This window comes from Neisseria sicca (assembly GCF_014054945.1).
GTDB lineage: Bacteria > Pseudomonadota > Gammaproteobacteria > Burkholderiales > Neisseriaceae > Neisseria > Neisseria sicca.
This window is the reverse complement of record NZ_CP059566.1, coordinates 1,203,816-1,434,501: the sequence shown is the minus strand read 5'-3', so window position 1 is coordinate 1,434,501 and position 230,686 is coordinate 1,203,816. Positions and strand designations below refer to the sequence as shown.

General features: G+C 49.5%; 199 protein-coding genes, 8 tRNA genes and 2 pseudogenes (1 of these 209 running past the window's edge). 92 read left to right on the top strand and 117 right to left on the bottom strand.

From position 1 onward, the window contains the following. Positions 1-39 precede the first annotated feature (39 nt). Positions 40-906 carry a dTDP-4-dehydrorhamnose reductase gene (rfbD, locus tag H3L95_RS06920; protein ID WP_003761441.1) on the bottom strand — a complete coding sequence of 289 codons (867 nt, stop codon included), beginning with the start codon at positions 904-906 and terminating at the stop codon, positions 40-42. On the opposite strand from rfbD, the gene H3L95_RS06915 reads away from it, so the two are divergent. From H3L95_RS06915 to H3L95_RS06900, 4 genes are all read left to right on the top strand, one after another. Continuing rightward, on the top strand, positions 907-1,242 hold the full coding sequence (locus H3L95_RS06915) for a hypothetical protein (RefSeq protein ID WP_003761443.1): 336 nt from the start codon (positions 907-909) through the stop codon (positions 1,240-1,242). A gap of 250 nt (positions 1,243-1,492) precedes the next feature. Next, on the top strand, positions 1,493-2,080 hold the full coding sequence (locus H3L95_RS06910) for a LemA family protein (protein ID WP_003766272.1): 588 nt from the start codon (positions 1,493-1,495) through the stop codon (positions 2,078-2,080). Between the two features lie 587 nt (positions 2,081-2,667). After that, on the top strand, positions 2,668-4,104 hold the full coding sequence (locus H3L95_RS13840; RefSeq protein ID WP_241429754.1) for a calcium-binding protein: 1,437 nt from the start codon (positions 2,668-2,670) through the stop codon (positions 4,102-4,104). Positions 4,105-4,271: 167 nt separating this feature from the next. After that, the gene (locus tag H3L95_RS06900; RefSeq protein ID WP_003761452.1) at positions 4,272-5,132 is read left to right on the top strand and encodes a phosphoribosylaminoimidazolesuccinocarboxamide synthase; all 861 of its coding nucleotides are present in this window, start codon (positions 4,272-4,274) and stop codon (positions 5,130-5,132) included. Positions 5,133-5,938: 806 nt separating this feature from the next. On the opposite strand, the gene H3L95_RS06895 is transcribed toward H3L95_RS06900, so the two are convergent. The 8 genes from H3L95_RS06895 to rffG all read right to left on the bottom strand — a co-directional run bounded on the left by H3L95_RS06895 (position 5,939) and on the right by rffG (position 14,812). After that, entirely contained in the window at positions 5,939-8,164 is a 2,226-nt protein-coding gene (locus tag H3L95_RS06895) for an NADP-dependent isocitrate dehydrogenase (RefSeq protein WP_182096242.1), read from the bottom strand. A 178-nt stretch (positions 8,165-8,342) separates the two neighbouring features. Next, a complete protein-coding gene (locus H3L95_RS06890) occupies positions 8,343-9,002 on the bottom strand; it encodes a hypothetical protein (protein WP_003761459.1) in 660 nt (219 codons plus the stop codon). 242 nt (positions 9,003-9,244) lie between these two features. After that, positions 9,245-10,462 (bottom strand): aspartate kinase, encoded by a 1,218-nt coding sequence (locus H3L95_RS06885; RefSeq protein WP_003761460.1) that lies wholly within the window; start codon positions 10,460-10,462, stop codon positions 9,245-9,247. 279 nt (positions 10,463-10,741) lie between these two features. After that, positions 10,742-11,620 carry a metal ABC transporter permease gene (locus tag H3L95_RS06880; protein WP_003761463.1) on the bottom strand — a complete coding sequence of 293 codons (879 nt, stop codon included), beginning with the start codon at positions 11,618-11,620 and terminating at the stop codon, positions 10,742-10,744. Positions 11,621-11,725: 105 nt separating this feature from the next. Then, positions 11,726-12,265 (bottom strand): dTDP-4-dehydrorhamnose 3,5-epimerase, encoded by a 540-nt coding sequence (gene rfbC / locus H3L95_RS06875; protein ID WP_003761465.1) that lies wholly within the window; start codon positions 12,263-12,265, stop codon positions 11,726-11,728. Between the two features lie 68 nt (positions 12,266-12,333). After that, a complete protein-coding gene (gene rfbA, locus H3L95_RS06870; protein WP_003761467.1) occupies positions 12,334-13,209 on the bottom strand; it encodes a glucose-1-phosphate thymidylyltransferase RfbA in 876 nt (291 codons plus the stop codon). Positions 13,210-13,322: 113 nt separating this feature from the next. After that, the gene (locus tag H3L95_RS06865) at positions 13,323-13,577 is read right to left on the bottom strand and encodes an adenosylhomocysteinase (RefSeq protein ID WP_241429755.1); all 255 of its coding nucleotides are present in this window, start codon (positions 13,575-13,577) and stop codon (positions 13,323-13,325) included. Between the two features lie 170 nt (positions 13,578-13,747). Then, entirely contained in the window at positions 13,748-14,812 is a 1,065-nt protein-coding gene (gene rffG, locus H3L95_RS06860; protein WP_003761472.1) for a dTDP-glucose 4,6-dehydratase, read from the bottom strand. A 197-nt stretch (positions 14,813-15,009) separates the two neighbouring features. On the opposite strand from rffG, the gene H3L95_RS06855 reads away from it, so the two are divergent. The 5 genes from H3L95_RS06855 to H3L95_RS06835 all read left to right on the top strand — a co-directional run bounded on the left by H3L95_RS06855 (position 15,010) and on the right by H3L95_RS06835 (position 23,710). Continuing rightward, on the top strand, positions 15,010-17,634 hold the full coding sequence (locus tag H3L95_RS06855; RefSeq protein ID WP_182096241.1) for a type VI secretion system Vgr family protein: 2,625 nt from the start codon (positions 15,010-15,012) through the stop codon (positions 17,632-17,634). 40 nt (positions 17,635-17,674) lie between these two features. Then, positions 17,675-20,485, top strand: a complete 2,811-nt coding sequence (locus H3L95_RS06850; protein WP_259345835.1) for a phospholipase D-like domain-containing protein — start codon at positions 17,675-17,677, stop codon at positions 20,483-20,485. A gap of 8 nt (positions 20,486-20,493) precedes the next feature. Beyond that, complete coding sequence (locus tag H3L95_RS06845; protein WP_003761405.1) at positions 20,494-21,603, top strand: DUF6396 domain-containing protein; 1,110 nt, start codon at positions 20,494-20,496, stop codon at positions 21,601-21,603. A gap of 172 nt (positions 21,604-21,775) precedes the next feature. Then, positions 21,776-22,897 (top strand): DUF6396 domain-containing protein, encoded by a 1,122-nt coding sequence (locus tag H3L95_RS06840; RefSeq protein WP_003761407.1) that lies wholly within the window; start codon positions 21,776-21,778, stop codon positions 22,895-22,897. A gap of 207 nt (positions 22,898-23,104) precedes the next feature. Then, positions 23,105-23,710: a DUF4112 domain-containing protein gene (locus H3L95_RS06835; protein ID WP_003761411.1), complete on the top strand. Its 606-nt coding sequence runs from the start codon at positions 23,105-23,107 to the stop codon at positions 23,708-23,710. 194 nt (positions 23,711-23,904) lie between these two features. On the opposite strand, the gene H3L95_RS06830 is transcribed toward H3L95_RS06835, so the two are convergent. The 4 genes from H3L95_RS06830 to H3L95_RS06815 all read right to left on the bottom strand — a co-directional run bounded on the left by H3L95_RS06830 (position 23,905) and on the right by H3L95_RS06815 (position 26,641). Continuing rightward, a complete protein-coding gene (locus H3L95_RS06830; protein ID WP_009311625.1) occupies positions 23,905-24,066 on the bottom strand; it encodes a hypothetical protein in 162 nt (53 codons plus the stop codon). 74 nt (positions 24,067-24,140) lie between these two features. Then, complete coding sequence (gene recX, locus H3L95_RS06825; protein WP_040669063.1) at positions 24,141-24,611, bottom strand: recombination regulator RecX; 471 nt, start codon at positions 24,609-24,611, stop codon at positions 24,141-24,143. A gap of 200 nt (positions 24,612-24,811) precedes the next feature. After that, the gene (locus tag H3L95_RS06820; protein WP_003761418.1) at positions 24,812-25,522 is read right to left on the bottom strand and encodes a phosphoglycolate phosphatase; all 711 of its coding nucleotides are present in this window, start codon (positions 25,520-25,522) and stop codon (positions 24,812-24,814) included. Positions 25,523-26,176: 654 nt separating this feature from the next. After that, positions 26,177-26,641 (bottom strand): Lrp/AsnC ligand binding domain-containing protein, encoded by a 465-nt coding sequence (locus H3L95_RS06815; RefSeq protein ID WP_003764370.1) that lies wholly within the window; start codon positions 26,639-26,641, stop codon positions 26,177-26,179. Positions 26,642-27,067: 426 nt separating this feature from the next. Here H3L95_RS06815 and H3L95_RS06810 point away from each other — a divergent pair, with 426 nt between their 5' ends. The 4 genes from H3L95_RS06810 (at position 27,068) to H3L95_RS06795 (ending at position 30,956) form a co-directional block, all read left to right on the top strand. Then, positions 27,068-27,838 carry a sulfite exporter TauE/SafE family protein gene (locus H3L95_RS06810; protein WP_003761428.1) on the top strand — a complete coding sequence of 257 codons (771 nt, stop codon included), beginning with the start codon at positions 27,068-27,070 and terminating at the stop codon, positions 27,836-27,838. Between the two features lie 80 nt (positions 27,839-27,918). Further along, the gene (locus H3L95_RS06805) at positions 27,919-28,926 is read left to right on the top strand and encodes an IS5 family transposase (protein ID WP_182096240.1); all 1,008 of its coding nucleotides are present in this window, start codon (positions 27,919-27,921) and stop codon (positions 28,924-28,926) included. Between the two features lie 237 nt (positions 28,927-29,163). Then, positions 29,164-30,255 (top strand): chorismate synthase, encoded by a 1,092-nt coding sequence (gene aroC / locus H3L95_RS06800; protein WP_003758960.1) that lies wholly within the window; start codon positions 29,164-29,166, stop codon positions 30,253-30,255. Between the two features lie 236 nt (positions 30,256-30,491). Further along, the gene (locus H3L95_RS06795) at positions 30,492-30,956 is read left to right on the top strand and encodes a ProQ/FINO family protein (RefSeq protein ID WP_003758968.1); all 465 of its coding nucleotides are present in this window, start codon (positions 30,492-30,494) and stop codon (positions 30,954-30,956) included. A 593-nt stretch (positions 30,957-31,549) separates the two neighbouring features. Here H3L95_RS06795 and H3L95_RS06790 read toward each other — a convergent pair. The 3 genes from H3L95_RS06790 to mutY form a co-directional block, all read right to left on the bottom strand. Continuing rightward, entirely contained in the window at positions 31,550-32,173 is a 624-nt protein-coding gene (locus H3L95_RS06790) for a phosphoribosylanthranilate isomerase (protein WP_040668632.1), read from the bottom strand. A gap of 150 nt (positions 32,174-32,323) precedes the next feature. After that, positions 32,324-33,793 (bottom strand): protein adenylyltransferase SelO, encoded by a 1,470-nt coding sequence (locus H3L95_RS06785; RefSeq protein WP_003758976.1) that lies wholly within the window; start codon positions 33,791-33,793, stop codon positions 32,324-32,326. A 95-nt stretch (positions 33,794-33,888) separates the two neighbouring features. Further along, the gene (mutY, locus tag H3L95_RS06780) at positions 33,889-34,962 is read right to left on the bottom strand and encodes an A/G-specific adenine glycosylase (RefSeq protein ID WP_040668613.1); all 1,074 of its coding nucleotides are present in this window, start codon (positions 34,960-34,962) and stop codon (positions 33,889-33,891) included. Positions 34,963-35,124: 162 nt separating this feature from the next. On the opposite strand from mutY, the gene H3L95_RS06775 reads away from it, so the two are divergent. Next, positions 35,125-36,165, top strand: a complete 1,041-nt coding sequence (locus H3L95_RS06775) for a zinc-dependent alcohol dehydrogenase family protein (RefSeq protein ID WP_003758984.1) — start codon at positions 35,125-35,127, stop codon at positions 36,163-36,165. 274 nt (positions 36,166-36,439) lie between these two features. On the opposite strand, the gene H3L95_RS06770 is transcribed toward H3L95_RS06775, so the two are convergent. The 7 genes from H3L95_RS06770 to H3L95_RS06740 form a co-directional block, all read right to left on the bottom strand. After that, positions 36,440-37,501 (bottom strand): DNA polymerase beta superfamily protein, encoded by a 1,062-nt coding sequence (locus H3L95_RS06770; protein WP_003758986.1) that lies wholly within the window; start codon positions 37,499-37,501, stop codon positions 36,440-36,442. A 34-nt stretch (positions 37,502-37,535) separates the two neighbouring features. After that, positions 37,536-38,222: a cysteine synthase gene (locus H3L95_RS06765; RefSeq protein ID WP_182096239.1), complete on the bottom strand. Its 687-nt coding sequence runs from the start codon at positions 38,220-38,222 to the stop codon at positions 37,536-37,538. 161 nt (positions 38,223-38,383) lie between these two features. Further along, positions 38,384-39,142 (bottom strand): nucleotidyltransferase domain-containing protein, encoded by a 759-nt coding sequence (locus H3L95_RS06760; RefSeq protein ID WP_003758993.1) that lies wholly within the window; start codon positions 39,140-39,142, stop codon positions 38,384-38,386. Positions 39,143-39,232: 90 nt separating this feature from the next. After that, positions 39,233-40,525, bottom strand: coding sequence for a histidinol dehydrogenase (gene hisD, locus H3L95_RS06755; RefSeq protein ID WP_003758996.1), 1,293 nt, complete (start codon positions 40,523-40,525; stop codon positions 39,233-39,235). Further along, positions 40,522-41,406: an endonuclease gene (locus H3L95_RS06750; RefSeq protein ID WP_182096238.1), complete on the bottom strand. Its 885-nt coding sequence runs from the start codon at positions 41,404-41,406 to the stop codon at positions 40,522-40,524. The genes hisD and H3L95_RS06750 overlap by 4 nt, the downstream gene beginning before the upstream one ends. A 91-nt stretch (positions 41,407-41,497) precedes the next feature. Then, the gene (gene hisG / locus H3L95_RS06745; RefSeq protein ID WP_182096237.1) at positions 41,498-42,163 is read right to left on the bottom strand and encodes an ATP phosphoribosyltransferase; all 666 of its coding nucleotides are present in this window, start codon (positions 42,161-42,163) and stop codon (positions 41,498-41,500) included. A 225-nt stretch (positions 42,164-42,388) separates the two neighbouring features. After that, positions 42,389-43,102, bottom strand: coding sequence for an SCO family protein (locus H3L95_RS06740; protein ID WP_003759006.1), 714 nt, complete (start codon positions 43,100-43,102; stop codon positions 42,389-42,391). A 289-nt stretch (positions 43,103-43,391) separates the two neighbouring features. On the opposite strand from H3L95_RS06740, the gene H3L95_RS06735 reads away from it, so the two are divergent. Continuing rightward, positions 43,392-43,476, top strand: a tRNA-Leu gene (locus tag H3L95_RS06735). Between the two features lie 371 nt (positions 43,477-43,847). After that, entirely contained in the window at positions 43,848-44,882 is a 1,035-nt protein-coding gene (locus H3L95_RS06725; RefSeq protein WP_040668615.1) for a T6SS immunity protein Tli4 family protein, read from the top strand. Positions 44,883-44,939: 57 nt separating this feature from the next. Here H3L95_RS06725 and H3L95_RS06720 read toward each other — a convergent pair whose 3' ends face one another. Beyond that, positions 44,940-46,454, bottom strand: coding sequence for a polyamine aminopropyltransferase (locus H3L95_RS06720; protein WP_040668618.1), 1,515 nt, complete (start codon positions 46,452-46,454; stop codon positions 44,940-44,942). Positions 46,455-46,711: 257 nt separating this feature from the next. On the opposite strand from H3L95_RS06720, the gene H3L95_RS06715 reads away from it, so the two are divergent. Beyond that, positions 46,712-47,110, top strand: a complete 399-nt coding sequence (locus H3L95_RS06715; RefSeq protein WP_003765161.1) for a DUF350 domain-containing protein — start codon at positions 46,712-46,714, stop codon at positions 47,108-47,110. A 372-nt stretch (positions 47,111-47,482) separates the two neighbouring features. On the opposite strand, the gene H3L95_RS06710 is transcribed toward H3L95_RS06715, so the two are convergent. After that, the gene (locus tag H3L95_RS06710) at positions 47,483-48,304 is read right to left on the bottom strand and encodes a DUF6850 family outer membrane beta-barrel protein (protein WP_003759018.1); all 822 of its coding nucleotides are present in this window, start codon (positions 48,302-48,304) and stop codon (positions 47,483-47,485) included. Between the two features lie 361 nt (positions 48,305-48,665). Between H3L95_RS06710 and H3L95_RS06705 the strand changes: the two genes are divergently transcribed. Next, positions 48,666-49,676: an SPFH domain-containing protein gene (locus H3L95_RS06705; RefSeq protein ID WP_003759022.1), complete on the top strand. Its 1,011-nt coding sequence runs from the start codon at positions 48,666-48,668 to the stop codon at positions 49,674-49,676. A 203-nt stretch (positions 49,677-49,879) separates the two neighbouring features. On the opposite strand, the gene H3L95_RS06700 is transcribed toward H3L95_RS06705, so the two are convergent. The 5 genes from H3L95_RS06700 to H3L95_RS06680 form a co-directional block, all read right to left on the bottom strand. After that, positions 49,880-51,343 (bottom strand): surface lipoprotein assembly modifier, encoded by a 1,464-nt coding sequence (locus H3L95_RS06700; RefSeq protein WP_003759024.1) that lies wholly within the window; start codon positions 51,341-51,343, stop codon positions 49,880-49,882. A gap of 139 nt (positions 51,344-51,482) precedes the next feature. Then, a complete protein-coding gene (locus H3L95_RS06695) occupies positions 51,483-53,432 on the bottom strand; it encodes a hypothetical protein (RefSeq protein WP_003759025.1) in 1,950 nt (649 codons plus the stop codon). A gap of 398 nt (positions 53,433-53,830) precedes the next feature. Continuing rightward, positions 53,831-54,850 (bottom strand): signal peptidase I, encoded by a 1,020-nt coding sequence (gene lepB, locus H3L95_RS06690; protein WP_003759029.1) that lies wholly within the window; start codon positions 54,848-54,850, stop codon positions 53,831-53,833. Continuing rightward, positions 54,850-56,643, bottom strand: a complete 1,794-nt coding sequence (gene lepA, locus H3L95_RS06685; protein ID WP_036490455.1) for a translation elongation factor 4 — start codon at positions 56,641-56,643, stop codon at positions 54,850-54,852. Before lepA ends, lepB begins: the two co-directional genes overlap by 1 nt. Before the next feature lie 141 nt (positions 56,644-56,784). Further along, complete coding sequence (locus H3L95_RS06680) at positions 56,785-57,486, bottom strand: 5'-methylthioadenosine/adenosylhomocysteine nucleosidase (RefSeq protein ID WP_003759032.1); 702 nt, start codon at positions 57,484-57,486, stop codon at positions 56,785-56,787. A 187-nt stretch (positions 57,487-57,673) separates the two neighbouring features. Here H3L95_RS06680 and H3L95_RS06675 point away from each other — a divergent pair, with 187 nt between their 5' ends. From H3L95_RS06675 to alr, 3 genes are all read left to right on the top strand, one after another. After that, positions 57,674-58,801 (top strand): PilT/PilU family type 4a pilus ATPase, encoded by a 1,128-nt coding sequence (locus H3L95_RS06675; protein ID WP_003759034.1) that lies wholly within the window; start codon positions 57,674-57,676, stop codon positions 58,799-58,801. A 277-nt stretch (positions 58,802-59,078) separates the two neighbouring features. After that, complete coding sequence (gloB, locus tag H3L95_RS06665; RefSeq protein WP_003759036.1) at positions 59,079-59,828, top strand: hydroxyacylglutathione hydrolase; 750 nt, start codon at positions 59,079-59,081, stop codon at positions 59,826-59,828. A gap of 274 nt (positions 59,829-60,102) precedes the next feature. Next, the gene (gene alr / locus H3L95_RS06660; protein WP_003759041.1) at positions 60,103-61,161 is read left to right on the top strand and encodes an alanine racemase; all 1,059 of its coding nucleotides are present in this window, start codon (positions 60,103-60,105) and stop codon (positions 61,159-61,161) included. A 163-nt stretch (positions 61,162-61,324) separates the two neighbouring features. Here alr and H3L95_RS14210 read toward each other — a convergent pair. The 3 genes and pseudogenes from H3L95_RS14210 to grpE form a co-directional block, all read right to left on the bottom strand. Continuing rightward, positions 61,325-61,387, bottom strand: a pseudogene (locus H3L95_RS14210) (transposase); the annotation flags it as partial. Between the two features lie 134 nt (positions 61,388-61,521). Next, the gene (gene dnaK, locus H3L95_RS06650; RefSeq protein WP_003759044.1) at positions 61,522-63,453 is read right to left on the bottom strand and encodes a molecular chaperone DnaK; all 1,932 of its coding nucleotides are present in this window, start codon (positions 63,451-63,453) and stop codon (positions 61,522-61,524) included. Between the two features lie 303 nt (positions 63,454-63,756). Further along, a complete protein-coding gene (gene grpE, locus H3L95_RS06645) occupies positions 63,757-64,320 on the bottom strand; it encodes a nucleotide exchange factor GrpE (protein ID WP_009311594.1) in 564 nt (187 codons plus the stop codon). A 171-nt stretch (positions 64,321-64,491) separates the two neighbouring features. Here grpE and cysE point away from each other — a divergent pair, with 171 nt between their 5' ends. Continuing rightward, positions 64,492-65,310, top strand: coding sequence for a serine O-acetyltransferase (gene cysE / locus H3L95_RS06640; protein ID WP_003759048.1), 819 nt, complete (start codon positions 64,492-64,494; stop codon positions 65,308-65,310). Between the two features lie 244 nt (positions 65,311-65,554). Here cysE and H3L95_RS06635 read toward each other — a convergent pair whose 3' ends face one another. Genes H3L95_RS06635 through H3L95_RS06625 form a run of 3 tightly spaced genes read right to left on the bottom strand, consistent with a single transcriptional unit; the run spans position 65,555 to position 67,769 of the window. After that, on the bottom strand, positions 65,555-66,049 hold the full coding sequence (locus tag H3L95_RS06635; RefSeq protein WP_003759050.1) for a nitrous oxide reductase accessory protein NosL: 495 nt from the start codon (positions 66,047-66,049) through the stop codon (positions 65,555-65,557). Beyond that, the gene (locus H3L95_RS06630) at positions 66,046-66,876 is read right to left on the bottom strand and encodes an ABC transporter permease (protein ID WP_003759052.1); all 831 of its coding nucleotides are present in this window, start codon (positions 66,874-66,876) and stop codon (positions 66,046-66,048) included. Before H3L95_RS06630 ends, H3L95_RS06635 begins: the two co-directional genes overlap by 4 nt. Beyond that, positions 66,873-67,769, bottom strand: coding sequence for an ABC transporter ATP-binding protein (locus H3L95_RS06625; protein ID WP_040668623.1), 897 nt, complete (start codon positions 67,767-67,769; stop codon positions 66,873-66,875). The genes H3L95_RS06630 and H3L95_RS06625 overlap by 4 nt, the downstream gene beginning before the upstream one ends. A gap of 66 nt (positions 67,770-67,835) precedes the next feature. On the opposite strand from H3L95_RS06625, the gene H3L95_RS06620 reads away from it, so the two are divergent. Further along, positions 67,836-68,048 (top strand): hypothetical protein, encoded by a 213-nt coding sequence (locus tag H3L95_RS06620; RefSeq protein WP_003759059.1) that lies wholly within the window; start codon positions 67,836-67,838, stop codon positions 68,046-68,048. Here the strand turns inward: H3L95_RS06620 and H3L95_RS06615 are convergent. The 4 genes from H3L95_RS06615 to H3L95_RS06600 form a co-directional block, all read right to left on the bottom strand. Continuing rightward, positions 68,045-69,400 (bottom strand): nitrous oxide reductase family maturation protein NosD, encoded by a 1,356-nt coding sequence (locus H3L95_RS06615; RefSeq protein WP_040668625.1) that lies wholly within the window; start codon positions 69,398-69,400, stop codon positions 68,045-68,047. The two genes, H3L95_RS06620 and H3L95_RS06615, sit on opposite strands and share 4 nt — an antisense overlap. A gap of 209 nt (positions 69,401-69,609) precedes the next feature. Beyond that, positions 69,610-71,580 (bottom strand): TAT-dependent nitrous-oxide reductase, encoded by a 1,971-nt coding sequence (nosZ, locus tag H3L95_RS06610; RefSeq protein ID WP_003759063.1) that lies wholly within the window; start codon positions 71,578-71,580, stop codon positions 69,610-69,612. Between the two features lie 120 nt (positions 71,581-71,700). After that, on the bottom strand, positions 71,701-74,052 hold the full coding sequence (locus tag H3L95_RS06605) for a NosR/NirI family protein (RefSeq protein ID WP_241429731.1): 2,352 nt from the start codon (positions 74,050-74,052) through the stop codon (positions 71,701-71,703). Between the two features lie 547 nt (positions 74,053-74,599). Next, positions 74,600-75,736: a polyamine ABC transporter substrate-binding protein gene (locus H3L95_RS06600; RefSeq protein WP_003759070.1), complete on the bottom strand. Its 1,137-nt coding sequence runs from the start codon at positions 75,734-75,736 to the stop codon at positions 74,600-74,602. A 499-nt stretch (positions 75,737-76,235) separates the two neighbouring features. Here H3L95_RS06600 and H3L95_RS06595 point away from each other — a divergent pair, with 499 nt between their 5' ends. The 5 genes and pseudogenes from H3L95_RS06595 to H3L95_RS06575 all read left to right on the top strand — a co-directional run bounded on the left by H3L95_RS06595 (position 76,236) and on the right by H3L95_RS06575 (position 81,440). Further along, positions 76,236-77,357 carry a porin gene (locus H3L95_RS06595; RefSeq protein ID WP_003759072.1) on the top strand — a complete coding sequence of 374 codons (1,122 nt, stop codon included), beginning with the start codon at positions 76,236-76,238 and terminating at the stop codon, positions 77,355-77,357. Positions 77,358-77,506: 149 nt separating this feature from the next. Further along, on the top strand, positions 77,507-78,355 hold the full coding sequence (locus H3L95_RS06590) for an RnfABCDGE type electron transport complex subunit B (protein WP_003759073.1): 849 nt from the start codon (positions 77,507-77,509) through the stop codon (positions 78,353-78,355). A gap of 63 nt (positions 78,356-78,418) precedes the next feature. Next, a pseudogene (locus H3L95_RS06585) lies at positions 78,419-78,538 on the top strand (IS5/IS1182 family transposase); the annotation flags it as partial. Positions 78,539-78,884: 346 nt separating this feature from the next. Next, complete coding sequence (locus tag H3L95_RS06580) at positions 78,885-80,036, top strand: ATP phosphoribosyltransferase regulatory subunit (RefSeq protein WP_003759075.1); 1,152 nt, start codon at positions 78,885-78,887, stop codon at positions 80,034-80,036. Between the two features lie 105 nt (positions 80,037-80,141). Next, complete coding sequence (locus tag H3L95_RS06575; protein ID WP_182096236.1) at positions 80,142-81,440, top strand: adenylosuccinate synthase; 1,299 nt, start codon at positions 80,142-80,144, stop codon at positions 81,438-81,440. 129 nt (positions 81,441-81,569) lie between these two features. On the opposite strand, the gene H3L95_RS06570 is transcribed toward H3L95_RS06575, so the two are convergent. Continuing rightward, positions 81,570-82,859, bottom strand: coding sequence for a DUF2931 family protein (locus H3L95_RS06570; RefSeq protein WP_003759080.1), 1,290 nt, complete (start codon positions 82,857-82,859; stop codon positions 81,570-81,572). Positions 82,860-83,405: 546 nt separating this feature from the next. On the opposite strand from H3L95_RS06570, the gene H3L95_RS06565 reads away from it, so the two are divergent. Next, on the top strand, positions 83,406-84,278 hold the full coding sequence (locus H3L95_RS06565; protein ID WP_003759082.1) for an NAD(P)-dependent oxidoreductase: 873 nt from the start codon (positions 83,406-83,408) through the stop codon (positions 84,276-84,278). A gap of 157 nt (positions 84,279-84,435) precedes the next feature. Next, the gene (yciA, locus tag H3L95_RS06560; protein WP_003759083.1) at positions 84,436-84,873 is read left to right on the top strand and encodes an acyl-CoA thioester hydrolase YciA; all 438 of its coding nucleotides are present in this window, start codon (positions 84,436-84,438) and stop codon (positions 84,871-84,873) included. A gap of 338 nt (positions 84,874-85,211) precedes the next feature. On the opposite strand, the gene H3L95_RS06555 is transcribed toward yciA, so the two are convergent. Continuing rightward, entirely contained in the window at positions 85,212-87,344 is a 2,133-nt protein-coding gene (locus H3L95_RS06555; RefSeq protein WP_003759086.1) for a LysM peptidoglycan-binding domain-containing protein, read from the bottom strand. Between the two features lie 209 nt (positions 87,345-87,553). Here H3L95_RS06555 and H3L95_RS06550 point away from each other — a divergent pair, with 209 nt between their 5' ends. The 7 genes from H3L95_RS06550 to fumC all read left to right on the top strand — a co-directional run bounded on the left by H3L95_RS06550 (position 87,554) and on the right by fumC (position 96,672). Then, complete coding sequence (locus H3L95_RS06550) at positions 87,554-88,213, top strand: class I SAM-dependent methyltransferase (protein ID WP_003759088.1); 660 nt, start codon at positions 87,554-87,556, stop codon at positions 88,211-88,213. Between the two features lie 247 nt (positions 88,214-88,460). Continuing rightward, positions 88,461-89,288, top strand: coding sequence for a bifunctional DNA-formamidopyrimidine glycosylase/DNA-(apurinic or apyrimidinic site) lyase (gene mutM / locus H3L95_RS06545; protein WP_003759089.1), 828 nt, complete (start codon positions 88,461-88,463; stop codon positions 89,286-89,288). Positions 89,289-89,388: 100 nt separating this feature from the next. Beyond that, positions 89,389-90,159: a 1-acylglycerol-3-phosphate O-acyltransferase gene (locus H3L95_RS06540; protein ID WP_003759090.1), complete on the top strand. Its 771-nt coding sequence runs from the start codon at positions 89,389-89,391 to the stop codon at positions 90,157-90,159. A gap of 188 nt (positions 90,160-90,347) precedes the next feature. After that, entirely contained in the window at positions 90,348-91,085 is a 738-nt protein-coding gene (locus H3L95_RS06535) for a redoxin family protein (RefSeq protein WP_003759091.1), read from the top strand. 417 nt (positions 91,086-91,502) lie between these two features. After that, entirely contained in the window at positions 91,503-92,909 is a 1,407-nt protein-coding gene (locus tag H3L95_RS06530; RefSeq protein WP_003759093.1) for a dihydrolipoyl dehydrogenase, read from the top strand. Between the two features lie 608 nt (positions 92,910-93,517). After that, positions 93,518-95,020 carry a phosphate acetyltransferase gene (gene pta / locus H3L95_RS06525; RefSeq protein ID WP_003759097.1) on the top strand — a complete coding sequence of 501 codons (1,503 nt, stop codon included), beginning with the start codon at positions 93,518-93,520 and terminating at the stop codon, positions 95,018-95,020. Between the two features lie 263 nt (positions 95,021-95,283). After that, positions 95,284-96,672 carry a class II fumarate hydratase gene (gene fumC / locus H3L95_RS06520; RefSeq protein WP_003759099.1) on the top strand — a complete coding sequence of 463 codons (1,389 nt, stop codon included), beginning with the start codon at positions 95,284-95,286 and terminating at the stop codon, positions 96,670-96,672. 81 nt (positions 96,673-96,753) lie between these two features. Here fumC and H3L95_RS06515 read toward each other — a convergent pair whose 3' ends face one another. Further along, on the bottom strand, positions 96,754-97,365 hold the full coding sequence (locus H3L95_RS06515; protein WP_040668642.1) for a CNP1-like family protein: 612 nt from the start codon (positions 97,363-97,365) through the stop codon (positions 96,754-96,756). Positions 97,366-97,473: 108 nt separating this feature from the next. Between H3L95_RS06515 and H3L95_RS06510 the strand changes: the two genes are divergently transcribed. From H3L95_RS06510 to pyrC, 4 genes are all read left to right on the top strand, one after another. Next, on the top strand, positions 97,474-97,698 hold the full coding sequence (locus H3L95_RS06510) for a sulfurtransferase TusA family protein (RefSeq protein WP_009311572.1): 225 nt from the start codon (positions 97,474-97,476) through the stop codon (positions 97,696-97,698). 123 nt (positions 97,699-97,821) lie between these two features. Further along, positions 97,822-98,262: a DUF4189 domain-containing protein gene (locus H3L95_RS06505; RefSeq protein WP_003759102.1), complete on the top strand. Its 441-nt coding sequence runs from the start codon at positions 97,822-97,824 to the stop codon at positions 98,260-98,262. A gap of 146 nt (positions 98,263-98,408) precedes the next feature. After that, entirely contained in the window at positions 98,409-99,011 is a 603-nt protein-coding gene (locus H3L95_RS06500) for an NMCC_0638 family (lipo)protein (RefSeq protein ID WP_040668628.1), read from the top strand. Positions 99,012-99,185: 174 nt separating this feature from the next. After that, on the top strand, positions 99,186-100,220 hold the full coding sequence (pyrC, locus tag H3L95_RS06495; protein ID WP_003759106.1) for a dihydroorotase: 1,035 nt from the start codon (positions 99,186-99,188) through the stop codon (positions 100,218-100,220). Between the two features lie 235 nt (positions 100,221-100,455). On the opposite strand, the gene H3L95_RS06490 is transcribed toward pyrC, so the two are convergent. The 15 genes from H3L95_RS06490 to tkt all read right to left on the bottom strand — a co-directional run bounded on the left by H3L95_RS06490 (position 100,456) and on the right by tkt (position 117,441). Then, complete coding sequence (locus H3L95_RS06490) at positions 100,456-102,801, bottom strand: MMPL family transporter (RefSeq protein WP_003759110.1); 2,346 nt, start codon at positions 102,799-102,801, stop codon at positions 100,456-100,458. Between the two features lie 199 nt (positions 102,802-103,000). Next, the gene (locus tag H3L95_RS06485; protein WP_003759115.1) at positions 103,001-103,735 is read right to left on the bottom strand and encodes a hypothetical protein; all 735 of its coding nucleotides are present in this window, start codon (positions 103,733-103,735) and stop codon (positions 103,001-103,003) included. Next, positions 103,717-104,751: a beta-ketoacyl synthase N-terminal-like domain-containing protein gene (locus tag H3L95_RS06480; protein ID WP_003759117.1), complete on the bottom strand. Its 1,035-nt coding sequence runs from the start codon at positions 104,749-104,751 to the stop codon at positions 103,717-103,719. Before H3L95_RS06480 ends, H3L95_RS06485 begins: the two co-directional genes overlap by 19 nt. Beyond that, the gene (locus tag H3L95_RS06475) at positions 104,748-105,038 is read right to left on the bottom strand and encodes a phosphopantetheine-binding protein (RefSeq protein WP_003759119.1); all 291 of its coding nucleotides are present in this window, start codon (positions 105,036-105,038) and stop codon (positions 104,748-104,750) included. The genes H3L95_RS06480 and H3L95_RS06475 overlap by 4 nt, the downstream gene beginning before the upstream one ends. Before the next feature lie 79 nt (positions 105,039-105,117). After that, entirely contained in the window at positions 105,118-106,371 is a 1,254-nt protein-coding gene (locus tag H3L95_RS06470; protein ID WP_003759120.1) for an ABC transporter permease, read from the bottom strand. Further along, positions 106,368-107,282, bottom strand: coding sequence for an ABC transporter ATP-binding protein (locus H3L95_RS06465; protein ID WP_003759122.1), 915 nt, complete (start codon positions 107,280-107,282; stop codon positions 106,368-106,370). Before H3L95_RS06465 ends, H3L95_RS06470 begins: the two co-directional genes overlap by 4 nt. Before the next feature lie 108 nt (positions 107,283-107,390). After that, positions 107,391-108,383, bottom strand: coding sequence for a BtrH-related acyltransferase DarH (gene darH, locus H3L95_RS06460; protein WP_003759123.1), 993 nt, complete (start codon positions 108,381-108,383; stop codon positions 107,391-107,393). A gap of 127 nt (positions 108,384-108,510) precedes the next feature. After that, the gene (locus H3L95_RS06455; RefSeq protein ID WP_003759125.1) at positions 108,511-108,909 is read right to left on the bottom strand and encodes a DarG family dialkylresorcinol biosynthesis protein; all 399 of its coding nucleotides are present in this window, start codon (positions 108,907-108,909) and stop codon (positions 108,511-108,513) included. A 27-nt stretch (positions 108,910-108,936) separates the two neighbouring features. Then, positions 108,937-110,094, bottom strand: a complete 1,158-nt coding sequence (locus tag H3L95_RS06450; protein WP_003759126.1) for a beta-ketoacyl-ACP synthase III — start codon at positions 110,092-110,094, stop codon at positions 108,937-108,939. A gap of 79 nt (positions 110,095-110,173) precedes the next feature. Then, positions 110,174-110,419, bottom strand: a complete 246-nt coding sequence (locus H3L95_RS06445; RefSeq protein WP_003759129.1) for a GNAT family N-acetyltransferase — start codon at positions 110,417-110,419, stop codon at positions 110,174-110,176. A 66-nt stretch (positions 110,420-110,485) separates the two neighbouring features. Then, the gene (locus H3L95_RS06440) at positions 110,486-111,394 is read right to left on the bottom strand and encodes a flavodoxin family protein (RefSeq protein WP_040668644.1); all 909 of its coding nucleotides are present in this window, start codon (positions 111,392-111,394) and stop codon (positions 110,486-110,488) included. A gap of 317 nt (positions 111,395-111,711) precedes the next feature. After that, complete coding sequence (locus tag H3L95_RS06435) at positions 111,712-112,302, bottom strand: LolA family protein (RefSeq protein ID WP_003759132.1); 591 nt, start codon at positions 112,300-112,302, stop codon at positions 111,712-111,714. Between the two features lie 67 nt (positions 112,303-112,369). Beyond that, positions 112,370-112,807: an acyl-CoA thioesterase gene (locus tag H3L95_RS06430; protein WP_040668630.1), complete on the bottom strand. Its 438-nt coding sequence runs from the start codon at positions 112,805-112,807 to the stop codon at positions 112,370-112,372. A 244-nt stretch (positions 112,808-113,051) separates the two neighbouring features. Then, positions 113,052-115,064, bottom strand: coding sequence for an LTA synthase family protein (locus H3L95_RS06425; RefSeq protein ID WP_003759134.1), 2,013 nt, complete (start codon positions 115,062-115,064; stop codon positions 113,052-113,054). Positions 115,065-115,461: 397 nt separating this feature from the next. Then, positions 115,462-117,441, bottom strand: coding sequence for a transketolase (tkt, locus tag H3L95_RS06420; protein WP_003759140.1), 1,980 nt, complete (start codon positions 117,439-117,441; stop codon positions 115,462-115,464). Between the two features lie 516 nt (positions 117,442-117,957). On the opposite strand from tkt, the gene ccoG reads away from it, so the two are divergent. From ccoG to H3L95_RS06365, 11 genes are all read left to right on the top strand, one after another. Next, positions 117,958-119,469: a cytochrome c oxidase accessory protein CcoG gene (gene ccoG, locus H3L95_RS06415; protein WP_070682751.1), complete on the top strand. Its 1,512-nt coding sequence runs from the start codon at positions 117,958-117,960 to the stop codon at positions 119,467-119,469. Between the two features lie 60 nt (positions 119,470-119,529). Beyond that, positions 119,530-120,042, top strand: coding sequence for a FixH family protein (locus tag H3L95_RS06410; protein WP_003759542.1), 513 nt, complete (start codon positions 119,530-119,532; stop codon positions 120,040-120,042). A 347-nt stretch (positions 120,043-120,389) separates the two neighbouring features. Then, the gene (locus H3L95_RS06405) at positions 120,390-120,935 is read left to right on the top strand and encodes a hypothetical protein (RefSeq protein ID WP_003759544.1); all 546 of its coding nucleotides are present in this window, start codon (positions 120,390-120,392) and stop codon (positions 120,933-120,935) included. 101 nt (positions 120,936-121,036) lie between these two features. After that, entirely contained in the window at positions 121,037-121,597 is a 561-nt protein-coding gene (gene pgsA / locus H3L95_RS06400; protein ID WP_003744331.1) for a CDP-diacylglycerol--glycerol-3-phosphate 3-phosphatidyltransferase, read from the top strand. 86 nt (positions 121,598-121,683) lie between these two features. Next, positions 121,684-121,759: transfer RNA gene (locus H3L95_RS06395), tRNA-Gly, on the top strand. Between the two features lie 39 nt (positions 121,760-121,798). Beyond that, positions 121,799-121,874 (top strand) — tRNA-Gly (locus H3L95_RS06390). 26 nt (positions 121,875-121,900) lie between these two features. Beyond that, a tRNA-Gly gene (locus tag H3L95_RS06385) sits at positions 121,901-121,976 on the top strand. 22 nt (positions 121,977-121,998) lie between these two features. Next, positions 121,999-122,074: transfer RNA gene (locus H3L95_RS06380), tRNA-Gly, on the top strand. 27 nt (positions 122,075-122,101) lie between these two features. Continuing rightward, positions 122,102-122,175: transfer RNA gene (locus tag H3L95_RS06375), tRNA-Cys, on the top strand. Positions 122,176-122,185: 10 nt separating this feature from the next. Next, positions 122,186-122,263, top strand: a tRNA-Cys gene (locus H3L95_RS06370). Positions 122,264-122,286: 23 nt separating this feature from the next. Next, positions 122,287-122,376, top strand: a tRNA-Leu gene (locus tag H3L95_RS06365). A 26-nt stretch (positions 122,377-122,402) separates the two neighbouring features. On the opposite strand, the gene H3L95_RS06360 is transcribed toward H3L95_RS06365, so the two are convergent. From H3L95_RS06360 to H3L95_RS06320, 9 genes are all read right to left on the bottom strand, one after another. Beyond that, entirely contained in the window at positions 122,403-123,455 is a 1,053-nt protein-coding gene (locus H3L95_RS06360; RefSeq protein WP_128887938.1) for a tyrosine-type recombinase/integrase, read from the bottom strand. Next, a complete protein-coding gene (locus H3L95_RS06355; protein WP_094105974.1) occupies positions 123,338-123,667 on the bottom strand; it encodes an excisionase family DNA-binding protein in 330 nt (109 codons plus the stop codon). The genes H3L95_RS06360 and H3L95_RS06355 overlap by 118 nt, the downstream gene beginning before the upstream one ends. Continuing rightward, a complete protein-coding gene (locus H3L95_RS06350; RefSeq protein WP_003759550.1) occupies positions 123,664-123,927 on the bottom strand; it encodes a hypothetical protein in 264 nt (87 codons plus the stop codon). Before H3L95_RS06350 ends, H3L95_RS06355 begins: the two co-directional genes overlap by 4 nt. Beyond that, positions 123,921-124,151 (bottom strand): hypothetical protein, encoded by a 231-nt coding sequence (locus H3L95_RS06345; RefSeq protein ID WP_003759552.1) that lies wholly within the window; start codon positions 124,149-124,151, stop codon positions 123,921-123,923. Before H3L95_RS06345 ends, H3L95_RS06350 begins: the two co-directional genes overlap by 7 nt. Position 124,152: 1 nt before the next feature. Next, the gene (gene traM / locus H3L95_RS06340; protein WP_003759553.1) at positions 124,153-124,599 is read right to left on the bottom strand and encodes a conjugal transfer transcriptional regulator TraM; all 447 of its coding nucleotides are present in this window, start codon (positions 124,597-124,599) and stop codon (positions 124,153-124,155) included. After that, positions 124,589-125,353, bottom strand: a complete 765-nt coding sequence (locus H3L95_RS06335) for a P-loop NTPase family protein (RefSeq protein WP_040668742.1) — start codon at positions 125,351-125,353, stop codon at positions 124,589-124,591. The genes traM and H3L95_RS06335 overlap by 11 nt, the downstream gene beginning before the upstream one ends. Before the next feature lie 210 nt (positions 125,354-125,563). Continuing rightward, positions 125,564-126,115: a TrbM/KikA/MpfK family conjugal transfer protein gene (locus H3L95_RS06330; RefSeq protein WP_003759558.1), complete on the bottom strand. Its 552-nt coding sequence runs from the start codon at positions 126,113-126,115 to the stop codon at positions 125,564-125,566. A 128-nt stretch (positions 126,116-126,243) separates the two neighbouring features. Continuing rightward, entirely contained in the window at positions 126,244-126,411 is a 168-nt protein-coding gene (locus H3L95_RS06325; RefSeq protein WP_003759560.1) for a hypothetical protein, read from the bottom strand. 72 nt (positions 126,412-126,483) lie between these two features. After that, positions 126,484-126,933 (bottom strand): hypothetical protein, encoded by a 450-nt coding sequence (locus H3L95_RS06320; RefSeq protein WP_003759562.1) that lies wholly within the window; start codon positions 126,931-126,933, stop codon positions 126,484-126,486. 604 nt (positions 126,934-127,537) lie between these two features. Between H3L95_RS06320 and H3L95_RS06315 the strand changes: the two genes are divergently transcribed. Next, on the top strand, positions 127,538-128,161 hold the full coding sequence (locus H3L95_RS06315; RefSeq protein WP_128887936.1) for a hypothetical protein: 624 nt from the start codon (positions 127,538-127,540) through the stop codon (positions 128,159-128,161). 1,001 nt (positions 128,162-129,162) lie between these two features. Here H3L95_RS06315 and H3L95_RS06310 read toward each other — a convergent pair. Further along, positions 129,163-129,819 carry a LexA family protein gene (locus H3L95_RS06310; RefSeq protein WP_003759573.1) on the bottom strand — a complete coding sequence of 219 codons (657 nt, stop codon included), beginning with the start codon at positions 129,817-129,819 and terminating at the stop codon, positions 129,163-129,165. 104 nt (positions 129,820-129,923) lie between these two features. Between H3L95_RS06310 and H3L95_RS06305 the strand changes: the two genes are divergently transcribed. The 4 genes from H3L95_RS06305 (at position 129,924) to H3L95_RS06290 (ending at position 132,078) form a co-directional block, all read left to right on the top strand. Next, entirely contained in the window at positions 129,924-130,109 is a 186-nt protein-coding gene (locus H3L95_RS06305; protein WP_003759576.1) for a Cro/CI family transcriptional regulator, read from the top strand. 6 nt (positions 130,110-130,115) lie between these two features. Beyond that, positions 130,116-130,883, top strand: coding sequence for a phage replication initiator YdaU family protein (locus tag H3L95_RS06300; protein ID WP_003759577.1), 768 nt, complete (start codon positions 130,116-130,118; stop codon positions 130,881-130,883). A gap of 506 nt (positions 130,884-131,389) precedes the next feature. Next, a complete protein-coding gene (locus H3L95_RS06295) occupies positions 131,390-131,677 on the top strand; it encodes an AbrB/MazE/SpoVT family DNA-binding domain-containing protein (RefSeq protein ID WP_003759581.1) in 288 nt (95 codons plus the stop codon). Continuing rightward, entirely contained in the window at positions 131,674-132,078 is a 405-nt protein-coding gene (locus H3L95_RS06290; protein ID WP_003759582.1) for a type II toxin-antitoxin system VapC family toxin, read from the top strand. The genes H3L95_RS06295 and H3L95_RS06290 overlap by 4 nt, the downstream gene beginning before the upstream one ends. Before the next feature lie 45 nt (positions 132,079-132,123). On the opposite strand, the gene H3L95_RS06285 is transcribed toward H3L95_RS06290, so the two are convergent. Next, the gene (locus H3L95_RS06285; RefSeq protein WP_003759584.1) at positions 132,124-132,510 is read right to left on the bottom strand and encodes a hypothetical protein; all 387 of its coding nucleotides are present in this window, start codon (positions 132,508-132,510) and stop codon (positions 132,124-132,126) included. Between the two features lie 606 nt (positions 132,511-133,116). Here H3L95_RS06285 and H3L95_RS06280 point away from each other — a divergent pair. From H3L95_RS06280 to H3L95_RS06270, 3 genes are read left to right on the top strand one after another with little or no spacing between them, the layout of a single operon-like run. Next, on the top strand, positions 133,117-133,515 hold the full coding sequence (locus H3L95_RS06280; RefSeq protein WP_003759589.1) for a hypothetical protein: 399 nt from the start codon (positions 133,117-133,119) through the stop codon (positions 133,513-133,515). 56 nt (positions 133,516-133,571) lie between these two features. Then, on the top strand, positions 133,572-134,360 hold the full coding sequence (locus tag H3L95_RS06275) for an N-6 DNA methylase (RefSeq protein WP_003759591.1): 789 nt from the start codon (positions 133,572-133,574) through the stop codon (positions 134,358-134,360). 17 nt (positions 134,361-134,377) lie between these two features. Then, positions 134,378-134,932, top strand: coding sequence for a hypothetical protein (locus tag H3L95_RS06270; protein WP_003759592.1), 555 nt, complete (start codon positions 134,378-134,380; stop codon positions 134,930-134,932). A 393-nt stretch (positions 134,933-135,325) separates the two neighbouring features. On the opposite strand, the gene H3L95_RS06265 is transcribed toward H3L95_RS06270, so the two are convergent. Together H3L95_RS06265 and H3L95_RS06260 are read right to left on the bottom strand one after the other, a co-directional pair. Beyond that, complete coding sequence (locus H3L95_RS06265) at positions 135,326-136,576, bottom strand: Y-family DNA polymerase (RefSeq protein ID WP_040668747.1); 1,251 nt, start codon at positions 136,574-136,576, stop codon at positions 135,326-135,328. Position 136,577: 1 nt separating this feature from the next. Continuing rightward, a complete protein-coding gene (locus tag H3L95_RS06260) occupies positions 136,578-137,159 on the bottom strand; it encodes a LexA family protein (RefSeq protein WP_094105975.1) in 582 nt (193 codons plus the stop codon). A gap of 429 nt (positions 137,160-137,588) precedes the next feature. Here H3L95_RS06260 and H3L95_RS06255 point away from each other — a divergent pair, with 429 nt between their 5' ends. Continuing rightward, positions 137,589-141,755: an NACHT domain-containing protein gene (locus tag H3L95_RS06255; protein WP_003759601.1), complete on the top strand. Its 4,167-nt coding sequence runs from the start codon at positions 137,589-137,591 to the stop codon at positions 141,753-141,755. 262 nt (positions 141,756-142,017) lie between these two features. Here the strand turns inward: H3L95_RS06255 and H3L95_RS06250 are convergent, their stop codons facing one another. Beyond that, entirely contained in the window at positions 142,018-142,644 is a 627-nt protein-coding gene (locus H3L95_RS06250) for a recombinase family protein (protein WP_003759603.1), read from the bottom strand. 13 nt (positions 142,645-142,657) lie between these two features. Further along, positions 142,658-143,332, bottom strand: a complete 675-nt coding sequence (locus H3L95_RS06245; RefSeq protein WP_003759605.1) for a Fic family protein — start codon at positions 143,330-143,332, stop codon at positions 142,658-142,660. 468 nt (positions 143,333-143,800) lie between these two features. Between H3L95_RS06245 and H3L95_RS06240 the strand changes: the two genes are divergently transcribed. Next, positions 143,801-146,563: a TonB-dependent receptor domain-containing protein gene (locus H3L95_RS06240; protein WP_003759606.1), complete on the top strand. Its 2,763-nt coding sequence runs from the start codon at positions 143,801-143,803 to the stop codon at positions 146,561-146,563. A gap of 248 nt (positions 146,564-146,811) precedes the next feature. On the opposite strand, the gene H3L95_RS06235 is transcribed toward H3L95_RS06240, so the two are convergent. From H3L95_RS06235 to H3L95_RS06195, 9 genes are all read right to left on the bottom strand, one after another. After that, complete coding sequence (locus tag H3L95_RS06235) at positions 146,812-147,237, bottom strand: type II toxin-antitoxin system VapC family toxin (RefSeq protein WP_003759608.1); 426 nt, start codon at positions 147,235-147,237, stop codon at positions 146,812-146,814. Continuing rightward, entirely contained in the window at positions 147,237-147,467 is a 231-nt protein-coding gene (locus H3L95_RS14205) for a FitA-like ribbon-helix-helix domain-containing protein (RefSeq protein ID WP_040668749.1), read from the bottom strand. Before H3L95_RS14205 ends, H3L95_RS06235 begins: the two co-directional genes overlap by 1 nt. 187 nt (positions 147,468-147,654) lie before the next feature. Continuing rightward, positions 147,655-148,890 carry a relaxase family protein gene (locus H3L95_RS06225; protein ID WP_003759612.1) on the bottom strand — a complete coding sequence of 412 codons (1,236 nt, stop codon included), beginning with the start codon at positions 148,888-148,890 and terminating at the stop codon, positions 147,655-147,657. A gap of 11 nt (positions 148,891-148,901) precedes the next feature. Further along, the gene (locus H3L95_RS06220) at positions 148,902-149,414 is read right to left on the bottom strand and encodes a ribbon-helix-helix domain-containing protein (RefSeq protein WP_003759614.1); all 513 of its coding nucleotides are present in this window, start codon (positions 149,412-149,414) and stop codon (positions 148,902-148,904) included. Positions 149,415-149,475: 61 nt separating this feature from the next. Beyond that, positions 149,476-150,840 (bottom strand): hypothetical protein, encoded by a 1,365-nt coding sequence (locus tag H3L95_RS06215; protein WP_003759617.1) that lies wholly within the window; start codon positions 150,838-150,840, stop codon positions 149,476-149,478. A 71-nt stretch (positions 150,841-150,911) separates the two neighbouring features. Continuing rightward, positions 150,912-153,923 (bottom strand): LPD7 domain-containing protein, encoded by a 3,012-nt coding sequence (locus tag H3L95_RS06210; protein WP_040668751.1) that lies wholly within the window; start codon positions 153,921-153,923, stop codon positions 150,912-150,914. Positions 153,924-154,279: 356 nt separating this feature from the next. Further along, positions 154,280-154,921 (bottom strand): hypothetical protein, encoded by a 642-nt coding sequence (locus tag H3L95_RS06205; RefSeq protein WP_003759620.1) that lies wholly within the window; start codon positions 154,919-154,921, stop codon positions 154,280-154,282. A gap of 71 nt (positions 154,922-154,992) precedes the next feature. After that, positions 154,993-157,044, bottom strand: a complete 2,052-nt coding sequence (locus tag H3L95_RS06200) for a type IV secretory system conjugative DNA transfer family protein (protein ID WP_003759622.1) — start codon at positions 157,042-157,044, stop codon at positions 154,993-154,995. Between the two features lie 77 nt (positions 157,045-157,121). Further along, entirely contained in the window at positions 157,122-157,526 is a 405-nt protein-coding gene (locus H3L95_RS06195) for a single-stranded DNA-binding protein (RefSeq protein WP_003759624.1), read from the bottom strand. 57 nt (positions 157,527-157,583) lie between these two features. Here H3L95_RS06195 and H3L95_RS06190 point away from each other — a divergent pair, with 57 nt between their 5' ends. Beyond that, positions 157,584-158,261: a hypothetical protein gene (locus H3L95_RS06190; RefSeq protein WP_003759625.1), complete on the top strand. Its 678-nt coding sequence runs from the start codon at positions 157,584-157,586 to the stop codon at positions 158,259-158,261. On the opposite strand, the gene H3L95_RS06185 is transcribed toward H3L95_RS06190, so the two are convergent. From H3L95_RS06185 to H3L95_RS06120, 14 genes are all read right to left on the bottom strand, one after another. Then, positions 158,227-158,691 (bottom strand): hypothetical protein, encoded by a 465-nt coding sequence (locus tag H3L95_RS06185; protein WP_003759627.1) that lies wholly within the window; start codon positions 158,689-158,691, stop codon positions 158,227-158,229. The genes H3L95_RS06190 and H3L95_RS06185 overlap by 35 nt on opposite strands. A gap of 59 nt (positions 158,692-158,750) precedes the next feature. Continuing rightward, positions 158,751-159,848, bottom strand: coding sequence for an ATPase, T2SS/T4P/T4SS family (locus H3L95_RS06180; RefSeq protein ID WP_003759629.1), 1,098 nt, complete (start codon positions 159,846-159,848; stop codon positions 158,751-158,753). Positions 159,849-159,941: 93 nt separating this feature from the next. Next, positions 159,942-161,171 carry a type IV secretion system protein VirB10 gene (gene virB10 / locus H3L95_RS06175; protein ID WP_003759631.1) on the bottom strand — a complete coding sequence of 410 codons (1,230 nt, stop codon included), beginning with the start codon at positions 161,169-161,171 and terminating at the stop codon, positions 159,942-159,944. Continuing rightward, positions 161,168-162,007: a TrbG/VirB9 family P-type conjugative transfer protein gene (locus H3L95_RS06170; protein ID WP_003759632.1), complete on the bottom strand. Its 840-nt coding sequence runs from the start codon at positions 162,005-162,007 to the stop codon at positions 161,168-161,170. The genes virB10 and H3L95_RS06170 overlap by 4 nt, the downstream gene beginning before the upstream one ends. Further along, a complete protein-coding gene (locus H3L95_RS06165; RefSeq protein ID WP_003759635.1) occupies positions 162,004-162,744 on the bottom strand; it encodes a VirB8 family type IV secretion system protein in 741 nt (246 codons plus the stop codon). The genes H3L95_RS06170 and H3L95_RS06165 overlap by 4 nt, the downstream gene beginning before the upstream one ends. Positions 162,745-162,939: 195 nt before the next feature. Further along, positions 162,940-163,101, bottom strand: a complete 162-nt coding sequence (locus H3L95_RS06160) for a hypothetical protein (RefSeq protein WP_003759638.1) — start codon at positions 163,099-163,101, stop codon at positions 162,940-162,942. An 18-nt stretch (positions 163,102-163,119) separates the two neighbouring features. Further along, on the bottom strand, positions 163,120-163,581 hold the full coding sequence (locus H3L95_RS06155) for a hypothetical protein (protein WP_003759641.1): 462 nt from the start codon (positions 163,579-163,581) through the stop codon (positions 163,120-163,122). Positions 163,582-163,602: 21 nt separating this feature from the next. Beyond that, entirely contained in the window at positions 163,603-164,583 is a 981-nt protein-coding gene (locus tag H3L95_RS06150; RefSeq protein ID WP_003759643.1) for a TrbL/VirB6 family protein, read from the bottom strand. A gap of 59 nt (positions 164,584-164,642) precedes the next feature. Next, entirely contained in the window at positions 164,643-164,849 is a 207-nt protein-coding gene (locus tag H3L95_RS06145) for a hypothetical protein (protein WP_003759644.1), read from the bottom strand. A gap of 17 nt (positions 164,850-164,866) precedes the next feature. Further along, positions 164,867-165,529 carry a TrbJ/VirB5 family protein gene (locus tag H3L95_RS06140; protein WP_003759647.1) on the bottom strand — a complete coding sequence of 221 codons (663 nt, stop codon included), beginning with the start codon at positions 165,527-165,529 and terminating at the stop codon, positions 164,867-164,869. 159 nt (positions 165,530-165,688) lie between these two features. Next, positions 165,689-167,971 carry a VirB4 family type IV secretion/conjugal transfer ATPase gene (locus H3L95_RS06135; RefSeq protein WP_003759648.1) on the bottom strand — a complete coding sequence of 761 codons (2,283 nt, stop codon included), beginning with the start codon at positions 167,969-167,971 and terminating at the stop codon, positions 165,689-165,691. A 7-nt stretch (positions 167,972-167,978) separates the two neighbouring features. Then, on the bottom strand, positions 167,979-168,410 hold the full coding sequence (locus H3L95_RS06130; RefSeq protein WP_003759650.1) for a VirB3 family type IV secretion system protein: 432 nt from the start codon (positions 168,408-168,410) through the stop codon (positions 167,979-167,981). Between the two features lie 20 nt (positions 168,411-168,430). Continuing rightward, positions 168,431-168,748: a hypothetical protein gene (locus H3L95_RS06125; protein ID WP_003759653.1), complete on the bottom strand. Its 318-nt coding sequence runs from the start codon at positions 168,746-168,748 to the stop codon at positions 168,431-168,433. A 66-nt stretch (positions 168,749-168,814) separates the two neighbouring features. After that, positions 168,815-169,495 (bottom strand): lytic transglycosylase domain-containing protein, encoded by a 681-nt coding sequence (locus tag H3L95_RS06120; RefSeq protein WP_003759655.1) that lies wholly within the window; start codon positions 169,493-169,495, stop codon positions 168,815-168,817. 780 nt (positions 169,496-170,275) lie between these two features. On the opposite strand from H3L95_RS06120, the gene pflB reads away from it, so the two are divergent. The 3 genes from pflB (at position 170,276) to H3L95_RS06105 (ending at position 174,392) form a co-directional block, all read left to right on the top strand. Next, positions 170,276-172,561, top strand: a complete 2,286-nt coding sequence (gene pflB, locus H3L95_RS06115; RefSeq protein WP_003759658.1) for a formate C-acetyltransferase — start codon at positions 170,276-170,278, stop codon at positions 172,559-172,561. A 292-nt stretch (positions 172,562-172,853) separates the two neighbouring features. Further along, positions 172,854-173,666, top strand: a complete 813-nt coding sequence (pflA, locus tag H3L95_RS06110; RefSeq protein ID WP_003759661.1) for a pyruvate formate lyase 1-activating protein — start codon at positions 172,854-172,856, stop codon at positions 173,664-173,666. A gap of 336 nt (positions 173,667-174,002) precedes the next feature. After that, on the top strand, positions 174,003-174,392 hold the full coding sequence (locus tag H3L95_RS06105; protein ID WP_003759665.1) for a hypothetical protein: 390 nt from the start codon (positions 174,003-174,005) through the stop codon (positions 174,390-174,392). Between the two features lie 190 nt (positions 174,393-174,582). Here H3L95_RS06105 and dsbD read toward each other — a convergent pair whose 3' ends face one another. Together dsbD and folE2 are read right to left on the bottom strand one after the other, a co-directional pair. Beyond that, on the bottom strand, positions 174,583-176,388 hold the full coding sequence (gene dsbD, locus H3L95_RS06100) for a protein-disulfide reductase DsbD (protein ID WP_003759666.1): 1,806 nt from the start codon (positions 176,386-176,388) through the stop codon (positions 174,583-174,585). 391 nt (positions 176,389-176,779) lie between these two features. Continuing rightward, on the bottom strand, positions 176,780-177,553 hold the full coding sequence (gene folE2, locus H3L95_RS06095; RefSeq protein WP_040668752.1) for a GTP cyclohydrolase FolE2: 774 nt from the start codon (positions 177,551-177,553) through the stop codon (positions 176,780-176,782). A gap of 181 nt (positions 177,554-177,734) precedes the next feature. On the opposite strand from folE2, the gene H3L95_RS06090 reads away from it, so the two are divergent. The 3 genes from H3L95_RS06090 (at position 177,735) to H3L95_RS06080 (ending at position 180,351) form a co-directional block, all read left to right on the top strand. Beyond that, positions 177,735-178,892, top strand: a complete 1,158-nt coding sequence (locus H3L95_RS06090) for a trans-sulfuration enzyme family protein (protein ID WP_003759672.1) — start codon at positions 177,735-177,737, stop codon at positions 178,890-178,892. Between the two features lie 92 nt (positions 178,893-178,984). Next, a complete protein-coding gene (locus H3L95_RS06085) occupies positions 178,985-179,443 on the top strand; it encodes an META domain-containing protein (protein WP_003759674.1) in 459 nt (152 codons plus the stop codon). Between the two features lie 128 nt (positions 179,444-179,571). Next, positions 179,572-180,351 carry a ferredoxin--NADP reductase gene (locus H3L95_RS06080; protein ID WP_003759677.1) on the top strand — a complete coding sequence of 260 codons (780 nt, stop codon included), beginning with the start codon at positions 179,572-179,574 and terminating at the stop codon, positions 180,349-180,351. A gap of 278 nt (positions 180,352-180,629) precedes the next feature. Here H3L95_RS06080 and H3L95_RS06075 read toward each other — a convergent pair whose 3' ends face one another. The 4 genes from H3L95_RS06075 to H3L95_RS06060 all read right to left on the bottom strand — a co-directional run bounded on the left by H3L95_RS06075 (position 180,630) and on the right by H3L95_RS06060 (position 183,582). After that, positions 180,630-180,869, bottom strand: coding sequence for an NF038104 family lipoprotein (locus H3L95_RS06075; RefSeq protein WP_003759678.1), 240 nt, complete (start codon positions 180,867-180,869; stop codon positions 180,630-180,632). Then, the gene (locus H3L95_RS06070; RefSeq protein ID WP_003759680.1) at positions 180,869-181,207 is read right to left on the bottom strand and encodes a hypothetical protein; all 339 of its coding nucleotides are present in this window, start codon (positions 181,205-181,207) and stop codon (positions 180,869-180,871) included. The genes H3L95_RS06075 and H3L95_RS06070 overlap by 1 nt, the downstream gene beginning before the upstream one ends. A 340-nt stretch (positions 181,208-181,547) precedes the next feature. Further along, on the bottom strand, positions 181,548-182,057 hold the full coding sequence (locus H3L95_RS06065; protein ID WP_003743061.1) for a peptidylprolyl isomerase: 510 nt from the start codon (positions 182,055-182,057) through the stop codon (positions 181,548-181,550). Positions 182,058-182,166: 109 nt separating this feature from the next. Next, entirely contained in the window at positions 182,167-183,582 is a 1,416-nt protein-coding gene (locus H3L95_RS06060) for an SLC13 family permease (protein WP_003759684.1), read from the bottom strand. A gap of 380 nt (positions 183,583-183,962) precedes the next feature. On the opposite strand from H3L95_RS06060, the gene H3L95_RS06055 reads away from it, so the two are divergent. The 6 genes from H3L95_RS06055 (at position 183,963) to clpP (ending at position 191,475) form a co-directional block, all read left to right on the top strand. Beyond that, the gene (locus H3L95_RS06055) at positions 183,963-184,658 is read left to right on the top strand and encodes a TIGR02117 family protein (RefSeq protein ID WP_003759686.1); all 696 of its coding nucleotides are present in this window, start codon (positions 183,963-183,965) and stop codon (positions 184,656-184,658) included. After that, positions 184,655-185,422 (top strand): type I 3-dehydroquinate dehydratase, encoded by a 768-nt coding sequence (gene aroD, locus H3L95_RS06050; RefSeq protein WP_003759688.1) that lies wholly within the window; start codon positions 184,655-184,657, stop codon positions 185,420-185,422. Before H3L95_RS06055 ends, aroD begins: the two co-directional genes overlap by 4 nt. A gap of 263 nt (positions 185,423-185,685) precedes the next feature. Further along, positions 185,686-186,486 carry a phosphatidylserine decarboxylase gene (locus tag H3L95_RS06045; protein ID WP_003760170.1) on the top strand — a complete coding sequence of 267 codons (801 nt, stop codon included), beginning with the start codon at positions 185,686-185,688 and terminating at the stop codon, positions 186,484-186,486. Positions 186,487-186,658: 172 nt separating this feature from the next. Then, positions 186,659-189,106, top strand: coding sequence for a DNA translocase FtsK (locus tag H3L95_RS06040; RefSeq protein ID WP_003760168.1), 2,448 nt, complete (start codon positions 186,659-186,661; stop codon positions 189,104-189,106). Between the two features lie 350 nt (positions 189,107-189,456). Continuing rightward, on the top strand, positions 189,457-190,767 hold the full coding sequence (gene tig, locus H3L95_RS06035; protein ID WP_003760166.1) for a trigger factor: 1,311 nt from the start codon (positions 189,457-189,459) through the stop codon (positions 190,765-190,767). 87 nt (positions 190,768-190,854) lie between these two features. Next, positions 190,855-191,475: an ATP-dependent Clp endopeptidase proteolytic subunit ClpP gene (gene clpP, locus H3L95_RS06030; protein ID WP_003760163.1), complete on the top strand. Its 621-nt coding sequence runs from the start codon at positions 190,855-190,857 to the stop codon at positions 191,473-191,475. Positions 191,476-191,775: 300 nt separating this feature from the next. On the opposite strand, the gene H3L95_RS06025 is transcribed toward clpP, so the two are convergent. The 8 genes from H3L95_RS06025 to H3L95_RS05990 all read right to left on the bottom strand — a co-directional run bounded on the left by H3L95_RS06025 (position 191,776) and on the right by H3L95_RS05990 (position 201,888). Beyond that, positions 191,776-192,312, bottom strand: coding sequence for a C40 family peptidase (locus H3L95_RS06025; RefSeq protein WP_003760161.1), 537 nt, complete (start codon positions 192,310-192,312; stop codon positions 191,776-191,778). A gap of 308 nt (positions 192,313-192,620) precedes the next feature. After that, positions 192,621-194,144, bottom strand: a complete 1,524-nt coding sequence (locus tag H3L95_RS06020) for a phospholipase D family protein (protein WP_040668835.1) — start codon at positions 194,142-194,144, stop codon at positions 192,621-192,623. A 101-nt stretch (positions 194,145-194,245) separates the two neighbouring features. Then, a complete protein-coding gene (locus tag H3L95_RS06015; protein WP_003760154.1) occupies positions 194,246-195,664 on the bottom strand; it encodes an MFS transporter in 1,419 nt (472 codons plus the stop codon). A gap of 268 nt (positions 195,665-195,932) precedes the next feature. Then, on the bottom strand, positions 195,933-197,843 hold the full coding sequence (locus H3L95_RS06010) for an alpha-amylase family protein (protein ID WP_040668843.1): 1,911 nt from the start codon (positions 197,841-197,843) through the stop codon (positions 195,933-195,935). Between the two features lie 272 nt (positions 197,844-198,115). Next, positions 198,116-198,394 (bottom strand): hypothetical protein, encoded by a 279-nt coding sequence (locus tag H3L95_RS13830; RefSeq protein ID WP_003760145.1) that lies wholly within the window; start codon positions 198,392-198,394, stop codon positions 198,116-198,118. 37 nt (positions 198,395-198,431) lie between these two features. After that, positions 198,432-199,814, bottom strand: a complete 1,383-nt coding sequence (locus tag H3L95_RS06000) for a phosphomannomutase/phosphoglucomutase (protein WP_003760143.1) — start codon at positions 199,812-199,814, stop codon at positions 198,432-198,434. Between the two features lie 120 nt (positions 199,815-199,934). Further along, complete coding sequence (gene ypfJ, locus H3L95_RS05995) at positions 199,935-200,774, bottom strand: KPN_02809 family neutral zinc metallopeptidase (RefSeq protein ID WP_003760141.1); 840 nt, start codon at positions 200,772-200,774, stop codon at positions 199,935-199,937. Positions 200,775-200,940: 166 nt separating this feature from the next. Further along, positions 200,941-201,888: a class I SAM-dependent methyltransferase gene (locus H3L95_RS05990; RefSeq protein ID WP_003760139.1), complete on the bottom strand. Its 948-nt coding sequence runs from the start codon at positions 201,886-201,888 to the stop codon at positions 200,941-200,943. Between the two features lie 337 nt (positions 201,889-202,225). Between H3L95_RS05990 and H3L95_RS05985 the strand changes: the two genes are divergently transcribed. Continuing rightward, entirely contained in the window at positions 202,226-203,599 is a 1,374-nt protein-coding gene (locus H3L95_RS05985; RefSeq protein ID WP_003760132.1) for a DEAD/DEAH box helicase, read from the top strand. A gap of 178 nt (positions 203,600-203,777) precedes the next feature. Here the strand turns inward: H3L95_RS05985 and H3L95_RS05980 are convergent, their stop codons facing one another. Beyond that, positions 203,778-204,359, bottom strand: a complete 582-nt coding sequence (locus H3L95_RS05980; RefSeq protein WP_003760130.1) for a superoxide dismutase — start codon at positions 204,357-204,359, stop codon at positions 203,778-203,780. 264 nt (positions 204,360-204,623) lie between these two features. Between H3L95_RS05980 and miaA the strand changes: the two genes are divergently transcribed. The 4 genes from miaA (at position 204,624) to H3L95_RS05960 (ending at position 207,534) form a co-directional block, all read left to right on the top strand. Continuing rightward, positions 204,624-205,565: a tRNA (adenosine(37)-N6)-dimethylallyltransferase MiaA gene (gene miaA / locus H3L95_RS05975; protein WP_003760126.1), complete on the top strand. Its 942-nt coding sequence runs from the start codon at positions 204,624-204,626 to the stop codon at positions 205,563-205,565. 15 nt (positions 205,566-205,580) lie between these two features. Further along, positions 205,581-206,303: a tRNA adenosine(34) deaminase TadA gene (gene tadA / locus H3L95_RS05970; protein ID WP_040668839.1), complete on the top strand. Its 723-nt coding sequence runs from the start codon at positions 205,581-205,583 to the stop codon at positions 206,301-206,303. Positions 206,304-206,464: 161 nt separating this feature from the next. Further along, entirely contained in the window at positions 206,465-207,370 is a 906-nt protein-coding gene (hemF, locus tag H3L95_RS05965) for an oxygen-dependent coproporphyrinogen oxidase (RefSeq protein WP_003760123.1), read from the top strand. After that, positions 207,370-207,534, top strand: coding sequence for a hypothetical protein (locus H3L95_RS05960; protein WP_003760121.1), 165 nt, complete (start codon positions 207,370-207,372; stop codon positions 207,532-207,534). The genes hemF and H3L95_RS05960 overlap by 1 nt, the downstream gene beginning before the upstream one ends. Before the next feature lie 68 nt (positions 207,535-207,602). Here H3L95_RS05960 and tpx read toward each other — a convergent pair whose 3' ends face one another. Both tpx and H3L95_RS05950 read right to left on the bottom strand, forming a co-directional pair. Then, positions 207,603-208,097, bottom strand: coding sequence for a thiol peroxidase (tpx, locus tag H3L95_RS05955; protein ID WP_003760119.1), 495 nt, complete (start codon positions 208,095-208,097; stop codon positions 207,603-207,605). 294 nt (positions 208,098-208,391) lie between these two features. After that, positions 208,392-209,264 carry a pirin family protein gene (locus H3L95_RS05950; protein WP_003760115.1) on the bottom strand — a complete coding sequence of 291 codons (873 nt, stop codon included), beginning with the start codon at positions 209,262-209,264 and terminating at the stop codon, positions 208,392-208,394. Positions 209,265-209,427: 163 nt separating this feature from the next. On the opposite strand from H3L95_RS05950, the gene H3L95_RS05945 reads away from it, so the two are divergent. The 6 genes from H3L95_RS05945 to guaA all read left to right on the top strand — a co-directional run bounded on the left by H3L95_RS05945 (position 209,428) and on the right by guaA (position 214,175). Then, positions 209,428-209,784 carry a winged helix-turn-helix transcriptional regulator gene (locus H3L95_RS05945; protein WP_039862887.1) on the top strand — a complete coding sequence of 119 codons (357 nt, stop codon included), beginning with the start codon at positions 209,428-209,430 and terminating at the stop codon, positions 209,782-209,784. A 125-nt stretch (positions 209,785-209,909) separates the two neighbouring features. Further along, a complete protein-coding gene (locus tag H3L95_RS05940) occupies positions 209,910-210,395 on the top strand; it encodes a DUF4189 domain-containing protein (RefSeq protein ID WP_003760112.1) in 486 nt (161 codons plus the stop codon). A gap of 158 nt (positions 210,396-210,553) precedes the next feature. Continuing rightward, positions 210,554-211,198 carry an LURP-one-related family protein gene (locus H3L95_RS05935; RefSeq protein ID WP_003760110.1) on the top strand — a complete coding sequence of 215 codons (645 nt, stop codon included), beginning with the start codon at positions 210,554-210,556 and terminating at the stop codon, positions 211,196-211,198. A 162-nt stretch (positions 211,199-211,360) separates the two neighbouring features. Further along, the gene (gene smpB, locus H3L95_RS05930; RefSeq protein WP_003760109.1) at positions 211,361-211,807 is read left to right on the top strand and encodes an SsrA-binding protein SmpB; all 447 of its coding nucleotides are present in this window, start codon (positions 211,361-211,363) and stop codon (positions 211,805-211,807) included. Positions 211,808-212,144: 337 nt separating this feature from the next. Beyond that, entirely contained in the window at positions 212,145-212,483 is a 339-nt protein-coding gene (locus H3L95_RS05925) for a hypothetical protein (protein ID WP_003760104.1), read from the top strand. 126 nt (positions 212,484-212,609) lie between these two features. Continuing rightward, a complete protein-coding gene (guaA, locus tag H3L95_RS05920; RefSeq protein WP_003740869.1) occupies positions 212,610-214,175 on the top strand; it encodes a glutamine-hydrolyzing GMP synthase in 1,566 nt (521 codons plus the stop codon). A 336-nt stretch (positions 214,176-214,511) separates the two neighbouring features. Here the strand turns inward: guaA and tssC are convergent, their stop codons facing one another. After that, positions 214,512-216,041: a type VI secretion system contractile sheath large subunit gene (gene tssC, locus H3L95_RS05915; RefSeq protein ID WP_003760102.1), complete on the bottom strand. Its 1,530-nt coding sequence runs from the start codon at positions 216,039-216,041 to the stop codon at positions 214,512-214,514. 40 nt (positions 216,042-216,081) lie between these two features. Next, positions 216,082-216,579, bottom strand: coding sequence for a type VI secretion system contractile sheath small subunit (gene tssB / locus H3L95_RS05910; RefSeq protein ID WP_003760099.1), 498 nt, complete (start codon positions 216,577-216,579; stop codon positions 216,082-216,084). A gap of 168 nt (positions 216,580-216,747) precedes the next feature. Here tssB and tssK point away from each other — a divergent pair, with 168 nt between their 5' ends. From tssK to H3L95_RS05880, 6 genes are all read left to right on the top strand, one after another. Then, entirely contained in the window at positions 216,748-218,094 is a 1,347-nt protein-coding gene (tssK, locus tag H3L95_RS05905; protein WP_003760098.1) for a type VI secretion system baseplate subunit TssK, read from the top strand. Between the two features lies 1 nt (position 218,095). After that, complete coding sequence (locus H3L95_RS05900; RefSeq protein WP_003760095.1) at positions 218,096-218,755, top strand: DotU family type IV/VI secretion system protein; 660 nt, start codon at positions 218,096-218,098, stop codon at positions 218,753-218,755. A gap of 18 nt (positions 218,756-218,773) precedes the next feature. After that, a complete protein-coding gene (locus tag H3L95_RS05895) occupies positions 218,774-220,414 on the top strand; it encodes an OmpA family protein (protein ID WP_003760093.1) in 1,641 nt (546 codons plus the stop codon). A 71-nt stretch (positions 220,415-220,485) separates the two neighbouring features. Then, on the top strand, positions 220,486-220,974 hold the full coding sequence (locus tag H3L95_RS05890; RefSeq protein ID WP_003760091.1) for an Hcp family type VI secretion system effector: 489 nt from the start codon (positions 220,486-220,488) through the stop codon (positions 220,972-220,974). A 71-nt stretch (positions 220,975-221,045) separates the two neighbouring features. Further along, entirely contained in the window at positions 221,046-223,865 is a 2,820-nt protein-coding gene (gene tssH, locus H3L95_RS05885; RefSeq protein WP_040668831.1) for a type VI secretion system ATPase TssH, read from the top strand. A gap of 587 nt (positions 223,866-224,452) precedes the next feature. Next, positions 224,453-224,671, top strand: coding sequence for an HP1242/YdcH family protein (locus H3L95_RS05880; protein ID WP_003760086.1), 219 nt, complete (start codon positions 224,453-224,455; stop codon positions 224,669-224,671). Between the two features lie 194 nt (positions 224,672-224,865). Here H3L95_RS05880 and recB read toward each other — a convergent pair whose 3' ends face one another. Together recB and ftsH are read right to left on the bottom strand one after the other, a co-directional pair. Continuing rightward, complete coding sequence (gene recB, locus H3L95_RS05875) at positions 224,866-228,507, bottom strand: exodeoxyribonuclease V subunit beta (protein ID WP_003760084.1); 3,642 nt, start codon at positions 228,505-228,507, stop codon at positions 224,866-224,868. 222 nt (positions 228,508-228,729) lie between these two features. Further along, positions 228,730-230,686: the 3' portion of an ATP-dependent zinc metalloprotease FtsH gene (gene ftsH / locus H3L95_RS05870; protein WP_182096235.1), read on the bottom strand. 56 nt of this gene lie beyond the right edge of the window; 1,957 of the gene's 2,013 nt are visible here — the last part of the coding sequence; its start codon lies off the right edge, out of view; it ends in the stop codon at positions 228,730-228,732.

Sequence of the window (230,686 nt, the reverse complement as noted above, 5' to 3'; positions counted from 1 at the left end):
TTTTTGCGGTCTTTTGTTTTATATGGCAGAGGGTGCTGATCAGTTATCCAGCTTGCCGATGATTTCATTTAACGCTTTTTGCCAATCAGATGCCTTGATGCCGCATTCTTTTTCAATTTTTTGGCAGTCCATAATGCTGTAAGCAGGACGCGGAGCGGGTAGGGGGTATTGGTCGGTCGTGATGGCGTTCAGTTGTGGAATTTTAAAATCAGGGTCTTGCTGTTGCGCTGCTTGGAAAATGGCTTGGGCAAATTCATACCATGTTACCGATTTATTGCCGCCGTAGTGATAAATACCCCGTGGGGCAACGGGTTGCTGCAGCAAAGTAATGATGGCTTGGGCAAGGTCACCGGCATAAGTAGGGCTGCCTGTTTGGTCATGAACGATGGAGAGGTTGTCCCGTTCTCCTGCCAGTCTGATCATGGTTTTGACAAAGTTGTTGCCGTATTCGCTGAATAACCATGAGGTACGGATGATGACGCTGTCCGGATTGGCTGCCAAAGCGAGCAGTTCGCCTGAGACTTTAGTGCGCCCATACACGCTTTGCGGGTTGGTATAGTCTTGCTCTTTGTATGGGGTCTTGTTTGTGCCGTCGAACACATAGTCCGTAGAGATATGGATAAAGCGGGCTTGGCAGGCGCGGGCGGCAGAGGCGAGGTTGTGGACGGCGGTGGCATTGACGGCAAATGCGGTGCCGACATGGGCCTCTGCTTTATCGACTGCGGTAAAGGCCGCTGCATTGACTATGGCGTCGGGTTGGAAGTTTTGAACCATATTGCGAACGGCTTCGGTATCTGTAATATCCAAGGATGTCGAATCTGTGGCAATCAATTCCCAATTTTCAGGCAGGCGGTCGCGAAAGCAACGCGCCAATTGTCCTTTTGAACCGGTTAACAGGGTTCGCATATGGTTTCTCCTCGTTTGAAAGTTTTAAAAAAGTATTGCCGGATTAAAAGGACGGCAATTGGAACGATTTGGGCAAGCGTCCGAATTCATTATTCGGGAACGCTGAAACAGAACATTCAAGACAAAACAGATTGGAAGACGGTTGGGCAGATGTTTGACCCGCCAATAAGACCATTTTGTGAAATAACCCTTTTGCAAATTCAGGCTGGGATGCCTTTACTGCATCATCCTTGCGTAGAAATGAAGGCAGAAGATGCTTCCCATTTTCTATTTTCAGACGACCCCGCCTGTTTTCGAAAAAGATGGAAAGCGGATTTAACCCTGAAATCATGCTGATTTTTGCAAGAGGAATAATAAAAATCCGATGCGGTAGGGAATCTGTCAATGCCTGATATATTATAGTGCAAACTTCGCAGCGATACCGATTATCTGAAAATAATTTTGTTTGTTTGATTTTTATCCGGGTAGGGGCAGCTTAGAGATATACTGCTCGATGGTTTTCAGACGACCTCTTATACAGATTGGGGTCGTCTGAAAAAATGAATACGGTATGGAATGTTGCGTATATTCACGGAGTATGTGGTTGATGTGGAAAAAATGGTGGCCGATAGTATTGGCAGTATTGGTAATAGGTATTGTCGGGCGCAGCTATTATGTGATGCATGCTCAAGCACAGGATATCAAACATGCTTGGGTGGAAGTGATGAAGCAATACGGTCAGCGTTCGGCATTGGTGTCCGATTTATCGAATGTCGTTAAGACGTATGCCGGCCCTGAAGAGGATATTTTGTTCAAGTTGTCTGACGTTCAAAGTCGGGCGGTCCGTATGAATCTGAATTTGGAAGAGGCTGCCAATCCGGCGAAATTGAAGCGTTTTCAGGAGGTTCAGGGAGAATTGAGCGGAATTTTGACGCAAATGACGCTGATTTCAGACCATTATCCGCTTTTGGCGGAAAGCTTGGATTATCAGCGTCTGACTACGCGTCTTGAAGAGGCGGAAAACCGGATTAATCAAGCAAGGAATAACTATATTCAGGCTGTCCGCACCTATAACGCTACGTTGAGGCGTTTCCCGCAAAGTATGACCGCGAAACTTTTCGGGCAGTATGTAAGGGCAAATTTCAGTATTGAGAATGAACGTGAAATTTCCAATGCGCAACGGGTGCAATTTTGATACGGTTTTGCAGCCAATGGATTTGAGTGGTACCCAAAAGGGTCGTCTGAAAAACGTATTTTCAGACGACCCTTTTGTCATTTTGCAACGGATTGTTATATGGTAATCAAGATTGATATAGTTCGGCGATTTATCTGTTTGTTTTGTAAGATGAAAATTAAAGTGTAAGAAATTTTAAATTATGTTCGTATGTCAAAATAAATGATAATGCAATAAAACCTTGATAGGTAAGGATGGGAGGGAGATTTTCAATTGAATGAGAAATGAGCGGGATTGAGTAAAAACTAGCAATTCTTAAAAAACTATTGAAATATATGAATAATATTTTTATGGCGTATTGTATTTTCATTTGGTTAAAATAATCATGATATTGCATCATGATGAAAATAACAGGGTTGGTTTCCAATGTAATATTGTTCATTATCATGGAAAAATAAATTTCCATTTATCCAAAATTTTTACCGTTAGCGACGAGAATGTAAGTTTTCTGCGAAATATCACTAAAATAACAATGTAGGCAGTTTGGCTGGTCTGTATTTTTGTCAAAAGGCCTATGCTTCTTAATTATATTCTGGGAGTGATTTATTATGACTTATCATTATGGCGGCTACTCATCCAAAGGCCACTTCAACGCATATTGCCCTCCGGTCAAACCGTACAATCCTTACTGCCCACCGAGCCATGGCGGTTTCGGTTACAAAGGCGGTTTCCATAACTACGGTTCTTCACACGGTTTCAAAATGCCTCACGGCAAATTCGGTCATGGCGCCTACTGCCCTCCGCCGAAACCTGCGTACAAATGCATCATCATCGATTTCAACTGCAACCCGGGTAAACCTTATTACCCTAAACCGGCTCCAAAACCGGTTCCTCCGAAGCATGTTGATCCTTACTGCCCACCGGTTGAGCCAAAACCACAACCTCAACCCCACCCCCACCCACAACCCCAACCTAAGCCGCAGCCACAACCTCAGCCGCAGCCTAAACCCCAACCCCAACCCCAACCGCAACCTAAACCACAACCAAAACCGCAGCCTAAACCTAACGACAAAGACTGCAAAGATTGCGTTGATGACCAAAACCAACAAAATACTTACGGCCATGACGACAAAAATCCGGGTAACATCATCCATGTCGATGGTTCAACCAAAGATAAAGACGGTCTGACCAAAACCGTAGGTACTGATAAGAAAGATACCATTTACGGTACAGGCGGTGATGACGTTATCTACGGTGGCGACGGTGCTGACGTGATTTACGGTGGTGACGGTAACGACACACTGCAAGGTGACAACAACGGTGACTCCCTGTACGGTCAAGGTGGTAAAGACTACCTGCAAGGCGGTGACGGCAATGACTACCTGAACGGTGGTGCTGACGCTGACATCATGCGCGGTGGCGACGGTAACGACGTTTACTTTGTTGACCACAAAGGTGACCAAGTTATCGAATACGGTAATGCTAATGGCGGTATCGATACCGTTCGCAGCGTAATCGACTACACCCTGACCGACAACGTTGAACACCTGTTCTTGCAAGGTTCCGGCAACATCAACGGTACCGGTAACGCTCTGAACAACGACATCAACGGCAACTCCGGCAACAACCACCTGTACGGCTTGGCAGGCGATGACTGCCTGGTTGGTAAAGACGGTAACGACTACCTTGACGGCGGCATTGGCAACGATGTCCTGATCGGCGGTACCGGCGACGATACCTACTTCTTCGATAAAGGTTACGGTCGCGACACCATCCAAGACGAAAGCGGTAACGATACCCTGCAATTCGGCAAAGGTATTTCTGCTTCCGACGTGTTGCTGAGCAAAACAGGCAACAGCCTGACCGTATCTGTCGGCGGCGGTGACACTGTTACCATTGACGACTGGTTCTCCGGTAACAACCATAAGATCGAAAACTTCAAGTTTGCCGATGGCAGCACTTACGAAGTAACCGGTCATGGCGATTACTACTCTCTGTCAGCTGTAAACAGCATCCAACAACAAACCCAAGTTCCTAGCATCTAATCTCTGATTAGCTATACTTAGGATTAATAAGGTCGTCTGAAAGCGTCTGCATCCGTGCAAAACGTTTTCAGACGACCTATTTTGTAAACAATCTGACCCAAAAATCCAAATTCGGATAAAATAACGGAATCCTGTTTAAACCGAGTCAGCGAAGGGAGAAACCTGAAATGTCCGAAATCAGCTTGAAAAAGATTTACTCCGGAAAAGTACGCGATTTATACGAAATCGACAGCAAACGCATGTTGATGGTCGCATCCGACCGACTGTCTGCATTTGACGTGATTTTAGACAATCCGATTCCGGGTAAAGGAGAAATTCTGACGCAGATTTCCAATTTCTGGTTTCAAAAACTGGCGCATATCATGCCCAATCATTTTACCGGCGATACGGTTTATGACGTGTTGCCTGAACATGAAGCCAAAGCCATCGAGAAACGCGCGGTTGTTGCCAAGAAACTGACTCCTGTCAAAGTAGAGGCGATTGTGCGCGGTTATTTGGCAGGTAGCGGGTGGAAAGATTACCAAAAAAACGGTTCTGTCTGCGGCATCAAACTTCCCGAAGGGATGAAAGAAGCGCAGCAGCTTCCGGAAGTGATTTTTACCCCGTCCACCAAGGCTGCCGTCGGTGATCATGATGAAAACATCAGTTTTGAAGAATGCGAACGCATTATCGGTAAAGAGTTGGCGGCTGAAGTGCGCGCTAAAGCCATTCAGCTTTATACGGAAGCCGCAGAATATGCAAAATCACGCGGTATCATCATATGCGATACCAAATTTGAATTCGGGCTGGATGAAAACGGTACATTAACCCTGATGGATGAAGTACTGACGCCCGATTCCAGCCGCTTTTGGCCGGCTGACCAATATCAAGTCGGCACTAATCCGCCGTCTTTTGACAAGCAATTTGTTCGGGATTGGTTGGAGCAAAGCGGTTGGAACAAAAAAGCTCCGGCACCGGACGTCCCTAGTGATGTTATTCAGAAAACAGTTGATAAATATCGGGAAGCATTAAATTTATTGACGGAATAATATAGTGGATTAACTTTAAATCAGGACAAGGCGATGAAGCCGCAGACAGTACAGATAGTACGGAACCGATTCACTTGGTGCTTCAGCACCTTAGAGAATCGTTCTCTTTGAGCTAAGGAGAGGCAACGCCGTACTGGTTTAAAGTTAATCTACTATATAAAGGCGGACTGGCTGTGGCAAATCAGGTCAGTCCGTCTTTATTTTCCGATTAAAGAATAAAATCATAAATTTACAAAAATCCTCTGTTCATCAACGGATAAAGCATTTATGATGTCCTCCATAGCATCTCACAATAACTGTACTATATTTTATTTGAAAAAATAAATGGTATAGATAGGGCATCCGGTTTATAGAACCGGGAATAATCCAAATAATAGAAAAAGAAAGGAAATAATGATGCAACATCGTAGACGATTGGCTATCTTTCAAGCCGCAAAACGTGCTTCGTTCACTGGAAAACCAGTTGCACCGACTACACCGAAAGCACGTTAAGGAATAATGCTGAAATTCCTCACAATATCTAAGACCGCCCGTTTCTCGGACGGTCTTTAGTTTTTTGTACTGTTTCAAATGTGCCGCAATATAGTGGATTAAATTTAAATCAGGACAAGGCGACGAAGCTGCAGACAGTACAGATAGTACGGAACCGATTCATTTGGTGCTTCAGCACCTTAGAGAATCGTTCTCTTTGAGCTAAGGCGAGGCAACGCCGTACTGGTTTAAAGTTAATTAAAAAGGTCGTCTGAAAACCTTTAAATACAGGTTTTCAGACGACCTTTCATGTTTACAGCCTTACCGTAATACTTTTACAGCTTTGCCAATGCCTGATTGAGCGTTTCGCTCGGGCGCATGGCTTGGGCGGCTTTTGCTGCGTCGGGGGTGTAGTAGCCGCCGATGTCGGCTGCTTTGCCTTGTGCGGCGGAAAGCTCGGCAACGATTTTGGCTTCGTTTTCCGCCAACGATTTGGCCAGCGGCGCAAACGCTGCTTTCAACTCTGCGTCTTTATCCTGCGCTGCCAACTCTTGCGCCCAGTAGAGGGTGAGGTAGAAATGGCTGCCGCGGTTGTCTAGTTCGCCCGCTTTGCGTTTGGGCGATTTGTCGTTCAGAAGCAGTTTTTCGGTGGCGGCATCCAGTGTATCGGCGAGGACTTGGGCTTTGGTGTTGCCGGTTTTTTGCGCCAGATGTTCAAACGATACGGCGAGCGCGAGGAATTCGCCCAAAGAGTCCCAGCGCAGGTGGTTTTCTTCGAGGAACTGTTGGACGTGTTTCGGTGCGGAGCCGCCCGCGCCGGTTTCAAACATACCGCCGCCGTTCATCAATGGAACGATGGACAGCATTTTCGCGCTGGTGCCGAGTTCCAAAATCGGGAACAGGTCGGTCAGATAATCGCGCAAGACGTTGCCGGTTACGGAAATGGTGTCTTCGCCGTTTTTCAGACGACCCAGGCTGAACTTGGCGGCTTCTTCGGGGGCGAGGACGCGGATGTCGAGGCCGTTGGTATCCAATTCGGCAAGGTAGGCTTTGACTTTGGCAAGCAGGCTTTTATCGTGCGGACGGTTTTCGTCGAGCCAGAACACGGCGGGCGTGTTGCTCAGGCGGGCGCGGTTGACGGCGAGTTGTACCCAGTCTTTGACGGGCGCGTCTTTGGTTTGGCACATGCGCCAGATGTCGCCAGCTTCAACGTCGTGCTGCATCAGGACTTTGCCCGCCGCATCGATGACTTGAACTTGACCGTCGGCTTCGATTTCGAAGGTTTTATTGTGCGAGCCGTATTCTTCGGCTGCTTGCGCCATCAGACCGACGTTGGGCACGGTACCCATGGTTGTCGGATCGAACGCGCCGTGTTCGCGGCAGAAGTCGATGGTTGCTTGATAAACGCCTGCGTAGCTGCTGTCGGGAATCACGGCTTTGGTGTCTTGCGCTTTGCCGTCTTTGTCCCACATGCGGCCGGAGTTGCGGATCATCGCAGGCATAGAGGCATCGACGATGACGTCGCTGGGAACGTGCAGGTTGGTAATGCCTTTGTCGGAATTGACCATCGCCAAATCGGGGCTGGCGGCGTAAACGGCGGCGATTTCGGCTTCGACGGCAGCGCGGGTGTCAGCATCCAGTTTGTCCAGATTGGCAAGCAGGTTGCCGAAGCCGTTGTTGACGTTGACGCCGGCGGCAGCCAGTTTGTCGCCGAATTTTTCAAAAACAGGCGCGAAGAATACTTTGACGGCGTGTCCGAAGATAATCGGGTCGGACACTTTCATCATGGTGGCTTTCATGTGCAGCGAGAACAAGACGCCTTTTGCCTTCGCGTCTTTTACTTGCTCGGCAAGGAAGGCGAGCAGGGCTTTTTTGCTCATCACGGTCGCATCGATGATTTCGCCGGCTTTCAGGGCGACGGGCTCGCGCAACTCTTTTTTGTTGCCTTGTTTGTCGGTAAACACGATGGATACGGAAGTTGCATCGGGTACGGTAACAGATTGTTCGTTATGGAAAAAGTCGCCGCTTTGCATGGTGGCAACGTGGGTTTTGGAATCTTTGGTCCATTCGCCCATGCTGTGCGGATTTTTTTTCGCAAAGTTTTTCACCGCTTTAGGCGCGCGGCGGTCGGAGTTGCCTTCGCGCAAAACGGGGTTGACCGCGCTGCCTTTGATACGGTCGTAACGTTCGCGCACGGCTTTTTCTTCATCGGTTTGCGGGTCGGCGGGATAGTCGGGGACGGCAAAGCCTTTTGCCTGCAATTCTTTAATCGCGGCGGTCAGTTGCGGTACGGACGCGCTGATGTTCGGCAGTTTGATCACGTTGGCGTCGGGCTGTTTCACCAGTTCACCCAACTCGGCAAGCGCGTCGGGTACGCGCTGCGCTTCGGTCAGATATTCGGGGAACGCCGCCAGAATGCGGCCGGACAGGGAAATATCGCTGGTTTTGACTTCGATACCGGCATGGCGGGTAAACGCCTGCACAATCGGCAGCAGGGATTGGGTCGCCAGCGCGGGGGCTTCGTCGGTATGGGTGTAGATAATGGTGGCTTTGCTAGTCATGGGATATTCTCTTGTAGGTTAGGTTTTTCTTTTCGAATGCGGCGCAAAAGCGCGCTGCGTGGCTATTATGGCATATTTCGGCAGGCTTGGGATATGGTTTTAATATGTTATCAATCAGTTTGCAAAAAGGTCGTCTGAAACGGCTTCGGTAGCGTTTTCAGACGACCTTTTGGGGGGATTATAGGGAATATTTTTTCTTTAATGCACGGACGGCTTTCAATATTTCTGCATTGCTTTTCTTAACTCCTTCTTGAGCTTTATTTCGTTTTTCTAGAAAAGCCATGACATCCAATTGGTTTATTTCAGGTTTTTTTTCTCCTTTACCCATCAAGGTTTTTTGATGTTTTATCAAATATTCCAAAACATGACTTGCCAATATATTGATTTCGACCCTCCGGTTGACCACTGCTTTAATTTCAGGATCGCGGAAATCAGCATCCAAAAATCTTCCGGTAACTTTTTTCCACTCATCAGCCAGCTTTTTTGCAGCTTCAAAAAATTCTGGAGAATGTGTCGAATTTTCTCCGGCCCAGTTAAATTCATCTTGTGCCGTCATCAATTCCGAATGAGACTGTAAAACGATTTCGAAAAATTTAACCAAATCCGCCCGTCCGTATGGCGATTTCACATTTGAAATGGGGATCGGCTCCAGCAGTTTCGGGTTAGGATCGGGGAAGTCGTTAATCATTTTGGCATAATCAGCAGGTGGCATGACCTTGCCTTTGGAAGACTGCACCGCGACGCGTTTTCCTGCAACGGGTTTGGCAGCGGCGCTTACGCAGGCGGTCAATGCGGATGCGGTCAGCAACACTGAAACGAAGCGGATGAAAGCAGTCATAAAGCTCCTTAAATATTGTGTTGATAATCTGTTAGTCTGACGGTGGTAAAAAAGGTTTCTTATTTTCAGACGACTTTGGAGCAAACCTGACTGCCGGACATAGATATAGAAAATTTAAAGGAGAAATGCTTTAGAAACAGCTAAGGAGATATTATCGGATATAGATTCCAACCTACGGTTTTCTCATAAAAAAGGTCGTCTGAAAATAAAATTTCAGACGACCTTTCAAGCATATAACCTAATTAACCCAAATCAAACGCTTTATGCAGGACGCGGGTGGCGAGTTCCATGTATTTCTCGTCAATCAAGACGGAAACTTTGATTTCTGAGGTGGAAATCATTTGGATGTTGATGCCTTCTTCAGCGAGGGTGCGGAAGATTTTGGCGGCAACGCCGACGTGCGAACGCATGCCCAAGCCGACTGCGGAGACTTTGCACACGGTATCGTCGCCGTCGATGGCGGCTGCGCCGATGCTGTCTTGCAGCTTGGTCAGGATTTCGATGGTTTGTTTGTACTCGCCGCGCGGTACGGTGAAGGAGAAATCGGTAGTGCCTTCGCTGCCGACATTTTGGATGATCATGTCCACTTCGATGTTGGCATCGGCAACCGCGCCTAAAATCTGATAGGCGACGCCGGGTTTGTCGGGTACGCCGCGCACGTTGATGCGGGCTTGGTTTTTATCGAATGCGATACCGGTTACGGCAGCTCTTTCCATGTTGTCGTCCTCTTCAAAGGTAATTAAGGTGCCGTTGCCGCCGTCTTGCAGGCTGCTCAGTACGCGCAGGCGCACTTTGTATTTTCCGGCGAATTCTACTGAACGGATTTGCAAAACTTTCGAACCGAGGCTTGCCAGTTCGATCATTTCTTCAAATGTAACCGTATCCATGCGGCGCGCTTCAGGCACGACGCGGGGGTCGGTGGTGTAAACGCCGTCTACGTCGGTATAGATTTGGCATTCGTCCGCTTTGAGGGCTGCGGCGAGAGCAACGGCGGAGGTGTCGGAACCGCCGCGTCCGAGCGTGGAAATATCGCCTTCGCTGCTGATACCTTGAAAACCGGCGACGATGACGACTTTGCCCTCGGCGAGGTCGGCGCGCATTTTTTCGTCATCGATGCTTTCGATGCGGGCTTTGGTGTGGGAAGTATCGGTTTTGAGGGCGACCTGCCAGCCGGTGTAGCTCTTGGCATCCACGCCGATGTCTTTCAATGCCATTGCCAAAAGGCCGATGGTCACTTGTTCGCCGGTGGACAAGACTACGTCCAGTTCGCGCGGATCGGGATGCTCCTGCATTTCGTGCGCCAGCGCAACCAGGCGGTTGGTTTCGCCGCTCATGGCGGATACGACGACAACGATGTCGTGTCCTTCAGCGCGGGCTTTAGCGACACGTTTGGCTACGTTTTTAATGCGTTCGGGCGAGCCTACTGATGTGCCGCCGTATTTATGTACGATTAACGCCATATTTCGTGCTTTCTTGAGGGGAGTTGGTCGGGCAGTATGGTCTGCTGGAAAAGGGCTTATTATTACTATTTTTTACATGAAATTCAAGGCTGGGACGGGAATAATCGAATTTTCTACCGGAATCGGAGAATAAAGGCGTTGGAGTGTGATTCATGGCAAAAGGTCGTCTGAAAACCGAGGGGATGGTTTTCAGACGACCTTTTGTTTCAGTTGGGCAATGAAACCGAGTCAGGAACAATGGATTGACGGGTTGATTGGTTTGGAGAGTATGGCTTGCCGTCAAGCAGTGCGGTGTTTTTTGCCGCGTATCCATTTGGTCAATATGCCGCCTTCGCTGCCGAAGATGACGGACAGGGTGTATAAGACGCCGCAACACAAAATAATGGCGGGTCCGGACGGTATTTCGACGTGATACGAAAACAGCAGGCCCGCAAAGCCGCAGGAGAGTGCCAGCAAGACTGACAATAAAATCAACATCCCCATATTTTTTGCCCACAAGCGGGCGGTAATGGCGGGCAACATCATCAGCCCGACCGACATCAGCGTGCCGAGTGCTTGAAAGCCGGCAACCAAGTTCATAACCACCAACACCAGAAACACGACATGCCAAAAGCCGCCTTTCCCGCCAACGGCTTTTAGGAACAGAGGGTCTATGCTTTCCAAGACTAAGGGGCGGTAGATGATTGCCAAAGCGGTAATCGTTATGCTGGCGGCGATGGCAATCAGTTGTAATGCGGGGATGTCCACTGCCAAGACGGAACCGAACAGCAAATGCAGTAAGTCTACGCTGCCGTCCTTTTGTTTGCTGACCAGGATGACGCCGATTGCCAGACTGCTCAAATAAAATGCGGCAAAGTTGGCATCCTCTTTCAAAGTGGTAAAACGGCTGACCAATCCTGCCAAAAGAGCCATCAGCATGCCGGCAACAAAGCCGCCTATGCTCATTGCCGGCAGGCTCAAACCGGCGAAAATATAGCCTATCGCGGCGCCGGGCAATACGGCATGACTTAATGCGTCTCCAACCAGGCTCATGCGGCGCATCACGAGGAAAACGCCGACAGGTGCGGCACTGAGTGCCAAACAGAATATCGATGCCAGCGCATAACGCATGAAATCGAACTCTGCGAACGGAGAAATCAGTAAATCGTAAAAATTCATGGTGTTTGCCGTTTGGGTTTGAGAATAATCGATGCAGGCGCATTATCCTGATTCTGCCGCATAAGGGCAAATGGGATAACCGCCTGCAATCGTTTTCAGACGACCTTAAAAGGTTGCGGCTTCTGCCAAGATTTTACCTGCCAAGTCTTTGGGCGACAGGTTGGGTTCGCCTTGCAGCGGCCATTCGATGCCGACGGTCGGGTCGTTCCAAATCAGCGAATGTTCGGCTTTCGGGTTGTAATAGTCCGTGCATTTGTAAACGAATTCGGCTTCATCGCTCAAAACGTAAAAGCCGTGTGCGAAACCTTCGGGTACCCACAGTTGGCGTTTGTTTTCAGCCGACAGGATTTCACCTGCCCATTTGCCGAAAGTCGGCGAGTCTTTACGCATATCGACGGCAACGTCAAACACTTCGCCGACAACGACGCGGACGAGTTTGCCTTGCGTGTTTTCGGTTTGGTAATGCAGGCCGCGCAATACGCCTTTGCCTGATTTGGAATGGTTTTCCTGCACGAAGGTGCGGTCGCAGACGTTGGCCTTAAACCATTCATCACGGAAGGTTTCCATGAAGAAGCCGCGCGCGTCGCCGAAGACTTGCGGTTCTAAAAGTTTGACTTCGGGAATGGTGGTATCAATGATTTTCATATTTTCAATTCCACTTGAACGAATCAAGAAAAACTACGCTTGATGTTATGAATACAATAGATTTGAGCTTAGCGGTTTATGCCTGCCAACAAGCGTAAGAGATATTGACCGTATTGGTTTTTTGCCATCGGGCGGGCGAGTTCTTCCAAACGCTCGTCTGAAAGCCAGCCGTTGCGCCAGGCGATTTCTTCGAGGCAGGCGACTTGCAGGTCTTGGATGTTTTGCACGGTTTGGACGAATGAGGCGGCTTCGTGCAGGCTTTCGTGCGTGCCGGTGTCCAACCATGCAAAGCCGCGTCCTAAAAGCTGGACGGACAATGAACCGTCGTCAAGATACATTTGGTTGAGCGTGCTGATTTCGAGTTCGCCGCGTGCGGAGGGTTTGACTTGCTTGGCAAATTCTACGACGCGGTTGTCGTAGAAATATAAGCCTGTTACCGCCCAGTCGGATTTTGGCTGTTTCGGTTTTTCTTCGATGGATAAGGCATTGAAGTTTTCGTCAAATTCGACGACGCCGAAACGTTCGGGGTCTTTGACTTGGTAGCCGAACACGGTGGCGCCGTGTTTTTTGGAGGCAGCTTGTTTCAGGGTTTGGGTAAACGACTGGCCGTAGAAAATATTGTCGCCCAAGACCAGGCAGACGTTGTCGTTGCCGATAAACTCTTCGCCGATGATGAATGCTTGCGCCAAGCCGTCGGGGCTGGGTTGTTCGGCGTAGCTGATGGAGATGCCGAAATCGCTGCCGTCGCCGAGTAGTCGTCTGAAAGAGGGATTGTCTTCGGGGGTGGTAATGACCAAGATTTCGCGTATTCCTGCCAGCATTAATACGGACAGGGGATAGTAGATCATGGGTTTGTCGTACACGGGCAGGAGCTGTTTGGATACGCCGCGCGTGATGGGGTAGAGGCGCGTGCCGCTGCCGCCGGCAAGGATGATGCCTTTCATGGGGGTCCTTTGTTGGTCTGATTGTTGAAATCAGCAAAATGTGTGAAATGGATTTTAAGGTCGTCTGAAAACATAGTTTGTGCATGGCTAATGTTTTCAGACGACCTTCGGTTTTAAAGGGGCTTGCCATTTACCATGCCGAAGAAGCTTTTGATATCGAAGTAAACGGAACGGATGTCGCCTGCTTCATTTTGCACATCAATACGGTCATAGACGCCGCCGTTTTGCTGCAACAGGGCTTGTCCGACTTTGCGGTATCCCAGCATATTTTCTGCAATCCAGCGGTTTTCGGCGCCAATGCCGCGCATAGTGTCGTCTTCAATGATGACAACTGCCCGCTCAATAGTGCTGCCATCGGCTTTTGTCATCTTTTTAACAGTCGTTTGTGTGGCATGATGTCGCGTTTCTTTTGCCAGAACCGGCATAGAGACGAACAAGGCTGAGGTCAAAGTTGCTGATAAGACTATGCGGGACAGAGAATGCATGGAAATACCTTTTTCGATGATGCCTGTTGTTTGCAATGTAGGGCAGGTATGGTTTAAAGCTTGCCCAGACGTTCCAGACGGTAGCTGCCGTTCAATACATTTTGCCACCAGGTTTTGTTGTTCAAATACCATTGCACCGTTTTGCGGATACCGGATTCGAATGTTTCCTGCGGTTTCCAGCCCAGTTCCCTGCCGATTTTGGCGGCGTCGATGGCGTAGCGCACGTCATGGCCGGGGCGGTCTTGCACGAAGGTAATCAAATCTTCGTAGCGCGCCACACCGGCTGGTTTTTCGGGAACGAGTTCTTCCAGCAGTGCACAGATGGTTTTGACCACTTCGATATTGGCTTTTTCATTGTGCCCGCCGATATTATAGGTTTCTCCGACAACGCCTTCGGTAACAACCTGATACAGCGCGCGGGCGTGGTCTTCGACAAACAGCCAGTCGCGGATTTGCATCCCGTCGCCGTACACGGGCAGGGGCTTGCCGTCGAGCGCGTTCAGAATCATCAATGGAATGAGTTTTTCAGGGAAGTGGTACGGACCGTAGTTGTTCGAACAGTTGGTTACGATGGTCGGCAGGCCGTAAGTGCGCAGCCATGCACGCACGAGATGGTCGCTGGAAGCCTTGGAAGCGGAATAGGGGCTGGACGGGGCGTAGGGCGTAGTTTCGGTAAACAAATCGTCCGTACCGTGCAAATCACCATAGACTTCGTCGGTGGAAATATGGTGAAAACGGAAAGCTTCGCGTTTTTCAGACGACATTTGCTGCCAATAGGCACGCGCAGCTTCCAGCAGGTTGAATGTGCCGACGATGTTGGTTTGGATAAACTCGCCTGCTGAATCGATAGAGCGGTCAACATGGCTTTCTGCTGCCAAGTGCATCACGGCATCGGGCTGGTGTTGTGCAAACACGCGGTCAAGTTCGGCACGATCGCAAATGTCCACTTGCTCAAAAGCGTAACGGGGACTGTCGGCTACGTCGGTCAGTGATTCTAGATTGCCCGCGTAAGTTAATTTGTCGAGATTGATGACGGAATCTTGGGTATTTTGGATGATGTGGCGGACAACTGCCGAGCCGATAAAGCCAGCGCCGCCGGTAACGAGGATTTTTTTCATGGAATGGGTCTGAGATACAGTACAGCTTTGAATTATAACTGTATACATGTATACGTGTATACATGGAGGGAATTTAACGGCATGGTATTTTTCTTGCCGTTTAGGTGAAATTTATGCCATTCATCTTAACAAATATATTTGTCATTATGGTTATGGTATATTCTCGGCGTTCATCATAAATTCATCCTAGTGTTATCATGACTGCCCGCCAATCCTACCACCTCACCTTCGCCCGATTCTCCCCCTCCCTCTCCGTCAAATCCTTCACCGCCTCCGAAGCCGCCAACACCGCCTACCGCGTCGAAATCACCGCCACCTCCGCCGATTCCTCCCTGCCGCTGTCTTCCTACCTCAACCAGCGCGCAGCATTTGAAATCCGTCCGCAGGAGGCCGTATTGTCCGAAGTAGTCAGTGCATTCGGGTCTGCTTCAGACGACCCTCCGGCGAAGCAATGGCAGGGCATTATCACTTCATGCGAGAAGCTGTCGGTATCCAAGGATGAAACCGTTTACCGCTTTGTTTTAGAGCCGCGTTTCGCGGCTTTAAAACATTTCCAATCCTCCCGACTGTTTCAAAACCAAACCGTCCCCGACATCGTTGCCGCCGTCTTCAAACACCACGGCTTCTCCGGTGTCGACTACCGTTTCCAAAAAAGCCGCAGCTACACCGTCCGCGAGTATGTGACCCAGTATCTCGAAAGCGACTTCGCTTTTATCAACCGTCTGTGTGAAGAAGAAGGCATTTGGTATGCCTTCGAACAGCATGAACAACATGGCGACGTGGTCGTCTTCGGCGACAGTCCCGAACATTACTTCCGCGACCAAAGCCTGCCCGTTTCCTACCGTCCCCATGCCGGGCTGGAAAGCACCGGTACCGAAGCACTGTTCAACCTCAGCATCCGCCACAACCCCATCGTCGAAGGCATACGCTGTGCCGACTACAACTACCGCACTGCCGATACCGACCTCTTCGCCGAAACCGACAACAAACAATCCGAAGAATCTGCCGACAATACCGTCTTATTGGGCAAACAGCAAAACTGGGGCCTCCATCCCAAAACCCCCGACGAAGCCAAAGTTCAGACGACCCTGTTGAACGAAGCCGTCCTCTGCCGCCAAACCGTCGCCAACGGCAGCGGCAACGTCGTTTCCATGGCGCCGATGAAAGTGTTCCAAACCGATACCGCCTTCCCCGAAGCACCCGACGGCTGGCTGGTACTCAGCATGGAACACAGCGGCAGCCGCGATACCGCTTACAGCCACACCTTTACCGCCGTTCCCGCCCAACTCGCCTTCCGTCCCGAACGCACCACACCGCGCCCCCATATCGCCGGCACACTGCCCGCACGGGTGACCGCGGCGGAGAACTGCACCTACGCCTACATCGACGACATGGGCCGCTACCGCGTCAAACTCCCGTTTGATTTGGACGAATGGAGTCCCGGCGGCGAAAGCCGTCCCGTCCGACTGGCCAAACCCTATGCCGGTCCCGAATACGGCATCCACTTCCCCTTACACGAAGGCACCGAAGTCATGCTGTCCTTCGTCCAAGGCAATCCCGACCGCCCGTATATCTCCGGCGTCATGCACGACAGCGCCCATCCCGACCACATCCCTGCCGACTGGAACACAAGGAACGTCATCCGTACCTGGGCGAACAACAAACTCAGGATGGAAGACCAAAAAGGTCAGGAACACATCAAACTCGCCACCGACTATCAGAAATCCCAACTCAACCTCGGCCACATCGTCGACTCAAGTCGGGAAAAACGCGGAGAGAACGGTGAAGGCTTCGAACTCAGAACCGACGGCTGGGGTGCGGTACGGGCAGGTAAAGGCATACTCGTCAGCGCACAAAACCAAGACGCCAACGGCAAAGTGCTGGATATGGACGATGCCATTTCCCAACTCGAACAGGCACTCTCCCTCGCCAAAAGCCTGAACAAAGCCGCCCAAACCGCCAACAACCACCACACCGATGAAGAAACCCAAAGGGGTCGTCTGAAAGACGCCCTCAAAGACCTGAAAGAGGCCGGTTTGATCCAAACCGCCCCTGCCGGCATCGCTACCGCAACCCAACAAAGCCAACTGCACACCGCCAATGAAAACATTCACCTAGTCAGCGGCAACCATACCGACATCAGCGCCGGCCAAAGCCTGACCGCCCATGCGGTAGAAAGCCTCAACCTGTTTGCGCAAAGCAGCGGTATTAAGGTGCAGGCCAATCAGGGCAAAGTGGAAGTGCAGGCACAGAATGACGAGTTGCAGCTGAATGCGTTGAAGGATGCGGTGCTGACCAGCAGTGCGGGCAGAGTAAATATTGCAGCGCAAGAGGAAGTTTTAATTACCTGTAAAGGCGCATACATCAAATTCTCGAATGGAGAAATTGAGATCGGGAGTCCGAAGCTGGTTAGGGTGAAGGCGCCGTTGGAGGTGACAGGTCCTGCCAGTATGAATTACAACCATCCATCATGGCCGAAAACAATACCTAAAATTCCTTTGAAATTGAAGGTGGGACAATCGGCTCATGGGGGCGGAGGTTTTGCCGGTATGCCTTATGTTTTATTTGCGGACGGTGTAGAAAAAATGAAAGGGATACTCAATGCGAAGGGTGAGTTGGAAATAGAACATGAATTGACTACAGGTAAGTATAAGGTAGAGCTTGCCAATGGCCGGGTATTCCATTTGCCAGTTGTCAAGAAATGTGAAGGAAAAGATAAATACACCAGCAAAGGTTTCTTCCCGGGAAGTGCAAATCCGGAAGTTGAAGAATACGCCAAATTAGTTCAAGGAATTTTTACGGATAATAACGATGCCAAATGATCCAAAAACACAAAGTAAGTCTAAGCCCAAGAATGGCCAAATGCCGATTACTCAAAAAAAATCTACAGTAGCCGAAAGCTGGTTTGTCGGTAAAGGAGGGAATAAAAATGTACCTTCTGCCGAGCAAGCTACTTTTCTTTCGCTGGTAAACGGAGAAGTCGCATTCGGCGAGCTGTATGACTCGATCGAAAAAGCAAAAAAAAGTGTAGAGATAGTCTGCTGGGGTTTCCAACCTTCCATGTATTTTAAAAGAGGGGTGAATTTGGCAGGTGCGCCTATTGGCGAGTTGCTGATGGAAAAGTTCATACAGAACAATGTAGATGTCAAAATACTATGTTGGCAGACAAACCCTTTTGCAACAGAAAAATTTCTTGAAGACAATACACCGGGCAGAAGTACTTTATTGTTCATGCATGAATACTTGGCGTATGAACATTTCTTAGACTTTATACTGGAACCTGACAACATTTATAGCCATTTTGAGAAATTGGAAAAAGAAAAATTTCTAGAGCCTAAAGTTGCTATGCATAAAATGGGTTCTAGAGAGAGGCATAAATTTTATCGTGGAAAACGCAGTCATTCCGTAGAACAAAGGCGTTTTGACTGGGCATGGTACGATGCCGTGGAAGGTTACAATACCATTACAAGCGATGAAGAATTTCACAAAACCATGGAGGAATTTCAAAGTCTGCATGATGAATTCCACGGTCTGGGGATGGGGGCTGTCGGATTTGTCTTGAGGGTTAAAAAGAGCGTTGGCACCGGAATAGACGAATTTAAGGAATTCTTTGATACCCATTTATTACCAGATTGGATTAAGGAATTGAGAGATGGATGGCGGAATATGCGTTTTGGCATTAGAGAGGAAATCCATTTCCGTTTGATGAATTATGTGCATACTGCCGCCCAAGGATTATATGAGGAATATAGGGATGGAAAATTAGTTAAAACCGCTATTGGTGTTGTGTCCAAGGTTACAGGCCTTAACAGTAACGGTCCGGTAAACGATGTTGATGACTTGCGTATTGCCTTATTTGATAAGTTGTTTGCAAAAGTAAAAGAAGAAGTTAAGGGAACAGAACCGGTCCACCTAATCGATCAAGTTAAGGGGAGTGTCACAAGTCGTCTAGAGAAATTGGGCGGATTAAAAGACGACCTAGAAAGTATTTGGGATTTATTTTTTAATTTCAATTTATTCCGTAATTACGTCAATTGTATGAATTACTATTTCTTATTGCGAAACGAAAAGAAATATCCTAATACAATGGCTTTTATGCGTCTGCGCAACCAAGAGGATTATAAAAATCGGAAGCAAAAAGTCTCTTTTCTTCCTCGAGAAATCAATCCCGCAATTTTCCCGAAAGATTTCCCCTTTGAAGATAAAGGACTGTCCGCTTTAACCAAAGACGTATTGAGATTTACACCAACCCATCATCAAAAAAGCGTCATGATTGACTATACCGATCCAAAATCGGCAGTTGGTTTTGTGATGGGGCACAATATGCTTGACCGTTATTGGGATACTAGTGACCACTATGCTTTGCCTGATGAGTATAAAACCTATACAACGAGCAGAAAAGGTCCAGGAGAAGTCGTAGAGCTGGAAAAGTTAGAAAATATAGAAGAAAGTCAAATGCGCGGACGTGATCCAAGCGCAGGTGCATTTTTTGGTACGCCGCGTCAGGATATCTCCTGTAAGTTGACAGGGAAAGTGTTGTACGACATTGATGCCAATTTTGTTCAAGGTTGGAATAAAGCAATTGAAGACAACGGTTATTACCAAAACCGGATGGATAAAATAGAGCCGGTTGAACGTGTGAAGCGTGAACAGTTCAAGCCCCAAAACGTTGAAAAAGACGATTCGCAAACAGAATTGCTATATGCTCAAGTTTTGCGTACACAGCCCGAATATCAGGAAGAAAACATACTGGCTTTATATAATCAAAATTTCAAAATGGCAACTTCCTATATCTATTTTGAAAACCAGTATTTCCGTTTCCCTCCATTTGCTGAGGCATTACGCGATAGCTGTAAAGAGCGTAAAAACTTTGCCGAACGTTTTGGGATTGATGCTTCTGAGATGCAGCCTCTTTGTGTCTTTGTGGTTACCAATTCTTCTAAAGAAGGGTTAGGACCGGGAATGATCAATACTGAACGTATGCTTGCAAGTTTGGGGCGTCGTGATGTTATGCCTACTGTCGCACGTGAACGTATTTTGGAGCAGGCAGGGTATGGCAATGCAATACAACGCATGTTCCCCAATCTTTCCGCAGACAGTATTTGGCGCAAAATCCTACCTGATTTTATTTTGCCGCCTCCGCCGTTGAAACCTATTGAAGGTCTGAACGATAGGGAAGTCAAAGAGAGGGAGTTGGCGGAGAAAGTCAAAAAGACAAAAAATACTGAAGAGCTTCGCAAAATTTTGAAGGAAGATTTGGAAAAAGAAGGTATCAAGGTGCATATTTGTACATTGGTTGCCGAAGACTGGGAAGAAATTTATATCCATTCCAAACTTTGCTTAATCAACGATACCTTCGCTACGCTCGGTTCTGCCAATATCAATACACGCAGTATGCAGATAGACAGTGAATTAAATGTAGCTGTCGAAAGTCAGCCGGCTTCACACAAGATAAGGCATGAAACTTGGGGATGGCATACGAATGGTAATGAAGAGATGAATCCAGGGGTGCAGCTGGTAGATCCAAATATCTCTGGAAAAACATTTTTATCTTGGGCTGAAGTGTTGGATCAAAATAAGTCAGCAAAAGAAACTAAACAAAAACGATTAATGCCATTATTAGAATTTGATTTAACTAATAAAAACCGAGTGTACACCCAAGATTTGGACTAGGAAATGATATGAAAATCAAAATTTTATCCACTATATTAATCAGCATCCCATTACTGACTGCATGTGATATAGGTAGAGAACTAGCCAAGGTTGCAATTGATGTCGTTAAAAATCCCCAAACAGAAACAGGAAAACAAGTTATGGGCTCATATTCCTCTAAACTTAAGAACTTAGAATTTACCTGCGTCAAAGAACAGTTTCCTTCTTTGCCGCAGGAAGCAGATCAACTATACCGCTACGCCCTCTACCACGATTTTAAAAACCGCTGGCTGCCCAAACCGGGCGTACTCGACCGCTATTTGCCGTATTACCGTATTGCCGCCGCCAACGGACATTGGCAGGCAAACCTGACTTTGCAGGAAATATTGCTGAAAAGCAAAGACATCAATATCGAAACCCGCGAACGTCGTGGCGAGGGTATTTATTGGAACGAGAAGCTAATGAAAATCCTACCTGCCAGTGCACATTATTGGTGGTCGCTTTATATTGATGTCGGTTATGGTCCTAAACATGGTGCAGACGATTCACTTATTTATCTGCGTAAAGCCGCAGATTTGGGGAATGCTAAAGCGCAATCTGAAGTAGCTGAGCTGTTAATGAAGATACAGGATGATTCAAGTCATACCTTTAGATTGGGGCTAACAAATAAAATGCGGACTTGTGCTGCAAATCAAGACCGTCCTGATGGAATGGCTGGAAGAATGATGGCTGCTTTTTGGAATAATGCAAAAGACTATGGAACTGCGGTGAATTTTTATCATCAATCGATAAAGGCGGGAGAAAGTTCCAGTGCATTGGTATTATCCCGAGCTTTTGCTACTAATGATGCTAAAGGTAAATATAAATCTTGGGGAATGGTAGAGGATGAGGAACGATCTAGGCGTTATGATGCAATAAGAGATTTCCTATGGAAAAACGCTCACCTAAAACCCGAACTCAACGTTCATGACCTAGATGATATCGTTCCGCTGCCCCCGGCAAAACTGCCGAGCTGGGACGGTAAAATTGCCATCCAACGTTTTAAAGAAGGACCTGCTCCGGCAAAACCATCCGATGAACTGGTGCGCAGATTGGCACAGCAGGCAGGATTGGATCCGAATACTGGGCTGCCGAAGTAAATAAAAGAGGCTGACAGGGGATAAAGCCTGAAGGTCGTCTGAAACATGATTTTCAATAGTTGAGTTTCAAACTTGTTGAAACCGTACTTTCAGACGACCTTCATTTAAACACCAACTTTGGGATTGTTTCCCATTCGACTTGAACCAAATACATACGATTTCAATAAAAACAATGAAAAACAAAAATATACCGTCACTTTTATCTACTATATTGGTGAGTATGCCGTTGCTTACTGCATGTGATGTCGGTAGGGAACTGGCAAGGTCTGCGATGGATATTGTCAGAAATCCCCAAACAGACGTGGGCAAGCAAGTTATGGGCTCATATTCCTCTAAACTTAAAAACTTAGAATTTACCTGCGTCAAAGAACAGTTCCCGTCCTTGCCACAGGAAGCAGATCAACTATACCGATACGCCCTTTACCACGATTTTAAAAACCGTTGGCTGCCCAAACCTGGAGTGCTCGACCGTTATTTGCCGTATTACCGTATTGCCGCAGCCAACGGACATTGGCAGGCAAACCTGACCTTGCAGGAAATCTTGCTGAAAAGCAAAGACATCAATATTGAAACCCGCGAACGTCGGGGTGAAGGTATTTACTGGAACGAAAAGCTGATGAAAATCCTGCCTGCCAGCGCGCATTATTGGTGGTCGCTTTATATTGATGTCGGTTACGGCCCCAAACATGGTGCAGACGATTCGATTATTTATCTGCGTAAAGCTGCGGATTTGGGGAATGCCAAAGCGCAGTATGAAGTACGTGAATTAATTATGAAAATAAAAGATGATGCCAGTCATTCTTTTAGATTAAAAATTCGAGATAAATTGCAAGAATGTGCAGCTACACAAGAATTTCCTGATGCGGGAGCAGCACAGATGGCTGCTGCAACATACGATAACAGAAAGGATTATCAAAAAGCATTATTTTATTCGCATCAAGGTGTGAAAGCAGGAATGACGGCATCTGCGCAATCTGTGAGTAGAGCTTTTTATACTGATAACCCTCAAAGTCAATATAAACAATGGGGTATTCCTGAAGATAAAGAACGTTCACGCCGATATAAAATTATTCGTGAATTTCTTGTAACTCATGCACATCTCAAACCTGAACTCAACGTTCACGATCTAGACGAAATTGTCCCACTGCCCCCGGCAAAACTGCCGAGCTGGGACGGTAAAATCGCCATCCAACGTTTTGAAGAAGGTCCTGCTCCGGCAAAACCATCCGATGAACTGGTGCGCAGATTGGCACAGCAGGCGGGATTGGATCCGAATACCGGGCTGCCGAAGTAAAGAAACCAAGGCGTGTTAAAAGTAGTTTGACCGCGTTCAAAGGTCGTCTGAAAGCGCTACTTTGATGAAATGAAAAATACTCAAATGCTTTTCAGACGACCTTGCGTCACACACGGCCATACTGCAATTGGCTTTTATGGAGAATGACCGTAAACGGTCATGACGTTGTACCGCTCTAAATTTTGTTAAACCCACTACAATAAAAACATGATGAAGCACACACCTATACCTTATGAGCGTCAGGAAATCATCCGACGTGAGCGCGAGTTGGCTAAATATGCTAATACCATGGATAGTTTGTTTTGCATTCCTTTTACCAAACAAGGAATCGGCGTTGATGCCATATTGTCGCTGATTCCTTTTGTCGGGGATATTGCCGGGCTTTTTTTGACGATGAAGGCTTTTCGTATGGGGCGGGAGTTGGGCGTGCCGGATCATAAAATGCGTCCTGCCGTATATCTTGCTTTTGCGGATATGTTGCTCGGCATGATTCCTGTCGTCGGTACGCTTATCGATATTTTCTTGCAGCCGAGCCGCCGTACTTTGAAAGTCATCAATGAGTATGTGCGCAGCGAGTATGGTGTGAATTGTGATCTGCATTTGGAGCGACCGTTTATGCACGCGGCTTTGGAGAAGAAACAGCAGCAATCAGATTTTTGGCGCAAACCTGTTGCGGCTTGGTTTTATCTGCATATACCTGATTTTTTCGGTTTGATTGTGCTGGTGTTGATGGGCTGGATAACGGTTGCAGTAAGCAAATGGGCGTGGAGCGGTATGACTTATCTGTTTCATGCTGTTGCCGGTTGGTTTTGAATGCCTGTGATTTGAGCGGATAGATAATTTATCGTGAACGGCTTTCAACCGGTATGGTGTTGCCTGATCTGAACTCAAATGTGTTTTGATAAATTGGAAAAGGTCGTCTGAAAAATCGATATTTGATTTTTCAGACGACCTTTTTGCAAAGTGCAAACGGTTGTAGAAAATGGGATGGAGGGCGTGCGAGAAATTTAGTTTAACCAAAAACGGAATACTAAATAAAACACCAAAATCAATACGCCCGCCCATACGATAACCATAAATCCGGCGACAGCCCGACCGAGCCGGTAAACGGGGTTTTTGCGTTCGTCTTCCAAAAGCGGATTAGGGGCGTTGCGTTGTTCTTCGGACATGGTCATCTCTGTTGTGAATGGGTGGCAAAAGCGTAAGGGTACGCCGATGGACGGGAAGATTCAAGCAGGGCGGTTTAATTTTCTCCGTATTCAAAAACATCATCTTCATCCCAACTGTTTTTGAGCGCGGCGTGGATGGTGTCCATATCGAAGCCGCGATATGCGAGGAAGCGCGCTTGTTTTTGCTTGTCTTTCAAATCGGCGGCGGGCTGTTTGAATTTTTTGCGCAACACGGCGACGGCGGTTTGCAGTTCGCTCGATTTGTCGGGCATAAATTCGCGGCTGACGGTTTCGCCTATGCCTTGCTGCGTCAATGCCTGTTTCAGACGCAGGGAACCGTGTTGGCGGCTTTTGCTGTGGATGTAGGCTTCGGCGTAGCGTTGGTCGGATTGCCAGTTGCGTTCGGCAAATTCGTCCAACACGTTTTCCAATTCTTCTTCGCTTTCGGCATACGGGGCGAGCTTGCGTTTGAGTCCGACACGGCTGATTTCCTTTCGGGAAAGAATGTCCATCGCGCGGGCGCGCAGGGATTTTTGGGGTTTCATGCAGAGGTCGTCTGAAAAGGTCGATTTGTAGGTCAGATTCTTGAATCTGACTTGCGGGTTGTAGGATAGTGAGGAGAGATAAGCAACTTTCATTCCGTCATTCTCTTTGTTCGGGAATGACGAATCTTTTATTTCCACTGCTCTATTTTCAGGCGACCTTTGAAGTGGGGATAAAGGTCGTCTGAAAACAAGGATACTGATTACTCGTCGTCTTCTGCTTTTTTCGGTCGCAGGTTTTCATAAATTTCGGGTAGCGAGCCGATAATCCAATCGGGTTTGGTCGCTTTGTCTTGCGAGAGCAGAGTCATGTCGCCGTAGCCGAAGGTGACGCCGACGCTGAGGCAGCCGGCGGCTTTGGCGGCGATGATGTCGTTGCGGGAATCGCCGACCATGATCATATTGGCGGGGTCGATGCCCAAAACTTCGGCGGCGTGTTGTAGCGGCAGTGGGCTGGGTTTCTTTTCGGGCAGGCTGTCGCCGCCGAGAATCAGGCTGAAGTAGTCGGCGAGTCCGAGCTGTTTCAAGAGTTCGGCGGCGAGGATTTCGTTTTTGTTGGTGATGACCACCAGCGGGATGCCCAGCGATTTGAGCAATGCCAGCCCGGCTTCGGTTTCGGGGTAGGGACGGGTGAAGTCGCTCAAGTGGTCGCGGTAGTATTTCATGTAGAACACGAAACCTTTTTCCCATAAATCGGGCGCGGCTTCTAGGTCGCGGTCGTTGGTTATGACGCGGTGGACGAGTTTACCGATGCCGTCGCCGACGTAACTTTCTACTGTTTTGGCGGGCAGCGGCTCCATGCCGAGATATTCGCGCATGGCTTCGGCTGCGGCGGCAAGGTCGGGGACGGAATCGCATAATGTGCCGTCCAAATCAAAGGCGGCGGCTTGGACGTGTTCGATGGCGGCGGTCATAATGTGTTTTGCTCGTGAATGACAGGGACGCGTATTTTAACATTGATTCGGTGGGCAGGCTTGGAAGCTGATACTGGTTTGGTATTCGGTTTGCGGCAGGTGGTTTTTATTTTATTGGGATACGGCAGGCTAAGAGTGATGAAATAGAGTTACAGTTTAAATATTACAATGAATTAATTTAGAAATTTTACAAGAAAAATACTTGCCTAAAATTTTATTTTCATGGATAATTCGATTCGTTAGCTGGTTCGAGTAGTCAGTTAATAGTTTCTCCTCTATTTCTCCTTTGTAGACTTGGCACACATTCAATTGAATGTGTGCATTTTTTTTGTTTGTGGGTTTGGTAGGGAGATACTTGGATTTGATGGGGAAGGGATGGGTTTGAAGCTGTCAAAGCATCTTGGTTGATGGCGTGCCTATCGTAGGTAGGAAAGGTATAGTGGATTAACTTTAAACCAGTACGGCGTTGCCTTGCCTTAGCTCAAAGAGAACGATTCTCTAAGGTGCTGAAGCACCAAGTGAATCGGTTCCGTACTATCTGTACTGTCTGCGGCTTCGTCGCCTTGTCCTGATTTAAATTTAATCCACTATATTTTGAAAAAAGGTCGTCTGAACGTTATAAACTTTCAGACGACCTTTTTTAATGTAGTTAAATCACTCTAAATCTAGCACTGCCGTTTCTTTGACCTCTTCCATAACGACATAGCTGCGGCTTTCCGCTGCCGCAGGCAGGTGCAGCAGGATATTACCCAACATATCCCGATAAGCCGCCATATTGGGCAGGCGGACTTTAATCAGGTAATCGTATTCGCCGGATACGAGGTGGCATTCCAAAATTTGCGGAATCCGCATGATTTCACGACGGAAATCTTCAAAAATATTGCCCGATTTGGAACGCAGCTTCAGCTCGACAAAGACCAGCAGGCTTTGCCCGAGTTGGTGCGGGTTGAGGCGGGCATGATAGCCGGTAATGAAATTGTCGCGCTCAAGGCGGCGGACGCGTTCGGTAACCGGAGTAGTGGATAATCCGACTTTTTCTGCCAACTCCGTCATGGGTGTGCGGGCATTTTGCTGAAGGATTTTCAGGATTTTCAGGTCGGTTTTGTCTAATTCTTTCATCGCGGAGTTTCTTTCAACTGAGCTGAAACGCATCATTTTAGGCAGATGGATAAAACGCAGGACAAGGTAACGCAAAGCCGCCCTTGTTTTAAGTTGACCCACTATATCTTTAAAGCGACCGAAAAGAAAGTCAGTCAGCGGTCAATGGCATTGCGCTTTTGCGGCATCGGGTCAAACAGGTCGTCTGAAAACGGTTTTGTCCGTAGTTGTGCATTATGGGCAGGGGAAAACAAGGAAGGGCGGATTCTAATGGAGGAATGCCTCTTCCGCAATGTGAGTCACTGAATCTAAAAGAAAAGGTCGTCTGAAACGGGATAGGCGGTAATACAGTGCAGATGGGTTTCAGTTAAAATACCGCCTGTTTCAGATAGCATTCCGCCACAATCGCTCGACACCGATAAGGCAGCTTTTTTCAAGGGAGGGACTATGCCCGTAGATTCCTTTTTCTACCTCTTACTGCTCACCGGATTTTGCGCCGGACTGATGGACGCGGCGGTTGGCGGCGGCGGGTTGTTGCAAATACCCGGACTGTTCAACTTGCTGCCCACTTCCACACCTGTTGCTTCAGTGATGGGCGTGAATAAGTTTGCCTCCTGCTGCGGGACGGTTACTGCCACGGGGCAATATCTGCGCAGAATCCCCGTACCGTGGAAAATGCTGCTGCCTGCCGCCGTTCTGGCTTTTGCCGCTTCCTATCTGGGCGCGAAAGCCGTGGTCTTTTTCCCCGTGCAATATATGAAACCGGCGATGCTGGTCATCATGATTGCCATGTGTGTTTATACCTTTATCAAAAAAGATTTGGGACAAACGGTGCGCACTGAAAAGCTGACGCGCCGCGAAACCTTGTGGGGCTTGTTTTTCGGCGCATTAATCGGCTTTTACGACGGGATTTTCGGGCCGGGGACGGGCAGCCTTTTGGCTTTCGTGTTCGTCCGTTTTTACGGCTACGATTTTTTGACGGCAAACGCATCGGGCAAAGTCATCAACTCGACCACCAATCTTGCCGCGCTGACATTTTTCATCCCGCAAGGACACGTCGTTTGGACGTGGGCAATCCCGCTTGCGCTGGCGAATTTGTGCGGCGGCGTGGTCGGCGCGAAATTGGCGATACGCGGCGGAACCCAGTTTCTGCGTTATGGATTTATGGTGTTGCTGTGTCTGACCATAGGCAAATTCGCTTGGGATTTGATTCGATAACAGAAGGCGTGTCAAAGGAGACCTTTGCAAAATTCCCCAAAATCCCCTAAATTCCCACCAAGACATTTAGGGGATTTTCCATGAGCACCTTCTTCCAGCAAACCGCACAAGCCATGATTGCCAAACACATCGACCGCTTCCCGCTATTGAAGTTGGATCAGGTGATTGATTGGCAGCCGATCGAACAATACCTGAATCGTCAAAGAACCCGTTACCTTAGAGACCACCGCGGCCGTCCCGCCTATCCCCTGCTGTCCATGTTCAAAGCCGTCCTGCTCGGACAATGGCACAGCCTCTCCGATCCCGAACTCGAACACAGCCTCATCACCCGCATCGATTTCAACCTGTTTTGCCGTTTTGACGAACTGAGCATCCCCGATTACAGCACCTTATGCCGCTACCGCAACTGGCTGGCGCAAGACGACACCTTGTCCGAATTGCTGGAACTGATTAACCGACAACTGGCCGAAAAAAACCTAAAAGTAGAGAAGGCATCCGCCGCCGTCATTGATGCCACCATTATTCAGACCGCCGGCAGCAAACAGCGTCAGGCCATAGAAGTCGATGAAGAAGGGCAAGTCAGCGGCCAAACCACACCGAGCAAAGATAAAGATGCCCGTTGGACAAAGAAAAACGGTTTATACAGACTCGGTTACAAACAACATACCCGTACCGATGAGGAAGGCTATATCGGGAAACTGCAGATTACCCCCGCCAATGTCCATGAGTGCAACCATCTGTCGTCTTTGTTGGAAGGCATTGCCGAAGGTACGACCGTCTATGCCGACAAAGGCTACGACAGCAAGGAAAACCGGCAACATCTGAAAGAGCATCAGTTGTTAGACGGCATTATGCGCAAAGCCCACCGCAACCGTCCGCTGACGGAGGCGCAAACCAAACGCAACCGATATTTGTCGAAGACCCGTTATGTGGTGGAACAAAGCTTCGGTACGCTGCACCGTAAATTCCGCTATGCCCGGGCAGCCTATTTTGGTCTGCTCAAAGTGAGTGCGCAAAGCCATCTGAAGGCGATGTGTTTGAACCTGTTGAAAGCGGCTAACAGGCTAAGTGTGCCTGTTGCTGCCTAAAAGGCGGCCCGGATGCCTGATTATGGGGCGTCCGGGGAGGATTAAGGGGGTGTTTGGGTAGAATCAGTGGATATTTGAAACGAAAACAGCCGAAAACCTGTGTTGGGGTTTCGGTTGTCGGAGGAAGGGCTTTTTTGCAAAGGTCTCAAAGGCAGGATTCGCCCGCCGAAAGCGTTTCAGACGACCTTTGTATGCTAAAATCCGTCATCTTTCAGCAAATGACCGATAGAGGGAAACATGGCAGGCAACACTTTCGGACAACTCTTCACCGTTACCACCTTCGGCGAAAGCCACGGCGCAGGTTTGGGCTGCATCATCGACGGCTGCCCGCCCGGACTGGCATTGGCCGAATCAGACATCCAAGCCGATCTCGACCGGCGCAAACCCGGCACCAGCCGCCACGTTACCCAACGCCGCGAAGCCGACCAAGTCGAAATCCTCTCCGGCGTCTTCGAAGGCAAAACCACCGGCACCCCCATCGCCCTCTTAATCCGCAATACCGACCAACGCAGTAAAGACTACGGCAATATCGCCACCAGCTTCCGTCCCGGCCACGCCGACTATACCTATTGGCACAAATACGGCACGCGCGACTACCGCGGCGGCGGCAGGAGCTCTGCCCGCGAAACAGCCGCCCGCGTTGCCGCCGGAGCCGTTGCCAAAAAATGGCTGAAAGAAAAATTCGGCACGGAAATCACCGCCTACGTTACCCAAGTCGGCGAAAAAGAAATTCAGTTTGAAGGTTACGAACACATTTCCCAAAATCCCTTCTTCGCCGCCAACCAAAGCCAAATTGCCGAGCTGGAAAACTATATGGACAGCGTGCGCAAATCGTTAGATTCCGTCGGCGCGAAACTGCATATCGAAGCGGCCAACGTCCCTGTCGGCTTAGGCGAGCCCGTCTTCGACCGCCTCGATGCCGAAATCGCCTACGCCATGATGGGCATCAATGCCGTCAAAGGCGTGGAAATCGGCGCAGGTTTCGGCAGCGTCGTCCAACGCGGCAGCGAACACGGCGACGAACTCACCCCGCAAGGCTTCCTGTCCAACCACTCCGGCGGCATCCTCGGCGGCATCAGCACCGGACAAGACATCCACGTCAACATCGCCATCAAGCCCACCAGCTCCATCGCTACCCCGCGCCGCAGCATCGACATCAACGGCAACCCCGTCGAACTCGCCACTCACGGCAGACACGACCCCTGCGTCGGCCTGCGCGCCGCCCCCATCGCCGAAGCCATGCTCGCGTTAGTCCTCATCGACCACGCCCTGCGCCATCGCGCGCAAAATGCCGACGTAGTTGTCGATACGCCAGACATTACCAAGTAGTGAAGATAAAATCTAAAGAGGTCGTCTGAAAACAAACATGACGGATTGTGCCGAACATTTTCAGACGACCTTTCTCAACGCCTATTGAGATAAGTGTGCCGGCTTGTCCGCAAATAAACATTTACAATCGAACATTCGCAAAAAAACTTAGCCAAAACACAGGCTTTATACTAAAATACCGCCATTACCGTGCCATAGCGAAACGCACGGCTTTATTTTAGAGGAATACAAACGACATGACACAAGAAACCGCTTTGGGCGCAGCTTTGAAATCCGCCGTCCAAACCATGAGCAAGAAAAAACAGACCGACATGATTGCCGACCACATCTACGGCAAATACGACGTCTTCAAACGATTCAAACCGCTGGCCGTCGGCATCGACCAAGACCTTGTTGCCGCGCTGCCCCAATACGACCCTGCCCTGATCGCCCGCGTCCTCGCCAACCATTGCCGCCGCCCCCGCTACCTCAAAGCCCTGGCGCGCGGCGGAAAACGTTTTGATTTGAACAACCGCTTCAAAGGCGAAGTCAGCGCGGAAGAACAAGCCATCGCCCAACAGCATCCGTTTGTCCAGCAGGCTTTGGCAGAACAAGCCGAGCGCCAAGCGGCCAAACAGGCAGCGAAAACTGAGGTATTAGAAGCCGAACAAGTCGGTGCAGCCGCTGAAACTGAAGAAGTGGCACAAAACAACGCCGAATAATACCGAATGATTTTAAAAGGTCGTCTGAAAACGGATTTTTTGTTTTCAGACGACCTTTTTTATCGGTATTTCAAATTAACGGAGGAGGGAAAAGAGGAAACACGCTTTGCAACCATTATTTTTGCTTTGACAGGGGAGGGTAAACGGTGGGTGTTTGTTGATTTTTTATTGGGGATGATACGTTTTCTAAAGATGGATTTTTGTGTGCGTGAGAATTGAAGTAGATGGGAATATCTTGTTTTATTTGATTTTATTTTAAACTTAGAAAATCAAGATAAAAAAATGCGCATATCGTTTGGGATATGCGCCAAGTCTACAAAGGAGAAATAGAGGAGAAAAATCAAGCTGCATCAAGCAACTCAACGGGCGTTATTATCTACGAAAGGCATCGTTTTGTCAAATTTTTATATGCAAAAATTTTCTATTTTTTGAGAAAACGGCAGATTGTCTGCTTGCCAAATGTCAGGTAATCGCCCTGTTCTTTTTAAAATCTATATAAATCAATGGGTAAATTGTGTGTTGTATAAGATACAGGATGCCTGTTCCATATAAAACGGCATAAAATGCACCAACGCTTTTTGTGACCAAAAGGTTTACCGAATGGCGCGGACGGCTTGGATGAAGGCAGCCATTTTGGCTTCGTCTTTGATGCCGCCGGCACTTTCCACGCCGCCTGAAACATCGACTGCCGCGGCATTGCTGGTTTGGATGGCTGCCACGATATTTTGCGGGGTCAAGCCGCCTGCCAGAATCCAAGGTTTGGTCAGATTGTCCGGCAGCAGTGTCCAGTCGAAGCTCAGACCTGTGCCGCCGTATTCGTTGGGATGGTAGGCATCAAACAATAGGGCGCGGGAGTTGGGGAATCGGGTTTGTGCGGCTTCGATGTCTGAAGCGGATTGGACGCGTATGGCTTTGAGATAGGGGCGGTCAAACTGACGGCAAAATTCATCGTCTTCGTCGCCGTGAAATTGGATGATGTCGATGGGCACTTGCCGGAGGGTTTCGCGGATGGTTTCTGCTGTTTCATTGACGAATAAGGCAACGACGGAGACGAAAGGGGGAAGGGCTGCTACGATTTTTTTTGCCTGTTCGGGCGTGACGGCGCGTTTGCTGGCGGCGTAAAAAACCAAACCGATGGCATCGACGCACAGCTCGGCGGCTTTTCGGGCGTCTTCGGGGCGGGTGATGCCGCAGATTTTGATGCGGATGGTTTTCATCTGTTTTCCTTTTTTGGGTCGGTCTGTTTGGTTGGTTGCAAAAGATGTGCCGCCGTTTAAATGGGGCATGGGTGTATTTTTGTTGATATCGTTCTTTACGGTCAAGGTCGTCTGAATATTTTCAGACGACCTTTTTGTCTTCTTCAACGTCTAACTTGAACAACTGACGCAAACCGGCATGCTGCCTTCGGGAGGTGGTTCGGCAAGGTCGGCGAACTCTGCCTGTTCGTCAAAGGGACGGGCGAGGCAGCGGCGCAGGCGTTCGATTTCGCGGTAGACGCCGTTTCTGGCTTGGGCGATGGCTTGTTCGGCAAGGTAGTTGCGCAGGATGTAGAGCGGGTTGGTCAGGTTCATGCGTATTGCGCGTTCGGCGGGAACGCTGCTTTCGGCGCGCAGGCGTTGGCGGTAGCGTCCGAGCCAGCGGATGAAGGCGGGCGGGACGCCGTTTTTGAAGGTCTGTTCGAGTTTGGGCGGGAGGGGTTCGCCGTGTGTATTGCTGACTTCGGACAGATTTCTGAAAAACAGGGTGAAGTCGGTTTTTTGGTCTTGCAGGGCGGCGAAGAGGTCGGCGATAAGGCTTTCGTCGTCTCTTTTGTCTGCTTGCTGCAAACCGAGTTTACGACGCATTTTTTCTAAATAGGTCGTCTGAAAAACTTCTGTCCAGCCGTCGATGAGCTGTTCGAGGGTGTCGTGTGGGACGAGGGCGTCGAAGCAGGAGGCGAGGGCGGCGAAATTCCAATGGGCGACGTAGGGCTGGGCATTGTAGGCGTAGCGGCCTTGGGTATCGGAGTGGTTGCAGACGTGGCGGCGGTCGTAGTCGTCGAGGAAACCGAATGGGCCGTAATCTATGGTCAGCCCCAGTGCAGACATGTTGTCGGTATTCATTACGCCGTGGCAGAAGCCGACGCTTTGCCATGCGGCGACGGTATCGGCGGTGCGGTTGCGGATTTGTTCCAACAGGGCGGCGTAGGGATTGTCGGCATCTCGGCAGTCGGGGTAGTAATGCCGGATGAGGTAGTCGGCAAGTTGTTGGATTTCGGCTTCGCGGCCGGTGTAATAGAAGTATTCGAAATGGCCGAAACGCAGAAAGCTCGGGGCGATGCGGGTCAGGACGGCGGCGGTTTCGACGGTTTCACGATAAACGGGGTCGTCGCTGCCGCACAGGGCGAGGGCGCGGGTCGTGGGGATGCCGAGACCGTGCATGGCTTCGGAACAGAGGTATTCGCGGATGGAGGAGCGCAAGACGGCGCGCCCGTCGGCAAAGCGGGAGTAGGGCGTTTTGCCTGCGCCCTTGAGCTGCCACTCTTGGCGTTGTCCCGCGGCATCGACGGAATCGCCAATCAAGATCGCGCGCCCGTCGCCAAGACGCGGGGTATAGACGCCGAACTGATGGCCGCTGTAAACACTGGCAATGGGTGCAGGCGCGTATTGCGGCGCGTTACCGCTGAGGTAGGCAAGGTTGGCGGTCGTCTGAAAATCTGTATCCAGATTCAACTCTGCCGCCAAATCGGTGTTGAACGCGACCCAGTAGGGTGCGGTCAGCGGCTCAGGGGAAACGCGGGAATAGAAAAACGGCGAGAGTTCGGCGAACTGTTGGGTAAGCAGGGGGAGTGTGTGCATGGGATTCCTGACGGGCGCGGGAGGGTTTGTATAACGCGCGGGTATGTTTATTGTGTTTTAGAGTTGGATGCTGTGTGTTTGGTTTTCAAGCATTTTTAAAACAATGCCTGCTGCCGTTGTTTCAAATAATCTGCCAGCGGTTTGGGCAAACCGTAATCCGCCAAATTTTCGGGTTTCACCCAGAAGCGGTTATCTTTTGATGCGTTTTCAGAACGGGTCAGCGTGTCAGACGAACTGATTTGCGCTTCAAACGACGTAATCATCAATAAACGATGCGTCAGGCGGTGGGTAAGGGCGGGTTGCTCGGAAAGGTCGTCTGAAAAAATGCCGAGCTTCTCGGCACAAGCGTATGTTTCGTCTAATTTTTCAAAACACGGCACGCAATACAGCCCGCCCCAAATGCCTTTGGCGGGGCGTTTTTCCAGCAGGATTGCGCCGTCTGGATTGCGGACAATCAGCCAGTAAAGCGGCAGGGTTTGCACTTCGGGGGCGGTTTTTTTGCGCGGCAGCTCGGCGATGCGGTTTTGCTTTTTCGCTTCGCAGATATCCGCCATCGGACATTGATGACACAAGGGTTTTGTCCGTTTGCACACGGTTGCGCCCAAGTCCATCAAACCTTGCGTATAGGCAGGCATATCGGCGTTTTCAGACGGCAGCAGGCTTTCGGCAAGCGTCCAGAGCGAGTTTTCAAATTTTTTGTCCTGCGGATTGCCGTCGCGGGCGAACACGCGGCAGAGTACGCGTTTGACGTTGCCGTCCAAAATGGTTTCGCGGCGGTTGAAGGCAAAGGCGCAAATGGCGGCGGCGGTGCTTCTGCCTACGCCGCAGAGGGTTTCCAAGTCTTTGCGCTCCGACGGAAACGTACCGCCGAATTGTTCGACGACTTGTTGCGCGGCTTTGTGCAGATTGCGCGCGCGGCTGTAATAGCCCAAACCCGCCCACAACGACAACACTTCGTCTTGCGGCGCGGCGGCAAGCGTTTGTACGGTCGGGAATTTTTCCAAGAAACGCGGATAGTAGTCCAACACGGTGGCAACCTGCGTCTGCTGGAGCATGATTTCGGAAAGCCAGACGCAATAAGGGTTTTTGACCTGCCAAGGGAGGTGGTGCCTGCCGTATTGTTTTTGCCAGCGGAGGAGCCGTTCGGAGAAGGGGATGGGTGTGTTCATTAATATCAATCAGTGGTTTTATTTATATTGAAAACAAAATGTTATGGTATAACATTGTGAAAATAATTCTTATTGACTTACGTTTTATAGGGGTATATAACTCATATAAAGAGACTTTATTGCAGTATTGAAATCATTTATCAACAAGCAAGGAGTATCAGCATGAAAGCAATGGTTTATCACGGCGCAAACGACATCCGTTTTGAAGAAAAAACCCGTCCGCAGATTATCGATCCGACCGATGCGGTGGTGAAAATCGTCAAAACCACGATTTGCGGTACCGACTTGGGTATTTGGAAAGGCAAAAACCCCGAAGTCGCCGACGGCCGTATTCTCGGCCATGAAGGCATCGGTATTGTAGAAGAAGTCGGCGAGGCTGTAAAAAACATCAAAGTCGGCGATAAAGTCATTATTTCATGCGTCAGCAAATGCTGTACTTGCGACAACTGCAAAATCCAACTCTATTCACACTGCCGCAACGGCGGCTGGATTTTGGGCTACATGATCGACGGCACGCAAGCCGAATACGTCCGCACGCCTTATGCCGACAACAGCCTTGTTCCGCTGCCCGACAATGTCAATGAAGAAGTCGCCCTGCTGTTGAGCGACGCCTTGCCGACCGCCCACGAAATCGGCGTGCAATACGGCGATGTCAAACCCGGCGACACCGTCTTCATCGCAGGCGCAGGCCCTGTCGGTATGTCCGCCTTGCTGACCGCCCAACTGTACAGCCCCGCCGCCATCATCGTCTGCGATATGGACGAAAACCGTTTGAAACTGGCGAAAGAATTGGGCGCAACCCATACCGTCAGCCCGGCTTCAGGCGACGTATTCAAACAAGTCTTTGCCATCGTCGGCGACGACGGCGTGGACTGCGCCATCGAAGCCGTCGGCATCCCCGCTACATGGAATATGTGCCAAGACATCGTCAAACCGGGCGGTCATATCGCCGTTGTTGGCGTACACGGTCAATCCGTTGATTTCAAACTTGAAAAACTCTGGATTAAAAACCTCGCCATCACAACCGGTTTGGTAAACGCCAATACCACCGAAATGCTGATGAAGGCAATTTCCAGCATTGCCGTCGATTACACCAAAATGCTGACCCACCGTTTCAAATTCAGCGAATTGGAAAAAGCCTACGACGTGTTCAAACACGCCGCCGAAAACCAAGCCATGAAAGTGGTTTTGGAAGCGGATTGATTTGAAACAGATTATTGAGTTTTAAAAAGATAGAGGTCGTCTGAAAACAGGTTTTCAGACGACCTGACCTTTTTGTTTATGGGGCTGATGTTTGGTTCACATGGAGCGATTTTTATAGTGGATTAAAATAATAATGAGACAAGGCGGCAACGCCCGCCGTGTACGGGTAGTACATAAGGGCGTTGGCAACGCCGTATCATTGCAATTTTAATCCACTATAAAGTCCATTCGCGATAAACCCCGTCGCTTCCATTTTCAGACGACCTTTCGCCATCTATCCGTAAATTTTTTCCCTCACATCAACCAACGCCGCCAACGCCGAAGCGGCATTTACCGTTTCGGGCAGGTCGGAAGCGTCGAACGCTGTTTCCACTTCTGCCATCAGCCGTTCTGCTTTTTCCAGCAGGTCTTCGTAGGAAGATTCGCCGCGTTTGATGGCGAGCAGTTCGTCGCGGTTGGGGCGGCGCGGGCGGATTTCGCCGTGGCGGGCGATGTCGCGGGCGGTTTCGAGCAGGCGGAAGGTGTGCATCATGTTTTTGGCGTCGTAGCCCTGTCCGTGTGCCTGCGTGCCTTGGTAGCGCGTTTCGTTGCGTTCCGCCAGCCATTGCTGATAGGAGGCGTATTCGCGGCAGTAGCTGCTGTATCCATCTTGGTTGAAGGAGAGGTAGGCAAGCAGGGTTTCGCCTTCGGGAACGGAGCTGAGGGAGAGGTTGGTGGCTTCGGGTTTGAGCGCGATGCCGTGGTAGCCGCGCGTGCCGTCGGGGTCGTAAAACAGGGCGTAGAGTTCGCGGGCGTGGGCGATTTTGACCAAACCGACGCGCCGCTGCTCCATTTCGCGTTGCGAAAGCCAGTGTTGCAGCGGCACGGTTTGCGCGCCTTCTACGATGTGGCAGAAATCGAGTACGCTTTTCTTTTCAGACGACATCGGGTTGCTGATTTTCTTGTTCAGCCCGCGTGCTTTTTTGATTTGCCCGTAGGCGTATCCGGCGAAACTCTGACGGCAGGCTTTGGACACAAACCATTCGGTTTTGAACGCGTCCATCAGCGGCGAACGGTAGCGCACGCAGTCGGGCGGCGAGGCGAGCAGTTCCAGCGTGTTCGGGTTGCTTTGCAGCAAAAGCTCGATAAACCGCCCCAGTTCGTAATAAACGATGTCGTTGGTTTCGTTGCTGATTTGCGGGATGTATTCCATGCCGTAAAACATCGATTTGGGCAGGTAAAACACGCCTTTGATGTCGGTATCGGATTCGTGCGTCGCCAAACCGTAGGCGCGGCTGCCAGAAACGGCTTCGAGCAGAAGCAGGTTTTGTGTGTGCAAGTCTTCGATGGTGAGCATTTTCAGACGACCTTTTGTAATTGATGGCTGAAACCTATTCCAACCAAGCCAAATATTGCGCCTGTGTCAAAATTTTCAGCGCAGCGTTTTTTTCTTCCAATAGCGGTGCGGTATAGAGCAAATCCGTGCCGCGCCACGCATGGAAATCTATTTCTCCATCGTAATCATCCCAAAAATTTGGGATATATTCATAGAGCGCATCGGTCATGCGTGGCGGGGCAGACATTGGGTTGCTGAAATCTGCCAGCAGCAGGGCATAAGGTGCAGCCCAATAACAGCCACCTACTGCCAGCATATCGTTGGCGGGATTGTAATGCGCTTCCGTCCAGATAAATGTTTCCGTACCGTCCAGCGCGGCGCGCGGCAGGTACTGCATGATTTCCCCCGTGGCAAAGTCCAGCACGCTGTATCCGTACAAATCTTGGCGGAACAATAAATAATCCCTGCCGTTGCTGTGGGCGATGTATTGGTAAAACGCTGCGGAATCGTCCAGCGATTGCCATTGCGTCACCGTGCCGCCTTCCGAATCGCGCAGCTGACACAGGCTGCCGCTCAAATTGCGTCCGTCTGCTTCACCGGAGTAACTGTCGATGTGCAGCGTATGTTGCGTTGGAAATGTCAGCATATGCTGCTCGGTACGGTTCTGCGACGAAAACAGGGGCTGCGCAGCCTGTTGGATGGCGCGGTATTCGTGGGATTGGGCAGCGTTGGTGCGGGGCATATTCCGGATTTCCGTATGATTTGTTCGATAATAAGATTTCAAGCTGAATACTGGTATCCGACAAAACTCTTGACGATCCTGTTATTACCATCCATTTTCACAATACCCAAAATGTCAGATTTGAGAATTCGACCTAACTGTTGTACAGGCTGCTTTTTGTTTTACGGATAAACCGCTGCCAAAGTTTCGCGGAACAATTCGTTCAGCGGCCCGCTGTTGGCGGCTTGGGCGGCAGGGGCGGATAATTCGGAAACTTCGTTATATAAATCAACGGTCAATCGTTGCAATTCGGGCGACAGCGTATGCAGGTAACTTTCATCCTGTTCCGCCTTGATGGCCACCAAATCGGCGATTTGGGCGGCGCAGTCCGTTTGCCATTCGCTCATCAGTTCCGCCAACGTCATCGGAGGGATGCCGCCTTGTTTGACTGCCCACCGTGCCGCGAGCAGCGGGCGCAGGACGTAAAACCATTTTTTCAGTTTGATGGGTTGTGCCAAATCCATATTTCTCAAAGCGTTGCCCGCAATGCCGCGATAATGGTGCAGCAGCGCGGCGGCTTGGACGTATTGCGGCGCAAGCGCGTTCAGACGGCGGATGAAATCATCGTCCTGCGTATAAACCATCGGCGAACGCAGCCATTCGAGCAGCACGGCATTGCTTTTCCGCAGCAGGCGCAACGCTTTGCGGATGTCCCAGCCGCCGACGTCAAACCATTGGTTTTCGATAAATTCAAACGTGTCTTTCGCTTCGTCGATTTGCAGATAATATGGTTGCGGGCGGATATAAATGGCGCGCACGTCGTAATCGCTGTCGGGCGAGGCAAAGCCCCATGCGCGGCTGCCGCTCTCTACCGCCAGCAGGAAATGCAGCGGCTCGGTATGGGCGATGTGGGTGAGTTTTTCTTGAATGGCTTGTTTCATGATGTTTCTTTTAATAGAGGTCGTCTGAAAACCCTAAAAACAGGTTTTCAGACGACCTTTGCTTTTGGAGGGATGGCTGGTTCGCCTGAATCAGTCTTTCAAACGCAATTCCGCTGAGCGCGCGTGGGCGGTCAGGCTTTCGCCGTGCGCCAACACGCTGGCGATTTTGCCCAGTTTCTGCGCGCCTTGTTCGGAAACTTGGATCAGGCTGGAGCGTTTTTGGAAGTCGTAAGTACCCAGCGGCGAGGAGAAGCGGGCGGTGCGGCTGGTGGGCAGGACGTGGTTGGGGCCGGCGCAGTAGTCGCCGAGGCTTTCGCTGGTGTAGCGTCCCATGAAAATCGCGCCGGCGTGGCGGATTTTTTTCGCCCATTCCTGCGGGTTTTCTACCGACAATTCCAAGTGTTCGGGGGAAATATAGTTGGCGATTTCGCAGGCTTCGTCCAAGTCTTTGGCGAGTATCATCGCGCCCCTGTTGCCGAGCGAGGCTTCGATGATGTCGCGGCGGGGCATGGTTTCGATGAGGCGGTTCATGGCGGCTTGGACTTCGTCGAGATAGGGCTGCGACGTGCCGATGAGGATGGCTTGGGCGATTTCGTCGTGTTCGGCCTGGCTGAACAAATCCATCGCCACCCAGTCGGCGGGCGTGGTGCCGTCGGCGATGACGAGGATTTCAGACGGCCCCGCCACCATGTCGATACCGACAACGCCGAACACACGCCGTTTGGCGGCGGCGACGAAGGCGTTGCCCGGGCCGGTGATTTTATCGACCTGCGGTACGGACTCGGTGCCGTAGGCGAGTGCGGCAACCGCCTGCGCGCCGCCGACGGTGAAGACTTTGGTGACGCCCGCGACGAAGGCGGCGGCAAGCACGATGTCGTTGCGTTCGCCTTTGGGCGTGGGGACGACCATGATGATTTCTTTCACGCCGGCGACATGGGCGGGCATGGCGTTCATGATGACGGAACTCGGATACGCCGCTTTGCCGCCGGGGACGTAAATGCCGACGCGGTCAAGCGGTGTAATCTGTTGTCCCAAGAGCGTGCCGTCTTCGTCTTCGTAGGTCCACGATTCCATTTTTTGGCGTTGGTGGTAGCTTTCGACCCGCGCTGCGGCGGTTTTCAAGGCGGTTTGAATTTTGAGCTGCAAACGCTCAAATGCGGCCTGCAAATCGTCTTGAGTGAGGATAAGGTCGGCTATGGTTTGGGCGGATGTGCCGTCGAAGCGGTTGGTGTATTCGATGAGTGCCGCATCGCCGCGCTTTTGCACGTCGGCGCAGATGTCGGCGACGATGCGGTCGATTTCGGGGTTTTGTGCGGTCTCAAAAGCCAGCAGGGCTTTGAGTTCGGCTTGAAAATCAGGCGATTGGGTGTTGAGTTTTTTCATGATTTGGTTTTCTCCTTTTTTATTTTTGGACTTGGGGTCGTCTGAATATTCTCTTGTTCAGTCTCTGTCTCTGTTTTGGGTCTGATATACGCTTTTTCTCCCGCTCCGCCGAACTTCAATTCGGGCAGGCATTTTTGTTGCAGACCAAGTTTGGCTAACACCTCTTCGCTACGAGAGGTAGTACGGAAACGGTAACGGGTTTGTTTTCTGCCGTTTTTGGTTTCTTCAAGCGTTTCGAAAACGTCCACTTCATATGCGCTGACAACAGCGTTTTGCAGGCCGGTGTGAATGCCGATAACGTATTTCACTTTTGACGCGGCATCTTTGCCGATAACCCAGTTGCCCAACGTGCGCGATTTGAGGTTGGCATCGTCTTGGTTGTCGAAGCTGTAGTCGGTTTCTTCGTCGGTATCCAAGTCCAAAGCGTCTTGGATTTTGACGGCGAGAACCAGCCCGTCGGGATTAAGGTCGTCAAGCGGGCAGGGCGTGAATTTGAAGCGGTCGTCGAGTGCTTCCGCGCTGATGCCGCCTGCGCCGCATCCGGCAGATTTGTTTTTGAATTTTTTGCCGACAACGGATTTGACGAAATGAATCAGGGCAGTTTCGGCGGCTTGCGCTTCGGCTTCGGTCAGATGATAGCTGATGATATGGCGGCCGAGTTTCTTGCATTTGGCAATGGCTTTGTGTGCCGGTACGTCAATGTCGCCGTCTTGCGAACGGGCGGCTTGTTCATGCTCGAAGATACGATTACCGCAGCCTTTGCCGATATAGAGAATTTTGTCTTTTTTCAGGTCGGTCAGGCAATAGACGTAAAACCGACGCTCGCCGTTATTCAAAACGGAAAGGGTTGAATCTGAAAATTTTTTTATTTTTGCAACCATTTTAAATCCTCCTATACAGTTTACTGCCGGTGGTATTTTCAGACGATCTGTCGGCGGGAGAGGCTAGGGTCGTCTGAAAACGCATCTTCATTCAAATGAACGCTCCCCCCGCCTTCGCTGCGCTGCCGAACGCCTGAATAATCGGCTCCAGCAGCGCGTGTTTCGTTTTCAATGCGGCTTTGTTGACCACCAGACGGCTGGAAATATCGACAACGTGTTCGACCGCTTCCAAGCCGTTTGCCTTAAGCGTGTTGCCGGTGGAGACCAAATCGACGATGGCGTCGCTCAAACCGACCAGCGGTGCAAGCTCCATCGAGCCGTAGAGTTTGATGATGTCAACGTGTACGCCTTTGCCGGCAAAATGCTCGGCGGCGATGTTGGGGTATTTCGTCGCGATGCGCAGGCGGCTGCCGGGCTGTGAGGCGGCGGCGTAGTCGAAACCTTTGCGGACGGCGACCATCATGCGGCATTCGGCGATGTGCAAATCCAGCGGCTGGTAAAGCCCGCTGCCGCCGTGTTCGATTAAAACGTCTTTGCCCGCAATGCCGAAGTCTGCCGCACCGTATTGGACGTAAGTCGGCACGTCGGTGGCGCGGACGATGACGAGGCGGATGTTTTCATGGTTGGTGCCGATAATCAGTTTGCGCGATTTTTCGGGTGCTTCGGAGGGAACAATGCCCGCCGCCGCCAAAAGCGGCAGGGTTTCTTCAAAGATGCGCCCTTTGGACAGGGCAATGGTCAGCGTGTTTTCAGTCATTGTTGTTGTGTGCCGTCAGACTTTTGAACCTGTATCAAGCAGGCGGTCTGACTTTCTCCATTGTATAGTGGATTAACTTTAAACCAGTACGGCGTTGCCTTGCCGTACTATCTGTACTGTCTGCGGCTTCGTCGCCTTGTCCTGATTTAGTTAATCCACTATATGTTTCAGATGGGAAAAGGTCGTCTGAAAACCGCGACCGGCATTCAGACGACCCCATGCGGATCAAAGCAGTTTTTTGATGTCGGCGGCAATGGTTGCCGGTTCGCTGCCGTAAGGCGAGAAAATCGCCACTTCGCCGTTTTTATCAATCAGATACGCGCCGGAAGAGTGGTCAACCAGATAGTTCTCGCTGTCTTCCTTCTGAACCACTTTGGAGGAAACCACGCGGTATTGCTGTTTGATGACCGGCAGGCTTTGGTCGCCTGTCGCAGTCAGACCGATAAATTCAGGATTGAACTGCTTGACGTATTTGCTGATGACTTCAGGCGTGTCGCGCTCGGGGTCGATGCTGACGAACACTACTTTCACATCTTTCGCCTGATCGCCCAACTGTTTCAATGTGTCGCTGTAAGTCAGCAATTCGGTCGGACAAACGTCGGGGCAGTGGGTGTAGCCGAAGGACAGGATCACGACTTTGCCTTTCAGGTCGCTTAAGCTGAACGGCTTGCCGTCGCCGTCGGTCAGCGTGAAATCGCCGCCGATGTCCTCTTTACGCATATCCGTTCCCGGACCTTGCGGTTTGGGAGCGGCAGCAGCATTAAGCGAGGTCGTTTCAGGAGAAGAAGCAGGCGTTGCGGCTGGGGCGGACGCTGTTGAAGAAGCAGCTGAAGCTGGTGCAGGATTTTGCTCCGGCGTTTTGGCTTCAGGTTTGCAGGCAGCAAGTGCGGTAAGGGCGAATGCGCCCAAAATGGCGGTACGGATTGCAGTAGGCATCATAAAAATTCTCCAATGCAAATATGGTGTGTGAACGTCGTCTGAAAATAAAAAATGAAACGAGCGCCGTCATCTTAGCGCGTTTGCAACATTTAATATAGCGGTTTATGCCGTTTTTCGGCTGAAAATGAATGATGTTTGATATAAGTGGAAAGAGTAGGGCGTGTCGGGAACAAAATTAAATGAATTTAATGTTTTTAAAAATCAAAAATATAAGCAATATATCTGCAAACAAGGCAAGATTTTGCTTTACAAGCCCGAATACGCCGCTATAATAGCGACTTCTTCACCAGCCCAGGTGGCGAAATTGGTAGACGCAGGGGACTCAAAATCCCCCGCCGCAAGGTGTGTCGGTTCGAGTCCGACCCTGGGCACCACAAAAAACCGCTTATCAGCGGTTATTTTTTTTGCCTGTCGAAAACTCATATTAGAAACCAACATTTTGATCAATCAGGATTTTTGTTGGTTCTGCCATGTTCTCGGTATTGGATCAAACCAAACACGCGGTTCAGCGAAAGTCGGATTCATTTATAGTGGATTAAATGTAAATCAGGACAAGGCGACGAAGCCGCAGACAGTACAGATAGTACGGCAAGGCGAGGCAACGCCGTACTGGTTTAAAGTTAATCCACTATACCTCTTATTTCTCCGCTTATGTTGAATAAATACCGCCAAGCCCGTTTTATGACAAAGGTCGTCTGAATAAACTATACTTTCAGACGACCCTATTCAATCACGGAGCTTATCCATGTCCATCCGTCTGACTACGCTGTCTCTAATACTTGCCGTCGCAGCCTGCACGCCCACCGTTTCCCCATCGGCAGAAACTTCACCGACCGTCACCAAATCCGCCATTGATACCGCCTACTGGACCGAACAGCCCTATTGCAGCGGCCGCTATCAATTGCGGCTGCCGTCCAAACGCCGTCATGGCAGTACATGGCTTAAGTATAACGGCTGGAGTGTGATGGTCATGTTTAACGACTGGAAGAGAAACGTAAGCACCATCAATGAGACTAAGCAAAATGGTAGAGATGGAACGGATATTGTCGTCGATACCCGCACCCTGATTCCGGATCGGGCAATGATGCAGGTAACGCGCAATGATTTTGACTGGGAAGATAGCATTACCGTTAAAAATAGAGGTATGCCCTACGAAGCCGATTTATATTTCAAGCTGGATAATAATGACGCTTATATCGTACGCAGCTATTTCTATATTCCCGCCAAAAACGGTAAAGCCCCTGCCAACTGGAAAGCCCAAGAGAAAGAAGCGATCAACACCATAGAGAAAAAATTCCGCCAAGAAATCCTTAGCGGCTTGAAAACCAGGCAGGAATTTGAAGTGCCAAATAAACACGGTATATGCCTGATAGGCGGTTTTATCGCCGATGACGGCAAAAAACCGTTTGAAGTCCATAGCACCGTCGAATTTGCCAAACAACATGATATGAGTCTGGAAATCATGCACGGTGATGTGCTGAAAGCGGACGAAGCGACGTTGCTGCAACGCAAAGTCGACCCAGAAAAAGGCTTATTGGTTAAAGCGCTAACCCGCACCATCCGCCAAGGCAAACGCACCATCAACGGTATGTCGGGCGAGGAAAAATTGGTGAAATGGGGCGGCAACAAATATATGTTCTTTTGGGAGCGCGACGGCGGCGACCCGCGCATCATGATGCAGTTTGGCACTGAGAAAAAAGACGGGACGAAGCGCAGCGAAGCCGAAGTCCTTGCGATTTGGGATACGGTTTTGCCGACTTTGAAGCCTGTGAAGCCATAGCGATGAAAAGGTCGTCTGAAAATGGTTTTCAGACGACCTTTGTTTTGGGGAAGCGGCTCAACGGGTTACGTTGCGCCAGTCGCTTTCGAAATAGCTGACGAGGATTTGGTTGTTCAGATAGTTCGGCTCGACCTTGCGCCTTGCCATGTCGGGCGGGAAGCGGAACATTTCGGCGGCGGTTTGGGCGTTCAGATAACGCGTAGGAACGTCGAATTTCTGCGGGACAGGGAATTGTTTATCGAAGCCTGCCAACACAAATCCCCATTCGCCGAAGGAGGGGACGTAAACGTGGTAAGGCGCGGTGGACAGGCCGGCGGCTTCGAGGGTGGCGACGACCGACCAGTAGGCGTTGGGGGCGAAGTAGGGCGAGGTGGATTGGACGACGATTTTACCCTGCGGCTGAAGATGGCGGGCGACGAGGCGGTACATGGGGACGGAGTAGAGTTTGCCCAGCGAGAAATTGGACGGGTCGGGCAGGTCGATGATGATGACGTCGAATTTTTCAGACGACCCCTCCAGCCATTTGGCGGCATCGTCGTTGACGACGTGCATTTTGGGATGGGACAGCGAGCCTTGGTTGAGCGCGCTTAAGGTGGCGGAGGTTTTAAAAGTGGCGGTCATGTCGGGGTCTAAATCGACCAGGGTAACGTGTTTGACCTGCGGGTATTTCAAGACTTCGCGCGCCGCCAGCCCGTCGCCGCCGCCGAGGATGAGGATGCGGGCGGCGTTTTGAACCATCTGCATGGCGGGCAGGACGAGGGCTTCGTGGTAACGGGCTTCGTCGCGCGAGGAGAATTGCAGGTTGCCGTTGATGTAGAGGCGGGTGTCGTCTTTCCAGCGGGTCACGACGAGCCGCTGGTAGGGCGAGTGGCTTTGATAGACGACGGGGTCGCCGAAATAGCTTTGTTCGGCTTTGAAGGAGATGCGGTCGGCGTAGGCGAAGGTGGCGGCGAGGACGGACAAGACAATCAGCGCACGCAGGCGGATGGCACGGTAGCGGGGCAGTTCGGCTTTGAAGACGCGTGCGGTCAGGTAGGCGACGGCGGCGTTGAGGATGCCGAACAAGAGGGCGGAACGCGCCATGCCGAGTTTGGGGGCGAGGAGAAGCGGAAAGAGCAAGGAAACGGCGAGTGCGCCCAAATAGTCGAAGGTCAGGACTTTGGCAACGAGTTCTTTAAACTCTGCGCCTTTGCGGTTTAACACGCGCATCACCAACGGAATTTCCATGCCGACGACTGCGCCGACAATCAGCACGAAGGCGTAGAGCAGGGTACGGAACGGGGCGGCGGAAAGCCCGAAGGCGACGAACAATGCCAGCGCGGAAATGCCGCCGATGATGCCGACCAAAAGTTCGATTTCGATAAAGCGGTGCAACACGTCTTCGTCTTTGATGTAGCGAGTCAGGTGCGCGCCGATGCCCATCGAGAAAAGATAAAGTCCGATGACGGAAGAAAACTGCAAAATGCTGTCGCCCAAAAGATAGCTCGCCAGCGCGGCGATGATGAGTTCGTAGGCGAGGCCGCAACTGGCGACGATGAAGACGGAGATGATGAGGGTGCGGTTGGCAGTCATGGTGTGGGCATTGTATAGGGGTCGTCTGAAATCTGAAAAACGGATGATTCGACAATAGAGAGGCTTGATGTGTAAAACGGTATGTTTTGAACCGAAATGCGTATCCTGCCGCGCTGCCTTGGGTATTGAATGTATGGTTTTTCGAGTCAAAAACCGTTTTTTAAGGAAGGACCGGTTTGCGGTGCCCCCCCTTTAATTTCAGATGGCTTAGAGTTGTGGCATAATCCATTATATCAAAATACCGAGGAAGCCCTATCGTGAGTATTTCCCTGCCCCAATACCTGCTTTACCTGCAATATATGCTTGCGGGGGTGGCGATGACTGCCGTTTTCGGCGCGGTGTATCTGCGGATTACGCCTGCGGAAGAATTGCGGCTGATTAAAAACGGCAATCTTGCCTGCGCCTTGTCGTTTGGCGGCGCGCTGGTCGGATTTTGTTTGACGCTCGCATCCAGCATTGCCCATAGCGTCAGTTTCGTTGATTTTATCCTGTGGGGTCTTGCAGCGGCGGTGATTCAGATTTTGGTGTATTTCGCCGCCACGATGATGATTAAAGGCGCAACGGAGGAACTCATCGGCAACAACGTCGCCGTCGGCGCGCTGTTTGGCGCGGTGTCCGTATCCATCGGCATCTTGAATGCGGCTTGTCTGACCTGATGTTTCTGTTTTCTTGGGTTCGGACAGTTGAGTGTTTCCATAAATATAGTGGATTAACTTTAAATCAGGGCAAGGCGACGAAGCCGCAGACAGTACAGATATAGTGGATTAAAATTGCAATGATACGGCGTTGCCAACGCCCTTATGTACTACCCGTACACGGCGGGCGTTGCCGCCTTGTCTCATTTTTATTTTAATCCACTATAGTACGGAACCGATTCACTTGGTGCTTCAGCACCTTAGAGAATCGTTCTCTTTGAGCTAAGGCGAAGCAACGCCGTACTGGTTTAAAGTTAATCCACTATACTAAAAATTTCAGACGACCTGCCTGTCTGCAAGGTCGTCTGAAAAGGTAAACGCACCGTCAGTGCATCAGAACGTATATCGTACTTTTACACCAGCTTCATGGGTGTAGTTTTTAGGTTCGGTTGAACCATATATACCGTCTGGCAGATAGACGAGGGCCGTATCCGATTTTTTGACTTTCCAGCCGCGATAAAACGGAACGACGCTTATTTTAGATTCGTTGGCGAATTTTTTAGATACGGGTACTTCGACTTCGATGCCGTGTCCGCTCGACTGTTTCATTTCAATGTCCTGATGGGCGCGATAAGAATGCTGACGGCCTCTCAGGGAATGGTTGTAGGCGATATTGGGTGAAACTTCGAAACCGGCAGGAAGCGCGATGTTTACACCGGCATTGATTTGCGCATAAGTGGTCCGGTTTTTGCGGTCGTAATTGTTTGCTACGACGCGGGAACCCAAATCTTTCAAAACGCGATGCCCCACGCCCGCTCCGGCAGTCAGGCTGACACGGTCGTTAATCGGGTGCGTATATTCATATAAGGCGCGGACATCATAGACGCGGCGCGGAGAGCCGTTGAACGTGGCAGTGCCGTATTCCGTTACATTGCCTCTTCCGTCCTGATACCTTCCTGTGTAATCCGACTTGCCTCGGGAGTAGCGTCCTTCTAATTTTGCCGCATGGCGGTCGTTAAAGCGATATTTGACGCCGCCTGTCAGAGACCACAGGTTTCCCTTTTGACGCATAAGGCGCTCGCCGTCTTTATATTCCCGATAGTTCTCTTTGTAATATTCCGTACCCACGGTAAACTCGACAGGACGGGCAGCCTGTGTGCAGACGGCGGCAGACAATGCCAAAACGGCGAAGCAGAAATGGGTAGTTTTTTGCATGTATATTCCTTTTCTTTGTTAGAATCAATATGATAAGTTAGAGAAATTGCACTAACCATTCTATAATGACCCAACAAAACCCAACAATTACCGCTTGGCGGATATATCAACCGCTCAGATTTTTCATCCGACGATTTTCCCGATGGGCATTTTTCGATTAGCGGCGAAAATCCCCGCAATAGCGCAAACCTGACCGTCTACACAAAGCACAGGCGGCAAGTAGTCCGACGCTATGCCGATATTCTTAGAAATGCCGGTGTTTAACCTGATTTTATAATCGGTTGAAGAAAACATACGTTTTCTGCCCTTATGTCATGTCTACAACCGACAAGTTACCCATTCTTCAAAATAAGGAACCGCAATGTTCAACTTTATCAAGAAACAGTTTATCGACGTCATCCAATGGCCGAATCCCGACGACAGCCTGCTGATGTGGCGTTTCCCGATTGCCGACGAGGAAATCCAAAACGGCGCGAGCCTGACCGTGCGCGAGGCGCAGATGGCGATGTTTGTCGACGAGGGCGTAACCGCCGACGTGTTCGGACCGGGGCGTTACACGCTCAATACCCAAACGCTGCCGCTGCTGACCAACCTGAAAAACTGGGACAAACTCTTTGAATCCCCGTTTAAATCCGATGTTTACTTTTTCAATACCAAACAACAGCTTGCGCGGAAATGGGGTACGTCGCAACCCGTTACCGTGCGCGATGCCGAGTTCGGCGCGGTGCAGTTGCGCTCGTTCGGCATGTACGCCTACCGCATCAGCGATCCGACAAAATTCTTCAAAGAAGTCAGCGGCGTAGCGGCAGAATACAGCGGCGTCGAGTTGGAAACCCAGTTGCGCAATATCTCCGTCACCCAACTCGCGGCGGCGTTCGGCAGCTCAGGCATTCCGTTTTTGGACATGGCAGCAAACCAAGTTTTGCTGTCGCAAAAAATCGGCGAATTGCTCGGCGCGGAATTTGCCAAACTCGGCTTGACGCTGGAAAACTTTACCGTCGAAAGCATCACTCTGCCTGCCGCCATCCAAGAAGCCTTGGATAAGAAAATTTCCATGGGCGTCATCGGCGACTTGGGACGCTACACCCAATACCAAACCGCCGAATCCATCCCGCTTGCCGCGCAAAACGAAGGCGGACTTGCCGGAATCGGCGCAGGCTTGGGAGTGGGCGCAGGCGTCGGTCAGGCAATGGCTGGCGCGATGGCGGGCATGATGCAGCCCGCAGCACAACCTGCCCAAAGCGTTCAGACGACCTCTGAAGACCCGCAGGCAAAATTGACGAAACTCAAATCCCTGTTGGACGGTGGTTTGATTTCCCAAGAGGATTACGATAAAGCCAAAGCGGAAGTGTTGAAACAGTTAATCGGCTGAGGAAAGAGGTCGTCTGAAAACACTGGGTCACTCCAAAATATTGGATACTCATAAAAGCCTGCTTTGGTGGATTAAATAAAAAGCTGGGTTCTGTATGTGACAGAACTCAGCTTTTTTAATTGCTGTATGCACTGATGTGCTTTCAGACGACCCTTTAACTAAGTTCGATAGATTTAGTTAAAGTGCGTGCATATCAAATTTTTTCAAAACGTTTTCTCAAAATCTATAAATACGCGATTTTTAGTATAACTATGAAGTTCGTTAATATTGCTGTTATTGTTTGTATATCGCCAATTTAATCTCGGCGTAATTCCTAGAAAACTAAGTTTATTGTGCCAGAGGCTTAAATTGGTAACCACGACATTATCTGTACGATGACGGTCGGTAAAGACGTAATGTTTTCCATCAAAGCGTTCATTGTAGTGATTGATGATAAGGCGACTATTGAAATTTTCACCCCAAATTTGCCCCCAACCTAAGTAACCTCCTATCCGTTTGGAGCTGCTGCCTGCGAAATTTTCAACTTTGTCACGCGCATAACTCAAACCTCCTAAGAAATAGGTTTTATCATTCATCAGGTAGGTCGTCCCAAATCCAATCTGATAATCTTTCCCTTGTTGTTTGGTATAGGCATAATCTTTTTGTGCAAAGGTTCCGTTGGCAGATAGGCGTAAATTTGGTTTTATCCAACGTGAAGCACCTAAATCTACACCTGTACGCGTGTAATAAGGATGATTTCCGTAGCGACGCTTTTCTAAAAATGGCATAACAAAACTATCTGTTTTAAAACTTTTATTTTTATAACCTAGACTGACTTTTGCCGTTTGATCATCATAATCATGATTATCCCAATAGCTGACGCCGTCGACATCGCCTGAAAGAGCGAAATAATGGTTGCCTTTGAGATTGATATCGCGATCAACGGATAGGGCGTAGGTAAAACCATGCCCTTTTTGTGGCAGATAGTCAGAATTTTTTTCAAAAGCCAAGTTATCAAATTGAGGAAGATGGATTTCACGCTCAGCTGAAACGTTGTTGATATTGTTGTCTTGGGTGTAACTCAGACTGCCTGAAAATTGCCATTTATTTTGCCCCATAGCGTTTTCATAAAGGGCAATAGTAGGAAGGACATCTTCTGGTAAACCTTGCTTTTTGGCAGCATTAAATTCATGTTGTGAATTACGGGTTTGCTTATCCTCATAAAGCATAGCAGCCAAGTCTAGACGGACGGCAACAAGATTAGGATGTCGAACAAGGATATTACGGTAAAGTGTAATGGCTTTTTTATGCTTTCCTTGCGAACGCCAAATTGCGCCTTGCGCATAATCCAATAAAATTGGGTCATACCCATTCCATTTACGATATATAGGCAAGAGTTGCTCTGCAGCAATATAGTTTCGCGCTTGCAATGCTTGATTTAACAAAGGTTCGGCCAGCTCTGGTTGTTTGGCTAGATCATCTAATGTCAATGTCTGAGTATGCTCATTCAAAGAAGCCTTGACACCATTCAAAAGGGAGGTGCCTACCTCCGGTGGTTTAGGAATGGCCATTTCTTGTATCCTTTCCATTTGGCGATCGGCTTCAGTTTCAGGGTTAGCAATTGTTTCGGCAGTAACCATTATGGGAAATAATATGCCCGCAATAAAAATGAATTGATTAGATTTCATGAGTATATTTTTCAGAGAATTCAGGATATTTTAAGTTGCCCCTCCAATTGCGCTTTTGTTTATTTGCAGAGGGGTTTGCTTGGAAAATAATAAGCAGCAGATGCAAAGCTTCTGCTGCTTATTTCTTTGGGTAAGCGTCTTAGCGTTTGCCAATGAAACCGATATTGTTTTCGCCATGGCTGGTAGTGATTTTTAACAAACCACCGACTTCTTCAGCATTTGGACCGGCAAAACGTACGTTACCTTGACCATAAATTACTTTATTTTCACCTGGTTTTTTTCCTTCCATCCAGACAGTAACATTTTGAGCAACTTGGCTTCTACCCACTAGAGAAACTTTTTGCCCCGCGCTTGCAGAAGGCATTCCACTCTCTGTTTTTACATTACCGCTGGCAAAATATACATTACGTTTGTCATCTAGGCGACGGTTGGTAATCGCGCCATTGAAGGTAACGTTATTGCTTGAAACAGTATTGTTGTAAGCCATATCTGGTTCATGGAACTGTGCAGTCATATTCATCACACCGTCTTGTTTACCATCTCGGCTAGAATAGGCAACGCCTGTATATTTGGCAGATAAACCTTTTTTAGTCTTCATGTCATAGACATTGGCAACTATACCATTTTCAGTAGCAACTCGGTCGAAAATGCCGATGTTAAAAGGATTATTGAGTCCATAAGTGCCATCGCCATTTTTATAGCGCCATGCGTTTAATGAGAGATATTGTTGGTTGAAGCCATTGGCTTGTCCAACGTCATAGGTATAAATCGCACGAATTTCATTTGTCTTGCCATAGTTTAATGCACTGAACATTTCGGCAATTACACGTTTATTTTGGAATGCACCCAATGCTTTATTGTCATCAATACCGACATGGACTGAATATAAGGATACCTGCGTCATTTGTCCGTTATCGGCTACAATTTTTAGGCTGCCATCTTTTTGTGTAACCATAAAGTAGCTACCTGGTGCGAAGTGATATTGCTTGCCAGCAGACCACCCTAATGCTTTGAGCGCCTCTGCACGTTCCGGATGGGTTTTTGCTGATTCTGCACTGACTTCAAATGTAGTTGATTTTTTTAATGTAAAACGATATGCATATTCACCGTTTTGGTTAACATATAATTCATCGTCTGGATTATTGTTAAAATAACGATTTAAAGAATGTGCATATTGATAACCGCTGCTGGGTTCGGTAGTTACAGTCCATACAGGATTATTATTTGCATCTAATTTGTATTTCACATCTGTTAATACACGGCGGCCTTTATCCAATTCAGTTTCATTATCGGCATTAGTAGCAAAATTATTAAACCATTTTGTATAACGGCTACCGCCTACACTATCTAATTCCAGTTTGCTGGCAGTTTGATCTAAGATGTTAACGCTCCTGCCATTTTTAACTAAGATGCCATTTTTATTGCGTTTATCTACACCAATCAGATTTTTTGCACTTAATGGCGTATCAATCTCGTCATAACCGGCTCTCTTCGCAACATAACCATCTGTATAGTTGGTAAAGTAACGCGTTGCTACACCCCCTAATATAACTGTTTGAGGGCGCAAAAGTTTGGTTTTATCTTTTCTATAAGCGGATGTTAAAAGGTGAGAGGTAGGGTGATCATGTGGACCTTTAGCTGTCTCTAATAATGGGGTCGCACTTAAGTTATTTGCAATGAAACCGGTATTCACTTCAGTTTGATTGAATTGTTCAGTTTTTATTACATCACTTAGTTTTAGTGTGGTCAGTTTATCCTGAATGCCTTTATTTAATAATAATGTTTCTTTGTTAGTGTTAGTTTTATTATCTTTATTGGCATTATTTTTGTCGGCATTTCCTTTGTCAGTGTTAACCTTGTTGGAATTGTTTTTATTGGTAGTACCTTTGTCAGAATTATCCTTACTAGAGTTGTTTTTGTTGGTATTGTCTTTTTTTGCGTCATCTTTATTGACGTTGTTTTTTGGGGCTACAGATAGATTTTTGGGTGAATCTCCACCTCCATTTGAACTGCCGCAGGCTGCTAAAATTGCAACGCAAATACCGCTTAGAACAAAATGAGTAATAGGTGATTTATTTTGAGTGTGCATAAATAATCCTTACTGGTTGAAAAATAAATTCATAGTAGTTTAAGTTTAAATCAGTATGGTCTTGCCATTCTGATCTAGACTTGCTACGCAATATTTTAAAAATAATAAGCAGTGATTTCGTAGGTGATAAAAACAAACATAAGCAGTGTTTACGCTATCGTAATATTATAAACAAATACAAATATTCGGGTTTGATTAAGCTCAGTTAAAAATGGTAAATGAGTAATTTGAATGTATTTTTTGCACGAGTAAACTTTGCTATATGAAATTTAAGGATGTCACAGTTGAAGTAAGGAAGAGAGGGGAGGTTTATTCGTTAAGAATTACCATAAAACACAAGGTCGTCTGAAAATCAGTTTTCAGACGACCTTGTGTTTTATCGGAATGAAACGGGCAACTTAGTGGATGCTGCTGCCGATGCGGCTGTAATCGCCGAAGTTCATCCACACGAAGAAGGCTTTTCCGACGATAAGTTTATCGTCCACAAAGCCCCAGTAGCGGGAGTCGGCACTATTGTCGCGGTTGTCGCCCATTGCGAAGTAACGGCCTTCGGGCACTTTGCAGGTAAAGCCGCTGCCGTCTTCGGCGTATTGGCAGTGTTCCAAACCGCTTTGTTCGACGGAATAACCGTTTTCAGGCATGATTTTCATGCGGTAGTTGTCCAGCGAAGGAATGAAGACGGAGGGTTGTCCGGGCTCTTTCAGGATGTTGAAGGTTTTGCCGTTGAGGGTCGTCTGAAAAAGTTCGGGGTTGTGGATTGCGGACGGTTCGGTATCGTCGGGGTAGGAGTAGGTGCCGTTCGGTTGGTCGGGGGCAACTTGTCCGTTGACGGTCAGGACTTTGTCGCGGTACTCAACGGTATCGCCCGGCAGTCCGACGATGCGCTTGATGTAGTTCATTTCAGGTTGGACGGGGTAGTTGAACACGACGACGTCGCCGCGCTCGATTTGTCCGGTCGGAATCAGGACGTTGTTGATAATCGGGGTTCTGATACCATAGGCGAATTTGTTTACGAGGATGAAGTCGCCTTTAACCAGGCCCGGGCGCATGGAGCTGGACGGGATTTGGAATGGCTCGGCGATAAAGGTGCGCAGGATAAATACGACGAGAATGATCGGAAAAAAGCCGCTCATGTAGTCGGTGAAGTGGGCTTTGTCCTGGTGCGACGGGTCTTTTTTCAGACGACCTTTGTGGATTGCCCAAACAATGCCGGTGAATACGACAAATATCAGCAATACGGCGGTAAAGCTCATGTAAAAGGACAGGATGCCGAAGACGCCGATCATGCACAAAAGATACGCCCATTGCAGGCCGGAGCTCCATTCTCCGTTTTCCTGACGTTCTTTGCTGCTTATGAAATAAAGGAAAATGCCGATAACGATGGCGGCAATCGCGCCGTAGATTAAATTTGTGCTCATTATTTGTCGCTCACTTGCAGAATCGCCAAGAACGCGCTTTGCGGGATTTCCACGTTGCCCACTTGTTTCATGCGGCGTTTGCCTGCTTTTTGTTTTTCGAGAAGTTTTTTCTTACGGGTAATGTCGCCGCCGTAACATTTCGCCAAGACGTTTTTACGCAGGGCTTTGACGTTTTCGCGGGCGATAATCTGGCTGCCGATGGCGGCTTGGACGGCGATGTCGAACATTTGGCGCGGAATCAGCTCGCGCATTTTCGCTGCCAGTTCGCGGCCTCGGTGAACGGCGCTTTGGCGGTGCACAATCAGGCTCAGGGCATCGACTTTTTCGCCGTTGACCATGATGTCGAGCTTAATCAAATCAGACGGTTGGAACTCTTTGAAATGGTAGTCCAGCGAGGCATAGCCGCGCGAAGTGGATTTGAGTTTGTCGAAAAAGTCCATTACAACTTCGTTCATGGGCAAATCGTAAGTCAGCATGACTTGACGACCCATATACTGCATATTGACCTGCACGCCGCGCTTTTGGTTACACAAAGTCATGACGTTGCCGACGTATTCCTGCGGCACGAGGATGGTCGCGGTGATAATCGGCTCGAGAATGGTTTCGATGCTGCCGATGTCGGGCAGTTTGGACGGGTTTTCAACTTCGATTTTTTCGCCGCTTTTCAACACGACTTCGTAAACCACCGTCGGCGCGGTGGTAATCAAATCCATGTCAAACTCGCGCTCCAAGCGTTCCTGAACGATTTCCAAGTGTAGCAGGCCTAAGAAGCCGCAACGGAAGCCAAAGCCTAATGCTTGAGAAACTTCAGGCTCGAATTTCAACGAAGCATCGTTAAGCTGCAATTTTTCCAAAGCGTCGCGTAGAGCTTCGTAGTCGTGGCTTTCCACAGGGTAGAGGCCCGCGAATACTTGGCTTTGCACTTCTTGGAAACCGGGCAGCGGCTCAGAGGCGGGGTTGGCAACCAAAGTCACCGTATCGCCGACTTTCGCCTGTCCCAATTCTTTCACGCCGGTAATCAAAAAGCCCACTTCGCCGGCTTTGAGCTCTTGTTTTTGAACGGATTTCGGTGTAAATACGCCCAGTTGCTCGACCTGCGTTTCCGCTTTGGTACTCATAAAGCGCACTTTGTCTTTCAGCTTGATGGTGCCGTTTTTCACACGAATCAGCATGACCACGCCGACGTAGTTGTCAAACCACGAATCAACGATAACCGCTTGCAGCGGTGCGTTTTCGTCGCCGGTCGGCGCGGGGATTTTTGCAACGATTTCTTCCAAAACGTCTTCCACGCCGATGCCGCTTTTGGCGGAACATTGCACCGCGCCGACGGCATCGATGCCGATAATGTCTTCGATTTCTTGCTCCACGCGTTCGGGGTCGGCGGCGGGCAGGTCGATTTTGTTCAAAACAGGCACGACTTCGACGCCCAAATCAATCGCGGTATAGCAGTTCGCCACGGTTTGCGCTTCCACGCCTTGCGATGCGTCAACGACCAAAAGTGCGCCTTCGCAGGCGGAAAGCGAACGGGAAACTTCGTAAGAGAAGTCGACGTGTCCCGGCGTGTCAATCAGGTTGAGCTGATACACCTGCCCGTCGCGTGCTTTGTAGTTGAGCGCGGCGGTTTGCGCTTTAATGGTAATGCCGCGCTCTTTTTCAATGTCCATGGAGTCGAGCACCTGCGTACTCATTTCGCGCAAATCCAAGCCGCCGCAGTATTGGATGAAGCGGTCGGCAAGCGTCGATTTGCCGTGGTCGATGTGGGCAATGATGGAGAAGTTTCGGATATTTTTCATATTGTTATTTTGAAAGATAAGCAGTGATTCTGAAAAGGTCGTCTGAAAATCAAATAGACCGTTCAGACGACCTTCAGGCAAAGTGAAATAGCCTGACATTCTAGCGGAAATTTACTGTTTCCGCATGATTTTATGCGTGTTTTACAGCGACGCGACAATCTTTTCCACCATTTTCGCCGAGCTTGCCGCCGCCGTTTTCAAAAACTCTTCAAAGCTGATGTCTGCTTTTTCGTCCGCCGAGTCGGACATTGCGCGAATCACGACGAAAGGCGTGTTCAACTGGTGGCAGGCTTGCGCAATCGCCGCTGCTTCCATTTCCACCGCTTTGACTTCGGGGAAGTGGCTGCGGATTTCTGCCACGCCTTCGCTGCTGTGTACAAAGCGGTCGCCGCTGACAATCAAACCTTGCTCTACCGCCGCGCCTTCAAACACTTCCGCCGCTTGTTTTGCCTTGCCGACCAAGAGGTCGTCTGAAACAAATACGGCGGGCAGTTGCGGCACTTGTCCCCAAACATAGCCGAACGCCGTTACATCGACGTCATGGTGCGCGATTTCCGTGCCGACTACTACGTCGCCGACTTTCAAACCCTTGCTCAAGCCGCCTGCGCTGCCGGTATTGATGACGCAGTCAGGCGCGAATTGATGGATAACCCAAGCCGTTGAAACCGCAGCGTTGACCTTGCCGATGCCGCTCAATACCAACACCATGCGTTTGCCCGCTATCTCGCCTTCGTAGGCGGTAAACTTACCGAAAGACACGCTTTTGACATTATCCATTGCATCGCGCAAAAGCTCGATTTCCTGCTCCATCGCGCCGATGGCCGCTACTGTTTGTACAGACATTTTTTATCCTTCCATGAAATTGTGGGCGGTATTATAACAGCAGCGGCGGCATTCCATACCCGTATTGAATCCGCTATATTGCCCGCCTGTCTTATTATTCGATACGGTAATCATGCCATTTTTATGTATCATGATTTATTTGATATAATCCATTTTAATAAAATAACCACCGAAATTATCCAATATCATGATGACCAATCCTCCCAGCGCAAAAGACGAATTGTTCACTTGGCTGCGCCATATGAACAAATACAAAGGCTCCGACCTCTTTATCACCACCAATTTTCCGCCCGCGATGAAAGTGGACGGCAAAATCACGCCGATTACCGACGAGCCGCTGACCTCCGAAAAATGTATGGAAATCGCTTTTTCGATTATGTCCACCAAACAAATCGAAGAGTTTTCCTCCACCAACGAATGCAACTTCGCCATCAGCCTGCCCGACACCAGCCGCTTCCGTGTCAATGCCATGGTGCAGCGCGGCGCGACGGCGTTGGTGTTCCGCTCCATTACCAGCAAAATTCCGAATTTTGACAGCCTCAATCTGCCCCCCGTCTTGAAAGACGTGGTGATGAAAAAACGTGGCCTCGTGATTTTCGTCGGCGGTACCGGCTCGGGCAAATCCACCTCACTCGCCGCGATGGTTGACCACCGCAACGAAAATTGCCAAGACCACATCATCACCATCGAAGACCCGATTGAGTTCGTCCATCAACACAAAAAAAGCATCATTACCCAGCGCGAAGTCGGCGTGGATACCGAAAACTGGTTTGCCGCGCTGAAAAACACCCTGCGTCAGGCGCCGGACGTCATCCTCATCGGCGAGATTCGCGACCGCGAAACCATGGACTACGCCTTGGCGTTCGCCGAAACAGGCCACCTCTGTCTCGCCACGCTGCACGCCAACAACTCCAACCAAGCGCTCGACCGCATCATCAACTTCTTCCCCGAAGAGCGCCGCACCCAGCTTTTGACCGACTTGTCGCTCAACCTGCAAGCCTTCATCTCGCAACGCCTGATTCTCCGTGAAGGTGGAAAGGGCCGCGTAGCCGCAGTGGAAATCCTGCTCAATTCGCCGATTATTTCCGAAATGATTCAAAAAGGCGAAATCCACGGCATCAAAGAAATGATGAAAAAATCTACCGCCATGGGCATGCAAACCTTCGACCAAGCGCTCTACGAGCTGTACGAACGTGGCGATATCAGCTTCCAAGACGCCATTAAAAACGCCGACTCCGCCCACGACCTGCGTTTGGACATCCAACTGCGCAGTCGCCGCGCCCAAAACGCCGGCCCGGACTTGGAACTGATTTAAAAGTTGTCGGAAATGAGCAAAGGTCGTCTGAAAACCACTTTTCAGACGACCTTTTTGGTCTGCGCCGATCAAGCATACCAATAACGTTCAAGCCATTTCTGTTAAACTGTTTTGTAAATATAGTGGATTAAATTTAAATCAGGACAAGGCGACGAAGCCGCAGACAGTACAGATAGTACGGCGAGGCAACGCCGTACTGGTTTAAAGTTAATCCACTATACCATACGGCTTCATGGTTCAGCCGCATCTCAAACCACTACCCTACAAAAGAAATCCTATGAAAATTACACCCGTCCAAGCCCTAAACGACAACTACATTTGGATGATTCAAGACGGCAACTACGCCGCCTGCGTCGATCCATCCGATGCCACGCCCGTTTTGATATTCCTCGTCCGCAACCGCCTGATGCTGGCGCAAACGTGGGTTACCCATCTGCATCACGACCACATTGGCGGAGTTCAATCCCTCAAAAACGGCTTTATGGAATCGCCCGTGTACGGTGAGACGGATATCGATGTGGCAACGCATACGGTGACGGCAGGTACGCAGTTTCCTTTCGGCGACGGGCTGGTTACCGTGTGGGCGACGCCCGGCCATACCGACCGTCACGTCAGCTATCTTTTGGAAAACGCCGAAGGTCTGCACGTTTTCTGCGGCGATACCTTATTCTCCGCCGGCTGCGGCAGGGTGTTTACGGGAACGATAGAGGAGTTGTACGACAGTTTCCAAAGGTTCAATCAGCTGCCCGAAGAAACGCTGTTTTATCCTGCGCATGAATATACCGCCGCCAATCTGCGTTTTGCCGAATTTATCGAACCGGAGAATCACGATATTCAAGCGGCTTTAGGCGTGGCGGAACATACGCCGACCCTGCCCGTAACTCTTGCGCATGAGCGCAAAATCAATCCGTTTTTACGGGTCGATTTGCCCCATGTCCGCGAACGGGTTGAGGAATTGGCAGGGAAGCGATTGAACAGCGGCTTGGAAGTGTTCGCGGCGCTGCGGGAATTGAAAAACCGGTTTTGATTTTGAGTAAAAGCAGGCTTCCTGCGAAAAGTATTTTCACACCAAGAACTTCGTTTGGACGATTCGTTCAAATGTCCAATATTTGGGGATTTTTATCTTAGGTTAGTCGGATTGATGCTTGTCCATTAATAAGATAATTAATTGGGCGGGCGCATCGGATATTTAAAAAATGCGTCTTTAAGCCTATAATTATAAGCATTAGCCATATTTTAAGGTCGTCTGAAAACGTGAACATCCATTTTCAGACGACCTTCATTAACAGAAAGAACAAATCATGCGTCCATTAAATGCCCGAATCCGTTTGGACAATCTGCGCCACAATTATCAAACCCTGAAACAGATTCACGGCGGCAAGATGCTTGCCGTCATTAAAGCAGACGCTTACGGACACGGCGCGGTACGGTGCGCCCACGCATTGTCCAACCTTGCCGACGGGTTTGCCGTCGCCACCGTGGACGAAGCCGTCGAATTGCGCGAGAGCGGCATTACCAATCCCATCGTATTGCTCGAAGGCGTGTTTGAAGCGACGGAATACGCTATCGTCGATAAATATAATTTGTGGCCGGGCGTCGGCAGCCAGTGGCAACTCGAAGCCTTAATCGCCCATCATTGGCAAAATCCCGTTAAAGTCTGGCTCAAAATGGATTCCGGTATGCACCGTGCCGGCTTCTTCCCGCACAATTACACTTCCGCCTACACCGCCCTGAAACAATGCAAACACGTTGACAGCATCGTCAAATTCAGCCACTTCGCCTGCGCCGACGAGCCCGACAACGGCATGACCGAAATGCAGCTTGAAGCCTTTGATTTGGCGTGTGAAGGTTTGGAAGGCGAAGAAAGCCTCGCCAACTCAGCCGCCATCCTGAACGTGCCCGAAGCGCGCCGCGACTGGGGGCGTGCCGGACTGGCGCTTTACGGCATCTCTCCGTTCGGCGGCGTGGACGAACGCCTGAAGCCTGTCATGCGCCTGACTTCCCGCGTATTCGGCGAACGCGTCCTGCAACCTCATTCTCCCATCGGCTACGGCGCAACGTTTTACACCAGCAAGTCCACCCGTGTTGGTCTGATTGCCTGCGGCTACGCCGACGGTTATCCGCGCCGAGCCTCGACGAATTCGCCCGTTGCCATAGAAGGTAAACGCAGCCGCATCATCGGCAGGGTGTCTATGGACATGATTACCGTAGAACTCGATGCTTCCCAAGAAGGCTTGGGCGCAGAAGTTGAATTATGGGGCGATGTCGTCAATATCAACGAAGTCGCCGAAGCCGCCGGTATGATTCCGTATGAAATTTTTTGCAACGTCAAACGCGCGAAGTTTACATACTCGGAATAAGACACGATTGTTTTTGTTTAAAGGTCGTCTGAAATCATGGTATTGGGTTTCAGACGACCTTTTGGTTTTTATAGTGGATTAACTTTAAACCAGTACGGCGTTGCCTCTCCTTAGCTCAAAGAGAACGATTCTCTAAGGTGCTGAAGCACCAAGTGAATCGGTTCCGTACTATCTGTACTGTCTGCGGCTTCGTCGCCTTGTCCTGATTTAAAGTTAATCCACTATAAGGCAGGATATCGGATGCGTTTTGCTTTTAAATGGAAATGCCGCATCTCAAGAGGTCGTCTGAAAACATCACATTAAGCAAAAAACAAAAAAAGCGCGAACCTTGCGATTCGCGCTTTTTTCAGACGACCTCAATTATTTCTTGTCGTCTTTTACTTCTTCAAAGTCGGCATCTACCACGTCGTCGTCTTTCTTGGCGGAAGACGGTTCGGCTTGTGCGCTTTCGCCTGCTTGGGCTTCGGCTTGAGCTTGCGCGTAAACCATTTCGCCCAGTTTTTGGCTGGCTGCGCCCAGTGCTTCGGCTTTGGCGTCGATGGCGGCTTTGTCGTCGCCTTTCACGGCTTCTTCGGCTTCTTTCAGCGCGGCTTCGATTTTTTCTTTCTCGGCTGCGTCGAGTTTGTCGCCGTAGTCGGCCAAAGATTTTTTCACGGAGTGAATCAGGGCTTCGGCTTGGTTGCGGGAAGCGACCAATTCAGTCAGTTTTTTATCTTCCTCAGCATTGGCTTCGGCATCTTTCACCATGCGTTCGATTTCTTCTTCGCTCAAACCTGAAGAACCTTGGATAGTGATGTTGGCGGCTTTGCCTGTACCTTTGTCTTTGGCAGAAACGTGCAGGATGCCGTTGGCGTCAATGTCGAAGGTTACTTCGATTTGCGGCATGCCGCGCGGTGCGGGTGCGATGTCGCCCAAGTTGAACTGACCCAAAGATTTGTTGGCGGAAGCGCGTTCGCGTTCGCCTTGCAGTACATGGATGGTTACTGCGCTTTGGTTGTCTTCGGCGGTAGAGAACACTTGCGACGCTTTAGTCGGGATGGTGGTGTTCTTCTGAATCAGCTTGGTCATCACGCCGCCCATGGTTTCGATACCCAAGGACAGAGGGGTTACGTCCAGCAGCAATACGTCGCTGCGGCCGCCGCTTAACACTTCGCCTTGAATCGCTGCGCCTACGGCAACGGCTTCGTCAGGGTTTACGTCTTTGCGCGGTTCTTTGCCGAAGAAGTCTCTTACGGCTTCTTGTACTTTCGGCATACGGGACTGACCGCCGACCAAAATTACGTCGTCAATGTCGCTGGTGCTCAAGCCGGCATCTTTCAATGCGGTGCGGCAAGGCTCGATAGAGCGGGCAATCAGGTCTTCAACCAGGCTCTCGAATTTGGCACGGGTAATTTTCATGGCCAAGTGTTTCGGGCCGGTTGCGTCCATGGTGATGTACGGCAGGTTGATTTCGGTTTGCTGGCCGCTGGACAATTCGATTTTGGCTTTTTCGGCAGCTTCTTTCAGGCGTTGCAATGCCATCACGTCTTGTTTCAAATCAATGCCTTGGTCTTTTTTGAACTCGGCGATGATGTGGTCGATGAGGCGTTGGTCGAAGTCTTCGCCGCCCAAGAAAGTGTCGCCATTGGTTGCCAATACTTCGAATTGTTTGTCGCCGTCGAGGTTGGCGATTTCGATGATGGAAATATCAAAGGTACCGCCGCCCAAGTCATATACGGCTACTTTGCGGTCTTTGTTGTCGCCTTTGTCCATGCCGAATGCCAAAGCGGCTGCGGTCGGCTCGTTGATGATGCGTTTTACGTCCAAACCGGCGATGCGGCCTGCGTCTTTGGTGGCTTGACGTTGGCTGTCGTTGAAATAGGCCGGAACGGTAATCACGGCTTCGGTTACTTTTTCGCCCAAATAAGATTCGGCGGCTTCTTTCATTTTACGCAGGACTTCTGCGGAAACTTGCGGCGGAGACAGCTCTTTGCCTTGCGCTTTCACCCATGCGTCGCCGTTGTTGGCTTTAATGATTTCGAAAGGCATGGATTCGATGTCGCGTTGGACTTCTTTGTCTTCAAATTTATGACCGATTAAACGTTTGACGGCGTAGATGGTGTTTTTAGCGTTGGTTACGGCTTGGCGTTTTGCCGGTGCGCCGACGAGGACTTCGCCGCCGTCCAGATAAGCGACGACAGACGGCGTAGTGCGTGCGCCTTCTGCGTTTTCAATAACTTTGGTTTGACCGTTTTCAGAGATAGATACACAAGAGTTGGTTGTACCTAAGTCGATACCGATTACTTTTGCCATATTGATGTTGCTCCTAAAAAGATTTTTCTAAATTAATAATTGTGTGGAACATTTTGTTCCGTTGACCTGTAAATAAGGTTGCCCGATATTTTTTCAAGGGTTTTGTTGAAATTTTTTTTATATAAAATTCAACAGGCTAAACTATTTATCCACAGGATGGTATTTTGTTTTTCAGACGACCTTGTCTTTATTTTCCGATTGGGCATCATCGGAATGATTTTCCAAAAGCGGGATTGGGGCTTGAGGGACGGGGAAGGGTCGTCTGAAAATTTTATGCTTGATAAACTTTATCAAGCGGTGCCTTCAGGATTCTTGTTTCGCCACGACAACCATTGCGGGGCGCAGTACGCGGTCGGACAGGGTGTAGCCTTTTTTCATGACGCTGACGATGGTGTTCGGCTCTTGCTCGCTGACGACCGCCTGCATTGCTTGATGTTGGTGCGGGTCGAGTTTGTCGCCGGGCTGCGGGTTGATTTCTTTGATGTGCGTGGCGTCAAACGCTTTTTGCAATTCGTTCAGCGTCATTTGCACACCCATTTTCAGCGCGTCGAAATTGCCGCTTTGGTCGAGCAGCGCCATTTCAAGATAGTCTTTGACCGGCAGCATTTCGGCGGCGAATTTTTGTCCGGCAAACTTGTGCGTATCGGCGATTTCCTGCTGATGGCGGCGGCGCAGGTTTTGCTCGTTCGCCAGGCCGCGCAGTTCGCTGTCTTTCAACTGTCCTTCCAACTCGGCGATACGCGCCTGCAATTCTTCGTAAGTCGGCGGTTCGGTAGCTTCGGGTTGTTCGGTTTTGGGGGCTTGGGCGGCTTCTGCGTTTGCCGCCTCTTCGGTTTCGTGTTGATATTGTTCGTGATGTTCGCTCATTTCATGCATCCTTTGGAATGGTTTGAATCGAATGCTACTTTATATAAGGTCGTCTGAAAAAACTTCAAGCACACGAAAACCATCATAAACATATTCCGCAATGCGCTATCGCAAATCGTTGATAAAAGGTAAGATACACCGATACCTTCCTATTTTCAGACGACCCCCGACATGAAAAAAGACCACCTGAACACAACCGATTTCAACCTCTGGCACACCATCCGCGAAGAAACCGCAGCCGCAGCCGCTGCCGAACCGATGCTGGCGAGCTTTTTGCACCAAACCGTATTGCGCCACGACTCGCTCGATTCCGTCCTCGCCTACCATCTTTCCAGCAAACTCGGCAGCCCGATTATGGACGTGCGCGCCCTGTTTGAAATTTACCAGCAGGCATTGGGCAGCGACGCGCGCATCAGCAACTGCGTCGAAGCCGATTTGAAAGCCATTTACGAACGCGACCCCGCCTGCGACGAATATTCGCTGCCGCTCTTGTATTTCAAAGGTTTCCACGCCATTCAGGCGCACCGCATCAACCATTGGCTCTATCAAAACGGCCGCAAAACGCTGGCGTATTTCCTGCAAAACCGCATGTCGGAAGTGTTCGGCGTCGATATCCACCCCGCCGCCCGTTTCGGTCATGGGCTGATGCTCGACCACGCCACCGGTTTCGTCGCCGGCGAAACCGCCGTGTTGGGCAACAATATTTCCATCCTGCACGGCGTAACGCTCGGCGGCTCGGGCAAGGAAGGCGGCGACCGCCATCCGAAAATCGGCGATGGCGTGATGATCGGCGCGAACGCTTCGATATTGGGCAATATCCGCATCGGCGACAATTCCAAAATCGGCGCAGGCAGCGTGGTCGTTGCGGACGTACCGTCGTCAATCACCGTCGTCGGCGTGCCTGCCAAACCGGTGGGGCGTTCGGTCAAAACCCCATCGGCGGACATGGACCAGAGTTTGCAGGGTACGGCGATGGATTTTGTGATTTGAACCGAATCGCCCGATTAAGACCGCAGATATAGTGGATTAACTTTAAACCAGTACGGCGTTGCCTCGCCTTAGCTCAAAGAGAACGATTCTCTAAGGTGCTGAAGCACCAAGTGAATCGGTTCCGTACTATCTGTACTGTCTTCGGCTTCGTCGCCTTGTCCTGATTTAGTTAATCCACTATATAAAAGGTCGTCTGAAAACCTGATGGATAAGGTTTTCAGACGACCTTTTTGATGGGAAGGGATTATTTGAAGATGTAGGAATCGGGCATTTCGTCGAAGCTGACGACGCGACCGCCTTTTTCTTTGGCAAATTTCTCTGCTTGGGCTTTGTCGGCGAAGGGGAGGGCGTCTTCTGCACCCATGCCGCCGATAAAGCCGCTTTCGATGACGTAGTAGGCTTTCTTGCCGTCTATCCATGCGGTGTCGGCATTGGGTTTGCTCCAGTCTTTGACTTTGCCCATGTCGGTAACGTAGATGACGTGGATGCCTTTAGGCTCTTCGGGCAGCTTGGTGTAGCCGAACATCTGCTTGATGGTCGAGAACCAGACGGGGCGGTCGGGTTTGCCGTTGAGGTAGATTTGGGCTTTGGGGCCGTTGTGTTCGGTCAGGTTCATGCTGCAATAGTGCCCCACGGCGCGGTCGCTGATTTGCTGAGGCTCAGGCGGCGGGGTGTCATCCTCTTTGGGACAGGCACTCAGGAGCAGGGCGGCGAGGAGTGCAGGTAAAATCTTTTTCATATTTGTCGCTTTCCAAAAATTCTTGCTGCCAAGATAAGGGGAATAATAACCCATAATATCTGCGCGGTCAGCAATACGGGCATGGTCAGGCTGATTTGTTCGCTCAAACCTGCCATGCCTGCGTACATGGCGGTGTTTTCGTAACCGGTCAGGTTGAGCAGGCGGTAGATGTCGGTGGGGTTGAAAAGGAGGACGGTTTCGACGACGGGTGCGGTAATTGTTTGCTGGGTATCGGCGACGAGGATGCCCAAAAGCGCCATGTCAAAGATGACGACGAAAAACAGCCAAACGCCGATGGCGATACCGGCGGCGGTACCGCGTTCTTTAACTTTCGCACTGATGAGGTAGCCCATGGACAGGAATGCGGCACCCAAAATGACGCTGGCGGCAATCAGCAGGGCAAAGGGTTTCCACGCGGCGATGTCGAAGCTGCCGTTGGCGAGTTGGAGCGTGATGCCAGCGATTCCGTAGCCTGCGGTGGTGGCAAGGGCGAGGATGATGAGGTGTCCGATGAATTTTCCGGCAAGGATTTGGTTGCGGGAAACGGGGTAGCTCAACAGCAGCGCCATAGTGCCGCGTTCGATTTCGCCGATGAGGGAATCGTAGGAGAGGAGCATGGCGATGAGCGGGATCAGGAAGATGGACAGGCTGGAGAGGCTGACAACGGTTACGGTCAGCGGATCGACTTTAACCGAGCCTGTGGGCGAGCTGCCGAGGAAGCCCAATGAGAGGGCGAGGGCGGCGAGCAGGACGGAGGCGGCGAGTACCCAGCGGTTGCGCAGGCTGTCGCGGACTTCTTTTCCGGTGATAATCCAAACGGGGTTCATACGTCCTCCCTTTTTAAGAATTGTGCGTACATGTCGTCGAGTGTGGGTGTGTGGATGTCGAGGTAGGCGAGGTCGGACAGGTTGCCCAGTTCGCTGAGTAATGCCATGCGTTCTTCAGCCTGACATTGCGCCTGATAGCTGAGGTCGTCTGAAAGCGGCTGCCAGTGTTCGCTTAACGGACGCGGGGCTTTGAGGCGGATGTTGACGGTGAGGGGGAGTCCGCTTTGGACGTGCAACTCGTCCATGCTGCCATCGGCGACTTTGACGCCGTTTTTCATGACGACGATGCGGTCGGCGTGGCCGTCGAGTTCGGCGAGGGCGTGGGTGCTGAGAAGGACGGTGGCGCCGCGTCCGTTGAGTTCGCGCACGACTTCGTAAAACATTTGGCGCGAGGCGGGGTCGAGGCCTGTGGTGGGTTCGTCAAACAGCAATACTTTGGGTTCGCCCAGCAGCGCTTGGGCGAGGGCGAGGCGTTGGCGCATACCTTTGGAGTAGGTGCCGACGCGGCGGCGGGCGGCTTGGGAAATGCCGACGCGCTCGAGGAGTTCGTGGTTTTTGGTGAGCGGCTGTTTTTTGAGTTTGGCGTAGAAATTGAGGGTTTCGATGCCGCTGAGGGAAGGGTGCAGGGCGACGGTTTCGGGCAGGTAGCCGATTTGGCTGCGCAACTGTGCGCCGGCTTTGCTGCCTGTGCGCTCACCCAGCAGCATGACTTCGCCTTCGGTGGGCGTAATCAGCCCGAGTATCAATTTGATGAGCGTGGACTTGCCTGCGCCGTTGTGTCCGGCAAGACCGACACTTTCCCCCGCCTTCAAGACTAAATCGACTTGGTTGACGGCTTTTTGTGCGCCGAAGCGTTTGGTTACGTTTCTCAATTCGACATGGTGTGCGCTCATGAGTGCTTCCTTGTGTGGATGGGTTTCAGACGACGTTGAGGGTCGTCTGAAAAGGGCGTTCTTTGTATGGGGTCGTCTGAAAAAGGGAGAAGGGTTTCAGACGACGTTTGTTATGTGGCGGTGTTTTCGACTGTTGACTGCGTTGCGGGTTGCACCGTATTTGCGGCGGATGCCCGTTGGTACGGCAATGAGGGGCAAAACCTTGCTGCGGCGGGGTTTCAAGGTCGTCTGAAAACTTTTCAGACGACCTTGCGGGGCGTGTTTGCCGGTTCCGCTTAGTTCAATGAACCGTTTTCGGCATCGCTCCATTCGGACTGATGGGTTTTGGCTTCTTGCAACAGTTGTTCTTTCATGGCCTCGTATTTGGTGGTGGTTTTGTTGCTGCCTGCCTTCATCAGCGGTTTGCTGTCGATCACGCCGCCGGGGAGGATGGCGGGGAACTGCGATTGCGCCCATTTGACGATGCTGATGGCGGGGCTGTTCATCAGGAGGCGGGAAACGGGCGCACGCCAGATGATTTGGTCGATGATGCCGTTGGGACGGTACGCGCTGTCGCCGAAGCCGTCGCCATCGAGGTCGAACGCGCTGTTGTCGCTCCAGTAGTTGCCGCGTCCGCCTTCGCCCCAGTCAAGAAAACGTGTACTGACGTATTTGACTTGGCTTTCGTTGTTGATGAAGGCATTGTCGGAAAGGGTGGTGCCTTCGATGGCGGCGGTGAAGTGGATGCCGATTTCGCAGTTTTCAAAATGGTTGGCGACGATTTTGTTGTAGTTGGCGTTGTAGGCGAAAACGCATTTGCCGGCTTTGTTGATGATGTTGTCGTTGATTTCGGAATAGTTGACGTAGTTGAGCATGATGCCTTGGTCGCGGCTGCCGACGGCGATGTTGCCGTGTACTTTGAGGCGGTCGGAGAACATCAAGACGTAGCCCATGTTGTTGCCGACGGAAATGTTGTCGCTGACTTCGCTGTCGTTGGTGTACATGTAGTGGACGGCGAAACGCAGGTCGCTGAAGCGGTTGTTTTTATAGGTGTTGTTTTTGCTGGTGTTGGAGAAAATGCCGTCGCGGCCTTTGGAAATGTCGTTACTGACGACTTGCGCGCCGGGGGCGTTCCAGACGGTTACGCCGTTGCCGCGTTCGTTGACGCGCAGGGTGGAGTCGCCGACGATTTTGTTCTCGCGCACCATGGATTCGGCAGAACCGTGGATATACACGCCGACGGAGTTGTCGAGGATGTTGTTGTGTTCGATTAAGGCACGGGGGGCGGTTTCTTCGAGGTAGATGCCGGCGTCCATGGCGGGCAGGCTCATGCCGGAACGGGTGACGGTGAGGTTGCGCAGGGTAACGTCGGGGGCGATGACGGCAATGGTGCGGCCGGTGCGGTCGCCTTCGATTTTGGCGGAGCGGTCGGCAGGGCCTTCGATGGTGATGGGTTTGTCGATAAGCAGTTTGGTTTTGTAAGTGCCGGAGGCGAGCTTGAGCGTATCGCCTGCCTGCGCGCGCGCGATGACTTCGGGGAGGTTGTCGGTAGGGGAAACGTCGATGGTGGCTGCAAAGGTCGTCTGAATCATGCCGCCGAACATAAATGTCAGAACAGCGCGTCGCCATGTTTTGAATTGGGGTGTGTGCATGGAGTTCCTCTGATTCGTGCGGTGTGCGTCGGCACGGTGATGCCTGCCTGTGAGGGCCGTGTTTTTGTTTTATAGCGGAACAGTCTGTTGCGTCCAAACGGTTCTGCTATAAAAGGTCGTCTGAAAACGAGGGCAGCGGGTTTCGCTAAGACCTGAAAGTTTTTTCAGACGACCTTTCCGTTAAGTCAGTGATAAACCGTCAAACCCGATTATCGGGGTTTAACGATCATTTGACCGGACATTTCCATGTGCAGGGCGTGGCAGAACCATTGGCAGTAGTACCAGTGTACGCCCGGACGGACGGCTTTGAAGGTTACCGATTGGGTAGCTTGCGGGCCGATTTCCATAGCGATGCCGTAGCCTTCCAAAGTGAAGCCGTGGGTCAAGTCTTCGATGGTTTCGACGTTGGTCACATATACGGTTACTTCGTCGCCTTGGTTGACTTCGAATTGCGGGATGCTGTACGCAGGCGCAACGGCAGTCATGTATACGCGGACTTTGTTACCCTCGCGGATGACTTTGGCGGCTTTTTCCAGCTCGACACCGTCTTTTTTCGCCTGTTCCACAGCGTCTTGCCAGAACCATGGGTCTTTGCGGTCCCAGGTTTTTTTCGGGTTGACTTTGGAAGCGGCAACCAGACACAGGTCATGCGGTTCGGCAAAGGTCGGGTTGTCGTGTACCAGACGCATTTCGTCGCCGGAGATGTCGATCAACTGGTCGCATTCCGGTTTCAGCGGGCCGGCGTTGAGGAAGCGGTCTTTGGAGAATTTGTTCAAAGACACCAGCCATTTGCCGTCGGCTTCCTTGGTTTCGCCCATGGTCGTATGGTTGTGGCCGGGTTGGTAGTGGACGTCGAGTTTCTGTTTGATCGGATCCACTTTTTCGCCTTTGTAGGCTTTGATGGCGTCGTCGATGTTCCATTTGACCATTTGGCTGTCGATAAACAGCGTGGTGTAGGCGTTGCCGCGACCGTCAAACGCGGTGTGTAAAGGACCGAGACCCAGTTGGGGTTCGGCGACAACCACGTCGCGCTCTTTGATTTTGCCGGCGAACAAATCGTCCAGTTTGCTGACGTCCAATACGGTAACGGTCGGAGACAGTTTGCCGTTGAGCATGATGTATTTGCCGTCAGGGGAAGCGTTACAGCCGTGCGGAGAGTTCGGCACGGGGATGTAGCGGGTGTAAGGGGAATTGGCTTCTGCGCGGCCGTCCAGCATTTTCACGCCGTTGACTTCTTTGAAGTCGCCTTTTTTGATGCCTTCTTCGATGGCGGCAAGATTGAAGACTACGCACCAGTCTTGCTCGTTGGAAGAAGCACCTTGTACGGTCAGGGCGCGTTCGGAGTTGTAGCAGGTGGAGAAGGAGTATTTGCCTTGGTAGTCGGCATCGCCGTTGTCCAAGTTGCCGTCCACCAATACTTGCCATGCGATGTCCATGGTTTCGCCGTCAATGGCGGTATAAACGGCATTCCAAGTTTTGGCGTCGTTCCAAGTACCCACGCCACTTACCGGTACGATGTGTTCGCCGTTGGCAAAGACATAGCCGGTTTTCGGATAACGTTGCGGACGCAGACCGTGTACACCGGAAACGTTAGGGATTTCGGTGATTTTGTCGGTTTTCATGAAGTCCAGGCGGACGCGGCAAACGCGGTTGTTTGCTTTGTCGTTGGCATACGCGTAGCGACCGTCGTAAGTTTGGTCGGTAAACGACAAGTGAGGGTGGTGCAAGTCGCCGTTAGGGTAGCAGCGCAGGCCGCTGTCTTTCAGGAACTGGTTGGTTTCCGGCGTATTTTTTTCATTCAAAATACGCAGGCTCTCGTTGGTACGGCCCCAACCGGTCGCGCTGTCCATGTTGAACACGGGGATACGCATCAGTTCGCGCATGGAAGGTACGCCGATCAAGCGCATTTCGCCCGATTGGCCGCCGGAGAGGAAGCCGTAGTATTGGTCGAGTTCGCCCGGACCGACTTCGGAAGTCTGTTTGCCCGGTTCGGCAGAGGCATGAGACTCGGTTTTGGCGGCAGGCGCAGCACCTGAAGCGGCAGCTTTATCGCCACCCTCTTTGGAACAGCCCGCCAAACCCAACAGACCGGCGCCGGCAATACCTGCGCCTGAAACGGCGGCAGTACCTAAGAATGAACGACGGCTTAAGCCGTTTTGTTCTAATTTTTCGTCTGACATACAACACTCCTTGGATAAAATTCGGCAGCCGGCGTTTTCAGACGACCTGCCGATTGAAAAAACGTATTTATGTTTATAAGTGTGGGTACGGTTGACCCAGTATTTCTTTAGGGTTTCAGATTATTCGCCGGCTTTAGGGGCGGTTTCTTTTTTCACAAACTGCACAACCTGCTCCCCAGGCTGCTGTTTTGCAGATGCGGTTTCGGGGTCGGCTTTTGCCGCCGCCTGTTTTTGTTTTTTCTTGTTGGTTGCCACAACTTGCGGGCAACGTGTGTCATGGTGATACATGACTTGGCAGTGCAGGCACTGGATACATTCGTTCGGATGGATGTCGCCTTCCGGTGCAATCGCCTGAACGGGGCATTCGTGAGTACAGATTTGGCAAGGGTTGCCGCACATTTTGTAGCGGCGAAGCCAGTCGAATACGCGGAAGCGGCCGGGTAGGGCGATGCCCGCGCCCAATGGGCACAGATAGCGGCAGAAGAAGCGTTCGATAAACAGGCCGGCAACCAAAAGGGTAACGGCAAACGCGACAAACCACCATTCGCGGACGAATTTCAAAATAATCGCCGTTTTAAAGGGTTCTACCTCTGCGAATTTTTCTGCCGTGCCCAAATCGTACAGGGAAATTGCCAACAGTGCGAAGAAAATGACGTATTTAATCGCAGTCAGGCGCGTGTGCAGCAGGTGCGGCACGGTAATCTGTTTCACGCCCAATTTTTTGGCGATACGGTTGGTCAGCTCTTGCAGCGAACCGAAGGGGCAGAGCCAGCCGCAGAATGTACCGCGGTTCCACAGCAGCATGGTTGCAGCGGTAAACAGCCACAGGATGAACACAATCGGATCCATCAGGAAGAAGTCCCAACGGAATTCGGTCAGGATGGCGGAGAACAGCGTCAGCGTATTGACGACCGACAGTTGCGCCTGAGCGTACCAACCGATATAGAACAGGGTAAATGTCAGGAATACCAGGCGGAAGCGGTCGTACCATTTCTCATAGCGGACAATCCAGTCTTGGAACAGGAAGACCAAAAGCAGGATGGTCAAGGCGATGCCGACTACGGCGATTTGTCCTTGTTTCGCTTTCCACACCTGTTTCCAGAGTTGGTTGGACGCACCGTCGTTTGAAGAGGCTTCTTCGGCTATACCTTTAGTGTCTGAGGCTTGTTCGGCGGCAGGAGCGGCTGCCGGTTCGACAGGTGCGCTGATTTCGACGGGCGGTGCTTTCGGATCATCGACATAGTAACCCTGAGGCAGTTCGTAATCCAAATCGGCGGTTACGAACGCTTTGTCGTTTACGCTCAGTACGCGTTGAACCATCAACTGCAAACGCCAAGGTTCGGCAGCATCGAATTCCACACCTTCGGGAATCGTAAACCAAGATACTTCTTTAAAGTGGGGCGCGCCTTCGGCTGCCAAATCAACCAAGCGTTCGTGTTGCGCGTCAGTAAAGCGGAAGCTGTTTTCGCCTTGAATCATCTCGATACGGTCGAAAATACCGCCGCGGACATAGCCCGAACCTTTCCAAGAATAACGGCCTTCACCGGCAACCAAGACAGCTTGTTGACCGGGCTGCAGGCGGTTTTGCAGGTTTTTCCAACCTTCCTCGCCCAACAGGCTTTTGCCGATGGAAGGCTGGCTGACTACGGCAGTGTACAAATCGATAAAGGTATCGTCGCCTGCGCCTTGTTCGGCGTGTTCGGCAACACCTGCTTTGCCGCCTTTTTCAAACAGCTTGTTGATTTCGTCAACTGTAATGTGCAGATGGCCGATGGCTTTTTGTTCCAGCAGCGCATTCCAAGATTGGATGTCCTGTTTGTCAGGGTTGACAGCGCGGCGAGGTCGGGTTTGTGCCGCAGGGGCAGCAGCCTGTTGCGTATCCGCAGCATTGGCGGAGGTCGTCTGAACGGCTTTGTCAGTACCCAAACCATATTTGCCGGCAACAACTTTGAACGAACGCTGGATACTGTCGTTAATCACCATCAGCGTAACGGTCGCGCCGCTGATGATGTCCCCGGGTGCAACACCCGGAGTAGGCGGATTTTTAATAAAATTCAAACCGATATACTTATTGATGAATTTATCCACACGCGATTGCGGGATACCAATAAGCATAATCGGCTCATGGTGATCGACCAGCTTTGCACCGGCGATCGTTCCGTCGTTGGCCAAAGCCATCATCGTATCAATCGGTTTGCTCGAATAGCCGCGTGTATTGACCACGTCCGTCGTGATATACACCAAACCCAACTGCTCGTCGCCCTTATAAACACGGGCAACCATAGGCTTGCCTTCAGGCTTGCCATAACGGTCTGCACCCGGAAAAATTTCCGAAGGCTGGACTTTTGACAAAAAGTCAGGCAAACGCTCGGCGTAAGCGGGCAGTGTCGAAAACAATAGGACAAATACGGCAAACATCGCCAGCATCGTATTCAAGATGCCTGATGTGTGTTTCGTTTTTAGGCAGGACATGGCTGTTCCCGATTATTCGATACTCTAAACATTAACATTATATGAATCCATTATTTGCAATAATTTGACCTATGTCAAATTTACAAATCTTAAAACCTGGTTTTAACGGTAAGTAATACTTTGTGATTATGTGGAGATGGCTCTAATTTTGTTGCTAATGGAATAGAAAACCGGGTGATTAAACAATTTTGGGTTTCGTGGTGTATTAATATGTTTTCGATATAGGATGGCAATCGCAATCTGTACATGGCGCAGGTAATGCGGCACTGATTTGTTTTTCAAGTTGCGGTTTATTGAATATAGTGGATTAAATTTAAATCAGGACAAGGCGACGAAGCCGCAGACAGTACAGATAGTACGAAACCGATTCACTTGGTGCTTCAGCACCTTAGAGAATCGTTCTCTTTGAGCTAAGGCGAGGCAACGCCGTCCTGGTTTAAATTTAATCCACTATAATCTTTAAATTCGTTCGATAGCAGTAAAAAAGGTCGTCTGAAAACCAAATTTGATTTTCAGACGACCTTTAGTTTTCCAACGCATCAAACGGCTATTTGCCTGCCTTCAGCGATTGCCACAGGCGGACGCTCAGACGGCTTGCATCTGTTGATTTGGGCGATACGATAAAACTTTTATCCATCAATTCCTTGGTCGGGAAGATAGACGCATCGCCGGTATATTTTGCGTCCATCAATGCACGGGCAGGGCGGCTGGCGGGGGCGTAGGTAACGAAATTGCCGTTTTGTGCCGCGACTTCGGGATCGAGCGTGTGGTTGATGTATTTATGCGCATTGGCGGTGTTTTGGGCATCGCGCGGAATCATCAGGGAATCCACCCAGATGCCGACGCCGCTTTTGGGTGCTAACACTTCGATTTCGACGCCGTTCTTCGCTTCTTGCGCGCGTGTTTTGGCGATGTTCAAATCGCCGCCGTAACCGACTGAAACGCAAAGGTTGCCCGCCGCCATATCGTCAATATAGCCTGACGAAGTGAAGCGTTTGATGTCGGGACGCACTTTTTTCATCATGTTGACGGCGGCTTTGATGTCGTCGGGGTTTTCGGTATTCGGGTCTTTGCCTAAATAATGCAGCGCGAGCGGGATTTGTTCGATGGCGCTGTCAAAATAGCTGATACCGCAGGATTTCAACTTTTTGGTGTATTCGGGATTGAACACCAAATCCCATTCGTTTTCGGGCAATTGCTCCGTCCCCAAGGCTTTTTGGACCAGTTTTTTGTTGATGGCGAGCGTGTTGATGCCCCAGAAATAAGGGACGGCGTATTGGTTGCCCGGGTCGACTTTTGCCATCATGGCAAGTAAGTCGGCATCGATGTTGGCGTAGTTCGGGATTTGGCTTTTGTCGATTTTTTGATACGCGCCGGCTTTGATTTGGCGTCCGACGTTGGCGATGGACGGCGCAACGAGGTCGTAACCGGACTTGCCGGTCAAAAGCTTGGCTTCGAGGGCTTCGTTGCTGTCGTAGTAGTCGTAGCGGACGTTGATATGCGTATTTTTTTCGAACGCTTCAAGCGTGGCGGGGTCGACGTAGTCCGACCAGTTGTAGATATTGAGCTTGTCGGAGGCGGTATGGGAGGAAGGTGCGGAAGATTCTGCGGCGGTTTGTTGGCCGCCGCTACATGCAGTCAAGACGAGGCCGATGAGTGCCGCCGCCATTGAAATTTTTTTCATGGGTACAGTCCTTTTGTGGAAGGGGGGATTGTTGCAGCGGCGGCAGTCAGTCAAGCGCAGACTGTCCGCATACAAAAGGTTAACTGTGGGGGCGGCCGGCATATGCCTCGGGCCCTTGATTCAGCAGGTTCGCATTAAACGGCAAAATCCCTGTCGGCGCAATAGTTTAGATGGGAAAATTTCTTCGTTTTTTCATTGCTTTCCGCTATGGTTTTCTTCATAAACAAAAAAATATTCAGACGACCCGAAAAGGTCGTCTGAAAAAAGTTGCACTTGCCTTATTTTCAATCTTGAGGCAAGGGAAAAATAGGGATTGTGCCAACAAAATTGCAGAAAGGATGAATATTAAAGATTCCTACGATATCGTGTTGTTGAAATGCAAATTATATTTGAAATAAATAATAATTTTTCTCAAGATAAAAAGAGTTGTCTAATAATCCATAAATCATTATGATTGAGTTTGGTATTTTTACTCAATTTTAAAATTCGAGGAGGATTCATGAAGAAAATATTGATTACTTTAACCGCAGCAGCCCTACCTTTTGCAGCATCCGCCGAAGTTGTCCTGTACGGACAAGTCAAAAGCACCATCACCTCCGGACAGGTGAAAATCAAAGGTAGCGAAGGTACGGAAAAAAGCGCGACCGCAACCCGTATCAATGACAATACCTCGCGCATCGGCTTCAAAGGCAATGAGAAACTTTCAGACGACCTCAAAGCCATCTGGCAAATTGAACAGCGCACTTCCATTTTAGGCGAATCCAACAGCCAGCGTTTCGGCAACCGCGATTCCTTCATCGGCTTGGAAGGCAAGTTCGGTAAGGTCCGCGTCGGCAATATGAACAATATGCTCAACGAGATGGATACCATCGACCCGTGGTTGTATAAAACCAACGCGATGGGTTTGGGCATCAACACCCGCACCGGTGTGCGCACCACATCCGTGCGTTACGACAGTCCTTCATTTGGCGGGTTCAAGTTCAATACGTCCTACGCGCCGCGCGACAACCGCAATCCGGACGACAAATATAAGCACGAACAACCCAGCAAAGAGCAATATACCGCCGGTTTGACTTATGAAAACAGCGGTTTCACCACCAATCTTGCCTACGGCCATTACAAAGGTGCATACACCGACAAGAACGGTAAAACCAAAGCCGCGCAAATCGCTAAAATCGAGAGTTACTACGACAAAAACAACCTGTTCGTCGGCGTAGGTGCGCAATATACCAAAGGCCATGAAAGCGCAAATAAATATCTGGGTTATTTTACCGATGATTTCAATACGTACAAAGGCGCTGACATTACTGCCGATGCCGGTAAAAATGAAGCCGTCAAAGTTACCGATGCAGCCGTTACCGTGGGTTATACCTTCGGTAACCTGACCCCGCGCCTCACTTACGCCCACGGCTGGGCGGCAAAAGGTGTGAACAGCGGCGAGAAACTGGTCGATAAGTTCGACCAAGTTGTAGTTGGTACCTCCTACAAATTCAGCAAACGTACTTCGATGCTTGCTCATGCCGGCTATATGAAACTGGGCAGCAAAACCCGCCTGACGCCGACTCAAACAGGTTCTGTTGAACAAAAAGCCGTTTCTTTGGGCATGGTTCATAAGTTCTAATGAAGCGGTACGGATAGTCAGAAAATAGAAGAGGTCGTCTGAAAACCTTTATTTTGAGGTTTTCAGACGACCTTATTTATTTTGGTCTTGGTTTCCCTGCATTCCGTTTCCCGATAAAATACACGCTTTCGATTTTGACTCTATCCGCCATGCCGACCGACCTTCAAGCCATCAACCGCCTGCTGCCGCAAACTCAGTGCCGAGAATGCGGCTATCAAGGCTGCCTGCCTTATGCACAAGCTTTGCTGAATGAGGATGCGCCTGTTAATTTGTGCGCGCCCGGAGGAGAGGCGGTGATGGTGGATATTGCCGCCTTATTGGGTAAGCCGCGCGTTGCACCGGTCAAAACGCAGCCCAAAGCCGTCGCCTTGATAGACGAAGCCGCCTGTATCGGCTGTACCGCCTGCATCCGCGCTTGCCCTGTCGATGCGATTATGGGCGCAAGCAAGTTTATGCACACTGTCATCAGCGACGAATGCACAGGCTGCGGACTCTGCCTCCCGCCTTGTCCGGTGGACTGTATCGACATGATACCTTCCGAACAGGAATACCTCCCCACCGCGCGCAGCCTGAGCCGTTCTTCCGAAGCGCGTTTCGCCGCCGCCGAACACGCGCAAAGCCGCTTTGATTGGCATACCGAACGCAAAGCGCGCGACGAGGCGGAACGCAAAGCCATGCTTGCCGAGCGCGAAGCCGCCGTTAAAGCCAAGCAGGCGCAAATTCAAGCCGAAACCCAAGCTGCCGCCAAACCTGCCTTCAATCCCATGGATTTGATTGCCAAAGCGATGGCGAAAGCCCAATCCCAACAAGACAAGCTGGTTGCTTCCGACAACCGCGAAGCATTCAAAAACCGACAAATCGAAGAGGCCAAAGAGCGCGCCGAATTGCGCCGCGCCCAACGCGATGTCAAATATGGCAACGAAGAAGAAAAAGCCGCCGCGCTTGCCTATCTGCGCCGTTACAAAGCAGAGCAAGAGGCAGCCAAAGAAATACGGTGAGGCCGGTGGAGAGACTTTGAAGGTCGTCTGAAATGGGTTTTCAGACGACCTTTAAGCTAAATCAAGTATAGTGGATTAAATTTAAATCAGGACAAGGCGACGAAGCCGCAGACAGTACAGATAGTACGGCAAGGCGAGGCAACGCCGTACTGGTTTAAAGTTAATCCACTATATAAGATTGATGGGGCGTTGAGGAATAACAAGCAACACCTTTTCTGCGAATACCCCAGTTGCTTGAGATGCTTCTTAAACATGTTATTTCCCGTATACAAAATCCCATTTGCGCCAAAGTCAGGGGCTGTCCGGTATGAAAACAGGCTGCACAAAACTGTTTTGTATGGTAAAGTCTGCTTTTAATAACTCGGCGGTTTAAAGCCGTCATTCAGGGGCTGTTTGAATTTAAAATCAGATTTGTTGGAAACGCTGCATCGTTTGCGCGGCGTATTTCGAGAAGCGGGCTGTGTGTCCGTCTGGTTTTAAATTCAAGCAGCCCTTTGCGTTTACAAAAACAGATAGAAGGTAGATTTCCATGCAATCTTGGCAGCTTCCCGAACATGTTGCCGATGTGTTGCCGACCAACGCCCGACAGTTGGAAAGCGCGCGAGAGCAGTTGTTAACTTTGTTCCGAGTGCACGGTTACGAGCTGGTACAGCCACCGCTGATGGAATACAGCCATTCCCTGCTGACGCACATTGACGCGGGTTTGTCTTTGAAAACCATTTTGGTGGTCGATCAGCTGAGCGGTCGGCAGTTGGGCATCCGCGCCGACATTACGCCGCAAGTGGCGCGTATCGATGCGCATCTTTTGTCCGCCAATCAAGGGATTAACCGATTGTGCTACGCAGGCCCTGTGTTGCACGCGCGACCGGAAGGTTTGCTCAATATGCGCGAACCTTTGCAGGCGGGAGCGGAGATGTATGGTTTCGCCGACATCCGAGCGGATATCGAGCTGATTGACTTGATGCTCAAAAGCATGAAGATTGCCGATATGGGCGAGGTTTTGCTGTCGCTGGGCCATATCGGCGTATTCCGCGCTTTGTCCGATGCGGCGCATTTGGATGCGGAGCAGTCCGCAACACTGCTTGCGTTGATGCAGGATAAAGATACCGAAGCGGTCGAAGCGCAGGTTAAGGCTTGGAAGCTGGACGGCATGTGGGCGAAAGCATTTTCGCTGCTGCCGCGTCTGTATGGCGGACGGGAAGTGTTGTCCGCCGCGCGTGAACGATTGCCTGATCTGTCGGCAGTCGGCAGCGCGTTGGACGAATTGCAGGCAGTGTGCGACGCATTCCCGAATCAGAAAGTCCATATCGACTTATCCGAACTGCGCGTCGACAATTATCACACGGGCTTGCTGTATGCGGCATACGGTTCCAATTTCCATGACGCGGTCGCTCGGGGCGGGCGTTATGACGGATTGGGCGAATATTTCGGCCGTGCGCGTCCGGCAACAGGATTCAGTTTCGACTTGCGCAGCTTTATCGGACGTTTGCCCGCCATTGAGCGGCAGCCCGTTGTGTTGGTTGATGCGGACGATGCCGAAGCGGCTCGCGAAGCAGTCGAAGCCCTGCGTGAACAAGGGCAGTGTGTCGTTGTCGACTACGGTATCGGACACAATGCTTCGGAAGAGGTTGCAGGTCGTCTGAAAAAGTCGGACGGCGTTTGGCAGGTTGAGAAAATTTAAATACCCATTCATAGCGGATTAAAGGCAAATCAGGGCAGGGCACAAAGCCGTCTTGGTTTGAAGTTGATTCACGATAATTTTTTAATATTAATAGGTTATATGGCTATGGCTAAAAATGTTGTAGTAATCGGCGCCCAGTGGGGCGATGAAGGCAAAGGTAAAATCGTCGACTGGCTGGCGGAAGAAACCAGCGGTGTCGTGCGTTTCCAAGGCGGCCACAATGCGGGTCATACTTTGGTCGTCGGCGGCAAGAAAACCATTTTGCGCCTGATTCCGAGCGGCATCCTGCATGAAAACTTGGACTGCTTTATCGGTTCCGGCGTTGTCGTATCCCCCGAAGCATTGTTGGGCGAAATCGACGAGTTGAACGCAGCAGGCGTGAAAAACGTTGAAGGTCGTCTGAAAATCGCCCCGACCTGCCCGCTGATCCTGCCTTACCACATCGCGCTTGACCAAGCCCGCGAAGCATCGCGCGGCAAAGGCAAAATCGGCACGACCGGTCGCGGCATCGGCCCAGCCTACGAAGACAAAGTGGCACGCCGCGCCATCCGCGTCGTCGATTTGCTGCATCCTGAAAAACTGCGTGAAAAACTGGATGCCGTCCTTGCCTATTACAATGTTCAACTGCAACATCTGCACAATGCCGAGCCGGTGAAAGCGGAAGACGTGATGGCGGTTATCGAAAAAGTCGCGCCGCGCATTACGCCTATGATTACCGACGTATCCCGTGTGTTGAACGAGAAAAACAAAAACGGCGAAAAACTGCTGTTTGAAGGCGCGCAAGGTACGCTGTTGGACATCGATTACGGCACTTACCCCTTCGTTACCTCGTCCAACTGCCTCGCAGGAGCCGCTTCCGCAGGCGCGGGCGTAGGTCCGCAAATGCTGGATTATGTTTTGGGTATCGTCAAAGCCTATACCACGCGCGTCGGTTCAGGCCCGTTCCCAACTGAATTGTTTGACGAAGTAGGTGCGGGTTTGGCAGAGCGCGGACACGAATTCGGCTCCGTAACCGGTCGCGCACGCCGCTGCGGTTGGTTTGATGCCGCCACGTTGAAACGCTCCATCCAAGTCAACGGTATTTCCGGTATGTGTATCACCAAACTGGACGTGATGGACGGCATTGAAACCATCAATATCTGCGTCGGCTACGAATTGCCCGACGGCAGCAAAACTGACATCCTGCCTTGCGGTTCCGATGCGGTAGAAACCTGCAAGCCGATTTACGAAACCATGCCCGGCTGGAGCGAATCGACTGTCGGCGTGAAAAGCTACGACGCATTGCCTGCCAATGCCAAAGCATATTTGAAACGCATCGAAGAAGTCTGCGGCGCACCGGTAGCCATCGTCTCTACCGGCCCCGACCGCGAAGAAACCATCGTTTTGCATCATCCGTTCGCATAATGGTTTGATTGTAAAAGGTCGTCTGAAAACTTGGGTTTTCAGACGACCTTTTTGTATAGGCCTGACGTCAATCGGCAGTCATGAAATGTGGTTTTCTTTGCCGATCATTTTCCTATATTTATGATTTCCTTAGTAATAAGCAGTATTGTTGATTTCGTAACGTTGATGGATTTCAGCATCTGGCAATACAAATTTTTGTCCATCTTTTTGAATATATGCTTCTATCAACTCAAAATAATCATTGAATTTCAATTTCAAAGTAGCAAACTGATTCATTGATGGTGTACTAATATTATGCACTCGAGTCCTTCCAGGAAACGCCTGTTGAAATATTCTATACAGCCTGTTCAGCCGAATATCGTCGTATATAATTTTATAATCATTCTGCTCTTGTTCTTCAGTCTTAAATGGATGCAATCTAATACCCCACCGCTTACCCGTTTCCTTTTCGATCAACCATATCTTGATGTAAGTCGGAATTGCCTTCATTGTATTCTTCTCTTCTTCGATTCTCTCCTTACCTATGGCTGTCCAGCGCTCTGTATTGGCGAATTCCATATAGTATTCGCCGTTCCATTCTCCCCCATCCACTTCAACTTCCAAATTCCATGGATATTTCGTTTGCATCTGTTTGTACCACTCCGCACTAACCTTTTTGGGCCCATCAATATAAGAGTGGTAGAAATTGGGGTATTCTTTACGGACTCTGTCTAAATATTCTTTCCGTTCTTCCTGATTGTGAAAACCTGCGACTTTGTAATACCATATTTCATTGAAGTGATGTTTGGCAGCCTCTTCCACAGAAGGCATGATTTCTTTTGCCTGCCAGGACATCAATTCCTTGCGAATAAATACATTGGTAAGGTTCAGCGTCACCCAGCCGTCAGGAGCAACAGCCAATTCAAAATCATTGGGAGATTCATATTGCGGAATTTCTGTATCCTCTACTGTATTATTGAATACCCTGTAACTTTTTGCCATCATAGGACGTATCTTGTCGGTTGGAAGGGCTTCATCCAACTGATAAAATTTATTTTCAAACTGAGAGGAATAGGTAAAAGTCAGCCTTTCGGGAAGTAAATCAAACTCTGCCGTTCTTCCCAAATACCCTCCTCTTCCCCATATAGAACCCGTACCAAAGAAATTTCGCAATACTGTTCCGTTCTGCAAATAAAAATCAGAACTGTACTTATTTGATACATCTATTGCTTCTGCATCCAATGTTAAATATGAAGAATTTTCTGGTGTGGCGTTAACCAATATTGCATCTGCCATCGTAATTCCCCAAGTCATGCCTTTTGCATTCTCGGGGTTGCCCTGGCCTTCAATCATTCCGTTTAATCCTATATTTGCCAATGCAATACTGAGGTAGCCTGCTGCTACTATTCCTAAAAGGATATTTGTTTTCTTGTGTTTCATTCAGACGACTTTTTTACTAATCTATTGATTCCAATATAGATAAGAGTTAATGATTTCCATCCAATATCTGTAAATTACCCAGCCATTGAGCAAAATAAAAATAACTGCGCAATATTTCCAATGACGGTTTTGATACATTCTGATGATGCAGTAGGCATTGATAATTAGAAAAAACGCATATTTGCCAATTTCTTCCCAAAATACCTGAAGCGCTAACACCCAATATCCCATATCTCCGCCCGTTTAAATTTTTTCAAGGTTTTCATTATCAAATTTAAAAATTATCTCCATGCTGCTGTTAGCAGTGATTGAACTCTATGAGTGAGGTTGTCTGAAAACGATATTTCAGTTTTTCAGACGACCTTTTTCCATCATTTAGACCTGATTGACAGCGTTTGTATGAAAAATAGATGCATTATACATTATTAACGAAAGGCGATTTCGTTCATATCTATATAAATACTTTATCCAACCCTCTGAAAAACTTTTCAGACGACCTGTAAACCTATATGATTGCACGGCAAGACAAACAAAGGAGCAAACACAATGTCAACAAACGAATACACGCAAATCGGCTGGATAGGCTTGGGTCAAATGGGTAATCCGATGGTAACGCGGCTTTTGAACGCTGGTATCGAAGTCGGTGTTTATAACCGTTCACCCGATAAAACCGCCGACCTTTTCAATAAAGGCGCGAAAGTGTACACAAGCACCATCGATCTTATCCGCGCTTATCCCGTTATTTTTCTGATGGTTTCCGACTTCGAGGCTGTACGCGATATTTTGAGTGAAGAGGTTCGCAAGGAGCTTGCGGGCAAAATTATTGTCAATATGAGCACTATTGCTCCGTCTGAAAATCTTGCCGTTAAAGAATTGGTCGAAGCTGCAGGCGGACAGTTTGCGGAAGCGCCTGTTTCCGGTTCGGTCGGTCCTGCTACCAATGGTACGTTGCTGATTTTGTTTGGTGGAGAAGAAAGTGTTTTAACGCCTCTGCAAAAAGTGTTTTCCATTGTCGGCAAACAAACTTTCCATTTCGGCGGGGTAGGGAAAGGTTCGGGTGCAAAACTCGTGCTCAACTCCCTGCTGGGTATTTTCGGCGAAGCATACAGCGAGGCTATGCTGATGGCTCAACAGTTTGGTGTCGATACGGATACCATCATCGAAGCCATCAGTAATTCCGCTATGGATTCGCCTATGTTCCAAACCAAAAAATCGCTGTGGGCAAACCGTGAATTCCCACCTGCCTTCGCACTCAAACACGCTTCCAAAGACCTTAATCTGGCGGTCAAAGAGCTGGAGCAAGCCGGTAAGTCGCTGCCTGCTGTCGAAACCGTTGCTGAAAATTACCGCCAAGCGATAACGGCAGGTTACGGAGAGCAAGACGTTGCCGGCGTTTATTTGAAATTGGCAGAACGTTAGAAATAGCGTTGTCTCAGAATATGGGTTCAAGGTCGTCTGAAAATCTGTATAGAAGTTTTCAGACGACCTTGTTATCGCAGGCAACCCCCAATAAATACTGCTTCAATCAGCTTCTCAACTTCACACGAAAGCTGCACCTCTAAAAAGGATATTTCCTATGACGCAAAATGAAAAACAACACACTAAACCACAAGGCGAGCTTTTGCTGCGCACCGTTGCCATGCCGCGCGACACTAATCCCAATCAAGATATTTTCGGTGGCTGGATTATGTCGCAAATGGATTTGGGCGGCGGTATTTTGGCGGCGGAAATCGCACAAGGCCGTATTGTTACCGTAGCTGTTCAGGAAATGAATTTCATCCGTCCTGTGAAAGTGGGGAATGTCGTCTGTTGCTATGGCCGCTGCGTGAGCGTGGGTAATACTTCGTTGCAACTGAAAATCGAGGTTTGGGTAAAAACATTGATGAACGACCACCTTACTGAGGATCGTCAACTCGTGACAGAGGCTGTCTTCACTTATGTCGCCATTGATAGTGAAGGTAACAAACGCCCGATTCCGAAAGAGGGAAACCCAAAACTGGAAGGTTTGATTTAAGCAAAAGGTCGTCTGAAAACGGATTTCAGACGACCTTTTTAATTTGACATTGAGATGAAATGGTATAGTGGATTAAATTTAAATCAGGACAAGGCGACGAAGCCGCAGACAGTACAGATAGTACGGAACCGATTCACTTGGTGCTTCAGCACCTTAGAGAATCGTTCTCTTTGAGCTAAGGCGAGGCAACGCCGTACTGGTTTAAAGTTAATCCACTATATTATTCACTATAAACTTTCTCTTTAAGGAGGCGTAGTGATGATGCGGGGAAAATTGAATTTGATGGCAAATAAAAAGTCGTCTGAAAATTTCAGACGACTTTTTCATGAAGAGTAATCTTAACTGCCGATTAATTTCAAACGTTGACCGGGTGTCACGCCATTGGTATTTCGATTCCAGCGGCGGATATCGTTTACATCTACGTTGAATCGGTTGGCGATGGTATTCAAAGTATCGCCTCTGCGAACGGTATAAGAAACGTTTCGGATACTGTTTCGAGTTTTGGCGGGCGCTGCGGTCACACGCAACAGCTGACCTTTACGGATATTATTGCCTTTGATGTTGTTGGCAATAATCAAATCAGCAACGCTTAAGTTGTAACGACGTGAGATATTAAACAGCGTATCGCCATCGGCTACACGGTGCATGCCCGCACCTGCGGTTTGAGATTGCTGCTGATTACCTGCACGGGCCAAACGTGCCTCAGTGCGGCTTTGTTGTTTGGCGGTATTGGCGGCAATACGCTCGCTACGCGCTTTGACTGCGTCGGATGCAATATTGTGTTCGCTGGCGGCTTGTGCGACTGCTACATTTTCAGTTTGAGTACGAAGATTTGAATCTACCAACGCCATCAGTTCATCGGCTGTTTCAGCAGCTTGCGTCGGAGCAGCTTGAGCAGTAGTCAGCTCAGTAGTTGTATTTGCAGCAGTTTGCTCGACAACGGCAGGCTTGCTTTCAGCTTGAGACAATTGGGCAAACACTTCAGGAATACGCTCTTCTTTGACATTTGCCGATGCCAAATCTGCTGAAGAGTTGGTTTGAACAGTGGTTTCAGGTGTGGTTGCGATGTCTGCTTTGGCAACGGTAGTAGGAGTTGCAGAGGCAATTTTGCTTTCTCCGCCAACAGAGACTGATTGAGCGGTAACAGTTTCGGATACTGCTTTTTTGCCAAGGGCTACATAATCTGTTGGTACTGCTGCAACGGGTTTAATGTTGGCAAAATCCATTGTAGGAATATTTGCTTTTGCCGTTTTGATAGGTGCCATTTCCGGCATATTGGAACGGTAAGTATCCGGTCTGTTATCAACATCGATGAATGAGAGTGTATCAGGTGTCGCCGAATTCGCTGCTTTATTCTTGGCTACCAAAATACTGCGGTCGGAAGACAGGGAGTTATTTCCCAAGCCGTTCAGTCGTTTGATTTCGGCAACGCTCATACCGGTTTCTGCTGCGATGGCGTTCAAGCTGGTATTGTTTCGAGATGTGTATACGTTCCAAGACAACAAAGTATCGGGATTTGCGTTTCGGTAGTTTTTCTCGAAAGAAGCCACAGAATCAACAGGCAGCAACAGGCGGCGATTGTTTTTCGGGATGAATACAGGCGCATTGAATCCCGGATTGAGTGTCAGCAATTCGCTTTCGCTGATGTTGGCGAAGCGGGCGATAGTGCTGTTGTCAATCGGCTTGTCGATGCTCAGGGATTTGAAATACGGCTGATTGTTGATTTCGGTAATATTCATGCCGAAAGTTTGCGGGTTGGCAACGATATTGCGTACGGCCAAGAGTTTGGGAACGTAATTCCGTGTTTCGTCAGGCATGCGCAGATTTTCGTAAATCGGCTCCAAACCTTGCGCGCGCGCCCGATTGACGGCACGGCCGACATTACCTTCGCCCCAGTTGTAGGCAGCCAGTGCAAGGGACCAGTCGCCGAATAATCCGTGCAGGTATTGCAGGTAATTCAATGCTGCGTCAGTTGCTGCGTAGACATCGTGACGGCCATCATACAAAGGGGTTTTTTCCAAGCCGTAGTGGCGACCCGTTGCAGGCATAAACTGCCACAGACCGGATGCGCCGACATGTGATTTTGCTTTGGTAACGAATGCGCTTTCGATAAACGGCAGCAATGCGATTTCGGCAGGCATATTGCGTTTTCTGACTTCGTTGGCAATATGGTACATATAGGGTTTGCTGCGGGTAATGGTGCGGTCGAAGTAGGCACTATTGGCAGCGAATTTGCTCTCATGGCGGCGAACAAGTTCGGAATTGACCTCGTTCATACGGAAATCCTTGCGCAACGATGCCCAAAGGCTGCCCGTTCCGAAAGTTTGCGCTTTGGCTTGATCCAAAAGAGAGGAATTGAGGCGCATCATTGCCATACCTACTTGATCTGGTGTGGCATTTTGAGCGTATGCTGCGCCGGAAGCTGCGGATAAACTTGAAATGGTAAGTGCGATGGTTTTCAGTTTTGCCATGATGAATCAATAATTATCAATGATATAAGGTTAAATTTAGTCTACCCGATGGTACTGTTTGAAGATGTAGCCGTCAAGGTAAAGGGGGTGAAATTTACATATGCTTGGGTCTTAATGTTAAAATCTGTGGCATAAATACGGCGATTGCATTGTATTTTTCTATCGGACAGTAGAAATGAACGCATGAAACAGTTAATAGGATAACGACTATGGATGTATGGTTTGAAGATACGGCTATGGGGCGTTATGTTGCTCAGAACGAAGCTGCTTTTTTTGAGCGGCATTTGCAATATTTTGACGGACAAACCGTTGTCCAACAAGGCGGTCAATGGTTGAGGTCGTCTGAAAACGTGGTTGCTGTACCCCGTGATGTATTGATGACGGCAGATGCTATGGCTTGGGAAAGTCACTCTATTGATGTGCTGCTGATGCCGCACAGTCATGAGACTGCCGCGCTGACGCAAGTGCTGCATGAAGCGTCCAGGGTATTGAAACCTGAAGGGCGGTTGGTTTTGACGGGGTTTAATCCGAAATCTTTGTGGTTTTTCAGCAAGTGGTTTGATGGAACGCGCTTGCCCAAAAAGGAGCATTGCCTGACTTTGCCCGCTTTGAAGCAGCGGTTGGGGGATTTGGATTTTGAGGTGGAATTCGGAAAGTTTATGGTGTACCTGCCTGCTGTGAATTCGCAAAAGGGGCTGCGGTTTTGGCGTTTTATGGAGAAGGCGGGGGACAGGTGGTGGCCGCAGTGCGCGGCGGTGTACGGTTTGGTTTTGGTCAAGCGTATGGCGGGGGTGACGCCGTTGCCGGAGTTTGAAAAAATATTGGGAACGCAGACGGTGGCTTTGGGTACGGCGCGGATTTCGGATTGAGAAATGCAGCGTTGGTAAAACCGGTATGACTGGTTTTCAGACGACCTTTCGAGGCTGAACATTTGAAAACGAGAGGTTTGACTCCATAAATATAGCCTCTTCTATATTTGTCATTCTGCCTTGAATTTGCTGCTTTCTGCCTGTAAAGCTGATTGGTTGCAAATTGTCAGGCCGCTTTGGCATCGGTAGAATCTTAGGTCGTCTGAAAAAGGCGATGTTGATTGTATTAGCTTGAGGATAAAGAAAAATGCCGGAATTGCCTGAAGTGGAAACGACGTTGCGCGGTATCAGCCCGCATATTCAAGGTAAAAAGGTAGCGGATGTCGTGTTGCGCCAAACCAAGCTGCGCTGGCAGGTCAATCCGCAGTTGGCGGAGATTTTGGCGGGGCAGGAGGTGTTGAGCTGCCGTCGGCGGGCGAAATATTTGATTATCGGTTTTGCAACGGGTATTTTGTTGATTCATCTGGGCATGTCGGGCAGCTTGCGGATTTTTACGGACGGCGATGCGCGGATTGACCATCCCGACAAACACGACCATGCGGACATTGTGTTTGCGGACGGAACGGTATTGCGCTATCACGACCCGCGTAAGTTCGGCGCGATTTTGTGGTATGAAGGCATTGCCGAGCATCATCCGCTTCTTGAAAAACTGGGCCCCGAGCCGCTTTCAGACGACTTCTCCGTTGAGTATCTGTACCAAAAATTTAAAACGCAAAAACGCGCGGTCAAGCTGGCTCTGATGGACAATGCCGTCGTGGTCGGCGTGGGCAATATTTATGCGAACGAAAGCCTGTTTAAATCGGGCATCTCGCCACACCGCCCTGCGGACAAGGTTAAGAAAAAAGAATGCGCCGTCTTGGTGGAAACGATTAAATCGGTATTGCAGCGCGCGATTGAAACCGGCGGCAGCACGTTGCGCGACTTCGTCAACAGTGACGGCAAAAGCGGCTATTTCCAGCAGGAATATACGGTGTACGGCAGGCACAACGAACCCTGCGTCCGTTGCGGCGGTTTGGTGCAGAAGGAAGTTTTAGGGCAGCGCGGGACGTTTTATTGTCCTAACTGCCAAAAATAATGTATGAACCTGTTTTCAGACGACCTCTTTGTCATCTGGGTCGTCTGAAAACGTTATTACTATGATTTGATACACATTTAAGACGAAAAGAAAAACAGTTATGCACTCACAAAAAGCCCCGTTTTTTACCCGTTTGGGCAGATTGTTCCGCTTGGCGGGATGGCTGTTCCGAACTGGAAGGCATTTGCGCCGTATCGATGCCGGCAATCCTGCCGAACGCGATTATGCGGTCATTACTCTGGGAAAAGGCGCGCTGGAAGCCTTGGATATCGAATTGGAAATCGGCACGCCGCCCGCGGATAATGTGAAGGGTGTTTTGGTGGCAGCAAACCATGTATCTTGGCTGGATATTTTCGCCATGAGCGCAGTGTATCCGAGCAGCTTTATCGCCAAGCAGGAAATCAAAGACTGGCCGGTCTTGGGCAAAATGGGGCAAAACGCAGGCACGGTGTTTATCAACCGAAATTCCCGACGTGATGTCGAGCCGATTAACCAAGCCATTTGCGCCGCGTTGAAAGCCGGGCAGAATGTCAGCTTTTTCCCCGAAGCGCGGACTTCTTTGGGCTTGGATATTTTATCGTTCAAAGCCGCGCTCTTCCAATCCGCCATTGATGCCGACGCGCCTGTTCAGGCGGTTACGCTGCGCTATTATGATGATGCCGGTAAAAGGACGACTGTGCCGTCTTATGCACAAGTTGATTTGGTGCGCTCACTTTGGCGCATCGTTTCCATGAAAAAACTGCGCATCCGTATTGATTTTGCCGCCCCGATTCGCTCCGGCAAAGACGAAGACCGCTTTATGTTGAAAGACAAAGTAGAAAGCAGCATCCGCGAAGTCGTATTGTCCGATGCACACGATTCCGAAAAATAATTCCAAGTCAGGGGCTTGTTTTCTTTCAGACGACCTCTATTTAAATGAAACGTTCGCAGGTTGGGTTTCATAGCTTCAGGTAATTAATATTATTTGAACTATAAATTATACAAATCAAACTCCCTGCGCTAGAATGCACACATTCACTCGTATCATTCCCTAAACCTAAAATTTCAAGGAGATCCAAAATGGCTTTGCAAGATCGTACCGGTCAAAAAGTACCTTCCGTCGTATTCCGTACCCGCGTGGGCGACACTTGGAAAGATGTTTCCACTGATGACTTGTTCAAAGGTAAAAAAGTAGTCGTATTCTCTCTGCCGGGCGCATTTACTCCGACTTGTTCTTCTTCCCACCTGCCGCGTTACAACGAATTGTTCGGCGCGTTCAAAGAAAACGGCGTTGACGCAATCTACTGCGTATCTGTAAACGATACTTTCGTGATGAACGCTTGGGCTGCCGAAGAAGAAGCTGACAACATCTACATGATTCCTGATGGCAACGGCGAATTCACCGAAGGCATGGGCATGCTGGTCGGCAAAGAAGACTTGGGCTTCGGCAAACGCTCTTGGCGTTACTCTATGCTGGTTAACGACGGCGTGATTGAAAAAATGTTCATCGAGCCTGAAGAGCCGGGCGATCCTTTCAAAGTGTCTGACGCTGACACTATGTTGAAATTCATCGCTCCTGACTGGAAAGCTCAAGAATCTGTTGCCATCTTCACCAAACCTGGCTGCCAATTCTGCGCTAAAGCTAAAAAAGCTTTGCAAGACAAAGGTCTGTCTTACGAAGAAATCGTATTGGGCAAAGATGCAACTGTTACTTCCGTTCGCGCCATTACCGGCAAGATGACTGCTCCTCAAGTCTTCATCGGCGGCAAATACATCGGCGGCAGCGAAGATTTGGAAGCTTACTTGGCTAAAAACTAATTGCTTGATGCTAGGGTCTGTCGATATTCAATAGTTTCCGTGTCTTTTTATCTCCAAAGCGGCATCTTCTGCGTTGGAAATCCTCACAAGGTGTCCAACCTTGTTGCGGTTTCCGCCTTGAATCTTCCGCTTTGGAAACAAAAATCCACTTGGAAAATTGAATGTCGACAAACCCTAAAGACGGTTTGAATAAAACCGTCTGAACAGAAAAATAGAGTTATTCAGACGATACGCTACACGGTCGTTCTGAATAGCTCTATATTTACAAGTAGAATTTGAGATTATTGTTTTAAATCAATATTTTAAAAATAACTATCGATTTTTTATTTTTGATAGTTTATTAAATAGGTCGTCTGAAAACCTGATACGCTTCACGCTGATACCGCTTCGGACGCTCAACAAAAAAGGACAAAGATTATGAAAAAAATTCAAGCAGATGTCGTCGTAATCGGCGGCGGTACTGCCGGCATGGGCGCGTTTCGCAATGCCCGTTTACATTCGGATAATGTTTACCTGATTGAAAACAACGTGTTCGGCACGACCTGCGCGCGCGTGGGCTGTATGCCTTCCAAACTCTTGATTGCTGCCGCAGAGGCGCGCCATCACGCATTACATACCGACCCGTTCGGCGTGCATTTGGATAAAGACAGCATCGTCGTCAACGGCGAAGAAGTCATGCAGCGCGTCAAATCCGAGCGTGACCGTTTTGTCGGTTTTGTCGTTGCCGATGTGGAAGAGTGGCCTGCCGACAAGCGCATTATGGGTTCGGCTAAATTTATCGACGAGAATACCGTCCAAATCGACGACCATACCCAAATCACGGCAAAAAGCTTTGTGATTGCTACCGGCTCGCGTCCCGTTATCCTGCCGCAGTGGCAGTCTTTGGGAGACCGTTTGATTATCAACGACGACGTTTTCTCATGGGATACGCTGCCTAAGAGCGTCGCCGTGTTCGGACCGGGCGTTATCGGTTTGGAACTGGGTCAGGCATTGCACCGTTTGGGCGTGAAAGTTGAAATTTTCGGCTTGGGCGGCATCATCGGCGGCATTTCTGATCCCGTCGTTTCAGACGAGGCAAAAGCTGTGTTCGGCGAAGAATTGAAACTGCATTTGGATGCTAAAACCGAGGTCAAACTCGATGTAGACGGCAATGTAGAGGTTCATTGGGAGCAGGACGGCGAAAAAGGCGTATTTGTTGCCAAATATATGCTAGCAGCCGTAGGTCGCCGTCCGAACGTTGACAATATCGGTTTGGAAAACATCAATATCGAAAAAGACGCGCGCGGCGTACCCGTTGCCGATCCGCTGACCATGCAAACCAGCATTCCGCATATCTTCATCGCGGGCGACGCGTCCAACCAACTGCCTCTGCTGCACGAAGCTGCCGACCAAGGCAAGATTGCCGGCGACAACGCGGGCCGCTACCCGAATATCGGCAGCGGTTTGCGCCGCAGCACCATCGGCGTGGTGTTTACCAATCCGCAAATCGGCTTTGTCGGTTTGAAATACGCGCAAGTTGCCGCGCAATACCAACCTGACGAATTTGTCATCGGCGAAGTATCGTTTAAAAACCAAGGCCGCAGCCGCGTGATGCTGGTAAACAAAGGCCATATGCGCCTGTATGCCGAAAAAGCTACCGGTCGCTTCATCGGCGCGGAAATCTTAGGCCCGGCCGCCGAACATTTGGCGCACCTGTTGGCATGGGCGCATCAAATGAAGATGACCGTTCCGCAAATGCTGGATATGCCGTTCTACCATCCCGTTATCGAGGAAGGTCTGCGCACCGCGTTGCGCGATGCCGATGCGAAGTTGAAACAGGCTTGATGGGTTGACTTAATCGGTCTGCTAGAATGAAAGGTCGTCTGAAAACCTGATTTAAGGTTTTCAGACGACCTTTTTGTCTTTGCGTTGCGGAAGAAAATCAGTTGCGGCGTCATTGCTGTGTAATGTGTAGTCCGGATATTTGTATCCGACGAATATTTGATGTTTCTATTTTCTTTACGCGTTGTGGCAGATGGAGATGTCAGATTCAAGAATCTGACCTACGGCAGATTTGGTTGCCGAAACGGGAGGTCGTCTGAAAACTCGAATTTGAAGGTAAGAATCCTTTAAATCTTGAGTATTCATTAAAACCTGTTCAGATGGTTGCTATCAGCTGGGTTCTGTATGTTACAGGGCTTGGCTTTTTTCATTTCAAACGGCATTGTCCGCAGTAATCAGGAAAGATTAAAAGGAAAGGGGAGGGGTAATTTTAACCGGCTTTCTAAGCGTTTCTTAAAAATCCATTGCATTTTCGCTCAATCCATTAACATTTAACCTTGTTGGAAACGCAATTTGTTTGTTAGTATTAAGCCATTGCCGTTACGTCCGCATCACGGCGGCGACGGACAACCTCCAAGACGGACAACCTCCAAATAGAAAGGACACATATCATGGCTAAATTATTAGTCGCTCCGGTATCCGCCGGTTTGGACGTGGCAGCAGCAAGCAAAGCCTTTGCCCAAGCTTTGGGCGCGCAAGTTTTCCAACCGCTCGACGCATCCGCCGAAACTCTGTTGGCACAAGGCAAAAGCGACGACTGGTTTGACGCTGTGGTCGGCAAAGCCGTCGCACTCAATACCGACAAACTCGTTATCGAAGGTATCGCCCCCGATGCGGACAAACTCTTCCTGTCCGGCAAAAACGTCGAGCTGGCATTGTCTTTGGATGCAGGCGTAGTCTTGGCATTGCAATCTGATAGTGCTGACGCAGCCGAAGTGGCACACCGAATCAACCTTGCCAAACAGCTTTACACCAACTCTCCGGGCCTTTTGGAAGGCTTCATCATTGAAGGCGCGGCAGCATCCGTAGGCGAAGAAGTTGCCCGCCTGACCGGACTGACATTCTACGGCTCAAGCAGCGCGCTCAAAGACGTATCTGCGTTGGCAAAACGCGAAGCCTCCCGCCTTTCTCCCGCCCAATTCCGTTACAACCTGATTGATTTTGCCCGCAAAGCCGATATGCGCATCGTCCTGCCTGAAGGTGCAGAACCGCGTACCGTCGCCGCAGCCGCCATCTGCCACGAAAAAGGCATTGCCCGCTGCGTCTTGCTTGCCAAACGCGAAGAAGTTGAAGCCGTTGCCAAAGAACGCGGCATCAACCTGCCTGACTCTTTGGAAATCGTCGATCCCGCTACATTGGTCGAACAATACGTCGAGCCGATGTGCGAATTGCGCAAATCCAAAGGTCTGACCCCTGAAGATGCCCGCAAACAACTGCAAGACACCGTTGTCCTCGGCACCATGATGATGGCGCAAAACGACGTGGACGGCTTGGTATCCGGCGCCGTTCATACTACCGCCAACACCATCCGCCCCGCCTTGCAGCTGATTAAAACCGCACCGGGCGCGAGCCTTGTATCCAGCGTATTCTTTATGCTGCTGCCAAACCAAGTCCTCGTCTTCGGCGACTGCGCGGTCAACCCGAACCCGACGCCCGAACAGCTTGCCGATATCGCCATCCAATCTGCCGATACCGCTAAAGCCTTCGGTATTCCGCCTAAAGTTGCCATGATTTCCTACTCCACCATCAACTCAGGCAGTGGCCCTGATGTCGATGCCGTGATTGAAGCCACCAAACTGGCAAAAGAAAAACGCCCGGATTTGGAAATCGACGGCCCGCTGCAATACGATGCGGCTACCGTGCCTGAAATCGGCAAAACCAAAGCCCCTGAAAGCACCGTCGCCGGTCAGGCAACCGTCCTGATTTTCCCAAACCTCAACACCGGCAACTGCACCTACAAAGCCGTACAACGCAGCGCCAACGTCCTGAGCGTCGGCCCGCTTTTGCAAGGTTTGCGCAAACCGGTCAACGACCTCTCCCGCGGCGCATTGGTAGAAGACATCGTCTTCACCATCGCCCTGACAGCGGTTCAGGCAAAACAAATGGCAAACTGATTGCTTGATTTTTTAAAGTAAACACAGATCGTCTGAAAACCTATCAATATCAATAAGGTTTTCAGACGACCTTTTTTCATTTTGGCATAGCCCAAACAGGTTAGACACAATTCCTTCGTCTGCCTCAATCTTCTTTTCAGCTTTCAAAACGCCGTCCGAAACTGCTTACTTCAAACCCCCTTCCCCCGCTTTTCAGACGACCTCCTGCCCGCTATAATACGCTTGCAAATTATTTGCATTATCATTTAATTCAGGAGAAACACATGAGCACCCGTACCGAACACGACACTATGGGCAATGTCGAAGTCCCGTCCGAAGCCTATTGGGGCGCGCAGACCCAGCGCAGCCGCAACAATTTCAAAATCGGCGGCGAAACCTTGCCGCAGCCGCTGATTTATGCTTTGGCGCTGGTGAAAAAAGCCGCAGCCGCCACCAATGTTTCCCTCGGCAGGATTAAGCCTGAGCAGGCGGATTTGATTACGCAGGCGGCGGACGACGTGTTGAACGGCAAGCTCGACGGGCAGTTTCCTTTAGTAGTATGGCAGACCGGCTCCGGCACGCAGTCCAATATGAACATGAACGAAGTGCTGGCAAACCGCGCCAACGAAATCGCCGGTACGGGTTTGGCGGCGTACCAGCCTGTCCATCCCAACGACCATGTGAACCACGCGCAATCGACCAACGACGCGTTCCCGACCGCCATCCACGTTGCCGCCGCGATTGAAATCAACCGCCACCTCATCCCTGCCGTCCAAGCCCTGCGCGACACATTGGACAAAAAAGCCCAAGCCTTCGCCCCCATCGTCAAAATCGGTCGTACCCACTTGCAGGACGCGACGCCGCTGACTTTGGGACAAGAATTTTCCGGCTACGTTTCCCAACTCGACCACGGCTTAGGCCGTCTGAACGACGCGCTCAAAGGTTTGTACGAACTCGCTTTGGGCGGCACGGCAGTCGGCACGGGTTTGAACAGTCATCCCGAATACGCCGAAAAAGCCGCCGCCAAACTCGCCGAACTGTCTGGCCTGCCGTTTGTCAGCGCGCCGAACAAATTTGAAGCCTTGGGCGGACGCGATGCCGCCGTTGCCGCTTCGGGCGCATTAAAAACGCTGGCGGCAAGCCTGAACAAAATCGCCAACGATATCCGCTGGCTGGCAAGCGGCCCGCGCTGCGGACTGGGTGAAATCAAAATCCCTGAAAACGAGCCAGGTTCGTCCATCATGCCGGGCAAAGTCAACCCGACCCAATGCGAAGCGATGACCATGGTGTGCTGCCAAGTGTTCGGCAACGACGTTACCATCGGCATGGCTGGCGCGTCGGGCAATTTCGAGCTGAACGTCTATATGCCCGTTATCGCCTACAACCTCTTGCAATCTATCCGCCTGTTGGGTGACGCGTGCAACAGCTTCAACGAAAACTGCGCCGAGGGCATCGAACCCGTACCGGAAAAAATCGACTATTTCCTGCACCATTCCCTGATGCTCGTTACCGCGCTGAACCGCAAAATCGGCTACGAAAACGCCGCCAAAGTCGCCAAAACCGCCTATAAAAACGACAAATCGCTGCGCGAAACCGCCGTCGAATTGGGCTTGTTGACAGGCGAAGAGTTTGACGAACTGGTCGTCCCCGCCGATATGGTTCATCCGCGCTGATTGACGGTTTGAAATACGGCAAAGGTCGTCTGAAAATGTTTCAGACGACCTTTTTTGATGTTTGAAACTGTCAAACGGCTTTTATTTGTCGTGGCGCACCATTTTCGGCGCGTAGCGTCCGGCGCGTTCTTTGAGGCGTTTGACCAGGCCTTCGGTGGTGTTCGGTACGCCGTCGATACAGAAGGCTTGGTAGAGGACGGCGCGCATCGCGTCGTTTTTGTTGAAGGTCGAGCCTATGGGTTTCCATTCGGCTTTGCGCGGCTCGATCCAGCGGCGGTTGACGGTGTCGCCGTAGCCGAACACTTTATAAGACGAGCGTTTGTCTTTGCCGTATGTGAAGGAAGAGCGGGCGCAGAAGAGGCCTTCGACGGTCAGGTTGTCATGGCCTTTGTCGGAACGGACGTTGAGGATGTAGCGGATGCTGCCGTCGGGAGAGGGCATGATTTGCAGGCTGCTGAGGAGGATTTTGGGCTGTTTGCCGTAGTCTTCGCTGACGTAAAGGTCGAACCAGTCGCCGGATTGGGTGTCGGGCAGGGGCGGGAGCACGGCTTTTTGTTCGGCGAACTCGCGGGCTGCGGCTTCTTCGGGGCTTTCTTTGTAGCGTGTGTTGAAGGGGGTATCTTTTTCGCTGAATCCGGCGGCGTTGACTGCCGTGGCGGCGAGGCAGAGGGTCAGGAGGGCGAGACGGCGCATGGTGTGCTCCAAAGTGAAAAACGGCTTTATTTTATGGGTTCGGCGGGGTGGGGTGCAAGTAAGTACGGTATAATTCATGTTAATCCTTTTAACGGAACATCGGAAACTATGAACGCACACACCTTAGACTTGAAGGGGCTCAGATGCCCTTTGCCGATTTTGAAAACCAAAAAAGCGTTGGCGCAAATGGAGGCAGGCGAAGTCCTGACTGTGTTGGCGACCGACGGCGGCGCGCCCGGCGATTTTGAGGCTTTCTGCCGCCAGACCGGGCATGTCTTGCTCGAATCGCGCGAAGAAGACGGCGTGTTCACGCTGGTTGTGAAACACAAATAAAGGTCGTCTGAAAATGGCGAAACGTCCGATTTCAAAGCTTTTTAACACCTTCTTGTGAAGCTTGTAGTTTGATTTTATTAAGTTTTACAAGCGAATTATTATTACATTATTAAATGAAGGAAAATGATGAAAAAGCAACTTTTTCTACTCTTTTCGGTTTTGCTGGGATATTCCGAACTTTCTTTTGCATACGACCCAACCCGCGGAGCGCTGCAGAATGCGCCGGAATTGCGTAGTTACGGTTATAACCAGCAAGATCTTTATAATAGATATCACCCATCGGGGAATGTCGGTAATTCTTATAACAATAATGGCAGTTCCTATAACAATACGAATGTAGTTATCGTCAACTTGCCATCAAAGTATGGAGCATTAGTATATAGTAAAAAATCGGGGTTTGTTACAGATTCCGTAAATGAGGATTCGTTGGAAGAGGCTAAGCGTGTCGCCCTCCAAAAATGTGAAGAAAGGGATCCTACTAAATCTTGTGAAGTTTATTCATGGATTAGGAACGGCTGTCAGGCGTTAGCTACAGGTAAAAAAATGGGCGACGTGCTATTATGAAAGGTTATTTTGCTACGGAAGGAAAATCAGAAAAATTAGCTTTGGAAAAATGTCGTTCTGAAAAATTTAAAGAATGCACGATTATTATCCCTGAACGCTGTTCCCTGCCTACCCCACTGTAAATCTATATGAAAGGTCGTCTGAAAATGGCGAAACGTCCGATTTCAAGGCTTTTGACGCTTGCCGTTTTCTCCGCTTTATTGGCGGCGTGCGGCAGGGAGGAAGTGCCGCCCGAGCAGATGGCGGATCGTGCGAACGCGGCGGCGGAATTGTTCCGTCAAGGCTGCGTCGCTTTTGACGGGGCTGCCGATAAAGTGCGCTCTTTTGCCGATAATGAAAAACTGACGGCTTTGAACGCGGAAGAAATCGGCAGGCTGCCCGCAGGCTTCGTCGAGCCGGATGCGCTTGCCGTTTGGAAGAAAACGCAGGACGGCGCGGATTATTATTTGAGCCTGACCGGCGACAGTTGCAGCGTGAAGACGGCGCGTGCGGACGAAACCCTGATACGCAAGCAGTTTATGGTGTTGGTGGAAAACCCGCCGAAGGGTTTGAACAATGAATTGCGCACCGATCAAGCCTCCGAATCGCCGATAGCGATCCGTCAGCTTTCTTATGCGTGGCGAGCTTCGGGCAGCCCGGAAGAAACCCTGCTGACCGTCAAAACCACCCCGTCCGACCAGTTGCCCGTGCAGGCGGTGTTTTACCTGACGCATCAGTCCTACAACGGCAAGCCTGTCCTTGTGCAATAGTCTTTTCAGACGACCTTAGGGACTGTCGGCATTCAATAGTTTCCGTGTCTTTTTATCTCCAAATCGTCATCTTCCGCTTTGTGAACAAAAATCCACTTGGAAAATGAAATATTGACAGCCCCTAGGGAACATCAAGGGGTCGTCTGAAACCCAAAAATCTAAAAAGGAATACCCATGCAAACCCTGACCATCATCCGCCCCGACGATATGCACCTGCACCTGCGCGACGGCGACGCGCTCAAAGCCGTTGCCCCCTATACCGCCCGCCAGATGGGGCGCGCCGTCATCATGCCCAACCTCAAGCCGCCCGTCGTCAGCGTAGCCGACGCGCTTGCCTACAAAGCGCGCATCATGGCGGCATTGCCCGAAGGCAGCGCGTTTGAGCCGTTGATGACGCTCTACCTGACCGACCAAGCCACGCCCGAGCTGGTGCGCGAAGCCAAAGCCGCCGGCATCGTCGCCTTCAAACTCTACCCCGCAGGCGCAACGACCAATTCCGATTCCGGCGTAACCGACCTGTTCAAACTCATTCCCGTTTTGGAAGAAATGGCAAAACAAGGCATCCTGTTCCTCGTTCACGGCGAAGTAACCGACTCCGAAATCGACATTTTCGACCGCGAAGCCGCCTTTATCGAGCGCGTGATGAAACCCGTTTTGGCGCAAGTGCCGAATCTTAAAGTCGTGTTCGAACACATCACCACCGCCGAAGCCGCCCGCCTCGTTTTGAACGCAGACGACAACGTTGCCGCCTCCGTGACCCCGCAACACCTCCTGCTCAACCGCAACGACCTCTTGGTCGGCGGCGTGCGCCCCCATCACTTCTGCCTGCCCGTACTCAAACGCGAGACCCACCGTCAGGCATTGGTCGCTGCCGTTACCGGCGAGAAGGCGCACAAATTCTTCCTCGGTACCGACTCCGCGCCGCACGCCAAATCCGCCAAAGAAAACGCCTGCGGCTGCGCCGGCATGTTCAGTGCCATGACCGCCATCGAGCTTTACGCCGAAGTGTTTGAAAAAGCAGGCGCGTTGGACAAACTCGAAGCCTTCGCCTCGAAAAACGGCGCAAGGTTCTACGGCATTCCCGAAAACACCGACACGATAACGCTCGTCAAACAAAGCCAAACCGTCCCCGCAAGCGTCCCTTACGACGACGGCGAACTCGTCCCGATGCGCGCGGGCGGCGAGATAGGCTGGACAGTCAAATATTGAGCCGCACATCATGACCGCATGAAAATGCCTGCCCGAAAAAGAGGCAGGCGTTTTGGTTTGATAAGGGAGCGGATAAGGGCATCCTGAGGCTGTTTCTTAAACCACTTATGTTCTGCAAGAAGACAGCGGTTTGATTACGTTTGATATTGTCAAAAAGGTCGTCTGAAAACAGGTTGGCGCAAAATCCGCCATACCCGTTTTCAGACGACCTTTTTGTTTTTTTTTATTTTAAACATCAATCTTTCAACAAAGCCCCCGCCAGCCAAATATTGAACGCTACGCCGACCGTGACCGTAATGCCGAAGGCGGCGACGGCGGGCGTGCCGCTTAGGGCGAGCAGGGCGAAGGAGATGGCGGTAGTAGCGGCGGCAAGCAGCATCCCGCCCAGCCGCGCGGGTGCGCTGTGTCGCGCGGTGAGGGCATAGACGGCGTAATCGACGCCGATGGCGGACACCAAAAGCAGGCCGAACATGGCGAACAGGCTGACGGGGATGCCTGCCAGACCGAGTACGGCGACGGTGCAGACGGCGGCGGCGAGCGGTACGGCAAGGATTTTGGTGCCGCGCTTCATGCCGAACATACGCCATAAAACCAGCCATGCCAGCGCGTAGGATACCAGTTTCAACCACGCCGCCTGATTGCGCGTATGGTGGAAAAGGTCGTTCAGGTGGGCGCGTTTGTCCGCCCAATGTACGCCCGCTACGCTTTGCGCGGCGGAGCGGACGGCGGTGTCGTCGGTCATGCCGTTCAGGCGCACGATGGCGGCAAAACGGCCTTTTTCGACTTCACCCAAATACAGCGGTCGCCAGGCTTCCGCCAAATCGGTTTTCAGCGCGTCGGCAAGCGTCAGCGGCGGCGCATCGGCGGCTTGCAGCAGCGCGTTGCGTAGGGTTTTTTGCGGAATGCCGATATCGACAAGCGGTTGGCGGCTTTCGGGCAGCTTGGAAAGCTCGCGCAGGCGGTTTTGCAGTTTTTTCTGTTCGGATACGGGCATCAGGAGCTGGTCGGGAGATTGGAAGCTGACGAGCTTGCCTTGCGCGACGAGGGGTTGCAGCGCGCGGCCGAGTTCGGCGGTTTTCATCAATAAAGCGTCTTCGCTCGGCGCTTCGGCAACCAAGTATTTGCCGCCGAAATCCGCGCCGCTCAACTGCCCGATGCGTTGCACTTCCGCCAGCATTTCAGACGGCATGTTGACCCACTGGCGGATGTCGTCGCGCCAGTCGCTGCGCCACAGCCCGACCGCCAGCAACACGCCGCCGACCATCAGCCAGCCGCGTTTGTGCAGACGGATTTTCAGACGACCCGACAGCGCGTAGAGCCGTTCGGTCAGCGCGGCAAACGGCACGGTTTTGGCGCGGTAACGCTGAAACAGCGGCGGCAGCCACAACACCGTCGCGCCGAATGCGCCCGCCAGCGCAAACCCTGAAAACACGGCGGTCTGCCGCAATACGGGCAGCGGCGTGAACCACAAGAGCGCGTAGCCCAATACCGTAATCAGCAGGCTGACGGTAAAGCTCGGCAAGACATGTTTCATGGCGGGTTCTGCCTGCCAGACGGGGTCGTCTGAAAAAGCCGTTTTGCCGTTTTTCGCCCGTGTGCCGAATACCGAAGGCGCGAGCCAGTGCAGTGGGAAATCCACCAACATCCCGACCAAACTCGTGCCGATGACGATGGTCAGGATATGCACCTCGCCGAAGAACAGCAAAGCCGCCGCCAGACCGGTCAGCATCCCCGCTGCCAAAGGCAGCGTCAGCCAGAACACGCGGACGCTGCGGAATACCCACAGCAGCAGCGCGAAGGTCAGCAGCATCCCGACTGTACTCATCAGCCGGCTTTCCTGCTCCGCCTCTGTTTTGGACGCGGCGGCAAACAGCGCGCCGCCTGCCGCCAGCGTGTCCGCGCCTTTGGCTTTTGCCAGTTTGCGGCTTTCCGCCATCAGCGGCAGAAGGGCGTCGTTGCCGGAAAAATTGTCGCCCGCCGCCAGCCGTCCGCGCAGCCAAACCCAAGTTTTCCCGTCGTCGCCTTCGGTGAACAGCATTCCGTTGTCCATGTTCCACTGCAAACGGCTTTGCGGATTCGCCTTGCCCGCGACAAAACGCCCGAAGCCCAGCCAGTCTTGTTCCAAAGACAAAGGCGAGGGCGCGGCAAACGGGTTGACCGCCGCTTCCGCCCGCGCCTGAAAATACGCTTGCGGATGCTCAAACAGCAGACGCACCTGTTCGTTTGGCAGCAGCGCCAGCCCCAGCTTGCCGATGTCCTTGCGCACCTTGTCCAAGTCGGGCGTCACGCTGCTGTCCACTTGCTCGAACACGCCGCTTTTACGCCACAAAGCCGCAATCTCGGAGGTCGTCTGAAACGCCGTTTCCGCGTCTTTGCTGCCCGCCAGCAAAATCACCTGCGTGTTCAACTGCTCTTCGCCCGCCTTGTCCGCCGCCGTCAAAAGCGCGTCCGGCTGCTGTTCGCTCGGCAGCAGCGCGGTCAGGTCGGTTTGCAGCCAATTTTGCGTGGAGACCGTGTAGATGAGGAACAGGGTCAGCAGGGCGGTGAAGACGGTGTAGGCGCGGCGGTAGGTAGTCATCATTTTTCAAATGGGTTTGAAGTGTGTCTACGGCATTTTATGGGGAAGTCGGGTGCATTGACAATCCGAATGGATAATCGGCAGGGGAAAGAAACAGGTCGTCTGAAAATGTGTTTGAAACAGAAGACAGTTTCGGATTTTCAGACGACCTGTCGGTACGGAGGCAGCGGCGTATTTCGGAACACGTTTTGCGTTTGCGACCTCATAGAATTTCTGCGCGCGCCATCATGATTGGGTTGGTTTTGCCGGATGATAAACCGTCGGCAAGGAACAATGTTTCCAAAAAATCGGCGATGTCCTGCCAATAATATCCTTGCGTTTCAGAGTGCGCAGCCGCCTGACGGGACGGCCTTTCAGCTTCTTTAGTTTGTCCGCCCAAGGTAACGGGAACGCCGTGTTCCGCGCCGTGTCCAAGCAAAATCCAAATGCTGCCTTCGCGCGTATCGGCGTGGGTGGCTTGGTGTTCGTATGCCCAGCCGACCGCGGCCTGTCCGCCGTTTGGCAAGGATTGTGCGGCGAGCAGCAGGGGGTGGAAACGGGTTTCCAAATGGCGTTCGGTGGCAACCGCCAACGTCGCGCCGTGCGTGCCTAGGGTTTGTGCGGCATGAAAAACGGGGGCGTTGTGCAGGTTGGCGATGAAGTCGAAAGGCATGGCGGCATGGTGGTTGAGCACGTTGTCCGCCATTTTTTCAAACACGGAAGGCGAGGAAAACGGCGTGCCGAGGAAGACGGCGCAATCGGGGCGGATTTCGCCTTGTCCGCGTAACAGGCCTGCGCCGAGTGCGGCAATCAGGCTCAGGCGGCTGAGGCGGCGGGCGTCTGCGCCGCTTTGCTGCTGCAAGGTTTGTTTGAGGATTTTGTTGCCGACGGCGGCTTCGGTATCGAAACGCGCGGCGGCGGTGATGCGGATGTCGGGATTTATGATTGCCATTGCCATACCATAGCTGTGTTGCTGCCGCCGAAACCGAAATGGTTGGCAAGACAGAAAAGGTCGTCTGAAAAACGGATTTCGCGTCCTTGATAATCGGTGCCGCCGCCTTGTTTCAGGGCGGACAAGAGCAGCGCGGTTTCGAGGGCGGCGGTTGCGCCGAGGGTATGACCGATTTGCGCTTTGAACGCCATCAGCGGCGGCAGGGTGCCGAACACGTTTTCCAGCGCAGCCAATTCGGCGGCGTCGCTGTCGGCGGTGCCGATGCCGTGGGCTTTGACGGCAGCGATGTTTTCGGGTGCAACGGCGGCGATGTTTAAGGCGCGGCGGATAACCTGCTCTAAAGCCTTACTGTTGCTTTGAATCAGGTCGTTGCCGGTATTGGCGGCGTGTCCGACGAGTTTCAGACGACCTGCACAGTCGGGCGGCGTGGCAGAGAGGGCGAGTGCGGCAACACCTTCGCCCAAAATCAGACCGTTACCGCCGAAGGGCTGATAGCGTTCGGTAAACAAACCCAAGCTGTGAAAATGCAGCAAGGTCAGGCGGTTGAGGTTTTCGATGCCGAGGACGAAGGCGCGTTCCGCCCCACCGCGCAAACAATTGTCTGCCTGAATCAGCGCATGGGCGGACGAGGTGCAGGCGGTCGCCAAACTGAAAATCTGCCGGTTGCCGCTGCGTTTGCGCAAATCTTCGGCAAGATAGAGCAGGCCGTGTTCCGCAATGTCTGTATCGCCCGCACGGCGGCGGTTTTCGTATTCGGCGATGGCGTAGGAACTTGAACCGATGAACACTGGCGCGTTGTGCCAGCTTTCAGACGACCATCCGGCATCTTCGGCGGCGCGGCGCAAATGTTGTTCGGCAATATCCGCAAAAGCGGTACTCCCCAAACTGTCGTCGGCAAAAGTGCGGAAATAAGCGGCCTGCTGCGGCTGGTTTAAAAACGTATAAGACACCGCATCGGGTCGTCTGAAATCCGCCTGCGGATTCAGCGCGGAGGTGGCCGCCGTACCGCAAACCCAGCTCATGCCCCATGCTCCGCGCGGACGAACGCCGCCAAATCGCGCACGCACATCATATGCTTGCGCACCATGCGGTCGCCTTGCAGCCGCACTTGGAAATACTGTTGCAGCGCGACACAGATTTGCAGCGCGTCGAGCGAATCCAAATCGATAGGACTGCCGTCGCCGAACAACGGCGCATCGTCGGTAAAGTCTTCGGCGGCAACGTCATCGGTCTTGTCGGCTTCTTGCAGGATCAGCTTTTTCAATTCCGCTTCCAGCGCGTGTTCTGCCAAGGTAAAGGTGTAGGACATTTTTTGCTTTCGTGTTTGGGGTGGGGTTGGATGTTGGCTTGTGTTTTAGTGCAACCCGCCACACTCGTTTTCAGACGAACTAAAACCGCACCTGCGTTTGCAACTGCCTGCGGTAAACCAGCACGGCGGCAGTCAGGGTGGCGGTGGCGAAGGCGGACAGCAGGATGAGGTAGCGGCCGATTCCGTCCAGTCCGCTGCGGTTGAGCAGCAGTTCTTGAAAAGCCTTCAAGCCCCATGCCATCGGGGAAATCCAAGTGAGTTGCTGCATGGTTTCGGGCATGACGTGAGCGGGTACCATAATGCCGCCGATTGCCGCCATCAGGATGATGCCGCCGCCGCCGAGAACGACGGCGTGTTCGGTGGATTTGGCGCAGACGCTGACCAAAAGCGCGTAGCCGAGTGCGGCGGCGCTGACGGCGGCGGACAGCAGCGCATAGGGAACAAGGCTGCCGTTGAGTATGAGTGCGGGCACGCCGATTTCGGGCAGCAGGTAGCGGCCGAGCAGCAGCATTCCGGCAAACTGAAGCTGGTTAATCAGGAAATAGGGGACGAGTTTCGCAGCAATCAGGCCGAACGCGGAGGCGCGGGCGAGACGCAGGCGGGTGATGGTGTTGGTCTGGCGTTCCAGCGCCATGACGTTCGACAGCGGTATCATGATGAAAAACATACCGAAAATCAGCCATGCGGGTACGCTGTGCTGTACGGCGTTGGGTTTTTCAACCTTGCCGCTGCCTGCGCTCAGGTAGTGTTCTTCCAGCATTTTTTTATCTAAAAAGGTTTGCACGGCGGCGAATTGTTCGTCGTTTTTTTCATCGACTTTTTTCTGGATGTCTTTGCGGATGGCGCGGGGCAGTTTTTTATTGTCGATTTTGATGCCGTCGTTGTTGTCGAAATAGGCGTCCAGCCGCGTTTGGGTGTAGTGCTGCTGCAAAACGCCTTTGACCGCCGCCAGCCATGAAGGCTCGGTATCGGGCGGTACATAGATTTGCAAGGCTTTGTTGTCGGCGATTTTGCCGGAAGCGGGGTTCGGGTTGTGCAGCACCAGTTGGAAACGCTTGTCGTGCAGGCCGTTTTGCGCGTCGGTCAGTTTTTCAGACGGCATCAGCGTAACATGAATCTGCTCTTTTTCCAGCGCAGCGGCCAGCGCGGTATTGACGCTGTCGTCTGCCGCGCCGACCAGCGCAATGCGGCTGTCGGTGTGCGGGTCTTGGTCGCGGCTCAGCGCCAACGACATAATCAGCATAAAGGCGATGGGCATCACAAACAACACGGCCAAACCGTGCAGGTCGCGGCAGAGCAGTTTGAGTTCTTTGAGGAGGGAGGAAGTCGTCATTGTAGATTTTGCTTATCTGTTGCCGGTTCGTCTTTGCGCAGGAAATCAAGGTAAAACGTTTCCAGCGAACCGTGTCCCTGCTGGAAGTAGCGGATTTGCGCGCCGCTTTGTTGCAGGGCGGCGTAAACGGCGGCGGCATCGTGTGTTGTTTCCATCATGCCGCGGCTGTCTACTTGCTTTGCACCCAAGGCTGCCAGCGTTTGAGGCGGCAGCGGTGGTTCGACGGTAAAACGCACGACACCGGTTTGCGTACTTAAAAGCTCGTCCAAACCGCCGTGGTACACCAGTTTGCCGTGTTGCAGCAGCGCGATTTTGCCGCAAAGCTGCTCGATTTCCGACAGATAGTGCGAGGTGTAAACCACCGTTACCCCCTGCCGCGTCAAATCCGCCACGCTGTCGAGGATAAAGCGGCGCGACTGCGGGTCGATGCCGACCGTGATTTCGTCGAGGAACACCAGTTGCGGCGTGTTAATCAGGCCGATGGCAAAATTCAGACGACGTTTAAGCCCGCCCGAAAGATGCTTTGCCGCTTTGTTTTTGTGGGCGGTCAGGTCGGTCTGTTCTAGAAGCGCATTCAGACGGCCTTTGTCGCGCACTTTGTAAAGCGAGGCGAAAAACAGTAGGTTGTCCCACACCGAAAGCTGCGGGTAAAACGCAAAATCCTGCGGCACCAAACCGATTTTCTGCCGCTCGCTGCGGCTCAACAGGCGCAACGGCTTGCCGTCAAACAAAATTTCGCCCTGCCGTACTTCCTGCAAGCCTGCCAAAAGCGACATCAGCGTCGTTTTCCCCGCACCGTTGTGACCGAGCAGCCCCAAACATTCGCCGTCGGCAATGTCGAACGACACATTGTCCAGCGCGGCGGTTTCGGCTTTGGGATAACGGTGGGAGAGGGATTGGATTTGAATCATGGTTTCAGACGGCCTTAGTATGGGTGGAGCATAGTGAAATCGCTACGGCATCGGTTTACCTGCGCGCAAACGTTTACAGAAAATTTATCGATACCGCATGATTCCCCATTATTTCAACAATCCCCGCCACAAGGCTTCTTCATCATCCGCAATCTTGCGCAAAAACGCGGCGATTTCGCGACAGCCGTTTTCGGACGGCTTTTTGCACTGCTTCACGCACATTGCTGCAAACTGCCGCCATTGGTCGCCGATGGCGGTCATTTGTTCTGAGGCCGTCTGAAACGCGGGGTTGTCGCAGATACGGGCGGCCTGCTCGAGGAAATAGGCGTAGATATAGCGGAAACCTGCGCCGCCGGTGCCGATTTCTTCCTGCATCCGCACGAGATGGCCGAGGAACAGCTTTTGGTATTTTTCATTTCGTTTGGCAGGCAGGGCTTCGATGTTTTTTGCCAACGTGCGGATGCCTTTTACGCCGACGAAAAAAACGGGCGGGAGCATTTGTTTGGCGTTTTTGCGTATGGCTTTGCGGATGATGGCGGGTAAGTCGGCCTTAACTTTTTCAGACGACCTGTCGTTTTCCAGCGTGTACATCATGCCTTTGGCGGCCAATACGCCTTTGGCGAAGCGCGCTCGCTGCAAATCTTCGGCGGCGCAGCGCTGCACTGTTTCAAACACGGGGTCGCTGATCAGGTAGTCGCCGCCGTCTTTGCCGTACACCAAGAGATTGTGTGCGTTGAAATGGAAACGCATTTGCGGCGGGAAATACGGCAGCCAGAATACGGAAGTCTGCAAACCCGCCAGTTTGCCCGATGAAAGCGCGGCATCCAGCGCGTCTTGTCCCTTTTGGGCATTGGAAAATTTGCGGGCGGACAATTTCAGCCCCAATGCCTTGCAGGTGTTTTTGATGATGCCGCGCGGTGCGATGCGGTAGGAAACCAGCGGCATGCCGCCCAACTTGACGACGGGCAGCCAGACAAAGGTCAGCGCATGGGCGATGCCGAAAATCATGGCTTCGTCCAAGTCGTGGCCGTGGTATTTGAGCAGCGTGGACATTACGCCGCTTTCGCAGTGGGCGGTATGCTGGTGTGGGAATTCGGTCATGGGGGTATCAATCAGATATCTGTTTAGAAGTATTTTTATAATTAGGCGGCTGCGTTTCAAACACAGATGAGGTCGTCTGAAAAACAAATCAGGGCAGGTTGCCGCCGTCAGCAAGGGCCGGTTCGCCTTAATCCGCGTCCGTCCGCTTCAATTCGTCTATGCTGATTTGCAGCGCGTCGGCGTATTTTTGCAGGGTTTTGTCAGGCAGCTTGGCGAAGATTTCGGGACGCAGGTGGCGGCGGAGCTGCCATTTCCATACGCCCGCGGCCATTGCCAAACCGGCTTCGTCGTGGCGGAAGCGGAACATATGGTAATACAGCGGCGAATATTCGCCCCGTGCCACTGCTTCGCGGGCGGCGCGGGTTTGTTCGTCGAGTTCGGCGACCGCCATTTCGGTGGCGTAGGCTTCGTCCTGCCAGCCGCTGCTGGTACCGGCTTCGTAGTGCCCGTCGCGCGTGCCGTAAATGACTTTCAGATGTCCGTGGTAGCTTTCGCTGTCATCTTGCGGGATGTCTTTGATTTCCATAGTTTCAGACGACCTTTTTTCAGTTTGCTATACCGCTTCCAAAAGCATAAAGCAAGTTGAGAAACGCCCGCTTTCGGGAACGTAGCACAAAACTTTTTGACCGCGTTCCAGTGGGAAAGTGCGCATAAATTCTTCAAGGATGATGTAAATCGAGGCCGAGCCGGTGTTGCCTTTGGTGTAGAGGTTGGTAAACCATTTTTCCTGCGGGATTTCAAAGCCGATGTTTTTCAGGCCGTCTGAAAGGCGGTCGCGGAAAAAGCCGGAAGAGTAGTGCGGCAGGAACCAGTCGATTTCGTCGGCGCGGATGCCGTGTTTGGCGGCGATTTGCGCGAGCGGCTTTTCCACCGTATAGCGGACGATGTTTTCGTTCAATAGTTTTACGTCCTGCTTGACCGCCATCAGGCTGTGGCGGCGGCTGTATTCGGGGTCGGCGTGTTTCCAGCCTTCGAACACGCCGTCGCGGAATTCTGCGCCGGCATACATGCAGGGCGGCATTTCGTTGGCGTAGGAGAGCAGCTCTATCCAGCGGATTTTCAGGCTGAGGCCGTCTGAATTGGGACGGTCGGACAAGTATGCCGCGCCCGCGCCGTCCGACAGCATCCAGCGCAAAAAGTCTTTTTCAAAACCGATTTCGGGGGAGGCGTTTTCCAGCTTTTTATGGTCGGTTTCGTGTTGGAACACTTCGCCGCGCATCACCGCCGAAGCGTTTTCCGATGCGACGGCGACGGCGTGGGCGTGTTCGCCGGTGCGTACGGCGTTGTAGGCGTGTTTCATCGCCGCCATGCCTGCCGCGCACACGCCCGCCATGCTCAACACTTCGCAGGAGGGCATCTCCAAGAGGCCGTGTACCATCACGCCGTGTCCGGGCATGGTCTGGTCGGGGTAGGACGTCGCGCACGACAGGCTGGTGATGTCTTCGGGCTCGATGCCTTGTGCGAACAGCCGGCGGACTGCTTCGGCGGCAAGTTCGGCATTGGTATGCGTGGCGCGGCGGCTGTCGGGGTCTATGGCGTAATGCCGCGTTTGGATGCCGTTGGAACGCAAAATCATGCGCCGCACGCGCGAGGGCAGCTCGCCCGCCATGCCGAGTACGGCTTCTATCGTATCATTGCCGACGGGCGCGTTGGGCAGGAAGGCGGCGGTACGGTTGAGGTAAACGTTTTTGAGTGTGTTATTTGGAATCATGGTTCTTTGTTATATGGCGAAACAAAATATGGATACTACGGCGTTGCCTTGCCTTATTTTGTCTCACTATGATAAGTGGTCAGCCGATAAACCGCGCCGCGTAATCGCAGCTTGCGGTGAGCGGGATGCCGTGTGCTTCGGCATATGCCGTTAACGCATCCACCAGCATTCGGGCGATGCCCTGATTGCGGAAATTGGGCGAAACTTCGGTATGGTCTACGTCCCAGCCTCCGTTGTGTTCGGTATAACTGATGTAGCCTGCTTCCAAACCGTTGATGTCGATTTGGAAGCGGCGGCGTTCGGGGTAATGGATCACTTCGGGCATGGAGTGCTTTCTTTATTTGGGGTCGTCTGAAACGCTCAGAATGTTTGACGGAAACTGCAATCCGATTTATCCGTTGGAGGGCTGGCTGTAATACTCCGCCAGTTTTTTCAGACGACCTTTGAGCAGCGGATGCAGCAGTTTTTTCACCAATACGCTCACCGGTACCAACACCAGAATCATCGCCAGCAGAAACAGGATATAAAAACACAGCAGGGTGCGGCGAAGCAGGGGGGACACACGTCCGGCGGCCATCAGCAGCCTGCCCCACAGGAAAAAGCTGCGTCCGGCGGCTTTTTCGCTGAAAATCAGTTTTTCGTTCACCTTGGCCGCGCCCATATTTTGAAACAGGGTTTCGTCCAAGGTTTTGTTTTGCAACAGGGTATCCCGCATTTTTGCACCGAAGCGCGCCGCGTCGGCCAGCTCTCCGTCTGCGATGCCGGCGGAGGGCAGGGCGCGGAAGTATTGTTTGTCGCCCGACAGCAGCCATGCGGGGGTGGTGATGAAGCTGGCGGCGCTGTTGCACGCGTCGATTTTGACGATGTTGCCGATGAGTTTTGCGCCGTTTTGTGTCAACAGCGACTTCATTTTTTCCTGCGCGCCCAACCACATATTGCGGCAACCGATAAGCGTTACCACGGGTTTGCCGTTGAGCAGGCGGCGGGTTTCTTCACGTTGCAGGAAGGCGGTAATCGGCTGGGCGGGCGAGAGGAACCAGACGGTATAAGCGATAACCACGGCGTCGTAATCGTCGGCGGGAATGGTGGGCGGCAGAATCGGCGCGGGTTTCAGGTGGACGGTTTCGGGAAAGGTGTTGAAAAACCGCCAAAACGACCACGGAAACGGATACGGTTCTTGTGGCTCAAGGTTAACGCAATCCACATGGACGCCGCCCTGCTGCAAAGGCTCGGCGAAATTCCGCGCCAATTTTGCCAATTGTCCGGTCTGCGAGTAATACACCAGCAGCACTTTTTTCACGTCGCTTCCCATTATCTATTAACAAAAATTATTCGATGAACGGCTATTATAGCTTTTTTGTAAAATTATTTAAAGAACAATAGGGTGGGATAAATGGAGGTCGTCTGAAAAGGGCGGTAGGCGTGAAAGTGGAGGCAAATGGCATATCCTGAAAGCACTGGGCTTAGGGCAAAAATATGTGCCTAATAAAATGCGAACCTGCGGCTTGCCACCCTCGCTCAACCTCTCATGCGGAGAGGAAAACGCGGGCGGCAAGCCGTCAGGCAGGTTCTTCAAAAGCCGACAGGATGACTTTGCGGGTTTGTCGGATGGTTTGTTTACAGGGCTTTTTTGGCAAAGTCGTCTAACGGTTTGCCGGTTTGCACTTCTCTAAACTGCATCACAGTTTTGTCGCCTTGTTTTTCGTCCAACTCGATTTTGCGTACTACACTGTCGCCGCTGATAACGATGTGGTTGAAAATTTGGCGGGTAACGGCGGTTTTCGGCGTCAAATTCAACGTCCATTGTTTTTCGCTGCCAGAGAGGGCGAGGTTGAATTGTTTTTCCAAACCTTGCGTGTTGCCGCCGAGCAGGTCGAGGAAGAGTTTGATTTGCTGGGTTTGTCCGAATTTGCCTTGGTTGGGGTTGGTCCATGCGCTGCCGTTCCACTGCATGATGCCGTCCGAGCGCACGCGCAGGGTGGTTTCAAACGGTTTTTGCATTTGCCACAACAGGCCTTTTTTCGGGACGAGGACGAATTTCCCGCCTGTAACCATCGGTTTGCTCAGGGATTTCAATTGACGCTGCTGGGTAAACGCACCTTGTACGTTGGACGGTTTTTGCAGGGTTTGGGCGAGTTCGGCGGTGGAAAACGCCCACAAGGCAGGGCTGGCAAGGGTCAGCACGAGAGCGGTAAGTGTCTTTTTCATGTTGTTCCTTTTCAGGTTTGTTTTTCAGACGACCTGAAGGGTCGGGGTCGTCTGAAAACGTAAAGTGTCAGGCAGGAGTAAAGGTCGGATGGGTTTGCACGGCATCCAGCCAGCTTTGCGGAGTCTGAAACTGCATCAGGCCGTCTGCCAGCGAAACGGCGGCTTGGGTAGTCGAAGCGCGGTTGAGCTTTTCGTTGGTTTGCGCATCATAAATCGTATAGTCGATGCGCAGGCAGCTTTCTATTTCGACGATTTCCATATCAACGCGGATTTTTTGGCTGAAGCGGGCGGGGCGGATGTATTTGAGGTTCATCTGCACAATCGGCCAGCTGTATCCCTGCCGCGCCATTTCATTGTAGTCGTAACCGATGGCGGACAAAAAGGCGCAGCGGGCGGTTTCGAGGTATTTCACATAGTTGCCGTGCCAGACGATGTGCATGGCGTCCACATCGAAAAATGGGACTTCGATTTCAAAGCTGTGGCGGCAGTAGATGTGTTTTTTCATGAGTTTCCTTGTGTGACGGGCGCAAGCGGCATAGATTATATAGTGGATTTGCCGCCAAACGGTAAGGCGTTGTGTTGCGCGGATGTAATGTGGCACGCTGCCTAAAACGCGTTTTATTTTACTACACTATGACGGTATTGTTAGGCAGTTTGGCATTTGCTTTAAGGCAGGAAGGTATTGGATATGGCTTATTTGCAAAAAGGTCGTCTGAAACTTTTCAGACGACCTTTGGCTATAAACGGATTTATTGGGTGCTGACAATCCGGTTGATCTGCCATTCAAGAAACGGCGTATATGCCGAGGCGCGACGGATAATGGCTTGGTCTTCGTTATCCGGCGTGCTTGGGCGGCTTTCGGCGGTTTGGATGTTTTTGTTGTCCCATTTGTGGAATGCTTTGCTGTGTTGATGATAGAAACCGCGTTCCGTGATGATGACTTCGGGGTTGTAGCCGTAGCCGCACCACGCGGAATCAGGTTGCGGGGCGGTGAGGTTGCAGCCGGTTTGGTAGTAGCGCGATTTGGACAGGCTTAAGTTGTAGAGGGTCGGCAGGATGTCTTTGTGCGAACCTGCGCGTTCGGGATGGTATTCGGCGCTGCCGCGGTAGGCTTGCGGGACGTAAAGGTAGAAGGGGACGCTGTGGCCGAGTGCGGCATCGGCGGATTCGGGATAGCCGATGGCGCGCATATTGTGGTCGCCGGTGGCGGCGATAATGGTGTCGGGCGCGATGGTTTTCACTTTGCCGATAAAGCGGCCGAGTTGGTCGTTGCTGTATCGGAAAGTGTTGAAGATTTCATTCAGCTCTTTGCCTGAGGCGAGGTTGGCAAGGCGTTTTTGCTCTTGTTCGTCCAAACGGAAGTTTTTCGCCTGATGCGGCGCGGGCAGGCGGTAGGGCGGATGGTTGGTCACGGACATCATCATGATGAATACGGGCGTGCCGCTTTTTTCGGCGCGCGCGAGTTCTTCTTCGGCATAACGGAACATGAATTCGTCGGGTACGCCCCATGTTTCGGATTTGGCTTCGGGATAGTGGGTTTTGAGGGTGTTTTCATCGATGATTTCGTTGACGCCCAAGTGCCGCAGGAAGGTGTCGAAATCGCGCCAGCCGCCGTTACCCGCCGTAATATAGACGACGCGGTAGCCGGCATCGAGATAGGGTTTGAACATATTGCCGGGGAAGATTTTGTTTTTAGCAAGGGATTGGCTGAGGTTGAGACGCGGGCTGCGGACGAAGAAGCGGTGCAAGGTGTCACTGGTGCCGTCTCCCTCGGAAACGAATTTGCGGTACACCCAGTCTTGCTGCCAGTGTTTGCCCAGTTCGCCCAAGAGGTCCCGTTCGGGATTGTCCATGTTCAAGAGATGTGCGCTCATGCTTTCCATGACGGTGAGAACGACGTTGGGACGGTGTTTTTCGACGGCGGCGTTTGCGGCGGTTTGGGCAAAGAGCTGCGTCAAGTCGGCGTCGGTTTTTTTATCGAGCAGGGTGCTGATGAGCCGGCTGCCGTCTTCGTCGGAGACGGGATGGAAGTCGTTGCTGTTGCGGTATTCGTTGACTGCCCAGCTTAGGGAGGTCAGGGCATTGGGAACGAGTTTGTTGATTTGCGGTGCGGCGGAAATCTGCATGGCGGTCTGGCGTAGAGGGAATTTGCCGAACGAGCCGCGTATGCCTGCGGCAAGCGCGAGGATGGGTAAGAGGATAGCGGCAATCCAAGCGGTTTTCCCCCATGAGGTCGTCTGAAAGCGGGTGCGGCGGCGGATGAGGCTGAAGATTTTGCCGAAAACGAAAGCTGCGGCAATCAAGGCGACAAGACAAGGGATGACGGGATAGTCCGACCAGACGGTTTTCAGGACAGCGCGGGTGTCTTCGTCCGCCAGCCCGAAGACGAAGACGTCAAATTGACGGTCGTAAACGCTGTAATAGAACCAGTTGCCCAGCGCGGCGGCAAAGGCGGTCAGGAAAAGGACGGTTGCGACGGTAGGCAGGAGGCGTAGGGTAAAGGCGGCGGTTTTCTGCGTAGCCAGTCCGAACAGCCCGATCAGGAAGGGGAAGGCGGCGGCAAAGGAGGCGATTTTGATGTCGAACAACAGCCCTTTGACAAACAAAGCCGCCAAATCGCCCGTATAACGGCTGCGGATGTCGTCTGAAACGAAATGGTGCAGCATGAAGAAACGTTCGGCGGAGAAAACGGCGACGATGGATGCCCATAAAATCAGGCAGATGAGGAGGGTTTTCCGATAGGCGGTAAGGCGGGTCATCATAATTGGCGGGGAAGATGGGTTGGATGTAAATTTATATCAAATTTAGTAAGGTGTAATTTTACGGTTTAGCGGTGTGGTTTTCAAGATATGGCAAAAGATTATCGGGAATAGGAGGGGTTCAGACGACGCTTTATCCGACATTTCTGCGCTACTTCATTTATGTAGGAAGGGTTGCGCCGCTGTATGGGTATTTGGATTTTTGTTAAACCGGTTTGGGCAGTTTTATAGTGGATTAAATTTAAATCAGGACAAGGCGACGAAGCCGCAGACAGTACGGATAGTACGGCAAGGCGAGGTAACGCCGTCCTGGTTTAAAGTTAATCCACTATAAAGGAAAAAGGTCGTCTGAAAACCTTATCTTCCGTTTTCAGACGACCTTTGATGCGATGGTTAATGTTTACAACACGGATTTCACAGTATCGACCACATTGTCCACGGTAAAGCCGAATTCTTTGAACAGCAGTTCGGCAGGGGCGGATTCGCCGAAGCGGTTGATACCGACGACTGCGCCGTTCAGTCCGACATATTTGTACCAGCCGTCGGCGTGTCCGGCTTCTACGGCGATGCGCGGCAGGCCTTCAGGCAGGACGGCGGCTTGATAGGCGGCGTCTTGGCGGTCGAAGACGTTGGTGGACGGCATGGAAACGACGCGTACGGCGATGTTTTGCGCGGCGAGGGCTTTTTGCGCTTCCAGAGCCAGCTCGACTTCGGAACCGGTGGCAATGATGACGGCTTGGGCGTTGCCTTGGGCTTCGCTGATGATGTAGCCGCCGCGTTTGATGTCGTTCAGTTGTTGTTCGTTGCGCGCTTGGAATTTCAGGTTTTGACGGCTGAAAATCAGGCAGGACGGATGGTCTTTGGCTTTTACCGCTTCCGCCCATGCCACCAGCGATTCGGCGGTATCGCACGGACGCCATACGTCCATGTTCGGAATCAGGCGCAGGGTGGCGGTTTGCTCGATGGGTTGGTGGGTCGGGCCGTCTTCGCCGAGGCCGATGGAATCGTGGGTGAAGACGAAGACGGGGTTGATTTTCATCAGCGCCGCCATACGCAGGGCGTTGCGTTCGTATTCGCTGAACATCAGGAAAGTCGCGCCGAAGGGTTTCACGCCGCCATGCAGGGCAAGGCCGTTCATGATGGCACCCATGCCGAACTCGCGCACGCCGTAGTGGATGTAGTTGCCGCCTTTGTCGCGGGTAACGGAGACACTGCCGGACCAGTCGGTCAGGTTGGACGGGGTCAGGTCGGCAGAACCGCCCACCAGTTCGGGCAGCTCTTTAGCGAGGATTTCGATGCTGTTTTGGCTGGCTTTGCGGGTGGCGATGGTTTCGGCTTTGGCGCACACTTCTTTCAATGCGGCTTGAACGTATGCATCGAAATTGTCCGGCAGTTTTTTATCCATGCGGCGCACGAATTCTGCGGCTTCGGCAGGATATTTGGCTTGGTATTGCGCGAACAGCTCGTTCCATTCGGCTTCCAGTTTCGCGCCTTGTTCTTTCGCGCTCCATGCGTCGTAAATTTCTTGCGGGATTTCAAAGGCGGGGTAAGTCCAGCCCAAATGTTTGCGTGTGGCTTCGATTTCGTCCGCGCCCAAAGGTGCGCCGTGGGTTTTGTGGCTGCCTTCTTTGTTGGCGCTGCCTTTGCCGATTAAGGTTTTGCAGCAGATGAGGGACGGTTTGCCGGTTTCGGCACGGGCGGCTTCAATGGCTGTCTGAATGGCGGCGGTGTCGTGGCCGTTTACGTTGGGAACGACATGCCAGCCGTAGCTTTCAAAGCGTTGCGGGATGTTTTCGGTAAACCAGCCGTCCACTTTGCCGTCGATGGAAATATTGTTGTCATCATACAAAACAATCAGTTTGCCCAAGCCCAAGGTGCCGGCGAGCGAACAGGCTTCGTGCGATACGCCTTCCATCAGGCAGCCGTCGCCCATGAAGACATAGGTGTAGTGATCGACGATGTTCAAACCGTCTTTATTAAATTCGGCGGCAAGGATTTTTTCCGCCAATGCCATACCCACCGCGTTGGCAATGCCTTGTCCCAACGGGCCGGTCGTGGTTTCCACGCCGTCGGTGTAGCCGTATTCGGGGTGGCCGGGGGTTTTGCTGTGCAGTTGGCGGAAGTTTTTCAAGTCTTCAATGCTCAGGTTGTAGCCGGTCAGGTGCAACAGGCTGTACAACAGCATGGACGCGTGGCCGTTGGAGAGGATGAAGCGGTCGCGGTTGTAGAATTTGGGGTTGGCGGGGTTGTGGCGCAGGAATTTCGTCCACAATACTTCCGCCATTTCCGCCATACCCATGGGCGCGCCGGGGTGGCCGGAATTTGCTTTTTGAACGGCATCGGCCGAGAGGAAACGGATTGCGTTTGCCAGTTGAGACATTTTGTACCTTCCTTGCTGTATTGGTTTGAAACGGTAACGGTAAAGAAAATCCCGTTGATTATCGCCTGATTCGGTCAGGCTTTCAAGGATATGGGCGGCTTTCAGACGACCTTTCCGTCTATCAGAAGGACAACTTCAAACCGGTACGGCATCGGTTTCGCGTTGTCCTGTTTTAAAAGTTGCCTGCATAAGGGGGCGTCTGAAACAGGCAAAGCAGATGAGATTAACTGTTATTCCGTTTTGAAACAGTAGTTTATAAATTTTTATCAGAGATATAGTGATTCGCTATAAGCATAGCGTCATCGGTTATATGCAACTGCTTGAATATCGCTGATTTCAGACTTGGGCAACGGAAAAATCAAAACGGGTGGCATATAAAAGCCAAGTAGGGCTTTTTGCTTTGGTCAAGTTCAAATGATATGATTCCGACGCATATAAAAGGTCGTCTGAAAAACCAATCAAACCAGTAATCAGAATAAAAGACCTGCGCGCAAACACACGAAGGAACACTGAAAAATGTCAACAGAAAACCAAGCCGAAAACGCTGTGTCAGAAGAAAAAAACGCTGCCCCGAAAGAGCAGTCCGAGAAACCGGCAAAAACCGCTCCGCCCAAACCCTCAAAACCCAAATCCAGCGTCATCCAAATCCATCCCGAAGGCGAACGCATCCATCCGAAAAAAGCGGAAGGGCGGTTCGCCAAATTGCGTATAGCCGCCGTATTGGCGACGCAGTTTGTGTTTTATGTGATTCCGTGGTTCAACTGGAGCGACCGTCAGGCGGTACTCTTCAATATTCCGGACCGGCATTTCTTCATTTTCGGGCTGTCGTTGGGTATGGGCGACTTGATTTACCTTGCCCTGCTGCTGATGATTTGCGCCTTCGGGCTGTTTTGGTGGACGACGATTGCCGGACGCTTGTGGTGCGGCTATTCCTGCCCGCAGACGGTTTATACCGAAATCATGCTGTGGATCGACAACTTGGTCGAAGGCGACCGCAACAAACGCCTGAAGCTGGAAAAATCGCCGTGGAATTTCACTAAAATCCGTATTAAAGCAACTAAAGCTCTGCTGATTTTTCTTGTCTGCGCGTGGACAGGCATTACCTTTGCGGGCTGGTTTGTCCCGATCCGCCAGTTCGTTCCCGACTTGTTTGCCGGATCGGCGGGCGGCGGCGCGATGTTTGCCGCAGCGTTTTACGGCTTCATGACCTTCTTCTTTGCCCACGTTATGCGCGAGAAAGTGTGCCTGCATATGTGTCCGTATGCACGCTTCCAAAGCGCGATGTTCGACAAAGACACGCTGATTATTTCTTACGATACCGAACGCGGCGAACCGCGCGGCGCACGCAAGAAAACCGCCAACAAAGAAGACAGCGGATTGGGCGACTGCATCAACTGCACCATGTGCGTACAGGTCTGTCCCGTCGGTATCGATATCCGCGACGGTTTGCAATACCAATGTATCGGCTGTGCGGCGTGTATTGATGCCTGCGACGAAATCATGGATAAAATGGGTTATCCGCGCGGTTTGATACGCTATACGACCGAAGGCGCGTTGGAACACGAATATCCTGAAAGCGACATCAAAAAACGCTTGAAACGTCCGCGTGTGGCGGGATACGGCGCTGTTTTGCTGGTGGTTATTATTGCTTTCTTGGTCGGACTTTCTACCCGCAAAATGGTCGAAGTCGATATTTTGAAAGACCGCGGCGTGATGGTGCGCGAAAACAGCAAAGGTTGGCTGGAAAACGCATACAACCTGCGCATTATCAACAATAGCGAAAACGAACAAGTGATGACTGCGGCAGTCAAAGGCTTTGAAGAAATTGCCCTGACCGGACTGCCGGAAGGCGGCGTGAAAATCGCACCGCGCCAGACGTTGACCATTCCTGTCCAAGTTTCCACCATTCCCGAATACGCCGACAAGGGCAGCCATCCGATTGAGTTTACCTTCACTTATCGCGAAACCGGCAAAGCAGATGGCAAACCCACTATCTTGGAAGAAGAAGCAACCTTTATCGGAGAATAAAACGTGTCCGAGCAAAAACATGTCAAACCTTGGTACAAACACATTTGGCCGTGGGTGTTGATGGCAGGGCCTATTTTCGTTGTGATTGCCAGTGTCGCCATGTTCTTCGTTGCCAAAGAGCATGCAACCGATTTGGTAACGGACGACTATTACAAAGACGGCAAACACATCGACATCCAGCTTCACCGTGATGAAGAGGCAGTGAAGCGGCATATGCAGGTGCAAGTGCTGATCAGTCCGGATAAGGATGCGGCCAAAGTGTTTGTCAGCGGGGAATTCGATCCCAAACAGCCTTTGAATCTCCTTTTGATGCACCCGACTAAAAAATCGGAAGACCAAACCGTCAAACTGCACCCCGTCAGCGCGGAAATTCAAAACGGCCGTATGGAGTATGAAGCAACTTTCAAACCCCTGCCGCCGACCAACCACTGGTATCTGCGCGTGGAAGATACCTCGGGCGTTTGGCGGGTGGAGGATAAATGGATAGTCAGTCAAGGTAATGCAATCAATCTGACCCCTATGAACAAATTGTTTGAGCACGCCAATCAGAAGCCGAAAGATTCAGGACAATAGTTTGACAGGCTCAAAAGGTCGTCTGAAAAATTTCAGACGACCTTCATGTTGTAAGGTTTGTGATGATGTTGGCGCAAATATAGTGGATTAACTTTAAACCAGTACGGCGTTGCCTCGCCTTAGCTCAAAGAGAACGATTCTCTAAGGTGCTGAAGCACCAAGTGAATCGGTTCCGTACTATTTGTACTGTCTGCGGCTTCGTCGCCTTGTCCTGATTTAAATTTAATCCACTATAAAGCGGGTAGGGGATATGGCAGTATCGCTTGTAAACGTAGCTGAATGAGTGTTAAGGCAGAACAACCGTTTTCAGACGACCTCGGCCGTCATGAAAGTAACAAGGACAAGGTATGAGCAAACGCTGGCGCAGGCTGACGGACAACGAAATCAAAATGGCAAAGCTGATTTTTGCCGACAGCATTGATTACGCCCGCGTCAAAATCTATCAAGGCATTCCTTGCCTGCCGACCATGCAGGTTGCCGTTTCGCCCAACGGGAACATCTATTTCCCGCGCAATAACTGTCCTGACGACTTCGCCCTCGCTTCCAAGTCCCATCAAATATGGATGATTCATGAATTGACCCATGTTTGGCAGTACCAGCAAGGATTTAAAACCTGGTTGGGCGGATTGTTTTTGTTCGTCAGCGGAGGCTACCGCCGCCGCCGTGCCTATCTCTATCCCAATCTGTCCGATATTTGTCATTTCGGTATGCTGAATATGGAGCAGCAGGCGGATTTATTGGCGCATTATTACGCGTCGTGTTATCTAAAAGGCAACATATACAACGCCCAAAATCAAACCTTTCAAAAGATTTTAAAGTCGTTTATCGACGACCCGTGCCAAAAAGAATGGCTGCCTCAATGCAGGTTTTATCGAAAAAACAAACGGACTTGAAGGCTTTTGCTGTCTGAAAGATGGTTAAAACATATGCTTTCAGACAGACAAGTCCGTTATAATAGGCAAATTAACTATCATAACCACATCAAAGGTAAATCATGCCTTGGAACATACCGATTTTTCTGACTTGGATGCGTGTTTTGCTGATTCCGGTCTTTACTTTGCTGTTTTTCCTGCCAAAAGGGTGGATTGCACCGGAAACCGTCAATTGGACTGCCGCTATCATTTTCGCACTTGCAGCCGTAACCGATTGGTTTGACGGATTTTTAGCAAGGCTTTGGAAGCAAACCTCCGATTTCGGCGCATTCCTCGATCCCGTTGCGGATAAATTGATGGTAGCGACCGCATTATTGCTGCTGGTCAGCCTTGGCCGTACTTATGTTATTTTCGCCATTATCATCATCGGCAGGGAAATCACCATTTCCGCTTTGAGGGAATGGATGGCGCAAATGGGCAGACGCAGCAGCGTTGCCGTTGCCACGATCGGCAAATTTAAAACCGCCGCGCAAATGGTTGCCATATTTTTATTGCTCTTAGCCTCCAATCGATTTGACAATATTTTTTACCTGACAGGTAACATATTGATGTTTATCGCATCTGTATTAACCCTCTGGTCAATGTTCTATTATCTGAAAATGGCGTGGCAGGAAATCAAATAAAAAATAAAACAAACCTCTTGACGACAAGTTTTAAATCCATAATAATTGCGTCTTCTTCAGAAACAGCAGCAAGAAACAGACATTCGGCGGGAATAGCTCAGTTGGTAGAGCGCAACCTTGCCAAGGTTGAGGTCGCGAGTTCGAGACTCGTTTCCCGCTCCAAACGAATCCTGTCTTAAGTTGCTATAAAGTTTCTCCGATGCGGGAATAGCTCAGTTGGTAGAGCGCAACCTTGCCAAGGTTGAGGTCGCGAGTTCGAGACTCGTTTCCCGCTCCACAGTTTAATTTTCAGATGTGCCCCATGCGGGAATAGCTCAGTTGGTAGAGCGCAACCTTGCCAAGGTTGAGGTCGCGAGTTCGAGACTCGTTTCCCGCTCCATCGTTCAGGTACATTTGGATATGCGGGAATAGCTCAGTTGGTAGAGCGCAACCTTGCCAAGGTTGAGGTCGCGAGTTCGAGACTCGTTTCCCGCTCCAGTTTAAATACTACCTAGTAGTTTGTTTGGCGAGATAGCAAAGTGGTTATGCAGCGGATTGCAAATCCGTCTACGCCGGTTCGATTCCGACTCTCGCCTCCACTCATTTCATGGCGGGGTGGCAGAGTGTTTATGCTATAAGGGGTGCAACCCTTATATAGGCCGGTTCAAATCCGTGCCCCCGCCTCCAAATTTTAATATAAAACAGTCTGCGCCCGGGTGGTGAAATAGGTAGACACAACGGACTTAAAATCCGTCGGCCCTAAACCGGCCGTGCCGGTTCGATTCCGGCTCCGGGCACCAATAAATCTATGAATTTATTGAATAATCTAAGACTCTAAATTACTAGAAGACAGCTTATAATTCAGGCTGTCTTTTTGCTTTGTGCCCAATTTGTGTCCAAAATTTTCAAGGTCATCCAGAACTTCGGCATGAGCTATCAGATGGTCGGTCGCTAAATGTGCGTAACGCATAACCATATCTAACCGTTCCCACCCTCCCATTTCTTTTAGAGCAACCAGAGGTACTCCTCGCTGAACTAGCCAGCTTGCCCACGTGTGCCGGATGTCGTGCCATCTGAAATTAGAAATGCCCGCCCTTTCCAACGTGCGTTTCCACATTCTGCTCGACAATGCCGTTATGGGTTTGTTTTCTCGATTGGTGAATACATAAGTTTTGTGTATCCCCATCCGTTCCGATAAGACCCGTATCGCGACATCGTTTAGCGGCACACCAATCGGTCTGCCTGCTTTGGCTTCATCGGGGTAGATCCAAGCCGTCTTACGGTTTAAATCGACTTGTTCCCATCGTAAACCAAACACGTTACGTTGCCGTAGCCCTGTACAGAAACTGAATTTGGCAATTGCACGCCAATGATCGTCCGGCAATGCGTTGATTAGCTGCTCCGCTTCTTCAGGTTTCAACCAACGAATACGCTTTTCTGCCTCTTTTTTCAGTTTCAGCTTTGGAACTTTGTCAATCCAACCCCATTCGTTTTGAGCCTTGTACAAAATAGATCGTATCAAAGCAATATAACGGTTTTTGGTACTGTTGCTGCAAGGCAGTCTGTCCACCACATCCATAATGAAATCACGGCTCAAATGATGTAGATAGACTCCGCGCAATTTCGGCAACATCCGCAAGCGGCAGATGTCGTCTTTGATACTTTTTTTATCGGATTTTTCTTTAATCCACCTGACTGCGGCCTCCTCCCACAGCCGTTTCGGTTTTTCGTCAAAATGTTCGTGCTGCCATAACTCGTATGTTAATTTATCATGAAGCTTTTGCGCTTCCTTTTTGTTTTTGGTTCCAACAGACTGTCTAATTCTGCGGCCGCTTTCTGTTCTAATATCGACGTAGTAAACGCCGTTTCGTAAGTAGATCGGCATTTTGCTTTACTCCTGTGTTCGAGCGAAGCCTGCACTTGTTCATTTTCTTTTCGCATCAGAAAAACGTCAAGTGCGGCTTGGGTAATACAATAACGGCGGCCAGGTCGGCTGGCCTCGAGCATCCCTTTACGGATGTATTGTCGGATGGTTTCGGCGTGGCATTTGCAGTATTCTGCTGCCTCTTCCACGGTGTAGGTTTTACTCATTCTGCCTCCCGCATGACTTCGAATACTTTAAACGGCGCAGTTTCGGTCAACTGTTCCAGTTTTCTGAGTGCCAAATAGCGTTTGATGCGTGGTTCGAGCATCAGATAGCATTCTTCATTGACATAAAAAAGCAGGCACATATCGTTGCCTGCTTCCGTTTGCACCGGTATCAGCCGGTAATGTGGATAATCTTCCTCTGCCGGAACTACAATGGAAGGTATCTTTACCGTACTGACGGGATTTTTCTTGTCAATCAGCATTGGTGCTTCCTTTTTTCTATTTCGTTTTGGAGTCGGTAAAAACCACATACTTTTTCGGCTTTTTCAGCAAACGTTTGCCTCCAGCCTTTGGCAGACCTCGAACGACTCAGGGCAATGTTTGCCTCGTAAACGGCATCTTTAAATTCGATGATTAAAACCAACGGCCAACCGCCGATTCCTTCGGGCGGCTTTGCAAGCAGGGTCTTGTAACTTTTCTCATCCACATCAACCTCCTTTCCAAATAACCCACTCCACTATCAGCAACACTGCCAAAGCTGCCGCCATAGTACAGACGACCAGTCGTTCCAGCCTTTTGACCAGCCGTCCGTTGGCTTCTTCCGTATCACGGGCGATACGTTGAGATACCGAAACATAGATTTTTTGTTCGGCCTCGGCAATCTGTCCGTTGGCGTACTGCGCCAGCTCTGCCAGCAGTTGCTCCCGGTACTTTTCCAGTTTGGCGGCGGCAGCGGTGATGTTGCCTTCACGGACTTCCAGCTCCTCCAAAAATGCCAGCCTCTCTTCTGCTTGCTGCTCCGCAAAGGTGTCAAAGGCTTGACGGATAGACTGTTCCTGCATTAGCAACATCACGACGATTGGATCGTCTTCCGTCAGCCTTGTTCCGGAGTGTCGGAACACTTCGGCAATAACTTCAGACGCCTTATTTTCCATCGTCCCCACCATTCAAAGTATTTGCCATCACTGGCAGGCTTTCCAGTTTGGAGAAAAGATCGCGCTTCACGTTCCGGAGTCGCTGTTTGGGCATAAACGTCATTTCTGTCGTAGCATCCACCTCGTCAAAAGTCAGATGCAGTTTGGTCATTTGTTCAATGTCTTTGCCGTACGTGTCGGGATTACGTTTTTCCACGCGCACAATACCGATAATGCGGTCTTTGTGTTTTTGGTAAACACCGAACTGTTCGAACGGTTTGCCAGCATTCTCCACTGCGCCGTGGAACTCGTTCAGCCAAACTACTACTTCAGCGTCGACGTCGTTCAAAATCCGTCCCAAACTTTCGATGCAGTCAACCTGCGCCTGTCCGCCTTCAATCGGCACATGAAGAATCAGGCGCACACCTGATTCCCGCAGCAGTTCGGCGATGTTGTTTTCAGCGATATACGACATCAGTGGAATAAAAGTGTTGGAACCGGTATCGACAATGCCTATACCGTCTTTTTCCAAGAACTGCTCAACGAGTCCGTCAAAATTACGAATATCAACGTTGTTATCCCGTGTCAGGATGTTGATTACTTGGACGTGCAACGGTTTGTACCGGCTCAACGTACGGTTGCTGGTATCGGTATCGTAGCAGTGTACTTCTACCTGATTAGCAGCCCTTGCCGCCACATATTGCGCGTATGAGGCGCAGCAAAATGTTTTGCCACATCCGCCTTTACTCTGAACTATCAAATTTACTTCTTGCATATTTGTTCCAACCTTTCCTGATTGTCGTTTCGTTATAAAAAAATACCGTTTTTGCGGCCGTTTGGATTTTTTACACATCAAAACCCGCTTTTCAAACGGACTTTGGTCTGTAAAAAGCCCTGCGGACAGGAGTTGCCCGCAGGGAAAGAGCGTGTCGGACATCAGGAAAGGGCTTGCCCGAACACAGGAGGAAATAACAACCGAGATAATCTAGCGGACATCAACCCAGCGTCCGCCATTTCGTTCTTCGCCGACGTAGCGTACTTTGTCGGCTACCGTCGTCCAGCCGTGATCGAAATAAGCCTTGCAATAACCCGGCTTGTCTGGGCGAATGTAGGTTTTCTTGACCGTTTGGCAGTTGTCCTCGACAACATATTTACGTCCCAAGCTGTATTTGGTCTTTTGTTCGCAAACCTTTTCCAACTTCGTATAGCGCATCATGCGGTTCAGTTCCTGCGCGTCGCAGCGACCCGCGCCCTCAGCAATCGCGTCTGTCAAACCCGCCATTTCAGCGTTTTCCGAACTTGTCGGGCACATTTTGAGAAAATTTCGCCGCGCCTTGAGCGTATCGCCCAATTTCTTGTGTCGGATAGAAAAATAACGCTTAATCGACGGCGCACACTCGCTTGGACGGTCGCCTGACGACAGACACAAAACTGCCTCGCACGCCAAGCGAGTATCACCGTTCATCACATCGTCAGCAAAAGCCGCAGGAGCAGCCCCCAGCATGGCGGCAGCCAGCAAACCCAAAGATTTATTCATACACACACCTTTTTAAATTCCGTCAATCAGACGGCTATTGAAATTTTGAACGAAAAAAAGGATAATCTGCGTACCCCACGAGATTACCCAATCTCAGAAAAAACCGCTTTCTCAACAAAGCGGTTTTTTCATTGCCATACGACCGTCCGAACTTGGAACTTTCTTCCTTCTTGGACAATGTTCACACATAAATCACCATTGCCCTTCATCAGCAGGTCAACCTGCTGGGCAGCGGCTCTCATGCTTTGATAAGTACCGATGAAAATCTTTTTGACGGGCTTTCTGATTTTTTTCATGTTGCTTCCTTTCGCTTTTAGATGAAGTGAAGGTCGTCTGAAACGTTTTCAGACGACCTTATACAAAATTGATTACTTATCAATTTCAGTCTTTAAATCCGGTTTAAAGGTTAAATCCTTATATTTATATCGTTCCGAATGACCGGGGTAGGACAAAAAACACTTAATGTCACATTTATTTTCAAAGAGTAACTGCCCAGCTATATATAGATCATGTGCATTTTTCTCAGGAGGCAAATTAGTTGTACACCTGTTACTCAAAATCTCCTGCAACACAAGATCAAATTCCTGTGCTGTTTCTCGGGTTAAATCCCCTTTCTGTCCGTACATAAAGGCGAAAAAGGCTTTAATCAACAATTTCCGTTCTTCCTTGCTGTAATCGTCTTGAGGAATCATGCCCTGTGAAATCATGCGCTCCAGCATTTCATGTTCTTCCTGATCGCGGTGGTATTCCGTTACATGGTGCAGTTTGGCACCTATGTTTGCCTTCAGTCGGGCTAAGGTGTCGTTCTCTTGCTTCATTTCGTGTCTCCGTCAAAACAGGTAACTCTGATAACTATTTTTCTTCCATTTGTCCTTCATCTAGGTTAAACATCTAATACCCACATACAAACAAGTGCAATATAACTCAAGATAATAAATGGACTTGCTGTAAGAAAAGTTATCAGGTTGGCCGTATATATTAATTTGATTGTCATTGCTGAAAGCAATATACCAACTATTAGTACAAGAACCCTGTTATACATAGGAATCTTCTTTTAAATTGATTTGAAATGCAGGGCTTCCACCTGCTCCCCGACCTGTTGCCGGTAGTCAGCCTTATCAGGGCATCGCTCAAAACGGCAGGGTGTGATAAATACCATACCGCCGATTTTTACCCTCCCGTTACTGATCGTTGTTTCACGGGCAAAGTGCTTGTTCACACAACATCACACACGGACGGTATCGGAACCGCTCAGTCTTTTTGCTCCGAGCCGCTGAGTTGCCCGCCGCCTTTTGTGTAGTTAGGCGGTAGAAAAGGTCGTCTGAAACGTTTTCAGACGACCTTGGGAATAGGCGGGCATTTCTTTACCCGTGTTAAGATTGGATTACCACATCTTCTCTTTACACGAAACAAGAAATGCCCATGGAAAAATATTCAAAAGACTTATTTGAAAATATTGCTGTCGGCGTTATTTATTTATCGCTGTTTTTTATACAAATACTGCCACTGTTTGTATTTTTATGCGTATTGTTTTCCGCTTGGCAGTTATGGAAAAACCGCAGCGAGATCACAAAAAAGTTCAAATGGACATGGAAGTTTTTTGTTACTTCTGCCTTCGCATTATTTGTTGCCAAAATATTCGCGACCCATTATTTCAATCACAAATACGGAATTTATCCCGAATATCTCAATTATTCAATTTCCGTATGGACTGTCATTACCGCAGGTATGTTTTTAACACTTCCAATCTTGTGGCATGTACTCAAACTCATGAAAGAGGGTAGAAGAGCTCCCGTGTTTAAATCACTCAAAAAAGGGATATATGCAATAACACTCTGTATGATGTGGGTGCTTCTTATCAAAACATATGACCAAGCCGTCGAATATGATCGCTGGCTGCTCATGTTGGATGCGTACAGCTATTCAGACTGCAAACCAAATCGGGGCAGTTTTGCCATACGGAAGGATGATACGGCCTGCTATCGGTTCATATTTGACAATCCCATCAAAATAGAGATGCAAGAATACCCATCACTTAAAAAATGAGGAGCAACCGTGGCATGAACCGACATCCAAGGATGCCCAAATAATTATTTCAGATAAAATCCACACCTGAAAGCCGTTGGTTATCGTTATCAAAGCCGATTGCCTGTCGTACTCTTTCCAACCTCGGAATATATGGAAAGAATGCAATAACGCCCATGTTAAAATTATAGACAGTCTGATTTTATTGCAGCAGTCCATCTTATCATTCATCTCCAAATGTGAACTAAAGTGGTAGAAAAGGTCGTCTGAAACTGTTTTCAGACGACCTTGTTCTCAGCCTTCCTGAAAAAATCCTGCAAACCTACCCTCGATTTGCAGGGCTTTAATTTCATCCTTTGTCATATTTGTCATAACTTCTCCTTTGAACTATAATAATAAACTATCTGAAATAATAAACTTTATTATTATTTTGGATGAACCCAAACGGAAACCCACTTGTGCAAGAAGTGGGCTTGGATTTGGATACATGTTTAAAGACGGGTAGAGCCGTCTGAACATTTGGGCATACGCCTATCGGATTTATCCGATAAATACCCGCTCATGGCGGGCAAAAGAAAAATCAAAATGTATTTTGCAGCTTGTCCGCAGATTATCGCTGCTGCATCGGGATTACGTCCCGATTAAAAAATACGTCCAACTTGCCGCCTGTTACCGGACCCTCTCATCAGGCTACCCGGATGCGCGGCATTTTTTTTTGGCAGGTTGAAAGCTGCCAGCAACCGTTTGTTCTAACCCAAAGGCTCGATCGCCTTTTCTACGCCTGTTTTTTTCGGGGGTTATACTCCGAAAAAAACTCCGAAGGCCGGTTGCTTCGTTCCAAAGATTTAAAGAGCGTTTAATTTCGATGAATCTAATTTTAAGATAACTTAAATAATTAAGCAAGCTGAAATTTAAGATATCTTTATTTTTTGTGATTGATCTTTCCCATGTCTTTGTTTTATATATAAAATAAAAGGTCATCTGATAACTCAGACGACCTTTTATTGGGAGAATTAGACTTTTTATCGCTTCCTTCGAAAAATGCGATGTTCAACCATGGTACCAATAATTTCAATGGTGTGACGTGAAGAAGAGAACGGTGGAAAGTCCCGATTTAATGGAGAAAGAGAAAAACATTCGGGTTCTCCGTTCACAGAACTTACTACTTGATATTTTCTGAAGACTACATCCTTATCAATGCGAGCAACTACAAATTCACCAGGTTCAGGCTTTTGTTCTATATCAACGACGATCAAATCTCCTTCTACAAAATCTGGATTCATTGAATCACCGGAAATTTTCAATGCGAAGCATTTGTTGGGGTCATGGATATTACTCATAAGATAAGCTCCTTTTATTGGATTGGGTATTGGTATCCGCAGATTCCAATTTTCTATTTGAGCAACATCCAAAACGGGAATTTTCCGATTGTTTGAATCCTCTATAAAAACTACATTGGTGTTTGTATCTTCGCCTTCACCTTTTAAAAGCCAGCCTAAATCGCAACCGAGTACTTGAGATAGCTCGTATAAATTTTCTGCATTAGGCTTAGTCGTATTTGATTCCCACTGGGAAATTGCCACGTGGGAAATATCTTTGAGCTTCTTCGCCAGTTCTTGTTGAGTCCATTTGAACTCTTTCCTTTTTTGCCGAATCCGTTGTCCGATTGTCTTATTCACGATATTAGCCTGCTTGAGAAGTATTTAAGTTATCTTAACCCATCTTGCTTTAAGTTTTCTTCACACTTATAATTTAAGAATACTTAAAATGACAGGTAAAAATTATGTTGAAAGCAGATGTCCTAAAATTCTTCGGCTCTAAAAGTGCCACCGCTCAGCACTTGGATGTTAGCCCTTCAGCAGTCACTCAATGGAAGGATATTATTCCCGAAAAACAAGCATATAGGATTGAGAAAATCACAAATGGGAAATTGAAAGTCAATCCTTCTCTTTACAACAAGAGAAAATAAATAACCATGCTCACCGCTGACATCCGCCATCACATTACAACGGACTTCGTGGTTTACCGCGAGTTCGGGCTTTTGTGCGGATCCAATATTCAGGCGGCGACTCTGCTGTCAGGGTTGTTTTGGTGGAGTGATGTGGCCGATAAAGAGCCACAGCGTCGGGGGTGGTTTTATAAAACCGCTGTCCAGTTGCTCGACGAGTTGGGCTTAACCCGTCGTGGCTACGAGAAGGCGCGGAAGTTTTTATCGGGCAAAGGCGTAATCCAATGCCGACGCGCAGGCGTACACGGCAGAATGCACTGGCAGCTTAATAAGGAGCGTCTGCTCGAACTTTGTTATCAGGTCAAAGGCGAGGCAGTGCCTCAATTCGACAGCCGCTATCATATCGATACAGACAATTTCCGCCTCGAGAAATGGATTAATCTCGGTCTTTGGAATGACTTTTTGAAGATGCGCGCCGAAAAAGGCAAGCCCCTCAATATCAAGCAGAAAAAAATCCTGCTCAACCAGCTCAAAGACCTGAAAAACAAAAACTATGACCTCAATGGCGTGATGCAGAAATCGATTCTGAACGGCTGGGGGGGCTTCTATCCATCCGACCGTCCCTCCAACATGCCTGCGCCGCCGACGTCCGAAGCGGCCACGCGCAAAGCTAAGGCGGAATACGAGGCGCAAATCAAACAATCCTCCCATCCGCCCCCCGATACAGGCGGACAGCGGAATCCTGACAATCCTAATCGTCAAAATCTCATAAATTACTACAAGAAAAAACAGTAAACGTCAGGCTGTTGGCACAGTCGCGCCCAAACGCTGCTCCGGCAGCTTTTTTTGCGCCCTTTGAAGCCGAAAAGGTCGTCTGAAAGGCTGTTTTGCCTGTTATGCGGCACCGATTGGGATATGCTCACCTGTTTTTCCGTCTCATATTTCTATTTTTACCCGAATCAGATGATAAAAATCCCCTTTTTTGTTTGAAATAAGTAATTGAAAATACTGTGTTTGTACATATTGATCAAAGAACATTGGCTTTTGAGGACAGAGAACTTTGTCCACATAGGACGACCTTTATACAAAGACCACATTCACAGACCACTATCAAAAAATATTACAGGCGGCCGCCTGATTGTTTTTTGTGCAATTTATGGCTGATACAGATGGATATTGACGTTTGGGAGGATATAGAGCGTTTTTGAGGGAGGGATATGTACAGGTTTTGTGGATAAATGGGTTGAGACGAGATACAAAGTAAGGTAAAGTTACCTTACTTTGTTTGATGGAGATTAATCATGGGAACGGCTTTGAGATTAACCGCTAAAAATCAGGTTACGCTGAAAAAAGAGTTTTTGCTGCATTTGGGCATTACTGCCGGAGACAGAATCCATGTCAGCAAACTGCCTAACGGCGAGCTGCGGATACGGGCAGAAAAGAAGAAAACTGTTTCTCACAAATCATTTAGGGATTTCGCCGGTTGTTTAGGCAATCCGCATGATGTCCATCTATCCATTGATGAGCTGAACGAAGCTATTGCCGATGCTGGGGCAGCGGCAGGTTTAGAAGGATTGAAACTCAAATGAGGCAGATTGCTATTGATACCAATGTTTTGGTAAGGTTGTTCGTTGATGACGATTTGGTACAAAGAGATAAGGCATTGGAATTACTGGAAAGTGCTGATAGTGTGATTGTGCCAACCACGGTATTTTTAGAATGCGTATGGGTTTTGACCCGTAGTTATAAAATGGAAAAAAACCTTGTTTTGCAACAACTTCGCAGTTTCTCCGAATCTATCCCCAATTTGGTTATTCAGGAGGACGAGTTGGGAGCGGGATTTGCAATTATGGAAGACAATGGCGATTTTGCCGACGGAGTCAACGAGTTTTTGGGACGCATGATGGGAGCGTCGTGTTTCGTTACTTTTGACCGTAAGGCAGCAGTTTTGCTTGAAAGTAAGGGCTTGGTAGTCGAGCAGATTAAATAATTCGTTATTGTTGGTACAGCCGTCTGAGTGAATCAGACGGCTTTTTTACATCAGTTCTTCAACATTGATTTCACGGTTCAAGTCAAACTTGCCGATGATTGGACGTTCCGATATTTCAGAGTTAGTTTGTTTTTGGTCAGGAACTGTCTGAGTAACGGTGCTTGCCTGTCTGTTTTTGACTTGTACGGAATCATTAATAGATTGATGATTTATCTCGGGTGATACGACAGTTTTACCAGTATGGCTACGGATAAACCTGTTCAGAGTTGGCTGGCTTACTGTCATTCCCTTTTTTTCAAGCAGGAATCTCAGAATATCTTTTTCTGAGTAACCCAAGTTTTTTAATGTGAAAATCTCTCCGGCAAAGGCATCAAGTTTGGATTTTTTGCCTGACGGAGCATTGTTCTTCACGAAGTCTTCTAAATCGCTCATATGCGTATCTATTCACTTAAATTCATATATAAGTGTCAATATATACATATTTATTCCAAAAATCAACATTCTTAATCTCAAAAATACTAAAGAAATTATAAATAATCATTATTTATATAATTAGTATGTCAAATAATCAAATAAATACATTTCCATACTTCAGTATATTCACACATATCCAAGTCCATGCGTATCACCTCCTCAAAGTAACGCCTATATCCCATATAAACAGCAAATCAAAACAAGACGCAGGATAGGCAACGAGTGCCAAAAACAGGGTGGTTTTACCACCCTGATTCCGCCCAAAAGGGCGGAAACGCCGCAAAGCGGCTGAAGGTTTGAAACAACCATCGGGGGCAGCGGCCGCCGTGTTGTTGGTTGATGTCTAAATTTCAAAGCGCAAAAAGTCCAGACCAAGACAAGTGTCTTTGCACGGCTTCCACCTTTTCCACCACGCCGCAGAGGGCGCACCGGACAAAGATGAAAGCCGCACAAAGCCAGTCTGGACTTTTTGCGCTTTGAAATTTTTTACGACATCACAACACGGCGGCCGCTGCCCCCGATGGTTGATTATTTATGAATGAACATTTATGAAAGGATTATCAAATGGGACTTGATATGTACGGCTACACCATGAATGCCGAGTTTGTCGGCGACCGTCAAACCGATGTGAATGTGAGTGAGGATGAACGCGATGAAGCAGAACTGAATCAATTTGCGTACTGGCGGAAATTTAACCATCTACATGGCTGGATGGAAAAACTATATCGGCAAAAAGGCGGCAAAGCTGATGTATTTAATTGTTGCACTGTGCGCTTAGAACTCGAAGATTTGGAACGGCTGGAAGCTGATTTAAATGATGAAAAACTAGAACACACGCCGGGCTTTTTCTTTGGAGACTCGCAAATATATCCCGATGACATTACTGAAACCAAAACCTTTATAGCGAATGCGCGGTTAGCGATAGCTGAGGGGCGAGCAGTTTTCTATGACAGTTGGTGGTAATGGCATTTAAACGGTTTCGGGCGGCAAAGGTCGTCTGAAACCTTCGGGAGCAAAAAATGGATAACACGGTTAAAGAGCTGAAAAAACTCATTTATTTATTCGGTGCGACGTATAAACCGTCTGATGTTTTTCGTGATTTCGTAGAGCTGGCAGCCCTTGCGATTTTTAATAGTTATATGCGGGATGATGATTGGGAAATACGCGAGGAGCGATACCACACTATCCGCCGAGAATATAAAGAAGAGGCTTTTAAAATTTTTCCTGAGCTGTTGGGCGTTTTGGCTTCGGGCTGCATTAGAGCGGTAAACGTCGGAAGCTACGAAGATTTTTTGGGTGAGCTTTATATGGACTTGGGCGCGTCAAACGAGCGTAATGGGCAGTATTTTACGCCGATGGCAGTGTCAAGAGTGATGGCGAAACTGGTAGGAATCGACACGGCGGAGAAACTGGAAAAACAAAGATTTGTTTCCTTGCTTGAGCCGTGTTGTGGGAGCGGTGCGAATCTGCTTGCCTTTGCTGAACATATCGCCGATAGCGGAAAAGTTCCAACTTTGCATATGGCGACGGTTGCGGTGGATATAGATGTTTTGTGTGTGTGGATGTGTTTTGTGCAATGTCATTTTTACGGTATCCCCGCAAAAATCATACATGGAGACAGTATAAAAAACGAATTTCATACGGCATGGCGGACGGTGCATTGGTTGCGTGGCGGTTTTGAAGACGATATGAAAGCCGAAATTGAAGCCGACAAAAAAGCCGCTTTCGACGCAAAACAGCACAGCCAAGACGAAACGAAGATAACCGCCCCCTTATTGACATTGGAAGAACAGTTGGTTTTGTTTTAAAGAAAGGCAGAAGAGTGATGATTCAAGAAGTTAAAGAAGTGAATATGATAGATAGAATTTTAAATGAAATTTCGGCGTTAAGCCCGAAAGAAATCCGAGAAATTTTTATGCGGATGTGGCGGCATATGGATGCACTGAATGACGGCTTGACGGCTGACGATTGTGTCGAACTTTTTGCAACCGCTTTAAAAGGCAGTTCAGATTTGACCTATGATTTGTTGATGGATACCTGTCATGATTATAGCGTTGGAACGATGACAGAAACATTTGCATTATTGCCGCGTGAAATGTATGACAAAATGTTTTCTGAATGTCTCAAAGGTAAAATTCCTACTGAAACGAGGCTGGATACTGAAGCCCTAATAAAGCTATTGATGTTAGAAAACGTATCTGAAGTAGAGGCAAGCATTAGAAAAGGTTGCATAAGGGCAACACATTTTATAGGCTCAGATAAAAAATTTATCTATGAAACAGGGATTTATGATGAAAATATTCAATGGAAAATTGAAGATTTTAAGGCTAATTACCCGCATACATGGTGGACGGTAGAGCAGATTATTTACAATGACTAAGATATAGAGGTCGTCTGAAACAGCAATTTCAGACGACCTCTATATGCCGAAGGAAACTGAACGGAAAAAACGCCCGCCGCAGCCCCGTTACCGCCTCTCAAGGTTCGGCAGAAACGTCCCCACGCCCCCAAGAGAAAAACAGACTTAGGCAACTTTTCCGGCACCTTCGGCAACCTGCAAAATTGCCACGCCTATTTTTCTCTTGCCCCCTACGGCGGGCTTTTTTATTTATGAAAAATTGGGATTATTTTGAGGAAACTTAAAATCATGATGGAGAAGAACCGAGTCTTTATCTATTACGTCTAATAATAAGCTCATCTGAAATATACAGAATCTTATTTTTGGTTATGGGTTATTCATAGATTTTGAGGAGATTGTGCAACCGATCCGCTGTCAAACTATGGGCAAATCAGTAAAACGTGTGGTATAGCACTGACTCAATCTGTCTCTATTCATCTCCCAGTTGTTTGCCAATAGTTCTGATGCAAGTTTCAGACGACCTTTACCATACTGACGATTGATTTTGTCCCATGCCTCCATGACTGGGTTGTTAGTGACAGACTGCCAAAGATCAGCCTGTATCTGTTCGGCAGGCTTTAAGCCATGTAATTCGATTCCGCATTTTTTGTAGAGGTAGCCACTGCGGAAGATAGTCGCTAGAATTTTTTGTGCCGCGTGATTTAACAGTACAGTGTCGGATGTCGGCACAATTAGGCTTATTGTTTGACTGTTGTGATATTGTGGCTCAGATTCTTTGAAAAAATCTGTATGTAGAAATACGGAAACAGATGAGGCGGTCAATTTGTCTTTACGCAATGTTTCGGCACCTGAACTGATATGATGCGTTATGGCAGCCTGTAGCGCATCCAGTGTGTCTATGCGTACTCCAAAACTCCGACTACGAACAAGATTTTGCTTGGGTGCAGGCTTGGGATGTAAACCATCACAAACTATGCCTTGCATTTCTCTCTGTGTCCGCTCGATAGTTACGCCATAACGAAGGCGTAGGGTGGCTGTATCAGCAAGTACAAAGTCCAAAGCTGTAAATATTCCCTGAGCTGCCAATTTTGCAGCTATCTTGTTCCCAATTCCCCATATTTCACTTACGGCTTCACTTCGTAAAGCTCTCAGACGTATAGACTCAGTCCAGTCAGTCCAAACAACTACACCGCCAAAGTGGGAGGGATATTTTTTTGCCAAGTAATTGCAAAACTTGGCCAGCGTCTTGGTCGGTGCGATGCCGACGCAGGTCGGTATGCCAACCCACTGCAATACTCGGCGACGGATTTCGCGGCCGAGTCCAGCATGGTCTCCAATATTTGCCATAGTGGCAAAACATTCATCTATCGAATAAATTTCTACCGCCGGTACACAACCGGCGATGGTTTCCATCATCCTACGGGACAGGTCGGCATAGAGTTCGTAGTTGCTGGAAAAGGCTTTCAGACGACCTTGAGAAACTAAGTGTTTCACACGGAAATAGGGTTCCCCCATCTTAATGCCTAAAGCCTTTGCCTCAGCAGATCGTGCAACCACGCAGCCATCGTTGTTCGATAAGACGACAACCGGAACATTCTTCAATTCCGGTCTGAAAACTCTTTCACAAGAACAGTAAAAACTGTTCCCATCAATGAGAGCAAACATCTTAGCTTCCCTGGCGAACATCTTTAATAACAAAAGTAACGACACCAATGATTGTCCAAGTATCGCTTTCATCAGGTACAAAATCAGGGTACTCGCCGGAAGCGTTTTCAGAGTGCAGCTCAGGCTTACGGCCGGGAACTTTGTATAGCCGTTTGATCGTAAACTCGTTGCCTAAATCCGCCATCACAATATCGCCGTGTTTCGGAGTTTTTGAACGGTCAATAATCATAATATCGTCTTTGCTAATCCCAGCATCTAGCATGGAATATCCACCAGAACGGGCGGCAAAGGTGGCGGATGGGGTGGCAATGAGGTATTCGTTGAAATCGAGATAATCGGCAATATACGGCTCCGCCGGCGACGGGAAACCTGCTGGGATTTTCTCAAGAGCATATGGGACTTTTAGTGTTGTCCGATTGATGAGTATAAGGCTGCCTTGAGGCAGGGCAGTAGAAGCAATCATGGCATCCACTGTTGGTATCAGTGATACTGGGATACGCTTAACTGCCGTTGCTTCACCGGACTTGCTTTTGCGTCCTGCACCGTCTCTACGGCCGCCTCGTTTCTTTGGGATTTCGTTCATGGTTTTTAAATTTTGATTTTGTAACAAAATCATTTTACCAAAGATTTAAAACTCATTTTGATTTAAATTGCCCATAGCCAAGCATCCTTTTGTTTAGAATACAAAAACACCCCGAAGGGTGTTTTTATCTTTGGTACAAGAGGTTCAGTATATTTAGAGATCGATGTTACAAATCCTGTCGGAGTTTTTTTGTCGTATAAATTTTATGTTTTAGTTAGGAATGAGGGAGGCATTTTAAAAATTAGATCTTCTGTTTCAGCTATTACTTACTTTGTGATCTTTGAGTGCAGCTGCCTAAACATCCCCGATTAGTAATACAACTGAACTGATATTGAAAAAATTGAAGTGGAAATGGATATTATAAACACTTGAAGTATACTGAAAACTTTCATATGATGAAATAGAAACTTTAGTAATGGAAATATCAAAATGTCTATCAGATGGGAAAATATCAAATCTTTAAAAGGTTCCCAAAATAATGCTTTTGAAGAATTAGTATGCCAATTGGCACGCCAAGAATTTCAATCACGGGGAGAATTTATCAGAATATCAGCCCCCGATGGTGGTATTGAAGCAATGTGTAAGTTTCAGGATGGCTCTTTATATGGATGGCAAGCAAAATATTTTTTGAGTTCATTTTCATCATCGCAATGGCAACAAATTGAAAATTCTTTTAAGGAGGCCTTAAAGAACTACCCAAACCTTACAAAATATTATGTCTGCGTAGCAACCGATAGATCAAATGCCAATAGACCTGGAACAGAATCTTTTTTTGCTAAATGGAAAAGCCATATTCGAAAATGGAAAGAATTCGCTCAATCAGAAGGTCGTGAAATAGAATTTGAATTTTGGGGAAATTTTGAATTATCTATTTTATTATCAAAACCAGAAAATGCAGGTAAAAAATTCTTTTGGTTTGATGAAAATGAATTGTCAGAAAATTGGTTTAAACAAAATAATCAACAAGCTATAAGCAATCTTGGTGTGCGTTATACGCCTGAAATCAATGTTAATTTACCTATTACGACACAATTAGAAGCTTTAGCTAGAACTCCCTCGTTTAAAGAAAATATAAGTAATAAATTCAATGAGTTGTTAAAAGAAGTTCAATATCAATATAAATTTATTGATGTTTGTTCGGAGTTAAACCAGTACTTTGAAACCGTATATGATATTTTAATTAAACACCTGAACTTATCAACCATTAACAATCTTGACACAATTATTGATGTCAATATGTTAATACAAGAAATCAGTAAATTATTAGAAAAACTTCATAAATTTCTTAATAATAGCTCAGATGAATCTACTGCAAAAAAAATTGAGCGTAATCATTTTATAAACTTAGCCTATGCGTTAGACGACATTACTAAATTATTAGACTCTTCTGAAATATCGTTATTTAATGGAAAAGTATTGGTATTAACTGGGAAGGCTGGTAGTGGTAAATCCCATTTAATAGGAGATTATATTCAAAAACGTCAAGAATCAGGAAAATACGCTCTATTGTTATTAGGCCAAGATTTTACTGAAAAATCTTTTGTTTGGAATCAAGTATTTAAACAATTAAATCTTCATGATGCAACACCTGAAGTCTTTTTATCTGCCTTGGATAGTATAGGAGAAATGCAAAAGGAACGGTTTATTTTAGCAATAGATGCTTTAAATGAGGGGGAAGGTAAATCTTTATGGAATAATCACCTCAATGGATTTATTGAATTAGTGAGTCAATATTCAAATATTGGATTAGTCATAAGTGTACGAGACAGTTACGAAGAAATTATTTTTAAGCAATTAAATTCAAATAACCAAGATAAATTACGCTACATCAAGCACCTAGGATTTGACAATAAAGAATTTGAAGCTATTCAAATATTTTTTCCCTACTATGGCTTACAATTACCTAACATTCCATTACTTAATCCAGAATTTTCTAATCCATTATATCTGAAATTATTTTGTGAGTCTTTGAGAAATCAAGGGAGAACTTGTATTCCTAAGGGACAAGAAGGATTGAATCAAATTATAAAATCTTATTTAGAGGGTGTTGAAAAACGCATTTGTGAACAAATTGAGCAAGATGTTGGTTCTCACTTGGTTCAAAGAGCAATTGATGTGATCTCTAGCTTACAATTGGAGGGAAGTCAAATTCGCTTGGATTATCTTAGAACTAAACGAAATATAAGAGATGAGCTAATAGAAGACATTGCAGAATCAGATGCTAAAAAATTTCTTGATTATTTAATCAAAGAGAATGTTATCACTAGGTATGCTTATGCTAATAGCGATGAAGAATATGTTGATTTTAACTATGAAAGGGTTGGGGATTACCAAAAAGCCAACTTAATTCTAAAAAATATTCATAATAAAGATGATTTTATCCAATGGTTAAATACCGAACAAGGAAAAGCTTTATATAACAGAGTTAGATATGTTAGGGGTATTTGGGAAGCTTTGAGTGTATTATTACCTGAGCGTTTTGATTTCGAAATATTTGAAGTGCTTAATTGCACAAAAGATAGTTTTTGGTTTGAGATTGTTGTGGAAAATCTCTTTTGGAGGTTGCCTGAAACTATTAATATGCAAAAGTTACAGCGTTTTTTCGATGATAACGACTGTAGCAATAAAGTAACCTTGGTTAATACTTTATTTCAATTAGCTACCGAAATTAGTCACCCATTAAATATAAGATACCTTCATGAAAAGCTGAAATCTTTTTCTTTAGCAGATAGAGACGCTTCTTGGACTACTTGTATTACATTGAATTCTGATAACTTACCTGCAATCAATAGATTATTAACTTGGTGTAATAAAACAAGTGGTCAAGAAAATATTGAACCAGAAGCATTATTGTTGGGAGCAATTGCTGTCAGTTGGCTATTCACATCTACCGACAAAAAAAATAGAAATGACTATATTAATGCACTGGCTCATTTACTTTGGAATAGATTGGAAATTGCCTTAGAACTGTTTAAGGAATTTACGTCAATTAATGACCCTTATGTTGTGGAAGGTATCTTATCTGCTATTCACGGTGCGGTTTTGTATTCAAATAATTTATTAGGTTTAAAATCACTTGCAGTAGAGATAGATAATCAGATATTTAATAAATCCGAAGCAGAAGAAATTTACCCTAATGTTTTAGTTCGTGATTACGCTAGTCGTATTATTGAATGTTCTTTGCAAAAGTGTAATTACTCATTAGAAGATATTAAATCGATCAAAACAAGAATTACTCCACCGTATAGAAGTTCTTTCCCTGATGTTTTGCCTAGCAATGAAGAAATTGATATGAATTATGATTCTTCTGCCCAAAAAGTTATTTTACATTCAATGACTACTGAATATGGTCGTGGCGTAGGGCGTTATGGTGATTTTGGCAGATACACTTTTGAAGCTAATTTTCACCAATGGAGAAATTATAAAAAGGATATTATTGATGTTAATTTACTGAGTAACTATGCTTGCCAAATGATTTTTGAGCAATTTGGTTACGATGATGATAAGCATCAAGAATTTGATAAAACTTGTCATTCGTATGCTTGGTCAAGACATGAAACCAGTAAAGTTGAGCGAATCGGTAAAAAGTATCAATGGTTAGCTTTATATGAAATTTTGGCAAGAGTGATGGATAATTTTCCTGCATTCACTGATAGCTATAACGATGATTCAAAGCGTGACTATATAAGAACGTTAGACAATTTTTATTTGCCCGAAAACCAAATAATAATCGAACCACCAGTCATAACAAGTTTATTTTCTCAATACAAAGATCAAGAACAATGTAAAACCAAACATAATTTTACTTTCCGAGATGATGAATCAATTGATGATTGGGTGAGGAACAATAAACTTCCTGATATTAGTAATTTACTGGAATTGACAATTAATGGTGAAAAATGGCTTGCGTTAGAAAGATACGATAGATTCTGTGAATTGCCGAAATTTGGGCAAAAAGAAAATCATAATAGTTACAAACTTATGATAATAAAAAGTTATTTAATTAATGAGTCTGAATTTTCAAATGCAAAATCATGGTTCAAAACACAAGATATTATACGATTACGGATGCCAGAAGGTAATGCTTTTTACAATCAATTTTTTTCTGGTAATAGACCCATTGAATGGAAGGAAGTTGATGGGTATGGAAAAAGTGAACCGCCTTCATTTAAAGTGATACCTAGTGTAGATTCATACTCTTGGGAGGACACTTATGGGAATGAAGGTATGTCATTTAATGCACCTACTTCGCTAATTTATCTTGGAATGAAAATGCAAAACTCCATCAAAGATGGTTATTGGATTAATCAAAATAATAATTTAATCTGTTTTAACCCACAGATAAATGATAAATTCCAAAATAGTTTATTGGTGAGAAAGGATGAATTCTTAACCTTCTTAAAGGCCAGTAAATTAAAATTGTTTTGGACAGTTTTTGGGGAGGTACATGCTAACAGCGAAAGCAAGTATATTAATAGTTTTTCAGGTTTTTATTTTCTGCATGGCAGGAATCAAGAAGTGAGCGGTAATATTACAAACAACATTCAGGAGACAACATTCAGGAGATTCCAGATTGAGGAAATGAATAACGATTAGATCATCGTCTTGTTCAATATATGATTGCTCGGAAGTGAGCATTTTGTGTCAAATTTGAGTGTTTACTTTTTGTTAGTATTCCTGTTGACCTTTGATAATAGGAGTCTGTAGGTTCATATTTTTATAGGAAACCACGCAACTCAGCAATGCGTTTTTGGTCTTCCGAGCGCACATCAGAATAGGGAGTTTTGCGTGAAATAAGTGCCTGTACACTGGCAACACGCTCGATTAGAGCGTCTTTCTGCATTAATGTAGCCAATTTTCATTCCTCTTTTGAGATTTGAGATTGTTTGTGTTGCCGCATTACCAATTTGACTAATGATACGCTGCATCCGGCTAGAGCGGCCGTTTCTTGAAGGGTATGGTTTTGGCGTAGGCTGACAATCAGTTTATGCTTTTGGATATTTGCCTGACGGCCTTTGTAAAGTCCCTGTTTTTTTGCCTCAGCAATGCCGGCGGCTTGACGGTTACGCCGTTGTTCATAGTCGTCTCTGGCCGTTTGTAGGGCAATTTTGAGCAGCATGGTTTGTATGCTGTCCAAAACGATTTTGGCAATTTCGGAATCGGTATGGATTTGGCTCAGGTCGATTATGCCGGGAATGGACAGGAACGCACCTTTCTCGCGGATGCGGCCGACCAGTTTTTCCGCTTCTGCCAAAGGCAAACGGCTGATGCGGTCGATATGTTCGGTGATGATCACATCGCCTTCTTGCAAGTCTGCAATCAGTTGATTCAACACAGGTCGGTCTGCACGGACGCCGGAGGCCTTTTCTTTATAGACACCCGCAATGTAGTAACCTTCAGCTTTGGCTTGTTCAATTAGGGTGTTTTGCCGCTTGAGATTTTGTTCTTCAGTGCTGACACGTTGGTAGATTCTCGCTGCTTTCATGGTCAGGTCGGCCTCAATAGTCGATACCAAAAATACAGTTTTGGTAAAGATAAACGGCGACATCGGTATCATCACCGGAGCAGTAGAAAACTGAAAGTTTTTCGTTGAACTCAGGCATTTGCAGTTCGGAAATTTCCAAAATACCGCAGCCTTTTTCTATTAACAGCGCGTTGGCAAACAGCGTGGCCGTTCTTTTATTGCCGTCCCAAAAGATTTGCTGTCGCATAAAGCCCAACATCGATAGGATGGCAGTTTCGGTGAACGAACGGCTTCGATTTGCAACTTGACCAAACAGGTCACGTACTTCAACTTCCGACATAGCGGGCGGTGTATGGGGTGATCCGTCAAATAAGGTAACGCCGACTGAGTGGGTGCGGAAATCGCCGAGAGACAAAGAATCTTCCCGGGCAACAATACTGTTGATTATTTTTAGTAGTGAAATGTCAACGGGAAAGCCGTCTGAGATATGGCGTATCACATATTGATAGGCGCGTTTCAGGTTTAGAATGGTTTGAATATCGTCCAAAGAGGCAGAGGCAACGTTTTGGCCGTTGATAATTTGTTCGGTCTGCAACAAAGTTGTCTGACAATTTTCAAACCGGCTTAGATTGTGGATTTGGGCAACCAATACCTTTTTGGCCAAAAAGATATTTTCTTTCAGGCTGAGATTATATTTATCCGAAAACACTGTTGCTCCTTATATGGACAATTTGAGTATGCTCTAATTACCTATCAGATAAATGCCTTTGAATTTGGCTAATTTAGAATAATCAGGACTTAAATTGTCCATAATCAAATTATCCATTCTATTTGCCCAACGGGCAATATGCTTTGCAAAGGTCTCATATTGATCTTATATTTTGCATTTCACGTTTTTTGCCGGTTTCATTTTAAACCGACGGCCCAATTCACATATTGCAATCAAATTTTCTTCTTTCGTCTGTTTAAATCCAATTAAATCTTCCCTCTTCCCTGCTAATCAAATTCAAATTCAGACCCGCTTTATCTTTTCAGCCATATTCATCATATGCGTTTGAGTTATCTCCTAAAACAAGAATCTGCTTTATTGTTTAATAAATGAAATTCATTATTAAAATATTTGTGAAGTTTAATAATATGTTATAAAGTAACGAACTTCGTTTCTGAGGTAACTATTATGAATCCGAATTTCAAATTAAACCTACTGACATTATCTTTACTGGCTATAACAAGTATCGCACACGCAGAAAACGAGGTTTCAACTCAAGAGCTTGATGAAATTCAAGTCAAAGGCAAATACATTGCCAAAGAGAAAAAAGTTTTTACCGAAGGTCAAGCCAAAAGTTCGCGTGAACGCGTTTATCAATCCAGCGAAAACATCGATGCCATCGTGCGGAGCATGCCCGGCGTCTTCACCCAACAAGACAAGGGATCGGGGGTATTGGCGGTCAATATTCGTGGCGATAGCGGTTTGGGACGCGTCAATACGATGGTTGACGGCGTAACCCAAACCTTCTATTCCACTTCTGCCGATGCCGGACGCAGCGGCAGCTCTTCGCAATTCGGTACGGCACTGGATCCCAATTTTATTGCCGGTGTGGATGTAACCAAAGGCAGTTTCTCGGGTGCCAACGGCATCAATACCTTATCCGGTACAGCCAATTTCCGTACTTTACGGGTGGACGATGTGGTACACGGAAACCATACCTTTGGGCTTTTAACCAAAGGATTGACCGGCACAAACAGCACCAAAAGCAATTTTATGGCAACCGGAGCGGTACAAAAATGGTTTGACAGCGGTGCGCGCCTTGGCGCGTTATATGGCTACAGCCACCGTAATGTCGAGCAAAACTATAAAGTAGGCGGCGGCGGTCAGCGTATCGGCAATTTTGGCGAAGAATATTTGGACCGTAAAAAACAAGAATATTTTGAAAGCAACTTATTGAAATTCGACCAAGGGCAAAATCGTTGGGTTCGCGACTTTTCTAAGCGCAACGCAGTCGGTAAAAGCTATTGGGACTACCCTTTCTCCAAAAAATATAACGATCCTGAGGTTTTGCAAAGAGATTATGTTGATGATTTGGAAAGAAGCTGGAAAGAGAATTTGGCACCGCAATGGGATCTGACACCTATCGACCCTACCAGCCTGCAACAACGCTCAAACAGTCATTTGGTCAAAGTGGAATACGAAAACGACAACAACAAGCTGGATCTTCAGCTTCGTACCATGAACAACCGTATCGGCAGCCGCAAAGTAGAAAATCGCAGCTACCAAGCCAATTACAATTTAAACATTGGCGATTATGTCGATTTAAACGTATTGGCCGCCCATAATCTGGGAAAACAAAAATATCCGAAAAACTCACGTTTTTCAGGATGGGGGCTGCTGGATTATTTGGAAACCAAAAACACAGCCAACCTTTTGGATATCAACAACCGCTTCTCTTTCAACCTTCCCAACAAAACAGATTTAAAAGCCACCGTCGGTTTCAATTTCTTTAAAAACCAATACAGTAAAAACCGCTTTCCGGAAGAGCTGAGCCTGTTTTACGACGGTCCCGATCAAGATGCCGGCCTGTACAGCTTTTTAGGCCGCTTCAAAGGCGACAAAGGAATATTTCCTCAAAAATCAACCATATTACAACCTTCAGGCCAGCAAAAATTCAATACGTTCTATTTTGATACTTCCTTGAAAAAAGGCATTTATCAACTGAATTACAGCACCAATATAGTCAACTATCGCTACAAAGGCGAATATACCGACTACTTCAATACCCAAGAAGACTTTAAAAAAGCATTTGGAGAAGATTCTGAAATTTATAAACAGCATTGCACGCCAAGCTGCGACCTTTACGAACCGGTTTATACCAAATCCGGTAAAAAGCATGCGGTAAACCATTCGGTGGCATTAAACATCAATGTCAACGACTACTTTATGCCGTTTATCAGCTATTCGCGTACGCATAGAATGCCAAATATTCAAGAAATGTATTTTTCACAAATCGGCGACTCGGGCGTCAATACCGCCCTTAAGCCGGAACAGGCCAATACTTACCAAATAGGCTTCAATACCTTCAAAAAAGGGATTTTCAAGCCGGATGATGTATTGGGTTTCAAACTGGTCGCCTATCGCAGCAGGATAAACAACTATATTCACAATGTTTATGGCAAATGGTGGGATTTGGATAAAGCACCCAGCTGGGTAACCAGTACCGGCCTGCAATACTCTATCCAGCATCGAAACTATGCCAAACCTGTCCATAAAAATGGTTTGGAAGTGGAAATGAACTATGATTTCGGCCGCTTTTTTTCAACCCTGTCTTACGCATATCAAAAAACCAACCAGCCGACCAATTATAGCGATGCCAGCGAGTCGCCCCGTAACTCTTCTAAAGAAGACCAGATCAAACAAGGTTACGGCTTAAGCAAAATTTCCCGCTTGCCCCGAGATTACGGGCGGTTTGAATTGGGTTCCCGCTGGTTAGGCAACAAATTGACCATCGGCGGCATTATGCGCTATTACGGCAAAAGTACACGGGCGACGACTGAGGAAGAATTTGTTGACGGTACAACCGGTGCCAACACCTACTCTTCACACCAAATGGGCAGAAGGGCGATCAAAAAAACAGAAAGCATCAACAGACAGCCGCTGATTTTTGATTTCTATGCCAATTACGAACCGAAGAAAAACCTTATCCTTCGTTTCGACATTCAAAATGCGTTCAATAAGCGCTATATCGATCCTTTGGATGCTGCAAACGATGCCGCAACTCAGCGCTATTTCAGCGTATTTGAAAGAAAAGGCGGTTTAGATGACGAAGAAGTCGAATGTGATGCCAACGGTTTATGCAATGGCAAATATGGCGGCACGACACGCTCCGTCCTGAATAACTATGCGCGTGGCAGGACTTTGCTGTTTACCATCAGTTATAAGTTCTAAACCTAACCGAGACCTTTGCAAAATTCCCCAAAATCCCCTAAATTCCCACCAAGACATTTAGGGGATTTCTCATGAGTACCTTCTTCCAGCAAACCGCACAAACCATGATTGCCAAACATATCGACCGAGACCTTCGCAAAAAAGCCCTTCCCCGACAGCCGAAAACCTGTGTTTGGGTTTCGGCTGTCGGGGAAGGGATTTTTTGTTTATCAGTCGGTTGAGAGAGACTGTTGTTTGGTATGGACTATTTATTTACCACCTAGAAACGGGTTGATGACTTTTAATCCGGCTGCGGTAAACGGAGTCGTATCTCGGGTAGCTACCGTCATATGGTGGTAACGCGCTATGGCCGCAATATAGCCGTCTGCCGCCGCAACGGTGAATCCTGCTGCCCGCGCTGTTGCACGGACTTCGGCATAGGCAACGGCAGCTTCGATGTCAAAATCCAAAATACGGTCTGAAAATACAGGTAATACTGTTTCTTCCAGTTTTTCCAACAACAGCCGTTTTTTTCCGCCTTCAGGAAGGATGGCTATGCCGAAACGCAGTTCCGCCACAGTAATGCTGGAAAGATATAGTGTTTCCACCGGTTGTCTGTCCAACCAAGCGATGACGGCAGAATCAGGTTTGGGGCGGAGCGGTTCAGAAATGATATTGGTGTCCACCAGAATCATTAGAACCGTACCTCAGTTTGCTCTTGCCGTTCTATGTCCAAATCCACGCCTCCTGCTTCCCGACCGATATCAGATAACAGTGAACCAAGACGGATGCGTTGTTTGGGACGTGCAGCTTGATCCAGTATCAGCCTTATTTCGGCTTCCGTACTCCGACCGGCGGCTAATGCGCGTGCTTTAAGGGCTCGATGGGTCTCTTCGGATAGGTTTCTGACTGTAATGGAAGGCATATCCGTTCCTTTCGAGGTTGTTTGAATACTGTTAAATGCTATCATTTTTGTAAATTGATAGCAAGTGAGGTGTTTATTTCCTATAAACAAAAAAGCCCGGCCGCAGCACCGTTTCCAGTGCTGCGGCCGGGTTGTCGTTGCCGTATGGTTTCTGCAAATATGGTTTGTCGTATGTACGGATTCAAAACTACCGTGTCAATCCGTCATCCCCGTGTTCATGATGCAGGGACGGATTTTCTGCTGATTGGGTATTGCTGCGTTCCACTGATGTTTCTCCGACAATGGATCGACCGGCTGCCGCAACGGCAATATCCTGCATAAGCTTCGCTTCCACTTTATGTCCGCTTTCCGACAATTTTCGTGCCAGATTGCTGAATTGCTCGCTTTCATCAAGTTGATGCTTCAGGTTTTGGGTCAGTTTTTCAGCAGTCATGCCGTTGTTGACGGCTGTATCAAACTGTTGCTGCGCCTTAGTATCACGCGGCTGAGCGGCGGTTTCCTTGGCCAACCGGCTGATGATACGTGCTTCGGTCTTATGTCCCATTTTGTACAGCTCTTTGGCTATTTTGCCGTACTCATCCACTATCAGTCCGCGGGTGTGCATTATTTTCTTCCAAGACTGATGCGTCGGTCGTTCGTTGTGTTTGACGGCTTCAATCAGTTCTTCAGCCTGTTGCCGGTAGCGGTTCGGTACTTGGCCGCGAGATTTTATGGCACGAAAGACGCCTTTTTCCGGTTTTTGCGTTATTCCTCGATGCTGTCGCCTAGTGGCGGCGCACTGTACACCTTCTTCCCGGAGTTTTTCGGCAAAGCGGACACGCCATTCGAACAGGTCGTTTTTACGCGGATTGAGCCGATCACCGAACTGATTACGCACCAGTACGCACAGGTGGACGTGTGGATGCGGCGGCTCACCCTCTTTGTCCGACTCGTGATGCAGTGCAAAGGCGTATTTGTGTCCATCAAATTGCTCGGCAGCAAAGTTTCGGGCGGCATCCAGTACGGCTTGCGGCGGTGTACCTGGCGGCATCGACAGTACGATGTTCAATGCCTCTTTATGCTTGGTGTGTTCGGCAATTCCCAGTCGTTTCCAGTCCTCCACCAAGTCGCGTACTTCCCGTTTACCGTTTAGGCGTTCGCCGTCATTGGTTTCAACCTGTATCTTACCGTTGCGTGATACATAGTCCAAATGGCCGCGTACTCCGGCAATCCCTTTTGAATTACTGCTGAGGCGACGAGGTATTTTTACCATTACTTCGGGGTGCTTGAGAGCGGCGGCCTTAAGGTTGGTTAGGCCACTGCCGGATTTCAACGGTTTTGACGGGCGGCGGCCGTTACCCAAATACAAGCCGCCCCGGTCTTTGGATTTGACGGCACGGGTTTTATAACCTAAAAACCAGTCGTCTATGGGATTGGTCGCCATAGTCTGCCTCCTTATTTTTTACGCCTTCGCTGGGTATGCAGTACCCGCCCGACACACTCGGTGTGGTTGTTGATGATTTCGCGCAGTTCGGCGATGTATTGTGATGTCAGAGAGACAGGTTCGCCCGCATTGAGTTTGTGAGCGATTTGGTTGAGGTTTCGTCCGATACTCAAAAGTTGGTAATTTGAATGGTGTAATTCGTCCAGCTCGACGGCAGAGAGGATAGGATGGCGGCTGATATGTGTCTGTATGATGTCGCGTATTGCATCGTTGATCGTGCCGCCACGCCGTTTAGCGGCCTCTTCCAAATACGCACGGTCTTTGTTGGGTAGTCGGACGGTAATGCGTTTGTTGCTTTTAGGAGGTGGAAGCCCAATCAATTCGGGTTCTTCCTTTTCAAGCTGTGCCTTCAAAAGCCGTTTTGCCATCCATGATACGCTGGCTTTACCATAATGCTGTTTTGCTAATTGAGTGAGCTGTTTGATTTCTTCTTCAGTCAACCCATAGACACTGATTTCAGGCATAGCTTCATCCTTAAAAAAACAAGGTCGTCTGAAACATGGTTTCAGACGACCTTTCTTATCGTTATCGTCCGTAAAACAGTTCCTGTTGCTCAGGAGGCTGTTCCAGGTCTTTTTGTGTCGTCAGGCGGCCATATTGGGTCTGATAGAAATTCAGGCGCGCCTGCAACTGTGTTTGTTCGGGCAGACCTTTAATCAGGTTTTCCATGCCTGCCTCTAAAATGCGGTGCTTTTTCTGCCCGTCTGCATTCATATCAGATAACCGCTTTTCGTACTGTCCTTGAACTTCCTGTAAACGTTCCTCAAGGGATTGTTGTATAACGGCTGTGTTTGAACCTTTGGTAGTTGGGGCAGGGCGGATCTGCTGTGGTACAGGGTGATGGCTGAGCCACGCGACGATGTTGCGATCTTCGTAATAAGGAATGGCAGGATCCAGCTTGGCGTATGTATCTGCAATATCGCAACCCAAGGCTGTGAAGGCAGTAGTACGGGGATTTTTGTAACCGGTGCCAATATAGCCGGAAGGTTTCATGGTCTTGTCGCGCAACCGTTCTGTAAACTGTTCCAGTTCAGTCAACCGTTGCACCGTATGTTTCTCCCCGTATCCGTTGACTTCACCACCATTGATTTTGTCCATAAATGCTTCCATACGAACATAGGGAATACCGGCTTTTTCCAATAAAGCTATTCGTTCGGCAATTTTTTCGGATTGTTTGGCGATGACCGCATCCAAAGAATCAGCCGCATTCTGCCAGCCGCGATTGAAGGCTCGAAGGTCTTCACCTTTGAGACCGAAATCAGGCATTGTGGGTAGCTGGGAAGGACGTTTCACAGATATTTCAGGTAACTTTTCTGCCGGTTCTTGTGCCGGCCGGGCTTCGTTTTTTTCTGATGCCGCCTCTTGTTTGGTTTCGTTTTCGCGTTCTTGACGGTGCAGGGCAAGGATATGGTTATAGGTGTCGCGGAATTTGGTGAACTGTTCGCCTTTCACGCCTTGCAGGTAGGCATAGCCGAACTGCTGCTTGTCTTTATCCCATATGATGCGTGCTTTTTCTACGCCGCTGACGAAAAAGCGGTTCGGGAATTTGCGCCATTGGGTAATTTCGCCGGACTCGATCATCGGTTTTAAAAACGCAGGGATGTCGGCATTGTTCACGCGGTCGATGGCCGCCTGTTCACGTTCGATGGCGCGCTGGGTCTTCTCAATTTCCTTGTCCGCCGTCCGCAAACCGTCGTTTTGGCGTTCCCAGCGGTTCAATGTTGTCTGTCCGTTGCGCTTGTCGTTGAGTGGTTGTCCGTTCGCACTGCGAACGTCGTCGAAATGGTTTTGCAGCCGTTGGTCGAACGCCGCCTGTTTCTTTACCAGTGATTGTTGCAGGATTTTCATTCTCCTGCTGCCCGCAGGTTGCTTGTTTTCATTCTCTGCCATATTGCCTCCAAGAAAAAAACAGCCTGAAACTGCAAGGTTTCAGGCTGTAATGAAAGAATCGGATTAAAAACTCAGCGGCCGATTTCCACTTCCTGCTCTTTCTCATGCTGCCGATCCCGGTCGTTCTGTTGCCGTACAGAATGCTGCGGGCTTGGTATCTGAGCCGGTTTGGGTAAATCCAGCTTCGACCCCTTCATTTTCTCGGCGGTATGTTCGTAATAGTTGGCCAAGGCCAGTTTTCGTGCGTCTCCTTTCACCCCCCGAATTGCATCCATAACGTTACGTTCGTGGAATTGCAGGTGGGATTTGTTGGCTTTGGACAGCTTTCCGGCCTTGGTCATATAGACGGCTTTGGACGATTGCAGCCGGGTATCCAGCGCGTCAGATTTCATCTTGGCCGCGCGTACCGCCACTTCTGCAGGTATTTCACCCTGGCCTATACCCTGTAACGGCACGCCTGCTTGGGTATCGGCGGTATGGGAAGTATTGATGGTGGCATCGGAAGGTGTTTTGCTCCGCGCCAGCATTTCGTCTGCCTTGGACAGGGCGGCGGTGTCAGGTTGCGAGACAGAGGTTTCATGCTCTTTCTGTTTTTCCTGTTCGCGTACGATTTCCATGTCAAACATGTTGCGGTATGCAGCCTTTGTTTCCATACCGGTAACTTTGCCGTCTTTGTCGTAAATCGGTACTTCCACCTCTACCGGCTGCCTGCCCAACGAATGAAGCCGGATGCGGTCGCCGACTTCCGCGCCGCTGCGTTCCATCGCGTCAGGAATGTCCACGCCCCATACCGTGCGCTCTTTGCCGTCCCGTTCCAGTACGATATAAGGGCTTTCCTTATTTTGGGCATTATGAAGATAGGGGGCACTGCCTACGGTCACGATACGCTCGCCCTCGGCAGGTACGGATGACTGTTCGCGGGTTAGCACTGCCTTTTCAGACGACCTATCAGGATTTTTATTATGGTGAGGGGATGGGGAATTGCTTTCACCGGTTTTAACCGGTTCGCGCGTGTGCCGTTCTTCCACGCCGTTCAATGCCCGTTCCTCACGCAGGTGGTCGAGATAAGCCAAATCTTCTTTGGTCGGACGGTAGCCGGCGGTACGGATTCCCCGGCTTTCTGCTGCAAGAAACATCGCACGCTTAAATTCTTTGCTGCCCGTCAGTTTGATGTTGTCCCAGCCTTTTTCTTTGACTACTTCCAACATATCATTGACAGTTTGTGCATCCGAACGGGCCGTGCTCAATTTGTTGCCTTTATCGGTAAACATTACGGTCGTGCCGTTTTCTGCAGACATATATTTACCGTCTGAAACGATATAGCGGTGGGCAATACTGTCCGGCGGGATATTGTAGTTCAGATCGAGAACGGCTTTTCTACCCTCATTTTGCAAAGCCCGCAGCGGTTCGGTATCCGATTCCCGTTGTGGAGGCGGCTCAGCTCTATCTTGAGCTGGGACGGGACGGTTGCCGGGCTGCGGCGACTGCCATCCTTGTTCAGTCTTGGTAAACATGACCGTCCGCCCACTTTCGGTAATACCGTAATAAAAATTGATGTCTCCCGCAGCATCCAAGTCTTTCTGTATGGCTTCGGGTGAGGTGCGGACATAACGTATATCGGTTCTGGCATCATCGAGTTGATACTTGGCAAAGTCGGATTCGTAAAAATATTTTGCCTTGCCGTGCGCATCTGTTTCCAACGGTGGAGCGTCGCCGAAATGACTGCCGGTACGGCCGATACCGTATGGATGATCGGGATCAATCGGCTGATAAGGTTCGGTTGTCCGTTCACGCCGTTTTTCCGCGTATTCGATGCCGTTGACTTCTGCCTGACTTGAGGTTACAGCTTGCAATGTTTCGGTTTGCTGAATCATCTCTTCTTCCTTCTGTTTGCCGGACTGTTCGGATGCAGGGCTTTCAGACGACCTGTCCGAGGATTCTGCCGTATGACCACGATCCGCTGCTTGCTGCCGTGCCTGCCATTCAGCAATCTCGTCGGCAATCGCCTGCTCCATATCTGTATCAAGCTGTATGCGATGCTCGGACGCAGGAACGGCCAGATTCCGACCTTCTGTCACAGCCTTTCTGACGGCTTCGATGCCCGCCAACTGGTGCAGGTCGTTGTAGTCGCTCGGCAGTTTCGGTCTGCCTTGTTTATCCATTCCCGCCGTCTGTTGAAACTTCTGAATCTGCTGCATACTGAATTCCGGTTCGATGGCCACGGCACGATCTCCGAAAAAGGCCGCCGCCTGCCGGGCAGAATGCAAACCTTTTCCCGACGCGTCGTTATCGACCGCAATCGTTACTTTGGTGTCGGATGGTAGATTTCGCGCCAGTGTTTCGGACACCTTGACCATATTGTCTGCATCGAAAGCTACGATAACAGGCTGTCCAGTTGCTTGATGGATACTGGCGGCGGTGGCGAAACCTTCAGCGATTACCACGCCGTTTGAAATTTTGGATGCATCGCCGATCACCGTATAACCGCCGTCTTTTCGACCGTCTTTCAAAAAGCGTTTGTCGCCGGTGGGATCAATAGATTGCAGGTTGTACAGTTGGCCGTCGTAGAAAACAGGGATTTGCAGTCTCAGGCTGTCGTTGTATTCGTTTTGGCGGATACCTGAAACTACGGTGGGATCGGTTATGCCTTTGGCCGTAAGGTAGGGGTGTGCCAATGTGGCGGGCACACTCTGCGCCCATATTCTTTGCGCAGTCCCCTTCACACGTTCGTAGCCTTCTTGCCTCAACCGCTCTGCTTCAAGCCGTTTTGCTTCGGATTCCGCCTGCCGCCGGGCTTTTTCGGCATCGGAAAGCGGAACATAGGGTTTTTCAGGCCGCCAGCCGTTCTGCCGGGCATGATAAAACAATGTGGCTATACTAATATGCCCTGGTTTGAACGACTTCCAGGCCGCTTTTGCGTCGCGGGCGTTGTAATTGCCGCTTGTCTGAGACCATTCATCCCACAGGTGGAAACCGTCTTCACCCATTTCGTCTTTGACAGCTGCGCCCATACGTATCCACATATCACGGTCATCTGCACCGATATGGCTCAACGCCGCCCGAATTTCATCATATTCCGCCATTTTTGTTTCCTTCATAGTTGTTCATAAATGTCCTCCCAAAAGAAAACCGCCATTAACACCTGGTCAATGGCGGCAAATAATTTAAATCCGTATACTAATGATGTGACTTTAGTTGGAAAGATGCTCCGGTACTTTGGGAATCATCAACAAACCAAATTACCCGGCGAATACCACGTGTGGCAGCAACATAAGCCAGTCTGTAAATCTCGTCGGTCGCAGCTTCATCATAAGTCTGATTGAAAATACCACTTACTTTATAAACAGCATTCCTGAACCTGTGGTTTAAATCGTAACGTGTATCTCCGCAAAGAATAGCCACCTCAGCCTGAAAACCTTTTGATTCTCCTCACATCTCATTATTTATCTTCAGGCAGACAGCGAATCGTTCCTACGGCAGGCGGGGACGAATCGCTTATAGATGCAAAACCGGTTCGTGTTTTAGGATCATAGGAAACAGTATTGAGTCGGTAATGAAATAACTTATCCAATCGGCTAGCAATTTCCGAGTCCCAATGCGCGAACGGATCATGCAATTCACTTGTAGAGAGCAATATACCGAAAGAAAAGGCCGTATCACAACCTTCAGCATTTAACAGTTCAGGTGGGAAGACTGTTCGACCATCGTCACTATTCCCGATAACGACTATTTGTGTCTGTGTAATCGCCTGCCAGCATGAAGTATCTGCATCGTTATCATACTTATATTTGGTTTGTTTGCCGGAATTATCTGTTTCAATGACTGAAAGCTCCCCATTTTCATACGATAAGTGGACACGCTCCGTGACTTTATCCATGATTGCTTGTGAAATGTATTCGGTATCGTTCATACCGATATATAAATCAACGCCCCATGCGTATTCCATATCATGAAGTATTTCTTCATTGCTCAGCGCCAAAATTGCTCTGATGTCCCTGTTCTTAAATTTAATCTGCTGACTTGCAATATATCGGTTACGTTGTCGTTCCGAACCACCGGTAACTAGGACAATTTTTTTCATCTCAAACCTCCGATAAATTTACGGGCTGCTTAAAAATTCAGACGGTCTTTTGGACCGTCTGAAAACCATCATTAAGCAGATTCTGTGTGTATCTCTTTCGTGTTGACCGTAATACCTGATGTCTCTTTCAATATACTGGCAATAACGGATAGGCTGCCTTCGCCCCAATTACGGGCAATTACCGGAACTATCTGCGCGACAAATTCCGGTGGGCTGCCAGCCGGAATAATCGCTTCCAGTACCGAACGAGCCAGTTCTTCAGCGTTAACCGCGTCACGCCAGTTGAAACTTTCCATCTCCTCCGGCGAAACATATGCAGGTTTAGAAACCTCAACCGGTTTCTTTGCCTCAATATGTACATTCAACTCGGGAACATGTGGGATAGGCAGGAAAGCGCGATCTTTGAGGGCAGGGTCTTCATCATAGATAATCTTTTCTGCATAGATAGCGGACATCCCTGCCATACTGATGATGCAGTCGGAATTCGGCATGACCTTGAGCTCGTCAGGGTTCATGACCGCACGTTTTTGATCACTGATACTCACTCCGCTACTGCTGCTTTTACCTCGAGAGCGGGACGTTCCTTTCGCCTTATAGGTATAAAATCCGATCAACTTACTCAATTCTTCCGCATCGTTTTGTTCGCGAGGTGCAAAAATCATACGGATGGCAAAGTTGGAGAAGAACGTCTGCCGTGCCGTACTGCCATATACTTCTTCCACCTGTGAAGGAGTTTGAAAGACGAGAATAGGGCGGATACCGTAACCGGCCAGATAGCCCACCCCTTTTTCGATGGCAGGGATATTGCCCAGCGCGGTAAATTCGTCTAATAGCAACAGACACTGGTATTTCAATTTGGGGTTGTCAGACGGCAGACCCTGCTGGACATTGACATCGCATAACTGGCTGAAAAACAGTTTCAATAACGTGCTATATATTTTCAATTCGTTTGGAGCAACACCCAAATAGATGGTTGTCGGTTCCATGCGCAGTCTATCTAAGCGGAAATCGTCTCCACTTGTAGCAGCCTCTACCGCAGGATCAAGAAAGATTGACAAAGGTGCATTCATTGTTGATAAGACGCTTGCCGCCTCTTTGTCTGCTTTTTGGAGAAAATCCCTCAGTAAGAATACACAGTTCCTACTAAGACTTGCCGTAGAAGAAATAGCACGCAATTCCAGTTCGTCATTTATCCATTCCTTCAAAGTCTTACCGTTGGCGGGGGAAGTAAGTCGGAAAAGATTGGTCATTGTTGTCATATTTTGCATTAGATTGAGATCACGTTCCTTCTCTGTTTCAATCAAATACAGCAGCAGTCCTGTGAACAATTTCTGTGCAGCTTCTTGCCAAAAATTCGAGCCGTCCTTATCGTCATTTTTAAGCGGATAAAAAATCGCCGCCACGGATAGTGCGTCCTTATAGGTATAAACAGGATCGCGGCGTACATAAGTCAGCGGATTCCAACGATGACTGATCAGCGGCGCGTCAGGCTCTTCGGTGTGGTAAGGCATCGTTCCTGACGGATTGAAGAAAAACACCTTCTGCCCGTGTTTGGCCCGGAATCCGGCGGTAATCAGAAAGTTTTCCTTCTTTATATCGTTGACCACCATACTGTGTCGGTAGTGCAGGCAATTGGGTATAACAAAACCTATACCTTTACCGCTTCGGGTACGGGCAGCCAAGTAGAGAAAGCCATCGTTTGACCAACGCAGATATTTCCCTTTGTATTTGCCCAAAATCAGATCCGGCACATCTTTTCCCTTTTTGCGTTTCTTTGCTGACGGGTTGTCCAACAACCCTGATTTCCTGATTTCGCGCTCGCTCGCAAACCTTGATGAACCGTGCAACTCCTTTCTTTTTCCCCTCAGAACCGAGATCAGTAACATAATCAGTCCGACAACAGGGATGGCGGCTGCAACTGCCGTCGAAACCTTAAGCGGAAAAACCATGCCTTGCGGTAACCGGTCGAAATGCTGCCAATAGGCATAAAGCAAAGATAACGACGGTGCAGTTTTAAGTCCCAGCCATTTCGAATAAACCACCGCTCCTAGATACAGACCGACACATATGGTAGTAATAGCCAGTAGCAGGGATACCAGGATATCGGTTACGGGTTTTCTCATTACAAATACTCCAAAATAAAGCCCGCCAAAAGGCGGGCATAGAAAACTCAGTATGTAACATGTGGTTGTGTCAGTCGTTATTTCTGAACCGACTGTCCGACGGAAGGTTTCATCATGTCGTGAATACCGCCGGAAACCCTTTCACGAGGGTTGGTTCGTATAATCTGCATCTCTTTGCCAATTATTTCGAACACGGTTTTTTCTGAACCATCTCGCCCCTGAACCTGCCGAGACTGTACTTCCCCCCATACCTGCAGGCAGTCACCTTTTTCCATCAGTCTACATACGGTTTCTGCCTGTCCTCCGTACAATATGACGGAAAACCATTCAGTGCGTTCTTTTTGTTCGCGCGTCTCACGGTCGTTCCACGTTTTTTGTACGGCTACCGACACATTCGTAACCGCCCGACCGTCGGGCATATACCGTAATTCTGGATTACGCCCTAGGTTGCCCATAATTTCGATTTTGTTGACATACGGCATAACGAACCTTTCTTTTTGTTAGTATCTAAATCTTAAAATATTGAGATTGGACTTCAAATGGAAAGCCAAAAAAGTAATGAATTGTTGCAGCATAGTCCGATAAAACAAATCTTGATGACCCCAGAAATTTGGACGGGCATAACATTTACCAATTACTACGTTTGGATGAGTCAAGGACATCTCATTCCTGCTCACGCGGGATTTCTTGTGTTTTCCCTGATTTCTGTATATCTCTACAGCAAGGAAATAAAGAAGAAGGTTTCACTAATCTTAAAATTCAGCTGCCTGCTGCCGTTGGCTTTTCTGTTCGGCAAAATCGATGCCATACATTTCTACAATGCCAAATTTGGCATTTATTCCGAATATCTGAATTTTTCGGTCTCTATTTGGGCATTCTTCATATTGTTGTCCTCCATTCCCGCACTGCTGATGTTGGTAGTAGGTTTGGGATTCTTTTGTAGGGCTATAAAACAAAAAGGTTGGGCAGGGTTAAAAACAGGGATTCATTCCGTATCTGCCTTTATTTTGTCTTTCGGGTTTATTGTGCTCGGACAGCAAATCGAAAAATGGCATATGCTTCCATTACTGGCTGACACCTACTTGGTTTCAGACTGTAATCCGGAAAACAAATACGGTAACGGACGATATATCCGTAAGGACCATAAAACCTGTTACAGAGTAGGTTTCAAGGGATTTACGCCTATTCTGCTTCCATTCCACGCTCCAAAACCATAACACCGGGGAATAGGTGAGTCAGCATTTGATAAGTATGTTTTTCAAAAATGACGGTCTTATCTTGATACCACCTCCCGCCCAACGTCTTAATAAAAAGGCCTTCCTTCTCTGAATACACAACGGAAGCAAGGTCTTCTTTACGGTAAAGATGTGTGCCACCGTCTTTGACCATAAAGCCCTTTCTGCCGAACGAAACCGTCGGCAGGGTGAAGAAAAAGGCAATCTGCGTTAACAACCATAAGAAAACATACAACACAAATTGCATCACTACATCCAAATGAAGCAGGGAAAAATCTTCATTATTGAAAGTGAAGTAAAGAACCGATAGCCATACGGCAGCCAATGCCGTTGAGTACATCAAGAAAGGACGTAGTATCGGGGCTTTAATACGTCCCTCATCAAATCCTTCGTCATCCATATAAACCAGCATATTTGACTCCTTTCATGAAAACGAAAAGGCCGTCTGAAAAGTTTTCAGACGACCTTGTATTACTGTAAACGCCCTTGCATAGCGTAGTATTTTTCGACAGGATCGAAGTAAAGTTCGGTCATGCGGGTTTTTTCAAAGTAACAGATCACGTCAATAGTGGAACGGACAGTGTTAAGAATATAACCGGGATCCATAGTTTGGCCGGTAGCTGATTCTTTGGCTAACTGCATGATGCGGTAGTGAACATCACGAGCACTGTTTGCATGAACGGAAGTCAGTCCTCCTGGGTGTCCGGTATTAAGAGCGGCAAGATAGTCCCAAGCCTCATCCCCCCTTAATTCCGTCAAAAAAATCCGTCCCGGTTTAAGCCGCATACACGCCGCAATAATCATTTTGGCTGTGATGTGCCCACTGTAAAACAAATGTGCATGGTTAGGGTGCAAAGGTAGATCGAGTTCGTGAGTGTCTTCAATAGTAACCAGCCGTTCATGAGCGGGAATCATGTCGGCCAGTGTCTTGGTAAACGTAGTCTTACCCGACCCCGTACCGCCTACCATGCAAATATTCAACCTCTGTGCTATCGCAATTCTGAAAAATTCATTCAGTTCGCCGTTGGCTTTATGTTCCAACATTTTGTACTGCCAGTCGGTCAATTTGACGTCAGACGGTAGCTTCATCCTGTCTGATAGGTCACGGACCCAGCGGCTCTCTATTTCGATTTCCGACTCTGTACGACGTTCTGCCACGCCGTGCCCCGATACGTCGTTAAAACCATTCAGACGACCTGTATCAAGATAGTCTGACATTGTGAAACGGCTGTTCGAAGGTTTGCGGAAAGCAAAAACAACCGTTCCGTTTTCGCAACTGGGGGACATCATGATGTGGCCGCGCTCACCGTCGGGCAGCGTTACCGAATGAATGGGGGATTCGTATGAGATATGCTTTTTATTGTAAGTACATAGCGTATTTGCCAGTTTTTCCAATACGGGCAGGGGTAAATCAGGTCGTTCAATACGGCGGCAGCCGTCGGCATCTTCAAGAAACACTTCCCCAGGTCGGTTTATGAATACTTCGGTTACTCCAGGGGTATTGAGATATTCCGTCAGCTTCAACTTGTCCAGTAGATTGCGTGACGAAACTGAATTATCGTGAACCATTACATATTCCTTTGTTATTAACGGCTTTTTCTATAACTGCCAGTCAGTGGCAGTTATAGAAAAAGCCGCTCCTTTTAAGTGAGCGGCTTCGGGTCAATATCGGTTGGAGACCGTTACGTTTTCATATACCCCTGAAAAATCTACATCACGGGCAACAAAGACCATGATTTCCGTGCCTTGATTGACGTATCCGGTTGGTGGAATGTTGATGCTGTTCTTCAGGGCTTCGGTAGCCATTTCCTGTACGGTATTACCCGTATTTTCATACGAAATGTGGTTGTTATTACCCGACGTGCGGTTCTGTCCATTACTGAATCCGTTGCCTATGTCGCCAATCATGCTGATCATGATGGCACCGCCGAACCGCTGCCAAAAGTGATAATTCACTTTGGCAGGATGCCCTGATGCGCCGAGCGAATCGCCGCCGGGACTGTCCAGGGCCACACGGATGCCTTCCGGTGTCTCCAATGTATTCCACAAAACAAAAACTCGGGCCTGACCATGTGTCAGCGCGGAAGTCTGTTCGCCGATAATGGTAGAACCACGCTCAACCAGCAGCGTCTTGCCGTTGGCCGAATAGACATCACGTGCCACTTGGCAACGGGTTAAACCGGGATGGGTTGTGACAATCTTTGTGGTAGTGACACAGGGAATACCCGTACCGCGATTCAACACATAGGTTAAGTCGCCGCGACTTTCAGCAACGGTAGGCTTATAATTTCCAGGGCTCAGTCTTGCGGTCAGCGGGTTGCCCGAAGAGATTGACGAACCCACATCCGTTTCTCCGACAACCGTACTGTCAGGGCGTATGTTAGTAAGTGTGGCTGCCGCAGCACCTGAAACTGTTCCTCCATCCATGCCTTGAGGGGATAGATCCACATCAAAACGCTCGTCAGGCGGAATTTCTGTTCTAACTCCCGTTTCAGGGCCTGTTTCAGGGTCCGTTTCCGTAGGCTGTGGATTTGATGCAGGTCTTGCTTCACTCGCCGCGGCAGGCTCGGATGCTGCGGCTGGCGGAGTATCGGGAGCCATTTCTAAAATTTCATCTTGCTCTGCTTTAAAATTTTTACTGTCTGCCTTACCGTCAACCACTTCCTCTTCCGTTTTTTTCTCTACTTCGTCGGAACCTCCAGAATAATTAAACAGAGCGGCTGCGGAAACTCCGGCAACTGCCAATGCCGCAAACAGGAACATCATGTTTTTCATGGTGCTCCTGCTTTTAACATTTAGGTCGGTAGGAATGCCGCGTTCAATACTGTTGTCACCGATTCGTTCTTGCAGGCTCGGTTGTTCATCATCGGGTCTGATTTCGTTTTGCTTCATTTTTTATCCTTTTTCATACGGACGGTTCGGCTTTGAGTACTGCCGGTCAGATTGAACTTACCTTGCGGGTTGTAACTGCGGTTCTCTATACCGAGAACTGTGTTATTCAGCCGCAAAACAAATTTTTCTGCCGTTTCATGGACAATCAACGTATCGCCTTCAACATGACTGTTTACGGCAGCTTCAGATCCATCGGCATTTACCCTGAATACGGCCGGCAAATCTTTAGCATTGTCATAACGGAAGTAGGTAAAACGGCCATCGTCGTAAATTTCGGTCGGTGCCAATGATTTTTTGCCGCGCCCCCAATAATTCCGGTTATAGTCGCCACCGCTAGGATTATGTGCTTCGTTTGCACGTAAAACGGCAGCAGCTTCAAGCTGTTTCGACATTTCAGCCCGTTGCCGTTTGCGGACATCGTTCGGATAGAGAAATTCCAATACAAACGTAGGCGGATGATTTTGATCTGCCATTTTTAAATCAAGCGAATATCGGCGTTTTTTGTTGGATACCATCAATAAGTTGGTGGACGGTTGGGGTTTGGTTGGTTTGAAAAAAATGTTGTTTCCGCGAACCTTCACCCCCCAGGCCTTACCATATCCCGTTACCAAACCTTCATTCACGGGATTGGCGACATCAACCGTTTCTCCTTCCTCCAACTGAACCAAAGTTGCATATCCGACTTTTGCCCTTACAACCACAACATCATATGGATTATGGTTGATACTTTGAATCCTCTTATCATATGGTGAGCGGTTGGGATTGACTGCGGCCAGCGCCGTCTGAAAAGACAAACCGGCCACAAGGCCGGTTATCAGCAAGGTTTTTTTCATCATTGCGCAACCTCTTCGGTAACGTTGTAACTTAACACTTGAAAGCCCAGAGGATTAATGTCTCGAACCGCCTCGGTCATCGGGGTTGTCTTAAACTCAAAGGCAATAGTGGCAATCATTTTTTGCGGCGGTGCCGGTTTGATTTCGGAATTGCCCACAGGAACCAACCGTTTTTCAAATCGTACCTGCGCCATATCGCCTACAAACGAGATATTGGTCACCTTTACAAGCACTTCGGCATTTTGTTTCAAAACCTTATGCGGTGCAGTTGGACTTTCGTAAAAAGCTCGGTATTTGGCTTGAACTTCGGGAGAATTGAAGAGTTTTGTCGTATCATAGGTCGCCTGAACCGTATTCCAGTTATAACCTTCGCGGAACATGACATATTGGCGCAGCCAGTGCCGGTTAATCACTTCATCGTAAGTCATCTGTTTGTTTTTAATAGTAGTTACGATATTGGTCTCTCCCGTGGTCTTATCTACTTCGATAACAAAGGGAAAGGCCTCTTTTAAGGGCGTAAGACTGGTAACGGCAACAACAGACAAACCTGCAATAACTAGTCCGCCAATGCCGACGCGCTTCCAAGTGCTTGCATTTTGCTGTGCGATATCCACCAAGGTTTTTTCAAATCCCTGTGCCATCCGGATCATTTGATCTACTTCTTTGCCGATGCGCTTTTTTTGCTCTTTCTGCAACTGTTCTTCATTCTGCGGTTGTTTGGTTTTTTTATGAAAAAACATTATCGTGCTCCGGTATGTTGCTGAACGTTAATCGGAAATGCCTGCCCATAAGGTTGTTTGGGTGCTGAGGAGCAGGCGGCCAGAACGGCGGCAAGTGCAGCCAATAAAATCACTTTCATATCAGTTTCCTTTTTTAAAAGTACAAAAAAGCCCGCACAGTGGATACTGTCGGGCTTTTAACGCTCAGGTATAAAATCAGTTGTCGTACCAATCTCTGCGGTCGGAACTGACCATTCCTACCAATGCGATAGGGAACACCAAAGCCATCATAATGGCAGGACCGATGTTGTTATGACGGTTCAAATAGGCAATAAATACCAAACCGAACAAGATACCGACTCCTAGCAACATTTTCATAACGGAATTTCCTTCCCTTTATTTGATGTTATCAAAGGCATAGTCATTAACAAACGCGCTCCAGTCACGGCCGTTATGCAGGTTTTTGACCGTAACGCTTCTTCCATATCTGTCGAGCAGGTAGATGGTATAACTATGAGAAGCCCAGCCGAAAATACTTTGCCGGTACTGCGCCTGATCGAAGTTTTCCCAGCGAATGCCGCGAATACCTTCTGACCATGGAAAAAGACCGCTGTAATACCATACACCGGTCTCATCCATATAGGCACGGCAACAGGAGAGTCGGAACAGTATCCAACCGAACCCGACCAGATACAGCAGTGTCAGACCGTACAATACCGTTTGTGCCGCGCTTTTACCCAATGCCAATCCGAGTATCCCTGAAATAACGGCAAAGGTGGAAGACACAACAAACAGATAGAGCAGGATGCCTATAACAAAATACTGGATATACGCTACCCAAGACAGGCGTGCAGTCATGTTCGACTCCTATCGATTAAATTAAGATGGGCGTTTGTTGGATACCGGGGAGACACCGCCGCCACTACGGCGATTGGAGGCCGCATTGAGTGTGGCAGCCCCGGCCCGACCTACTAAACGGCCTGCCGTACCTAAACCACTTGCGAGAGACATCATATGTCGGGAAGCTCCCGACACAGCCGCACCACCCGTCAAAGCTGAGGCAATACTCGGAATGTTGAAAACGACGACTAGGAAGATGATGGTTTGTAACAAAAACAGCGGTGGTAGTAATTCAGCAGAAACATAATCGAAGGCACTTCCACTTAAAGCCATGTTAATCGCTTTATCAAATGCCGCCATCTGAATTTTAACCAACAGGACAAACATCGTGCAGGTCAGAATATGGTTCAGACACTGGCCGATCCAGTTGATCGCGTACTGCCGCGTTGCCGGAAACAACAGGCAGCCGAGAAATAAAGGGCCTATCATCAACACCAATGCCAGCGATACCTTAGCAACCATATAAAAGGCAAAAGACAGCCCGACAACCAATGCTCCACAAATCGTGATAACCAAGCCTATTTTAATAACTATTCCAAAATGAACTCCAATATCATACCATTGATATTTTTCATGAAGTTTTGAAATAGTATCTAATAAGTCCATCAACAATTTCCAACTGGCATCCATTGCTGACGCATCCACTTTATAGCCGCCGGCAAAGATTCCGGCAATCTCGTCCGGCATTGTATAAATGATATGGGCTAATTTCATGTAAGTCGCCGGAGCCAACGAGAGCCCAATAATCAACATCCATCCGCAGCATTTTTTGATGAAATCCACTGCCAGAACATCAAGACTAGAATTGTAATAATCCCAAATGACAAGCAGTACATAAAAAGAAAAACAGGCGACGAACAGCGGTGTAATCTGCCCAATAAAATCCCCAGTCTTATCCAGAAGATTCTGTCCCAAATCCGCCCCAAGCGTTTTGGCCACATCGGCAAAAAAGGTTGACATAAACGTCTCCAATAAGAAAACCACCGTCGGAACGGTGGTTTTGCAGGGTTATTCGGTAGTTATTTTTCAGGAACAGGAAATTTTTTATCACAATCCACATTCGTGTTATTGATTCTGTTATCTCGAATACAATTATCACGTTTTTGTTGGATTTTACTGATTTCCATATCCTTGTTCATCTTCTCATAAAACTTTTCTTCTTCGGATTGACCGCAGGCGGACAATAATAATGTTGCATAGATCAGTCCCAACAGATGAAGTTTCATTTCAGATGTCCTATTAATTAACTACACGATTTGTTTGTATTATTAATTCTGTTATCGCGGAGACAGTTATCATGTGCCTGTCGTTTCTTAAACTGGACTTTTTCATCCAGTGCCATATACCGCTCCATCATATCCAGCCGAGTTTGATTCTGTTGGATATAGGCTTTTTCCAAGGAGATACGGTTTTGCAGGTCGGCTGCCGCTTTGGCATCTTGGGTAGTATTTACCCTATCCATCAACGCCTTAATGTTTTGGAAGCGTAGTTCTGAATCCTTGATGGCTTTCAGAGTCAGATCAAAATGTTTGATCAAACGCTCATTATCCGCGTTTTGATTATAGCCTTTGGAACTCAATAGATTGTTAAAGTTCCCACCTTTTGTCTGCATGGCTGCATCATAAACCGATTTCCACTCATCAGGCAGTTGTTCAAGTGCGTCGGTTTTCAGGATATTGCCCAGATTACGGTTGCCGGTCAGGGCTTTGACTTGGTTCTTCAATTCGGTAATTTGCTTGATCTGGTTTTGAATTTGTTGCCCCAATTGGATGCCCTGTTGTATCGACTGGGCAAGTTGCGCGGGGTTTATCACGGGAATACCACCCGCCATCGTCGGGGCAGAGGTAGCAACCATCAGACCAACGGCAAATGCCACCGCTGTTTTTTTGACTTTGTACAGTTTCATCGAAATCTCCTACGAATAATGAGAAACGCCGCATTGTGCGGCGGATGGGTGAGGCCGTCCGTAAACGGCAGGAAAGTAAAAGGCCGTCTGAAAACAGTTTCAGACGGCCTATGTGTTTATATTTCAGTGAATATTTGCGTTCGGCTTTTCTCCTTCGAACTAAGTGGATGTTTTACCAGATACAGCCTGATAAAGCAGTGGCAGCCAAACATCGGGGTCTTCGCTGCCAGTTTCTTCCATAATGCGGTGCATCAGGGCAACATTCTCTGATGTGCCTGAAAGTACGACCAATTCGTCATGAAAGTCGTGTAAATCAAGAGTGGCGAACGTACTCTGCTTACTTTGCTTAATCAGGAAAATACGGCTCTCAACCGGTAATTTGAGAAGTTCGGCGCATTCTTTATCGGAAAGGCCGCATTTCATGTAAGATTCTTTGCTGCCGTCAGGGTTAGGTAGGAAAATTTTGGTCGGCGTTTGCTGTACGATGGCCGCAAAATTGGGGGAGTTGGCGGCATCTTCCGGTGACTGAGAATCCAAAAGCAAAAACTCACCTGACTTACGGCCGGTTTTCAGTGTTTTAAGCATCAAATCGGCTGTAATATCAAACCGGTCGGCATACCAGAACTCGGCAATGACCGAAGCCATCAAACTGCCTTCATCTGCCACACGATCTGCCATTATTTCCTTCAAATATAGCAGATAAGCCAATACCGGACCTGTCGGCTCGTAATCATCTTTCAAGATACAGGTTACGTCCAGACCGATACGGAAAAACGCTTCCGGATCAAAGCGGTTTGACAGGCTGTCCAGGCACCATGCAAATTCTCCGCCCTCACTGCGGCACCACTTGGAGAGACGCGTACGCAAAGAGTTTGGTGCGGTAGAGTATGGCAAGTTGTCCAGCAGGGTGCTGAAATTACGCAGGTCAAACTCCAGTTCGTAGAGTGTATCGACTGCCAATTTGATTTGCCGTTCCTCCGAAGCGTCTGCGCCGCCGGCACATTGTTTGACCAAGCGGTACAGGAAACTACGGTGTTTCGGCTGATCGGGCAGTTGGAACGGGTTAAAGCCGTTGTCAACGCCTTCTTCGACCGCGTAGTAAGTTCCGCCTAATGCCCGAACGAAGATTTCCATCCCCCTATCTAAATCCAGAACAAACAGATAAGGATCAAACCGCGCCATAAAGGTCAGAATTGCGGTTTCCAGAGCGGTTTTACCCGTACCGGTTGCTCCAGTAATCAAAGTATGTCCCGCAATCCGTTTGCCGCGCATATTAATGTCTTTGCGGCTGTAATGCAGGTTCAGGTTAAACAGGGTGTTTGACAGCGTTTTCAGAGGCATCACCGGTGAACCGTCGCCAATCGGATTGCCCCAGCTTTTACCTTGGGAGTAGTTGTGCATTCCGAATACGGTGGCAAGATTGGTGGTTGTTTTCGGCATCATCCGCGGACGCTGTTTGTAACCCGGAATTTGGCTGAAAAAGGTTGAGGGCATCGAACCGGCAGCATGGACAAAACGGAATCCGTTTGCATTGAGGAACTCAGTCATCGCCGTCGAACCGTTTTTACGGGCAGCTTTCGGGGTATCCCCATATACAACAAGGGAGGCGGAATAATCGCCGAACATGGTGCGCCCCGCAGACAGCTCGCCTTTTCCCAAAGTCAGTTCGTCCTGCTGATCTGTCGCTTCGTCTTTGGCACTTTTCAGTGCATTGCGCTGCTGGTTGATGGCTGACTGCATATCAGCATTTTCCGTATAGATAAAACTTTGCGTCAGCGTAAATTCACACGGAAGTGACAAGACCGGCAGTAAAGTCATAATTTTACTTCGGCCGAAGTCCTTCAAATCATAGCAGGTAGCAAACTTGCGGTGTTCCGCACTTCTGATCTCCAGAATATCCGTACCGAAATGCAGGTCGGCAGTAGGGATGACTTTATATGCCGCAGAAGGGGTTAGGGGAATATTTTCCCTTAATCCCCCATTGCAAAGTGTTCCAAAGAATTGATAGACATCTGAAAATACCACCCCGTTCTCGTTTTCATAAACGCCCAACGGTTCGGGATCAAATATGCTTAATCCTTTTACGATCAAATCCAACAGCTCCGCCGTTTCTTCAACCCCATCTGAAAAATCATGGTATTTCAAGACGACTGATAAGTAGAACAAATTTTCAAAATAGTCTTTTTGGTTGAATTGTTCGATATAGTGATCTGCAAACTGTCGGCAGAAGTTATTTTTGAAAATATAGTTTCTTTTCAAATCAATTTTCTGCCGTTGGAGCGTCGTCCATATGGCAAGCCGACTACCATATTGCTTGCCAGCGGCATTCAAAACCCTTTTGAGGGTTTCGTTTGCCGCTATCAAGTGCCCGTCATTCACGCCTTCAAACGGAATACCGTCAAATTTAACGGTAAAGCCCAAGTAGCCGTTTTCATAATGCACAATGTGCTCAGCAACGTGCCGACTGACTTTCGGAAAAAAGTTTTGCTGCGGCGGCTGCCTCTTCAGTTTCTTCCTTAATAAATCGGATGTAATCATCGCGGTCTCTTCCAAATTTGGTTGCTGTAATGGTTAGGGTGTCACCGAAAAGATTTGACTTCCTCCGGACGAACCACCAGTAAATTTCCAAACCCAATATACGTAATGCCTGATCATCCCTTTTCGTGAGCATCCTCAAGAAATAGATACAGGGCAGGGCCAGCAGGAAAATCCCGAAAGCCTTCAAACCGTAAACAGGCATAAGGAACATGGCGGTAGCCATAAATACCACTAAGATAATAAAGCCCGGAATAATAGGAACTCCGGCCAGCATGGCGACACGTGACAGTCCCTCATAAGAACTGTACTCTGTGTCAATATTGATTTCGGGTAATCCGTTCATCCGTATTCACCCTGTGTCAATTAGAAGTTAACGCTTTTTGCTGCTTTAATAATCCCTGCCGCCAACGCCGGTCCGCATCCGAACAGAAAAATCCAACCGCAAACCCGAAGAATGTCGCCAATAGTTTTTTCTTGAAAATAACCGCCAACAGCAACCATGACAATTGCCACACCTGCAACAATCGCCAAAATGTTGTACCACTCTTGAAACCATTGTTTGACTGTACTCTCTCCGGTTGACAGGCCGCCGGCGGCCAAAGCCGTCTGAATACCACCCAACATTGCACTAAACAAAACCGCTTTTACCCATTGACGGGTGTTTTCACTCACATATTTCATTTTTGAAGCTCCAAAAAAAAGACCGCCAATATGGCGGATACAAAAAAACGACCATAAGGTCGTGTATTAAAAATCACCGAAAACATCCCAAGACTTAGGTTCTGGTTTTTGTAGAACAACTTGCTGATGTATTCCTCTTTCAATTCGGACAGGTATATCGGAGAAATTGGTTCGCTCTGAGAATACTGCCTGTCTGTATGGCGAATCAGATATTTTCTTGTTGGCAACCGTTACCGGAACAGGTTGTATTGCAGCTGGATTTTTTCCACTTAAACGTGCGTAACGTGCTTTGACGTTGCGGACGTAAAGCTTGGTTTCCCGATATGGTGGAATACCACCATATTTCCGAACTGCTCCTTCGCCGGCGTTATAGCCGGCAAGCACTAAGTCAAGATTACAGCCGTGAATACTGGATCTATCAGGAAAATGGTTACATAAAAAACGCAGGTAACGAGTACCTGCGATGATGTTTTGTTCCGGATCGTAAAGGTATTTTGGGTTTACCCCCATCCGTGCTGCCGTTGGCGGAATAACCTGTAACAGACCCCGTGCATTTTTGTTAGACAGGGCATAACGGTTGCCACTACTTTCCCTGCCCATAACAGCCCATACAATGTTTTTATCCAAACGTTGCAATGCGGCATGTTTTTCAACCAAAGCCTCATATTGAGGGTATGGGGCGGCGGCAAACGCCGATGAATGGCAGATAACAAAGAGTGAGGCAGTTAGTTTCAACATTTTTTTCATGTTTATCTATCCCAGTGAATGCTGTGTATTAATTCGTAAAACAGGACTATGAAATAAATCATACTTAAGATATAGATTATGCTTACTACTAAAATCATAAAATTGCTTTCGTTTTCTTCATTGTCATATTTATTTTTCATTATTTACAATATTCCATTTGAAAAGAAAAAACGAAAATCTAAGCAAACTGAAAGTTAGAATGCTTGGATTTTCGTTCTTTGGGGTGTGTCCATTTTGTGACTGAAACACATTGAAATAAATAGTATGTGATGGTATGTGCAGACTTCACTTCTATTTAAAAACAATGGGTTAGGTTTTACATAAAGGACTTAAAATCCGTCGGCCCTAAACCGGCCGTGCCGGTTCGATTCCGGCTCCGGGCACCAATAAATCTATGAATTTATTGAATAATCTAAGACTCTAAATTACCAAAAGACAGCTTATAATTCAGGCTGTCTTTTTGCTTTGTGTCCAATTTGTGTCCAACTTGTGACCTTTACACAATGTAATTGCATGAAATCAAATACCTAAAGAAAAGCCCTGAAAACCGGACAAGTTTTCAGGGCTTAATTTTATATTCTACACTTGTTTACACGCTAAAGGCTTGAAAAATAAAATGTAGTTTTAAGTAATAACTGTTCTCATTGATGTAAGTCAAAATAATATCGGGTAAGCGTTCACATCTCCGCCAATCGTTACACTTCATAGAGCTAAAGTGCTATTCTGCAAAGGTAAATTTCTTCTACCTATAAATTCTATCTGACAAATTAGGAGCTTGATATGTCAACCGATATACAACAACGCCCTGCCGCTTGGGAAGGTTTTGTCGGCGGTAATTGGGAAACCAATGTCGACGTGCGCGATTTTATTCAGAAAAACTATACGCCTTATGAAGGCGATGCGTCTTTCCTCGCGCCTGCGACCGAGGCGACGACCAAACTGTGGGCGGAAGTGATGGAAGGCATCAAAGTCGAAAACCGCACGCACGAACCCTACAAAATCGACGCGCAAGTTGTGTCCGGAATTACGAGCCACGCGCCGGGCTATATCGATAAAGATTTGGAAACCATCGTCGGTCTGCAAACAGACGAGCCTCTGAAACGCTCCATTATGCCGTTCGGCGGTTTGAAAATGGTACAAGACGCGTGCAAAGTGTACAACGTCGAGTTGAACCCTGAAGTCAGCGAAATCTTCACCAAATACCGTAAAACCCATAACCAAGGCGTGTTTGACGTTTATACGCCCGATATCCGCCGTTGCCGCAAATCCGGTGTGATTACCGGCTTGCCGGATGCTTACGGCCGCGGCCGCATCATCGGCGACTACCGTCGCGTGGCGTTGTACGGTATCGATTTTCTGATGGCCGACAAATTCAACCAATTCAATTCGCTGCAAGCCGATTTGGAAAACGGCGTGAATCTGGAAGAAGTTATCCGCCGCCGCGAAGAAATCAACGACCAATACAAAGCCTTGGGTCAAATGAAAGAAATGGCGGCCTCTTACGGCTACGACATTTCCGGCCCTGCGAAAAATGCGCAAGAAGCCATCCAATGGACTTACTTCGCCTACCTTGCCGCCGTTAAATCGCAAAACGGCGCCGCCATGTCGTTCGGCCGCGTGTCTTCGTTCTTGGATATTTACATCGAGCGCGACCTGAAAAACGGCGTGATTACCGAAACCCAAGCGCAAGAGTTTATCGACCATTTGGTGATGAAACTGCGTATGGTTCGTTTCCTGCGCACGCCCGAATACGACCAACTCTTCTCCGGCGACCCGATTTGGGCAACCGAATCCATCGGCGGTATGGGTTTGGACGGCCGCACGCTGGTAACGCGCACCAACTTCCGCGTGCTGCACACCCTGTACAACATGGGTCCGTCTCCCGAACCGAACATTACCGTGTTGTGGTCTGAACAACTGCCGCAAGGCTTTAAAGAATTTTGCGCCAAAGTGTCCATCGACACCTCGTCCATCCAATACGAAAACGACGATTTGATGCGTCCGGACTTCAACAGCGACGACTACGCCATTGCCTGCTGCGTCAGCCCGATGGTGGTCGGCAAACAAATGCAGTTCTTCGGCGCACGCGCCAACTTGGCGAAAACCCTGCTGTACGCAATCAACGGCGGCGTGGACGAAAAATCCAAAGACCAGGTCGGCCCGAAAACCGAACCGATTATGGACGAAGTCTTGGACTACGACACTGTCTTTGCGCGCATGGACAAATTCATGGATTGGCTGGCAACCCAATACGTTACCGCGCTGAACATCATCCATTACATGCACGACAAATACAGTTACGAAGCCGCGCTGATGGCGCTGCACGACCGCGACGTGAAACGCACTATGGCCTGCGGTATCGCCGGTTTGTCTGTGGCCGCCGACTCACTGTCCGCCATCAAATACGCCAAAGTCAAACCGATTCGCGATGAAAACGGTATTGCCGTCGACTTTGAAATCGAAGGCGAATATCCGCAGTTCGGTAACAACGACGACCGCGTGGACGACATTGCCTGCGACTTGGTGGAACGCTTCATGAAAAAAGTGGCAACCCACAAAACTTACCGCAACGCAACGCCGACCCAGTCTGTGTTGACCATTACCTCCAACGTCGTGTACGGCAAAAAAACCGGCAACACGCCGGACGGCCGCCGCGCTGGTGCACCGTTCGGTCCGGGTGCCAACCCGATGCACGGCCGCGATGTCAACGGCGCCGTCGCTTCGCTGACCTCCGTAGCGAAACTGCCGTTTGAGTTCGCCAAAGACGGTATTTCCTACACCTTCTCCATCGTGCCGGGCGCATTGGGCAAAGATGAAAATTCCCGCGAACGCAACCTCGCAGGCCTGATGGACGGCTACTTCCACCACGAAGAAGGAGAGGTGGAAGGCGGCCAACACCTGAACGTCAACGTATTGACCCGCGAAACGCTGGAAGACGCGATGAACAATCCGGACAAATATCCGCAACTGACCATCCGCGTGTCCGGTTACGCCGTACGCTTCAACTCGCTGACCCGCGAACAGCAGCTTGACGTGATTACCCGCACCTTTACACAAACCATGTAAAGCAAAGGGTTTACAGTAAACCAAGCCGGGGGACGGATTATCCGGAACCCGGCTTGATTTTGCCTGAAGCAATGGTTTGATAATATCAAAATCCAGTGGATTAACTTTAAATCAAGACGACCGAAGGCGGTACAATAGAGTTATCATTAAAACCCATTTACCTATTTAAAAACAGCCCATAAACTTCCCACAACAGGGAACGCAATGCCCGCATATTAATCCAATAAGAAGAATCCTCTGCAACACAAAAACAAGTTTTCAGACGACCCCAATATCCGGTACATCAGACACCATGCAGACATCTATCGCCATCAACCCCGAAACGCCCGCCCCCGCCAAAGACCTCGGACACCGCCATTACAACGGCAAAGGCATCGTCCATTCCGTAGAATCCTGCGGCGCGGTGGACGGTCCCGGGTTGCGCTACGTCCTCTTTCTGCAAGGCTGCCTCATGCGCTGCCTCTACTGCCACAACCGCGACACATGGGACTTGCACACCGAACAAGCCCAAGAAATGACCGTGCCCGAAGTCATGAAGCAAGTCATGTCCTACCGACACTACCTGCGCGCCACAGGTGGCGGCGTTACCGCCACAGGCGGCGAACCGCTCCTGCAATACGAATTCGTACGCGACTGGTTCACCGCTTGCCAAGAACACGACATCCACACCTGCCTCGACAGCAACGGTTACGCCCTGCATTACGATTCCATCCTTGACGACCTGCTCGACCACACCAACCTCGTCATGCTCGATTTAAAACAAATCGACCCCGAAATCCACAAAGTCCTCGTCGGCATCCCCAACACCAAAACCCTCAAATTCGCCCACTACCTCGCCGAACGCAAACAGCCCGCCCGCGTCCGCTACGTCGTCGTGCCGGGCTATACCGACGACGACCGTTCCGCCCACCTGCTCGGCGAATTCATCGCAGACATGGACAACGTCGAAATGGTCGAACTCCTTCCTTATCACGAACTGGGCGCGCACAAATGGGCATTGTGCGGCGACACCTACAAACTCACCGGCGTACATCCGCCCCCCAAAGAAACCATCCTCAAAATCAAATCGATTTTGGAAAGCTACGGCAAAAACATTATTTATTGAGTTCAAATTCAAAAGGGTCGTCTGAAAATGAAATATTCGCTTTCAGACGACCTTTTCGCCGTTTATCCCATTTGTTGCAGCCCATTGCATCAATCAGTTACCATATAAATCTATTGTCATTTTAGACCTTCAGTCGCAATCTTTGGGCTAAGTTGAGACAACGTGGTATCGGTTCAAACTTGGATCACTAGAGCATTCTTATCTTTAAAATTTATAGTGGATTAAAATTGCAATGATACGGCGTTGCCAACGCCCTTATGTACTACCCGTACACGGCGGGCGTTGCCGCCTTGTCTCATTTTTATTTTAATCCACTATAATTGAGGAAAGAGCAGTATGATGAAAAAGTTTTTATATGTGTTTTTACTTTTTATACCTTTGTCAGCCTATTCAGGGACATATCGAGTAAACAAAACAGGTCTATTGCTTCAGACAAAGCATTTGAAAAATGGAAATATACAGTTTGATATATATAACCCGCGCAATTCAGGGAAAAATTCTTTGGCGCAAGGCGTGGCAAAATTAAAATCAGGGGATTCGGAAATTGATACAGATGAAGAAACGGGTGTAGGTTATGTTGTAGATGAATATATTCATGATAAAAATCAATGCTTCATATCGATACGCCTAGATGTAGAAAAAGGTAAGAAAGGCTCGTTAAAGACCTCATGTCCGAAACAAAATGAATTAAGACATCTTAATCTTCCAATTTTGAAAATTAAGTAGGCGTAACCAGTGGCGGGGTTGAAAACCACCATTTATAGTGGATTAAATTTGAATCAGGACAAGGCGACGAAGCCGCAGACAGTACAGATAGTACGGCAAGGCGAGGCAACGCCGTACTGATTTAAAGTTAATCCACTATAAAAAGGTCGTCTGAAAACCCTGTTTCAGGTTTTCAGACGACCTTTCGTCTTTATTTTTCGTTTTGTTTGTACCAGTTGATGAATTCGTCCGGTTTGGCGAAGCCGAGCAAGGGGTCGCTGCGGCGGCCGTCAGCGTGGATGGCGAAAATGCCCGGCGGGCCGTAGATTCCGTATTCTTTGTAGAGTGCCTGGTGTTCGGGCGTGTTGGCGGTTACGTCGATTTGGAAGAAGCGTTCCATATCGACGGCTTCATGCACTTGCGGCTGGTTGAGCGTGTAGTTTGCCATTTCTTTGCAGGAAATACACCAGTCGGCATAGAAATCCAAAACGACGGGTTTGTCGGGGTTGGCTTTCAATGCGGCGTCCATGGCGGCTTTGAGTTCGGCGACGTCGGTGAACATTTTGCCGTGGTCGGTGGTTGTGCCTGCTTCGGACGGGGGAGAGAGTGTCAGGAAGTGGTGCAGGGCGGTGGTTTGTTTGTTTGCGCTTTGCCAGCCGAACCATGCGCCGCCGATGATGAGCAGGAAGCCCAAAACGGAGGCTGCGGTTTTCAGACGACCTTTTTGTTTGCCGGATTTAACCAGCAACATGACGGCAGGGACGATCATGAGCAGGGTGTAAAGCGCGACAACGAGGTAGTAGGGCAGGTGCGGCGTGGCGAGATAGACGGCTACGGCAAGCAGGATGAAGCCGAAGGCGTATTTGATGCCGTTCATCCAGTCGCCTGCTTTGGGCAGGACGTGGCCACCGAATGTGCCGATGAGGATCAGCGGGACGCCGGTGCCGAGTGCCAAGACATACAACGCCAGTCCGCCCAAAACGGCATCACCGGTTTGTCCGATATAGCCTAGGGCGAATCCGAGCGGCGGGGCAACGCAGGGGCCGACGATCAGCGCGGAGAGTATGCCCATGACGAAGACGGAGAAGATTTTGCCGCCGGAGAGTTTGCTGCTTTGGTTTTGGAAGTAGGATTGGACGGCGTTGGGCAGTTGGATGTTGAAGAGTCCGAACATGGAGAGCGCGAGGACGACCATCAGGCCTGCGGCGGCAAGGACGACCCATGCCTGTTGCAGCCATACGGTCAGAAGCGCGCCCGTCAAGCCTGCGATGACGCCGACCAGCGTGTAGGTCAGTGCCAAACCTTGCACATACGCTACGGACAGCGCGAAGGCGCGGCCTTTGCCGGCGGTTTTATCGCCGACGATGATGCTGGAAACAATCGGTAAAAGCGGATACATACAGGCGGTAAAGCTCAGGAATACCCCTGCGGTAAAAAACGCCAACAGGTTGGCGTTTAATGTGTCCCACGATAATTTGAAGCGGCTGCTGTCGTCGTTTTGCGAGGCTTTAGGCGCGGCGGCGGGGGATGGTTTGGCGGAATCGGGTTGCAGGAAGCGGTCTTTGGCGGATATGGGTTCGTCGCTTTGCGGCTGGTACAGGCCGTTGCCATTAATCTCAAAAGACGTGTCCACGGGCGGGTAACATACGCCGGCTTCGGCACAACCTTGATAAGTCAGCGTCAGCTTGTAGGTCGGCGCGGCTTTTTTGTAAGGCCAGTTGACCTGCGCGGCGCGGTGGAACACGGTTTGTTTGCCGAAAAACTCATCTTCTTTGGCTTCGCCTTTGCTGAAAACGGGTTCGCCCAATACGCCTTCAGGCGCGGTGGCGGCGACGATTTTCGATTGGTACATATAGTAGCCGTCGGCGATTTTGAATTCGACGTTGATGCCTTTGTCGGTAACGTTCACTTGCGGCACGAACGCTTTTTCAGGCGGCAGCAAATCGTCGGCGTTCACAGCGAACGCGCTGGAACACAGGGCAAAAAAGGCGGTAAAGAAGTAAAGGAGTTTTTTCATGGCGTCTTCTCAGTGGAAGGGTTGAATAGGCGCATTATAAACGCAGCAGCCGTTTATAGGCCTTAATTTATATTAAAAGCAGCGATTGTTTTTTATAGTGGATTAACTTTAAACCAGTACGGCGTTGCCTCGCCTTAGCTCAAAGAGAACGATTCTCTAAGGTGCTGAAGCACCAAGTGAATCGGTTCCGTACTATCTGTACTGTCTGCGACTTCGTCGCCTTGTCCTGATTTAAAGTTAATTCACTATATCGTTGCGAGGGGGGATTATCGGACTGCTTGATAGATGATGCCCGTCGGATTGTCTCTTTTTCATAGTCGATTGGAACGGGAAAGGTCGTCTGAAAACTGATTTTCCGGTTTTCAGACGACCTTTTCGATTTTTTGCTTGTTTAAGGATAAGCAATATAAGCGTAAGCCGAGTGGTTGTGTATCGATTCGAAGTTTTCGCTTTCGACGATGAAGCTTTCGATGCGTCCGTCGGCAATCAGCGCGGTGGCTACGTCGCGCACCATGTCTTCTACGAATTTCGGGTTTTCATAGGCTTTTTCGGTCACGTATTTTTCATCGGGGCGTTTGAGCAGTCCGTAAAGCTGGCAGCTTGCCTGTGCTTCGACGCAGTCGATGATTTCCTCGATACCGACTTCGGCGTTGGCGGTCAGGCTGACGGTAACGTGCGAGCGTTGGTTGTGCGCGCCGTATTGGGAAATTTCTTTGGAACACGGGCACAACGAGGTTACGGGCACCATGACTTTCAAATTATGGCTGTATGCGCCGTTTTTAATTTCGCCCGTCAGGGTAACGTCGTAGTCCAGCAGGGATTGGATGCCGGAAACAGGTGCGGATTTTTTGCGGAAGAAGGGGAAGGAAACGCTGATTTTGCCGGAATGAGAGTTTAAAAGCGCGACCATTTCGGCGGTCAGTTTGTGCAGCCTGTCGAAATCCAAAGCCTCGGTTTGTTGCTCCATCAACGCCACGAAGCGCGACATATGCGTGCCTTTTTGGTCGGCGGGCAGGAAAACCGTCATGGTCAGGCGGGCGACGGTGGATTGGCTGCCTTCGGCGGTATTCAAAGTAATCGGAAAGCGCAGGTCTTTGATACCGACCTGGTTAATCGGCAGATTGCGTAAATCTCGGCTGGATTGCACGTCTGCAATGGCGTTCATGCGTTGTTTGTCCTTAATTGTCGGATTGTTGGGGTGTGTGTCGTTTGGAAACGGATTCATGCCGTCCGTTTTGCAAATGCGAGATTATATCACTTGCAAACCGTGTCCGCATTGATTGTTTCTATTTTTCGGATAGTGATAAAATCCTGAATTATTCATATCTTTATAAGGTTGAACCGAGATGAAATTCGCCACCAAAGCCATCCATTCCAGCTACGATTGCGACGAACACAACCGCGCGCTGATGCCGCCGATTTATCAGAACAGTATGTTCGCGCTGCACGAAATCGGCGAGCAGGTTCCCTACCGCTATTCGCGCCTGAGCAATCCGACCCGTCAGGTTTTGGAAGATACGGTTGCCGATTTGGAACGCGGGGCGGCGGGTTTTGCCTTTTCCAGCGGTATGGCGGGCATTGATGCCGTGTGGCGTACCTTCCTGCGTCCGGGCGATACCATCGTTGCTGTCGCCGATATTTACGGCGGCGCGTATGACTTGCTGGTTGACGTCTATAAAGAGTGGGGCGTAAACGTCGTCTTTGCCGATTTGGGCAACCCCGACCGCTTGGACGAACTGCTTGCCGCGCACAATGTGAAACTGGTTTGGCTGGAAACCCCGTCCAATCCGCTTTTGCGGCTGGTAGACATCAAAGCGCTTGCCGCCAAAGCCCATGCCGTTGGCGCATTAGTAGGCATCGACAACACCTTCGCCACGCCGTATCTGCAACAGCCGCTGGAAATGGGCTGCGACATCGTGTTCCACTCCGCCACCAAATACCTTTGCGGCCACTCCGACGTATTGATGGGCATCGTTGCGGTTAAAACCAAAGAACTGGCGAAACCGCTGCACGACATGATGGTGCATACCGGCGCGATTGCCGGCCCGATGGACTGCTGGCTGGTGTTGCGCGGCATCAAAACGCTCGCCTTGCGTATGGAAGCGCACTGCAAAAACGCGCTCGACATCGCCCGCCGCCTCGAAGCCCATCCCGCCGTAGAAAAAGTGTTCTATCCAGGACTGCCGTCGCACGAACATTACGAACTGGCGAAAACCCAAATGCCCAAAGGCATAGGCGGCGTGGTAACGGTTTATTTGAAAAACGACACGCGCGAAGCGGCAAACAGCGTGATTAAAAACATGAAACTGGTCAAAATGGCGTCCAGCCTCGGCGGTGTCGAAAGTCTGGTCAACCATTGCTATTCCCAGTCCCACAGCGGCGTGCCGCATGATGTGAAAATGGAAATGGGCATCAAAGTCGGCCTGCTGCGCTTCTCCATCGGCATCGAAGACGCGGACGATATTTGGAACGATATTTCCAAGGCTTTGGATTCGACGCTGTAAGATAAAGAGGTCGTCTGAAAAGTGCGTAGCGGGTTTCGCTGAAGCGGTTTCAGACGACCTTTTAGCTGACCTCACGTTAGAAAGGCAAAATCATGAAAACCCTGATCCCCACCCTTATGACCGCAATCATTCTGACCGCCTGTACTTCGCCTGCTGAAAAACCGCAGCCGTCCCAACCTGTCACGTCGTCTGAAAAACCATCCGAACCGCGTCAAGCGTCAACGCCGGCTTTGGCGGCGAAATGGTTTGTGGTTTCTTTCGACAAATTCACCGAAAAAGATTTGGCGGGCAGAACCGCTTTTTTGGATTTGAGCAAAATGCCCAAGGCGCATGGCAAGATGGGTTGCAATCATTTGACGCTTCAAGCGCAGGAAGCCGGAGCGGGCAAAATTGATTTTGGTCCGATTGCCACGACGATGATGCTGTGTGAAGACATGAAGCTGGAAGAGGCTTTCTTGAACATGAAAAGCGTGTGGAACTATCGTTTCGACGGCAATGATTTGATTTTGGAGCAAAACGGCAAAACCATGCGCCTGCACCGTCAGCCGTAAATTTTGAGTTTCAGTTCCGCTTCAAGGTCGTCTGAATACCGGGCAATCAGGTTTTCAGACGACCTTTCGTCAAGCGAACGGGTATAATACCTCTCGTTTCCCATCCCGCACACACAAGGAATCCCATTATGGCAGCCTCGCCCGAAGCCAAGTTTACCGAAGAAAAAGTCTTGTGGATTAAACACCATACGCCCAAACTGATGACTTTTGCCATCAGCCGCCCCGAATCCTACCGCTTCTCGGCGGGGCAGTTTTCGCGGCTCGGTTTTCGCGACGGCGAAGGCTTTATCTGGCGCGCGTATTCCGTCGTGTCCGCCGAATACGCCGACACGCTTGAATATTTTGCCGTTTTGATCGAAGGCGGCCCCATGTCCGCGCGGTTCGCCGCCATGAAAGAGGGCGACACCATACTGCTCGACAAAACCGCTACGGGCTTCCTCCTGCCCGAACGCTTCCCCGACGGCAAGGACTTGGTCATGCTCTGCACCGGTTCGGGCATCGCACCTTTCCTCTCCATCATCGAGCAACCCGAAATCTGGCAGCGTTTCGACCGCTTGATTTTGGCGCACTCAGTTTCTTTCGCCGATGAACTGATTTTCAGACGACGTGTTGAAGCGTTGAAAGACCATCCGCTGATTGGCGAGTATTTCCACAAATTCCGCTTCGTCCCCATTACCACGCGCGAGGAAACCGAAGGCGCGTTGAGCGGCAAGCGCATTCCCGAGCTGCTGAAAGACGGCAGCCTCGAAACATACGCGGGATTCAAGTTCACCAAAGCAGACACGCGCTTTATGGTCTGCGGCAACCCCGCCATGGTCAAAGACACGTTCCAAGCCCTGATGGACTTGGGCTTTGCTATGCACCGCAACCGCATCCCGGGCGAAATCATGATGGAAAACGGGTTTTAAGCCTGATGATCCGGTAAGGTCTTAATATAGTGGATTAACTTTAAACCGGTACGGCGTTGCCTCGCCTTAGCTCAAAGAGAACGATTCTCTAAGGTGCTGAAGCACCAAGTGAATCGGTTCCGTACTATCTGTACTGTCTGCGGCTTCGTCGCCTTGTCCTGATTTAAATTTAATCCACTATAGAAGCAAAAAAGGTCGTCTGAAAAACGGTTTGCCGTTTCAGACGACCTTTTGTTTGAATAAATGGTTTTGCAGCTGTCGGTGTAGGGCGCGGCTGCTTATTCTTCACGCGGTTCTTCTAAATAATCATCCGCCTGTTGTTCGCGGGATTTCTTTTCTTTGTCCTTCTTTTTGTCCTTGTCGGGAATCGCGGCATTGATTAACGCGCCTGTGCCTTTGACAGCGATTTTACCTGCGGTCATGACAGTGGTGGCGGCCAGATTGACGGCGCTGGTGACGATACAGCCGCTGAGTGCCAAACTGAGGAACACGGGAAGAAGAAGGACTTTTATGTTCATCAGTGTTCGCATCCGCATTGATGGTCGTGGTGTCCGCCGCTGCATCCGGAAGCCGCTTCGTGCCAGCTTTCGTCGTCGCCGTCGAATTCTTCCATTTCGTCGAATTCGCCGTTTTCAACCAGTGCGACAAGTTCTTCGAGGCTTTGCGCCCCTTCGACCCAAAAGCAGGGGATATCGGGCGGCGTATCAGGAGCGAGCAGGGCGGCGGTTTGGTCATGCCAAGCAATCCAATAGCCGTTTTCGGTGTGGACGAATTGGGCATCGGGATGAATGGTCTCTCCGGTCGTTCCGATCAGCATTCTTTCGGCAATGTCGGCTTGGTAGGGTTGAATCTGCATGATGGGTTCCTGTGAACAAAACCAGCTTTTATTGTAACGGAAAATCCATGGCGGATTATAGTGGATTAACTTTAAACCGGTACGGCGTTGCCAACGCCCTTATGTACTACCCGTACACGGCGGGCGTTGCCGCCTTGTCTCATTTTTATTTTAATCCACTATAATCCACTATAAATCGTCTTTTGAGATGGGGCAAAGCGGGTTTGAATCCGTAGGCGACGGTTTCGATATCAGAGGTCGTCTGAAAACAAGCGCGGCGGATTGCGTTCAAATATTTGCCCAATAAAAAAGCAGCCTGTTTCAGGCTGCTTTTTGCATTATGGGATGTAACGCGTCAAATTTATACCACTTCGGCTTTGGTGATGACGACAGGTTCGGTCGGTACGTCGTCGTGGTAGCCGTGGCGTTTGGTGGCGACGCCTTCGATGGCATCGACTACATCAAAACCATCGACGACTTTGCCGAATACGGCGTAGCCCCAGTCTTGGACGACGGTTTTGCCGTACAGTTCTTTAGAACGGAAGTTCAGGAAGGCGTTGTCGGCGGTGTTGATGAAGAATTGCGCGCTGGCGGAATGCGGGTCGGAGGTGCGCGCCATGGCGATAGTGTATTTCTCGTTGGGCAGGCCGTTGGACGCTTCGTTTTGAATCGGCTCGCGTGTTTCTTTTTCGTTCATGTTCTCGTCCATGCCGCCGCCTTGAATCATGAAGCCTTTGATGACGCGGTGGAAGATTACGCCGTCGTAGAAGCCGTCTTTGACGTATTGCTCGAAGTTTTTGGCGGTAACGGGGGCTTTGTCGAAGTCGAGTTCGATTTTGATGTCGCCTTTGTTGGTATGCAGGATAATCATGGGTTTCCTTTCGTTAAGAATCTTTTTACAAATGGTGCTGGGCGGAAAAACTTCAAGGTCGTCTGAAAAATATTCTTTCAGACGACCTTGTGGTTATGGTTTTACGGGTTTACATCAGGATGAAATAAGCCCACAGCGCAACCAATACGATACAGAGGACGTTCAGCAGCAAGCCGACGTTCATCATTTCGCGTTGCTTAATCAAGCCTGTACCGAACACAATCGCATTGGGCGGCGTGGCCACCGGCAGCATGAACGCGCAAGATGCGCCGATGCCGATGACGAATACCAAGACTTGTTCGGGCAGCCCCATTTGCGTGGCGATGCTGGCGAAAATGGGGACGAGCAGCGCGGCGGAGGCGGTGTTACTGGTGAACTCGGTCAGGAAGATGATGAAGGCGGCGACCACGAAAATCACCAGTAGCGGATGCGCGGCGGTGAAAGTGGTGGCCACCTGCTGACCCAATGCTTCGGATGCGCCGGAGGATTGCAGCAGCGCGCTCAAACTGATGCCGCCGCCAAAGAGCATCAACACGCCCCAGTCGGTGTTGCGGGCGACTTCTTTCCATTGCGCCACGCCGAATACGACGACGGCGACGGCGGCAATCAGGGCAATGACGGTGTCAGGGTTGGAAATGCCGAACGCTTCTTTGATTTTGGAGCTGAATACCCAAGCAACGGCAGCAGCCAAGAAAATCAACAGCGCGATTACACGGTGCAGCGTCCAAGGGATAGATTCGGCTTTGACTTCGACGCGTTCGTTCAGATTAGGTTTGAGGATGACGTACATGGAAAACAGCATCAAGGGCAGAATCAACAGCATCATCGGCAGGCCGAGCTTCATCCAGCCGACGAAGTCCAGATTCAGGGCTTTGGCGGCGATCATGTTCGGCGGCGAACCGACCACGGTACCCAAACCGCCGATACTGGCGCAGTAGGCAATGCCGAGCAGGACGAAGACGTAGGTTTTACGTTCTTTTTCTTGGTCGAGGTGGCTCATCATACCCATAGCCAAAGGCAGCATCATGGCGGCGGTCGCGGTATTGCTGATCCACATGGACAGGAAGGCGGTAACGGCAAACAGCATCAATACGGCGACTTTCATATTGCCGCGCGACAGGCGCAAGAGGTTGACGGCGATTTTGCGGTCGAGACGCTGCATGTGCAGGGCGGTGGCAAGCGCGAAGCCGCCGAAGAAGATGTAAATCGTCGGATCGGCAAAGCCCGCCATCGCTTTTTTGATGTCCATATCGGGGAAGCCGAGTACGACGGCGAGAATCGGCACCATCAATGCGGTTACCGTGATGTGGACGGCTTCGGTAAACCAAAGCGCGGCAACGAAAATCAACAGCGCAATGCCTTTGTTGGCATCGGTGCTGTAAGGCAGGATGCTGTAAATGCCGAAACAGACGACGGCGGAAATGATGGTGGTCAGCAGGCCCTTAAAGTCGGTAATCGGCTTTTGCGCACTGAGCAGCTCGACATTCTCAGGATGCTGGGTTTTGTCCTTTGCATGTAAGTCCATGGAGTATTCCTCTGAAACATAACGTGAAATCGCTAAAACCACGGATGCCTGGGCTCATCGCCTAACATTGCTTTTTTATTGATTTCACTGAATCGGTTTTTCTTGTTTCCCGCAGCGGGTTGTTCGCAGGCTTTGGATTTCAGGCAAACAAAGCCGTGCGGCATGGCAATGAGTATATTTGTAATCGGGTGTAGTGTAAATATAATGTTAACAATCGGGTGCGGTTTTTTACGAAAACGGATTGATGGGAAACTAAAAATATCTTTTTGTTGATTTTCAGACGACCTCTTTTGTAGTTAAAGCGTTAAGGTCGTCTGAAATACTTAAAACATGCCGTTATCGTGATATGATGCCGCATCTTTAACGACGCCGTCACGTCAATGAAAAAAATATTCAAAATCCTCCTGAAAGCCGTGTTGGCATTTATCATCGCCGCCATCCTTTACTTTGCCGCCGCTTACATACTCGGTAAAATTCCACAAGACGGCACCGCCTCCGACGGCGACGTCACACTTTATTTACATAGCAACGGCGTACACGCCGACATCATCATGCCGCTTTCAGACGACCTTTTCGACTGGACCAGCATCATCAATCCTGCCGACAGTACCGCAGGGCAAGGCGATGCGCCCATCCGCCACGTCGGCATAGGCTGGGGCGAGCGCAATTTCTATTTGAAAACGCCGCAGTGGTCGGATTTGACCGCCTCTACGGCAGTACAGGCGTTAAGCGGAGTCAACAGCACGCTGATTCACGCCATCTACTACCGCGAGCCGCCGCGCGAAGGCGAAAATACCGTCAAATTCACCGTCAGCCGCGAACAATACCGCCGCCTGAGTGCCAACCTGATGCGTCATTTCAAATTGAAAGCAGGCAAAGCCATCCCCGTCGCCGGCGCGCATTACAGCGCTGACGACGCATTCTACGAGGCAGAAGGACGCTACCATCTTTTCAATACGTGCAACAGCTGGCTCAACCGCCGCCTGACCGAAAGCGGCATCAACGGCGTCGTTTGGACACCGTTCCCCGATCCGCTGCTCGACAGCCACCGCACCAATACAGCAGAAAAACCATGAAAACCCTGACCATCCGCCATCTCACGCTCGGCAGCGGACAGCCGAAAATCGCCGTTCCCTTGGTTGCCCGAGACGAAGCAGCCTTATCTGCCGCCCTGAAAAACCTCGAACACGCCTGTTTCGATATTATCGAATTCAGAGCCGACTATTTCGACCAAGCGGGCAATCCCGAATACCTGATCGCCCAAGCCGAAGCCGTACGCCGCGCCTTTCCCGAAACCCCGCTGCTGTTCACCTTCAGACGCGCGGAGGAAGGCGGCGAATACCCTTGCAGCAAAGCGTATTATTTCGAATTGCTCGATAAAGCCGCCGCTTCAGGCATCATCGACATCATCGACATCGAACTTTCCGCCGGCGAAGGCGAAGTCCGCCAAGCGGTTGCCGCCGCCAAAGCGCACGAAACCGCCGTCCTGATGAGCAACCACGATTTCCATCAAACGCCCGCCAAATCGGACATCACAGGTCGTCTGAAAAAAATGGAAGAGGCAGGCGCGGACATCTGCAAAATCGCTGTGATGCCCCAAAGCCCCGCCGATGTCCTGACGCTTTTGGACGCCACTTGGGAAGCCCGTCAAACCGCAAACCGCCCGATCGTTACCATCTCCATGGGCAAGCTCGGACTCGTCAGCCGCATCGCAGGCTCGACCTTCGGCTCCGCCATCACATTCGGCACGGCAGGAGCCGCCTCCGCCCCCGGCCAGCTCGATTCCGCCAACCTCAAAAACATCTTGGATGTTTTGGAAAACGGCAACACCGCCGGATAACAATAAATATAGTGGATTAAATTTAAATCAGGACAAGGCGACGAAGCCGCAGACAGTACAGATAGTACGGAACCGATTCACTTGGTGCTTCAGCACCTTAGAGAATCGTTCTCTTTGAGCTAAGGCGAGGCAACGCCGTACTGGTTTAAAGTTAATCCACTATACAAATACAAAAAGACAAAAGGTCGTCTGAAACAGTGTTCAGACGACCTTTTTAGGATATTCCGCTATAATGGCGGCAATTTGAATAGAAAAGGAAAGTTATGAACCGTCTGTACCCCCACCCGATTATCGCCCGCGAGGGCTGGCCGTTTATCGGCGGCGGTTTGGTATTGAGTTTGCTGGTGTCTGCCTGCTGCGGCTGGTGGTCGCTGCCGTTTTGGGTGTTCACCGTATTTGCCCTGCAATTTTTCCGCGATCCCGCCCGCGAAATCCCGCAAGACCCCGAAGCGATTTTAAGCCCCGTTGACGGACGCATCGTCGTCGTCGAGCGCGCGCGCGATCCTTACCGTGATATCGAGGCGTTGAAAATCAGCGTGTTCATGAACGTCTTCAATGTCCACTCGCAAAAATCGCCTGCCGACTGCACCGTGACTGCCGTCGAATACAATAAAGGCAAATTCCTCAATGCCGATTTGGATAAAGCCAGTACCGAAAACGAACGCAACGCCGTACTGGCGACTACCGCGTCAGGTCGCGAAATCACCTTCGTCCAAGTCGCAGGCTTGGTTGCCCGCCGTATTTTGTGTTACACCAAAGCAGGCGAGAAACTGACCCGCGGCGAACGCTACGGCTTTATCCGCTTCGGTTCGCGCGTCGATATGTATCTGCCGGTTGACGCGCAGGCTCAAGTTGCCATCGGCGACAAAGTCACCGGCGTTCGCACTGTTTTGGCGCGCCTGCCGCTCCAAGCCCCTGAAGCTGCCGCGCCGACCGAAACCGCAAGCGCCGCACAAGCGGAAACGCCCGCTCCGGCGCAAGCTGCTGCCGAAGTAGTCCAATCCGAAATCGAAGCGGCTGCCGATAAAGTCCGCAATGCCGCAGAGCAGTCATTGAAAGACTGACGGCTGACAGCTGAACAAGAGGTCGTCTGAAAACCTTTTTCAGACGACCTTGTTTTATCAGAAACGGTAAATACGGTATAATTTGAACCCAACACACATTACACCCGACGGATTGATTCCCCGTCGGTTTTCCCTTTTCAGACGACCTGTACCGAATATCAAAAATCCATCCATGACCGCAAAATCCTCTAAAACCGCATCAAAAACTAAAGCCAAAACAAACGCCAAACCGAGCACGCGCCGTCAAAGCCAAACGAAGGCGCAGACAGAGCCGAACAAGGTTTCCGAGCGTTTGAAGGCTGCCAAAGCGCTGCAAAAAAATGAAGAAAAAAAAGCGCGTCCCGAGCATGTCGTCAATCTGATTAACGACGCGCTGTGGCTCTTCGGGCTGATGGTGACGGTCTTCATCGCCATTTCCCTCGCCAGCTTCAAAATGACTGACCCCGCATGGTCGCGCAGCGTGCCGAAATCGGATGACATCGCCAATTTCGGCGGGCTGTTTGGCGCGTATGTTTCCGATGTCGGCTATTATCTTTTTGGTCTGTCGTTTTGGTGGTGGATCGCCGCTTCGTGCGTTTTCCTCTATAAAAATTTCCGCCCGCTGCAAAAGCGCGAAAACTACAAATCGTACAACCACGGCGTTGCCGCGCTGGCTTTGTTCCTGCTTTTGGTGTGCAGCCCGATTCTCGAATATTTCACCCTTCAAAATACTTTGGACGAAACCCTACCTGTCGGTGCGGGCGGTTTGGTCGGCGCTTTGGCTGGTTCGGGCTTGGCTTGGCTGCTGGGCAAATCCGGCAGCCTGCTGATTATGTGCGTCATGCTGCTGCTTTCCGTTTCCTTGCTGGCGCAAGTGTCTTGGCTGGAAGTCATGGCAAAAACAGGACGCAATACCGAAAGCCTGTTTTCAGGCATTTGGGGTCGTCTGGAAAAGGCATTGGGCAGACGCAAGGACGACGGCTCGACCGCCGAAGCCTTGGAAACGGAAAATACACGCCGTATGGTGAAAGAAGCCAAAAACATCACCGCTACGCCCGTTACTCCGCTTGCAGGCAGCACCAGCAACCGCAAATCTGTTGCGGTCTCCGTCGCGCCGCCACCCAAAATTCAGGCTTCCTTGTTTGAAGACAACGAGCCGCAACAAACAGGCGAATATCACAAACCCAGCATGAACCTGCTGCGCCTGCCCAACGGCGAACCCGTCAGCATCAATCCTGCCGAATTGGAGCGTACTGCCGAGCTGATTGAATCCAAGCTGGCAGAATTCGGCATCGGCGTGCAAGTCGTGTCCGCCACTTCCGGCCCTGTGATTACGCGTTATGAAATCGAACCCGCGCAAGGTATAAAAGGCAGCCAAATCGTTGCTTTGTCTAAAGATTTGGCGCGATCTATGTCGCTGCAATCCGTGCGCATCGTGGAAACCATCGCGGGCAAAAACACGATGGGTATCGAGTTGCCCAACGAAAAACGCCAAGACGTGATGTTGAGCGAAATTCTCTCTTCACCCGTGTTTACCGAAGCCAAATCCAAGCTGACCGTCGCGCTGGGCAAAGACATTTCCGGTACGCCCGTCGTCGGCGATTTGGCAAAAATGCCGCACCTTTTGGTCGCCGGTATGACCGGTTCGGGCAAATCCGTCGGCGTGAACGGCATGATTATGTCCATGCTTTTCAAAGCCACGCCCGACGAAGTCCGCTTCATCATGATTGACCCGAAAATGCTCGAATTGAGCATTTACGACGGCATTCCGCACTTGCTCTGCCCGGTCGTTACCGATATGCGCGAAGCAGGGCAGGCGTTGAACTGGTGTGTCGCCGAAATGGAAAAACGCTACCGTCTGCTTTCCCACGCCGGCGTGCGCAACTTGGAAGGCTTCAACCAAAAAGTCGAAGCTGCCAAAGCATCGGGCAAACCCATGCCTAACCCGTTCAGCCTGAATCCGGACGACCCCGAGCCGCTGGAAAAACTGCCGATGATTGTGGTCGTTATCGACGAATTGGCCGACCTGATGATGACCGAACGCAAAGCCGTCGAGCAACAAATCGCCCGCCTCGCCCAAAAAGCGCGTGCTGCCGGTATCCATATGATTGTCGCGACCCAACGACCGAGCGTCGATGTCGTCACCGGCCTGATTAAGGCAAACATCCCGACGCGTATGGCGTTTACCGTGCAAAGCAAAATCGACAGCCGCACCATCCTCGACCAAATGGGTGCGGACGAACTGCTGAAATACGGCGACTCCCTGTTCCTGCAACCGGGCAGCGCCGAGCCGACCCGCCTGCAAGGCGCGTTTGTTTCAGACGACGAAGTGCATCAAGTCGTCAACTACGTCAAATCGCAAGCCCCCGCCGACTATGTCGAAGGTTTGCTCAGCGGTGAAGCTGCGCTGGAAACCACCAACATCGTCAATCCGAATGCAGGCAGCGACGAACTGTTCGACCAAGCCGTCGCCTACATTTTGGAAAGCAAAAAAACTTCCATCTCCTCCCTGCAACGCCAGTTGCGCATCGGCTACAACCGCGCCGCCAACCTGATGGAAGCGCTTGAAAACGCCGGTGTCGTTTCCCCCGCAGACATCAACGGCAGCCGCAGGATTCTGGCGCAAAAAGACCAGTTGTGATCTCAATAATTACCAAAGGTCGTCTGAAAACTGGTTATATCTGTTTTCAGACGACCTTTTTATGATGTCGGATTCAATACCTTATTTTATCGGGGCAAAATCGGCCCGCCTATCGACGATATAGTGGATTAAATTTAAATCAGGACAAGGCGAGGCAACGCCGCGCTGGTTTAAAGTTAATCCACTATATTATCCAGTCAATCAAACATTGTGATATACTAGCCAACTAATTTTCCTACCTTTTGCAAGCAACGGACGATAAAGCCCCGATGGGTCGGAGCCGCTTTTGCAGTCATCATTGGCAAAAGGATTCCCATTTTTTATTTAACACAACAAATTAAGGTCTTACGATGAGCGTAACTGTTGAAACTTTAGAAAATCTGGAACGCAAAGTAATGTTGTCTCTGCCTTGGTCCGAAATCAACGCAGAAACCGATAAAAAACTGAAACAAACCCAACGCCGTGCAAAAATCGACGGTTTCCGTCCGGGTAAAGCACCTTTAAAAATGATTGCCCAAATGTACGGTGCAAGCGCTCAAAATGATGTCATCAATGAAATGGTCCAACGCCGCTTCTACGATGTTGCCGTTGCCCAAGAATTGAAAGTTGCCGGCTATCCGCGTTTCGAAGGCGTTGAAGAACAAGACGATAAAGAATCCCTGAAAATCGCTGCGATTTTCGAAGTGTTCCCTGAAGTCGTTATCGGCGATTTGTCTGTACAAGAAGTCGAAAAAGTAACCGCTTCCGTCGGCGATGCCGAAGTGGACCAAACCGTAGAAATCCTGCGCAAACAACGCACCCGCTTCAACCATGTTGAACGCGAAGCCCAAAACGGCGACCGCGTCATCATCGACTTCGAAGGCAAAATCGACGGCGAACCTTTCGCCGGCGGCGCATCCAAAAACTACGCCTTCGTATTGGGCGCAGGTCAAATGTTGCCTGAATTTGAAGCCGGCGTAGTCGGCATGAAGGCAGGCGAAAGCAAAGACGTTACCGTCAACTTCCCTGAAGACTACCACGGTAAAGACGTTGCCGGTAAATCCGCTGTCTTCACCATCACATTGAACAACGTATCCGAACCCACCCTGCCCGAAGTTGATGCCGACTTCGCCAAAGCATTGGGTATCGCTGACGGCGACGTTGCCAAAATGCGCGAAGAAGTGAAGAAAAACGTAGGCCGCGAAGTTGAGCGCCGTGTGAACGAACAAACCAAAGAATCTGTAATGAACGCGCTGCTCAAAGCCGTAGAGCTGAAAGCGCCTGTTGCTTTGGTAAATGAAGAAGCCGCCCGTTTGGCAAACGAAATGAAACAAAACTTCGTCAACCAAGGCATGGCTGACGCTGCCAACTTGGATCTGCCTTTGGATATGTTCAAAGAGCAAGCCGAACGCCGCGTATCTTTGGGACTGATTTTGGCCAAACTGGTTGAAGAAAACAAACTGGAACCGACTGAAGAGCAAATCAAAGCCGTTGTTGCCAACTTCGCAGAAAGCTACGAAGATCCTCAAGAAGTGATCGACTGGTACTACGCAGAGCCTTCCCGCCTGCAAGGTCCGACTTCTTTGGCTGTAGAAAGCAACGTCGTTGATTTCGTTTTGGGCAAAGCCAAAGTAACCGAAAAAGCTTTGTCTTTTGACGAAGTGATGGGCGCACAAGCCTAATCATCTTCAAAAGGTCGTCTGAAACAGGCAACTTGAAAGCACCAAAGCATCCCTTTGGTGCTTTCGCAACATTGACAGGAGACAAAAATGTCCTTCGATTTCAATAATTACCTCGTTCCTACCGTTATCGAACAAAGCGGCCGCGGCGAGCGTGCATTTGATATTTACTCGCGCCTTTTGAAAGAGCGCATCGTATTTTTGGTCGGTCCGGTAACCGACGAGTCCGCCAATTTGGTGGTTGCCCAGCTGTTGTTTTTGGAAAGTGAAAATCCGGACAAAGATATTTTCTTCTACATCAACTCCCCGGGTGGCTCGGTAACGGCAGGCATGTCGATTTACGACACCATGAATTTCATCAAGCCCAATGTCTCCACTTTGTGCTTGGGACAAGCGGCAAGCATGGGCGCATTCCTGCTCTCAGCAGGCGAGAAAGGCAAACGTTTCGCCCTGCCCAACAGCCGTATCATGATTCACCAACCTTTAATCAGCGGCGGTTTGGGCGGTCAGGCATCCGACATTGAAATCCATGCCCGCGAGCTGTTGAAAATCAAAGAGAAACTCAACCGCCTGATGGCGAAACACTGCGGCCGCGACCTGGCAGATTTGGAACGCGACACCGACCGCGACAACTTCATGTCCGCCGAAGAAGCCAAAGAATACGGTTTGATTGACCAAGTTCTGGAAAATCGCGCTTCTTTGCAGGCTTAAATTTTTGATTTCGGCGATTTGAACACACGCTGACAGAAGACGTGCTGATTATTCCGCTATTTCGCCTGTACAACGGAGCGGCTGTTTTTGATGAGGCTGCTTGGGTAAGGAAAGAGCGGTTTTGTTGAAGCGTCGCTGACGGCGGTGTTTGAATGGAGTGGATGCAAAGGTCGTCTGAAAACTTGAAAGACAGGTTTTCAGACGACCTTTTTGATTTGTTGCATTGGAATTGATATTACGTTAACGGCTTTGGTTTGCTTTGTCGTCTTGTCTTATGGATAAAGAATCCCGCTGTATGCCTTATTCTGTAAAGAAGGTATGCGCGCCGAGATAATGTTTGGCGTAATACGGGCTGGAGAGTTTTTCGGTTTTGATGGTTTTGCCGCTGCTTGGGGCGTGGATAAATTCGCCGTTGCCGATGTAGAGGCCGACGTGGGAATATTGGGATGAGCCGCCGGTGTTGAAAAAGACGAGGTCGCCGGCTTTTAATTGGTTATCGGGGATTTTGCGGCTGGCTGCCGCCATGTCGCGGGCGGTTCGCGGGAGGCTGACATCGAGGGCGTTTTTATAGACGAATTGAATCATGCCGCTGCAATCGAAGCCGGTGGCAGTACTGCTGCCGCCCCATCTGTAAGGCGTGCCGATTAGCCCCATGCTGTGCAGCATAAGTTCTTGCGAGCCTTGAGTGCGGTCGATGTTGCTGATGCGGACGGGTTGGACTGTTCGGGCGGTGGTGTGGGTTTTGGTCTTCGGGTGATGTTTGCCGGAAAAAAGGCCGCAGGAGGCGAGGGGCAGGATGATGGCGGCGGTCAGGGCGGTGCGGATAATCGGGTTCATGGGATTCCTTTTTAGGGACGTTTCAGACGAGGTTTGACAAGAGGTCGTCTGAAAAAGGTTTTTCTATAGTGGATTAACTTTAAACCAGCACGGCGTTGCCTCGCCTTAGCTCAAAGAGAACGATTCTCTAAGGTGCTGAAGCACCAAGTGAATCGGTTCCGTACTATCTGTACTGTCTGCGGCTTCGTCGCCTTGTCCTGGTTTAAATTTAATCCACTATATTTGTGTGATGGGTTAGTCCGTATTTTTGTTTTGAGGTCGTCTGAAAACTTGAAATACAGGTTTTCAGACGACCTTTCGTTTGGGTCTTACAGCAATCCTTCTATCGGCAGGATGGAGAGGATTTTGGAGGTAACGCGTTTCCAGAATTTGGCTTCCGGTTCGGCGGAGTAGGTTTTTTGGGTGGCGGGGTCGTACCAGTGCAGTTTGTTGTATTTGTCGAGGGTGACCTGATAGGCGTATTTCGGGGTGGTATTGACGAGGGTGCGCTGCATTTCGCCTGCGATTTTGGGGCTTTCGAGGACGACGCCCATTTCGGTGTTGAGTCTGGCGGAGCGCGGGTCGAGGTTGAATGAGCCGATGAAGACGCGTTTTTCGTCCACGATGAAGGTTTTGGCGTGCAGGCTGGTGGCGGAGCTGCCGGTCAGACCGCGGTCTTTGGTGGTGGGGACGGCGTGGTTGGGTTGCAGCTCGTAGAGTTTGACACCGGCTTTGAGCAGGGGCTTGCGGTATTTGACGTAGCCTGAGTGGACGGCGGCAACATCGGTCGCTTGGAGCGAGTTGGTCAGGACGGTTACGTCCACGCCGTTTTTGACGAGTTGGTCGAGCGCGCGCACGCCTGATTTGGTGGGAACGAAATAGGGCGAAACGAGATAGACGCTTTTTTCGGGTGTTTTCAGGGCGTTTTGCATGCGGTCGAAAATGGGCGGTTTGTGGCGGTCGCGGTCCAGCCCTTTGGCGGGGTCGTCGCTGATCAGGCGGGTGTGGACGCTTTGCCAGTCTATGCTGTTGCTCTGCATTTTTTTGTAGAGTTCGGAATTTTCGATGCTGCTGCGGTAGCGGCTGAGGGTTTCGTTTTTGTCTTTGTCGTTGTAACCCAGCTCTTGGAAGCCTTTTTCGATATCGCCTTTTTTGATGATGCTGGCGACAGTGTAGGAGGAATGGCTTGCCCAATAGCGGTCGAAGTCTTGGGAAACTTCGGTCACGACGCGGCCGGTGGCGAGGATGTCGAGGTCGGCGAAGATGGTGTCTTCGCCGACTTTGAAATATTCGTCGCCGATATTGCGCCCGCCGAGGATGGTGGCGCGGTTGTCGGCGGTGAAGGATTTGTTGTGCATCCGGCGGTTGAGGCGGGGGAAGTCGGTCAAATAGCCCAGCGCGCGCCATTTGCGGCGGACGAAGGGGTTGAACAGGCGGATTTCGATATTGGGATGGCTGTCGAGGGCGAGCAGGACGTTGTCCAGGCCGTTGGTGTTGTTGTCGTCCAGCAGCAGGCGCACGCGCACGCCGCGTTCGGCGGCACGGTGGATCAGGTTGAACATGAGCTTGCCGGAGATGTCGTTGTGCCAGATGTAGTATTGGAGGTCTAGGGTGTGGTCGGCGGCTTCAATCAGGGCGGCGCGGGCGACGAAGGCTTCGTGCGCGTCGTTGAGCAGATAGACATTGGAAATATCGCCGCCGGTTTTGGCAGTGGCGGTGTTGAGCAGGGCATCCATGCGCGGGGCGGAACGGATGTCGAGGTAGTGGCTTTCAGGGCGATCGTCCAGTGAGGGCAGGCCGGCGCAACCTGTCAGAAAAACCGGAAGCATAAGGATGAGATGGATTTTTTTCATTCTTGAGGGCGTTTCAGACGACCTTTTTCGCTGAAACGGTATTTTTATTTAGAAGGGTCGTCTGAAAAGAAGTTCGATGTTTATACGGTTCGCATTTTAACCTATTTTTTTGAAGTCGTTAGGTTGCGTCCGTCGGAAATGTGCAGGCGGCTGAATATGGTGCTGGAGACAAGCGTAATCAAGCCGATGGAAAGCAGGGTGAGGCGGAATGAGAGGTGGAGGTTGCCTGCGGTGAAGCTGCTTTGCGACCAGTTTTGCAGGATAAGCGCGCCGAGCGCAATGCCGAGGCTGATGGCGAGTTGTTGGTTGACCGCCATCAGGCTGTTGCCGCTGCCGGTTTGGTGCGCGCGCAGGTCGGCGATGGTCAGGGTGTTCATGGCGGAAAACTGGATGGAGTTGCAGGTGCCGATGAGGAGCAGCAGAACTATCCAGACGCTTAAGGACGTGTCGGCGTCGGGTAGGGCAAGCAGCATAATCAGTATGGCGAGGAGGCGCGTGTTCCAAATCAACACGTTGCGGTAGCCGAAGCGCGACATCAGGGGCTTGATGAGCGGTTTGACAACAAGCGAGGCGAAAGCGACGGGCGCGACCAGCCAGCCGGATACGCTGGCGGCAAAGCCGAACGCGACTTGAAACAATAGCGGCAGCAAAAAAGGGATGGAACTGATGCCGAGCCGGCTGAACAGATTGCCTGTCAGACCCAGCCGGAAAGTTCGGACTTGGAACAAATCCGCCGCATAAATCGGGTTGGCGGCGGTTTTCATGTGGCGGTAGTAGAGCAGGGCGAATGCCGTGCCGCCGAGTGCGAGTAAGAGCGAAAACCAAACCGCGCCCGAGTGGGACACCATTTCCACTGCCAACATCAAGAGACACGCCGCCGAAGCAAAAGTCAGGTAGCCACTCAAGTCCAGAACCGTATTTTCGCCTTTGACATCGGGCATAATCCGCCAGCCCAGCAAAACGCCGAGCAGCCCTATGGGCAGGTTCATCAGGAAAATCCAATGCCAAGATGCGTATTCGACCAAATAGCCGCCGACCAAAGGGCCGAATATCGGACCGATCAGCGCGGGCATGACGGCATAGTTGATGGCGTTGAGCAGTTGGGATTTGTCGTACACGCGCAAAATCGTCAGGCGCGGTACGGGAACCAACATCGACCCGCCTATGCCCTGAATCACCCGCGCCATCACCAGCATGGGCAGATTGGCTGCCGCCGCACACAATGCCGATCCGAGCATGAAAATGCCGATTGAACCAAAAAATACGTTTTTAGTGCCGAATCTGTCCACCAAATAGCCGCTTAAAGGAATCAGCAGGGCAACGGTCAGCGTATAGGAAATCGCCGCCAGCTGCATATTGAGTGGCGATACTTTGAAATCTTTGGCGATTTCGGGCAGGGCGGTGTTCAGAATCGTCGCGTCCAGCATTTGCATGAAAATCGCAATCGCCAACAGCAGGGGCAGCCATTGGGACGGGCGGACGGGCGGCGTTTCCGAAACGTTTGATTCGGTTTTGTTCATAGGGATGAATTGTAACTGATTTGGCAGGAGGTCGTCTGAAAGGCGGCTTGGTGTTTTTCAGGCTTTGGAATGAGAACCGGATGGCTGCTGGATAAATGGATTTTTGACAGATTGGTTGGCTGGAGGATGAAGAAACGAACGGCTTGCGCCTGTAAAGGGATGCGGCGGGCAGATTATGAGTGGAACATCCATTTTGTCAAAAAGGTCGTCTGAAAACGGGCAATGCCGAGTTTCAGACGACCTTTGTGTTTTTAAGCTGCTTGAATCATCAGGCGATTTCGAGCCACATCACTTGGTAGGGGCGCAGCACCAAATCCTGATTCAGTGCCACGGTTTCGCCGCTGATGAGGTCTTTGGCGCGGGCGGGCATGGCTTGCAGGGTATGCGCGCTGATGGTTTGCGGGTGTTCGCTGAAGTTGCCGAACGCCAACAGCGCATTGTTTCGGATGTAGCCGATGATGTGTTTGTTGTTGGTGTTGAAGGTAACCAGACGGCCGCCGTTCAAGCGCGGGTTGTTTTGGCGGATATCTATCATGTGGCGCAGGCCTTGATAGATTTGTCCTGCCGCGGTTGACGGGTCGTGGCGCTGTTCGTACAACTCGGCGTTGTAACGCGGACGGTGCGCCCAGCGGCTGTCGTCGCTCTTGTTGCTGTCGTTCGACCAGTCGTCGTCGTTGAGCGTGCCGACTTCGTCGCCGAGATAAATCAGGGGCAGGCCGCCGGTACTCAGGGCGATGCTGTACAAAAGTTTGATGCGGTCAACGGCGTGGGGGTCATGTTGCGCCAAACCTGCCAGGGCGGCGGCAGTACCGCTGACGCGGCAGTCGCCGGTGTTGGGGTTGTATTGGAAAGGGACGCCGCGCGCGAAGCTGCCGTCGAAATGGTTGACGAAAAAGCGGTTGAGGAATTGGCGGTGGTCGTAGCCGTGGATGCCGAACTGCCATGCGTCTTCGTCGGCAAACGTCCAGCCGATGTCGTCATGGCTGCGGACGTAGTTGACCCATGCGGTATGGTCGGGCAGGTTGTGGCGGTAGGAGAGGGCTTGGTGGAGCAGGTTGACTTCGCGGGTGGCGAGGGTGTTCCACAACAATGCCATTTGCAGCGGGTTGTAACCGATTTGGCATTCGTCTTGTGCGATGTATTGTACGACTTGGTCGGGGTGGACGATGGCTTCGGATTTGAAGAACACGGCAGGTGCGGCGATGCGCATGACGGCGTTGAATGCGCGGATTAAGGCATGGGCTTGCGGCAGGTTTTCGCAATCCGTACCCATTTGTTTCCAAATAAAGGCAACGGCGTCCATACGCAGGATGTCAACGCCCAAATTGGCAAGGAACATCATTTCGCCCGCCATGGCGCGGAACACCCAAGGATTGCTGTAATTCAAATCCCATTGGAAGGAATTGAATGTCGTCCATATCCAGCGTCCGTCTTCTAATTGTGAGAAGCCGCCCGGATGCTGGTCGGGGAAGATTTCGCGCAGGGTGCGGTCGTATTGGTCGGGCATCCAGCGGTCGGGGAAAATATAGTAAAAATTGTCGTAAAGCGGGTCGCCGGAGGCGCAGCGTTTCGCCCATTCGTGTTCGTTGGACGTGTGGTTGAAGATGAAATCGACGACGGCGGAAATGCCCACTTCGTGCAGCGCGGCAATGACATCGCGCAAGTCGTCTATCGTACCCAAAGCCGGATTGACGTCGCGGTAGCTGCTGACCGCATAGCCGCCGTCGCTTTTGCCTTCAGGGCATTTAAACAGGGGCATCATGTGCAGATAGGTTAGCCCCAGCTCTTGAAAATAAGGGATTTTGGCTTTCAAGCCTTTCAAATCGCCTGCGAACAAATCGACATAACACACGCCGCCGACCTGTTTATTGGACAAAATCCAATCGGGGTCATTCTCACGCGCGGCATCGATGGCTTTCAGAGACTTGTCGCGTTGGGAATAGCTTTGCCATGCTTGTGCAATCAGTTGTTCCAGCATGGGCAGGACGGCTTCGTTGTCGTTGTAAACGTTGTCCAGCTCGTGCATCAGCTTGGGGAAATGCTCGTTCAAACGTCTGTCAAACTGTTTCCAGTCTTCGGAAGCTTCGACGGTCGCACGCTGTTGGGGGCTATATTCTGCCAAGGCGCGCTCTTTGAGATGATGCAGGGTCAAATCGACCTGTTGGGTCTGGGTCAACATGATGTTTACTCCGAGTTGAAGTTGGATTTGTTTGGAAGCCTGATTCCTGCCGCCTGTGCTGCGGAAACGCATGCAGGCTTAAGGCAAAATCGAAAAGTCCATCATACTGTAAGAAGCTGTTTGTGCATAGTAGCCTGAAATGTTTGGGAAAATAGGCTTTTAATCGGGATGGGGTCGTCTGAAAACGGCATGGATTTTTTTGTATGGGTTGGAGTGGGTTTGAATGCTTGGTATTTAATGTTAATTGGATGGTTATTTTTAGATAAATGGCTCTATTTTTTTATGTTTTGAACAATAATTTGCTGCTGTGTCGGCTGTGTATTTATCCAATAGGCAATATTTGGGTATTTGATGAGGAGGTGAACGTATTTATTTTCTTGGGTAAAGGACAACGGGCGTTTTTGAAGAAGATAATTTTGTTTGATGGAAGTCAAAGGTCTTGGATGGGGAAGTTTGGGCGTATTGGCTTGGAAGAATAGGGTGTTGCCATGAGTAAGTTTGAAGGGCATGAACATCGAAACAAAAGGTCGTCTGAAAGCGGGGATACTCATTTTCAGACGACCTTTTGAGCTTTAAAGCGTTAATTGTTTACAGCGGCCATTTCAGCGCGGGATTGCTTTCAATGACGGCTTTAAACTGGTTTTGAATCCGCTCGATGGCTTCATCGGAATCTGCCTCGAAGCGCAATACCAAAATCGGCGTGGTATTGGAGGCGCGCATCAGGCCGAAGCCGTCGGGGAATTCTACGCGCAAGCCGTCGATGGTGATGATTTCGGCCGCGCCTTCGAATTTGGCTTTGGCGGCGAGTTCTTCGATAACCTGATGGCCGTTACTGCCTTCGGGCAGGTCGATATTGAGTTCGGGCGTGGAAATGCTTTGCGGCAGGCTGTTCAAGACTTCAGACGGATTGTCGAAGGCAGACAGGATTTCCAAGAGGCGCGCGCCGGCATATAGACCGTCGTCGAAGCCGAACCAGCGTTCTTTGAAGAAGACGTGTCCGCTCATTTCGCCGGCAACCAGCGCGCCGGTTTTTTTCATGGCGGACTTGATGAAGCTGTGGCCGGTTTTTTCCATGACGGGTTCGCCGCCGTGTTCTTTAATCCACGGAGCCAGCAGGCGGGTGGATTTGACGTCGAAGATGACTTTCGCGCCGGGGTTGCGGCTCAAAACGTCTTGGGCGAACAGCATGAGCTGGCGGTCGGGGTAGATGATGTTGCCGTCTTTGGTGACGACGCCCAAGCGGTCGGCATCGCCGTCAAAAGCCAAGCCGATTTCGGCATCGCTGTTTTTCAGCGCGGCAATCAAATCTTGCAGGTTTTTTGGTTTGGAAGGGTCGGGATGGTGGTTGGGGAAATTGCCGTCCACTTCGCAGAAAAGTTCGGTTACTTCGTTGCCCAAACCTTTGTAGAGTTTGCCTGCGAATGCGCCGCCTACGCCGTTGCCCGCGTCGATGGCGATTTTCATGGGGCGTTTGAGTTTGACGTGGCCGACGATGTGGTTGTGGTATTCGCCGGAGATGTCTTTTTCAGTCACGCTGCCTTTTTTGTCGGAGGCAACCAGTTTGTCGGCTTCGATCAGGGCGAGCAGTTCTTGGATGGCTTCGCCTGCGAGGGTGTCGCCGCCGAGCATCATTTTGAAACCGTTGTAATCGGGCGGGTTGTGGCTGCCGGTAATCATCACGCCGCTGCCGCCGCATTCGTTGATGGCGGCGAAATACAGCATGGGGGTGGCGACCATGCCGACATTGAGGACGTCGATGCCGTTGTCGGTAAAGCCGCGTTGGATGTGTTCCATCAATTCGGGACCGCTCAAGCGTCCGTCGCGTCCGAGTGCGATGCGGGTGATGCCTTTTTCGGCGGCTCGGGTGGCGATGGCTTTGCCGATAAGGTAGGCGGCTTCGTTGGTCAGGGTTTTGCCGACAATGCCTCGGATGTCGTAGGCTTTGAAGATGTCGCGGGCAATATTTGCCATGATGGTTTCCTTTGTGATTGTGAATGGAAAACGGGCTTATTCTAACATAGGCAAAGGTCGTCTGAAGGCTTTCAGACGACCTTTGGAGGTTACATCAAATAACATTTACTGCGGTTTCAATCAGTTACCGAAAGTGTTGCATTGGTTGATGTCGCCGCTGTCCAAACCGCGTTTGAGCCATGCCATGCGCTGTTCGGACGAGCCGTGTGTAAAGCTGTCGGGAACGACATAGCCCTGCCCCTCTTTCTGCAGGCGGTCGTCGCCGACGGATTCGGCAGCCAGCATGGCTTTGGTGATGTCTTCGGCTTTGAAGATATTATTGTTGACGGCGTAATGCCCCCAAATGCCCGCGTAGCAGTCCGCCTGCAATTCGAGTTTGACGGAAAGGGCATTGGCTTCTTTTTTGCCGACCTGTTGCTGCATTCTGTGGACTTTGGGCAGAATGCCGAGCAGGTTTTGGACGTGGTGTCCCACTTCGTGTGCGATGACGTAGGCAAACGCGGCATCGCTGGCAGAGTTGAGTTTGGTCTGCATATCCCTATAAAAGTCTAAGTCGAGATAGACTTTTTGGTCGCCCGGGCAGTAGAACGGGCCCATTGCCGATTGACCCATGCCGCAGGCGGTGGATGTACCGCCGTTGTATAACACCAGCGTGGTCGGGGTGTAATTTTGTCCGTGTTGCTTGAAATAGCTGCCCCAGGCTTTTTCCGTATCGGCGAGGACGACGCGGGCAAGTTCGTTCAGTTCGGCTTCTTCCTGAGGCTTGAGCTGGGAGGTTTGGGTTGAGCCTGTGCCCATAGAAGGCGTTCCGACCAAGCCACTCAAATCGACGCCGTAATAAGCGCCGACCAAAACGACGATGATGCCGAGGATGCCGGGCGTCCTACCGCCGCCGCCTCCACCGCTGCTGCCGCGTCGGTCTTCTACGTTTTGACTCTGTTCGCGTCCTTTCCAATCCATCTTGTGTGTTCCTTGTTGTGAAGTGATATGGGGCGGATTATACCGTGAAGGGGCGGCGTGATGCCTGCCTATATTGAGAAAAGGTCGTCTGAAAACACCAAACGGAGTTTTCAGACGACCTTTGTGCAGATAAACCGTTGGGTATTTCAACCAACGACGAGGACAGTCAGGCTTTGTGCCTGATTTCCCAACACTGATGGATTTTCTTGTTGCGGAAATCGTCGGGAACGGATTGTTTGGAAATGTCTTTGACGGCGTATTGTTCCGATACCGAATCGTCCAAGACGAAGCTGCGCAAGTTGTTGGAGAAGTACAAAAGGCCGCCTGAAGCGAGCAGGTTCATCGCGCCGTCAATCAGCTTTTTGTGGTCGCGCTGGATGTCGAGGATGTCGAGCATCTTTTTGCTGTTGGAGAAGCTGGGCGGATCCATGACGATGAGGTCGAACTGTTTGCCGTCGGCAGCGGCGTTTTGCAGGTATTGGAACACGTCGGCGCGGACGATTTTGTGTTGCTCGGGGCTGATGCCGTTGAGTTCGAAATTGCGTTTCGCCCAATCGAGATATGTGTTGGACAAATCAACGGTTTCGCTGGACGTTGCGCCGCCGGTGGCTGCATAGACGGTGAAGCTGCCGGTGTAGGAAAACAGGTTGAGGAAGCGTTTGCCCGCTGCGGTTTCGCCGACTTTTTTGCGCGTATTGCGGTGGTCGAGAAAGAGGCCGGTGTCGAGGTATTTGTCAAGGTTGACCCAAAACTTGCGGCCGTTTTCGGTAATGACGAAATCGTCGCCGGTTTTGCCGGTTTTCTCGTATTGCTGCAAGCCTTTTTGGCGTTCGCGGCGCTTGAGGTGGATTTGTTCGGGCGCAAAACCGGTAACGAAGGCGACGGCTTCCAATACTTCGGCAAGCCACGCTTCGTATTCTTCGGGCTGCATCAGCCAGCCGGTATCGTATTCCTGAAGGTGGATTTGGTCGCCGTAAACATCGACGGCAAAGGGGAATTGGGGGATGTCGCGGTCGTAAATACGCCAGGCTTCGATGCCGTTGCGTTTCGCCCATTTCATGAGGTGTTTGATGTTTTTGCCCATGCGGTTGGCGAAGGGTGTGATGTCGGTCATGGTTTCAGACGGCCTGAATGAGGATTGGGAAGGGTTTGGATTTTAACGCACTTGATGCCTTTTTGCTTGACCGTTGTCCATAAAATCTATATTATCCGCCGTTCGCCTTTTTATACGAAGCCATCGTCTTCCAACCTAAACCGCTGTTTCGGGCGCGTTTCTTTTATTGCTTGCTGATTTGTCAAGCCTTTCTGTGCAGGTTGTCGTCGATGTTAACCACAAGCAAGATGCTTGCGACAACCCTGTAACTTCACATTTCCCGTATTGTTACTTTCCTTTGCTTCAGGTCGTCTGAAAACCGTTCAGGCGTGCGCGTTGTTGTCTCTTTAGGATAGCCATGTCTATTAAATTTGCCGATTTAAACCTTGATAAAAACATCTTGTCCGCCGTACGCAGCGAGGGTTACGAAAGCCCGACGCCGATTCAGGCGCAAGCCATTCCGTTTGCTTTGGAAGGCCGCGACATCATGGCTTCGGCGCAAACCGGCTCCGGCAAAACCGCCGCCTTCCTGCTGCCGACGTTGCAGCGACTGACCAAACGCAGCGAAAAACCGGGCAAAGGCCCGCGCGCGTTGGTGTTGACGCCGACCCGCGAATTGGCGGCGCAAGTTGAGAAAAACGCGCTGGCGTATGCTAAAAATATGCGCTGGTTCCGCACCGTCAGCATCGTCGGCGGCGCATCTTTCGGCTACCAAACACGCGCCCTGAGCAAACCGGTTGACCTGATTGTCGCCACGCCGGGCCGTCTGATGGACTTGATGCAAAGCGGCAAAGTCGATTTCGCCCGCTTGGAAGTGCTGATTTTGGACGAAGCCGACCGTATGCTGGACATGGGTTTTATCGACGACATCGAAACCATCGTCGAAGCCACCCCGACCGACCGTCAGACTTTATTGTTCTCCGCCACTTGGGACGGCGCGGTCGGCAAACTGGCGCGCAAACTGACGAAAAACCCTGAAATCATCGAAGTCGAGCGCGTGGACAACCAAGGCAAAATCGAAGAGCAGTTGCTGTACTGCGACGATATGCGCCACAAAAACCGCCTGCTCGACCACATCCTGCGCGACGCCAATATCGACCAATGCGTGATTTTCACGTCCACCAAAGCCATGACCGAAGTCATCGCCGACGATTTGTACGAAAAAGGTTTCGCCGCCAACTGCCTGCACGGCGACATGCCGCAAGGCTGGCGCAACCGCACGCTGATGGATTTGCGCAAAGGCCGCTGCAAGATTTTGGTTGCCACCGACGTTGCCGCCCGCGGTATCGACGTGCCGACCATTACCCACGTTATCAACTACGACCTGCCGAAACAGGCGGAAGACTACGTCCACCGCATCGGCCGCACCGGACGGGCGGGGCGCACGGGTATTGCGATTACCTTCGCCGAAGTGAACGAATACGTCAAAGTACACAAAATCGAAAAATACATAGCCCGTAAATTGCCTGAGCTGACCGTCGAAGGCATGGAACCGACCCGCAAGCGTAAATCCGCAGGCGGCAAGCCGAAAGGCAAAGGCGGCTGGGGCGATAGAAAATCCGGCGGCTGGCGCGGCGATAAGAAACCGGGTAAAGAAGGCTTCGGCGGCAAATCGCGCGGCGAAGGTTTCAAAAAAGAAGGCTTTAAGAAAGGCGGCGAAGGCTTCAAAGGCAAACGTAAAGCCAACGATTCTTTCGGCTCGAAACCAAACCGTCCAGCGAAAAGAGGCTGATGCTAAAGTCAAATCAATAGCGGATATAGTGGATTAAATTTAAATCAGGACAAGGCGAGGCAACGCCGTACTGGTTTAAAGTTAATCCACTATATGAAGAAACTTTGATACCGCGTTGCCTAACAAAAAGGTCGTCTGAAAATTGATTTCAGACGACCTTTTATTTTAAACGTTCAACTTAAGCAGTAAAGCGTTTGGCGACTTCGTCCCAGTTGACGATTTCCCAGAAACCTTTCAGGTAGTTGGGGCGGCTGTTGCGGTAGTCGATGTAGTAGGCGTGTTCCCATACGTCGCAGGTCAGCAGCGGAGTGTTTTCAGTGGTCAGCGGAGTTGCCGCGTTGGAAGTGGAAACCAAATCCAATTCGCCGGCAGGGGTTTTCACCAGCCATGCCCAACCTGAACCGAAAGTGCCTGCCGCGCAAGCGGAGAATGCTTCTTGGAATTTCTCGAAGCTGCCCCATTTGGCGTCGATGGCGGCGGCCAGCTCGCCGGAAGGTTTGCCTTGACCTTTGGGCGTGAAACCCAGCCAGTAGAAGGTGTGATTCCAAGTTTGGGCTGCGTTGTTGAACACGCCGCCTGAAGATTTTTTCACAATCTCTTCCAAAGGCAGGTTTTCAAATTCGGTACCTTTGATTTGATTGTTCAGATTGGTGATGTAGGTTTGATGGTGTTTGCCGTAGTGGAACTCCAAAGTCTCTTTGCTCAGATGTGGGGACAATGCGTCCAGTTCATAAGGCAGTTGTGGCAGCTTATGTTCCATTTTAGTGCTCCTAAATTATTTATATATGATTGTATTTTGGTAGTGTTCGTCGGATGGTGCGGGTGTTTGCCCGCATCAGGCAACGGCTGCCATTTTACCTGCTTTAGATTAAAGAAACTAGGGCAGGCCGATATTTCGACCCTGTTGCAGTTTGAGAAAAGTTGAGGGAAATCGAGTGTCGATACAGATATTTATCATGAATGAAGCAATGATTTCAGACGACCTTTTGCTATAATCCGTCCGTTTCCCCAAGCCCCTTTTGATATGGACACCCCAAAAGCCTTTGCCATACTCGGCCCGACTGCCGGCGGGAAAACCGCCCTTGCCTTGAAAATCGCCGAAGCCCTGCCGGTTGAAATCATCAGCCTCGATTCCGCGCTGGTGTACCGCGATATGGACATCGGCACGGCAAAGCCGACGGCAGCCGAGCTTGATGCCGTGCCGCACCACCTTATCGACATCGTCCCGCCGACGGAGTCTTACAGCGCGGCGGAGTTTGTCGGCGACTGCGTGCGGCTGGCGGAGGAAATCCGCGCGCGCGGCAGGCTGCCTTTGATTGTCGGCGGCACGATGATGTATTTCCACGCGCTGACCGAAGGCTTGAACGACCTGCCCGAAGCCGATGCCGCCGTGCGCGCCCGGTTGCAGGAAGAAAAACAACAATACGGCTTGGTGCATCTGTATCAAAGCCTGCAAACCATAGACCCTGAAACCGCAGGTCGTCTGAAACCGAACGACAGCCAACGTATCGAACGTGCTTTGGAAGTGTACCGCCTGACCGGCAAGCCCTTAAGCGCGCATTTTGCCGAAAAAGCCGACTACACCCCGCCGCTCGACCTTTGCACCACCGCCCTGATTCCCGAAAACCGCGCCTTGCTGCACGAAAACATCGCCCGCCGTTTCACGCAAATGCTGGAACAAGGCTTCATCGACGAAATGCGCGCCCTGCGCCAAAAATATCCCGAGCTGACCGCCGACATGCCCGCCATGCGCTGCGTCGGCTACCGGCAGGCATGGGATTACCTCGAAGGTTTGACCGATTACGACACCTTTGTCGAAAAAGGCATCGCCGCCACCCGCCAGCTTGCCAAGCGCCAACTCACTTGGCTGCGCAAAATCCCATTAGCGCACAGCATCGACCCCTACACTGACGGCAACCACGTTCAGACGACCTTAGCACTCGTGCGCCGCCATTTCCAAATTTAAAACGCTATGCCGACCCTGTTGACCACGCCGCCCGTCGCCCCGCAAACCTTAGCCGCCCTGCAAGCCCTCGGCATCCGCAGCGTAGAGGAGCTGCGCGAAACCGGTTCTGTTCAAGCATTCCTGCTGCTCAAAGCCGCCGGACTGACCGTTACCCGCAGCACGCTTTGGCAACTCGAAGCCCTGCTGCTCGGCATCAAACCGCAAGACCTACCGCAAACGCAGAAAACCGCTTTGGAACAAGCCCTTAAAAACCATCCGCCCGTCGCCGTTTTCCCCACGTCGTCTGAAATGGAAACCTTCATGCGCGCTGCCTTGACGCAGGCAGAACAATCCGCCAGCATCGGCGAAATCCCCGTCGGCGCGGTCGTCGTCTCCAACAACCAAATCATCGCCGCCGCCCACAACACCTGCGTCAGCGACCACGACATCAGCCGCCACGCCGAAATCCGCGCCCTTGCCGCCGCAGGTGCCGCCCTCCAAAACTACCGCCTCGACGGCTGCGACCTCTACATCACGCTCGAACCCTGCGCCATGTGCGCCTCCGCCATCATCCAAGCCCGCGTCCGCCGCGTCATCTACGGCGCGGCAGAACCGAAAACCGGCGCGGCAGGCAGCGTTGTCAATCTGTTTGCCAACCCGCTGCTGAACAAGCACACGGCAATCAAAGGCGGCATCTTGGAAGACGAATGCAAAGCCGTTTTACAGGCATTTTTTCAGACGAGGCGCAAACAGTATTAAGCGCAAAAAAGGTCGTCTGAAAGCTTAAATCCAAGATTTCAGACGACCTTTTGAGAGATTGCGCACTTTGTTTCATCCCGTTTTTCAGCAATTCTGATAAATATTCGGCGCGCCGTATTAAAATACGGTTTTCAGACGACCCCATCCATAAGGAACCCGCCATGCACACCGAAGCCGTTTTAACCGTATTGAAAAACCTGCAAAACCAAATCTGCGCCGCGCTTGAGCAAGAAGACGGCGGGGCGGTGTTTGCGCGTAAAGAATGGACGGGCAAGTTGGGTGTGGGCGAAACCCGCGTATTGAAAAACGGCGCGGTATTCGAGCAGGCGGGCGTGAATTTTTCGCATGTGAAGGGCAGTAAAATGCCCGCTTCGGCGACGGCGCACCGTCCTGAACTGGCGGGCGCGGCGTTTGAGGCGATGGGCGTGTCGCTGGTGATTCATCCGAAAAATCCGTATGTGCCGACCAGCCATGCGAACGTGCGCTTTTTTATCGCGTATCCGGAAGGCGGCGAGCCTGTGTGGTGGTTCGGCGGCGGCTTTGATTTGACGCCGTTTTATCCGTTTGAAGAAGACATTTTGCATTGGCACACGGTGGCGCGGGACGTGTGCGCGCCGTTTGGGGAAGCGGTTTATCCCGAGTTCAAAAAATGGTGCGACGAGTATTTTTACCTGAAACACCGCGGCGAAACGCGCGGCGTAGGCGGTTTGTTTTTCGACGATTTGAACCGCTGGGATTTCGATACCTGTCTGAATTTCATCAAGGCGGTCGGCGAAGGCTATATCGGGGCGTATCTGCCGATTGTGGCGAAACGCAAAAACACGCCGTACGGCGAACGCGAACGCGATTTCCAGCTTTACCGGCGCGGGCGTTATGTAGAATTTAATTTGGTTTGGGACAGGGGCACGCTGTTCGGCCTGCAAAGCGGCGGACGCACGGAAAGCATTTTGATGTCCATGCCGCCCTTGGTGCGCTTCGAATATCAATACGTGCCCGAAGAAGGTTCGCCCGAAGCGCGGCTGAACGAGTTTCTCACTGCCCGCGACTGGCTCTCGGAGATGCAATAATGGCGGATAAACGCAAGCCCGACGCCCATCCTTCGGATAAATTCATCCTTGCTATGATTGTCATGGCGGTGTTCCTGGTGATCATCATCGGCGGCGGATTTATCGCCGTAGAATATTTTAAGGCGCATCCCGAAGTGTTTGAATTGAAGCCGCCTGCAAAATAGTTTAGGAAGAAAGACAAAAGGTCGTCTGAAACTTTTCAGACGACCTTTTTCAGCTTTAAACCCCTTGTTTACAAAACAGCCAAAGCCGCGTCGTAATCAGGCTCGTTGGCAATTTCGGCAACCAGTTCGCTGTGCAGGACTTTGTCGTTTTCGTCCAAAACCACAACGGCGCGCGCAGTCAGTCCGCGCAACGGGCTGTCGGTCAGGGCGACGCCGTAATCGGCGGCAAAGCTGCTGCGGAACGTAGACAGGTTCACAACATTGTCCAAACCTTCCGCGCCGCAGAAGCGGGCTTGGGCAAACGGCAGGTCGGCGGAGATGCACAACACGACCGCGTTGTCCAAAGAAGACGCGCGTTGGTTAAACGTACGCACAGATTGGGCGCACACGCCGGTGTCGACGCTTGGGAAAATGTTCAATACTTTGCGTTTGCCCGCAAAATCCGCCAAAGTTTTGTCGGACAGGTCGGCGGCGGTCAGGCTGAATGCAGGCGCGGTTTGACCGACAGCGGGCAGGTCGCCGGAAGTATGGACAGGGTTGTCGTGGAAGGTAATTTGAGCCATAAGGGTTTCCTTTTTGGGGTTGACGGAAAATAAATAGAGCGAAATGAATCGGTTATCAATATCGGGCGATGGCTTACAGATTGCGCAGAGCAAAATAGGCCAACGCCGCGACAGCCGACAGTATAGCCGAAACCATTGTCTATTGGCTTTTATAGTGGATTAACTTTAAACCAGTACAGCGTTGCCTCGCCTTGTCCTAATTTAAATTTAATCCACTATAGTGAAACGCGTGATATCCGTTTTCAGCATGAGAAGTCTGCTTGCGGACAGCCTATTTTGTTTCGGCGCAGATGCTCAATCGATGCTTCCAAATTTGCCGCTTTTGAAATCGCTGATGGCTTGGCGGATTTCTTCGGCGGTGTTCATCACAAACGGGCCATAGCCGACGACGGGTTCGTCAATCGGGACGCCGGAGAGCAAAAGGATTTTGACTTCTTCGCTGCCGGCTTCTATGTGTACGTTGCCGCCGCTTTTCTCAAAGCCGACCAGTTGTCCTGCGTCCGCCTGCTCTTTGCCGTTTAGGGTAACGTTGCCACGCAGGACGACCATGGACAGGTTGTGGGTTTCAGGTATTTCCAATACGGCTTTTTTACCGGCATTCAAAACGATGTCCCAGACGTTCATTTCGGTGAAGGTGTCGGCTGCGCCTTTTACGCCTTTGTATTCTCCTGCAATCAGCCGCAGGCGGCCTGCCTCGTCAGGGAGCTCAACCACGGGGATACTGGCTTTGGCGAGATGCTGATAGCGCGGCGGCGTGTTTTTGTCTTTGGCGGGCAGGTTGACCCAAAGTTGGACCATTTCAAACAGTCCGCCTTTTTTGCTGAAGTTTTCGGAGTGGAATTCTTCATGGATGATGCCCGAACCTGCGGTCATCCATTGCACGTCGCCTTCGTAAATGATGCCTCCGCCGCCGCTGGAGTCGCGGTGTGCCACTTCGCCGTGGTAGGCGATGGTAACGGTTTCAAAGCCTTTGTGCGGGTGTTGTCCAACACCGCGCGGGCTGCGGGCTTCGTTGGTGGAGAATTCATAGGGTGCGGCGTAGTCGAGCATCAGGAAAGGGTTGGTGCCGCGGTCGTCGCCCATGTGGGAGAACAGGGGTTGGACGAGGAATCCGTCGCCGACCCAGTGTTGGCTGGTTGCACGGTAGATTTGTTTGACGTTGCGCATGATGAGGTTCCTTCTTGTGGGGTCGTCTGAAATCTTTTCAGACGACCTTTGTGTAATGAAATTAATAATGTCATGGTTGCCATACTTTGTTGCGTGTATTATATGGGGTACAAACTTATTCGCAAGTACGCACAATTTTTATACTGTCATTCGGAGGTCAATAATGGCGGAAACAGAACCGACACACGGCGCCTGCTGTCCGGTCGTTAATACTTTGGATATTATCGGCGGTAAGTGGAAGGTGTTGATTTTATATTATTTACACGGGGAAACCCGACGATTCAACGAGTTGCAGCGTCTGCTGGCGGGCGTTACCCAGCGGATGCTGACGTTGCAATTGCGCGAGTTGGAGCACGACGGTATTGTCCATCGCGAAGTGTATCCGCAGGTGCCGCCGAAAGTGGAGTATTCGCTGACCGCGTTCGGGCAGACATTGATGCCCGTCATCGAGGCGATGCACCGCTGGGGCGAGCAATATGCCGCAGAATGTGCAAAACACAGAAAGCAGCCGCAAGAGTAAGCCGTTTCAGACGACCTCTTGGTCAGGCCTTTAAAATGAAAAGTGATGCGGGCATATATTCGCAACGGGCTTTGCTTTATAATGATGACAGTCAAACATAACGACATAAGCATTTGGAATCAATAATGAAAAAAATTGTAACGGCACTTATCGCCACCATTTTGTCAGCAGGCGCAAATGCAGCGGATACTTATGGTTATCTCGCCATGTGGCAGAACCCGCAAGACGGCAATGATGCGCTGCTGATTAAAACGACTAAAGAAAATATGTCGCAAATCGAGGCAAATGCGGAGCTGGAAGCGTTTTGCCGCGGGCAGGACACGCTTTCGGGCGTACAAAACGGCGAGGCGACAGGCTGTAAATCCGTTGTTCCGCTTCATAACACCTGCATCGCCGTCGCATATCCGAAATCGGAAGGCAAGCTGACGACAAACAATGCGGTTGTGATTACTTCGCCGCGCTTTAAGAGCGTGCATCAGGTTGCGCTGAATCAGTGTATTAAAAAATACGGCTCGCAAGGTCAATGCGGCTTGGAAACGGTGTACTGCACTTCAAGCGCTTATTACGGCGGTACGGTCAAAACGTTGTTAAACCGCTTGAAATCGCAATAAACGGTGTAAAAAGGTCGTCTGAAAACCACATAACGGCTTTCAGACGACCTTTCAATTCATCTTCTATGTATAGTGGATTAACTTTAAATCAGGACAAGGCGAGGTAACGCCGTACTGGTTTAAAGTTAATCCACTATAAAACGGCAAGGAAAAATCTGATGATTGATTATATAAAAATGTATGAAAGCATGAGCGCTTCTCATGAAACCAAAAGTCTGCGCTTTCCGCTTTATTTCAATTTCAAACTTTTATCCATTGCCAATGATTTTTTTGTCAAAGACGAAGCGGGGAACGAAATCGCTTATACGCGGCAGAAAATGTTTAAACTCAAAGAGTGGATTAATGTTTTCCCTAACCGCAATCAGGATGCGCCCGTATTCACCATTCATTCGGAACAGATTATTGATTTTGGTGCGACCTATATCATCCAAGATGCTTCAGGTAAGGTTTTGGGGAAAGTGGTGCATGATGGCGTCGGGTCGCTTTGGCGCACCAGCTATCAGGTAACGGATGCGGAAGATCGGCTGCTTTTCCATATCCGTGAAAAAAATCCTTGGGTGGCAGTATTGGACAAAATGGCAGGGCAGATTCCTTATTTGGGTTCGCTGACGAGTCTTTTTTTCAACCCGACTTATTTGATTACCCGACCTGACGGGACTTTGGTGTACCGTTTGAAGAAATTGAGGGCGTTATGGGAAGGGAAATTCAGCCTGCACAAAGAAGCCCGAGCGAGTTTGAACGACGATATCTTGATATTGAATTCGGTGATGTTGTTTTTATTGATGGAAAGAAATAAAGGATAAAGCCAAATGGTATTCAGGCAGGCTTGCGGATGAAATGTCGGGTATTTGATTTTGAGGACAGGGCTGCTCAAGGTTTATCGCATCCATTCACATTCAAACATTTTCATTTCTAGGACGCGCTGATAAAATAGCTCGTCTGAAAAGTATAGAAGAATCAAAATAATGAGTATTGCCAATAATAAAAAAGCCTTTCACGACTTCTTTATCGAAGACCAGCTTGAAGCCGGTCTGGTATTGGAAGGTTGGGAAGTCAAAGCCATCCGCGCCGGGCGGGTGCAGTTGAAAGAAAGCTATATCTACTGGAAAAAAGACGCTTTTTATCTGGTCGGCTGCCATATTACCGCGCTGCCGACTGCTTCGACGCACGTCAAACCCGACCCCGTCCGTCCGCGCAAGCTTTTGCTCAAGCAATCCGAAATCAACAAGCTCATCGGTAAAACCGAGCGTGCGGGTTACACCATCGTCCCGTTGAACCTGCACTTCACACGCGGCAAAATCAAAATGGAAATCGGTTTGGCGAAGGGTAAAAAACAACACGACAAACGCCAAAGCCTGAAAGAAGCCGACTGGAAACGCGAAAAACAACGTTTGATGAAAAATGTGCGCTGAGGCTGATAGCAGCTTGAATTGACCGCATGACGCCGATGTTGCCGCAAACGTGTATAGTGGATTAACTTTAAATCAGGACAAGGCGACGAAGCCGCAGACAGTACAGATAGTACGGAACCGATTCACTTGGTGGGTGCTTCAGCACCTTAGAGAATCGTTCTCTTTGAGCTAAGGCAAGGCAACGCCGTACTGGTTTAAAGTTAATCCACTATACCCGCCGTTTACACATCAAGCCCTATGTTTGCAAAAACATACCCAAGATTGCTTTCTTCAGGCTTTTCAGACGACCCTTGCGACCCAATAATCAGGGTCGTCTGAAATTTTACGGAGTAACGTCATGTCCCGCTCTTCGCTTTTCCTGCCGCTGTTTTTGATTATCTTCGGTGCCGTTTGGTTTTTGAAAACGACGGACATCCTGCCCGCAACTTCGACCATCGTGTCCGCCGGTATGGTGCTGGCGGGGATTGCGGTTTTGGTGATGGACGGTGTCAACAAGCAGTCTATCGTTTCCGGCCCGCTGCTGGTGTATATCGGCGCGGCGGTATATCTGCACAATCAATACTGGCTCGGTTATTCGCCGTTGGTTGCTTTGGGAATGATGGTGCTGGGCTGCCTGCTGCTGCTTTCGCGCAGCGATATGGTGCCTTATAAGCAGCATAAACAGCAGGATAACTAAGCCCCTCTCTCTGCAAAGGTCGTCTGAAAATGGTATAATCCGCCGTTTTCAGACGACCTGTTTTGTTATCGGAATCCCGTTTTGAAACAGTCAGACCGTTCCCTATCACTCTGCAAAGTTCCCGCCATGACCCAAGACAAAATCCTCATCCTCGACTTCGGTTCGCAAGTTACCCAGCTTATCGCCCGCCGCGTGCGCGAAGCCCATGTTTATTGTGAGTTGCATTCTTTCGATATGCCTTTGGACGAAATCAAAGCCTTCAATCCGAAAGGCATCATCCTCTCCGGCGGCCCCAATTCCGTTTACGAATCCGACTATCAAGCCGATACCGGCATCTTCGATTTGGGTATTCCGGTTTTGGGTATCTGCTACGGAATGCAGTTTATGGCGCACCACTTGGGCGGCGAAGTTCAGCCCGGCAACCAGCGCGAATTCGGTTACGCGCAAGTCAAAACCATCGACAGCGAACTGACCCGCGATATTTACGACGACGCGCCGAACACGCTGGACGTATGGATGAGCCACGGCGATAAAGTGTCCAAGCTGCCCAACGGCTTTGCCGTGATCGGCGATACCCCGTCATGCCCGATTGCCATGATGGAAAACGTCGAAAAACAATTCTACGGCATCCAATTCCACCCCGAAGTGACCCACACCAAACAAGGCCGCGCCCTGTTGAACCGCTTTGTCTTGGACATCTGCGGCGCGCAACCCAGCTGGACGATGCCGAACTACATCGAAGAAGCCGTCGCCAAAATCCGCGAACAGGTCGGTAGCGACGAAGTGATTTTAGGGCTGTCGGGCGGCGTGGACTCTTCCGTAGCCGCCGCGCTGATTCACCGCGCCATCGGCGACCAACTGACTTGTGTGTTCGTCGATCACGGCCTCTTGCGCCTGAACGAAGGCAAAATGGTGATGGATATGTTCGCCCGCAACTTGGGTGTGAAAGTGATTCACGTCGATGCCGAAGAGCAATTCATGGCGAAACTCGCAGGCGTTACCGATCCCGAGAAAAAACGCAAAATCATTGGTGCGGAATTTATCGAAGTATTTGATGCCGAAGAGAAAAAACTCACCAACGCCAAATGGCTGGCGCAAGGCACGATTTACCCCGACGTCATCGAATCCGCAGGCGCGAAAACCAAAAAAGCCCACGCCATCAAATCGCATCACAACGTCGGCGGCCTGCCTGAAAACATGAAACTCAAGCTGCTTGAGCCGTTGCGCGACTTGTTCAAAGACGAAGTGCGCGAACTGGGCGTTGCTTTGGGCTTGCCGCGCGAAATGGTGTACCGCCATCCGTTCCCCGGTCCTGGTTTGGGCGTGCGTATCTTGGGCGAAGTGAAAAAAGAATACGCCGATTTGCTGCGTCAGGCGGACGACATTTTCATCCAAGAATTGCGCAATACCACCGACGAAAACGGCACATCTTGGTATGACCTGACCAGCCAAGCCTTCGCCGTGTTCCTGCCCGTCAAATCCGTCGGCGTAATGGGTGACGGACGCACTTACGACTACGTCGTCGCACTGCGTGCAGTCATCACCAGCGACTTCATGACCGCACACTGGGCAGAACTGCCGTACTCGCTGCTCGGCCGCGTGTCCAACCGCATCATCAACGAAGTCAAAGGCATCAACCGTGTGGTTTACGATGTAAGCGGCAAACCGCCTGCTACGATCGAGTGGGAATAAAAGTAAAGAGATAAACGCATAAAAAGGTCGTCTGAAATGGTTTCAGACGACCTTTTGGTTTTTATAGTGGATTAAATTTAAATCAGGACGACGTTACCTCGCCTTGTCCTGATTTAAATTTAATCCACTATATAAGGAGAAAACGCGATGTCGTCCTAATGAATTTCATTTGCCAAAAAATAAAGCGGTCGTTCATGTAGCAAATACAGAACGACCGCTTGAGTTCAGCACCATTTTAGATTGTCTTCGGCAGCAAACAACTAAGGGTCTGCTGTCTTAATGATTCATTGCATGAATATATGGAAGACAAATCATGCGATACCGTTATCCAAAGGTTTATTTTTTCTCTTTCGGCATTTGAGATACCAAGGACAGGTTCACATCCAAGCCTTCGATTTGGAAGTGAGGACGGGCAAACAGACGGACTTTGAAGAAGCCGGGGTTGTCTTCGATATCTTCAACCAAGACTTTGGCTTCACGCAGAGGATGCGTTGCCTGCAACTCGTCGCTTGGATCTGTCATTTCAGTAACCAATGTATTGATCCAAGTGTTCAATTCCAATTCGAGCATACGGCGGTCTTTGGTTGTACCGATGTTTTCGCGTTGGATTAGTTTGAGATAGTGAGCCAGACGGGAAAGCAGGAAAACGTAAGGCAAACGGGCATTGATGCGGCTGTTTGCCGTCGCTTCTTTGGTTTCGTAGAGCGCAGGTTTTTGCGCTGAGTTGGCCGAGAAGAAGCAAGCGTAATCGCGGTTTTTATAGAAAGACAGCGGTACGAAGCCCAAATTGGCAAATTCAAATTCGCGGGTTTCGGGAATCAGAACTTCGGTAGGGATTTTTACTTGATTGCCGGTACCCAAATCATACATATGGATAGGCAAGTCTTCAATTAGACCGCCGGCTTGTGGTCCGCGGATTTGAACGCACCAGCCGTTGTTGATGAAGCTGCGAACCATGTTGGCAGCGAAGGCAAAGGATGCGTTTGCCCATAAGTAACGATCGTGTTCGGTGCCCTTAACTTGTTCTTCGTAATTGAAGCTGCGTACAGGAACTGTATCGCTACCGTAAGGCAGACGGGCAAGGAAGCGGGGCAGGGTCAGGCCGATATAGCGCGCATCATCGGTTTCGCGGAAGCTTTTCCATTTGATGTATTCGGCACGGTCCATATAGTTCGCCAAGTCCTGAATGCCGGCGACTTCTTCCATGCTTTCTTTACCGAAGAAAGATGGGCCGACAGAGCCGATGAACGGCATGTGTGCAGAGGCGGAGACGCGTGAAATATTGCGCAGCAAAGCCATGTCTTGCGGGCTGCGGTCAAATTCGTAGTTGGAAATGACTGCACCGATCGGTTCGCCGCCCGGAGTGTCGTATTCGTTGCTATAGGTGTGGCGATACAGTCCACTTTGGACAATTTCAGGGGCATCTTCAAAGTCTTGAATCAAGTCTTCTTTGGAGACGTCGAGGATTTCAATTTTAACGTTGTGACGGAAGTCTGTACGGTCAACCAAGAATTTCAGGCCGCGCCATGCAGATTCGATTTTTTGGAATTCTTCGTTATGGAGGATTTCATCTAATTGGCGGCTGAGTTGTTCGTCAATGCGTGCGATATGGTAGTCCAACAGGCTTTTGTCGAGGCGTTCTACTTTTTGAGATGAGTCTTGAATCATCTTTAAAAATACGCTGACCGCCGCTGCAATGCGTTCATCCGCAGAGGCTTCGGACATTTTTTCGGCGCTTTGGAACTGTTCGATGTCGATGACGGAGTCGACGGCGTTTAAGTTGATTTTTTGACACAGCGCTTCATAAACGCTGGCTGTGTTTTCTTGTTCTATAACGGTTGTTTGGGCTTCTTGGCGTTTTTGCATATTTTAAATCCTTACGGGTGTTTTCAGACGACCTTGTGTTTTATTTGTTAACAGGTGCAATTTTTTCGAGGCGGTCGCGCAGTTCGGCAGACAGATTTTCGTCACGCAAGATGGTTTCCAGTTCGCGACGGAATGCCGAATCGTCCAACAGGTTGGATTTCAAGTCACGGAGCAGGTTGCGCATAGCCAATAAAGCGCGCAGCTCGGGAACATTTTGTGCAATTTGTTCCGGGTGGAAATCCCGCATAGATTTGAAATTCAAATTGATGTTCATCTCGCCGCCGGCAGGGGAGAGGGTGTTTTTCACAGTCAGGTTGGCTTTAGGATTAAAGTCGGACAATACGGAATCAAAGTTGTTTTTATTGATATTGACTTTTTCTTTTTCGGCAAGGTCGCGTTTGTCTTGACCATTGCTGTAATCACCGGTGACTAAAAGTTTGAGCGGAAGCTCGACTTTTTTCTGTGCGCCTCCGGTATGGAGGTCTAGTTTGATATTGATACGTGAAGGTGGAACTTCGTTTTGGAAACTTTTGCTCACGGCTAATCCTATTCTCTGTTATGTGTTGAAGGGAAAATCTTTCGTTTCAAATGAAATATAAATACTAAATTTGGATATATTTCTATCTAAATAGTATAAATGTTAGGTATACTGTTGTCTATTGCATTCAAAATTTATCTGACAAAAGGTATTTAAAAGGTATAAACAGTGAAATTTCATAAACCATTATGGGAAGAGGGTGTCTTGCTCTCTCCTCAGCACTTCCAACAACAAAACGTTTTTAATAGTTACATTTATGCAACAGTAATAAAATTGATGGGTGAATTCAAGTGGGGATGTTTTCGTTGCGAGTTCGACCAGCAGACGCTTGAATTAGGAAAAATTAAATTGGATGAGCTTCAGGCCTGCCTGCCGGACGGAACTCTAATCGACTTGCAGTCGGGCAGTGGCTCTGTTGAAGTTCGTGATATTAATAGCCTGCCTATGAGAGCGCGAAATACAGTGCTGTTGGCTCTCCCGGTTTATCAAGCGCATGTACCGAATTTGGTGGATGAAAACGGGGCTGGAAATACCCCCAGAAGGTTTGTGAAAAAGTTCGAGCAAGTTGAGGATTTATTTTCCGCTGAGGAGGCAGAACTTGCCGTTGAGCAATTAAATTTACAAATTCGTTTTGATTTCGAGGATAATGACGATTACATTACATGCCCTATCGGCGTAGTGGAAAAAAACGAGAATGGGGCATTGATTTGGTCTAAAGACTACATCCCTCCATTATTGTCGATTACAGGTTCGGAAGTTTTACTTTCATGTCTGAATAGAATCACTTTGCTGGTGTTGTCCCGTATAGATAACTTATCTGCCCGCCGTCGGGCGCGTAGTGAAAATACGGTCGATTTTTCTGTGTCTGACTCGACCTTGTTCTGGTTCTTGCACGGATTAAATACGATTTATCCTGAATTGAAACATTTGAATGATTATCCGCAGCAACATCCAGAGGAGCTTTATAAGCTCTTGGTTCGTTTACTTGGTATGTTGTACACATTCAGGGTGAGTGAATCAGTTAATGAAATGGAGCCATACGATCATTTTGATCTGTTTGGAACCTTCAACCGTTTGGAGTTGAAAATCCGCAGTCTGTTAGATGAAGTCATTCCATCGCCTGTCATCGAATTGTCGTTAGAACATACAAAATCTACACATTGGCGAGCTCAGATATTTGACAGCAGAATTGATGATAATGCGGAGTTTTATATCTCGGCACATTCTGATTCCGTTGTTTTTGCTGAATTGCAGAAGCAATTGCCATTGGTTAGCAAAATTGGTGCACCTGAAGACGTGGAACGCGTTATCAATACGGCAGTAATGGGAGTGCCTTTGCAGTTGTTGAATCAAACCCCTCCTGGTTTGCCGTTCCGAATGGATAATGTTTACTTCAGATTAGACAAACGGCATGTGGCATTTTCAAGAATGATGCAATCGCAGGTATGTAGTATTTACGTTCCAACATCTATACCCAATTTACATTTAAGCTTATTTGCAGTAGTGAGTATTTAATATGAACCATAATCCATTGATTCGAAGTGAATTAAGAGATACTGCTTTGACCGTATCCGCATTATCGGCAGGTTTTAGTCCCGAGCATGCCTCAACATGGTATGAGTATGGCAAAACTTTGGTAGAGAATTTAAGAAAAAATTTAGCAAACTCTGGTCGTAGTGCAGAGGAGATTGAAGAGATTTCTTATGCGCAGTGTGCGCTTTTGGATGAGGTTGCACTGCAGAATCTGCAAGGAAGTGATCGAGAAGTGTGGGAAATGAATCCCATGCAAGTACATTTCTTCCAATCATACAATGCGGGCGATGTATTGTGCGACAAAATTGAAAAGCTGTGCAAAACAGGCAGTGCCAATTCTTTGATCGCCGAGGCATATTTGAGTGTAATCAATTTGGGCTTCAAGGGACGTTATATTTTAGATGAAATGGCTCTTCAAAATTCACAAAATAGCTTGAAAAAAATGGTTGCCGGGTTGTCTAGCAATGCGGTAACTCAAGATGGGCAAATATTCTATGTCGATCGTAAAAGCATGCCTCTTAAGAGTTTGCTGACGATTAGTCCGATATGGGTATTTATCTGTTGTTCTGTTATTGCAGTAGTAGCTTATTTTGCATTTGGATACTATCTGGATACTTTGGTTGAACAAACTCAAGCATTATAAATTTAGAGTAATTTCATAATGACTTATCAAAAGCTCTCGTCTTTCATTATTTTTATAGTAGTTGAGCTTATACTGTTTTATGTATTAGCAATATATTGGCAAGCTAGTTGGATGCTGAAAGGCGGTATTCTAGCTTTGTCAATTGTTGCTATATTTTGTGCTTGGTTAATCAGGCAGCGTAAGAACAAGGAAAATATCAGTATTGGTTCAGAAGTTTGGCAGCAAATTGCGACAGAATTAAATAATACTGGATTTACTGGGCGTTACGTTTTGCGTATGCCTGATTCTGCAGTGAAGATGTCGAATTTAGTCGAGAGGTATGATGACACAGTATATATAAATATTTTTAATCCAGAACATTTATACACTGTAGTTTGGAATCTGCTTCAGAATATAGCCCGTAAACAAATCTCACTCAGCATAGAGCTGGTGTTGTCTCCCGCCATAAATGCCGATGTATCTATGGTTATGCGGGGGTGGTTGCGCAATATATTGTTTTTGCAGAAAAAAATGGGTATATCTGTACCTGTAAGTTTTGTTATTCGTGCTCCCTTTCTTTTCAAAGAGTCTTCAGATAAAAGAGAGCTATTTTTTGCCTTAAAAACACAGGGCAGATGGAATGTATTAAATATTAATCAGTTTTTTACTGATTTTAAAGAAAGTCTGTCTATTGAGTTTTTACAGCAAAATAAACAATCAAACGGTTGTCAATATATATGGCTGATCGAGGCACTCAATTGCGTCGAAGAGCAATTGTTGAATCGTACAGACGGGGGGTGGGAATATGTCGATGTACGCAGCTTAAGCGTAGTTGACGATGGAGACTGCCAAGCTAAATCAGTATGGGCAACTTATATTTCTAAGAATACACAAGGGTTAATCCATTCTTTTAATAATTATCAAGGTAATCAATTTCAATATATTCATACCGAATTGTCAGATAAATATACCGTTTATCATAAAAATCATGCTATTGATATACTTTTTAAAGTATTATCTGTTTGTGCATTAGGTTTTTTATCTGCTTCGTTTTTCTCTATGAAAAACAATAGCCGTTTAATAGAACAAATCAGCCGGCATATAGAAAATGTTCGGTCTGAGGCAAATTCAAATGAGCGGCAACAACATTTGGTATTGCTAAAGCAGGATTTGCAATTGCTTGAGAAATACCGTGATGAGGGTGTACCAGCACATTTAGGATTAGGGTTATATCGTGCGGATTTATATATTCCAAAGTTAAAAGCCTTAATGCCGAAAGATCCTCCACCTCCAAAACCGATAAAACCGGAACCTGTGAAACCTGTAGTTATTACTTTAGACAGCTTGGCTTTGTTTGAAACAGGTCAGTTTGAACTAAAAAATAATGCCAATAAAGCATTGATTGGTGCATTAAAAGCAATTGAGTCACATCCTGATACACGAATTTTAGTTGAAGGACATACTGATAATGTTGGAAATCCTGTTTCTAATCAGCAGTTATCAGAAAAGCGTGCTCAATCGGTCAAAGATTGGTTGGTTATCTCTTCTAATGTCCCGGAGAGTCGGTTTGAAGTTAAAGGATTGGGTGATACCAAGCCTATTGCAGATAATCAGACGGAAGAAGGTAAGGCCAAAAACCGTAGGGTTGAGATCATACTGATTCCGGCTGTAAAACAGTAAATTTAATGCAGCACAAGTTGCTTTAAGCCTCACAACTTAAGGCGTTTTCAATAAAACTAAGGAGTAAAAATATGGCAATTCCTGCTTATATGTGGTTGAAAGACGACGGCGGTTCCGTTATTAAAGGTTCTGTTGACGTCAATGGTCGCGAAGACAGCGTTGAAATCGTTGAGTTTCTGCACAATGTCCGTATTCCTACGGATGCCAATACTGGCAAACTGACAGGTACTCGCGTTCACGAACCTATCGTATTGTTTAAAGAATACGATGCTTCTTCACCATACCTGTACAAAGCAGTAACAACTGGTCAAACTTTGAAAGAAGTAGAAATCAAGTGGTACCAAATTGACGCTTCCGGTCAAGAGAAAGAGTATTTCAATACCAAACTGGACAACGTTAAAGTTGTAGCAGTAGGTCCTGTAATGCACAACATCAAAGATCCTGCTCGCGAACGTTACAATCACTTGGAACGCGTTGAATTGCGTTACGAAAAAATCACTTGGACTTATAAAGACGGAAACATCATTCATTCCGACAGCTGGAACGAAAGCCGCGCTTAATAATCCACATAAAGTGCTGCCTGATAAAGGTAGCACTTTTTTATAACACATTTTTACATCAGGGATATCAAATGTCTGCACATGATCAAGCATTATTATTACGTCGTCTGAACACGCATTGTCAGCAGGCGATGGAAGCTGCAGCCGGCTTATGTCAAACACGAGGTCATGCCGAAATTACGGTTGACCATTTATTTATCAAATTGTTCGAACTAGGGGATGGAGACGTTAATGCCTTATTGAGGCGTTACGAAATTGATTTAGAAAATATTTGGAATCCTTTGTTGAGTACGATGGACAAACTTCCACGCAATGTTCGTGGTAATCCTTCTTTGTCTAAATCATTGATTAGTTTATTGTCGGATGCATGGTTGTTGGCAAGTGACGAAGGTGCATCTGAAATCCGTTCGGCTTTCCTATATCAGGCATTGCTGAAATCTCCTTACCGTCTGATGACGCAGGAAGCATGGCCCTTATTAAGCCTGACTGAAACACAGATAGGTCGTCTGAAAACTTGGTTGGACGAAGTTTCTATCGAAGGTGAGAATAATACATTTGCGCAGCCGGCTTCAGAAGAAGGTCAGCATACAGTTTCAGCGGAATCTAAACCCCAACAAACCGCTACAGCAGGACAAAACGATGCGCTTGCACGTTTTACCGTCAATTTGACTGAAAAAGCCGCTCAGGGCGGTATTGACCCTGTATTTGGACGTGAAACTGAAATCCGTCAAATGATGGATATTTTATCGCGTCGCCGTAAGAACAACCCTATTTTGGTTGGCGAACCGGGTGTCGGTAAAACTGCATTGGTAGAAGGTCTGGCATTGAAAATCGCTTCAGGCGAGGTGCCTAAGATATTGGAAAACACCCAAGTATTGGTGTTGGACTTAGGTCTTCTGCAAGCGGGTGCAGGGGTGAAAGGCGAATTTGAACAACGCCTGCGCAATGTTATCGAGGCTGTTCAGAATTCTGAAGAACCCGTTTTATTATTCATCGACGAAGCGCATACGTTAATCGGTGCCGGAAACAGCGCGGGCGGCGCGGATGCAGCCAACCTCTTAAAACCGGCTTTGGCGCGGGGTGAATTGCGTACCATCGCAGCGACAACCTGGAGCGAATACAAACAATACTTTGAAAAAGACGCCGCGTTGGAACGCCGTTTCCAAATGGTCAAGGTTGACGAACCCGATGATGAGGCTGCATTCACCATGCTCCGCGGTTTGAAGCAACGTTATGCCGCTTACCATAAAGTCCATATTCAGGACTCCGCCGTCATCGCAGCCGTACAACTTTCCCGAAAATATATTACCGGCCGCCAACTGCCGGACAAAGCCGTAGATTTGTTGGATACGGCAGCCGCACGCGTCCGCATGAGTTTGGATACCGTGCCTCATATTTTCGGTTTGATGGATGCCCAAATTTCTTCACTGCAACGCGAGCTGGAGGCATTGGATGCCGACAAGCAATTAGGTCGTCTGAATGCTTCGCAGCAAGATAACATTCGACAAGTTGAGCAAGAGATTGCCCAATTGAATGAAGAGCGCGAAGAAATGAACCGCCGATATCAGGAAGAAAAACAATTGGCGGATGAAATCCAATCCTTGATGGAAGCTGCCAAGAATACAGAATTGACTTCTGAAGAGCGACAAGCCGCGCAACACAGCCTGACCGAGAAACAGCAACAGCTTGATGCCGTTGTCGCCGGTAAACCGTTGATTTTCACCAGCGTTGATGAGACCGTAATCGCCGATATTATTGCCGATTGGACGGGCGTCCCCGCAGGCAGCGTCCTCAAAGACGAACTGGCAAACCTGCTGCAACTGGAAAGCCTGCTTGAGAAACGCGTGGTTGGGCAAAGTGAAGCCATTCATGCTATCGCGCAAAGTTTGAGAGCCGCTAAAGCAGGTTTGAAAACCAACGATTCCCCATTGGGCGTATTCCTGTTGAGCGGTCCGTCCGGCGTAGGTAAAACAGAAACGGCGCTGGCTTTGGCAGATGCGCTGTTCGGCGGCGAAAAATCGCTGATTACCATCAACCTGTCCGAATACCGCGAAGCGCATACCGTTTCCCAACTCAAAGGCTCGCCTCCGGGTTATGTCGGTTATGGCGAAGGCGGCGTTTTGACCGAAGCAGTACGTCAAAAACCTTACAGCGTCGTATTATTGGACGAAGTTGAGAAAGCCCATAAAGACATTCTCAACCTCTTCTACCAAGTTTTCGACAAAGGCATGATGCGTGACGGCGAAGGTCGGGAAATCGATTTCAAAAATACCGTTATCCTGATGACGTCAAACTTGGGTGCGAACGAATTGACCCAATTGCTGCAACCGCAAGAGCCTGAAAAAACAGAAGAAGCTGTTGCAGAAGAGGGTAAAGAGCAAAACGCGCAAGAGCAGATTGTGGACACTGAAGTCGAACTTTCTGCACAAATGCCGGATGGCTCGTCTGAAAACGCCTGCGTTTCAGACGACCCTGTTGAAACCGATGAAACGCCTGAATTCAGTCTGGAAGAGTTGGCAGAAGCGATTCGTCCGATACTGACAGACCATTTCCAAGCTGCTCTGTTGGCGCGTATGCAGGTTGTTCCTTATCGTCCGTTGGAAAAAGAGGCATTGGCTCAAATCGTCAGACTGAAGCTGGACAAAATTGCTGACCGACTGTACGAAGCCCATCAAACACGCCTCAGTTACAGCGAAGATTTTGCAGCGCTTCTGGCTGATTCTTGCACTACCGGCGACAGCGGCGCACGCAATATCGACCATTTGCTCAACCGCCAAGTCATGCCTGCTATCGCGCAAAGCTTTTTGCAATGGCAGCAAACCGCAGGGCATATGCCTGAACATGCAAAATTGGAGTTGGGCGAAGATGGTATAGACGTTTTATTTGAATAATGGGAAGAGAATAGGTCGTCTGAAATCATTATGTTGTTCAGACGATCTTCATTAATCTTTCACTTTATTGATAACGCATCTCAATAGCCATTAGAAAGGTCGTCTGAAAAAAAGCTTTTCTTAGTTCAGACGACTTTTTATAGCTAACGTATTATTGAAACCCATTATATAGTGGATTAACTTTAAATCAGGACAAGACGACGAAGCCGTAGACAGTACAGATAGTACGGAACCGATTCACTTGGTGCTTCAGCACCTTAGAGAATCGTTCTCTTTGAGCTAAGGCGAGGCAACGCCGTCCTGGTTTAAAGTTAATCCACTATATTTGGATTGCGGCTTAATCGGGTTTTATGCAGTGTATTGATAAATATTGAGAAAATAATGTCTTGTTACTTTCTTTATATTGTGTCAAAACACGGATATTTAAAAGCTGTTCTACGAACGAATGGGTTTGATATCGCTCAGACTCAGCCTGATAAAAAAGGCTGAATAAAAGCGATAGCTTTGTTATAATGAAACTATAGAGATTTCCATCAGTTTCTTGGCATTGCGCCGTTTTATCCATATTAACGAAAGAGGAAAACAAAATGTTTCCAGAATATCGCGATTTAATTTCAAAATTAAAACAAGAAGATGCGCATTTTGCACGATTGTTTGACGAGCATAACGAGCTGGATGACAAAATTACCGGTTTGGTAAACAACCCTGTTACCAGCGGCTCTGAAGAAATCGAAGAGCTGAAAAAAGCTAAATTGAAACTGAAAGACGAGTTGTACGCTCTTCTGCAAAAAGCAGCAGGCAAATAATTCGAGTTTCTCAGGTCGTCTGAAACCGATATCGGGATTTCAGACGACCTTTTTGTTTGCGGATGAAACGTAGGACGGGATAAGGCAAGGGAAGTACAGACAATAAACAGGTGCTGGTTTATTGCATGAATACAAAGAAAAGGTCGTCTGAAAACGCTTGCGCGTATATTTTCAGACGACCTTTTTCATTCCATTTACAGCCATTGCGCCAAGGATTCGGTATCCAAGTCCCATTGCCAGACGCCGTTGTCCGTGCCGTCCAATCCGCGCAGGAAGAGGTATCGGATGGCGATTTTGGGTAACGGCTTGCCGCGCAGTTTGAAATAGCGGGCTACGGCGATGGCGTAGATGAGCGCTTGCAGGTAGTAGTGGTGGTCTTCTACGGCTTCGTTCATGGCTTGTTGCGTATAGGCTTCGGCGCTGTCGCCCAGATGGTTGGATTTGTAGTCGATGATGCATACGAGGTCGTCTAAATCTTGGCAGACCATGTCGATGAAGCCATTGAGAAAACCTTGTACATCTTGGAAATCCAATCTTTCTGCGGCTTCGATACATTCCGGCGGCAGGGAACTGTTTTCGCGGGCAAACCAGCGGCGCAGGTCATGGAGTTTGAAGTCTTCGGTGTAGAGGGTAAATCCCATTTCCGGAAGGCGGCGTTCGGGTGGGATTTCAGACAGGCTTTGTGCAGCAAGGCGCGTTTTGCGGCAGGTGTCGAGTATTTGTTTGACGGCATCTGTCCAAAGCAGGTCGAAGCCGTAGCGGGTCAAGGTTTCGGCTATCAGGTTGCTTTGATTTTCGGCGCTTTGGGCAAAGTCGAATTTTTCCAACATTTCATGCAGGCAGACGCCGGCGTTGGCGCCGCGCGGGAAATGGTGGATGTCGGCATTTGGGAGGTCGTCTGAAACGGAGAGGGCGGTTTCAGACGACCTTTCTGTTTCGGCGGCGGTTTCTGCGGGATCGAGTGCGGGTTGTAATTCTTCGCGTTCGTCGTCTCGGGTTTTGACTTGGCGGCTGAGGCCGGTAAAGCTGGTATGCCGGATGAACTGAAATCCGCGTGCAGGGATAACGGCGGCTTGATAGAGGTCGTCTGAAAGATGGCGGTTTTGCGCGGCAGCAGGTTGCGGCGCGTCTTCGGAAAAGCTGAAGTCGGTATGTTCGGGGGGATTGTTGAGGAAACGCAGCCAGTTGTTTTTCAGCATTTGCAGCTCGCCTAGGGCTTTGTTTGCTTTGCGTTCTTGGTCATAGGCCTGACGGGTATCCGCCCGATTGCTGTCGGCGCTGCCTTCAAGCAGGTAGGCAAAAGGGGAATCGGCGGTATCGCCGCAATGGGCGGCATAAAGGATGAGCTGCTCTTCGGCACGGGTCAGCGCGACGTACAGCAGGCGCAGGCGTTCCGCCATTTCTTCGTCGGCAAGGTGGATGCAGTCTTCTTCGTTGAGTTGCGATTTGGCAAGCAGTTCCGTGGTGTGGTCGGCGGTGTGGAGGATTTGCCAATCGGCGGGCTTCATGTCTTTCGCGTCCCAAACGAAAGGGCAATAGACCAAAGGATATTGCAAACCTTTGGAGGCATGCATGGTAACGATTTTGACCAGTGCTTCGTCGCTTTCAAGCCGTAACAGTCCTGATTCGCCGACAGAGCGGTCTTGCGCCAGGCTGATTTGCTCGTTGAGCCATTGATGTAGGGCGGCGCGGCTGAGGCTTTGTCCCTCTTCTTCGGAGAGGCACTCTAAAAGCTGATGGAAATTGGTGAGGCCGCGCTCGTCGCCGCGTGCAAGTAATCCGGTTTCGATGCCGTGCAACGAGGAGAAGTGTTGCAGCGCGGCATAAATCCCGCTTTTCCGCCAAATGGCAACGGATTCGGCGGAGGTGTTTATCCAGTTTAATAATTCGGCTTCGTTGCGGTTGAGTTGATACAGGGCTTGCGCGTCGTAGCCGAACAATGTGCCGGATAAGACAAAGCGCAGCGAGCCGATTTGTCCGGGATTGAGCCAATAATCTAAAAGCGCGGCAAGGGCGAGGGCTTCCGGCGTGGTGAAAACCGACTCTCGCGACAGCAAAACGCTTTGTATGCCGCGCGTTTTCAATGCTTTTGCCACCATCACGCCTTCGTTAAACGTCCTGACCAAGACGGCAATGTCGCCCGAAACGACCGGTCTGCCTTTGAATTTCAGACGACCTTCGGCAGCTTCGTTGAGCGTGTGGGCGATTTCGTCGGCGCAATATTCGGAGGCACGGCGGCGCAAGATGTCTTTGTTGAGCACTTCGTCGTCTTTGCCGTTGAGCCAGCGTATCTGTATGGCGGTTTGGGGCGGCGAAAGCCGGCTTTCGGAACGTGCGGCGCCGACTTCGGTATAGTCTATGCCGTCCAAGACGAAAGGGCGGTTTTTGCAGCGGAACAATGCGCCTATGCCGTTAATCAGCTTGGCATGGCTGCGGTAATTGGTCGCCAGCGTGTAGCTGTGTTGCGCGTCGGCGGCGGCTTGCAGATAGGCGTAAATGTCGGCGCCGCGAAAGCTGTAAATGGCTTGTTTCGGGTCGCCGACTAAGAATAAAGGCTTGTTTTGGCTGATGAAGATTTTTCGGAAAATCTCGTATTGTAACGGGTCGGTGTCTTGAAATTCGTCAATCAAGGCGATGCGCCAGTTTTGCGCTACCGCCTGAGCCAGTGAGTCGGCCTGCGGGTTGTCGGTTAATGCGTCATAAACATCAAGCAGCAAATCGTCGAAACCGCGTTCGCGCTTGGATTTTTTCTGTTCGCTCAGGCTGGCGTTAAGATGGTCGAGCAGGTCGAGGTGGAGCAGGGTAAGCGTCTCTTCTTCGGCTTGCGCGATGGCAGCCGAATCCGCGCCGAGATTCGCCAATATCTGCAAATCGGCAAAGGCGGCAGCATCGGGAGTATTGCCTTTTTTGACTTTGGACGCTAAAGCTTCTACGGCAAACATGGGCAGCTTTTCTGCCGTCGTCTTGCCAAAAGAAGGAAGGGCATCGGATTGGGAGGCGGATTGGAGTTCGAGAAAGACGGTCTTGAATGTTTTTTCTTGATAGGATTGCCCGTTTAATATCGGACGGATGCGCCAGAATGTTTCTTCCAAAGCGTCCAGTTTGGAACGCACTTTTTCCCATGTTTTCCGAAAGTTTTCCTGTGCGGCGATTAAGTCTGCTTCGGGTCGTCTGAAAACCAAATACGGACGGCTGACGAACTTTTGTATTGCCGCCAGCATGGTTTGCGGCGTTTGGCGGCGTTGAAATACCAGCTTCGCCAAAACGGGATGATTGACGATGCGGTCGCGCCAAAAATCTTGAGCGGGAATCAGCAGGCGGTCGCGGTTGTCTTCGGTCAACTCGACATCCATAGGCGCGTGGCACAAAAACGCATAATCGCGCAAAATGCGTTGGCAGAAGCCGTGAATGGTATAAATCGCGGCGTTGTCGAATTGCCCGATGGCAGCCTTGAGGCGGACAATCAGCCGCGCCCGACTTTCTTGAGCCAATGCCTGTTTGAGCAAACCGGTCAGAAACACATCGCCCGGATGATTGTCTCGGCAATATGCTTCAAGATCGTCTGAAAGATTGTCCGTATCCTCCACGCTCTCCAAAGCATGCAATACTTCGTCCAAACGTGCGCGCAAACGGGTTTTCAATTCCGCTGTCGCCGCCTTGGTAAAAGTAACGGTCAAAATGCTTTCGACCGGCATCTGTTCAAGCACGACCAAACGTGTGAACAAAGCCGCAATGCCGTAGGTTTTGCCCGTGCCGGCAGAGGCTTCAATCAGATTGGTACCTGCTATGGGGATGCTTAGGGGATCGAAGGCTGGAATGGAGGCGTTGGCGGGCATGATAAAAGGAGGGAAGTACAGACAGAAGGCGTAATCATAGCAGAGGTCGTCTGAAAACGGTGGGGAGCTTGGGGGTGAAAACGGGCTTTGGCTTGGTTGTATGGCAGGCTTGCGATTTTCGGTTGTGTTTCGTTAGAGTTAATCGAAGATATCAACCGTAGAAATGAGGTGTGGAAAATAATAAAAACGGCAGCTTGTAGGCTGCCGTTTTCTTTTGTTCGATTAAGCTTGATCTTCAGGTTTATCAGATGACTCTTGGGTTTTATCAGATGGCGCTTGAGCGGTTTCTGATGACTCTTGAGCGGTTTCTGTGGAAGCAGGTTCATGCTGACTGACTGCTTCCGGAGCTTGCGTTACCGCTTCGGTTTCAGATTGTTCCGGATTGTCCTGCCGCAGATTGTGACTGTAGTCTTTAGGCGGGCTGGGTTGCTTACCTGCCATAATTTCCAGCACTTGGTCGCGGTCTATGGTTTCCCAATCCATCAAGGCTTTGCACATCATTTCCATCTTATCGCGGTTTTCATCAAGGATTTTGTAAGCTACTTGATACTGCTCATCCAAGATGCGGCGAATTTCTGCGTCGATTTCTTGTTGGGTTTTTTCGGAAATGTTTTGGGAACGGGTAATGCTGCGTCCCAAGAATACTTCGTCTTCATTTTCCGTATAAACCATTACGCCCATTTTATCGCTCATGCCGTAACGGGTGACCATCTCGCGCGCCATTTGGGTGGCACGTTCAAAATCGTTGGATGCGCCGGTGGAAATACGGCCGATGAAGATGTCTTCGGCAATGCGTCCGCCAAACAGAATCGACAATTGGCTCAGCATTTGGTCTTTATACATGCTGATACGGTCGCGTTCGGGAAGCTGCCAAGTCAAACCGAGCGCACGGCCGCGCGGCATGATGGTCACTTTGTGAACCGGGTCGGTAAACGGCAGGCTTTCGGCAACAATCGCATGACCGGCTTCATGGTAGGCGGTCGCACGTTTTTCGTCTTCGTGCATTACCATGCTGCGGCGTTCGGGACCCATATAGATTTTGTCTTTGGCATCTTCAAAATCGCTTTGGTCGACTTTGATTTTGTTGCGGCGGCCTGCAAATAGGGCGGCTTCATTGACCAAGTTGGCCAAATCCGCACCGGAGAAGCCGGGTGTGCCGCGTGCCAATGATGTCAAATCTACGGATTCGTCCAAAGGTACTTTTTTCGCGTGGACTTTCAGGATTTGCTCGCGACCGCGGATATCGGGCAGCGGAACAACAACCTGACGGTCGAAGCGGCCTGGGCGTTGCAATGCCGGATCCAGTACGTCGGGACGGTTGGTTGCGGCGATGACGATAACGGTATGATTGCTTTCAAAACCGTCCATCTCGACCAAAAGCTGGTTCAAGGTTTGTTCGCGTTCGTCGTTGCTGCCGCCCAAGCCGGCACCGCGTTGACGGCCGACAGCGTCGATTTCGTCAATGAAAATGATACAAGGGGCGTTTTTCTTCGCTTGTTCAAACATATCGCGCACACGGCTTGCACCGACGCCGACGAACATTTCAACAAAGTCGGAGCCTGAAATGCTGAAGAAAGGCACACCGGCTTCGCCTGCGATGGCTTTTGCCAGCAAAGTTTTACCGGTACCCGGGCTGCCTGCCAGCAAAATGCCGTGCGGAACGCGGCCGCCTAAGCTTTGATAGCGGTTGGGGGATTTCAGATAATCGACGATTTCTTGTACTTCTTCTTTTACTTCATCACAACCGGCAACATCGGCAAAGGTAACTTTATTGGTTTCTTTGTCCATCAGGCGGGCGCGGCTTTTACCGAAAGAGAATGCGCCGCCCTTGCCACCGCCGCCGTTCTGCATGCGCATGAAGTAGAACCATGCGCCAATCAGCAGCAATACCGGCAGCAGGCTGAAAACCAGGCTGGTAAAGATACTCGGTTTTTCTTCAGGGATAACGTTGACGCGGACTTTATTGTCCAAAAGCGTTTTGACCAAATTATCGTCTAAAGGCGCATTGGTGAAGAAAGTGGATTTATCGGTACGTTCGCCTTTGATCAGATAGCCGATGATGGCGGAGCCTTCGATTTTGACGTTGCTCACTTCACCGTTGTTTACCTGTTGGATAAATTGAGAGTATTCGATTTGCTGCTTGTTTTCCTGCTTGCTGGTCAGTGCGTTGAACGCAGCC

Coding starts and splice junctions, on each gene's coding strand:
- rfbD (WP_003761441.1), bottom strand. CDS start 906: ATGCGAACCCTGTTAACCGGTTCAAAAGGACAATTGGCGCGTTGCTTT.
- H3L95_RS06915 (WP_003761443.1), top strand. CDS start 907: ATGGTTTCTCCTCGTTTGAAAGTTTTAAAAAAGTATTGCCGGATTAAA.
- H3L95_RS06910 (WP_003766272.1), top strand. CDS start 1,493: ATGTGGAAAAAATGGTGGCCGATAGTATTGGCAGTATTGGTAATAGGT.
- H3L95_RS13840 (WP_241429754.1), top strand. CDS start 2,668: ATGACTTATCATTATGGCGGCTACTCATCCAAAGGCCACTTCAACGCA.
- H3L95_RS06900 (WP_003761452.1), top strand. CDS start 4,272: ATGTCCGAAATCAGCTTGAAAAAGATTTACTCCGGAAAAGTACGCGAT.
- H3L95_RS06895 (WP_182096242.1), bottom strand. CDS start 8,164: ATGACTAGCAAAGCCACCATTATCTACACCCATACCGACGAAGCCCCC.
- H3L95_RS06890 (WP_003761459.1), bottom strand. CDS start 9,002: ATGACTGCTTTCATCCGCTTCGTTTCAGTGTTGCTGACCGCATCCGCA.
- H3L95_RS06885 (WP_003761460.1), bottom strand. CDS start 10,462: ATGGCGTTAATCGTACATAAATACGGCGGCACATCAGTAGGCTCGCCC.
- H3L95_RS06880 (WP_003761463.1), bottom strand. CDS start 11,620: ATGAATTTTTACGATTTACTGATTTCTCCGTTCGCAGAGTTCGATTTC.
- rfbC (WP_003761465.1), bottom strand. CDS start 12,265: ATGAAAATCATTGATACCACCATTCCCGAAGTCAAACTTTTAGAACCG.
- rfbA (WP_003761467.1), bottom strand. CDS start 13,209: ATGAAAGGCATCATCCTTGCCGGCGGCAGCGGCACGCGCCTCTACCCC.
- H3L95_RS06865 (WP_241429755.1), bottom strand. CDS start 13,577: ATGACAAAAGCCGATGGCAGCACTATTGAGCGGGCAGTTGTCATCATT.
- rffG (WP_003761472.1), bottom strand. CDS start 14,812: ATGAAAAAAATCCTCGTTACCGGCGGCGCTGGCTTTATCGGCTCGGCA.
- H3L95_RS06855 (WP_182096241.1), top strand. CDS start 15,010: ATGACTGCCCGCCAATCCTACCACCTCACCTTCGCCCGATTCTCCCCC.
- H3L95_RS06850 (WP_259345835.1), top strand. CDS start 17,675: ATGCCGATTACTCAAAAAAAATCTACAGTAGCCGAAAGCTGGTTTGTC.
- H3L95_RS06845 (WP_003761405.1), top strand. CDS start 20,494: ATGAAAATCAAAATTTTATCCACTATATTAATCAGCATCCCATTACTG.
- H3L95_RS06840 (WP_003761407.1), top strand. CDS start 21,776: ATGAAAAACAAAAATATACCGTCACTTTTATCTACTATATTGGTGAGT.
- H3L95_RS06835 (WP_003761411.1), top strand. CDS start 23,105: ATGATGAAGCACACACCTATACCTTATGAGCGTCAGGAAATCATCCGA.
- H3L95_RS06830 (WP_009311625.1), bottom strand. CDS start 24,066: ATGTCCGAAGAACAACGCAACGCCCCTAATCCGCTTTTGGAAGACGAA.
- recX (WP_040669063.1), bottom strand. CDS start 24,611: ATGAAACCCCAAAAATCCCTGCGCGCCCGCGCGATGGACATTCTTTCC.
- H3L95_RS06820 (WP_003761418.1), bottom strand. CDS start 25,522: ATGACCGCCGCCATCGAACACGTCCAAGCCGCCGCCTTTGATTTGGAC.
- H3L95_RS06815 (WP_003764370.1), bottom strand. CDS start 26,641: ATGAAAGAATTAGACAAAACCGACCTGAAAATCCTGAAAATCCTTCAG.
- H3L95_RS06810 (WP_003761428.1), top strand. CDS start 27,068: ATGCCCGTAGATTCCTTTTTCTACCTCTTACTGCTCACCGGATTTTGC.
- H3L95_RS06805 (WP_182096240.1), top strand. CDS start 27,919: ATGAGCACCTTCTTCCAGCAAACCGCACAAGCCATGATTGCCAAACAC.
- aroC (WP_003758960.1), top strand. CDS start 29,164: ATGGCAGGCAACACTTTCGGACAACTCTTCACCGTTACCACCTTCGGC.
- H3L95_RS06795 (WP_003758968.1), top strand. CDS start 30,492: ATGACACAAGAAACCGCTTTGGGCGCAGCTTTGAAATCCGCCGTCCAA.
- H3L95_RS06790 (WP_040668632.1), bottom strand. CDS start 32,173: ATGAAAACCATCCGCATCAAAATCTGCGGCATCACCCGCCCCGAAGAC.
- H3L95_RS06785 (WP_003758976.1), bottom strand. CDS start 33,793: ATGCACACACTCCCCCTGCTTACCCAACAGTTCGCCGAACTCTCGCCG.
- mutY (WP_040668613.1), bottom strand. CDS start 34,962: ATGAACACACCCATCCCCTTCTCCGAACGGCTCCTCCGCTGGCAAAAA.
- H3L95_RS06775 (WP_003758984.1), top strand. CDS start 35,125: ATGAAAGCAATGGTTTATCACGGCGCAAACGACATCCGTTTTGAAGAA.
- H3L95_RS06770 (WP_003758986.1), bottom strand. CDS start 37,501: ATGCTCACCATCGAAGACTTGCACACACAAAACCTGCTTCTGCTCGAA.
- H3L95_RS06765 (WP_182096239.1), bottom strand. CDS start 38,222: ATGCCCCGCACCAACGCTGCCCAATCCCACGAATACCGCGCCATCCAA.
- H3L95_RS06760 (WP_003758993.1), bottom strand. CDS start 39,142: ATGAAACAAGCCATTCAAGAAAAACTCACCCACATCGCCCATACCGAG.
- hisD (WP_003758996.1), bottom strand. CDS start 40,525: ATGAAAAAACTCAACACCCAATCGCCTGATTTTCAAGCCGAACTCAAA.
- H3L95_RS06750 (WP_182096238.1), bottom strand. CDS start 41,406: ATGGTTGCAAAAATAAAAAAATTTTCAGATTCAACCCTTTCCGTTTTG.
- hisG (WP_182096237.1), bottom strand. CDS start 42,163: ATGACTGAAAACACGCTGACCATTGCCCTGTCCAAAGGGCGCATCTTT.
- H3L95_RS06740 (WP_003759006.1), bottom strand. CDS start 43,102: ATGATGCCTACTGCAATCCGTACCGCCATTTTGGGCGCATTCGCCCTT.
- H3L95_RS06725 (WP_040668615.1), top strand. CDS start 43,848: ATGTCCATCCGTCTGACTACGCTGTCTCTAATACTTGCCGTCGCAGCC.
- H3L95_RS06720 (WP_040668618.1), bottom strand. CDS start 46,454: ATGACTGCCAACCGCACCCTCATCATCTCCGTCTTCATCGTCGCCAGT.
- H3L95_RS06710 (WP_003759018.1), bottom strand. CDS start 48,304: ATGCAAAAAACTACCCATTTCTGCTTCGCCGTTTTGGCATTGTCTGCC.
- H3L95_RS06705 (WP_003759022.1), top strand. CDS start 48,666: ATGTTCAACTTTATCAAGAAACAGTTTATCGACGTCATCCAATGGCCG.
- H3L95_RS06700 (WP_003759024.1), bottom strand. CDS start 51,343: ATGAAATCTAATCAATTCATTTTTATTGCGGGCATATTATTTCCCATA.
- H3L95_RS06695 (WP_003759025.1), bottom strand. CDS start 53,432: ATGCACACTCAAAATAAATCACCTATTACTCATTTTGTTCTAAGCGGT.
- lepB (WP_003759029.1), bottom strand. CDS start 54,850: ATGAGCACAAATTTAATCTACGGCGCGATTGCCGCCATCGTTATCGGC.
- lepA (WP_036490455.1), bottom strand. CDS start 56,643: ATGAAAAATATCCGAAACTTCTCCATCATTGCCCACATCGACCACGGC.
- H3L95_RS06680 (WP_003759032.1), bottom strand. CDS start 57,486: ATGTCTGTACAAACAGTAGCGGCCATCGGCGCGATGGAGCAGGAAATC.
- H3L95_RS06675 (WP_003759034.1), top strand. CDS start 57,674: ATGATGACCAATCCTCCCAGCGCAAAAGACGAATTGTTCACTTGGCTG.
- gloB (WP_003759036.1), top strand. CDS start 59,079: ATGAAAATTACACCCGTCCAAGCCCTAAACGACAACTACATTTGGATG.
- alr (WP_003759041.1), top strand. CDS start 60,103: ATGCGTCCATTAAATGCCCGAATCCGTTTGGACAATCTGCGCCACAAT.
- dnaK (WP_003759044.1), bottom strand. CDS start 63,453: ATGGCAAAAGTAATCGGTATCGACTTAGGTACAACCAACTCTTGTGTA.
- grpE (WP_009311594.1), bottom strand. CDS start 64,320: ATGAGCGAACATCACGAACAATATCAACACGAAACCGAAGAGGCGGCA.
- cysE (WP_003759048.1), top strand. CDS start 64,492: ATGAAAAAAGACCACCTGAACACAACCGATTTCAACCTCTGGCACACC.
- H3L95_RS06635 (WP_003759050.1), bottom strand. CDS start 66,049: ATGAAAAAGATTTTACCTGCACTCCTCGCCGCCCTGCTCCTGAGTGCC.
- H3L95_RS06630 (WP_003759052.1), bottom strand. CDS start 66,876: ATGAACCCCGTTTGGATTATCACCGGAAAAGAAGTCCGCGACAGCCTG.
- H3L95_RS06625 (WP_040668623.1), bottom strand. CDS start 67,769: ATGAGCGCACACCATGTCGAATTGAGAAACGTAACCAAACGCTTCGGC.
- H3L95_RS06620 (WP_003759059.1), top strand. CDS start 67,836: ATGGGGTCGTCTGAAAAAGGGAGAAGGGTTTCAGACGACGTTTGTTAT.
- H3L95_RS06615 (WP_040668625.1), bottom strand. CDS start 69,400: ATGCACACACCCCAATTCAAAACATGGCGACGCGCTGTTCTGACATTT.
- nosZ (WP_003759063.1), bottom strand. CDS start 71,580: ATGTCAGACGAAAAATTAGAACAAAACGGCTTAAGCCGTCGTTCATTC.
- H3L95_RS06605 (WP_241429731.1), bottom strand. CDS start 74,052: ATGTCCTGCCTAAAAACGAAACACACATCAGGCATCTTGAATACGATG.
- H3L95_RS06600 (WP_003759070.1), bottom strand. CDS start 75,736: ATGAAAAAAATTTCAATGGCGGCGGCACTCATCGGCCTCGTCTTGACT.
- H3L95_RS06595 (WP_003759072.1), top strand. CDS start 76,236: ATGAAGAAAATATTGATTACTTTAACCGCAGCAGCCCTACCTTTTGCA.
- H3L95_RS06590 (WP_003759073.1), top strand. CDS start 77,507: ATGCCGACCGACCTTCAAGCCATCAACCGCCTGCTGCCGCAAACTCAG.
- H3L95_RS06580 (WP_003759075.1), top strand. CDS start 78,885: ATGCAATCTTGGCAGCTTCCCGAACATGTTGCCGATGTGTTGCCGACC.
- H3L95_RS06575 (WP_182096236.1), top strand. CDS start 80,142: ATGGCTAAAAATGTTGTAGTAATCGGCGCCCAGTGGGGCGATGAAGGC.
- H3L95_RS06570 (WP_003759080.1), bottom strand. CDS start 82,859: ATGAAACACAAGAAAACAAATATCCTTTTAGGAATAGTAGCAGCAGGC.
- H3L95_RS06565 (WP_003759082.1), top strand. CDS start 83,406: ATGTCAACAAACGAATACACGCAAATCGGCTGGATAGGCTTGGGTCAA.
- yciA (WP_003759083.1), top strand. CDS start 84,436: ATGACGCAAAATGAAAAACAACACACTAAACCACAAGGCGAGCTTTTG.
- H3L95_RS06555 (WP_003759086.1), bottom strand. CDS start 87,344: ATGGCAAAACTGAAAACCATCGCACTTACCATTTCAAGTTTATCCGCA.
- H3L95_RS06550 (WP_003759088.1), top strand. CDS start 87,554: ATGGATGTATGGTTTGAAGATACGGCTATGGGGCGTTATGTTGCTCAG.
- mutM (WP_003759089.1), top strand. CDS start 88,461: ATGCCGGAATTGCCTGAAGTGGAAACGACGTTGCGCGGTATCAGCCCG.
- H3L95_RS06540 (WP_003759090.1), top strand. CDS start 89,389: ATGCACTCACAAAAAGCCCCGTTTTTTACCCGTTTGGGCAGATTGTTC.
- H3L95_RS06535 (WP_003759091.1), top strand. CDS start 90,348: ATGGCTTTGCAAGATCGTACCGGTCAAAAAGTACCTTCCGTCGTATTC.
- H3L95_RS06530 (WP_003759093.1), top strand. CDS start 91,503: ATGAAAAAAATTCAAGCAGATGTCGTCGTAATCGGCGGCGGTACTGCC.
- pta (WP_003759097.1), top strand. CDS start 93,518: ATGGCTAAATTATTAGTCGCTCCGGTATCCGCCGGTTTGGACGTGGCA.
- fumC (WP_003759099.1), top strand. CDS start 95,284: ATGAGCACCCGTACCGAACACGACACTATGGGCAATGTCGAAGTCCCG.
- H3L95_RS06515 (WP_040668642.1), bottom strand. CDS start 97,365: ATGCGCCGTCTCGCCCTCCTGACCCTCTGCCTCGCCGCCACGGCAGTC.
- H3L95_RS06510 (WP_009311572.1), top strand. CDS start 97,474: ATGAACGCACACACCTTAGACTTGAAGGGGCTCAGATGCCCTTTGCCG.
- H3L95_RS06505 (WP_003759102.1), top strand. CDS start 97,822: ATGATGAAAAAGCAACTTTTTCTACTCTTTTCGGTTTTGCTGGGATAT.
- H3L95_RS06500 (WP_040668628.1), top strand. CDS start 98,409: ATGGCGAAACGTCCGATTTCAAGGCTTTTGACGCTTGCCGTTTTCTCC.
- pyrC (WP_003759106.1), top strand. CDS start 99,186: ATGCAAACCCTGACCATCATCCGCCCCGACGATATGCACCTGCACCTG.
- H3L95_RS06490 (WP_003759110.1), bottom strand. CDS start 102,801: ATGATGACTACCTACCGCCGCGCCTACACCGTCTTCACCGCCCTGCTG.
- H3L95_RS06485 (WP_003759115.1), bottom strand. CDS start 103,735: ATGGCAATGGCAATCATAAATCCCGACATCCGCATCACCGCCGCCGCG.
- H3L95_RS06480 (WP_003759117.1), bottom strand. CDS start 104,751: ATGAGCTGGGTTTGCGGTACGGCGGCCACCTCCGCGCTGAATCCGCAG.
- H3L95_RS06475 (WP_003759119.1), bottom strand. CDS start 105,038: ATGTCCTACACCTTTACCTTGGCAGAACACGCGCTGGAAGCGGAATTG.
- H3L95_RS06470 (WP_003759120.1), bottom strand. CDS start 106,371: ATGACGACTTCCTCCCTCCTCAAAGAACTCAAACTGCTCTGCCGCGAC.
- H3L95_RS06465 (WP_003759122.1), bottom strand. CDS start 107,282: ATGATTCAAATCCAATCCCTCTCCCACCGTTATCCCAAAGCCGAAACC.
- darH (WP_003759123.1), bottom strand. CDS start 108,383: ATGACCGAATTCCCACACCAGCATACCGCCCACTGCGAAAGCGGCGTA.
- H3L95_RS06455 (WP_003759125.1), bottom strand. CDS start 108,909: ATGGAAATCAAAGACATCCCGCAAGATGACAGCGAAAGCTACCACGGA.
- H3L95_RS06450 (WP_003759126.1), bottom strand. CDS start 110,094: ATGATTCCAAATAACACACTCAAAAACGTTTACCTCAACCGTACCGCC.
- H3L95_RS06445 (WP_003759129.1), bottom strand. CDS start 110,419: ATGCCCGAAGTGATCCATTACCCCGAACGCCGCCGCTTCCAAATCGAC.
- H3L95_RS06435 (WP_003759132.1), bottom strand. CDS start 112,302: ATGAAAAAGACACTTACCGCTCTCGTGCTGACCCTTGCCAGCCCTGCC.
- H3L95_RS06430 (WP_040668630.1), bottom strand. CDS start 112,807: ATGAAAAAACACATCTACTGCCGCCACAGCTTTGAAATCGAAGTCCCA.
- H3L95_RS06425 (WP_003759134.1), bottom strand. CDS start 115,064: ATGATGACCCGCCTTACCGCCTATCGGAAAACCCTCCTCATCTGCCTG.
- tkt (WP_003759140.1), bottom strand. CDS start 117,441: ATGTCTCAACTGGCAAACGCAATCCGTTTCCTCTCGGCCGATGCCGTT.
- ccoG (WP_070682751.1), top strand. CDS start 117,958: ATGTCAACAGAAAACCAAGCCGAAAACGCTGTGTCAGAAGAAAAAAAC.
- H3L95_RS06410 (WP_003759542.1), top strand. CDS start 119,530: ATGGCAGGGCCTATTTTCGTTGTGATTGCCAGTGTCGCCATGTTCTTC.
- H3L95_RS06405 (WP_003759544.1), top strand. CDS start 120,390: ATGAGCAAACGCTGGCGCAGGCTGACGGACAACGAAATCAAAATGGCA.
- pgsA (WP_003744331.1), top strand. CDS start 121,037: ATGCCTTGGAACATACCGATTTTTCTGACTTGGATGCGTGTTTTGCTG.
- H3L95_RS06355 (WP_094105974.1), bottom strand. CDS start 123,667: ATGAGTAAAACCTACACCGTGGAAGAGGCAGCAGAATACTGCAAATGC.
- H3L95_RS06350 (WP_003759550.1), bottom strand. CDS start 123,927: ATGCTGATTGACAAGAAAAATCCCGTCAGTACGGTAAAGATACCTTCC.
- traM (WP_003759553.1), bottom strand. CDS start 124,599: ATGGAAAATAAGGCGTCTGAAGTTATTGCCGAAGTGTTCCGACACTCC.
- H3L95_RS06335 (WP_040668742.1), bottom strand. CDS start 125,353: ATGCAAGAAGTAAATTTGATAGTTCAGAGTAAAGGCGGATGTGGCAAA.
- H3L95_RS06330 (WP_003759558.1), bottom strand. CDS start 126,115: ATGAATAAATCTTTGGGTTTGCTGGCTGCCGCCATGCTGGGGGCTGCT.
- H3L95_RS06325 (WP_003759560.1), bottom strand. CDS start 126,411: ATGAAAAAAATCAGAAAGCCCGTCAAAAAGATTTTCATCGGTACTTAT.
- H3L95_RS06320 (WP_003759562.1), bottom strand. CDS start 126,933: ATGAAGCAAGAGAACGACACCTTAGCCCGACTGAAGGCAAACATAGGT.
- H3L95_RS06315 (WP_128887936.1), top strand. CDS start 127,538: ATGGAAAAATATTCAAAAGACTTATTTGAAAATATTGCTGTCGGCGTT.
- H3L95_RS06305 (WP_003759576.1), top strand. CDS start 129,924: ATGTTGAAAGCAGATGTCCTAAAATTCTTCGGCTCTAAAAGTGCCACC.
- H3L95_RS06300 (WP_003759577.1), top strand. CDS start 130,116: ATGCTCACCGCTGACATCCGCCATCACATTACAACGGACTTCGTGGTT.
- H3L95_RS06295 (WP_003759581.1), top strand. CDS start 131,390: ATGGGAACGGCTTTGAGATTAACCGCTAAAAATCAGGTTACGCTGAAA.
- H3L95_RS06290 (WP_003759582.1), top strand. CDS start 131,674: ATGAGGCAGATTGCTATTGATACCAATGTTTTGGTAAGGTTGTTCGTT.
- H3L95_RS06285 (WP_003759584.1), bottom strand. CDS start 132,510: ATGAGCGATTTAGAAGACTTCGTGAAGAACAATGCTCCGTCAGGCAAA.
- H3L95_RS06280 (WP_003759589.1), top strand. CDS start 133,117: ATGGGACTTGATATGTACGGCTACACCATGAATGCCGAGTTTGTCGGC.
- H3L95_RS06275 (WP_003759591.1), top strand. CDS start 133,572: ATGGATAACACGGTTAAAGAGCTGAAAAAACTCATTTATTTATTCGGT.
- H3L95_RS06270 (WP_003759592.1), top strand. CDS start 134,378: ATGATTCAAGAAGTTAAAGAAGTGAATATGATAGATAGAATTTTAAAT.
- H3L95_RS06265 (WP_040668747.1), bottom strand. CDS start 136,576: ATGTTTGCTCTCATTGATGGGAACAGTTTTTACTGTTCTTGTGAAAGA.
- H3L95_RS06260 (WP_094105975.1), bottom strand. CDS start 137,159: ATGAACGAAATCCCAAAGAAACGAGGCGGCCGTAGAGACGGTGCAGGA.
- H3L95_RS06255 (WP_003759601.1), top strand. CDS start 137,589: ATGTCTATCAGATGGGAAAATATCAAATCTTTAAAAGGTTCCCAAAAT.
- H3L95_RS06250 (WP_003759603.1), bottom strand. CDS start 142,644: ATGAAAGCAGCGAGAATCTACCAACGTGTCAGCACTGAAGAACAAAAT.
- H3L95_RS06240 (WP_003759606.1), top strand. CDS start 143,801: ATGAATCCGAATTTCAAATTAAACCTACTGACATTATCTTTACTGGCT.
- H3L95_RS06235 (WP_003759608.1), bottom strand. CDS start 147,237: ATGATTCTGGTGGACACCAATATCATTTCTGAACCGCTCCGCCCCAAA.
- H3L95_RS14205 (WP_040668749.1), bottom strand. CDS start 147,467: ATGCCTTCCATTACAGTCAGAAACCTATCCGAAGAGACCCATCGAGCC.
- H3L95_RS06225 (WP_003759612.1), bottom strand. CDS start 148,890: ATGGCGACCAATCCCATAGACGACTGGTTTTTAGGTTATAAAACCCGT.
- H3L95_RS06220 (WP_003759614.1), bottom strand. CDS start 149,414: ATGCCTGAAATCAGTGTCTATGGGTTGACTGAAGAAGAAATCAAACAG.
- H3L95_RS06215 (WP_003759617.1), bottom strand. CDS start 150,840: ATGGCAGAGAATGAAAACAAGCAACCTGCGGGCAGCAGGAGAATGAAA.
- H3L95_RS06210 (WP_040668751.1), bottom strand. CDS start 153,923: ATGGCGGAATATGATGAAATTCGGGCGGCGTTGAGCCATATCGGTGCA.
- H3L95_RS06205 (WP_003759620.1), bottom strand. CDS start 154,921: ATGAAAAAAATTGTCCTAGTTACCGGTGGTTCGGAACGACAACGTAAC.
- H3L95_RS06200 (WP_003759622.1), bottom strand. CDS start 157,044: ATGAGAAAACCCGTAACCGATATCCTGGTATCCCTGCTACTGGCTATT.
- H3L95_RS06195 (WP_003759624.1), bottom strand. CDS start 157,526: ATGCCGTATGTCAACAAAATCGAAATTATGGGCAACCTAGGGCGTAAT.
- H3L95_RS06190 (WP_003759625.1), top strand. CDS start 157,584: ATGGAAAGCCAAAAAAGTAATGAATTGTTGCAGCATAGTCCGATAAAA.
- H3L95_RS06185 (WP_003759627.1), bottom strand. CDS start 158,691: ATGCTGGTTTATATGGATGACGAAGGATTTGATGAGGGACGTATTAAA.
- H3L95_RS06180 (WP_003759629.1), bottom strand. CDS start 159,848: ATGGTTCACGATAATTCAGTTTCGTCACGCAATCTACTGGACAAGTTG.
- virB10 (WP_003759631.1), bottom strand. CDS start 161,171: ATGAAGCAAAACGAAATCAGACCCGATGATGAACAACCGAGCCTGCAA.
- H3L95_RS06170 (WP_003759632.1), bottom strand. CDS start 162,007: ATGATGAAAAAAACCTTGCTGATAACCGGCCTTGTGGCCGGTTTGTCT.
- H3L95_RS06165 (WP_003759635.1), bottom strand. CDS start 162,744: ATGTTTTTTCATAAAAAAACCAAACAACCGCAGAATGAAGAACAGTTG.
- H3L95_RS06160 (WP_003759638.1), bottom strand. CDS start 163,101: ATGAAAATGTTGCTAGGAGTCGGTATCTTGTTCGGTTTGGTATTTATT.
- H3L95_RS06155 (WP_003759641.1), bottom strand. CDS start 163,581: ATGACTGCACGCCTGTCTTGGGTAGCGTATATCCAGTATTTTGTTATA.
- H3L95_RS06150 (WP_003759643.1), bottom strand. CDS start 164,583: ATGTCAACCTTTTTTGCCGATGTGGCCAAAACGCTTGGGGCGGATTTG.
- H3L95_RS06145 (WP_003759644.1), bottom strand. CDS start 164,849: ATGAAACTTCATCTGTTGGGACTGATCTATGCAACATTATTATTGTCC.
- H3L95_RS06140 (WP_003759647.1), bottom strand. CDS start 165,529: ATGAAACTGTACAAAGTCAAAAAAACAGCGGTGGCATTTGCCGTTGGT.
- H3L95_RS06130 (WP_003759650.1), bottom strand. CDS start 168,410: ATGAACGGATTACCCGAAATCAATATTGACACAGAGTACAGTTCTTAT.
- H3L95_RS06125 (WP_003759653.1), bottom strand. CDS start 168,748: ATGAAATATGTGAGTGAAAACACCCGTCAATGGGTAAAAGCGGTTTTG.
- H3L95_RS06120 (WP_003759655.1), bottom strand. CDS start 169,495: ATGAAAAAAATGTTGAAACTAACTGCCTCACTCTTTGTTATCTGCCAT.
- pflB (WP_003759658.1), top strand. CDS start 170,276: ATGTCAACCGATATACAACAACGCCCTGCCGCTTGGGAAGGTTTTGTC.
- pflA (WP_003759661.1), top strand. CDS start 172,854: ATGCAGACATCTATCGCCATCAACCCCGAAACGCCCGCCCCCGCCAAA.
- H3L95_RS06105 (WP_003759665.1), top strand. CDS start 174,003: ATGATGAAAAAGTTTTTATATGTGTTTTTACTTTTTATACCTTTGTCA.
- dsbD (WP_003759666.1), bottom strand. CDS start 176,388: ATGAAAAAACTCCTTTACTTCTTTACCGCCTTTTTTGCCCTGTGTTCC.
- folE2 (WP_040668752.1), bottom strand. CDS start 177,553: ATGAACGCCATTGCAGACGTGCAATCCAGCCGAGATTTACGCAATCTG.
- H3L95_RS06090 (WP_003759672.1), top strand. CDS start 177,735: ATGAAATTCGCCACCAAAGCCATCCATTCCAGCTACGATTGCGACGAA.
- H3L95_RS06085 (WP_003759674.1), top strand. CDS start 178,985: ATGAAAACCCTGATCCCCACCCTTATGACCGCAATCATTCTGACCGCC.
- H3L95_RS06080 (WP_003759677.1), top strand. CDS start 179,572: ATGGCAGCCTCGCCCGAAGCCAAGTTTACCGAAGAAAAAGTCTTGTGG.
- H3L95_RS06075 (WP_003759678.1), bottom strand. CDS start 180,869: ATGAACATAAAAGTCCTTCTTCTTCCCGTGTTCCTCAGTTTGGCACTC.
- H3L95_RS06070 (WP_003759680.1), bottom strand. CDS start 181,207: ATGCAGATTCAACCCTACCAAGCCGACATTGCCGAAAGAATGCTGATC.
- H3L95_RS06065 (WP_003743061.1), bottom strand. CDS start 182,057: ATGATTATCCTGCATACCAACAAAGGCGACATCAAAATCGAACTCGAC.
- H3L95_RS06060 (WP_003759684.1), bottom strand. CDS start 183,582: ATGGACTTACATGCAAAGGACAAAACCCAGCATCCTGAGAATGTCGAG.
- H3L95_RS06055 (WP_003759686.1), top strand. CDS start 183,963: ATGAAAAAAATATTCAAAATCCTCCTGAAAGCCGTGTTGGCATTTATC.
- aroD (WP_003759688.1), top strand. CDS start 184,655: ATGAAAACCCTGACCATCCGCCATCTCACGCTCGGCAGCGGACAGCCG.
- H3L95_RS06045 (WP_003760170.1), top strand. CDS start 185,686: ATGAACCGTCTGTACCCCCACCCGATTATCGCCCGCGAGGGCTGGCCG.
- H3L95_RS06040 (WP_003760168.1), top strand. CDS start 186,659: ATGACCGCAAAATCCTCTAAAACCGCATCAAAAACTAAAGCCAAAACA.
- tig (WP_003760166.1), top strand. CDS start 189,457: ATGAGCGTAACTGTTGAAACTTTAGAAAATCTGGAACGCAAAGTAATG.
- clpP (WP_003760163.1), top strand. CDS start 190,855: ATGTCCTTCGATTTCAATAATTACCTCGTTCCTACCGTTATCGAACAA.
- H3L95_RS06025 (WP_003760161.1), bottom strand. CDS start 192,312: ATGAACCCGATTATCCGCACCGCCCTGACCGCCGCCATCATCCTGCCC.
- H3L95_RS06020 (WP_040668835.1), bottom strand. CDS start 194,144: ATGAAAAAAATCCATCTCATCCTTATGCTTCCGGTTTTTCTGACAGGT.
- H3L95_RS06015 (WP_003760154.1), bottom strand. CDS start 195,664: ATGAACAAAACCGAATCAAACGTTTCGGAAACGCCGCCCGTCCGCCCG.
- H3L95_RS06010 (WP_040668843.1), bottom strand. CDS start 197,843: ATGTTGACCCAGACCCAACAGGTCGATTTGACCCTGCATCATCTCAAA.
- H3L95_RS13830 (WP_003760145.1), bottom strand. CDS start 198,394: ATGAGTATCCCCGCTTTCAGACGACCTTTTGTTTCGATGTTCATGCCC.
- H3L95_RS06000 (WP_003760143.1), bottom strand. CDS start 199,814: ATGGCAAATATTGCCCGCGACATCTTCAAAGCCTACGACATCCGAGGC.
- ypfJ (WP_003760141.1), bottom strand. CDS start 200,774: ATGGATTGGAAAGGACGCGAACAGAGTCAAAACGTAGAAGACCGACGC.
- H3L95_RS05990 (WP_003760139.1), bottom strand. CDS start 201,888: ATGACCGACATCACACCCTTCGCCAACCGCATGGGCAAAAACATCAAA.
- H3L95_RS05985 (WP_003760132.1), top strand. CDS start 202,226: ATGTCTATTAAATTTGCCGATTTAAACCTTGATAAAAACATCTTGTCC.
- H3L95_RS05980 (WP_003760130.1), bottom strand. CDS start 204,359: ATGGAACATAAGCTGCCACAACTGCCTTATGAACTGGACGCATTGTCC.
- miaA (WP_003760126.1), top strand. CDS start 204,624: ATGGACACCCCAAAAGCCTTTGCCATACTCGGCCCGACTGCCGGCGGG.
- hemF (WP_003760123.1), top strand. CDS start 206,465: ATGCACACCGAAGCCGTTTTAACCGTATTGAAAAACCTGCAAAACCAA.
- H3L95_RS05960 (WP_003760121.1), top strand. CDS start 207,370: ATGGCGGATAAACGCAAGCCCGACGCCCATCCTTCGGATAAATTCATC.
- tpx (WP_003760119.1), bottom strand. CDS start 208,097: ATGGCTCAAATTACCTTCCACGACAACCCTGTCCATACTTCCGGCGAC.
- H3L95_RS05950 (WP_003760115.1), bottom strand. CDS start 209,264: ATGCGCAACGTCAAACAAATCTACCGTGCAACCAGCCAACACTGGGTC.
- H3L95_RS05945 (WP_039862887.1), top strand. CDS start 209,428: ATGGCGGAAACAGAACCGACACACGGCGCCTGCTGTCCGGTCGTTAAT.
- H3L95_RS05940 (WP_003760112.1), top strand. CDS start 209,910: ATGAAAAAAATTGTAACGGCACTTATCGCCACCATTTTGTCAGCAGGC.
- H3L95_RS05935 (WP_003760110.1), top strand. CDS start 210,554: ATGATTGATTATATAAAAATGTATGAAAGCATGAGCGCTTCTCATGAA.
- smpB (WP_003760109.1), top strand. CDS start 211,361: ATGAGTATTGCCAATAATAAAAAAGCCTTTCACGACTTCTTTATCGAA.
- H3L95_RS05925 (WP_003760104.1), top strand. CDS start 212,145: ATGTCCCGCTCTTCGCTTTTCCTGCCGCTGTTTTTGATTATCTTCGGT.
- guaA (WP_003740869.1), top strand. CDS start 212,610: ATGACCCAAGACAAAATCCTCATCCTCGACTTCGGTTCGCAAGTTACC.
- tssC (WP_003760102.1), bottom strand. CDS start 216,041: ATGCAAAAACGCCAAGAAGCCCAAACAACCGTTATAGAACAAGAAAAC.
- H3L95_RS05900 (WP_003760095.1), top strand. CDS start 218,096: ATGAACCATAATCCATTGATTCGAAGTGAATTAAGAGATACTGCTTTG.
- H3L95_RS05895 (WP_003760093.1), top strand. CDS start 218,774: ATGACTTATCAAAAGCTCTCGTCTTTCATTATTTTTATAGTAGTTGAG.
- H3L95_RS05890 (WP_003760091.1), top strand. CDS start 220,486: ATGGCAATTCCTGCTTATATGTGGTTGAAAGACGACGGCGGTTCCGTT.
- tssH (WP_040668831.1), top strand. CDS start 221,046: ATGTCTGCACATGATCAAGCATTATTATTACGTCGTCTGAACACGCAT.
- H3L95_RS05880 (WP_003760086.1), top strand. CDS start 224,453: ATGTTTCCAGAATATCGCGATTTAATTTCAAAATTAAAACAAGAAGAT.
- recB (WP_003760084.1), bottom strand. CDS start 228,507: ATGCCCGCCAACGCCTCCATTCCAGCCTTCGATCCCCTAAGCATCCCC.